Origin of the sequence: Pseudomonas sp. NPDC089406, from assembly GCF_044900265.1 — a bacterium.
Classification (GTDB): Bacteria; Pseudomonadota; Gammaproteobacteria; order Pseudomonadales; family Pseudomonadaceae; genus Aquipseudomonas; species Aquipseudomonas fakonensis.
Genome location: NZ_JBJDNC010000009.1, coordinates 1 through 180,437, shown reverse-complemented (window position 1 = coordinate 180,437; position 180,437 = coordinate 1). Strand labels below are relative to the sequence as shown.

Annotated in this window: 158 protein-coding genes, 5 tRNA genes and 4 pseudogenes; 73 read left to right on the top strand and 94 right to left on the bottom strand. The window is 64.5% G+C overall.

Annotation, left to right across the window (positions count from 1 at the left end; all coding sequences use genetic code 11):
* The first annotated feature begins 434 nt into the window (after positions 1–434).
* Positions 435–1,301, top strand: a complete 867-nt coding sequence (locus tag ACI2KK_RS09270) for a LysR family transcriptional regulator (protein WP_404668697.1) — start codon at positions 435–437, stop codon at positions 1,299–1,301.
* Here the strand turns inward: ACI2KK_RS09270 and ACI2KK_RS09265 are convergent.
* The 5 genes from ACI2KK_RS09265 to ACI2KK_RS09245 all read right to left on the bottom strand — a co-directional run bounded on the left by ACI2KK_RS09265 (position 1,275) and on the right by ACI2KK_RS09245 (position 5,386).
* Complete coding sequence (locus tag ACI2KK_RS09265; RefSeq protein WP_404668696.1) at positions 1,275–2,432, bottom strand: HPP family protein; 1,158 nt, start codon at positions 2,430–2,432, stop codon at positions 1,275–1,277. The genes ACI2KK_RS09270 and ACI2KK_RS09265 overlap by 27 nt on opposite strands.
* A gap of 346 nt (positions 2,433–2,778) precedes the next feature.
* Positions 2,779–4,098: a sensor histidine kinase gene (locus ACI2KK_RS09260; protein ID WP_404668695.1), complete on the bottom strand. Its 1,320-nt coding sequence runs from the start codon at positions 4,096–4,098 to the stop codon at positions 2,779–2,781.
* Complete coding sequence (locus ACI2KK_RS09255; protein ID WP_404668694.1) at positions 4,095–4,763, bottom strand: response regulator transcription factor; 669 nt, start codon at positions 4,761–4,763, stop codon at positions 4,095–4,097. Before ACI2KK_RS09255 ends, ACI2KK_RS09260 begins: the two co-directional genes overlap by 4 nt.
* Positions 4,764–5,078, bottom strand: coding sequence for a PepSY domain-containing protein (locus ACI2KK_RS09250; RefSeq protein ID WP_217842753.1), 315 nt, complete (start codon positions 5,076–5,078; stop codon positions 4,764–4,766).
* Positions 5,078–5,386: a PepSY domain-containing protein gene (locus ACI2KK_RS09245; protein WP_217888518.1), complete on the bottom strand. Its 309-nt coding sequence runs from the start codon at positions 5,384–5,386 to the stop codon at positions 5,078–5,080. The genes ACI2KK_RS09250 and ACI2KK_RS09245 overlap by 1 nt, the downstream gene beginning before the upstream one ends.
* Before the next feature lie 302 nt (positions 5,387–5,688).
* Here ACI2KK_RS09245 and ACI2KK_RS09240 point away from each other — a divergent pair, with 302 nt between their 5' ends.
* On the top strand, positions 5,689–6,768 hold the full coding sequence (locus ACI2KK_RS09240; protein WP_404668693.1) for a patatin-like phospholipase family protein: 1,080 nt from the start codon (positions 5,689–5,691) through the stop codon (positions 6,766–6,768).
* A 53-nt stretch (positions 6,769–6,821) separates the two neighbouring features.
* Complete coding sequence (gene queD / locus ACI2KK_RS09235) at positions 6,822–7,178, top strand: 6-carboxytetrahydropterin synthase QueD (RefSeq protein WP_011533154.1); 357 nt, start codon at positions 6,822–6,824, stop codon at positions 7,176–7,178.
* 117 nt (positions 7,179–7,295) lie between these two features.
* Here the strand turns inward: queD and ACI2KK_RS09230 are convergent, their stop codons facing one another.
* Entirely contained in the window at positions 7,296–7,769 is a 474-nt protein-coding gene (locus tag ACI2KK_RS09230) for a DUF1289 domain-containing protein (RefSeq protein ID WP_217842750.1), read from the bottom strand.
* Positions 7,770–8,175: 406 nt separating this feature from the next.
* Between ACI2KK_RS09230 and acnB the strand changes: the two genes are divergently transcribed.
* A complete protein-coding gene (acnB, locus tag ACI2KK_RS09225; RefSeq protein ID WP_404668705.1) occupies positions 8,176–10,785 on the top strand; it encodes a bifunctional aconitate hydratase 2/2-methylisocitrate dehydratase in 2,610 nt (869 codons plus the stop codon).
* A gap of 270 nt (positions 10,786–11,055) precedes the next feature.
* Here the strand turns inward: acnB and prpF are convergent, their stop codons facing one another.
* The 5 genes from prpF to ACI2KK_RS09200 form a co-directional block, all read right to left on the bottom strand.
* A complete protein-coding gene (prpF, locus tag ACI2KK_RS09220) occupies positions 11,056–12,246 on the bottom strand; it encodes a 2-methylaconitate cis-trans isomerase PrpF (RefSeq protein ID WP_404668692.1) in 1,191 nt (396 codons plus the stop codon).
* Positions 12,247–12,379: 133 nt separating this feature from the next.
* Positions 12,380–14,968: a Fe/S-dependent 2-methylisocitrate dehydratase AcnD gene (gene acnD, locus ACI2KK_RS09215; RefSeq protein WP_404668691.1), complete on the bottom strand. Its 2,589-nt coding sequence runs from the start codon at positions 14,966–14,968 to the stop codon at positions 12,380–12,382.
* Between the two features lie 165 nt (positions 14,969–15,133).
* Entirely contained in the window at positions 15,134–16,261 is a 1,128-nt protein-coding gene (gene prpC / locus ACI2KK_RS09210) for a 2-methylcitrate synthase (protein WP_404668690.1), read from the bottom strand.
* A 166-nt stretch (positions 16,262–16,427) separates the two neighbouring features.
* Positions 16,428–17,318, bottom strand: coding sequence for a methylisocitrate lyase (gene prpB / locus ACI2KK_RS09205; protein ID WP_404668689.1), 891 nt, complete (start codon positions 17,316–17,318; stop codon positions 16,428–16,430).
* A complete protein-coding gene (locus tag ACI2KK_RS09200) occupies positions 17,315–18,031 on the bottom strand; it encodes a GntR family transcriptional regulator (RefSeq protein WP_404668688.1) in 717 nt (238 codons plus the stop codon). The genes prpB and ACI2KK_RS09200 overlap by 4 nt, the downstream gene beginning before the upstream one ends.
* A 286-nt stretch (positions 18,032–18,317) precedes the next feature.
* Here ACI2KK_RS09200 and ACI2KK_RS09195 point away from each other — a divergent pair, with 286 nt between their 5' ends.
* The 5 genes from ACI2KK_RS09195 (at position 18,318) to ACI2KK_RS09175 (ending at position 23,847) form a co-directional block, all read left to right on the top strand.
* Entirely contained in the window at positions 18,318–18,854 is a 537-nt protein-coding gene (locus ACI2KK_RS09195) for an ATP-dependent zinc protease (RefSeq protein ID WP_404668687.1), read from the top strand.
* 5 nt (positions 18,855–18,859) lie between these two features.
* Positions 18,860–20,395, top strand: coding sequence for an inactive transglutaminase family protein (locus tag ACI2KK_RS09190; protein WP_217842743.1), 1,536 nt, complete (start codon positions 18,860–18,862; stop codon positions 20,393–20,395).
* A complete protein-coding gene (locus tag ACI2KK_RS09185; RefSeq protein WP_217842742.1) occupies positions 20,395–21,375 on the top strand; it encodes an alpha-L-glutamate ligase-like protein in 981 nt (326 codons plus the stop codon). Before ACI2KK_RS09190 ends, ACI2KK_RS09185 begins: the two co-directional genes overlap by 1 nt.
* Positions 21,376–21,609: 234 nt before the next feature.
* Positions 21,610–22,953: an aminodeoxychorismate synthase component I gene (gene pabB, locus ACI2KK_RS09180; protein ID WP_404668686.1), complete on the top strand. Its 1,344-nt coding sequence runs from the start codon at positions 21,610–21,612 to the stop codon at positions 22,951–22,953.
* A 159-nt stretch (positions 22,954–23,112) separates the two neighbouring features.
* Positions 23,113–23,847, top strand: a complete 735-nt coding sequence (locus tag ACI2KK_RS09175; protein ID WP_404668685.1) for a phosphoadenylyl-sulfate reductase — start codon at positions 23,113–23,115, stop codon at positions 23,845–23,847.
* 351 nt (positions 23,848–24,198) lie between these two features.
* Here the strand turns inward: ACI2KK_RS09175 and cysB are convergent, their stop codons facing one another.
* The 3 genes from cysB to ACI2KK_RS09160 all read right to left on the bottom strand — a co-directional run bounded on the left by cysB (position 24,199) and on the right by ACI2KK_RS09160 (position 26,845).
* On the bottom strand, positions 24,199–25,173 hold the full coding sequence (gene cysB / locus ACI2KK_RS09170) for an HTH-type transcriptional regulator CysB (RefSeq protein WP_217842739.1): 975 nt from the start codon (positions 25,171–25,173) through the stop codon (positions 24,199–24,201).
* A gap of 126 nt (positions 25,174–25,299) precedes the next feature.
* The gene (locus ACI2KK_RS09165; protein ID WP_404668684.1) at positions 25,300–25,797 is read right to left on the bottom strand and encodes a universal stress protein; all 498 of its coding nucleotides are present in this window, start codon (positions 25,795–25,797) and stop codon (positions 25,300–25,302) included.
* A gap of 100 nt (positions 25,798–25,897) precedes the next feature.
* Complete coding sequence (locus ACI2KK_RS09160) at positions 25,898–26,845, bottom strand: putative 2-dehydropantoate 2-reductase (protein WP_404668683.1); 948 nt, start codon at positions 26,843–26,845, stop codon at positions 25,898–25,900.
* A gap of 108 nt (positions 26,846–26,953) precedes the next feature.
* On the opposite strand from ACI2KK_RS09160, the gene ACI2KK_RS09155 reads away from it, so the two are divergent.
* Together ACI2KK_RS09155 and ACI2KK_RS09150 are read left to right on the top strand one after the other, a co-directional pair.
* The gene (locus ACI2KK_RS09155) at positions 26,954–27,376 is read left to right on the top strand and encodes a PilZ domain-containing protein (RefSeq protein ID WP_404668682.1); all 423 of its coding nucleotides are present in this window, start codon (positions 26,954–26,956) and stop codon (positions 27,374–27,376) included.
* A gap of 163 nt (positions 27,377–27,539) precedes the next feature.
* A complete protein-coding gene (locus tag ACI2KK_RS09150) occupies positions 27,540–28,613 on the top strand; it encodes a 3-deoxy-7-phosphoheptulonate synthase (protein WP_217842735.1) in 1,074 nt (357 codons plus the stop codon).
* A gap of 57 nt (positions 28,614–28,670) precedes the next feature.
* Here ACI2KK_RS09150 and ACI2KK_RS09145 read toward each other — a convergent pair whose 3' ends face one another.
* Positions 28,671–28,952 (bottom strand): GNAT family N-acetyltransferase, encoded by a 282-nt coding sequence (locus ACI2KK_RS09145; RefSeq protein ID WP_369990638.1) that lies wholly within the window; start codon positions 28,950–28,952, stop codon positions 28,671–28,673.
* A gap of 499 nt (positions 28,953–29,451) precedes the next feature.
* On the opposite strand from ACI2KK_RS09145, the gene oprI reads away from it, so the two are divergent.
* The gene (gene oprI / locus ACI2KK_RS09140; protein ID WP_003259780.1) at positions 29,452–29,703 is read left to right on the top strand and encodes an outer membrane lipoprotei OprI; all 252 of its coding nucleotides are present in this window, start codon (positions 29,452–29,454) and stop codon (positions 29,701–29,703) included.
* Between the two features lie 126 nt (positions 29,704–29,829).
* On the opposite strand, the gene ACI2KK_RS09135 is transcribed toward oprI, so the two are convergent.
* From ACI2KK_RS09135 to ACI2KK_RS09125, 3 genes are all read right to left on the bottom strand, one after another.
* Complete coding sequence (locus ACI2KK_RS09135) at positions 29,830–30,807, bottom strand: L,D-transpeptidase family protein (protein ID WP_404668681.1); 978 nt, start codon at positions 30,805–30,807, stop codon at positions 29,830–29,832.
* Between the two features lie 120 nt (positions 30,808–30,927).
* On the bottom strand, positions 30,928–31,209 hold the full coding sequence (locus ACI2KK_RS09130; RefSeq protein WP_369990637.1) for a hypothetical protein: 282 nt from the start codon (positions 31,207–31,209) through the stop codon (positions 30,928–30,930).
* 58 nt (positions 31,210–31,267) lie between these two features.
* On the bottom strand, positions 31,268–31,873 hold the full coding sequence (locus tag ACI2KK_RS09125) for an arylesterase (RefSeq protein ID WP_404668680.1): 606 nt from the start codon (positions 31,871–31,873) through the stop codon (positions 31,268–31,270).
* A gap of 10 nt (positions 31,874–31,883) precedes the next feature.
* On the opposite strand from ACI2KK_RS09125, the gene ACI2KK_RS09120 reads away from it, so the two are divergent.
* Both ACI2KK_RS09120 and ACI2KK_RS09115 read left to right on the top strand, forming a co-directional pair.
* Positions 31,884–32,567: an ABC transporter ATP-binding protein gene (locus ACI2KK_RS09120; RefSeq protein ID WP_404668679.1), complete on the top strand. Its 684-nt coding sequence runs from the start codon at positions 31,884–31,886 to the stop codon at positions 32,565–32,567.
* Complete coding sequence (locus ACI2KK_RS09115) at positions 32,567–35,074, top strand: ABC transporter permease (protein ID WP_404668678.1); 2,508 nt, start codon at positions 32,567–32,569, stop codon at positions 35,072–35,074. Before ACI2KK_RS09120 ends, ACI2KK_RS09115 begins: the two co-directional genes overlap by 1 nt.
* A 213-nt stretch (positions 35,075–35,287) precedes the next feature.
* On the opposite strand, the gene greB is transcribed toward ACI2KK_RS09115, so the two are convergent.
* The 4 genes from greB to ACI2KK_RS09095 all read right to left on the bottom strand — a co-directional run bounded on the left by greB (position 35,288) and on the right by ACI2KK_RS09095 (position 38,504).
* Complete coding sequence (gene greB, locus ACI2KK_RS09110) at positions 35,288–35,761, bottom strand: transcription elongation factor GreB (protein ID WP_404668677.1); 474 nt, start codon at positions 35,759–35,761, stop codon at positions 35,288–35,290.
* Between the two features lie 250 nt (positions 35,762–36,011).
* Positions 36,012–36,320: a hypothetical protein gene (locus tag ACI2KK_RS09105; protein WP_217842689.1), complete on the bottom strand. Its 309-nt coding sequence runs from the start codon at positions 36,318–36,320 to the stop codon at positions 36,012–36,014.
* A 231-nt stretch (positions 36,321–36,551) separates the two neighbouring features.
* A complete protein-coding gene (locus ACI2KK_RS09100) occupies positions 36,552–36,986 on the bottom strand; it encodes a DoxX family protein (protein ID WP_404668676.1) in 435 nt (144 codons plus the stop codon).
* Positions 36,987–37,100: 114 nt separating this feature from the next.
* Positions 37,101–38,504, bottom strand: coding sequence for a transglycosylase SLT domain-containing protein (locus ACI2KK_RS09095; RefSeq protein ID WP_404668675.1), 1,404 nt, complete (start codon positions 38,502–38,504; stop codon positions 37,101–37,103).
* 158 nt (positions 38,505–38,662) lie between these two features.
* On the opposite strand from ACI2KK_RS09095, the gene ACI2KK_RS09090 reads away from it, so the two are divergent.
* The 3 genes from ACI2KK_RS09090 to ACI2KK_RS09080 all read left to right on the top strand — a co-directional run bounded on the left by ACI2KK_RS09090 (position 38,663) and on the right by ACI2KK_RS09080 (position 41,504).
* Positions 38,663–39,469, top strand: a complete 807-nt coding sequence (locus ACI2KK_RS09090) for a TatD family hydrolase (protein ID WP_404668674.1) — start codon at positions 38,663–38,665, stop codon at positions 39,467–39,469.
* Between the two features lie 87 nt (positions 39,470–39,556).
* Positions 39,557–41,044 carry a methyl-accepting chemotaxis protein gene (locus tag ACI2KK_RS09085; protein ID WP_404668673.1) on the top strand — a complete coding sequence of 496 codons (1,488 nt, stop codon included), beginning with the start codon at positions 39,557–39,559 and terminating at the stop codon, positions 41,042–41,044.
* Between the two features lie 91 nt (positions 41,045–41,135).
* A complete protein-coding gene (locus ACI2KK_RS09080; protein WP_404668672.1) occupies positions 41,136–41,504 on the top strand; it encodes an Mpo1-like protein in 369 nt (122 codons plus the stop codon).
* 146 nt (positions 41,505–41,650) lie between these two features.
* Here ACI2KK_RS09080 and ACI2KK_RS09075 read toward each other — a convergent pair whose 3' ends face one another.
* The 3 genes from ACI2KK_RS09075 to ACI2KK_RS09065 all read right to left on the bottom strand — a co-directional run bounded on the left by ACI2KK_RS09075 (position 41,651) and on the right by ACI2KK_RS09065 (position 43,591).
* Complete coding sequence (locus tag ACI2KK_RS09075; protein ID WP_404668671.1) at positions 41,651–42,448, bottom strand: acyl-CoA thioesterase; 798 nt, start codon at positions 42,446–42,448, stop codon at positions 41,651–41,653.
* Between the two features lie 82 nt (positions 42,449–42,530).
* Positions 42,531–43,298, bottom strand: a complete 768-nt coding sequence (locus ACI2KK_RS09070; RefSeq protein WP_404668670.1) for a CHAD domain-containing protein — start codon at positions 43,296–43,298, stop codon at positions 42,531–42,533.
* 14 nt (positions 43,299–43,312) lie between these two features.
* The gene (locus ACI2KK_RS09065) at positions 43,313–43,591 is read right to left on the bottom strand and encodes a hypothetical protein (RefSeq protein WP_217842681.1); all 279 of its coding nucleotides are present in this window, start codon (positions 43,589–43,591) and stop codon (positions 43,313–43,315) included.
* 155 nt (positions 43,592–43,746) lie between these two features.
* On the opposite strand from ACI2KK_RS09065, the gene ACI2KK_RS09060 reads away from it, so the two are divergent.
* Positions 43,747–44,787, top strand: coding sequence for a patatin-like phospholipase family protein (locus ACI2KK_RS09060; protein ID WP_404668669.1), 1,041 nt, complete (start codon positions 43,747–43,749; stop codon positions 44,785–44,787).
* A 276-nt stretch (positions 44,788–45,063) separates the two neighbouring features.
* On the opposite strand, the gene ACI2KK_RS09055 is transcribed toward ACI2KK_RS09060, so the two are convergent.
* From ACI2KK_RS09055 to ACI2KK_RS09005, 11 genes are all read right to left on the bottom strand, one after another.
* On the bottom strand, positions 45,064–46,923 hold the full coding sequence (locus ACI2KK_RS09055) for a SurA N-terminal domain-containing protein (RefSeq protein ID WP_404668668.1): 1,860 nt from the start codon (positions 46,921–46,923) through the stop codon (positions 45,064–45,066).
* 179 nt (positions 46,924–47,102) lie between these two features.
* A complete protein-coding gene (gene hupB, locus ACI2KK_RS09050; RefSeq protein WP_054883552.1) occupies positions 47,103–47,375 on the bottom strand; it encodes a nucleoid-associated protein HU-beta in 273 nt (90 codons plus the stop codon).
* A gap of 154 nt (positions 47,376–47,529) precedes the next feature.
* Positions 47,530–49,926 carry an endopeptidase La gene (lon, locus tag ACI2KK_RS09045; protein WP_404668667.1) on the bottom strand — a complete coding sequence of 799 codons (2,397 nt, stop codon included), beginning with the start codon at positions 49,924–49,926 and terminating at the stop codon, positions 47,530–47,532.
* A 154-nt stretch (positions 49,927–50,080) separates the two neighbouring features.
* Entirely contained in the window at positions 50,081–51,364 is a 1,284-nt protein-coding gene (clpX, locus tag ACI2KK_RS09040) for an ATP-dependent Clp protease ATP-binding subunit ClpX (protein WP_217888488.1), read from the bottom strand.
* A 108-nt stretch (positions 51,365–51,472) separates the two neighbouring features.
* Positions 51,473–52,114: an ATP-dependent Clp endopeptidase proteolytic subunit ClpP gene (gene clpP / locus ACI2KK_RS09035; RefSeq protein ID WP_166888479.1), complete on the bottom strand. Its 642-nt coding sequence runs from the start codon at positions 52,112–52,114 to the stop codon at positions 51,473–51,475.
* A 91-nt stretch (positions 52,115–52,205) separates the two neighbouring features.
* Entirely contained in the window at positions 52,206–53,519 is a 1,314-nt protein-coding gene (tig, locus tag ACI2KK_RS09030; protein ID WP_404668666.1) for a trigger factor, read from the bottom strand.
* A gap of 403 nt (positions 53,520–53,922) precedes the next feature.
* A complete protein-coding gene (locus ACI2KK_RS09025) occupies positions 53,923–54,222 on the bottom strand; it encodes a DUF6388 family protein (RefSeq protein ID WP_404668665.1) in 300 nt (99 codons plus the stop codon).
* A gap of 150 nt (positions 54,223–54,372) precedes the next feature.
* Positions 54,373–54,448 (bottom strand) — tRNA-His (locus tag ACI2KK_RS09020).
* A gap of 45 nt (positions 54,449–54,493) precedes the next feature.
* Positions 54,494–54,578 (bottom strand) — tRNA-Leu (locus ACI2KK_RS09015).
* A 56-nt stretch (positions 54,579–54,634) separates the two neighbouring features.
* A tRNA-His gene (locus tag ACI2KK_RS09010) sits at positions 54,635–54,710 on the bottom strand.
* A 35-nt stretch (positions 54,711–54,745) separates the two neighbouring features.
* Positions 54,746–54,822, bottom strand: a tRNA-Arg gene (locus ACI2KK_RS09005).
* A gap of 231 nt (positions 54,823–55,053) precedes the next feature.
* Here ACI2KK_RS09005 and folD point away from each other — a divergent pair.
* Entirely contained in the window at positions 55,054–55,908 is an 855-nt protein-coding gene (gene folD, locus ACI2KK_RS09000; protein WP_217842674.1) for a bifunctional methylenetetrahydrofolate dehydrogenase/methenyltetrahydrofolate cyclohydrolase FolD, read from the top strand.
* A 185-nt stretch (positions 55,909–56,093) separates the two neighbouring features.
* Here folD and ACI2KK_RS08995 read toward each other — a convergent pair whose 3' ends face one another.
* The 6 genes from ACI2KK_RS08995 to ACI2KK_RS08970 all read right to left on the bottom strand — a co-directional run bounded on the left by ACI2KK_RS08995 (position 56,094) and on the right by ACI2KK_RS08970 (position 62,088).
* A complete protein-coding gene (locus ACI2KK_RS08995; protein ID WP_369990621.1) occupies positions 56,094–57,833 on the bottom strand; it encodes an extracellular solute-binding protein in 1,740 nt (579 codons plus the stop codon).
* A gap of 113 nt (positions 57,834–57,946) precedes the next feature.
* Positions 57,947–58,219: a DUF2160 domain-containing protein gene (locus tag ACI2KK_RS08990; protein ID WP_404668664.1), complete on the bottom strand. Its 273-nt coding sequence runs from the start codon at positions 58,217–58,219 to the stop codon at positions 57,947–57,949.
* 12 nt (positions 58,220–58,231) lie between these two features.
* Positions 58,232–59,032, bottom strand: coding sequence for a carbohydrate ABC transporter permease (locus ACI2KK_RS08985; protein ID WP_404668663.1), 801 nt, complete (start codon positions 59,030–59,032; stop codon positions 58,232–58,234).
* Positions 59,033–59,036: 4 nt separating this feature from the next.
* Positions 59,037–59,900 (bottom strand): carbohydrate ABC transporter permease, encoded by an 864-nt coding sequence (locus ACI2KK_RS08980; protein WP_404668662.1) that lies wholly within the window; start codon positions 59,898–59,900, stop codon positions 59,037–59,039.
* A complete protein-coding gene (locus ACI2KK_RS08975; RefSeq protein ID WP_404668661.1) occupies positions 59,897–60,994 on the bottom strand; it encodes an ABC transporter ATP-binding protein in 1,098 nt (365 codons plus the stop codon). Before ACI2KK_RS08975 ends, ACI2KK_RS08980 begins: the two co-directional genes overlap by 4 nt.
* Positions 60,994–62,088, bottom strand: coding sequence for an ABC transporter ATP-binding protein (locus ACI2KK_RS08970; RefSeq protein ID WP_404668660.1), 1,095 nt, complete (start codon positions 62,086–62,088; stop codon positions 60,994–60,996). Before ACI2KK_RS08970 ends, ACI2KK_RS08975 begins: the two co-directional genes overlap by 1 nt.
* A 234-nt stretch (positions 62,089–62,322) precedes the next feature.
* Between ACI2KK_RS08970 and ACI2KK_RS08965 the strand changes: the two genes are divergently transcribed.
* The 9 genes and pseudogenes from ACI2KK_RS08965 to ACI2KK_RS08925 all read left to right on the top strand — a co-directional run bounded on the left by ACI2KK_RS08965 (position 62,323) and on the right by ACI2KK_RS08925 (position 75,248).
* Positions 62,323–64,089: a sigma-54-dependent Fis family transcriptional regulator gene (locus ACI2KK_RS08965; RefSeq protein ID WP_404668659.1), complete on the top strand. Its 1,767-nt coding sequence runs from the start codon at positions 62,323–62,325 to the stop codon at positions 64,087–64,089.
* Positions 64,090–64,390: 301 nt separating this feature from the next.
* Positions 64,391–65,308, top strand: a complete 918-nt coding sequence (gene ctlX, locus ACI2KK_RS08960; protein ID WP_404668658.1) for a citrulline utilization hydrolase CtlX — start codon at positions 64,391–64,393, stop codon at positions 65,306–65,308.
* An 18-nt stretch (positions 65,309–65,326) separates the two neighbouring features.
* A pseudogene (locus ACI2KK_RS08955) lies at positions 65,327–66,334 on the top strand (ornithine cyclodeaminase); the annotation flags it as partial.
* A gap of 392 nt (positions 66,335–66,726) precedes the next feature.
* Positions 66,727–67,509, top strand: a complete 783-nt coding sequence (locus tag ACI2KK_RS08950) for an ABC transporter substrate-binding protein (RefSeq protein ID WP_404668657.1) — start codon at positions 66,727–66,729, stop codon at positions 67,507–67,509.
* A 120-nt stretch (positions 67,510–67,629) separates the two neighbouring features.
* Positions 67,630–68,337, top strand: a complete 708-nt coding sequence (locus tag ACI2KK_RS08945; protein WP_404668656.1) for an ABC transporter permease — start codon at positions 67,630–67,632, stop codon at positions 68,335–68,337.
* A complete protein-coding gene (locus ACI2KK_RS08940; protein ID WP_404668655.1) occupies positions 68,334–69,047 on the top strand; it encodes an ABC transporter permease in 714 nt (237 codons plus the stop codon). The genes ACI2KK_RS08945 and ACI2KK_RS08940 overlap by 4 nt, the downstream gene beginning before the upstream one ends.
* 4 nt (positions 69,048–69,051) lie before the next feature.
* The gene (locus ACI2KK_RS08935) at positions 69,052–69,864 is read left to right on the top strand and encodes an ABC transporter ATP-binding protein (protein WP_404668654.1); all 813 of its coding nucleotides are present in this window, start codon (positions 69,052–69,054) and stop codon (positions 69,862–69,864) included.
* A 13-nt stretch (positions 69,865–69,877) separates the two neighbouring features.
* Positions 69,878–70,363 (top strand): Lrp/AsnC family transcriptional regulator, encoded by a 486-nt coding sequence (locus ACI2KK_RS08930; protein ID WP_217888474.1) that lies wholly within the window; start codon positions 69,878–69,880, stop codon positions 70,361–70,363.
* Between the two features lie 85 nt (positions 70,364–70,448).
* Positions 70,449–75,248 carry a dermonecrotic toxin domain-containing protein gene (locus tag ACI2KK_RS08925; protein WP_404668653.1) on the top strand — a complete coding sequence of 1,600 codons (4,800 nt, stop codon included), beginning with the start codon at positions 70,449–70,451 and terminating at the stop codon, positions 75,246–75,248.
* Between the two features lie 151 nt (positions 75,249–75,399).
* Here ACI2KK_RS08925 and ACI2KK_RS08920 read toward each other — a convergent pair.
* Together ACI2KK_RS08920 and ACI2KK_RS08915 are read right to left on the bottom strand one after the other, a co-directional pair.
* Positions 75,400–75,891 (bottom strand): annotated as a pseudogene (locus ACI2KK_RS08920) (methyl-accepting chemotaxis protein); the annotation flags it as partial.
* A 792-nt stretch (positions 75,892–76,683) separates the two neighbouring features.
* Positions 76,684–76,965 (bottom strand): annotated as a pseudogene (locus tag ACI2KK_RS08915) (PAS domain-containing protein); the annotation flags it as partial.
* A gap of 439 nt (positions 76,966–77,404) precedes the next feature.
* Here ACI2KK_RS08915 and ACI2KK_RS08910 point away from each other — a divergent pair.
* From ACI2KK_RS08910 to ACI2KK_RS08895, 4 genes are all read left to right on the top strand, one after another.
* Positions 77,405–78,715, top strand: coding sequence for a C4-dicarboxylate transporter DctA (locus ACI2KK_RS08910; RefSeq protein ID WP_404668652.1), 1,311 nt, complete (start codon positions 77,405–77,407; stop codon positions 78,713–78,715).
* Between the two features lie 70 nt (positions 78,716–78,785).
* Positions 78,786–79,487, top strand: a complete 702-nt coding sequence (locus ACI2KK_RS08905; protein ID WP_404668651.1) for a FadR/GntR family transcriptional regulator — start codon at positions 78,786–78,788, stop codon at positions 79,485–79,487.
* 16 nt (positions 79,488–79,503) lie between these two features.
* Positions 79,504–80,184: a GntR family transcriptional regulator gene (locus tag ACI2KK_RS08900; RefSeq protein WP_369990600.1), complete on the top strand. Its 681-nt coding sequence runs from the start codon at positions 79,504–79,506 to the stop codon at positions 80,182–80,184.
* 272 nt (positions 80,185–80,456) lie between these two features.
* Complete coding sequence (locus ACI2KK_RS08895; protein ID WP_404668650.1) at positions 80,457–81,482, top strand: hypothetical protein; 1,026 nt, start codon at positions 80,457–80,459, stop codon at positions 81,480–81,482.
* Between the two features lie 135 nt (positions 81,483–81,617).
* Here ACI2KK_RS08895 and ACI2KK_RS08890 read toward each other — a convergent pair whose 3' ends face one another.
* On the bottom strand, positions 81,618–82,055 hold the full coding sequence (locus ACI2KK_RS08890) for a PACE efflux transporter (protein WP_404668649.1): 438 nt from the start codon (positions 82,053–82,055) through the stop codon (positions 81,618–81,620).
* Positions 82,056–82,157: 102 nt separating this feature from the next.
* Between ACI2KK_RS08890 and ACI2KK_RS08885 the strand changes: the two genes are divergently transcribed.
* From ACI2KK_RS08885 to ACI2KK_RS08870, 4 genes and pseudogenes are all read left to right on the top strand, one after another.
* Positions 82,158–83,039: a LysR family transcriptional regulator gene (locus ACI2KK_RS08885; RefSeq protein WP_404668648.1), complete on the top strand. Its 882-nt coding sequence runs from the start codon at positions 82,158–82,160 to the stop codon at positions 83,037–83,039.
* A 142-nt stretch (positions 83,040–83,181) separates the two neighbouring features.
* Positions 83,182–84,213 (top strand): annotated as a pseudogene (locus ACI2KK_RS08880) (cache domain-containing protein); the annotation flags it as partial.
* Positions 84,214–84,327: 114 nt separating this feature from the next.
* Entirely contained in the window at positions 84,328–85,068 is a 741-nt protein-coding gene (locus ACI2KK_RS08875; RefSeq protein ID WP_404668704.1) for a methyl-accepting chemotaxis protein, read from the top strand.
* Positions 85,069–85,490: 422 nt separating this feature from the next.
* Positions 85,491–86,276: a sulfite exporter TauE/SafE family protein gene (locus ACI2KK_RS08870; RefSeq protein ID WP_217842651.1), complete on the top strand. Its 786-nt coding sequence runs from the start codon at positions 85,491–85,493 to the stop codon at positions 86,274–86,276.
* Positions 86,277–86,368: 92 nt separating this feature from the next.
* Here ACI2KK_RS08870 and ACI2KK_RS08865 read toward each other — a convergent pair whose 3' ends face one another.
* Positions 86,369–86,809 carry a hypothetical protein gene (locus ACI2KK_RS08865; RefSeq protein ID WP_217842650.1) on the bottom strand — a complete coding sequence of 147 codons (441 nt, stop codon included), beginning with the start codon at positions 86,807–86,809 and terminating at the stop codon, positions 86,369–86,371.
* 190 nt (positions 86,810–86,999) lie between these two features.
* Here ACI2KK_RS08865 and ACI2KK_RS08860 point away from each other — a divergent pair, with 190 nt between their 5' ends.
* Positions 87,000–88,088 (top strand): pyridoxal phosphate-dependent aminotransferase, encoded by a 1,089-nt coding sequence (locus ACI2KK_RS08860; RefSeq protein ID WP_404668647.1) that lies wholly within the window; start codon positions 87,000–87,002, stop codon positions 88,086–88,088.
* A gap of 360 nt (positions 88,089–88,448) precedes the next feature.
* A complete protein-coding gene (locus ACI2KK_RS08855; protein WP_404668646.1) occupies positions 88,449–88,763 on the top strand; it encodes a helix-turn-helix domain-containing protein in 315 nt (104 codons plus the stop codon).
* A gap of 368 nt (positions 88,764–89,131) precedes the next feature.
* Here the strand turns inward: ACI2KK_RS08855 and ACI2KK_RS08850 are convergent, their stop codons facing one another.
* On the bottom strand, positions 89,132–89,416 hold the full coding sequence (locus tag ACI2KK_RS08850; protein WP_404668645.1) for a hypothetical protein: 285 nt from the start codon (positions 89,414–89,416) through the stop codon (positions 89,132–89,134).
* Between the two features lie 660 nt (positions 89,417–90,076).
* Between ACI2KK_RS08850 and ACI2KK_RS08845 the strand changes: the two genes are divergently transcribed.
* Positions 90,077–92,017, top strand: a complete 1,941-nt coding sequence (locus tag ACI2KK_RS08845; protein ID WP_404668644.1) for a methyl-accepting chemotaxis protein — start codon at positions 90,077–90,079, stop codon at positions 92,015–92,017.
* Between the two features lie 119 nt (positions 92,018–92,136).
* Positions 92,137–93,297: an MFS transporter gene (locus ACI2KK_RS08840; RefSeq protein WP_404668643.1), complete on the top strand. Its 1,161-nt coding sequence runs from the start codon at positions 92,137–92,139 to the stop codon at positions 93,295–93,297.
* A 541-nt stretch (positions 93,298–93,838) separates the two neighbouring features.
* Here the strand turns inward: ACI2KK_RS08840 and ACI2KK_RS08835 are convergent.
* From ACI2KK_RS08835 to ACI2KK_RS08765, 15 genes are all read right to left on the bottom strand, one after another.
* Positions 93,839–95,656, bottom strand: a complete 1,818-nt coding sequence (locus ACI2KK_RS08835; RefSeq protein ID WP_404668642.1) for an ABC transporter ATP-binding protein/permease — start codon at positions 95,654–95,656, stop codon at positions 93,839–93,841.
* Between the two features lie 176 nt (positions 95,657–95,832).
* Positions 95,833–96,036, bottom strand: coding sequence for a formate dehydrogenase subunit delta (locus ACI2KK_RS08830; protein WP_404668641.1), 204 nt, complete (start codon positions 96,034–96,036; stop codon positions 95,833–95,835).
* Positions 96,033–98,921, bottom strand: a complete 2,889-nt coding sequence (gene fdhF, locus ACI2KK_RS08825; protein WP_404668640.1) for a formate dehydrogenase subunit alpha — start codon at positions 98,919–98,921, stop codon at positions 96,033–96,035. Before fdhF ends, ACI2KK_RS08830 begins: the two co-directional genes overlap by 4 nt.
* Entirely contained in the window at positions 98,918–100,468 is a 1,551-nt protein-coding gene (locus ACI2KK_RS08820; protein WP_404668639.1) for a formate dehydrogenase beta subunit, read from the bottom strand. Before ACI2KK_RS08820 ends, fdhF begins: the two co-directional genes overlap by 4 nt.
* Positions 100,462–100,947 (bottom strand): formate dehydrogenase subunit gamma, encoded by a 486-nt coding sequence (locus ACI2KK_RS08815; RefSeq protein WP_404668638.1) that lies wholly within the window; start codon positions 100,945–100,947, stop codon positions 100,462–100,464. Before ACI2KK_RS08815 ends, ACI2KK_RS08820 begins: the two co-directional genes overlap by 7 nt.
* Positions 100,948–101,468: 521 nt before the next feature.
* Positions 101,469–102,302, bottom strand: coding sequence for a hypothetical protein (locus tag ACI2KK_RS08810; RefSeq protein ID WP_404668637.1), 834 nt, complete (start codon positions 102,300–102,302; stop codon positions 101,469–101,471).
* Between the two features lie 61 nt (positions 102,303–102,363).
* Complete coding sequence (locus ACI2KK_RS08805; RefSeq protein ID WP_404668636.1) at positions 102,364–104,193, bottom strand: hypothetical protein; 1,830 nt, start codon at positions 104,191–104,193, stop codon at positions 102,364–102,366.
* A gap of 12 nt (positions 104,194–104,205) precedes the next feature.
* Complete coding sequence (locus ACI2KK_RS08800) at positions 104,206–105,720, bottom strand: OmpA family protein (RefSeq protein ID WP_404668635.1); 1,515 nt, start codon at positions 105,718–105,720, stop codon at positions 104,206–104,208.
* Between the two features lie 350 nt (positions 105,721–106,070).
* Positions 106,071–106,730, bottom strand: coding sequence for a hypothetical protein (locus ACI2KK_RS08795; protein ID WP_404668634.1), 660 nt, complete (start codon positions 106,728–106,730; stop codon positions 106,071–106,073).
* A 222-nt stretch (positions 106,731–106,952) separates the two neighbouring features.
* Positions 106,953–108,110 carry a glutathionylspermidine synthase family protein gene (locus tag ACI2KK_RS08790; protein ID WP_404668633.1) on the bottom strand — a complete coding sequence of 386 codons (1,158 nt, stop codon included), beginning with the start codon at positions 108,108–108,110 and terminating at the stop codon, positions 106,953–106,955.
* Between the two features lie 2 nt (positions 108,111–108,112).
* Positions 108,113–108,820, bottom strand: a complete 708-nt coding sequence (locus ACI2KK_RS08785; protein ID WP_404668632.1) for a DUF1190 domain-containing protein — start codon at positions 108,818–108,820, stop codon at positions 108,113–108,115.
* Positions 108,821–108,830: 10 nt separating this feature from the next.
* On the bottom strand, positions 108,831–109,256 hold the full coding sequence (locus tag ACI2KK_RS08780; RefSeq protein ID WP_404668631.1) for a DUF350 domain-containing protein: 426 nt from the start codon (positions 109,254–109,256) through the stop codon (positions 108,831–108,833).
* Positions 109,257–109,268: 12 nt separating this feature from the next.
* A complete protein-coding gene (locus tag ACI2KK_RS08775; RefSeq protein ID WP_404668630.1) occupies positions 109,269–109,868 on the bottom strand; it encodes a DUF2491 family protein in 600 nt (199 codons plus the stop codon).
* A gap of 76 nt (positions 109,869–109,944) precedes the next feature.
* The gene (locus tag ACI2KK_RS08770) at positions 109,945–110,577 is read right to left on the bottom strand and encodes a hypothetical protein (RefSeq protein ID WP_404668629.1); all 633 of its coding nucleotides are present in this window, start codon (positions 110,575–110,577) and stop codon (positions 109,945–109,947) included.
* An 11-nt stretch (positions 110,578–110,588) separates the two neighbouring features.
* The gene (locus ACI2KK_RS08765; RefSeq protein ID WP_404668628.1) at positions 110,589–110,879 is read right to left on the bottom strand and encodes a hypothetical protein; all 291 of its coding nucleotides are present in this window, start codon (positions 110,877–110,879) and stop codon (positions 110,589–110,591) included.
* Between the two features lie 257 nt (positions 110,880–111,136).
* On the opposite strand from ACI2KK_RS08765, the gene ACI2KK_RS08760 reads away from it, so the two are divergent.
* Positions 111,137–112,054 carry a GNAT family N-acetyltransferase gene (locus ACI2KK_RS08760; RefSeq protein ID WP_404668627.1) on the top strand — a complete coding sequence of 306 codons (918 nt, stop codon included), beginning with the start codon at positions 111,137–111,139 and terminating at the stop codon, positions 112,052–112,054.
* 145 nt (positions 112,055–112,199) lie between these two features.
* On the opposite strand, the gene umuC is transcribed toward ACI2KK_RS08760, so the two are convergent.
* Positions 112,200–113,483 (bottom strand): translesion error-prone DNA polymerase V subunit UmuC, encoded by a 1,284-nt coding sequence (gene umuC, locus ACI2KK_RS08755; protein WP_404668626.1) that lies wholly within the window; start codon positions 113,481–113,483, stop codon positions 112,200–112,202.
* Positions 113,467–113,898: a LexA family protein gene (locus ACI2KK_RS08750; RefSeq protein WP_404668625.1), complete on the bottom strand. Its 432-nt coding sequence runs from the start codon at positions 113,896–113,898 to the stop codon at positions 113,467–113,469. Before ACI2KK_RS08750 ends, umuC begins: the two co-directional genes overlap by 17 nt.
* Before the next feature lie 228 nt (positions 113,899–114,126).
* Here ACI2KK_RS08750 and ACI2KK_RS08745 point away from each other — a divergent pair, with 228 nt between their 5' ends.
* Positions 114,127–114,690 (top strand): hypothetical protein, encoded by a 564-nt coding sequence (locus tag ACI2KK_RS08745; protein ID WP_404668624.1) that lies wholly within the window; start codon positions 114,127–114,129, stop codon positions 114,688–114,690.
* Between the two features lie 134 nt (positions 114,691–114,824).
* Positions 114,825–115,529 carry an SOS response-associated peptidase family protein gene (locus tag ACI2KK_RS08740; RefSeq protein ID WP_404668623.1) on the top strand — a complete coding sequence of 235 codons (705 nt, stop codon included), beginning with the start codon at positions 114,825–114,827 and terminating at the stop codon, positions 115,527–115,529.
* A 42-nt stretch (positions 115,530–115,571) separates the two neighbouring features.
* On the opposite strand, the gene ACI2KK_RS08735 is transcribed toward ACI2KK_RS08740, so the two are convergent.
* Positions 115,572–116,051, bottom strand: coding sequence for a DUF3592 domain-containing protein (locus tag ACI2KK_RS08735; protein ID WP_404668622.1), 480 nt, complete (start codon positions 116,049–116,051; stop codon positions 115,572–115,574).
* Positions 116,052–116,439: 388 nt separating this feature from the next.
* Here ACI2KK_RS08735 and ACI2KK_RS08730 point away from each other — a divergent pair, with 388 nt between their 5' ends.
* The 4 genes from ACI2KK_RS08730 to ACI2KK_RS08715 all read left to right on the top strand — a co-directional run bounded on the left by ACI2KK_RS08730 (position 116,440) and on the right by ACI2KK_RS08715 (position 119,654).
* Complete coding sequence (locus tag ACI2KK_RS08730; protein ID WP_404668703.1) at positions 116,440–116,682, top strand: CopG family ribbon-helix-helix protein; 243 nt, start codon at positions 116,440–116,442, stop codon at positions 116,680–116,682.
* Positions 116,683–116,960: 278 nt separating this feature from the next.
* On the top strand, positions 116,961–118,658 hold the full coding sequence (locus ACI2KK_RS08725) for an AIPR family protein (RefSeq protein WP_404668621.1): 1,698 nt from the start codon (positions 116,961–116,963) through the stop codon (positions 118,656–118,658).
* Positions 118,659–118,726: 68 nt separating this feature from the next.
* Positions 118,727–119,095 (top strand): hypothetical protein, encoded by a 369-nt coding sequence (locus ACI2KK_RS08720; RefSeq protein ID WP_404668620.1) that lies wholly within the window; start codon positions 118,727–118,729, stop codon positions 119,093–119,095.
* On the top strand, positions 119,076–119,654 hold the full coding sequence (locus ACI2KK_RS08715) for a hypothetical protein (RefSeq protein WP_404668619.1): 579 nt from the start codon (positions 119,076–119,078) through the stop codon (positions 119,652–119,654). Before ACI2KK_RS08720 ends, ACI2KK_RS08715 begins: the two co-directional genes overlap by 20 nt.
* A gap of 417 nt (positions 119,655–120,071) precedes the next feature.
* On the opposite strand, the gene ACI2KK_RS08710 is transcribed toward ACI2KK_RS08715, so the two are convergent.
* Complete coding sequence (locus ACI2KK_RS08710; RefSeq protein WP_404668618.1) at positions 120,072–120,425, bottom strand: hypothetical protein; 354 nt, start codon at positions 120,423–120,425, stop codon at positions 120,072–120,074.
* A 449-nt stretch (positions 120,426–120,874) separates the two neighbouring features.
* Here ACI2KK_RS08710 and ACI2KK_RS08705 point away from each other — a divergent pair, with 449 nt between their 5' ends.
* The 3 genes from ACI2KK_RS08705 (at position 120,875) to ACI2KK_RS08695 (ending at position 122,062) form a co-directional block, all read left to right on the top strand.
* Positions 120,875–121,111 (top strand): hypothetical protein, encoded by a 237-nt coding sequence (locus ACI2KK_RS08705; RefSeq protein ID WP_404668617.1) that lies wholly within the window; start codon positions 120,875–120,877, stop codon positions 121,109–121,111.
* Positions 121,112–121,225: 114 nt separating this feature from the next.
* Positions 121,226–121,498 carry a DUF3077 domain-containing protein gene (locus ACI2KK_RS08700; RefSeq protein WP_404668702.1) on the top strand — a complete coding sequence of 91 codons (273 nt, stop codon included), beginning with the start codon at positions 121,226–121,228 and terminating at the stop codon, positions 121,496–121,498.
* A gap of 78 nt (positions 121,499–121,576) precedes the next feature.
* The gene (locus ACI2KK_RS08695) at positions 121,577–122,062 is read left to right on the top strand and encodes a hypothetical protein (protein WP_404668616.1); all 486 of its coding nucleotides are present in this window, start codon (positions 121,577–121,579) and stop codon (positions 122,060–122,062) included.
* 72 nt (positions 122,063–122,134) lie between these two features.
* Here the strand turns inward: ACI2KK_RS08695 and ACI2KK_RS08690 are convergent, their stop codons facing one another.
* A complete protein-coding gene (locus tag ACI2KK_RS08690) occupies positions 122,135–122,674 on the bottom strand; it encodes a helix-turn-helix domain-containing protein (protein WP_404668615.1) in 540 nt (179 codons plus the stop codon).
* A 24-nt stretch (positions 122,675–122,698) separates the two neighbouring features.
* Here ACI2KK_RS08690 and dusA point away from each other — a divergent pair, with 24 nt between their 5' ends.
* The 3 genes from dusA to ACI2KK_RS08675 all read left to right on the top strand — a co-directional run bounded on the left by dusA (position 122,699) and on the right by ACI2KK_RS08675 (position 127,185).
* On the top strand, positions 122,699–123,709 hold the full coding sequence (gene dusA / locus ACI2KK_RS08685) for a tRNA dihydrouridine(20/20a) synthase DusA (protein ID WP_404668614.1): 1,011 nt from the start codon (positions 122,699–122,701) through the stop codon (positions 123,707–123,709).
* 193 nt (positions 123,710–123,902) lie between these two features.
* The gene (tal, locus tag ACI2KK_RS08680; RefSeq protein ID WP_404668613.1) at positions 123,903–124,829 is read left to right on the top strand and encodes a transaldolase; all 927 of its coding nucleotides are present in this window, start codon (positions 123,903–123,905) and stop codon (positions 124,827–124,829) included.
* 463 nt (positions 124,830–125,292) lie between these two features.
* Complete coding sequence (locus ACI2KK_RS08675; RefSeq protein ID WP_404668612.1) at positions 125,293–127,185, top strand: alkaline phosphatase D family protein; 1,893 nt, start codon at positions 125,293–125,295, stop codon at positions 127,183–127,185.
* A gap of 214 nt (positions 127,186–127,399) precedes the next feature.
* On the opposite strand, the gene rssC is transcribed toward ACI2KK_RS08675, so the two are convergent.
* Positions 127,400–127,882, bottom strand: coding sequence for an anti-sigma factor antagonist RssC (gene rssC / locus ACI2KK_RS08670; protein WP_217842583.1), 483 nt, complete (start codon positions 127,880–127,882; stop codon positions 127,400–127,402).
* Complete coding sequence (rssB, locus tag ACI2KK_RS08665; RefSeq protein ID WP_217888442.1) at positions 127,879–129,063, bottom strand: two-component system response regulator RssB; 1,185 nt, start codon at positions 129,061–129,063, stop codon at positions 127,879–127,881. The genes rssC and rssB overlap by 4 nt, the downstream gene beginning before the upstream one ends.
* Positions 129,064–129,333: 270 nt before the next feature.
* Here rssB and ACI2KK_RS08660 point away from each other — a divergent pair, with 270 nt between their 5' ends.
* Entirely contained in the window at positions 129,334–129,627 is a 294-nt protein-coding gene (locus ACI2KK_RS08660) for a PilZ domain-containing protein (RefSeq protein ID WP_217842581.1), read from the top strand.
* A 289-nt stretch (positions 129,628–129,916) separates the two neighbouring features.
* On the opposite strand, the gene ACI2KK_RS08655 is transcribed toward ACI2KK_RS08660, so the two are convergent.
* Positions 129,917–130,624, bottom strand: coding sequence for a VacJ family lipoprotein (locus tag ACI2KK_RS08655; RefSeq protein WP_217888440.1), 708 nt, complete (start codon positions 130,622–130,624; stop codon positions 129,917–129,919).
* Between the two features lie 189 nt (positions 130,625–130,813).
* Between ACI2KK_RS08655 and ACI2KK_RS08650 the strand changes: the two genes are divergently transcribed.
* Both ACI2KK_RS08650 and ACI2KK_RS08645 read left to right on the top strand, forming a co-directional pair.
* Positions 130,814–131,377 (top strand): phosphonoacetaldehyde phosphonohydrolase-related protein, encoded by a 564-nt coding sequence (locus ACI2KK_RS08650; protein WP_404668611.1) that lies wholly within the window; start codon positions 130,814–130,816, stop codon positions 131,375–131,377.
* A 123-nt stretch (positions 131,378–131,500) separates the two neighbouring features.
* A complete protein-coding gene (locus ACI2KK_RS08645) occupies positions 131,501–131,764 on the top strand; it encodes a DUF4404 family protein (RefSeq protein WP_027919578.1) in 264 nt (87 codons plus the stop codon).
* A gap of 152 nt (positions 131,765–131,916) precedes the next feature.
* Here ACI2KK_RS08645 and queF read toward each other — a convergent pair whose 3' ends face one another.
* The gene (gene queF / locus ACI2KK_RS08640; RefSeq protein WP_404668610.1) at positions 131,917–132,747 is read right to left on the bottom strand and encodes an NADPH-dependent 7-cyano-7-deazaguanine reductase QueF; all 831 of its coding nucleotides are present in this window, start codon (positions 132,745–132,747) and stop codon (positions 131,917–131,919) included.
* 68 nt (positions 132,748–132,815) lie between these two features.
* The gene (locus ACI2KK_RS08635; protein WP_404668609.1) at positions 132,816–133,313 is read right to left on the bottom strand and encodes a plastocyanin/azurin family copper-binding protein; all 498 of its coding nucleotides are present in this window, start codon (positions 133,311–133,313) and stop codon (positions 132,816–132,818) included.
* A gap of 171 nt (positions 133,314–133,484) precedes the next feature.
* Between ACI2KK_RS08635 and ACI2KK_RS08630 the strand changes: the two genes are divergently transcribed.
* Positions 133,485–134,165: a heavy metal response regulator transcription factor gene (locus ACI2KK_RS08630; protein ID WP_404668608.1), complete on the top strand. Its 681-nt coding sequence runs from the start codon at positions 133,485–133,487 to the stop codon at positions 134,163–134,165.
* Positions 134,162–135,505: a heavy metal sensor histidine kinase gene (locus ACI2KK_RS08625; protein ID WP_404668701.1), complete on the top strand. Its 1,344-nt coding sequence runs from the start codon at positions 134,162–134,164 to the stop codon at positions 135,503–135,505. Before ACI2KK_RS08630 ends, ACI2KK_RS08625 begins: the two co-directional genes overlap by 4 nt.
* Before the next feature lie 279 nt (positions 135,506–135,784).
* On the opposite strand, the gene ACI2KK_RS08620 is transcribed toward ACI2KK_RS08625, so the two are convergent.
* The 3 genes from ACI2KK_RS08620 to ACI2KK_RS08610 all read right to left on the bottom strand — a co-directional run bounded on the left by ACI2KK_RS08620 (position 135,785) and on the right by ACI2KK_RS08610 (position 139,032).
* Positions 135,785–137,029: a lipoprotein-releasing ABC transporter permease subunit gene (locus tag ACI2KK_RS08620; protein WP_404668607.1), complete on the bottom strand. Its 1,245-nt coding sequence runs from the start codon at positions 137,027–137,029 to the stop codon at positions 135,785–135,787.
* A gap of 61 nt (positions 137,030–137,090) precedes the next feature.
* A complete protein-coding gene (gene lolD, locus ACI2KK_RS08615) occupies positions 137,091–137,774 on the bottom strand; it encodes a lipoprotein-releasing ABC transporter ATP-binding protein LolD (RefSeq protein WP_369990558.1) in 684 nt (227 codons plus the stop codon).
* Positions 137,775–137,781: 7 nt separating this feature from the next.
* Complete coding sequence (locus ACI2KK_RS08610) at positions 137,782–139,032, bottom strand: lipoprotein-releasing ABC transporter permease subunit (RefSeq protein WP_217842573.1); 1,251 nt, start codon at positions 139,030–139,032, stop codon at positions 137,782–137,784.
* 93 nt (positions 139,033–139,125) lie between these two features.
* Between ACI2KK_RS08610 and ACI2KK_RS08605 the strand changes: the two genes are divergently transcribed.
* A complete protein-coding gene (locus tag ACI2KK_RS08605; protein ID WP_217842572.1) occupies positions 139,126–139,710 on the top strand; it encodes a PilZ domain-containing protein in 585 nt (194 codons plus the stop codon).
* A gap of 31 nt (positions 139,711–139,741) precedes the next feature.
* A complete protein-coding gene (locus tag ACI2KK_RS08600; protein WP_404668606.1) occupies positions 139,742–140,458 on the top strand; it encodes a glycerophosphodiester phosphodiesterase in 717 nt (238 codons plus the stop codon).
* A gap of 48 nt (positions 140,459–140,506) precedes the next feature.
* Here ACI2KK_RS08600 and sthA read toward each other — a convergent pair whose 3' ends face one another.
* From sthA to ACI2KK_RS08585, 3 genes are all read right to left on the bottom strand, one after another.
* A complete protein-coding gene (sthA, locus tag ACI2KK_RS08595; RefSeq protein ID WP_217842570.1) occupies positions 140,507–141,901 on the bottom strand; it encodes a Si-specific NAD(P)(+) transhydrogenase in 1,395 nt (464 codons plus the stop codon).
* Between the two features lie 205 nt (positions 141,902–142,106).
* Complete coding sequence (locus tag ACI2KK_RS08590) at positions 142,107–143,105, bottom strand: FAD:protein FMN transferase (protein ID WP_404668700.1); 999 nt, start codon at positions 143,103–143,105, stop codon at positions 142,107–142,109.
* A 291-nt stretch (positions 143,106–143,396) separates the two neighbouring features.
* Positions 143,397–144,860, bottom strand: coding sequence for a glyceraldehyde-3-phosphate dehydrogenase (locus ACI2KK_RS08585; RefSeq protein WP_217842568.1), 1,464 nt, complete (start codon positions 144,858–144,860; stop codon positions 143,397–143,399).
* A 167-nt stretch (positions 144,861–145,027) separates the two neighbouring features.
* Between ACI2KK_RS08585 and mfd the strand changes: the two genes are divergently transcribed.
* The 3 genes from mfd to ACI2KK_RS08570 are packed head-to-tail and all read left to right on the top strand — an operon-like array spanning position 145,028 to position 152,360.
* On the top strand, positions 145,028–148,477 hold the full coding sequence (gene mfd, locus ACI2KK_RS08580) for a transcription-repair coupling factor (RefSeq protein WP_404668605.1): 3,450 nt from the start codon (positions 145,028–145,030) through the stop codon (positions 148,475–148,477).
* A gap of 9 nt (positions 148,478–148,486) precedes the next feature.
* Positions 148,487–149,047, top strand: coding sequence for a CsiV family protein (locus tag ACI2KK_RS08575; protein ID WP_404668604.1), 561 nt, complete (start codon positions 148,487–148,489; stop codon positions 149,045–149,047).
* Position 149,048: 1 nt separating this feature from the next.
* Positions 149,049–152,360 (top strand): SNF2-related protein, encoded by a 3,312-nt coding sequence (locus tag ACI2KK_RS08570; RefSeq protein ID WP_404668603.1) that lies wholly within the window; start codon positions 149,049–149,051, stop codon positions 152,358–152,360.
* 168 nt (positions 152,361–152,528) lie between these two features.
* On the opposite strand, the gene nagZ is transcribed toward ACI2KK_RS08570, so the two are convergent.
* Complete coding sequence (nagZ, locus tag ACI2KK_RS08565; RefSeq protein ID WP_404668699.1) at positions 152,529–153,527, bottom strand: beta-N-acetylhexosaminidase; 999 nt, start codon at positions 153,525–153,527, stop codon at positions 152,529–152,531.
* Between the two features lie 186 nt (positions 153,528–153,713).
* Positions 153,714–154,418: a TetR/AcrR family transcriptional regulator gene (locus ACI2KK_RS08560; protein ID WP_404668602.1), complete on the bottom strand. Its 705-nt coding sequence runs from the start codon at positions 154,416–154,418 to the stop codon at positions 153,714–153,716.
* Between the two features lie 209 nt (positions 154,419–154,627).
* Here ACI2KK_RS08560 and lexA point away from each other — a divergent pair, with 209 nt between their 5' ends.
* Together lexA and sulA are read left to right on the top strand one after the other, a co-directional pair.
* Positions 154,628–155,236: a transcriptional repressor LexA gene (gene lexA, locus ACI2KK_RS08555; RefSeq protein ID WP_217842563.1), complete on the top strand. Its 609-nt coding sequence runs from the start codon at positions 154,628–154,630 to the stop codon at positions 155,234–155,236.
* A 13-nt stretch (positions 155,237–155,249) separates the two neighbouring features.
* The gene (gene sulA, locus ACI2KK_RS08550) at positions 155,250–155,726 is read left to right on the top strand and encodes an SOS-induced cell division inhibitor SulA (protein WP_404668601.1); all 477 of its coding nucleotides are present in this window, start codon (positions 155,250–155,252) and stop codon (positions 155,724–155,726) included.
* Between the two features lie 50 nt (positions 155,727–155,776).
* Here sulA and ACI2KK_RS08545 read toward each other — a convergent pair whose 3' ends face one another.
* The 7 genes from ACI2KK_RS08545 to ACI2KK_RS08515 form a co-directional block, all read right to left on the bottom strand.
* Positions 155,777–156,010, bottom strand: coding sequence for a hypothetical protein (locus tag ACI2KK_RS08545; protein WP_186517230.1), 234 nt, complete (start codon positions 156,008–156,010; stop codon positions 155,777–155,779).
* Between the two features lie 52 nt (positions 156,011–156,062).
* On the bottom strand, positions 156,063–156,578 hold the full coding sequence (locus ACI2KK_RS08540) for a DUF6586 family protein (RefSeq protein ID WP_404668600.1): 516 nt from the start codon (positions 156,576–156,578) through the stop codon (positions 156,063–156,065).
* Positions 156,579–156,766: 188 nt separating this feature from the next.
* Complete coding sequence (gene topA, locus ACI2KK_RS08535) at positions 156,767–159,376, bottom strand: type I DNA topoisomerase (protein WP_217842560.1); 2,610 nt, start codon at positions 159,374–159,376, stop codon at positions 156,767–156,769.
* Between the two features lie 100 nt (positions 159,377–159,476).
* Complete coding sequence (locus ACI2KK_RS08530) at positions 159,477–159,728, bottom strand: DUF1653 domain-containing protein (protein ID WP_404668599.1); 252 nt, start codon at positions 159,726–159,728, stop codon at positions 159,477–159,479.
* 80 nt (positions 159,729–159,808) lie between these two features.
* Complete coding sequence (gene fadA / locus ACI2KK_RS08525) at positions 159,809–160,984, bottom strand: acetyl-CoA C-acyltransferase FadA (RefSeq protein ID WP_217888421.1); 1,176 nt, start codon at positions 160,982–160,984, stop codon at positions 159,809–159,811.
* A 31-nt stretch (positions 160,985–161,015) separates the two neighbouring features.
* Entirely contained in the window at positions 161,016–163,163 is a 2,148-nt protein-coding gene (gene fadB, locus ACI2KK_RS08520; RefSeq protein WP_369990546.1) for a fatty acid oxidation complex subunit alpha FadB, read from the bottom strand.
* Between the two features lie 576 nt (positions 163,164–163,739).
* On the bottom strand, positions 163,740–164,177 hold the full coding sequence (locus tag ACI2KK_RS08515) for a hypothetical protein (RefSeq protein ID WP_404668598.1): 438 nt from the start codon (positions 164,175–164,177) through the stop codon (positions 163,740–163,742).
* 108 nt (positions 164,178–164,285) lie between these two features.
* On the opposite strand from ACI2KK_RS08515, the gene ACI2KK_RS08510 reads away from it, so the two are divergent.
* Positions 164,286–164,726 (top strand): universal stress protein, encoded by a 441-nt coding sequence (locus ACI2KK_RS08510; protein ID WP_217888419.1) that lies wholly within the window; start codon positions 164,286–164,288, stop codon positions 164,724–164,726.
* A 116-nt stretch (positions 164,727–164,842) separates the two neighbouring features.
* Here the strand turns inward: ACI2KK_RS08510 and ACI2KK_RS08505 are convergent, their stop codons facing one another.
* Positions 164,843–166,774: an ATP-binding cassette domain-containing protein gene (locus tag ACI2KK_RS08505; RefSeq protein WP_404668597.1), complete on the bottom strand. Its 1,932-nt coding sequence runs from the start codon at positions 166,772–166,774 to the stop codon at positions 164,843–164,845.
* A gap of 212 nt (positions 166,775–166,986) precedes the next feature.
* Between ACI2KK_RS08505 and ACI2KK_RS08500 the strand changes: the two genes are divergently transcribed.
* A complete protein-coding gene (locus ACI2KK_RS08500) occupies positions 166,987–168,915 on the top strand; it encodes a transglycosylase SLT domain-containing protein (RefSeq protein WP_404668596.1) in 1,929 nt (642 codons plus the stop codon).
* Between the two features lie 50 nt (positions 168,916–168,965).
* Here ACI2KK_RS08500 and ACI2KK_RS08495 read toward each other — a convergent pair whose 3' ends face one another.
* Positions 168,966–169,769: an MOSC domain-containing protein gene (locus tag ACI2KK_RS08495; protein ID WP_404668595.1), complete on the bottom strand. Its 804-nt coding sequence runs from the start codon at positions 169,767–169,769 to the stop codon at positions 168,966–168,968.
* 60 nt (positions 169,770–169,829) lie between these two features.
* Entirely contained in the window at positions 169,830–170,765 is a 936-nt protein-coding gene (locus ACI2KK_RS08490; RefSeq protein WP_404668594.1) for a chemotaxis protein CheV, read from the bottom strand.
* A 353-nt stretch (positions 170,766–171,118) separates the two neighbouring features.
* Here ACI2KK_RS08490 and ACI2KK_RS08485 point away from each other — a divergent pair, with 353 nt between their 5' ends.
* The 3 genes from ACI2KK_RS08485 to ACI2KK_RS08475 all read left to right on the top strand — a co-directional run bounded on the left by ACI2KK_RS08485 (position 171,119) and on the right by ACI2KK_RS08475 (position 173,549).
* Positions 171,119–171,628, top strand: a complete 510-nt coding sequence (locus ACI2KK_RS08485; RefSeq protein ID WP_404668698.1) for a histidine kinase — start codon at positions 171,119–171,121, stop codon at positions 171,626–171,628.
* Positions 171,629–172,003: 375 nt separating this feature from the next.
* The gene (locus ACI2KK_RS08480) at positions 172,004–172,900 is read left to right on the top strand and encodes a sensor histidine kinase (RefSeq protein WP_404668593.1); all 897 of its coding nucleotides are present in this window, start codon (positions 172,004–172,006) and stop codon (positions 172,898–172,900) included.
* On the top strand, positions 172,890–173,549 hold the full coding sequence (locus ACI2KK_RS08475) for a response regulator (RefSeq protein ID WP_404668592.1): 660 nt from the start codon (positions 172,890–172,892) through the stop codon (positions 173,547–173,549). The genes ACI2KK_RS08480 and ACI2KK_RS08475 overlap by 11 nt, the downstream gene beginning before the upstream one ends.
* Here ACI2KK_RS08475 and yegS read toward each other — a convergent pair.
* The gene (gene yegS / locus ACI2KK_RS08470; RefSeq protein WP_404668591.1) at positions 173,533–174,420 is read right to left on the bottom strand and encodes a lipid kinase YegS; all 888 of its coding nucleotides are present in this window, start codon (positions 174,418–174,420) and stop codon (positions 173,533–173,535) included. The two genes, ACI2KK_RS08475 and yegS, sit on opposite strands and share 17 nt — an antisense overlap.
* A gap of 370 nt (positions 174,421–174,790) precedes the next feature.
* On the opposite strand from yegS, the gene ACI2KK_RS08465 reads away from it, so the two are divergent.
* Positions 174,791–176,026 (top strand): glycosyltransferase family 4 protein, encoded by a 1,236-nt coding sequence (locus ACI2KK_RS08465; RefSeq protein ID WP_404668590.1) that lies wholly within the window; start codon positions 174,791–174,793, stop codon positions 176,024–176,026.
* Here ACI2KK_RS08465 and glp read toward each other — a convergent pair.
* Both glp and moaB read right to left on the bottom strand, forming a co-directional pair.
* A complete protein-coding gene (gene glp / locus ACI2KK_RS08460) occupies positions 176,015–177,241 on the bottom strand; it encodes a gephyrin-like molybdotransferase Glp (RefSeq protein ID WP_404668589.1) in 1,227 nt (408 codons plus the stop codon). The genes ACI2KK_RS08465 and glp overlap by 12 nt on opposite strands.
* A complete protein-coding gene (moaB, locus tag ACI2KK_RS08455; protein ID WP_404668588.1) occupies positions 177,225–177,764 on the bottom strand; it encodes a molybdenum cofactor biosynthesis protein B in 540 nt (179 codons plus the stop codon). Before moaB ends, glp begins: the two co-directional genes overlap by 17 nt.
* A 177-nt stretch (positions 177,765–177,941) precedes the next feature.
* Between moaB and ACI2KK_RS08450 the strand changes: the two genes are divergently transcribed.
* On the top strand, positions 177,942–178,163 hold the full coding sequence (locus tag ACI2KK_RS08450; protein WP_217843545.1) for a YgdI/YgdR family lipoprotein: 222 nt from the start codon (positions 177,942–177,944) through the stop codon (positions 178,161–178,163).
* Positions 178,164–178,244: 81 nt separating this feature from the next.
* A tRNA-Pro gene (locus ACI2KK_RS08445) sits at positions 178,245–178,321 on the top strand.
* A 125-nt stretch (positions 178,322–178,446) separates the two neighbouring features.
* On the opposite strand, the gene mqo is transcribed toward ACI2KK_RS08445, so the two are convergent.
* Positions 178,447–180,027, bottom strand: coding sequence for a malate dehydrogenase (quinone) (gene mqo / locus ACI2KK_RS08440; RefSeq protein WP_404668587.1), 1,581 nt, complete (start codon positions 180,025–180,027; stop codon positions 178,447–178,449).
* Positions 180,028–180,437 lie beyond the last annotated feature (410 nt).

The following is a 180,437-nucleotide window of genomic DNA, read 5'->3' as shown; positions in this document are numbered from 1 at the left end:
GGGGGCGACCGGCATGGATGCCGGTCGAGCGCCGATCGGGCCAGGGACGGCCCGTCGGCGCGTACCCCCGGAGCAAGCCCGGAGTGAGGGAACCCCGGAGCGCAGCGCAGGGGCCGTATGAATGGAGCGAGGATTTTTTGCTTACTTTTTGATCCCTCAAAAAGTGAGCCGCCGTAAGGGCGGAAAGGTGAATAAGCGTCACTATAAATAATGAATGCGCATACAACTTCCAAAACCAACTAAAACAGCTACAACCAGATCAACAGATCAACAGATCAACAGATCAACAGATCAACAACGTACACCGCAAGATATGAAACGCCCACACCAACGCCATCGCCGACAAGCCAGCCCCTAGCCCCCTCAGGCAACCCAAAGCCCCATTTCGGTGCAAACCGCTCTAGAATACCCAACCCCCACCACAGAGCAGCCCAATGGACATCGACCAGGCCCGAACCTTCTTGGAAATCGTCCGCTGCGGCAGCCTGGCCGCCGCCGCCGAACGCCTGTTCGTCTCCCAGACCGCCATCAGCGCCCGCGTCCAGCGCCTGGAGCAGCAACTGGGCTGCCAGCTGTTCATCCGCAACCACAACGGCGCCAGCCTGACCAGCGACGGCGAGGCCTTCGTCACCTACGCCAACCAGCTGGTGCAAACCTGGGAAGCCGCCCGCCGCGACCTGCCCCTGCCCCACGGCTGCCAGCAGGTGTTGCACATCGGCGGCGAGGTGAGCTTGGGCAACCCGATGATGCTCGACTGGGTCAGCGCCCTGCACGTCGAGCTGCCCAGCCACGCCATCCGCAGCGAAGTCAGCGACGGCGAATCACTGCTGCGCAAAGTTGAAATGGGCCTGCTGGACGCCGCACTGGTATACCAGCCCACCTACGGCCCGGGGCTGCAGGTGGAGCAGTTGATGGAAGAAAAACTGATCCGCGTGCGCCGGGCGGATGCCCCGGATCCGTACATTTATATCGACTGGGGCGAGGCCTTCCGCCGCCAGCACGACGCCGCCCTGCCCGACCTGTCGCGCCCGGCGCTGAGCTTCAACCTCGGGCCACTGGCCCTGCAGTTCATCCTCGACCGCGGCGGCAGCGGCTACTTCCGCACACGGGTGGTGCAGGCCTACCTGCAAAGCGGGGTGTTCGAGCGGGTGCCGCAGGCGCCGGAGTTCACCTACCCGACCTTCCTCGTGTACGCCCGCAAGCGTGACAGCGAGGCCCTGCAGCAGGCCTTCAGCGTGCTGCGCCGGCTGGTGGCCGGCGACATGAGCGACTGGTCACAGCGCTGGGACCCGGTTATCTGAGGCCAGTGCCGCGGCATTGAGCAGGTGGCGCTTGAGGCCGGCGATCAGGTCGGTCTGGGTGATCACCCCCACCAGGCGTCCATCATCCAGCACCGGCAGGCAATGCAGGCCCTGCTCGCTGAGCAGCGGCAGCAGGCGCTCCAGCGGGTGAGTGCTACCGACACTGACCACCCGCCGGCTCATCACCTGCTCCAGGCGCACGGTCTGACGGCGGAACAACCCGCGCCAGCTGAAGCGGCTGCGGGCCATGGCCGGGCCAACCAGGTCACTGAGGCTGACGATACCCACCAGGCGGCCGTTTTCCACCACAGGCAGGGTCTTCAGGTGATGCCCGTCGAGCATCTTCCAGGCCTGCTCCAGGGTGGTGCCGGGGTTGGCCGACTGCACGTCGCGGGACATCACGGCGCCAGCGGTAATGCCACCCAGGCTGCGCTGCAAAGCGTGCTGCTCGGTGGCCAGGATGATCCGCTCCAGCTCGTCGCGGGTCACGTCGACGAACTCGCCGATCTCTTCCAAAGCCTGGTCCAGGTCGTCTGCGCTGATGCCCACGCGCTCGCCGGGCAGCGGGTCGTGGGTGTGGTGCAGGTCCTTGCGCGGCGTGGCGCCCTTGGGGTAGCGCACGCCGGTGAGGCGGTTGTAGAGCACCGCCACCGCCACCAGGATCAACGCATTGAGCAGCACCGGCTCGAGCAGGTGATCGCCCATGGCCACCAACCCCGGGTCGGCCAGCACTGCGCTGGCCGCCACACCGCCACCCGGCGGGTGCAGGCAGCGCAGCAGGCACATCAGCACCAGGGCGATACCCAGCGCGGCGGCAGCCACCCACAGGCCGTCTCCGAAGTTGTGGCGCATGGCCAGGCCTACTGCGCCGGCCAACGCATAGCTACCCAGTACCGGCCACGGCTGGGCCAACGGGCCGGAATGCACGGCGAACACCAGCACCGCCGAGGCCGCCAGCGGGCCAAGTAGATGCAGGGCGATGGACGGGCCGTAAGCCAGGCTGCACAGGTAGCCGGCGAGAAACAGGCCAAGCAGCCCGCCAAGGCCTGCGCGCAACCATTCTTTGGGGGGGATGTTCAGGGGCGCCGGTAGCAGGCGCTGCAGACGGCTTTCGGGACGCGTGGCAGACATCGAAATAATGGGGTCGTATTTTTTATGGTGGAAAAGAAAGCCCAGCGCAACCGGCCTGGGCCCTGTATTGCAAATGCAATAACGCAAGGGGCTCCGTCCATGGAGAGATGGAAACCGCAGGGGTTTCGTGGGGAGGGATTGTGCCGGGCGCACCGTTTTGGGGCTAATTCAAAAAAGTGCGCTTGATGTGCAATATTTTTGCAGGGTAGCCCTGTGTAGGAGCGGCCTTGTGTCGCGAATGGGCTGCATAGCAGCCCCAGTGATTTCAGCATTCACGCATATATCCCGGGGCTGCTTCGCAGCCCATTCGCGACACAAGGCCGCTCCTACACGGGGAGCATGCTGATCAACGATGCTTGCGCGGCAACTCGATGCTCACCCGCAACCCGCCCAGGGTGCTGTCGAGCAAGGCCATGCGCCCGCCCCAGGCCTCGACGATATCGCGCACGATGCCCAGGCCCAGGCCATGACCGTCGACCTGCTCGTCCAGCCGCGAACCACGCTCCAGCACCTGCAGGCGCTGGCTCTCGGGAATGCCGGGGCCGTCGTCGTCCACCCACAGCTGGTAACCCTCGGTGCTCGGCGCAATGCCCAGGCGCACCTCGCTGTCAGCCCATTTGCAGGCGTTGTCCAGCAGGTTGCCGAGCAGCTCCAGCAAGTCTTCACGGTCCCACGGCAGCAGCAGCCCGGGCGGCACGTCGCGCGCCAGCAGCAAACCTTCGCCGTGGATCATCCCGAGCGTGGACAGCAACCCCGGCAACTCGGCATCGCAGTCGAACTGCGCGCCGGGCAGCGCATCGCCGGCCAGGCGCGCGCGGTTCAGTTCACGGGCCAGGCGCTGCTGGATCTGCTCCAACTGCTCGCGCAACTGCGCCTGCACCTCGGGCAAACCTTGCAGGCGCTCGCTGGCGGCCAGGCTCAGCAGCACCGCCAGCGGCGTCTTCAACGCATGCCCGAGGTTACCCAGCGCATTGCGTGAGCGGCGCAGGCTGTCTTCGGTATGGGCCAGCAGGTGGTTGATCTGGTCCACCAGCGGCTGCAACTCGCTGGGCACTTCGGCGTCCAGCTGCGAACGCTGGCCCTGCTGCAACTGGGCGATCTGCCGGCGGGCGCGCTCCAACGGGCGCAGCGAGCGGGTTACGGTGATGCGCTGCAGCACCAGCACCAGCACCAGCGCCACCAGGCCGATGCCCAGGCCGATCTGCTGCATGCGCCGAAAGCCCTCACGCACCGGCGAATAGTCCTGGGCCACACTGATCGAGATGTCCTGGCCCAAGCGCCGGTAGTCGCCACGGTAGGCCAGCAGTTGCTGGCCCTCAGGGCCCAGCTCGTGCCCATCGTCCAGGCCAGGCTTGGCGGGTTTGGGCATGTCCAGGTCCCACAACGAACGCGAACGCCAGGTGCCCTGGTCGAAATCGATGCGGAAGTAGTAACCCGAGAACGGCCGCTGGTAGGCCGAGGAAATCCGCCGCTCATCCAGCTGCAAGCCATTCGGCCCGCGCACCAGCGCCACCAGCAGGTTCTCGCTCTCTTTGCGCAGGCCGGTTTCCAGGTAGCGCTGCAAGCCCGCCTCGAACAGCCACAGCGTCAGTTGCGCCACACCCAGGCCCACCACCACCAGTACCGCCACCAGGCCCAGGCTCAGGCGCGCCTGAATCGACTTCACGCGGCGCTCCCGGCGTACACGTAGCCTTGGCCGCGGCGGGTCTCGATCACCGCGCGGCCAAGCTTGCGCCGTAGGTGGTTGACGTGCACCTCAAGCACATTGGAATCGCGCTCGGTCTCGCCGTCATACAGGTGCTCGGCCAGGTGACTTTTGGACAGCACCTGCCCCGGGTGCAACATGAAGTAACGCAGCAGGCGAAACTCGGCCGCGGTGAGCTGGATGTCGACGCCTTCGCGGCTGACGCATTGGCGCGATTCGTCCAGGTGCAGGCCGGCAGCCTCCAGCCGCGGCTGGTTGGCCAGCCCCTTGGCCCGGCGCAGCAGGGCCTGGATGCGCAGTTGCAGCTCTTCGGGGTGGAAGGGTTTGGTCAGGTAGTCGTCGGCACCGGCCTTGAGCCCTTCGATGCGCTCGGCCCACGAGCCGCGAGCGGTAAGGATGAGCACCGGGGTGGCCAGCTTCGCCGCGCGCCACTGCGCCAGCACCTCGAGCCCCGGCAGGCCGGGCAGGCCCAGGTCGAGAATGATCAGGTCATAGGGTTCGCTCTGGCCCTGGTACACCGCATCGCGGCCATCGGCCAGCCAGTCCACGGCATAACCCTGGCGTTGCAGGGCGGTGGTCAGCTCGTCGGCCAGGGGCACATTGTCTTCGACCAGCAACAGGCGCATTCAGTCGTCTTCCTCGTCTTTGAGCAACGCACCGGTGCGGGCATCGAGCTTGATCTCGCGCACCACGCCCTGGGGGGTCAGCAGCTCGACCTCATATTCGTAGCGCTTGTGCTTTTCTTCCAGCTCCGCCTCCAACAGGCGCGCCCCGGGGTAACGCCCCAGGGCGGTTTCGAGCAGTTGTTCCAGCGGCAGGATGATGCCCTGCTTGCGCAGCTCGAGGGCTTCATCCTGGTCCAGGTCGCGGGCGGCGGCCAGCGAACAGGCGGCCAGCAGGGCCAGTGCCAGGTAGCGCGCCGTTCGCGGTAACTCGCTCATCAGTTGTCTCGCTCGTCCTTCAGCACTTCACCGGTCTTGGCGTCGAGGTCGACGTCCCATTCGACGTTTTGCGCATCGCGCAACTCGACCTTGTAGATGTAGCGGCCGTATTCGTTCTCGAGCTCCGAGTCGGTCACGGTGGCGCCGGGATGTTTGGCCACGGCAGTGGCTTTGAGTTCATCCAGCGACTTGATGGTCTTGGCGTTGACCAGCTTGACCACTTCGTCGGGCTGCACGTCCTTGGCGAAGGCGGCGTTGGCACCGAATGCGAGGGCGGCGGCGGTGAACAGGGCAGTCAAAGTTTTCATGGGGTCTCTCCTTGGAGATGTATGCGTTGTCTACGGGAACAAGACTAACCGCAGGTCCTTAATTCAACCTGAAAACAGCTGGCCGCATGATAGCGCAGGTGCTGTATAGCCTGTACCGCCCCTGTCGCGGGGCAAGCCCGCCCCCACAAGGTTGCGCGAGGCCAGAGTCAAGCGCTGTACCTGTAGGAGCCGGCTTGCCGGCGATGAGGCCGGTTCAGGCAGCACAAGACAGTTGCTCCCACGCTGCGTGCGGGGAGGCATCTGCCTTTATACTGCCTCACCCGCCCCGCACGGACCGCGCCATGACCGCCATCCACATCAAGTACCCCGCCCTGACCTTCAAGGCAGGCCAACGCGCACTGCAGCAGATCCGCGAACGCGGCCTGCTGGCAGCCGATGTGGGCGTGCTGCCCGGCGCCGCCGGCGGCCCCAAGCCGCTGGGCATCCAGGGCCTGGACCTGGCGCTGTTCGGTGAATGGCTGCCCTCGGCGCCCCGCCAACGCGCGCTGATCGGCGCCTCGATCGGCTCCTGGCGCTTCGCCAGCGCCTGCCTGGACGACCCGGTCGAGGGCATCCGCCGGCTGGGTGAGCTGTACACCGAGCAGGACTTCGCCAAGGGCGTCACGCCACGGCAGATCAGCCAAAGCTGCCAGCGCATGCTCGACGACCTGCTGCAAGGCCGCGACGGGCAGATCCTCGCCAACCCCCACTACCGGCTGAACATTCTGGTGGTGAAAAGCCACGGCCAACTGGCCCACGACCACCGTGGGCGATTGGGCATGGGCCTGGGCTCGGTGCTGGCCAGCAACCTGCTGGGCCGCGCCAACCTGGCCCGGCACTTCGAGCGGGTGATCCTGCACGACCAGCGCAGCGCGCCGCCGCTGGGCCCGCTGACCGACTTCCCCTCGCGCTGCCTGGCGCTGAACCTGGCCAACCTGCGCCACGCCTTGCTGGCCTCGGGCTCGATCCCGATGGTGATGGAAGGTGTGCGCGACATCCCCGGCGCCGGCGCCGGCACCTACCGCGACGGCGGCCTGTTGGACTACCACCTCGACCTGCCGTACCAGGGCGACGACCTGGTGCTGTACCCGCACTTCACCGACAAGGTAGTACCCGGCTGGTTCGACAAGGCGCTGCCCTGGCGCCGGGGCGACGCCACACGCCTGCAGAACGTGCTGCTGATGACACCATCGCCGCAGTACCTGGCCGCCCTGCCCTTCGGCAAGCTGCCCGACCGCAACGATTTCAAGCGCTTCATGGGCGATGCGCCAAGTCGCAAGCGTTACTGGTACAAGGCGATTGCCGAAAGCCGGCGCCTGGGCGACGAGTTGCTCGAGCTGATCGCCACCGGGCAGTTGCACGATCGGCTGCAAGCCTTGTAGCGGGCATGCTGGTAGACTGCGCGCAATCTTCGTTACACACAGAGTTATGACGCGTGGAAATTTTCAAAGAGTTCACATTCGAATCGGCCCACCGCCTGCCCAACGTCCCCGCCGGGCACAAGTGCGGCCGCCTGCATGGCCATTCGTTCAAGGTGGCCCTGCACCTGACCGGCCCGCTCGACCCGCACACCGGCTGGATCCGCGACTTCTCCGAAATCAAGGCGATCTTCAAGCCGATCTACGAGCAACTGGACCACAACTACCTGAACGACATCCCGGGCCTGGAAAACCCCACCAGCGAAGTGATCGCCAAGTGGATCTGGGAGCAGGTCAAGCCGCTGCTGCCGGAGCTGTCGAAGGTGCGCATTCACGAGACCTGCACCAGCGGGTGTGAGTACACCGGCGACTGACTGCACACCTGCATCGCCTGCTTCGCGGGTAAACCCGCTCCCACAGGTGTCGCGCGCGATTGAAGACCGACGCTGTACCTGTGGGAGCGGGTTTACCCGCGAAGAGGCCAGCAGCCGTTAACCCTGCCCCATGGCATCGCGCAAGAAACTCGGGGCGATATAGCGCTGGTAATGCGCCTCTGAAAGCAAAAAGAACTCGCGGTCGATCGCATCGCGCAGTTGCGGCAGGTCCCAATCGCGAAACTCCGGCAGCAACACCATCCCGTAGGCTTCCAGCTCGCGGATCATCCGCGCGCCGCGGGCGATCAGCTGGTACGCCCAGCAGTATTCGGACTGATGCGCGACAAAGCGGATCGAACGGTTCTCCAGCTGCTGGCGCAGCAGTTCTTTGTCGAACACCTCGAGCTTGGCCATCATCACCTGCACCAGCAACTGCTCCAGGCGCAGCCACACGGCGCGTTTCTGCTCGTCGTCGTAGCCGTTCCAGTGAATCACTTCGTGGTGGAAGCGCTTGCAGCCACGGCACACCAGGTCACCGTAGACGGTGGAGCAAAGGCCGACGCAAGGGGTCTTGATGGACTGGTTGGACATGGAAAAACAACGGCTTGGCGGTGGAACACGGGTTCATGTTAGCCCTTTGTCTAACCAGGGTCACCCGTTAAAGTCATCTTCTGCGCCTTACCATCGGGCATTTTTTGCCGTAGAATCAATCCGCCTTTTCAAGGCAACAATGTCCGTTGGAAGCTGTTTTCAAAGCGTCACGAGCACAGTTCATCCGGTAGAACGGCGTTGGTTCGGGCCAGGCACCTGGCGTGTCCCGCACCAACCCCTCATCAGCCTCCCGTTCTACAGGCGTAAAACTTTGAAAACAGCTTCTGTAAGGATTCTCTGCGACCCTGGCACCGCGGCTCAAAAAGCCGTTGCTGCGCATGGGTGCAAGGAATGCTGGATGAGCGTCCCGGACCCCCTTTAGGGACCACTGATGAGGGTAATAACTGTGCTTGAAGCCTACCGCAAACACATCGAAGAGCGTGCCGCTCTGGGTATCGTGCCCCAGCCGCTGAACGCCGAACAAACTGCAGGCCTGGTCGAGCTGCTGAAAAACCCGCCGGCCGGCGAAGAAGCCTTCCTCGTAGACCTGATCACCAACCGCGTACCGCCAGGGGTGGACGAAGCTGCCTACGTCAAGGCCGCATTCCTCTCCGCCGTCGCCAAGGGCGAGGCAAAATCGCCGCTGATCGACCGCAAGCACGCCACCGAGCTGCTGGGTACCATGCAGGGCGGCTACAACATCGAAACGCTGGTAACGCTGCTGGATGACGCCGAACTGGGCGCCGTCGCGGCCGAACAGCTCAAGCACACCCTGCTGATGTTCGATGCCTTCCACGACGTGGCCGAAAAAGCCAAGGCGGGCAACGCCCACGCCAAGGCCGTACTCGACTCGTGGGCTGCCGGCGAGTGGTTCACCAGCCGCCCGGCCATCGCCGACAAGTACACCCTGACCGTGTTCAAGGTGCCTGGCGAAACCAACACCGACGACCTGTCCCCTGCCCCGGACGCCTGGTCGCGCCCTGATATCCCGCTGCACGCCCTGGCCATGCTGAAAATGGCCCGCGACGGCATCGAGCCTTCGCAGCCAGGTTCGGTCGGCCCGCTGGCACAGATCGAAGCAGTCAAGGCCAAGGGCCACCCGGTCGCCTACGTCGGTGACGTGGTCGGTACCGGTTCTTCGCGTAAATCCGCCACCAACTCGGTGCTGTGGTTCTTCGGCGACGACATCCCGAACGTGCCGAACAAGCGCGCCGGTGGTTTCTGCTTCGGCACCAAGATCGCCCCGATCTTCTACAACACCATGGAAGACGCTGGCGCCCTGCCGATCGAATTCGACTGCACCAACCTGGCCATGGGCGACGTCATCGACGTTTACCCGTTCAAGGGCGAAGTGCGCCGCAACGGCAGCGACGAGCTGGTCACCAGCTTCGAGCTGAAAACCGAAGTGCTGCTCGATGAAGTTCGCGCCGGCGGCCGTATCCCACTGATCGTTGGCCGTGGCCTGACCGAAAAAGCCCGCGCCGAGCTGGGCCTGGGTGCTTCCGACCTGTTCAAGAAGCCAGAGCAGCCTGCCGACACCGGCAAGGGCTTCACCCTGGCGCAGAAGATGGTCGGCCGCGCCTGTGGCCTGCCAGAAGGCCAGGGCGTGCGCCCAGGTGCCTACTGCGAGCCGAAGATGACCACCGTCGGTTCCCAGGACACCACCGGCCCGATGACCCGCGACGAGCTGAAAGACCTGGCTTGCCTGGGCTTCTCGGCCGACCTGGTCATGCAGTCGTTCTGCCACACCGCGGCGTATCCGAAGCCGATCGACGTCACCACCCACCACACCCTGCCAGACTTCATCCGCACCCGTGGCGGCGTGTCGCTGCGCCCGGGCGACGGCATCATCCACAGCTGGCTGAACCGCATGCTGATGCCGGACACCGTGGGTACCGGTGGCGACTCGCACACCCGCTTCCCGATCGGCATCTCGTTCCCGGCCGGCTCCGGCCTGGTAGCCTTCGCCGCCGCCACCGGCGTGATGCCGCTGGACATGCCAGAGTCGATCCTGGTGCGCTTCAAGGGCAAGCTGCAGCCAGGCATCACCCTGCGTGACCTGGTCCACGCCATCCCTTACTACGCCATCCAGAAAGGCCTGCTGACCGTCGAGAAGAAGGGCAAGAAAAACGCCTTCTCCGGCCGCATCCTGGAAATCGAAGGCCTGGACGAACTGACCGTCGAGCAAGCCTTCGAGCTGTCCGACGCCTCGGCCGAGCGCTCTGCTGCCGGTTGCACCATCAAGCTGCCAGAGAAGGCCATCGCCGAGTACCTGCAGTCGAACATCACCCTGCTGCGCTGGATGATCGGCGAAGGCTACGGCGACCCACGCACCCTGGAGCGCCGCGCCCAGGCCATGGAAGCCTGGCTGGCCAAGCCTGAGCTGCTGTCGGCCGATGCCGATGCCGAATACGCCGAAATCATCGAAATCGACCTGGCCGACGTCAAGGAGCCTGTGCTCTGCGCGCCGAACGACCCGGACGATGCCCGCCTGCTGTCTTCGGTACAGGGCGAGAAGATCGACGAAGTGTTCATCGGTTCGTGCATGACCAACATCGGCCACTTCCGCGCTGCCGGCAAGCTGCTGGACAAGGTCAAGGGCGGTATCCCTACCCGTCTGTGGCTGGCCCCGCCAACCAAGATGGACGCCCACCAGCTGACCGAAGAAGGCTACTACGGCATCTACGGCAAGGCCGGTGCACGCATGGAAATGCCAGGCTGCTCGCTGTGCATGGGTAACCAGGCACGTGTGCAGACCGGTTCCACCGTGGTCTCCACCTCGACCCGTAACTTCCCGAACCGCCTGGGCGACGCCACCAACGTGTACCTGGCCTCGGCCGAGCTGGCTGCGGTCGCTTCGATCATCGGCAAGCTGCCGACCGTCGAGGAGTACATGCAGTACGCGAAAGACATCGACAGCATGGCTGCCGACGTCTACCGCTACCTGAGCTTCGACCAGATCGCCGAGTTCCGCGAAGCGGCAGCCAACGCCAAGATCCCGGTGGTTCAGGCGTAAGCTGAGCAGCACGTTGTAAGTGACAAGCTGCAAGAAGAAGCCCCGGTGTGAGCCGGGGCTTTTTTTTATGCCTTCGCGATTGCCGGGAGGGCTGCGCCCTCCATCGCGACACAAGGCCGCTTCCCACAGGGATCGCACCAGCTCTTAGAAATTGAGCAAGACAGTTGCTCCTACAGGTAAAGCGTCTGATCCAGACTCTGCGCGATCCCGTGGGAAGCGGCCTTGTGTCGCGATGGGCTGCAGCGCAGCCCCGGCATTCTTGAGCCAGACCTAGAAGCAGTCCGCCGGCACTCGCACCCAGCCTTCCATCAGCACCCGCGCACTGCGGCTCATGATGGCCTTGGTCACGGTCCACTGCCCATCCACCTGCCGCGCCTCGGCGCCTACCCGCAAGGTCCCGGACGGGTGGCCGAAACGCACCGCGCTACGCTCACCGCCACCGGCTGCCAGGTTCACCAGCGTGCCCGGAACCGCCGCCGCCGTGCCGATGGCCACCGCAGCGGTACCCATCATGGCGTGGTGCAGCTTGCCCATGGACAGCGCTCGCACCAGCAGGTCGACGTCCTCGGCCTTGACTGCCTTGCCGCTGGAAGCGGTGTAAGCCGCCGGCGCGGCAACGAAAGCCACCTTCGGCGTGTGCTGGCGGCCGGCGGCCTGTTCGATGCGCTCGATCAGCCCCATGCGCACGGCGCCGTAGGCACGAATGGTCTCGAAACGCGCCAGCTGCGCAGGGTCACCATTGATGGCGTCCTGCAATTCAGTACCGGTGTAACCGATGTCGGCGGCATTGACGAAGATGGTCGGAATGCCGGCGTTGATCAGGGTGGCCTTGAAGGTACCAATGCCCGGCACCTCAAGGTCGTCCACCAGGTTGCCGGTGGGGAACATCGCCCCGCCGTCGCCGTCCTCGTCGGCAGCCGGGTCGAGGAATTCCAGCTGCACCTCGGCGGCCGGGAAGGTCACGCCGTCCAGTTCGAAATCACCGGTCTCCTGCACTTCACCGTTGCTGATGGGCACGTGGGCGATGATGGTCTTGCCGATATTGGCCTGCCAGATGCGCACCGTGGCGATGCCGTCGTGCGGCACCCGTGCGGGGTCGACCAGGCCATTGGCGATGGCGAACGAACCCACCGCCGCCGAGAGGTTGCCGCAGTTGCCGCTCCAGTCGACGAAGGCGCTGTCGATGGACACCTGGCCAAACAGGTAGTCGACGTCGTGGCCGGGCTTGGTGCCGGGCGAGACGATCACCGTCTTGCTGGTGCTGGAGGTGGCACCGCCCATGCCGTCGATCTGCTTGGCGTAGGGGTCGGGGCTGCCGATCACCCGCAGCAGCAGCGCGTCACGGGCAGGGCCTGGGGTTTGTGCAGGTTCGGGCAGGTCTTGCAGGCGGAAGAACACGCCCTTGCTGGTGCCGCCACGCATGTAGGTGGCGGGTATACGGATTTGTGCTGCGTGTGGCATGTTCAATTCCTGTCTTGCACAGCACCCTGTGGGAGCGGGTTTACCCGCGAATGCGTCAGCGGGAACACCCGTGTTGTCTGATCAATCGCTTTCGCGGGTAAACCCGCTCCTACAGGGGCCATGTCGTTGGTTATCAGGCGGTGCCTTCGAGGAAATCCTGGGCAAAGCGCTGCAGCACTCCGCCGGCCTCGTAGATCGACACCTCTTCGGCGGTATCCAGGCGGCAGGTCACCGGCACCTCGACCCGCTCGCCATCGCGGCGGGTAACCACCAGGGTCAGGGTTGCGCGCGGCGTGCGCTGCCCCACCACATCGTAGGTCTCACTGCCGTCCAGGCTGAGGGTGTTGCGGTCGGTGCCGGGCTTGAACTCCAGCGGCAACACGCCCATGCCCACCAGGTTGGTGCGGTGGATGCGCTCGAAGCCCTCGGCAACGATCGCTTCGACCCCGGCCAGGCGCACGCCCTTGGCCGCCCAGTCACGGGACGAGCCCTGGCCGTAGTCGGCACCGGCAACGATGATCAGCGGCTGCTTGCGTTGCATGTAGGTTTCGATGGCCTCCCACATGCGCGTCACCTTGCCCTCCGGCTCAAGGCGCGCCAGCGAGCCCTGCTTCACGCTGCCGTCATCCTTGCGCACCATTTCGTTGAACAGCTTGGGGTTGGCGAAGGTGGCGCGCTGGGCGGTCAGGTGGTCGCCGCGGTGGGTGGCGTAGGAGTTGAAGTCCTCTTCCGGCAGGCCCATTTTCGCTAGATACTCACCGGCGGCACTGTCCAGCAGGATGGCGTTGGACGGCGACAGGTGGTCGGTGGTGATGTTGTCCGGCAGCACCGCCAGCGGGCGCATGCCGCGCAGGGTGCGCTCGCCGGCCAGGGCGCCCTCCCAGTACGGCGGGCGGCGAATATAGGTGCTCATCGGGCGCCAGTCGTACAGCGGCGCCACTTTCGGGCCCTTGTCCTCCTCGATGGTGAACATCGGGATGTATACCTGGCGGAACTGCTCGGGCTTGACCGAGGCACGCACCACGGCGTCGATCTCGGCATCGCTCGGCCAGATATCCTTGAGGCGGATTTCCTTGCCGTCGACCAACCCCAGCACGTCTTTTTCGATATCGAAACGGATGGTGCCGGCAATGGCATAGGCCACCACCAACGGCGGCGAGGCCAGAAACGCCTGCTTGGCGTAGGGGTGGATGCGCCCGTCGAAGTTGCGGTTGCCCGACAACACGGCGGTGGCGTACAGGTCGCGGTCGATGATCTCCTGCTGGATCACCGGGTCCAGCGCACCAGACATGCCGTTGCAGGTGGTGCAGGCGAAGGCGACGATGCCAAAGCCCAACTGCTCAAGCTCCTGCTCAAGCCCCGCTTCTTTCAGATACAACTGCACAGCCTTGGAGCCCGGCGCCAGGGACGACTTGACCCAGGGCTTGCGGGTAAGCCCAAGCTTGTTGGCATTGCGCGCGATCAGGCCGGCGGCGATCACGTTGCGCGGGTTGCTGGTGTTGGTGCAACTGGTGATGGCGGCGATGATCACTGCGCCGTCAGGCATCTGCCCGGGCACTTCCTGCCACTGCCCGGCGATGCCCTTGGCCGCCAGCTCGCTGGTGGCCACCCGGGCATGCGGGTTGGACGGGCCGGCCATGTTACGCACCACGCTCGACAGGTCGAAGCTCAGGGTGCGCTCGTACTCGGCCTTGGCCAGGCTGTCGGCCCACAGGCCGGTGGCCTTGGCGTAGGTTTCAACCAGCTGCACCTGATGGTCGTCGCGACCTGTCAGGGTGAGGTAGTCCAGCGTCTGCTGGTCGATGGCGAACATCGCCGCAGTGGCGCCGTATTCCGGGGCCATGTTGGAGATGGTGGCGCGGTCGCCCAGGGTCAGTGCACTGGCACCTGCGCCGTGGAACTCAAGGTACGCCCCCACGACTTTCTGCTTGCGTAGGAACTCGGTCAGCGCCAGCACCAGGTCGGTGGCCGTGATGTTCGGCGCAAGGCGCCCGGTCAGCTCGACGCCGACGATTTCCGGCAGGCGCATCCACGAGGCGCGGCCGAGCATCACGTTCTCGGCTTCCAGGCCACCGACGCCGATGGCGATCACCCCCAGGGCATCCACGTGCGGGGTGTGGCTGTCGGTGCCGACGCAGGTGTCCGGGTAGGCCACGCCATGGTCGCTGTGGATCACCGGCGACATCTTCTCCAGGTTGATCTGGTGCATGATGCCGTTGCCCGGCTGGATCACGTCGACGTTCTTGAACGCCTGCTTGGTCCAGTTGATGAAGTGGAAGCGGTCTTCGTTGCGGCGGTCTTCGATGGCGCGGTTCTTGGTGAAGGCGTCGGGGTCGAAACCGCCGCACTCCACGGCCAGGGAATGGTCGACGATCAGTTGCACCGGCACCACCGGGTTGACCTGGGCCGGGTCACCGCCCTTGTCGGCGATGGCGTCGCGCAGGCCGGCCAGGTCCACCAGCGCGGTCTGGCCGAGGATGTCGTGGCACACCACCCGGGCCGGAAACCAGGGGAAGTCGAGGTCGCGTTTGCGCTCGATCAGTTGGCTCAGCGAGGCGTCGAGGGTGGCCGGGTCGCAGCGGCGTACCAGGTTTTCGGCCAGTACCCGGGAGGTGTAAGGCAGGCCGTCGTAGGCGCCGGGCTTGATCGCCTCGACCGCGGCGCGGGCGTCGAAATAGTCCAGGGCAGTGCCTGGCAGGGGCTTGCGGTATGCAGTGTTCATATCGTTATCAGGCTCGGTCACGGTATTCGGTGGGCAGGTCTGGCCGATGGGGGCGCTGCGCGCCCCTTTCGCGACACAAGGCCGCTCCTACAGGTACAGCGCCGCACCTGTAGGAGCGGCCTTGTGTCGCGAAAGGGCTGCACAGCAGCCCCAGCGACCTGTACCTTAACGCTGCTCGATCGGCACGAACTTGCGCTGTTCGACGCCTACGTACTCGGCGCTCGGGCGGATGATGCGGTTGTTGGCGCGCTGCTCGAACACGTGGGCGGCCCAGCCGGTCAGGCGCGAGCAGACGAAAATCGGCGTGAACAGCTTGGTCGGGATGCCCATGAAGTGGTACGCCGAGGCGTGGTAGAAATCGGCGTTGGGGAACAGGCGCTTCTGCTCCCACATGGTCTTGTCGATGGCCTCGGACACCGGGTACAGCACGCTGTCACCCACTTCGTCGGCGAGCTGCTTGGCCCAGCCCTTGATCACCTCGTTGCGCGGGTCGGACTCTTTGTAGATGGCATGGCCAAAGCCCATGATCTTGTCCTTGCGCTCGAGCATGCGCAGCAGCTCGGCGGTGGCGTCCTGCGGGCTCTGGAAGCGTTCGATCAGCTCCATGGCCGCCTCGTTGGCGCCGCCGTGCAGCGGGCCGCGCAGCGAACCGATGGCAGCGGTGACGCAGGAATACAGGTCGGACAGGGTCGAGGCGCACACACGCGCGGTGAAGGTCGAGGCGTTGAATTCGTGCTCCGCGTACAGGATCAGCGAAACGTTCATCACCTTCACATGCAGCTCGCTGGGCTTCTTGCCGTGCAGCAGGTGCAGGAAGTGGCCACCCAGGGTGTCTTCGTCGCTGTTGCAGTCGATGCGCACGCCGTGGTGGGTGAAGCGGTACCAGTAGCACATCACTGCCGGGAACAGCGCCAGCAGGCGGTCGGTCTTGTCGCGCTGGGCCTCGAAGGTGAGCTCCGGCTCCAGGGTGCCGAGCACCGAACAGCCAGTGCGCATGACGTCCATCGGGTGGGCGTCGCGGGGAATGCGCTCGAGCACTTCTTTCAGCGCCTGGGGCAGGTCGCGCAGGCCCTTGAGCTTGTGCTTGTAGTCGGCAAGCTCGGCCTGGCTTGGCAGCTCGCCGTACAGCAGCAGGTAGGCGACCTCTTCAAACTCGGCGCCGGCGGCCAGGTCGCGCACGTCATAGCCGCGGTAGGTCAGGCCGGCACCGGCCTGGCCGACGGTGGAAAGCGCCGTCTGCCCGGCCACCTGGCCACGCAGGCCTGCGCCACTGAGTACTTTTGCTTCGGCCATGGGGTTTCTCCTTTCTTGAATTTGTTATGGAAGCTGTCTGGCTAATTCGGATGTTTGCCTGTGCCGGCCTCTTCGCGGGTAAACCCGCTCCTACAGGGCCTCACAGGGTTGGAATACTTCACTGAACCTGTGGGAGCGGGTTCACCCGCGAAGAGGGCTACACAGATCAGGCTTTTTTCTGGGCGAACAACGCATCCAGGCTCTGCTCGAAGGCGTGGTAGCCGATGGCGTCGTACAGCTCCATGCGGGTCTGCATGGTGTCGATCACGTTCTTTTGCGTGCCGTCGCGGCGCAGGGCGGTGTAGACGTTCTCGGCGGCCTTGTTCATGGCGCGGAAGGCCGACAGCGGGTACAGCACCAGCGACACGTCCACCGAGGCGAGCTCTTCGGTGGTGTACAGCGGTGTGGCGCCGAATTCGGTGATGTTGGCCAGGATCGGCGCCTTTACCCGGTCGGCGAAGGTCTTGTACATCGAAAGCTCGGTGATGGCTTCGGGGAAGATCATGTCGGCGCCGGCCTCGATGCAGGCCGCGGCGCGGTCCAGGGCGGCGTTCAGGCCTTCAACTGCCAGCGCGTCGGTGCGCGCCATGATCACGAAGCTGTCGTCGCTGCGCGCATCCACCGCCGCCTTGATGCGGTCGACCATTTCCTGCTGGGTGACGATCTCTTTATTCGGGCGATGGCCACAGCGCTTGGCACCCACCTGGTCCTCGATGTGGATGGCCGCAGCGCCGAACTTGCTCATCGACTTGACGGTACGGGCAACGTTGAACGCCGAGGCGCCAAAGCCGGTGTCGACATCCACCAGCAGCGGCAGGTCGCACACGTCGGTGATACGGCGCACGTCGGTGAGTACATCGTCCAGGCCGCTGATGCCCAGATCCGGCAGGCCGAGGGAGCCGGCGGCCACACCGCCGCCGGACAGGTAGATGGCCTTGAACCCGGCGCGCTTGGCCAGCAGGGCATGGTTGGCGTTGATCGCCCCGACTACCTGCAACGGGTGTTCGGCGGCGACCGCGTCGCGGAAACGTTGGCCGGGCGTGCTCTTGACTGTCATGACTCACCTCGTGGGCTATTGTTGTCTGCGCCTTGGTAGTGGCGCTCGATATTGCGTTTGGATGCGCCGATATGCCGGCGCATCAGCAGTTCTGCCAGTTCGCCGTCGCGGCCTTCGATGGCATCGAGAATGCGGTGGTGCTCGGCGAAGGCCTGGCGCGGGCGGTTGGGGGTGGTGGAGAACTGGATGCGGTACATGCGCACCAGCTGGTACAGCTCGCCGCAGAGCATCTTGTACAGGGTCTGGTTGCCGCTGCCCTGGATGATCCGGTAATGGAAGTCGTAGTCGCCTTCCTGCTGGTAGTAGCCCTGCCCTGCCTGGAACGCGGCGTCGCGTTCATGGGTGTCGAGCACATGGCGCAGCTCGTCGATGGCAGCCTGGCTCATGCGCTCGGCGGCCAGGCGGCAGGCCATGCCTTCGAGCGACTCGCGGATTTCGTACAGCTCGATCAGCTCGGCATGGCTCAGCGATACCACCCGCGCGCCGACGTGGGGCACGCGCACCAGCAGGCGCTGGCCTTCGAGGCGGTGGATGGCTTCGCGCAGCGGGCCGCGGCTGATGCCGTAGGTGCGCGCAAGCTCAGGCTCGGAGATTTTGCTGCCGGGGGCGATCTCGCCCTTGACGATGGCCGCCTGGATACGGCGAAAGACGTTCTCCGAGAGGGTCTCGGTTTCGTCCTGAGTGTTGGCGGGTGCTTGCACGGCATCCAGCATTATTGTCGACACCTTTAAAAACCATGCCAGCAAAACTAGCCAAATAGAGGCGACGAGTCAAAGGCAAAAAGCACATTGTCGACAATCGTCTAAGAACGAACTTACTCGGCCTCGCAACGGTCTGATCGCGGGCGCGCTGGCGTCAACACATCGGCGTGATAGAATGCCGCGCTCCTTTCGGAGCACGGATAGCGTGCCTGTCATCATTTCATGCTGCTGACAGGCTTATTAAGGATGCTTGGCCCGTCGCCTTGCCCAGAACCCCGCACAGCACCGCGCCAGGACTATGAAACCGATATTCGCTGCATTGCTGCTCTGCCTGACTGTGCTGCCGGCCCTAGCGCCCGCGGCGCAGAAGACCGTCTACGGCCTGAACGAATACGCCCGGCTGGGCGACCTTGACCTGGAAGTGGCAGCCAAACTGGACACCGGGGCCAAGACCGCCTCGCTCAGCGCCCGTGACATCAAGCGCTTCAAGCGCAACGGCGAAAGCTGGGTGCGCTTCTACCTGGCCATCGACGCCGCCCACGAACACCCCATCGAACGCCCCCTGGCCCGAGTCAGCAAGATCAAGCGCCGCGCCGGGGACTATGACGCCGAATCGGGCAAGGCCTACACCGCCCGCCCGGTCATCGAGCTCGATATCTGCATGGGCCAGACCCTGCGCACCATCGAGGTCAACCTCACCGACCGCAGCGCGTTCCAGTTCCCGCTGCTGATCGGCTCCGAGGCCCTCAAGCACATGGATGCACTGGTCGACCCAAGCCTTAAATACGCGGCCGGCAAACCTGCCTGCGCCACCGAAGCTCCCAAAGCAGAGTAATCCCGATGCGCTCTCTTACCCTCCACCTGAAAGTCCTGATCACCGTACTGGTGCTGCTGGGCGTTGCCGTCACGGCCTACCAGATCTTCGCCCTGGGCATCCCGGTGACCGAAGACGAAACCGACGACCTGTGGAACATCGACGCCAAGGTCGAGTTCGTCGCCAGCGCCAAGGACCCGGTCAAGGTGCAGATGTTCGTGCCGCCGCTCAACCGTGACTACGTGAGCCTCAACGAGAGCTTCATCTCCAACAACTACGGGGTCAGCGTCAACCGCGCCGACGGCAACCGCAAAGTGACCTGGTCGGCGCGCCGCGCCAGCGGCAACCAGACCCTCTACTACCGCCTGGTGCTGACCAAGCGCTACAGCAACGAAAAGACCAAGATCAAGGGCCCGACCTTCCGTGACAGCCTGGCCGTCGAGGGCCCCGAGAAGATCGCCGCCGAGGCGCTGATGGCGCCGATCCGCCAGCACTCGGCCGACGTCGAGACCTTCGTCAGCGAGACCATCAAGCGGGTCAACAACCTCAACGACGACAACGTCAAGCTGCTGCTGGCCGGCGACACCTCGTCGATGAAGAAGGCCCAGGTCATCGACCTGCTGCTGTCCATCGCCCACGTGCCGCTGGAGAAGGTGCACACCATCCGCCTGGTGGCCGACACCCCGCAAACCCCTGAACTGTGGCTGCGCAGCTTCAACGGCAACGACTGGCTGTACTTCAACCCGGACACCGGCGAACAGGGCCTGCCGGCCGACCGCCTGCTGTGGTGGACCGGTGACGACAACCTGATCAGCGTCGATGGCGGCAAGAAGGCCAGCGTCACCTTCAGCATGAACAACAGCGAGATGAACGCCATCCGCCTGGCCAAGCTGACCGACGAGAACACCGACGCGGACTTCCTCGAATACTCGCTGTACGGCCTGCCGCTGCAGACCCAGCAAACCTTCATGATCATGGTGATGATCCCGATCGGCGTGCTGGTGATCCTGATCCTGCGCAACCTGATCGGCATCCAGACCCTGGGTACCTTCACCCCGGTGCTGATCGCCCTGGCCTTCCGCGAAACGCAGCTGGGCTTCGGCATCGTGCTGTTCACGGTGATCACCGCGCTGGGGCTGTCGCTGCGCTCGTACCTGGAGCACCTCAAGCTGCAGATGCTGCCGCGCCTTTCGGTGGTGCTGACCTTCGTGGTGGTGCTGATCGCCGCCATCAGCCTGTTCAGCCACAAGCTGGGCCTGGAGCGCGGGCTGTCGGTGGCGCTGTTCCCGATGGTGATCCTGACCATGACCATCGAGCGCCTGTCGATCACCTGGGAAGAGCGCGGCGGTGGCCATGCCATGAAAGTGGCCATCGGCACCCTGTTCGCCGCGTCCATCGCACACCTGCTGATGACTGTGCCGGAAGCCGTGTACTTCGTGTTCACCTTCCCGGCGGTGCTGCTGATTCTGGTGGGCTTCATGCTGGCGATGGGTCGCTACCGCGGCTACCGCCTGACCGAGCTCGTGCGTTTCAAGGCATTCCTGAAGAAGGCTGACGCCTGATGTTCGGACTGATCAAGACCTGGAAGGCCCTGGAAGCCCGGGGCATCATGGGTATCAACCGGCGCAACGCGGACTACGTACTCAAGTACAACAAGCGCCACCTGTACCCGATCGTCGACGACAAGATCATCACCAAGGAGCGCGCGCTGGCGGCCGGCATCCATGTGCCGGAGATGTACGGCATCATCGAGACCGAAAAGCAGATCGAAAAGCTCGACGAGATCATCGGCGGGCGCAGCGACTTCGTCATCAAGCCGGCGCAAGGCGCCGGCGGTGACGGTATCCTGGTGGTCGCCGACCGCTTCGAGGACCGCTACCGCACGGTGTCGGGCAAGATCATCAGCCACGAGGAAATCGAGCACCAGATCTCGAGCATCCTCACCGGCCTGTATTCGCTGGGCGGGCACCGCGACCGCGCGCTCATCGAGTACCGGGTCACCCCCGACCAGATCTTCAAGAGCATCAGCTACGAAGGCGTGCCGGACATCCGCATCATCGTGCTGATGGGCTACCCGGTAATGGCCATGCTGCGCCTGCCGACCCGCCAGTCGGGCGGCAAGGCCAACCTGCACCAGGGCGCCATCGGCGTGGGCGTGGACCTGGCCACCGGCGTGACCCTGCGCGGCACCTGGCTGAACAAGATCATCAGCAAGCACCCGGACACCACCAACGCGGTGGACGGCGTGCAGCTGCCGAACTGGGACGGCTTCATGAAGCTGGCCGCCAGCTGCTACGAGCTGTGCGGCCTGGGCTATATCGGCGTGGACATGGTGCTGGACCAGGACAAGGGCCCGTTGATCCTCGAGCTCAACGCCCGCCCCGGCCTGAACATCCAGATCGCCAACGACTGCGGCCTGACCCAGCGCACCCACGCCATCGAGGCGCACATCGAGATGCTGGCCAAAGAAGGCCGCAGCGAAGATGCCGAGCAGCGGGTGAAGGTGGCGCAGGGGTTGTTCGGGCACGTTCAGCCAAATTGATCCTGTAGGAGAGGCCTTGTGCCGCGAAAGGGCCGCGTAGCGGCCCCGGCAATTCTATGTAGTGCTGATATCTTGGGGCCGCTATGCGGCCCTTTCGCGGCACAAGGCCGCTCCTACACGGTCCGCGCCCGACCACGTCCTTACACAACATGTGAATGTCGTCCCCAGCGCTAGGCGCATTTCCTACACAGGTCTACAATCGGCATCTTCGCTTTTTCATCGCCGTCCATTCTGATGCCGACCTGTACGCTCCACCCCCTGCCCTACCAAGCCGACCCAGCCCATTACTTCGCGCGCCTGCGCAACGCCCCCGGCGCCATCCTGCTCGACAGTGCCCGCCCCGGCGCCGAACGCGGCCGCTTCGACCTGCTCAGCGCCTGGCCGCTGCAACAGCTGCAGGCGCAAGCGGATGAGGACGGCCGCGACTACCTGCAGCGCTTGCGCCAGGCCCTGGCCGACCTTGGCGAAGCGCAACTGCCAGCGGGCATCGAACTGCCGTTTGCCGGCGGCCTGATCGGCTACCTCAGCTACGACTTCGGCCGCCGCCTCGAACAATTGCCGGCGCAGGCGCTGGACGACCTCGGCCTGCCCGACGCGCAGCTGGGCCTCTACGCCTGGGCACTGTTGACCGACCACCAGCTCGCCACCAGCCAGCTGGTGTTTCACCCCAGGCTCGTCGACAGCGAGCGCCAGCGCCTGACCGAACTGTTCGAAGCGCCAGATACCGCCCCGCCAACGCACTTCCACCTGCTCGCAGCGATGACCGGCGACCTGCAACCGGCCCAGTACCGCGCCGCCTTCGACCAGGTACAGCGCTACATCCAGGCCGGCGACTGCTACCAGATCAACCTCACCCAGCGTTTTCGCGCACCTTGCCAGGGCGACCCCTGGCATGCCTACCAAGCCCTGCGTGCCGCTTGCCCGACACCCTTTTCGGGTTATCAGCAACTGGGCAATGGCGCTGCCCTGCTGAGCTTCTCGCCGGAGCGCTTCATCCGCGTCAGCCGGGGTGAGGTGGAAACCCGCCCGATCAAGGGCACCCGCCCACGCGCCAGCGACCCGGCGCAGGATGCGCACAACGCCGCCGAGCTGCTGGCCAGCCCCAAGGACCGCTCGGAAAACCTGATGATCGTCGACCTGTTGCGCAACGACATCGGCCGCACCTGCGAGATCGGCTCGGTAAAAGTGCCAGAGCTGTTCAGCCTGGAGAGCTACCCCAACGTGCACCACCTGGTCAGCAGCGTCACCGGCCGCCTGGCGCAGGGCAAGGATACGCTGACGCTGATCGGCGACAGTTTCCCCGGCGGCTCGATCACCGGCGCGCCGAAGATCCGTGCCATGCAGATCATCGACGAGCTGGAGCCGGCGCGCCGGGCGCTGTACTGCGGATCTTTGCTGTATGTGGATGTACGCGGCGAGATGGACAGCTCGATCGCCATCCGCAGCCTGCTGGTCAAGGATGGCCAGGTGAGCTGCTGGGGTGGCGGCGCGGTAGTGGCGGACTCGCATTGGGAAGCCGAGTACGAAGAATCGATCGCCAAGGTGCGGGTATTGATGGAGACCTTGCAGGGCCTTTGAGCCATCGCGGGGCAAGCCCGCTCCCACAAGACTCATGCAAGGCATGCGTGGGAGCGGGCTTGCCCCGCGATGACGGCGCGACAGGTCTACCCCGCCATTTTTTGTTACCATTTGCCCATTACGAGCGCACAGCGCCACTCACCCGATGGAAACCGCCTGATGAGCCAACCCTTCGACGTCGCCGCCCTGGCCGCGACCTATGCCAGCAAGTCCCCCCAGGACATCCTCAAACTCGCCTTCGAGCATTTTGGTGACGACCTGTGGATCTCCTTCAGCGGCGCCGAAGACGTGGTGCTGGTGGACATGGCCTGGAAGCTGAACAAGCAGGTCAAGGTATTCAGCCTCGACACCGGGCGCCTGCACCCGGAGACCTACCGCTTCATCGACCAGGTGCGCGAGCAGTACAACCTGCCTATCGAGCTGCTCAGCCCCGACCGCGACAAGCTCGACCCGTTCGTCAAGGAAAAGGGCCTGTTCAGCTTCTACAAGGACGGCCACGGCGAATGCTGCGGCATCCGCAAGATCGAGCCGCTGCGCCGCAAGCTGGCCACCGTCAGCGCCTGGGCCACCGGCCAGCGCCGCGACCAGAGCCCGGGCACCCGCAGCCAGGTGGCCGCACTGGAAGTCGACAGCGCCTTCTCCACCGCGGAGCGCCCGCTGTACAAGTTCAACCCGCTGGCGCAAATGAGCAGCGAGGAAGTGTGGGGTTACATCCGCATGCTCGAGCTGCCTTTCAACAGCCTGCACGAACGCGGCTTCATCAGCATCGGCTGCGAGCCGTGCACCCGCCCGGTGCTGCCGCGCCAGCACGAGCGCGAAGGCCGCTGGTGGTGGGAAGAGGCCACGCAGAAAGAATGCGGGCTGCACGCCGGCAACCTGATCAGCAAGGCCTGAAAAAATAGCAGGGGCCGCGCCTGATTCAGGCTCTGCGCAACCCTGTGGGAGCGGCTTTAGCCGCGAAGCAGTCGACGCGGTGGCTGGCACCGGCTGCGCCGGTGTTCGCGGCTAAAGCCGCTCCCACAGGTACGGCGCTTGGTTCGGGCTTCGCGCGATCCTGTAGGAGCCGGCTTGCCGGCGATCACCGGCGCAGCCGGTGCCAGCACTCGCCTGTGCCGGCGATGAGGCCGGCTCAGGCAACACAAGGCAATCTCCCACAGCCATCGCACTGCATTGATATGCAGCGCAATATCTGTGGGAGCGGCCTTGTGTCGCGATTGGGGCGCAAGGCGCCCCCAGAATGCTGAATCAGTGCACCGGCAGCTCGACACCCTCGAACAGCTCTTCGAGCTCCTGCTTGTTGTGGCACTGAATGGCCTTGGCCATGACTTCGCGAGTCAGGTGCGGGGCGAACTTCTCGATGAAGTCGCACATGAAACCGCGCAGGAAGGTGCCACGACGGAAACCGATCTTGGTGATGCTGGCTTCGAACAGCTCGCTGGCATCCAGGCAAACCAGGTCGCTGTCGAGCTTCGGGTCAACCGCCATCTTGGCGACGATGCCCACGCCCAGCCCCAGGCGCACATAAGTCTTGATCACGTCGGCGTCGGCTGCGGTGAACACCACCTTGGGGGTCAGGCCGCGGTGGTTGAACGCCTCATCGAGCTTCGAGCGGCCAGTGAAGCCGAACACGTAGGTGACGATCGGGTACTCGGCCACCGCTTCCAACGTGAGCTTCGGCAGCTTGGTCAGCGGGTGGCCCTGGGGCACTACCACGCAGCGGTTCCACTTGTAGCACGGCATCATGATCAGGTCGCCGAACAGCTCCAGCGCCTCGGTGGCAATGGCGAAGTCGACCGTGCCATCGGCGGCCATTTCGGCGATCTGCATCGGCGAGCCCTGGTGCATGTGCAGGGCCACTTCCGGGTACTGCTTGATGAAGTTGCTGATCACCGGCGGCAGGGCGTAGCGCGCCTGGGTGTGGGTGGTGGCGATGGACAGCGTGCCCTTTTTCTCGTTGGAGAATTCCTGGGCGATCTGCTTGATGCTTTCGACCTTGCGCAGGATCTCGCCGGCGGTGGTGATGATGCGCTCGCCAGCCGGGGTGACGCGAGTCAGGTGCTTGCCGCTACGGGCGAACACTTCAACGCCCAGCTCGTCCTCGAGCAGGCGGATCTGCTTGCTGATACCGGGTTGGGAGGTGTACAGGCTCTGCGCCGTCGCGGAAACGTTGAGGTCATGGTGCGCCACTTCCCAGATGTAGCGCAGTTGTTGAAGCTTCATAGATATCCCTCAAAGGCGGTGAGTCACCGGCTGCTGGCCGCGACGAGTTATAACTATATTAGTGGCTCCAGCAATAAATCTAGAACTATTTTGTTACGCCTCTACGGGTTTGCCTTACCTGCGCAGTTAAATTTTCCTACGTCCCAAGTGCTGTGCCAGCGGCACCATGTACACCGGTACCGGCGACAGTTGCAGCAGCCTGACCGCCGTGCGACCAAGCGGTACGTCCACCCCCGCCCCGGCGCTGTGGCTGCCGAAGATCAGCAGGTCGACGGCCAGGCGCTGGGCCTGCTCGAGAATCACCTGGGCCGGGTCGCCCTGGCGTACCCGCACCGCCCGTATCAGCGCCAGGTCGGCCTGCTCGCCCAATTCGTCACGAAAGTTTTCCAGGACCTTCTGCTCGATATTGGCCATCACCGTGTTCACCCCCTCGCTGTGCAGGGTGTCGAGGGTCTGCTCGTCAAGGTAGCTCTGCAACAGGGATTCGGCGAACTGGCCCATGGGTTCGACCGCATGGATCACATACAGCTCTGCCTTGAACGTGCGTGCCAAGGCCAGGGCGTGTTGCATGACGAAAGGCGCGTATACCCCCAGGTCGGTGGCATACAGCATGGAACGGATCATTCGGCCTCCTCGACTGCCGTAGCGGCAGAGCAAGCTTGAGCTTAGCAGCGCCATCGACCGGCGCTCTGCCGTCCGGCGCTGCTGGCTCGGGCCGGGCCGGTCACACCGTAAGGTTGCGCCGATCGATGAAAGTAAGCGCCTGATACAGCGCCTGCATGCGCGGCAAATGGCAACCCGCAGCAGCAGCCCTACGCAGCGGTTCGGCGTAGATCGCCTGCAATTCCAGCGGCCGCTGCTGGGCGTGGTCGTGGTACATGCTCGGCCAGTAATCAGGCATCTGGTCGGTCACCCGCAGCAGGTGCTCAGCGTACCCATCGGGCAGTTCCAGGCCACAGGCCCGGGCACCCGCCACCACTTCTGCCATCAATGCCTGCACCAGCGCGCGGCTGTCGGGGTCGGCCATCAGCGGCGTGGTGCTGGCTTGCAGCAGCACCGACAGGCCGTTATAGGGCACGTTCCACACCAGCTTCTGCCAGCGTGCCTGCTCGAGGTTGGCCATGGCCTGGGAGTCGATGCCCGCTGCACGGAACAGCCCGGCCCCCTCCTCCACCACCGCTGCGCCGCCATCGCCGGCCGGGCCGCTGTGGTAACCCAGGTTGACCGCGCCCAGCGCCTGGTGGCGGATATCACCCGGGCCCTGGCGATGGACACAGATGAAGCACAACCCGCCCAGCAGGTGCATGTCGCCACGCAAGGCCGGGCGTAGCTGGTCCTCGACACCCAGGCCGTTCTGCAGCAGCACCACCTTCGCGCCGGGCGCTGCGGCCTGCACGATCAACGGCGCAAGCTCGGCGTTGCTGGTGGCCTTGGCGCCCACCAGCAGCCAGTCGCAGGGCGGCATGTCGGCTGCGCAGTCGTAGGCTTGTACCGGCATCTGCAACTGGCCGTGCACGGCACTGTCGAGCTTGAGACCCTGCTCACGCACCGCGGTGTATTCGCTGCGCAGCAGAAAGTGCACGTCAAAGCCTGCGCGGGCCAGCATCAAGCCGTAGAAACCGCCAATGGCGCCGCTGCCGATGATACCGATACGGGTAGTACGAGGGTCCATGCTGTTCTCCTGTGTCGTTCGTCCGTTTTTCTACACGCAAATCAGCCGGTTTTCGACCCCTCTCTATACTGTGGCGAAGAAGGTCAAATAATCGACACGGAGTCGACCATGTGCGGATACCTGCCTCACCCCGACGAGATCCCGGTCGAACTCGCCTTTCGCCCCGCTTCCCACCTGTTCCGCCGCCACCTGCTCACCCAGGGCCTGGGTGGTATCGCCTGCCTGCAACCGCGCGCCTACCGCCGCGGCACTGCGGTTGAAGTATTGATTCCCTCACTCGGCCTGGAGGCCCGCTACCCGGGCTACGTGGCCTGGTGCCAACGGCTCGACCAGGGTTACCGGGTGGGTGTGGCGTTTACCGACCAGCAGGCGCTGTTCGGTGCGCGCATGGGCGAGCAGGTGTGCCAGATCCACCATTATTGCCAACTGCACGACCCCGCCGGGCTGGATGCGCAGCAACTGGCCGAACGCTGGGTCAGCCTGCACGCCGAGGCGTTCTCCGAAGCCAGCCTGCGCCCGGGCCACGCCTGAAAAACCGCCCCAAGCCGGCAAAAACCCCGTAATGACGGGCCCCAGCCCATTGTCGCGCCCCCGCTAACGCGCTAAGGTTCGGCCTCCCCGCTGCGAACAATCTGCTGCTGGGCCGCACGGGGGATCGCTGGCGGCCGGCACCCGTGACCTGACGAGTAACACGATGGCTGATTTACCGATCGATGACCTTAACGTTGCCTCCAACGAGACCTTGATCACCCCCGATCAGCTCAAGAAGGAAATCCCTCTCAGCGCCAAGGCCCTGCAGACCGTGACTGCCGGCCGCGAAGTGGTGCGCAATATTCTCGACGGCAAGGACCATCGCCTGTTCGTGGTGGTCGGCCCGTGCTCGATCCATGACATCAAGGCCGCCCACGAGTACGCCGAGCGCCTGAAAGTACTGGCCGAAGAAGTCTCCGACACCCTGTACCTGGTGATGCGCGTGTACTTCGAAAAGCCGCGCACCACCGTCGGCTGGAAAGGCCTGATCAACGACCCGTATCTGGACGACTCGTTCAAGATCCAGGACGGCCTGCACATCGGCCGCCAGTTGCTGCTGGACCTGGCCGAAAAAGGCCTGGCCACCGCCACCGAAGCCCTCGACCCGATCTCCCCGCAGTACCTGCAGGACCTGATCAGCTGGTCGGCCATCGGTGCGCGCACCACCGAATCGCAAACCCACCGCGAAATGGCCTCGGGCCTGTCCTCGGCGGTCGGTTTCAAGAACGGCACCGACGGCGGCCTGACGGTGGCCATCAACGCCCTGCAGTCGGTGTCCAAGCCGCACCGCTTCCTGGGTATCAACCAGGAAGGCGGCGTGTCCATCGTCACCACCAAGGGTAACGCCTACGGCCACGTGGTACTGCGCGGCGGCAACGGCAAGCCGAACTACGATTCGGTCAGCGTCGCCCTGTGCGAGCAGGACCTGGCCAAGGCCAAGATCAAGGCCAACATCATGGTCGACTGCAGCCACGCCAACTCCAACAAGGACCCGGCCCTGCAGCCGCTGGTGATGGAGAACGTCGCCAACCAGATCCTCGAAGGCAACCAGTCGATCATCGGCCTGATGGTCGAGAGCCACCTGAACTGGGGCTGCCAGGCCATTCCGAAAAACCTCGACGAGCTGCAGTACGGCGTCTCGGTTACCGACGCCTGCATCGACTGGGCAGCTACCGAAAAAGCCCTGCGCAGCATGCGCGCCAAGCTCAAGGATGTGCTGCCACAGCGCCAGCGCTGAAGTTCAGGCAAACGAAAACGCCGGGCAATGCCCGGCGTTTTCATGTGTGCGGTAATTTCAGGCCTTGCTCGAATGGCGCTGCTGGCGCTCCATGTAGCGCTCCACGTAAGAGCACGACGGGATCACCGTGTAGCCCATCTGCTCGGCGTACTCCAGGGCTTTTTCGGTGAGCGCGGCGGCGATGCCACGCCCGCGCAGGGCGTTGGGCACGAAGGTGCGGTAGATGTCCAGCGTCTGCTTGCCCAGGTCCATGTACGTCAGGTAGGCCCGGTGACCGTCCACGTTGGTCTCGAACTGATGACCGGCCTGGTCATGGTGGATGGTCAGCGTGTCGCTCATCACTACTCCTCTCAGGTCTCACGGCAGACCCTTGCCTTACCGATGTGGTTTATCCGGCGGAGGAACCTCTACGCCACCTCTGCCCCTTGGACAATCGCACGATCAGGATCGTTCTGGCCGCAGGAGCACCTACAAATAGTAGGCGGAGCAAGCGGGATTGCTCAAGCGGCGCTGATGAAAATGCCACACAGGGGGTTTGTGCAACCCTGCACAAGGCATGCAACAGTAGCCGGATGTTGTATGGGCTATGACGCTGACGGACAGTTAAAGTCACCTTTAGTTCACAAAAAAGTTCCGCTACTACAACCGCTTGCGTGCATGCACGCATTTTTCACAGTTGCCCTGCAAACCCCGGGCTGGCGCCCTTGCAGTGACATTTTTTTTGCGCGTCTTGCGCTCAGTCAGTTTACTTACTACAAGTAATGGGTACTATGTACGCCGGCCAGTTTCTCTTTGTGAGAGATGGCTATTTAATAGAAAGTCCTTGAAGGGGAACACGATGAACAACGTTCTGAAATTCTCTGCTCTGGCCCTGGCCGCAGTTCTGGCTACCGGTTGCAGCAGCGTCTCCAAAGAAACCGAAGCTCGCCTGACCGCTACCGAAGACGCAGCAGCTCGCGCCCAAGCTCGTGCAGACGAAGCTTACCGCAAAGCTGACGACGCTCTGGCAGCTGCTCAGAAGGCTCAGCAAACCGCTGACGAAGCCAACGAGCGCGCTCTGCGTATGCTGGACAAAGCCAGCCGCAAGTAATAATCCTCACGGATTGTTATGGAGCCGACCCACTTGTGGGTCGGCTTTTTTATTGTCGAGCGAAAAGCCCGCAGGCAAAAACGAAAAGGCCTGCACTAAGGCAGGCCTTTGGTAACTAGCGAACGCTTACTGCAGTTCTGCCGGAATGCTCGAAACCACAGGCGCCGAACCATTGCCGTTGACCGGCACGGCAATCTCTACCGGCATGCCATCTTCGGCGGCAACCACATCGCGCACCATGTCCCAGTTCATGCGCAAGTTGTTGGCCAGGTCTTCGCGCTTGAGCAAGGCGTTGATGACTGCGGTGTGCTTGTCGACCACCGACGGGTTGCCGTGATCGTCCAGCGGCGTGTGCGCTTCCAGGTACACCTTGCCAGCACTGATACCGAACTTGTACGGCTCGTTCATGATGCGCACCGGAGTGCCGACCGGGACCATCTTGGAAAGCGTCAGCACGTTGTTGTTGAGCATGCGGAAGCAACCGTGGCTGGTGCGCATGCCGATACCGAACTTCTTGTTCGAGCCGTGGATCAGGTAGCCCGGTACACCCAAGGTGAACTTGAACGGCCCCAGCGGGTTGTCCGGACCTGCCGGCACCACGGTCGGCAGGATGTCGCCGTCAGCGGCGTGCTCGGCGCGGATCGAGGCCGGTGGTGTCCAGGTCGGGTTGGGGGTCTTGGCGGTGATCTTGGTGTTGGCGATCGGCGAGCCCCAGCCCTCACGGCCAATGCCCAGCGGGAAGGTGTGCACCACGTTCTGCCCTTTCGGGTAGTAGTACAGGCGGTATTCGGCGAGGTTGATGACGATACCTTCGCGCGGGCCGGGCGGCAGGATGTAGCGGGTCGGTAGCACAATTTCAGTGCCGGCGCCCGGCAGCCAGGGGTCGACGCCGGGGTTGGCGGCGATCATTTCCAGGTAGCCCAGGTCGTTGGCGGTACCGATGTCGGCGAAGGTGTCTTCGTACTTGGCCTTGATCACCTGCACCTGGCCGACGACGTCTTCACCGGGCGGTGGCAGTGGCAGCTCCAGCGCAACAGCAGGGCCGGCAGCCAGCAGGGCGGCCAGGGAGAGGCTACGGGTGACGGCAGGAAAGCGCGGCAACATCCGGTAAATCCTTCGAAAGCTCAGTCAAGGGGAACGATTGTACACCTGCCCCGAAACAAGCGGGAGGCGTCGGCGGGCTGCAAGCGTTTCAGATGATGAAAGGTGTTTCACGCAACCGGCTCAGAGCTCCGGCCATACCGGCCGCATGCCACGGCGCTGCGCTTCGAGGATGGCCTTGCACAACGGGCACAGGCGCTCGTCGCGGTAGATGGCGCGCTCCACTCCCGACCAGCGTGGCTGCGCCGGCAGCAGGCCGCCGCACAAGGTGCGGTCTACCGGCACCCCCAGCTCCAGCTGACGGGCCGCCAGGTGCACGCGCACTTCCTGGCAGGCAAACAGGTCCAGTTGCTCGTCAGGCTCGATCAGTTGGTAGGCGTACAGGGACCAGGCGGGGCGGGGCATCGGGGGCACTCGAATCGGGGGGCGCAACATTAGCCGAAAGCGGCCCCCGATAAAAGCGTCACAGCAAGGGTTTTATCGTCGGCCAGGCGTTTTCCAGCAGGCGCTGCTGTGCCGCCTGCGCCGGGTGCAGGCCGTCGGCTTGCATCAGTTCGGGAACCCCGCCCACCCCGTCGAGGAAGAACGGCACCAGCGCGACCTTTTTATCAGCCGCCAGTTGCTCGTACACCTGGGCAAAGGCGGTGGTGTAGCGCACCCCGTAGTTGGGCGGCAGGCGCATGCCCAGCAGTACCACCTTGGCACCGGCCTGGCGCGAGCGGTCGATCATCGAGGCAAGATTTTGTTGCAATTGCGCTGGCGGCTGCCCGCGCAGGCCATCGTTGCCGCCCAGCTCCAGCACCACCAGCTGCGGCTTGTGCGCTGCAAGCAGCGCCGGCAGCCGCGCCTGGCCGCCGGCACTGGTGTCGCCGCTGATCGAGGCATTGACCACCGTATCCTTGAAACCCTCGTCCTTCAGCCGTTGTTGCAGCAGGGTGACCCAGCCCTGGCGGGTATCCAGGCCAAAACCTGCGCTGATACTATCGCCGACAACCAGCACGGTTCCCGCCGCCGCCCCCTGGGCCAGGCAACACAAGGCCAGGCCGGCACTCAACCACCACATTCGCATCGGATTCTCCATGGGCCCCAGCATTCTCGTTGCGCAGAACCTTAGCAAAGTGGTCCCCAGCGCGGAAGGTGACCTGACCATCCTCCACGCCCTCTCCCTCGACCTCGCCCAGGGCGACAGCCTGGCCATCGTCGGCGCCTCGGGCTCGGGCAAGTCCACCCTCCTCGGCCTGCTCGCCGGCCTCGACCAACCCAGCGCTGGCAAGGTAGTGCTGGCAGGCCACGACCTCGGCCCGCTGGATGAAGACCAACGCGCCCGGGTGCGTGCCGAGCATGTGGGCTTCGTGTTCCAGTCGTTCCAGTTGCTCGACAGTCTCAACGCCCTGGAAAACGTCATGCTGCCGCTGGAGCTGGACGGCCGCCGCGACGCCCGCGAGCATGCTCGCAGCCTGCTCGAGCGGGTCGGCCTGGGCCAACGCCTGAGCCACACCCCGCGTCAGCTTTCCGGTGGCGAGCAGCAGCGCGTGGCCATCGCCCGTGCCTTCGCCGCGCAGCCGGCGGTATTGTTCGCTGACGAGCCCACCGGCAACCTCGACAGCCACACCGGCGAGCGCATCAGCGACCTGTTGTTCGAGCTGAACCAGGAGCGTGGCACCACGCTGGTGCTGGTGACCCACGACGAACGCCTGGCGCGGCGCTGCCGCCGCCAGATCCGCCTGGATGCCGGCCGCCTGGTGGCGCCCCTGGAGCCATGATGACCCGCCTGTCGTTCCCACGCCTGTGCGCCCTGGCCCTGCGCCAGCTGCTGCGCGATGCCCGCGCCAGCGAAGTGCGGGTACTGTTTTTCGCCCTGCTGGTGGCGGTAGCCGCCAGCACCGCCATCGGCTACTTCGGTGCCCGGCTCAACGGCGCCATGCAACTGCGCGCCAGCGAATTCCTCGGCGCCGACCTGGTGCTGCAGGGCAGCGCCCCGGCCAGCGAGCAGCAGGTCGCCAGTGGCGCGGCGCTGAACCTGCGCCACGCCCGGGTGGTGGAGTTCACCAGCGTGGTGGGTGGCGACAAGGGTATTCAACTGTCGAGCATCAAGGCGGCCGACCCGGCCTACCCCCTGCGCGGCCAGTTGCGCAGCGCACCCGCCCCCTATGGCGTGGAAACGCCCGGCGGCGGCCCGGCAGCGGGCGAAGCCTGGGTCGAACCACGCCTGCTGGTGGCCCTTGACCTGTCGATCGGCGACAGCATCGACGTGGGCATGAAGACCCTGCGCATGACCCGCGTGCTCACCTACGAGCCAGACCGCGCCAACAACTTCTACAGCCTCACCCCAAGGGTGTTGATGAACCTCGCCGACCTGGACGCCACCGGGGTGATCCAGCCTGGCAGCCGGGTCAGCTACCGCGACCTGTGGCGCGGCGAACCCGAGGCCCTGGCGCAGTATCGGCAAGGCGTCGAGACTTCACTGGCCGCCAACCAGCGCCTGCTCGACACCCGCGACGGCAACCGGCAAATCGGCGGTGCCCTGGGCAAGGCCGAGCGTTACCTGAACATGGCCAGCCTGGTGGCGGTGCTGCTGGCCGGCGTTGCCGTGGCGCTGTCGGCCAGCCGCTACGCCGCCCGGCGCCTGGACGCCAGTGCGTTGCTGCGCTGCCTGGGCTTGTCGCGCCACCAGGCCCTGGGCCTGTACTGCCTGCAACTGGCGATGCTGGGCGTCGTGGCGGCGCTGGCCGGCGCGCTACTGGGCTGGCTGGCGCAATTGGGCCTGTTCCGCCTGCTTGAAGGCTTGCTACCCAGCCAGGTACCGCCCGGCGGCCTGACCCCTGCCCTGGCCGGTATAGGCACCGGGCTGGTGGCCCTGGCCGGTTTTGCCCTGCCGCCGCTGGCGGCCCTGGGCCGGGTCCCACCCCTGCGGGTGCTGCGCCGCGACCTGCTGCCGATTCCGCCCAGCAGTTGGCTGGTATACGGTGCAGCGCTGCTGGCCCTGGGCCTGATCATGTGGCGCCTGAGCCTGGACCTGCTGCTGACCTTCGCCCTGCTCGGCGGCGGGCTGATCGCCGCGCTGGTACTCGGCGGGCTGTTGCTGCTGGGGCTGCGCAGCCTGCGCCAACTGCTGGCCGGCGCGCCGCTGGCCTGGCGCCTGGGCCTGGGCCAGCTGCTGCGCCACCCGCTGGCCGCCGCCGGCCAAGCCCTGGCCTTCGGCCTGATTTTGCTGGCCATGGGGCTGGTGGCGTTGCTGCGCGCCGAGTTGCTGGACAACTGGCAGGCGCAGTTACCCCAGGACGCCCCCAATCACTTCGCCCTGAACATCCTGCCCGACGACCGCCAGCCGTTCGCCGAGCGCCTGGCACAGATCAACGCCACCTCGGCGCCGCTGTACCCGGTGATCCCGGGGCGCCTCACCCATATCAACGACGAGCCGGTGCGCCAGCTGGTCAGCAAGGAGTCCACCGGCGAGCGTGCCGTGCAGCGCGACCTGAGCCTGACCTGGTCTGCCGAGTTGCCCCAGGGCAACGCGCTCAGCGCCGGCAGCTGGTGGCAGCAGGTACCGGCCGACGATGCGATACCTGGGGTTTCGGTGGAAGCAGAACTGGCACAAAGCCTGAAGCTGCAACTGGGCGACCTGTTGACCTTCGACATCGGCGGCCAGCAGCGCCAGGCGCGGGTCAGTAGCCTGCGCACGGTGCACTGGGACAGCTTCCAGCCGAACTTCTACATGATCTTCCAGCCCGGCACGCTGCAGGGGCTGCCCACCACCTACCTGACCAGCTTCTACCTGGAGCCTGGGCATGACCAGGAGGTGGTCGCGCTGTCGCGGGCCTTCCCGGCGGTGACCATCCTGCAGGTCGATGCCCTGCTGGCGCAGCTGCGCAGCATCCTCGCCCAAGTGACCCTGGCGGTGGAGTACGTGCTGCTGTTCGTGCTGGCGGCTGGTTTGGCGGTGTTGTTCGCCGGCTTGCAGGCGACGTTGGATGAGCGCATCCGCCAGGGCGCGCTGCTGCGGGCACTGGGTGCGGCGCGGCCGCTGCTGGTGAAAGCGCGGCGCATCGAGTTTGGTTTGCTGGGCGCAGTGAGCGGCTTGCTGGCGGCGCTGGGCTGCGAGCTGATTACCTGGGCGCTATACCGTTACGCGTTCGACCTGCACTGGGCGCCGCACCCGTGGCTGCTGGTGCTGCCATTGGCCGGGGCGGTGCTGGTGGGCGGGGCCGGGGTGCTGGGCACGCGCCGGGCGCTGAATGCCAGCCCGTTGGCGGTGTTGCGCGAGAGTTGAGGCTGGCTGCTCGGGCCCTATCGCCGGCAAGCCGGCTCTCATAGAACAAACTACAACTCATTGATTTAGCAGGGGCCTGTGGGAGCGCGGCGGGCTCGTGCCCAGTTCTCTGCGCGACAGCGCAGCCCGAAGGGCTGGGTGATCTCCTACAGGGGTATGCGATTGCCTGCAGGAGCCGGCTTGCCGGCGATAGGGCCCAAGCAGGAGTAAGGCTTACGGCTGGTAGCGAATGCTGTTGACGTACCAGGTCGCCTCACCGGTCGGCGTCTGTACCCGCACTTCATCATCCTGGCCCTTTTTGAGCAGCGCGCGGGCCATGGGCGAGTCGATGGAGATGTAGTCATTGCGGCCATGGATTTCGTCATACCCGACAATGCGAAAGGTCAGTTGCTCGCCGTCATCGTTCTCGATTTCCACCCAGGCGCCAAAAAACACCCGGCCTTCCTGCTCCGGCGCATAAGCCACCACCTTGACGTCTTCCAGGCGCTTGCGCAGGTAGCGCACGCGGCGGTCGATCTCGCGCAGCAGCTTCTTGTTGTACTGGTAGTCGGCGTTTTCGCTGCGGTCGCCCAGCGACGCTGCCCAGGTGACCTTCTGCGTGATCTCGGGACGATACACGCGCCACAGGTGGTCGAGCTCCTTTTTCAGGGCTTCATGACCTTCGGTGGTGATGATGTTGGTGCTCAACGGCTGTCTCCTCAGTGCATCTGCGGCAGGCGCCTGGCACCCACCGAGTGACCGAGCTTAGGGTTTGTACGAAAAGTCGCCGAGCGGCGATCAGGCAAGGCGAAAACAGGCGAGGAACGGTCGGAGTCGCGCTCGACTTTACAGGTTGTAAATGAGCATTCCGACCGGGCTGGCGCACCAGCCTATTTTCAACGCAGCATGATCGTCGCGCAGGCACTTTTCGTATAAAGCTTAGCGAAAAAACGCGCGCTCAACGACGGGTGATCAGCCCCTGTCGGGCGATGCGGGTGAGCTGGCCGATCACTTCAGCGGCGTCTTCAGCGGCCGGCGCCTGGATGACTGCCAGGTCGAAGCGGTCGTTGCCGTACTGGCCAAGCTGGGCGCAGCTTTCGAAGAACTGAATGAGAAACGCGCGAGCCTGGCCCTTGCGACGGGAAAAACCGTCGAGGTTGCGCAGGAGCGTGGGCTGATGCTGGCCACCGAGCAGGATGCGCGGGGTACGGGAAGCCTGGTCTTCAGGCAGGGGGCTTAAACAAACACTGGTACGTGGACAACTCATGGAGTCTCTCTGCGCCTCGCTGATCCCGCTGGGCAGCGGTGCGAGGCGTCACCGAACCAGCGCTTTAGCGGTATTTCGGATGGCCCGCCCGGGGCCTCTCCTGCGCCCCGCAAGTAGCTGTTTAAATCGGCGCAATCGGTATGCTAGAGCCAGACGCTTTAAGTTACAAGCTGTAAATCGCGACATGAGCCCGCCCCCACAGCGGGGGGCGGGCTTGCCTGGCAGAGGGTTTCAACGGGCGATCAGGCGGTCCAGGGACAGGCGGCCGGCACCTTCGATCAACACCGCCACGCTACCGGCCAGCAGGGCCAGGGCGAATTCGTAGCCGTTGTTGGACATGAACAGGCCGTTGCCAATGTGCACCGAGAAGATCGCCACCACCAGCGTTACCGCCAGGGCCAGGGCTGCCGGGCGGGCCAGCAGGCCGATCACCAGGGCCAGGCCGCCAAAGAATTCGGCGCTGCCGGACAGCAGGGCCATCAGGTAACCCGGGGCCAGGCCGATGCTTTCCATCCACTGCCCGGTGCCTTCCAGGCCGTAGCCACCGAACAGGCCGAACAGCTTCTGTGCGCCGTGGGCCATGAAGATGAGGCCGACCAGGATACGGACGACGCTCAGGCCGTAACCAGCGCGGGTGTTCAGCAGGGATTTGATGGCGGTGTTCATTGCGTTGCTTCCTTGTGTGAGCAGATGTTTGGTTTCGATGGAGGCCATCTTAATCGAACCTGCAAATAAGAAAATCGCAAAAAACCCGTAGTTACTATCGACGGTTTCGATTTATCAACGTTTGGCTACCCGCTCCAAGGACGCCCGCTCACGGTTGAACGCCAGGTAGTACTTGTTGACGCTGTTGACGAAGCTCACCGGCCCCATGCCCACCTGCTCCATGGCGATGCGCTCGGTCTGGAAGAACCACTGGTTGCCGTTGAGCCCGCGGCGCCGTGCTTCGGCGCGCATGGCCTGAACCCGCTCGGGGCCGAGGTTGTAGGCAGCCAGCACAAAGGCCATGCGCTCGCGCTCGTTGATTTGCGGGCTGGCGAAGAACTTGCGGCGGATCATCGCCAGGTAGCGGGCGCTGGCCTGCACGTTGCCGTCGACGCTGCTGGTGTTGCTCACCCCCACCCGCTGCGCCGCCGACGGGGTGATCTGCATCAGCCCGTGGGCCCCGCCACTGCCCCGGGCCTTGCTGTCGAGGGTGGACTCCTTGAACGCCAGCGCCGCCAGGTTCAGCCAATCGATCTGCTGGTCGGTGCCGTGTTTTTGCAGCACCGGGCGCAACGCCGCCAGGCGCTGGCGGTCCTGGCGAGCCAACGGGTTGTGCACCCGGTACTGGCGACGGTAAATACGCTCGAAGGCAGCGTCCTGGTTGTCCGGTGCCCGGTAAGTGGCTAGAAAGCGGTCCACCGCCGCACGCAACATTGGCGCATCGTCGCGCAGGTACCAGCGGATGGCCCCGGGCTGGGCCAGGCTCAGCTTGCTGTCCAGGCGCAGGCGCGGCATTACCCGCGACCAGCGCCGGGCGATCGGCTGCTCGACCACGGTCAGCGGGTAGATGCCGGCCTGGACCATCTCCAGCACATCTTCTACCGCCAGTGTCGGGTCCACCCACTCGACCTTGATCGGCGCACGCTTGCGCAGTGCCAACTGCTGGTTGATGGCCTGGATCGCCACCCCGGCAGCACTGGCGCTGGTCAGCGCCACCGTGCGCCCGGACAACTGCTCCACACGGCTGTAGCTGCGCTCGCCCTTGCGCCCGACCAGCACCAGCGGCACTTGGTCTACCACTGGCGCACTGGGCTGAACACCTCGCACCAATGCAGGGTCGAGCAATTCACCTGGCGCTGCCAGGTCGCCTTCACCGCGCTGCAGCGCTGCCAGCAACTGCTCTTTCGCCCGCGGAACGATCTTCAGGGTGATTTCCTGCCCGTCGGCAGCGCGGGCGTTGAGGGCATGCTCCAGCGCCCGCAGGCGGTAGTACTCCACCCCCACCGGCTCACCCTTGACCTCGCCGGAGCTGTTGCGGCTCTGGTTGACCAGCACCCGCAACACCTTGCTCGAGCGGACCTGCCCCAGGTCGCGGGCCTGGCTGGCCGGCACGTGCTGTTGCGGCCCGGGCTCGCGGGCGTGTGCTGGCACAGCGCAGAGCAGGCCGAACATCAACAATGCAGTGAGGGTTCGCAGCATGGAGGAACAGCTCCGAGGGCGGTTGAGGTGCACCATGCGCGATGATCGTTCCGTGATAAATGACGGCAAAAGACCACAGCAAACGTTTGAAGTTCTTGGCTTTTTCGCGTTCTAGCGGTTTTTGCTATGCTGGCCGCCCCGCGGCACGAGGTAGCACCATGCAACTGATCGATATCGGCGTCAACCTGACCAACAGCAGTTTCCATGACCAGCAGGCAGCCGTGGTCGAGCGCGCCGTGCAAGCCGGCGTGGTGCAGATGGTCCTGACCGGCACCAGCCTTGAGGTCAGCGAGCAGGCCCTCGAGCTGTGCCAGCAACTCGATGGTGACGGCCAGCGACTGTTCAGCACCGCCGGCGTACACCCCCACGATGCCAGCCACTGGAGCGGCGACAGCGAGCGGCAATTGCGCCAGCTGCTGGCGCAGGAACGGGTGAAAGCCGTGGGAGAATGCGGCCTGGACTTCAACCGCGACTTCTCCCCTCGCCCACTGCAGGAAAAGGCTCTGGAAGCCCAGCTGGCCCTGGCCGCCGAGCTGCGCCTGCCGGTGTTCCTGCACGAGCGTGAGGCCAGCGAACGGCTGCTGGCGATCCTCAGGCACTACCGCGACCAACTGCCCGCCGCGGTGGTGCATTGCTTTACCGGCGAGCGCGAGGCGCTGTTCGCCTACCTCGACCTCGACCTGCACATCGGCATCACCGGCTGGATCTGCGACGAGCGCCGCGGCACCCACCTGCACCCGCTGGTGGGCAACATCCCCCAGGGCCGGCTGATGCTGGAAAGCGACGCGCCGTACCTGCTGCCGCGCAGCCTGCGCCCCAAGCCGAAGAACGGGCGCAACGAACCGGCCTACCTGCCCGAAGTGCTGCGCGAGGTAGCCCGGCACCGCAGTGAAAGCACCGAGCACACCGCCGCCCATACCAGCGCCTGTGCACGGGCGTTCTTCGGCCTGCCCGAGGTTTCTTGACGCATATCAACAAGCCAGCTGGCCTTGGCGGGCACAATGATGGCACCTTGCCAACAATGTTTTTCGCCAACTCAGAGAAGACCTACCATGGGTGCCTGGCTTAGCAATATTTCGCTGAAGTACAAATTCTGGGCCGTCAACGCGGTGGCCTTCGTCACGACCTTGCTGCTGGTGCTCTACGCCGTGCACCTGGAGCAACAGGCCCGCGCCGAGGGCACCCAGGCCCTGGTGCAGGCGCAAGCCCAACTGCTGGCTACAAGGCCGACCGGGCAACCCCTGCCTGCCCTGCCTGCCCTGCCCAACCTGATCAGCTGGCAGGCCGGGCAGACGCCGCAGTTTGCCGGCGAGCCGCTGCCAGCCCTCGACGATGCCCAGGGTTGGGTGGAGCTGCCTGCGGCCACCCTGCTCGGGGACAACCCGCTGTTCGGCGCCCAGGTTATCCGCCAGGGGGAGCAGCGCCTGGCCCTGCTCGCCCAGTCGCCAAGCCTGAGCCAGGTGTTTTTCGACCGCTTCAGCAACTACGCCGTGTGCGTGCTGATCCTGATGCTGGCCATGCTCGGCGCTTCGCAGTTGTTGATCCGCTTCCTGCTGAGCCAGCTCAACACCCTCAAGGATGTAATGCTGCACGTGGAGCGCACCGGCGACCTTTCGGCGCGGGTACCGCTGGCCTGTGGCGACGAAGTCGGGCAGATGGCCGGCGCCTTCAATGCCATGCAGGCCACCTACCATCGGGTGGTCAGCACCGTGGCGCGCACCGCCGCGCAGCTTGACTCGGGCGCTGCGCGCCTGGCCGGCAGCATGGACGAGGTGCGCCACGGCATGATCGGCCAGCAGAGCGAAACCGACCAGGCGGCCACCGCGATCAACGAGATGACCGCCACCGTGCACCATATCGCCCAGCACGCCGGTGCCACCCGCGACCTGTCACAGACCGCCGACACCCTGGCCGGCAGCGGCCAGGCGGTGGTCAGCCGGGTGCAGGACTCCATCGCCGGGCTGTCCAGCGGCGTGCAGCAGACGGCCGAGATGATTCGCCAGCTGGCCGACGACAGCCAGAAGATCAACGGCGTGGTCGGGGTGATCCACAGCATTGCCGAGCAGACCAACCTGCTGGCCCTCAACGCTGCCATCGAGGCTGCCCGTGCCGGCGACCTGGGCCGGGGTTTTGCCGTGGTGGCCGACGAGGTGCGCAACCTGGCCAAGCGCGTGCAGACCTCCACCGACGAAATCACCACCATGGTCGCCGACCTGCAGGCCGGTACCCGCGACGCCGTGGACTTCATGCAGGAGAGCTCGTACAAGGCCGACGACTGCGTGCGCCAGGCCAAGGAAGCCGGTGAAGCCCTGGCCGAGATCACCAGCGCGGTGGCGCAGATGCGCGAGAGCAACACGCAGATTGCCGTGGCCGCCGAACAGCAGAGCCAGGTAGCCGAAGAGATGAACCGCGCAGTGGTGAGCATCCGCGACGTCACCGAAGAAACCGTGCAGCAGACCGTGGGTTCGGCCACCACCAGCAACGAGCTGGCGACCCTGGCCGGCGAGCTGAACAAGGTGATCGGCCAGCTCAAGCTGTAGGGTTGCGCGGCTATGGTCACCATAGCCAGCCTCGATTGGCCCCCGCCCGGGGGCCGCACTAAGCTTTGGGCATGTCTGTGAGGAACTGCCCATGAGCAAACGACTGCCCAACCTGCCCGCCTGGCAATGGCGCGGCTACCACCACAACCACCGTCACCCGGCCAACCTGGTACTGCACCTGATTGCCGTGCCGCTGTTCATTATTGGCGCACTGCTGGTGCTGTCGGGGCTGTTCGGACTGGACCTGTCGCAGATCGCCGTTGGCGTCATTGCCCTGGTTGCGGGGCTTGGGCTGCAACGCCAGGGGCATCGCCTGGAAGCCGAACAACCCGAGCCCTTCGCCAACCGCAAAGACGCCGTGCAGCGCCTGTTGACCGAGCAGTTTGTCACCTTTCCCCGGTTTGTATTGAGCGGGGCGTGGTGGAAGGCCTGGCGGGAACGGCATAAGCATCGGCATTGAAGTCAGACGCTGACTCTGTAGGAGCGGCCTTGTGTCGCGATGGGCTGCGTAGCAGCCCCGGCAATTTCGCATGGAGCTCAGACCTTGAGGCCGCTTCGCGCCCTATCGCGACACAAGGCCGCTCCCACAGGGGCGTGGTGCGCCGATCACGCAAACACGGTAACGGTCTGCCGGCTCAGCGCCACCAACTGCCCTTGTGCGGTCCACAGCGCCGCTGCCGCATGCCCGTAGCCATCGCGCGCATGCTCGGTTTCCACCACATAGCGGCACCAGTCCAGAGTCGACAGCGCCGGTGCAGGCTGGATGAACTCGATGGTCCAGGTAAGCGTACTGCCAGCCGCAGGCTGCTTGAGGTGCGGCAACAGGCTGGGGGGCCAGGCGTCCACCAGGGCCAGCACGTGAGCCGCCTCGGCCGGCGCTTCGGCGACATCGCGCAGGCGCACCCAGCCGCCCATCTGGCGTGACTCGTTGCCACTGAACGGCAACCCGCCCACGGCCCAGCGCAAGGCCACATGGCGCATGAACTCCGGTGTAACGCCCTTGATGAAGGGCAACTCGGGCGCGGCTTGCTCCAACGGCTTCAAGGGTGCCGCCGGCAACGCATCGACTGCGACCACCGACGGCCTGCCAGCACCAAAACTACCCTGCACCACAGTCACCACCTGGCCGTTTTGCACTGCCCGGCCCAGCAAGGTGCTGACCGCCTTGCCCTCGCGCAGTACCTCGACTTCCAGGCTGATGGGCACCTCCGGTGCCGCCGGGCCAACGAAGGTGATGGCCAGCGAACGCACCGGGCGGTCATCAGCCAGCTTCAGGCGCATGGCCTCGTGCAGCATGGCCGCCATCAGGCCGCCGAATACCGCCCGCCCCTGGGCCCAGTCGGCCGGCACGCTGACCGCTTGCGGGTGGGCGCGCGCTGCTGCGAGCAACTCGGTGAAGTTCATAAGGCCTTGGCTCCTGCGCAAAAGCTCGATCTTAACCAGCCGCCAGCACAGCGGCAGCCCGCATATCGGTCATTTGCAGGGGCTATCGGCGCTCCAGCGCCTTGTGCAGCGCGTCGAGGGTCACATCCGACTTGCCTTCGGCGGCGTGCAGTTCGTGCTCCCAGGCCACCTTGCAGCCTGCCAGGTCGGGGTGATCGCGCACCTGCAGCAGCCATTGCAGGCGGTCGTGCCAGTCACCCAGGTCACCCTGGGCTTTCTTCAGCAGGCGTTGCAGCTTCTTGCCGGCATGCTTGAGCTGCGGGTAGGACTCATCGCCGTAGCGTACCCGCTTGATCAGTAGGCGCAGGCGATGGCGATCGTGGGCCGGGTCCTGCAGCGCCTCGGCAAGCTTGTTCCATTGTTTTTCCAGGCGCTTGTCGATGCGCTGGCGCAGCCGCTCGGCCAGGCCCTCGCGATCCGACGCACGCAAAAACAACGGAAACGCATCCAGGATCAGCAGCACCCGCTTGAGCTGGGGGCTGGCCGCTACGCTGGCGAAAGTCCCCGCCCTGCCCTCCAGGCGCCGCTGCCCGGCCAGCAAATGGCCACGGGCGATCAACTGGGCTGCCAGCACTTCGCGGTCGCGCAGCGGCGTGGTCAGGGTGCCGAGGGACTTTGCCGCCTCCTCCAGCTGGTCCACGCCGGGCAGCCCCTGCAACGGGCGCAGCAGGCTGCGTAGGCGCCGCAGGGCGATGCGCAGGTCATGCAGCGCTTCGCTGTCGGTGTTGGCCGCCAGGCGTTCGCGGCAGGCCAGCAAACGCACCTGCACGGCCAGTACCTGGGCTACCACATGGTCGAGCATGGCGGGCATAGAGACCTCCCTGGTCAGCGGCCGGCGCGGGACTCACGAATGTAGAAGCGGGCTTTTTCGGCCTTGGCCGTGCAGCTTTCATAGCCTTCGAACTGCTGCTGGGTCTTGGCACCGGTCAGCAGCGACAGGGCCTTGGAGTAGCTCACTGCACCGGCGAAACCTTCGGCCTTGGCCAGGTCCAGTTCCTTCCAGGCGGCATCGAGCTGCGTCGCACAGCTTTCGCGATAAGCCGTCTTGCCAGCGCAGCCAGCCAGGGCCAGGGCAATCAGGGGAAGGGCAATCCAGGCTTTCATGGGGGTAACCTCGAAGAAGGGAAACGGTATGGCCGTTCGACGGTGCAACAGGTGAAAAGTGCCCTGCTCAGCGTAGCTCAGCGCGGGCTACATTGAAGCACAGGGGGCGATGGGTGCATTGTTGGACCATGGTTGCACAGCCACCGGGGGAAAACATGAGCAAACGCGTAGCGCTGGTACTGGGATCGGGCGGCGCCCGGGGGTATGCACACATCGGTGTGATCGAGGAAATCGAGCGGCGCGGCTACGAGATCGCCTGCATCGCCGGCTGCTCCATGGGGGCGGTGATCGGCGGCATTTACGCTGCCGGCAAGCTCGACGAATACCGCAGCTGGATCGAGAGCCTGGACTACCTCGACGTGCTGCGCCTGGTGGATGTGAGCTTTCGCCTGGGCGCCATCCGCGGCGACAAGGTGTTCGGGCAGATTCGCAAGATCGTCGGCGAGATCAACATCGAACAACTGCGCATACCCTACACGGCGGTGGCCACCGACCTCACCAACCAGCAGGAAATCTGGTTCCAGGAAGGCTGCCTGCACCAGGCCATGCGCGCCTCGGCGGCGATCCCCAGCCTGTTCACCCCGGTGGTGCAAGGCAACCGCATGCTGGTCGACGGTGGCATCCTCAACCCGCTGCCGATCGTGCCGGTGGTGTCCAGCCATTGCGACCTGATCATCGCGGTCAACCTCAACGCCACCAACCAGAAGCAGTACCAGTTGCCGGTGATCGAGCGGCCGGCGGCGTTTCGCATGCGTTTCGATGCTCTGATCAGTTCGCTGGGCTCGCGCATGCCGTTCCGCCGCAAGCCAGCCGAGCAGTTGCTGCGCCTGGACCAGGAGATCAACGCCGAAGGCCTGGCGTCGCCAAACCCGTGGCTGGCCGACGGTGCCAAGCCTGAGGCTCAGCAACCGGCGGCGGCACCGGAAAGCGAAGGCGCGCCGAAGTCGGCCACCGGCTCGTTCATCATTGACAACGTGGGGCCCGCGTCACTGCTGGATTTGATCAACCAGAGCTTCGAGGTGATGCAGACGTCGCTTGCGCAGTACAAGATCGCCGGCTACCCGCCGGATGTGCTGATAAACGTACCCAAGCGGGTCTGCCGGTTCTTCGAGTTCTACAAGGCGCCGGAGCTGATTGCCCTGGGGCGGGAGATTGCGCGGGATACGCTGGATAGCCATGAGGGGGTGAGGCGGTAGGGTGAAGGCCAGACCCGTGGGGGGCAACTGTCTTGTGCTGCCTGAACCGGCCTCATCGCTGGCCTGAAGCTTGTGCGATCCTTGTAGGAGCGGCCTTGTGTCGCGAAAGGGCTGCGCAGCAGCCCCGGCGGTTTTGCATGATGCGCAAATCCCGGGGCTGCTGCGCAGCCCTTTCGCGACACAAGGCCGCTCCTACAAGGTCATGTGTGTGGCGGTACTGAACTGCAGAAACGAAACAGGCCGCTTGCGCGGCCTGTTTCGTCGTGGCGGGGGCACTCAGTAGCGAGTGACGTCAGCCTTGGCTTCCAGTTGCTTGCGGAACGCCGCGAAGTCTTGCGAGCCGGCACGCGAAGCGAGGTAGCGGCGGATCTGCGCTTTCTCTTCGTCGGTGGCGGCAGCGCCTTCGTTGACGCCCTTGAGCTGCAGCACAACCAGGCTGCCGTCACCCAGGACCACACTGCCGTACACCGGCTTGTCCTTGGACTCAGGCTTGCCCAGGCGGAACACTGCCTGCAGCTCGGCCGGGTCGATACCGTCCTGGCCGCGGGTAGCCGCTTCCTGGACCTTCCAGCTCTGGCTGGCAGGCTTGACCGAACCGTCACGCAGGCCGGCGATCAGCTTGTCGGCCTTGGCCTTGAGCTCTGCTGTCGCCTTGTCCTTGGCCAGTTGCTGGCTGATGTTCTTGGCCACGGCCTCGAGTGGCAGCTGCTCAGGCTTGCGGTGCTCCTTGACGCGCAGCACCACCACGGTTTCCGGGTCCAGCTCGATGCCGTTGCTGTTGGCGCCCTCGTCCATGACTTCTTCGCTGAACGCGGCCTGTACCACGGCGCGGTTCGCAGTCACGCCTTCGCCACCCTCGCGGCCGAACGGCGCCGAAGTGTGCACCTTCAGGCCCAGGTCCTGGGCCGGCTGGGCCAGGTCCGAGGCTTCGAAGGCGGCGTCTTCGAGCTGCTTGGTGGCCTCGACGAAGCGCTGCTCCACCTGCTGGGTTTTCAGCTCGTGGGTCAGTTTGTCTTTCAGGCTGGCGAAGGTCGGTACGTCCGGCGCTTCGACACCCAGCAGCTTGATCAGGTGGTAGCCATATTCGGTGTGTACCGGGGCCGATACCTGGTCCTTGTTCAGCTTGTACAGGGCTTCTTCGAAGGCTGGGTCGTAAACGCCAGGGCCGGCGAAGCCCAGGTCGCCGCCAGCGTTGGCCGAACCTGGGTCCTGGGAGAATTCCTTGGCCAGCTTGGCGAAGTCTTCACCCTTGCCCAGACGCTGCTGGATCTCTTCGATGCGGGCCTTGGCCTGGGCATCGCTGGTCTTGTCGTTGACCTCGATCAGGATGTGCGCGGCACGACGCTGTTCGGCGAGGTTGGCGATTTCCTTCTCGTACAGGGCCTTGAGCTCGTCATCGTTGACCTTGACCTGGTCGAAGAAGGCCGCCTTCTTCAGCTCGATGTAGTCGATGACCACCTGGTCGGGGGTCATGAACTCCTTGGCGTGCTGGTCGTAGTGCGCCTTGACCTCGTCGTCGCCCACCTTGATCGCGGCCGGGTCGGCCTTGAAGGTCAGCGAGGCGAAATCACGGGTCTGCTTCTCCAGGCGGGCGAAGGCCTCCACCTGCTTGTCGGTGACGAAGCTGCTGCCGGCAAGGCCGGTGCGCAGCTGGCCGATGAGCATTTCCTGGGCGAGCATCTCGCGGAACTGCATGCGGCCGTAGCCCATCTGGCGAATCACCGAGTCGAAACGCTCGGCACTGAACTTGCCATCAACCTGGAATTCGGGCGTCTGCAGGATCAGTTGATCCAGCGCGGCTTCGGAGAAAGCGAACTTGGCGTCTTCGGCGCCCTGCAACAGCAGCTTGCGGTCGATCAGCCCCTTGAGCGCGGCTTCGCGCAGCATCTTCTCGTCCAGCAGGGCCGGGTCGAAGTCCTTGCCCAGCTGTTGCATCAGCTGGCGGCGCTGCATGTCGACGGCCTGGCTCAGCTCGTTCTGGCTGATGGTCTGGCCGTTCACCTTGGCGGCGTCCTGGCTGTGGCTGGCGGCCTGGAAAATGGCCTCGAAGCCAGTCAGCGCCATCAGTACGACGATGAGGCCAATGATGGTCTTGGCAATCCAACCTTGTGAATTGTCCCGGATATTCTGCAGCATGCGTCCCCCAGAAACGGTTGTACCACTGCGTCGACAACCGCGGAGCGTGGGTAGAGTCCTGATAGAAGAAAGGCGCATCCAGTGGATGCGCCTTCTCGAAGCGAGCGTGCCAGCGGGAACGTTTGCGACCCGCCGTCACGCGGTCGGCCGGGGCAAGCCCTGGCCGGCTGAAAGACGACTTAGTTGACGGCGTCTTTCAGGCCTTTGCCAGCCTTGAAACCTGGAACCTTGGCAGCAGCGATCTTGATCGCTTTGCCGGTTTGCGGGTTACGGCCGGTGCGCTCTGCGCGCTCCTTGACCGAGAAGGTACCGAAGCCAACCAGAACGACGTCGTCGCCTGCTTTCAGGGCACCGGTCACGGAGTCGATGACAGCGTCCAGAGCTTTGCCAGCGGCAGCTTTGGAAATGTCAGCAGATACGGCGATAGCGTCAATCAGTTCCGACTTGTTCACTCTAAGTCCCCTTATATCTCTATTGAGTTTGTTTCTAAGTATGTAATGAAAAGCTTATGAAACGAGCGTTAGGTGGCCTGGTGACATTTGGCGTGCCGCTTTATAGCAAGGCCCCGAAAAAGCTGTCAACCAACGCCCCCCAACGAAATACGTACTAGTGCGTGCTGATTCTTTCCTTAGCATCGCCGTCGCGCTTTTCATCTTTCGCGACAATCTCAGGAGCCACATCTGGCAAGGGCTCCGGGGCGTATTGCAGCGCAATTTGGAGGACTTCGTCAATCCATTTGACCGGTTTGATTTGAAGATCCTGTTTGATATTTTCCGGAATTTCCTTGAGGTCGCGAACATTCTCCTCAGGGATGATCACCGTCTTGATGCCGCCACGGTGCGCCGCCAGCAGTTTTTCCTTCAACCCGCCAATGGCCAGTACCTGGCCGCGCAGGGTGATTTCGCCGGTCATCGCAACGTCTGCGCGCACCGGGATCTGGGTCAGGGCCGACACCAGTGCGGTGCACATGCCGATACCCGCGCTCGGGCCATCCTTGGGGGTGGCGCCTTCGGGCATGTGGATGTGAACGTCGTGCTTTTCGTGGAAGTCTGCAGCGATCCCCAGGCTTTTCGCGCGGCTGCGCACCACGGTTTGCGCGGCGGTGATCGACTCGACCATGACGTCGCCCAGCGAGCCGGTCTTGATCAATTGCCCCTTGCCAGGGATGACCACCGACTCGATGGTCAGCAGTTCGCCACCTACTTGCGTCCAGGCAAGGCCAGTCACCTGGCCGATCTGGTCTTGCTGCTCAGCCAGCCCGTAACGGAACTTACGCACGCCCAGCAGGTGCTCGAGCTGCTCGCCGGTGACCTTGACCTTCACCTGCTTCTGCCCAGTGTGCTCCTTGACCACCTTGCGGCAGACCTTGGCGATCTGGCGCTCCAGGCCACGCACACCGGCTTCGCGGGTGTAGTAGCGGATGATGTCGCGGATTGCCGTGACATCCACCTCCAGCTCGTCCTTTTTCAGGCCGTTGGCCTTGACCTGCTTGGGCACCAGGTACTTGACCGCGATGTTGATCTTCTCGTCTTCGGTGTAGCCGGGCAGGCGGATGACTTCCATGCGGTCGAGCAGCGCCGGCGGGATGTTCATCGAGTTCGAGGTGCACAGGAACATCACGTCCGAGAGGTCGTAGTCGACCTCCAGGTAGTGGTCGTTGAAGTTGTGGTTCTGCTCGGGGTCGAGCACCTCCAGCAGCGCCGAGGCCGGGTCGCCACGCATGTCGCTGCCCATCTTGTCGATCTCGTCGAGCAGGAACAGCGGGTTGCGTACACCCACCTTGGTCATCTTCTGGATCAACCGGCCCGGCATCGAGCCGATGTAGGTGCGGCGGTGGCCGCGAATTTCGGCCTCGTCACGCACGCCACCCAGGGCCATGCGCACGAACTTGCGGTTGGTGGCAGCGGCGATCGACTCGGCCAGCGAGGTCTTGCCCACGCCAGGCGGGCCGACCAGGCACAGCACCGGGCCGCGGATCTTCTTCACGCGCTTTTGCACGGCGAGGTATTCGAGGATGCGCTCTTTCACCTCTTCCAGGCCGTAGTGGTCCGAATCGAGGATCTCCTCGGCCTTGGCCAGGTCCAGGCGCACCTTGCTCTGTGCTTTCCACGGTACCTGCACCAGCCAGTCGAGGTACGAACGCACCACGGTGGCCTCGGCCGACATCGGCGACATCTGCTTGAGCTTGTTCAGCTCGGCCTGAGCCTTGGTCAGGGCGTCTTTCGGCAGGCCCGCGGCATCGATGCGCTTTTTCAGCTCTTCGATTTCGTTGTGGCCTTCGTCGCCGTCGCCGAGCTCCTTCTGAATGGCCTTCATCTGCTCATTCAGGTAGTACTCGCGCTGGCTGCGCTCCATCTGCTTCTTGACCCGGCCGCGGATGCGCTTTTCCACCTGCAGCAGGTCGATTTCGGCGTCCAGCAGGGCCAGCACGTGCTCGACGCGGGCCTGCAGGTCGACGATCTCGAGGATTTCCTGCTTCTGCTCGATCTTCAGGGCCATGTGCGCGGCCATGGTGTCGACCAGGCGGCCCGGCTCCTCGATGCTGTTCAGCGAAGACAGCACCTCGGCCGGGACCTTCTTGCCCAGTTGCACGTACTGCTCGAACTGCGACAGCAGGGTGCGCACGAACACCTCGGACTCGCGCTCGGCGGCCTCGGTTTCGTCGATCAGGCTGACTTCGGCACGCACGTGCCCCTCAACCTCGTTGAAGCGCTCGACTGCACCGCGCTGCTCGCCTTCGACCAGCACCTTGACGGTGCCATCAGGCAGCTTGAGCAGTTGCAGCACGGTAGCGATGGTGCCAACGCGGTACAGAGCGTCTTCGCCCGGATCGTCGTCGGCAGGGTTCTTCTGGGCCAGCAGGAGGATCTGCTTCTCGCCCGTCATCGCCGCCTCGAGGGCTTCGATGGACTTCTCACGCCCCACGAACAGTGGGATGACCATGTGCGGATAGACGACAACGTCGCGCAATGGCAAAAGAGGCAAGTCGAGGGTGGTCTTCATGATTTCGCCTCTACAGCGGCCTTGTGGCCGGAAACCGGTGGAAATGGTGCTTGGGGCTAATGTGGGGGCAGCAATTTGAAATTACAAGCGCCGAGTCCACGAAATGCAAAAAGGGGCCCGAAGGCCCCTTTCTGAGTGGCTACCCCTTGCCCGATCAGGCGTCGGGGGCGGCCTTGGCTTGCGGCTCGCTGTTCTCGTAAATCAGCAGCGGCTGCGAAGTGCCTTCGATAACGCTCTCGTCGATCACCACCTTGCTGACTTCCTTCTGCGAAGGAATCTCGTACATGGTGTCGAGCAGCACGCCTTCGAGGATGGAACGCAGGCCACGGGCGCCGGTTTTGCGCTCCAGGGCCTTGCGCGCAACAGCCTTGAGCGCATCACTGCGGAACTCAAGGTCGACGCTCTCCATTTCGAACAGCTTGGCGTACTGCTTGGTCAGGGCGTTCTTCGGCTCGGTGAGGATCTGCATCAGCGCAGCTTCATCCAGCTCGTCGAGGGTGGCCAGCACTGGCAGACGACCGACGAACTCGGGAATCAGGCCAAACTTGACCAGATCGTCCGGCTCGACTTCGCGCAGCGACTCGCCGACCTTCTTGCCCTCTTCCTTGCTGCGTACTTCGGCGCCGAAACCGATGCCACCTTTGGTGGAGCGGTTCTGGATGACCTTTTCCAGGCCCGAGAACGCGCCACCGCAGATGAACAGGATGTTGCGGGTATCAACCTGCAGGAATTCCTGTTGCGGGTGCTTGCGCCCGCCCTGGGGCGGTACCGAGGCCACGGTGCCTTCGATCAGCTTCAACAGCGCCTGCTGCACGCCCTCGCCCGACACGTCACGGGTGATGGACGGGTTGTCCGACTTGCGCGAGATCTTGTCGATCTCGTCGATGTAGACGATGCCCATCTGGGCCTTTTCCACGTCGTAGTCGCACTTTTGCAGCAGCTTCTGAATGATGTTCTCGACGTCCTCACCCACGTAACCGGCTTCGGTCAGGGTGGTGGCGTCGGCGATGGTGAACGGTACGTTCAACAGGCGTGCAAGGGTTTCGGCGAGCAGGGTCTTGCCCGAGCCGGTAGGCCCGATCAGCAGAATGTTGCTCTTGCCGAGTTCGACTTCGTCGCCCTTCTTGTCACGCTGGTTCAGGCGCTTGTAGTGGTTGTACACCGCTACGGCAAGCACCTTTTTCGCGCGTTCCTGACCAATGACGTACTGGTCCAGGATTGTGCTGATTTCTTTCGGCGAGGGTAGTTTGTGCGCGCTGCTCTCGGCCTGGGCTTCCTGCACCTCCTCACGGATGATGTCGTTGCACAGGTCGACGCACTCGTCGCAGATAAATACCGAGGGGCCGGCAATCAACTTGCGCACTTCGTGCTGGCTTTTGCCGCAGAAGGAGCAATAGAGCAATTTGCCGCTGTCCTCGCCGTTACGGGTGTCAGTCATTCGATCGATCCAATCCGGTAGGCTTGAAACACAAGATGAAGGCAATCGCTGGCTTTTTCAAGTCCGCGGGTGGGCGCAATCTGCGCCCGCCCGCTCTGGCGCATTGCTTCAGGATGCCAGTTGCCGCTTGTCGTAAACCGAGTCGATCAGGCCGTACTCGGCCGCGCGCTGGGCGCTCATGAAGTTGTCACGCTCGGTGTCGCGCTTGATGGTCTCCAGATCCTGGCCGGTGTGGTGGGCCAGCAGCTCGTTCAGGCGCGCCTTGATGTTGAGGATTTCCTGGGCGTGGATCTCGATGTCGGTCGCCTGGCCCTGGAAGCCGCCCAGCGGCTGGTGAATCATCACCCGCGAGTTCGGCAGGCAGTGACGCTTGCCGGCCGCACCAGCGGCGAGCAGGAAGGCGCCCATGCTGCAGGCCTGGCCGATGCAGATGGTAGAGACGTCCGGCTTGATGAACTGCATGGTGTCGTAGATCGACATGCCCGCAGTCACCGAACCGCCCGGCGAGTTGATGTACAGATGGATATCCTTGTCCGGGTTTTCCGCTTCAAGGAACAGCAGCTGCGCCACAACCAGGTTGGCCATGTAGTCCTCTACAGGGCCGACCAGGAAGATCACCCGCTCCTTCAAGAGGCGCGAATAGATGTCGTAGGCGCGTTCGCCACGGGCGGACTGCTCGATAACCATCGGGACCAGGCCGCCTGCGGCCTGGATGTCAGAGCTCTGCTGAATATAAGAATTGCGGGACATGTCCTGCGCTCACTCCCAAATAGTCATGGCTTGAATACGCACAAGCCAGCGCGAAGGCTGGCTTGTGGAGGTTTCTTACGAGAGAGGCCTGTTACTCAGCTTCGGCAGGTGCCTGTGCTGGCTTGACAGCCTCTTCGTACGAAACCGACTTGTCTGTCACAGTCGCTTTCTGCAGAACAGTATCTACAACTTGTTCTTCCAGTACAACCGAACGAACTTCGTTCAGTTGCTGGTCGTTCTTGTAGTACCAGGCAACGACCTGCTCAGGCTCTTGGTAGGCCGAAGCCATTTCCTCGATGACCTTGCGCACTTCGGCTTCGTCCGGCTTCAGGTCGAACTGCTTGACCACTTCGGCGACGATCAGGCCCAGCACCACGCGGCGCTTGGCTTGCTCGGAGAACAGCTCGGCCGGCAGTTGCTCAGGCTTGATGTTGCCACCGAACTGCTGTACAGCCTGCACGCGCAGACGGTTGACTTCGTTTTCCAGCAGGGCTTTCGGCACTTCGATCGGGTTGGCGGCCAGCAGACCGTCCATGACCTGGTTCTTGACCTTGGCCTTGATGGCCTGGCGCAGTTCACGCTCCATGTTCTTGCGAACTTCGGTGCGGAAGCCTTCCAGGGTCGACTCTTTGATACCGAACTGAGCGAAGAACTCTTCGTTCAGTTCTGGCAGCGCAGGGGCCGAAACGCTGTTGACGGTGATGGTGAACTCGGCGGCTTTGCCAGCCAGGTCGAGGTTCTGGTAGTCCTCGGGGAAGGTCACGTTGACAACGCGCTCTTCACCGGCTTTGGCGCCAACCAGACCGTCTTCGAAGCCCGGGATCATGCGGCCGGAGCCCAGTACCAGCTGGGTGCCCTTGGCCGAACCACCGGCGAACACTTCACCGTCTACCTTGCCGACGAAGTCGATGTTGACCTGGTCGTCGTTCTGCGCGGCGCGCTCGACAGCTTCGAAACGGGTGTTCTGCTTGCGCAGCACTTCCAGCATGTTGTCCAGGTCGGCGTCAGCCACTTCGGCGCTCAGGCGCTCGACGGCGATCGAGTCGAAACCGGCAACGGTGAACTCCGGGAAGACTTCGAAGATGGCAACGAACTCGAGGTCCTTGCCTTTTTCGAACGACTTTGGCTCAACGGCAGGGGCGCCGGCCGGGTTCAGTTTTTGCTCGACGATCGCTTCGTAGAAGGAGGCCTGGACCAGGTCACCGAAGGCTTCCTGACGGGCGTCAGCTTCGAAACGCTGGCGGATCACGCTCATTGGCACCTTGCCTGGGCGGAAGCCGGCAACCTTGGCGCGCTTGGCAGTCTGCTGCAGACGCTTGTTGACTTCGTTCTCGACGCGCTCGGCCGGAACGGCGATGGTCATGCGGCGCTCGAGAGCGGAAGTGTTTTCAACAGAAACTTGCATGGATATTCCTCGTTGCACAGACGTTAGCCGGCGATAGCCCGACTCCAGAATCAAGGGCAAGCATTCTAGTGACTCATGCAGCAGAAGTCACCCCACCCGGATTGTCGGTTATCTACGCCGGTCGATTTCCCTGGAAGGCCCGCGCCCCGTGGCGTCGAGCCTGTTCAAACGGTGACTGCGCGGCGGCGTTGATGGCGCGCAGTTGCAAAACCTTGTCAAACAAACAACAGCTGGCTGGGATATGGGATTTTTTTCAGGGTTTTCAAGGGGAATGGCGTGAAAAACTTTGGACGCCTGGCGAAAGCCTTGTAGCGCCTGTGAAATCGAGCGCCGCCCGCGCGGCGCTCGATCTCTCAGGCACTGAAAGGCTTTCGGCGAACACCCGCCAGCCCTCACACAACCCCTACTCCGGCTCAATCTCATTGAACTGGCAATACTCTTCCCACTCCAGCCCCAGCGCCTCGGCCACCTCGCGATGGGTTTCCATCCGCATGGCCTGCAATTGCTCAGGCGATTCGGCGATCAGTTGCAACGCATACTCCCAGGGCTGCACGCCCTGCTCGTCGGCGGCATCCTCGAACGCCCACTCGATTTGCTGGGCCTGCTCACGGGCATCCAGCTCGCGGATCTCTTCGAGCAATTGCGGGCTCTGCTCGGCGAACCGTTGCAGCGCCAGAGCCTGGCGCGCTTCTTTTGCGATCATTTGCGCTATTCCTCTGCCGGCAACTGCTGCCGGACGATAAACCGGCTGAAATCTATCAGCTTTCATTACACGGCCACCAGAGACCGAAAAGTGCGAACGCCAGAAACGACAAAGGCGCCCGATCTCACGATCAAGGCGCCTTCGAAAATATGGGGTGGACGATGGGAATCGAACCCACGACAACTGGAATCACAATCCAGCGCTCTACCAACTGAGCTACGCCCACCATAACGCGGTACTGCACTTACAACGCTTACAACTTACAGAAACATGGTGCGGACGAAGAGACTCGAACTCTTACAGCTTGCGCCGCTGGAACCTAAATCCAGTGTGTCTACCAATTTCACCACGTCCGCATGCAACTCAAAAACAAAGGCGCCGGATCGTTCAATCGAGGCGCCTCTGCAGAATCTGGGGTGGACGATGGGAATCGAACCCACGACAACTGGAATCACAATCCAGCGCTCTACCAACTGAGCTACGCCCACCATATTGCGGTACTGCTTACTTGCCCAGGCCTTAATGGCGCACCCGGCAGGACTCGAACCTGCGACCATCCGCTTAGAAGGCGGATGCTCTATCCAGCTGAGCTACGGGCGCTTAAGCGTACAGTTGGAACAAGCCAACTTTGCCAACCCGTGCCAGGCAGTGCCCGACAAGTGCGGCGAATCTTATAGACGGCCCTCTGACCCGTCAACACCTTTCTCTAAAAAATTTAAATTATTGAAGGGGTTAGGGAATTTGCCCGACCACGCGCCTTTGCCCTTGCGCCGTGTCGTGCGAGAATGCGCGCTTCTTCATGTTCCTCTCTCGATGGTTAATCACGCGTCTATGACTGCACACCTTATCGATGGCAAGGCGATCGCCGCCAGCCTGCGCAAGCAGATCGCCCAACGTGTCGCCGAGCGCCGCCAGCAGGGCCTGCGTACCCCAGGCCTGGCTGTGATCCTGGTCGGTACCGACCCGGCCTCTCAAGTCTATGTATCGCACAAGCGCAAGGACTGCGAAGAAGTCGGCTTCATCTCGCAAGCGTTCGACCTGCCCAGCGATACCACGCAGCAAGCCCTGACCGACCTGATCGACCGCCTCAACGACGACCCGGCCGTCGACGGCATCCTGCTGCAGCTGCCACTGCCGGCGCACCTGGACGCCTCGCTGCTGCTCGAGCGCATCCGTCCGGACAAGGACGTCGACGGTTTCCACCCGTACAACATCGGCCGCCTGGCCCAGCGCATCCCGCTGCTGCGCCCGTGCACCCCGAAGGGCATCATGACCCTGCTGGAGAGCACCGGCCAGGACCTGTACGGCATGAACGCCGTAATCGTCGGCGCCTCCAACATCGTTGGCCGCCCGATGGCCATGGAGCTGCTGCTGGCCGGCTGCACCATCACCGTCTGCCACCGCTTCACCAAGGACCTCGCCGGCCACGTCGGCCGCGCCGACCTGCTGGTGGTTGCCGCCGGCAAGCCGGGCCTGGTCAAGGGTGAGTGGGTCAAGGAAGGCGCCATCGTCATCGACGTGGGCATCAACCGCCAGGAAGACGGCAAGCTGGTGGGCGATGTGGTCTACGAGACCGCCCTGCCCCGCGCCGGCTGGATCACCCCGGTGCCGGGCGGCGTCGGCCCGATGACCCGGGCGTGCCTGCTGGAGAACACGCTGTATGCGGCTGAAGAGCTGCACAAGTAAATAGACGGCGTGAAATGAAAACGGCACCTCTGGCAGGTGCCGTTTTTTTTGCCTGTGGTTTTTGTTGTGGCTTTACCGGCCTCTTCGCGGGCAAGCCCGCTCCCACAGGGATCGCACAACCTTCAGGCCTGCGCTGTACCTGTAGGAGCCGGCTTGCCGGCGATGAGGCCCTCAACCCTGGCCGATCACTTGCGCATCGCCTCCCACGACTTGAGCAGCTCGTTGTAGCTCACCGTCTCGCCTTGAGGCTTCTCGTTGGCAAGCTTAGGTTTAGGCGCCCCCGGCTGGTCGAACCAGTACTGGGCATCACGCTCGGGGTTGAGCTTGGGCGCACAGGTAGCCTGCGCGTTGGACCGCTGCAGGCGCTCCATCATGCGGTCCTGATCACGCGCCAACCCATCCAGCGCCTCTTGCGGGGTTTTCTCGCCACTGGCCACCTCGGCGATATGGCTCCACCACAACTGCGCCAGCCGCGGGTAGTCCGGCACGTTGGTGCCGGTGGGCGTCCACTGCACCCGTGCCGGGCTTCTGTAGAACTCCACCAACCCACCGAGCTTGGGCGCAAGGTCGGTCATGGCCTGGGAGTTGATGTCCGACTCACGAATCGGCGTCAGGCCGACGATGGTCTTTTTCAGCGACACGGTCTTGGAGGTGACGAACTGCGCATACAGCCAAGCCGCCAGGCGCTGCTTCTCGGGGGTCGACTTGAAGAAGGTCCAGGAGCCGGTGTCCTGGTAGCCAAGCTTCATCCCCTCCTCCCAGTACGGCCCCTTGGGCGACGGCGCCATGCGCCACTTCGGCGTGCCATCGGCGTTGACCACCGGCAGCCCCGGCTTGGTCATGTCGGCGGTAAACGCGGTGTACCAGAAGATCTGCTGGGCGATGTTGCCCTGGGCCGGCACCGGGCCGGACTCGGAGAAGGTCATGCCCTGGGCTTCCTTCGGCGCATAGGCGCGCATCCAGTCCACGTACTTCTGGGTGGCGAACACCGCCGCCGGGCCGTTGGTGTCGCCGCCACGGGTCACGCTGGAGCCCACCGGGTGGCAGTCCTCCACGCGAATGCCCCACTCGTCCACCGGCAGGCCGTTGGGCAGGCCCTTGTCGCCGCCACCGGCCATGGAGAACCAGGCATCGGTGAAGCGCCAGCCGAGCGACGGGTCCTTCTTGCCGTAGTCCATATGGCCGTACACGCGTTTGCCGTCGATTTCCTTCACGTCCTCGCTGAAAAACTTGGCGATGTCTTCATAAGCCGACCAGTTCACCGGCACACCCAGCTCGTAGCCGTACTTCTCCTTGAACTTGGCCTTCAGGTCGGGCCGCTCGAACCAGTCGGCGCGGAACCAGTACAGGTTGGCGAACTGCTGGTCGGGCAGTTGGTACACCTTGCCGTCCGGCGCAGTGGTGAAGGAGATGCCGATGAAGTCCTTCAGGTCCAGGGTGGGCGAGGTGAAGTTCTTGCCCTCGTTGGCCATCATGTCGGTGATCGACTCCACCTTGCCGTAGCGAAAGTGCGTGCCGATCAGGTCCGAGTCGTTGACCCAGCCGTCATAGATGTTCTTGTCCGACTGCATCTGCGTTTGCAGCTTTTCCACCACATCGCCTTCCTGCAGCAGGTCGTGGGTCAGCTGGATGCCGGTGATCTCGCTGAAGGCCTTGGCCAGCACCTTGGACTCGTACTCGTGGGTGGTGAGGGTTTCCGACACCACGTTGATCTTCATACCACGGAACGGCTCGGCGGCCTTGATGAACCACTTGAGCTCGTCGAGCTGCTGCTCGGCGCTCAGGGTGGAAGGCTTGAACTCGCTGCCGATCCATTTTTTTGCCGCATCCTCGTACTGGTCGGCCCAGGCCGTGCCATGCACGCCGGCCAGCACCAGCAGCGCGGCCAGGGTCAAATGTCGCCGTTTGTCGTTGTTATCGAACATTGTGATCTCCCGATTGAAGAAGCCTTTGTGTCGTCCGTTACGGCCCTATCGCCGGCAAGCCGGCTCCTACAGGGGAACGCGTGCCCTTGCAGGCGATAGGGCCCTGCTAAGGTTCAGCCCCAGCGCAGCACCACCACCAGCCACGCCAGCGACAGCAGCGAGGCCACCCACAACGGCCCGTCGCTCAGCCCCACCAGCAACAGGTGCAGGTAGGCGCTGACCAGCAGGCCGATGAACAAACGGTCGCCACGGGTCGTGGCGATCGGCAAAAAACCACGCCGCTCAAGGCACGGGCGGCGCAGCTCGAACACCGTCATGCACGCCAGCAACAGCCCGACCCCGGCAAAGAACAACGCGGTCGGCAAGGTCCAGGCCATCCACTCCATCACCCGCCCTCCTTACACCCGGCCCAGGGCAAAGCCCTTGGCCACATGGTTGCGCACGAACCAGATCACCAGCATGCCCGGCAGGATGGTCAGCACCCCGGCGGCGGCCAGCACGCCCCAGTCGATGCCTGAAGCCGACACCGTGCGGGTCATCACCGCAGCGATCGGCTTGGCGTTCACCGAAGTCAGGGTGCGCGCCAGCAGCAGCTCCACCCACGAAAACATGAAGCAGAAGAACGCCGTGACGCCGATGCCCGAACCAATCAACGGAATGAAAATTTTCACGAAGAAACGCGGGAAGCTGTAGCCATCGATGTAGGCGGTTTCGTCGATCTCCTTCGGCACCCCGGACATGAAGCCTTCGAGAATCCACACCGCCAGCGGCACGTTGAACAGGCAGTGGGCCAGGGCCACGGCGATATGCGTGTCGAACAGCCCGATCGACGAATACAGCTGGAAGAACGGCAGCAGGAACACCGCCGGCGGCGCCATGCGGTTGGTCAGCAACCAGAAGAACAGGTGGCGGTCGCCGAGAAAGCGATAGCGCGAGAACGCATAGGCCGCCGGCAACGCCACCGCCAGCGAAATCACCGTGTTCAGGCACACGTAGTACAACGAGTTGAGGTAGCCGTTGTACCAACTGGGGTCGGTGAAGATCACCCGGTAGTTGTCCAGCGTGAACGCCTGCGGCCACAGCGTCAGCCCGCCGAGAATCTCGGTGTTGCTCTTGAACGACATGTTCAGCAGCCAGTAGATCGGCACCAGCAGAAAGAAGAAGTACAGTGCCAGGGCAATGCTCTTGCGTGTGCGCATGGCGCTACTCCTTGTCGGCGTGGGTCATGGCTGTGTAGAACAGCCACGACACCAGCAGGATGATCAGGAAGTACACCAGCGAGAACGCCGCCGCCGGGCCCAGGTCGAACTGCCCCACGGCCATGCGCGTGAGGGTCTGGCTGAGGAAGGTGGTGGCGTTGCCCGGCCCGCCGCCGGTGAGCACGAACGGCTCGGTGTAGATCATGAAGCTGTCCATGAAGCGCAGCATCACCGCAATCAGCAGCACGCTCTTGAGCTTGGGCAGCTGGATATGCCGGAACACCGCCCAGCCCGAGGCCCGGTCGATGCGCGCGGCCTGGTAGTACACGTCGGGGATGGCGCGCAGCCCCGAGTAGCACAGCAGCGCCACCAGCGAGGTCCAGTGCCACACATCCATCACCAGCACCGTCACCCAGGCGTCGAACGGGTCGCCGGCGTAGTTGTAGTTGATGCCCAGTTTGGCCAGGGTCGCGCCCATCAGGCCAATGTCGGCGCGGCCGAAAATCTGCCAGATGGTGCCCACCACGTTCCACGGGATCAGCAGCGGGATGGCCATGACGATCAGGCACACCGACGCCATGCGCCCGCGGGTGGGCATGGTCAGGGCGATGGCGATGCCCAGCGGGATCTCGATGGCCAGCACGCAGGCCGAGTAGATGAACTGGCGCAGCAGCGCGTCGTGCAGGGCCGGGTCGCGCAGCACCTGGCGGTACCAGTCGGCGCCGACGAAGTAGCGGTTGGAGGCGTCGAAAATGTCCTGCACCGAGTAGTTGACCACGGTCATCATCGGCACCACGGCGCTGAACGCCACCAGCAAAAACACCGGCAGCACCAGCCACCAGGCCTTGTTGTTGTGCACCTTGTTCATGGCCCGGCCTCCAGCAGCACGTCATCGAGGTACAGCATCAGCCACTGCGGCGGCAGGCCGACCCAGGCCGTACCGACGGGCAGCGGGCGGTCCTCGCCCAGGCGTGCTTTCAGCGTCACCCCGGCCAGTTCCAGGGTGACGATGCGGTAGGTCCCCAGGTCTTCGACATCCAGCACCCGCGCCTCATGGGCCTCCACCAGCGGCTGCTCCCACACCTGTACGAACTCCGGGCGAATACCCACCTGCAGGCGCCCGCCGGGGGTGGCCGCCAGGCGCTCGCGCAGCCCCTCCGGCAATGGCAGGTGCAGGCCGCCGAAACTCACCCCGTCGGCCTCGGCGCGCACATCGATCAGGTTCATCCCGGGGCTGCCGATGAAGTAGCCCACGAAGGTATGGCGCGGGCGCTCGAACAGCTCGCGCGGGGTGCCGAACTGGACGATGCGCCCGCCGTGCATCACCGCGATCTTGTCGGCGAAGGTCGAGGCCTCCAGCTGGTCGTGGGTGACGTAGATCATGGTGATGTTGAACTGTTCGTGGATCTGCTTGAGCTTGCGCCGCAGCTTCCACTTGAGGTGCGGGTCGATCACCGTCAGCGGCTCGTCGAACAAAATCGCCGATACATCGTCGCGCACCAGCCCCCGGCCCATGGAGACCTTCTGCTTTTCGTCGGCGCTGAGGTTGCGCGCCTTGCGCCTGAGCACCGCGGTCAGGTCCAGCACCTCGGCGATCTCTTCCACCCGCGCCCGCACCCGCGCCTCGTCCAGCCCCTGGTTGCGCAAGGGGAAGGCCAGGTTGTCGAACACGCTCATGGTGTCGTACACCACCGGGAACTGGAACACCTGGGCAATGTTGCGCTGCTGCGGCGTCAGGGCGTTGACCGCCTTGCCGTCGAACAGCACCTCACCATGGGACGGGCTGAGCAGCCCGGAAATGATGTTGAGCAAGGTCGACTTGCCGCAGCCCGAAGGCCCCAGCAAGGCGTAGGCGCCGCCCTGCTCCCACACATGTTCCAGCTCGTGCAGGGCATAGTCGGCGGCGCTGGCCGGGGCGCGGCTGTAGCTGTGGGCCAGCTGGCGCAGGCGGATCTCGGCCATCAGGCACTCCTCGCCTGGCGCGGCCCCGGGGCCTGCGCCAGCGCATCACGGCTGTCGAAGATAAACAGCTTGTGGGTGGGGATAAACACACGGATCGGCGTGTCCACCTGGTACTCGTGCACGCCGGGCAGGTGCAGGATCATCCGCCAGTGGTCGTTGCGCACATGCAGGAAGGTTTCCGAGCCGCTGATCTCGGCCAGCTCCACCAGCACCGCGAGCTCCAGGTCATCATCGGCGGACGGCACCAGCGTGAGGTGGCTGGGGCGGATGCCGAAGCGGTAGTCGCCATCGGGCAGCTCGCGCAGGGCAGCGCTGCGGGCAAAGTGCACCGCGCCCGCCAGGCTCACCTCGTTGCCCCTGAGGCTGCCGGGCACCAGGTTGATCGGCGGTTCGCTGAACAGCTCGGCCGCCAGCACGCTGCCCGGGCGCTGGTACACCTCGGCAGTGGGCCCGCTCTGGATCACCCGGCCTTCGTGCAGCAAGGTGGTGGTGCCGCCCAGGGCCAGGGCTTCGTTGGGCTCAGTGGTGGCGTACACGGCAATGCAGTTGCGCGCGGCAAACAGCGCCCGCAGTTCCTGGCGCAAGCCCTCGCGCAGCTTGTAGTCGAGGTTGACCAGCGGCTCGTCGAACAGAATCAGCGAAGCATCCTTGACCAGCGCCCGGGCCATGGCCGTGCGTTGTTGCTGCCCGCCCGAGAGCTCCAGCGGCAGGCGCGCAAGGTACGGTTCGATGCGCAGCATCTCGGCAGTTTCGCGCACCCGGCGCTGCACCTCGGCCTCGGCCATGCGTGCCTGGCGCAGCGGCGAGGCGATGTTCTCGAACACCGTCAGCGTGGGGTAGTTGATGAACTGCTGATACACCATCGACACGTTGCGCAGGCGCACCGGGCGGCCGGTGACGTCTTCGCCGTCCATCAGCACGCGGCCACGGTCCGGGCGGTCGAGCCCGGCCATCAACCGCATCAGGCTGGTCTTGCCGGCCAGGGTGCGGCCCAGCAGCACATTGAACGAGCCGGGTTCGAAGCGCAGGCTGGCATCATTGATCCAGACCTGCTCATCGACACTGCGGCTGACCTGCTCCAGCACCAGGGACATGGCGGCGCCTTTTCTGATTGTTGTCCGCCGAACGGAGCCAGAACCGTGCCAGTTCGGCGCACAGGCTCTGGCCCGGCCCTGCACAGTCAGGCCGCCATCCGCCGCTGTTCAGATGTGAACAGCTTCGCTGAACAAATGAACACCCCGGGGTTTGACATTGAACAACCCTGAACGACACTCAAACGCGGCCGGTAGAACAACAACAAGAACAACAACAAGACACAGGACAGGCCCATGGCCCCTTCCACTGCCACCCATGCCCAACTGATCCAGGCCTCGTGGGCGCGCTGCCGCGACCATGGCCTGCAACCCCAGCACGCCCCCGACTTCGACTGCCTGACCGGTGCCGAGCTGAGCACCCTGCTCGAACGCCACCAGGCCCTGCTGCGCCTGACCCGCGACGATGTGCTGCCGCACCATGCCCACCTGCTGGCCAACGCCAGCCACCTGGTGATGCTCGGCGATGCCAGTGGCTGCCTGCTGGAAGCCTGGGGCACCCGGCGCTTCGTCGACCCGCGCCAGCAGCATGGTTTTACCCCCGGCGCGCGCTGGCGCGAGCAAGGCGTGGGCACCAATGCCCTGGGCACCGCGCTGGTGTGCGGCGAGGCCATCCACGTCGGCCAGGACGAGCACTTCCTGCGCCAGAACCGCTACATGGCCAGCGCCGCCGCCCCGCTGTTCGACCATGAGCGGCGCCTGGTCGGGGTCTTGGACGTCGCCAGCGACGGCTACCTGCCCGCCACGCAAACCCTGGGCCTGGTGCGCATGCTCAGCCAGAGCCTGGAAAACCGCCTGATCCTCAGCGGCCCCGGCGCGCAGCACTGGCAGTTGCTGTTCAACAACGCCGCCGACAACCTCGACAGCCCCTGGGCCGGCCTGCTGCTGTTCGACGAAGGTGGCCAGGTGCAAGCCGCCAACCACCGCGCCGACAGCCTGCTGGGCGGCGACCCGCGCCAGCAAAACCTGGAGCGCCTGTTCCAGCAGCCGCTGCGCCAGCTCCTCGAACACCCCGAAGGCCGCCCGTTCGCCCTGCACACCCAGGCCGGCCAGCGCCTGCACTGCCAATGGCACGCCCCGCGCCAGCAACCGCCACGGGCAGCACCCGAGGCCAGCGACCCACGGCTGGCCAAGGCCCTGACCCAGGCCGGCCTGCTGCTGGAAAAGGACATCCCGCTGCTGGTGCAGGGCGAAACCGGCGTGGGCAAGGAGGTGTTCGTCAACGCCCTGCACCAGGCCAGCAGCCGCGCGCGCCAGCCGTTGATCGCGGTGAACTGCGCCGCCATTCCGGCGGAACTGGTGGAATCGGAGCTGTTCGGCTACGAAAAGGGCGCCTTCACCGGCGCCCACCATAAAGGCAACAGCGGGCTGATCCGCAAGGCCGACGGCGGCGTGCTGTTTCTCGACGAGATCGGCGACATGCCCCTGGCCACCCAGGCCCGCCTGCTGCGCGTGCTGCAAAGCCGCAGCATCCAGCCGCTGGGCAGCGGCGAGCCGGTGGCGGTGGATATTCGCGTGGTCTCGGCCAGCAACCGCGACCTGGCCGCCGATGTGCGCGCCGGGCGCTTTCGCCAGGACCTTTACTACCGCATAGCCGGCCTTGCGCTGGTGCTGCCGCCGTTGCGCGAGCGCAGCGACCGGCGTGGGCTGATCCAGCAGGTGCATAGGCGCTACCGTGAGCCGGGGCAGCCCGAGCGCTTGCCGGCAACGATTCTGGCCCTGCTCGAAAGCCATCCGTGGCCTGGCAACATCCGCGAGCTGGTCAGCGTGATGCAGGTGGCGCTGGCCTTGGCGGGCAACGGCCCGATCGAGTTCGAACACCTGCCCGCGCACTTCCTCACTGAAACCCAGGCGCCAGCTGACGCTGCGCAAAACCCGACCGACCTCGACGCACTGCTACGCCAGGCCAATGGCAACCTGTCGTCGGTAGCGCGGGTGCTGGGCATCAGCCGCACCACCTTGTACAAGCGCCTGCGCGAACAGGGGATAGTCTCCGCAGATTGATGCCACACCACGAATCCTGTAGGAGCGGCCTTGTGTCGCGAATGGGCTGCAAAGCAGCCCCGGTAATTTTGCATGATTCGAAGGTCTTGGGGCTGCTGCGCAGCCCGTTCGCGACACAAGGCCGCTCCTACAGGGGTCACATCCGGCAGGAGTTTCCTGACACCAGAACCGCCACAGCCGATTCCGCTGCCAAACCCACCTTTTCAGCCGCCTCCGCTGCCCACCCCACCTGCTTCAGCCGGGATTCCCCCGCCATCCGCCGGACAATGGCCACACAGCCCACCCGTGGATGCGTGCCCCAATGCAAACAACAAATACCGTCCTCATGATTCGCCCGGCGCGGTTCGCCTTCAACCCCGACACCGCCGCCAACAACCGCTTCCAGCAGGCCCCGCTGGACCCGCAAGCCGCCAGCGCAAAAGCCCTGGAAGAATTCGACGGCTACGTCGAAAGCCTGCGCCAGCACGGCGTCGAGGTGCTGGTGGTGCAGGACACCCCCGAACCCCACACCCCCGACTCGATCTTCCCCAACAACTGGTGGAGCAGCCACGCCGACGGCAGCCTGGTGCTCTACCCCATGGAAGGCGAGAACCGCCGCCTGGAGCGCAACAAGGGCGTGCTGCAGGTACTCGAGGAGCGCTTCGCCATCCAGCGCACCGTCGACCTCAGCCCGCTGGAGCAGCACAACCTGTTCCTCGAGGGCACCGGCAGCATGGTGCTGGACCGCGAACACCGCATCAGCTACGCCTGCCACTCCGGGCGCACCCACCAACAGGCCCTGCGCCAGTTCGCCGAACAACTCGACTACCAGCTGTGCCTGTTCCATGCCGTCGACCGCCAGCAGGCGCCCATCTACCACAGCAACGTGATGATGAACGTCGGCCGCCAACTGGCCGTGGCCTGCCTCGACGCCCTGCCCCATGCCGATGAACGCCAGGCCCTCGAACGCTCCCTGCGCGACACCGGCAAAGAGTTGCTGGCCCTGGGCTTCGACCAGCTGGAGCGCTTTGCCGGCAACATGCTCGAGGTGCACGACCGCGACGGCCAGCCGCTGCTGGTGATGTCGCGCAGCGCCTGGGGCTCGCTGGACGCCGGCCAACGCCGCCAGGTGGAGCGCCACAGCCGCCCGCTGGTGGTGAACATCGACCATATCGAACGCATCGGCGGCGGCAGCGCCCGCTGCATGCTCGCCGAAGTGCACCTGCCTTCGCGCCACTGACAGCCAAGGAGAACCACCATGACCCGCTATATCGACGTGCCCGCTCTCGCCCGCCTGGTCAACCGCAAAGGCCTGCCCACCTGCCTTGGCGAAATGGCCGAGTACATCCGCCAGGACTACCTGCGCTGGCATGCCTTCGAAAAATGCCCGCGCCTGGCCAACCACTCGCCGGACGGGGTGATCGAGCTGATGCCGGTGTCCGACGCCAGCCTGTACGCCTTCAAGTACGTCAACGGCCACCCGAAGAACACCCACGACGGCCTGCTCACGGTAATGGCCTTCGGCGCCCTGGGCGATGTCGACACCGGCGCGCCGGTGCTGCTCAGCGAAATGACCCTGACCACCGCCATCCGCACCGCCGCCACCTCGGCCCTGGCCGCCCGCTACCTGGCCCGTGCAGGCAGCCGCAGCATGGCGCTGATCGGCAACGGCTCGCAAAGCGAATTCCAGGCCATCGCCTTCCATACCCTGCTGGGCATCGACGAGGTCCGCCTGTTCGACATCGACCGCGCCGCGTCGGAAAAGCTCGCCGCCAACCTGGCCGGCTACCCACAGCTGAAACTGACCATCGCCGCCAGCGTGGCCGAGGCGGTGCGTGGCGCCGATATCGTCACCACGGTGACCGCCGACAAGGCCTACGCCACCATCCTCAGCCCCGAGATGATCGAGCCGGGCATGCACCTGAACGCCGTGGGCGGCGACTGCCCGGGCAAGACCGAGCTGCACCGCGACATCGTCGAACGCGCCCGGGTGATCGTCGAGTACGAGCCGCAAAGCCGCATCGAAGGCGAAATCCAGCAACTGCCGGCCGGCTCGCCCACCACCGAGTTCTGGCAGGTGGTCGAGGGCAGCGCTGCCGGGCGCGAAAACGCCGAGCAGGTGACCCTGTTCGATTCGGTGGGCTTTGCCATCGAGGACTACTCGGCGCTGCGCTATGTGCTGGATGTGGCCAAGGCGCTGGATATCGGCGAGGACATCGCCCTGGTGCCGGAGTTGGCCAATCCGAAGGACCTGTTCGCGCTGCTGCGCCCGGTGGCGGTGCCCGCAGGTTCAGCGCCAGGTGCGGGCGCCCCGCGATCCTGTGGGAGCGGGTTTACCCGCGAAGCAGACGACGCGGTGTATGGCACCGGCCTTGCCGGTGTTCGCGGCTAAAGCCGCTCCCACAGGTTCAACGCCGAGCTCACGCATCCACCGAATCGGCTGTCGCACTTCCATAAATCCATGTCGCGACAGCCGATTCGGCTGCAAGCGTTCACGCAACAGCCGAATCCGGCCTTCGCCGCGCTGGCAAACGACACAAAAAACCGCTCTGCCTCGCGCATCCTGAGCCCTGACCAAGCAGTCATCACAACAACAGCGACACCCCTGCACCCTTGCACTGCCCCAAATCCAATAACAACACCAAGGGACCTACTCCTATGCTTTCCATGCGCAAACGCTTCGGCGTGCTGTTGCTTTCCCTCTGCGCCACCACCCTGGCCCAGGCCAAGGAGTGGAGCGAAATCCGCTTCGGCGTGTACCCCGAATACCCCCCCTTCGAATCCGTCGCCGCCGATGGCAGCCTGCAAGGCTTCGACATCGAACTGGGCAACGCCATCTGCGAAAAACTGCAGGTCAAATGCACCTGGGTGCACAACGAGTTCGACGGCATGATCCCGGCCCTGCGCGCCCGCAAGTTCGACGCCATCATGTCGTCCATGGCCGTCACCCCGGCGCGGCAAAAACAGATCGACTTCACCAGTCGCCTGTTCCTCAGCCCCACGTCGGTGATCGTGCGCAAGTCGGCCACCTTCGGCGACAGCGTCGAATCGCTCAAGGGCAAGCAGGTGGGTGTGCTGCAAGGTTCGCTGCAGGAGGCGTACGCCCGCGCCGTGCTTGCCCCGCTGGGCGCGCAGGTCAAGGCCTACCAGGCACAGGACCAGAACTACGCCGACCTGATGAACGGCCGCCTGGACGCCACCGTCACCGACAAGCTCGAAGCCCAGCTCAACTTCCTGTCCAAGCCCGAGGGCGCCGATTTTCGCAGCGGCCCGGCCATCAAGGACCCGACCTTGCCGCTGGACATCGCCATGGGCCTGCGCAAGACCGACCCCGAGCTCAAGGCCCTGCTCGACAAGGGCATCGCCATGATCCACGCCGACGGCACCTATGCCGCAATCCAGAAGAAGTACGTCGGCGACGTGGATATCTACAACGAATGAGTCCCCACCGGCCTCTTCGCGGGCAAGCCCGCTCCCACAGGACCCTGAGCGGCTTCACTGCCAGCAGTGACCTGTAGGAGCGGGCTTGCCCGCGATGAATCCACCGCGAGATCCCCTGCTATGCCTGACTTCCTCACAAGCGGCCTGCAAGGCTTCGGCCCCCTGCTGGCCCAAGGCACCTGGATGACCCTCAAGCTGGCCCTGCTGTCCCTGGCCCTGAGCCTGCTGCTGGGCCTGCTGGGCGCCAGTGCCAAGCTGTCCCGCGCAAAACTCCTGCGCATCCCTGCCACCCTGTACACCACGCTGATCCGCAGCGTGCCCGACCTGGTGCTGATTCTGCTGATCTTCTACAGCATGCAGATCTGGCTCAACGACCTCACCGAGGCGCTGGGCTGGGACTACGTGGAAATCGACCCGTTCGGCGCCGGGGTGATCACCCTGGGCTTCATCTATGGCGCGTATTTCACCGAAACCTTTCGCGGCGCCATCCTCAGTGTGCCGGCCGGCCAGCTGGAAGCCGCCACCGCCTATGGCCTGAGCCGCGCCCAGCGCTTCTGCCTGGTGCTGTTCCCGCAACTGATGCGCTTTGCCCTGCCGGGGCTGGGCAACAACTGGCTGGTGCTGCTCAAGTCCACCGCGCTGGTGTCGATCATCGGCCTGGCCGACCTGGTCAAGGCCGCGCAGAACGCCGGCAAGACCACCAATAGCGTGTTGTTCTTCCTGTGCCTGGCGGGGCTGGTGTACCTGCTGATCACGGTGCTCTCCAACTACCTGCTGAAGGTGCTGGAGCGGCGCTACAACACCGGTATCAAGGAGCTGGCGCGATGATCGAACTTCTCCAGCAATACGGCCTGGCCTACCTGTACACCGATGGCAGCGGGCTTTCGGGCCTGGCCATGACCCTGTGGCTGTTCGTCGCCAGCATGGTGCTGGGTTTTGCCCTGTCGCTGCCCCTGGCGCTGGCGCGGGTATCGCGACGCGCCTGGCTGCACCTGCCGGTGCAGCTGTACACCTTTGTGTTCCGCGGCACGCCGCTCTACATCCAGCTGCTGATTTGCTACACCGGGCTGTACAGCCTGCAGGTGGTGCGCGAGCACGCGCTGCTCGACCAGTTTTTCCGTAATGCGCTGAACTGCACCCTGCTGGCCTTCGTGCTCAACACCTGCGCCTACACCGTGGAGATTTTCGCCGGGGCCATCCGCAACCTGCCCGCCGGCGAATTGGAAGCAGCCCAGGCCTACGGCCTGCGCGGCTGGAAACTCAACCTGTTCCTGGTGCTGCCGGCGGCCCTGCGCCGCTCGCTGCCGGCCTACAGCAACGAGCTGATCCTGATGCTGCACGCCACCTCGCTGGCCTTCACCGCCACCGTCGCCGACATCCTCAAGGTGGCCCGCGACGCCAACGCCGCGACCTTCCTCACCTTCCAGGCCTTCGGCGTGGCCGCCCTGCTGTACATGCTGCTGTCCTTCGCCCTGGTCGGCCTGCTGCGCCTGGCCGAACGTCGCTGGATGCGCTTCCTTGACCCTGCCCGAGGCTGAACCCATGACTGCCACCGCACTGCCACTTTCCACTTTCGAACAGGCCCCGGGCGCCCAGGCACACACCGGCGCCCTCAAGCTCAGCGTCGACGGCCTGCACAAGCACTACGGCGAGCACCAGGTGCTCAAGGGCGTGTCGCTGCAGGCCCGCAAGGGCGACGTGATCAGCCTGATCGGCGCCAGCGGCTCGGGCAAGAGCACCTTTTTGCGCTGCATCAACTTCCTTGAAAAACCCGACGCCGGCAGCATCACCCTCGACGGCCAGACCCTGCAGATCAGCAAGGGCACCCCACCGCCGGCGCAGTTGCAGAACCTGCGCACGCGCCTGGCCATGGTGTTCCAGCACTTCAACCTGTGGAGCCACCTGACGGTGCTGGAGAACATCTGCCTGGCACCACGCAAGGTGCTGGGCATCAGTGCCGGCGAGGCCGAGGCGCGGGCGCGCAAGTATCTGGACAAAGTCGGCCTGCCGGCCCGCGCCGCCAGCCAGTACCCGGCGTTTTTGTCCGGCGGCCAGCAGCAGCGGGTGGCCATTGCCCGGGCGCTGGCCATGGAGCCGGAAATCATCCTGTTCGACGAACCCACCTCGGCGCTGGACCCGGAGCTGGTGGGCGAGGTGCTCAAGGTGATACAGACGCTCGCCGAGGAAGGACGTACCATGCTCATGGTCACCCATGAAATGGGCTTTGCCCGCCAGGTGTCGAGCCAGGTGCTGTTTTTGCACCAGGGCCTGGTCGAGGAGCACGGCAGCGCCGACATTCTCGACCGCCCGCAAAGCGAGCGCCTGCGCCAGTTCCTGTCCAACCGTCTGAAGTGAAGCCACGCCGAATATGGATACCAAGGCCACCGCCAGCGCCCCGCTGGACCGCATCGACGAAGCCATCATCGATGTGCTGCGTCACCAGGGGCGAATCACCTTCGAGAAACTCTCCACCCTTGTGCACCTCACCCCCAGGCCGTGCCTGGAGCGGGTGCGCAAGCTGGAACGGCGCGGGGTGATCCGCGGCTACGGGGCGATCATCGATGTGCAGCAGGTCAGCCCCGGGCTGTCGCTGCTGGTGCTGGTGGCCTTGTCCAACCAGAGCGGGCGCTCGGCGCAAAAAGCCTTCGAAGCCACCGTGCGGGCCTGCCCGCAGGTGTACGAATGCCAGCTGATCAGCGGCCACTTCGACTACAGCCTGCGCATGCGCTGCCGCGACATGGAGCACTACCGGGTGCTGACCGAAACCTGGATGAACAACGACGAGCTGCACATCGACAAGCTGGTGGCGCACCCGGAGCTGGCGGCGGTGAAAAGCACCGCGCCGCAAATCTGAAGCAAAACCGGGCGCGGTAGTTATGTACCCCGCCCCCCACCTTCACCCTCCCTAGCCTCGCTGCTTCCCCCACCGGAGAGCAGCCATGCCCCTTTCACCGCACCTTAGCCATATTCACCGCCACCACCCCCACTGGCACAAGCACGCCAGCCCCCACCAGCGCCAGCAGCTCAAGCAACGCATACTCGCCAGCTACCGCGCCAGCCGCGCCGTGGCCCAGGCCCTCGCCCCGGTGCAACCGATCGACCGCTACTGTCGGCCGCTGCTGCAAGCTGCCCTGCCGCGCTGGTTCCCAGGCACCACTGCGCCCAAACTCGACACCGCGGTACTGTGGAACTACAGCGAAAGCCGCGACATGCCCTGGCTGGAGGCGGCGCTGCAGAATTTCGACGAAGGTACCCGGGTGAAGCTGTACGCCTCGGCCGACGACGCCCAACCGCTGGCCCTGGAGAGCGCTGTTTTCGTCAGCGGCGTGCGCAACCTCGACCTGGGCCAGCGCTACCGCTACCACCTGGCCGACCACATCGACACCGATGCCTTCCGCGCCCTGCTGCGCGAGCAGGACCGTGCGGCCTTCGCCGCCGAGCTGAGCCTGGCACACCTGCAAGGCCAGCTCGATGCGCAGGGTGCGGCCCTGGGCGAAGCTGCGTTGGCCGGTGTGCGCCAGCCGATCATCGGTGGGCAGCCACGCACGCTGGAATGCAGCTACCTCAGCCTGTTCGGCATACCCCTGGACGGCCCGCTGCTGCTGCGCCTGCAACCCGGCAACAGCAGCGAACCCTGCATCCTCTACCTGCCCGGCCACCCCACCCGCCCCCTGCGCCAGTACAGCTCGGTCCAGGCACTGGGCCAGGCCCTGACCGAAGCCCTGTGGCAAGAGAGCGAGCGGCGCACCTTCAGCCGCTACGTCAACCAGGCACAACAGCCCGAATTCGCCACAAAACTGCACGGCCTGCTCTTCCCCAGTTACCCCTATGCCACGCTGCTGGCCGACACGCCGGTACGGGAGAAAGGCGCGCCCAGCGACTGGCTCAACCAGCTGTTCCCCGCACCGACCGACCTGTGGCAGCAAACCCTGGACAAGAACGCCCGCCTGCCGCTGAGCTTGCGCGCCTGGCCAGGCGACTGCTTCGCGGACCGCGCGCGCGTGCAGGTGGAGCGCAAGCTGATCGACGCTGCCTGCGTGGCGGTGCCGGTGGCGCAGCGCGACGCCGCCGCCTTGCTGGCCAACGTGCAGGCCTGGCTTGGGGTAGGCCTGAGCGTGTTGAACCTTGCCGGGTTGTTCGTGCCAGGCCTGGGCGAGCTGATGATGGTGATTGGCGGCGCGCAGCTGGTGGACGAGTTTCTCGAAGGGGTGCACGCAGCCAACCAAGGCGATGCCGAAGCGGCCATCGAGCAATTGCTGGATGTGCTGGAAAACCTGGCGCAAGTCGCCGCATTGGGCGCTGCCGCCTCGATTGGCGAAGCCCAGGGGGCGCTGCACGAATGGCACCGGGTGGCGCGTGACGGTCGCCAGCGCTTGTGGCAGGGCGACCTGAGCCCCTTCGCCCGCCCCGAGCCCTGGCCTGAAGGCACGCCGGCTGCCGCCGATGGCCTGCATGACTGGCAGCACGAGCGCTGGCTGCATCACGAAGGCCAGGCACTGCCCCTGCAAGCGCTGGAAAAGGGCCGCTGGCGGCTGGCCAAGGCGCGCGGCCAGGAGTATCAGCCGCCGTTGCTGCAGAACGGCCAGGGCGCCTGGCTGCTACCCCATGAAAGCCCTTTGAGCTGGGATGACGCACAACTGTTGCGCCGCGTCGGCCCGGTCGCCCAGGGGTTGGCTGACGAAGCACTGACGCAAGCCCTGCGTTGCAGCGGCTACGACGCCGCCAGCGTGCGCAAGGCGCTGGTCGACCACGAGCCGCTGCCGGCGCTGCTGGTCGACAGCTTCCAGGCCCTGGGGGCGAGAACTCCCGAGGTGGCTGCCCTGCCCGGCAGCGAGCTGCTGACCCGGGACTTCCCCGCGTTGAGCCCGCGCGCGCGCAACGAGATCATTGCCCGCGCCCGCCCGGCAGACCTCGCCAGAATGCGCAGCGCCGGCAAGGTGCCGCTGCACATGGCCGAGACCGCCCGCCTGTACCTGCGTGAAGCCCGTATCAACCGGGCCTTGGGCAGCTTCCAGCAAACCGGCGCCGACCGCGACGCCCTGGCCATCGGCGCCCTTGCCGAACTGCCCGGCTGGCGCGGCGAGGTACGCCTGGAGCTGCGTGAAAACGGCCAGTTGCGCCACGCGGCAGGTAGCGAGGGCAAGCCACTGAAGACCGTGGTGCGCGACAACGGTCGCTATCAACCGCGTGATGAGCGCGACCAGGTGCTGGCCAGCGCCGGCGACCTGTTCCAGGCCATCCTGCATGCCCTGCCTGACCGCGAACGGGTGGCGCTGGGGTTGCAGATCCATGACTCGAACGGCCTGCGCGAAGCCCTGTTCGCGGTGCTTGCAGGCGACCGCCAGCGTGCCGCCGGCTACCTGGGCATGGCCCCGGTGCGGCCAATGTACCGCCTGCCGACCCGGCTGCCCGGCAGCTATCGCATCGGCTACCGCCTCAGTGGCCGTGGCAGTGGCTGGCTGACCGACGATCAACTGTTCGACCAGTTGTTCCCCGCCAGCGAACAGGGCGACCGCGAGCTGCTGCGCGGCATCCTGCGCAACGAAGCCGGGCCCAACCCCGGCGCCTTCACCCGCCTGCTCGAACGGCTGCGCCGGGAATACCGGCAACTGGACGAGACCCTGCAACGCTGGGTGCACGACCCGGACAACGTCCACGAAGGCACCTTCGAGCAACGGCGGGTGCGCCGTGCCCTCATGGCCGAGCGCATCCGCCAGGCCTGGCGGCGGCAAAACGCCCCGGACACCATCGCCGACATCGACAATGTGATCCTGCGCATCCACGGCCAGTACCTCGACGAACTGCCCACCCTGCCGGTGCAGTTGCCCTACGTGCGGCACCTGGCGGTGCATGGCCTGGAGGAAGTGCCCGCAGGCGACCTGAACCTGTTCCTGCGCGCCTTCCCTCAGGTTCGCCACCTGGACCTGCGCGACAACGCGCTGCCAGACCTGCCTCCAATACTGGGCGAATTGCAGCACGTCGAAACCCTCGACTTGGCCGGCAACTCGCTGGACCTGGAAGACCACAACCAGCTGGATATCCTCGGCCGCCTGGGGCGCCTGCGCTACCTGTGCCTGGACCAGTCTCTGGAAGCCTTGTCACCCGGCACGCTCCTGCAACTCGCGCGGCTGCCGCAACTGGAGGTGTTCCAGGCCGCACTGAACGACCTGGAGCTGGGTGCCGAACACTTCCAGGCCCTGCAACGCTGGCCGGCGCTGCGCGAGCTGTATCTGGGCCAGAACCAGGTCGAGCTGGACCAGGCCGCCCGCACCGCCCTGGCCGGGCTCAATCGCCTGCGCCGCCTGTCGCTGTACGAAAACCCGCTCGACCTGCCCCCGGACCTGACCGGCTGGACGCAACTGGAGTGGCTGGACCTTGAGTACACCGGCATCGGTGAATGGCCCCCGGGGCTGCAGGGCCTGATGGAGCAGCGCCCGTTGGTGCTGCGCCGGGTGGAGATGAACCGCAATGCCCTCGTCGATGCCCCGGACCTGCGCGATAGCGCGTTCGCCGAAGCCGTGCGCGAAGGCAACGAGGACATGATCTACGCCTTCGACGACAACCCGTTCACCCCCGAGGCGCGGCAACGCCTGAACGATGCCGGGCTGAACACACCAGCCCAGGCCGACGCCCCACCGCAATGGTCGGCCGGCTGGCCAGAGGCCCTGCTGGACCATATCGCCACCACCTACCCCGACCCGCAATGGCGGCCGCTGTACGAATTGATGGAGCGTTTGCCCGACACCCGCGATTACGAACGCCACCCGCAGGCGTTTCGCCTGCGCATGCAACGGGTGCTGGAAGCACTGGCCGCTGACGGCCAGCCAGAGGGCGAAGGCGGTTGGGGCCGGGCCCAGGTGCTGGAGCAGATCATCGACCTGCTCAATGACGCCGCCACCGCCTGTGTCGACCAGGCCAGCCTGCTGTTCCAGCAGGTCGAGACCGAAGTGACGCTGTGGCAGACCGTCAGCCATGCCGGCCCCGGCCTTGCCGACGAACAGGTTGCCGTACGCAGCGCCACCAGCCTGCTGCGCCAGCAAGAGCTGGATGCCCAGGTGGGCAGTATCTTCAACGCCCGGGTAGCCCGGCGGCGGGTGCTCGTCGGCGCGCTTGACCAGGCCGAGCGCGATGCTGCACCGCCCTTGCATGCCGGCGACGATATCAGCGACGCCGACCTGACCGAACCCACCTACCTGCTCGACGAAGTCGAGATGGCCCTGCATGCCCGTATGCACCTGCGCGAAACCCTGCGCTTGCCGCCACAGCCGCAGGAGATCGCTTTCGATTACCTGGCGAACCTGAGCGAAGCCACCCTCGCCCGCTTGGCTATCGACGTGACGGTCGCGATCAACGACCAGCGCTTGGTCGACTGGGTGCTGGACCAGCGGTTCTGGAGTGCCTGGGTCCGGCGCTTGCGGCCGCAAGCGTTTGAGGCGCTGGGCGAACAATGGGGCGGGGCATCCGGGTACTTCGACAGCCTGAGCGAAGCCGCGACACCTGGCGCCTATGCCGGGGCCGCTGTGCCGCTGGGGTATGTCGAAGCGCTGGAGCGTGAGTTCGGCGAGGTGCCTTGGCGTATTGGTGGGGTGTTGCAGCGTATCGAGCTGGTTTCCGGGTTGTACCCGAACCAGGGGGTGATTTACCAGCGTGCAGCAGAGCTGTTGCTTGAGAGCCGCAAGGCCGCTGAAGCGGCGCTGCTGCGCGCGATTACCGAGGAGATGGTGCGGGCGCCGCAGTAGCGTTTTAAAGGAGTTTGCGTCAGGGCTGCCAGGTGTTCGCCGAAAGGCATCTGGCGCCTATGAGATCGAGCGCCGCGCGGGCGGCGCTCGATCTCATAGGCGCTGCAAGGGCTGTGGCAAGCACCTTCCAGCCCTGACACAGTACCAACCACTAACGGTTAAACCGCTCCACCAACGCCCGCAACCCGGCGCAAATCTGCTCCAGCTCCGCCCCACGCGACGCCGCTGCATTGGCCCGGCTGGCGCTCTGCTGCACGGTACCGGCCACCCCGTTGATCTGCCGCGACACATCTTCGGCCACGCTGGACTGCTGCTGCGAAGCTGCCGCCATCTGCTGGCTCATGTCGCTGATGCGCAGCACCGCCTCGCGGATACCCTGCAGTGCCTGCTGGGTTTCCCCCACCTGCACTACCCCCTGCTCGGCCCCGGCAATACCCAGGCTGGCGATGCTCACCGCCTGTTCGGCACCACTGCGCAGGCTGTCGGTAATGGCCTGGATATGCAGGGTGGACTGGCGGGTCTTGTCAGCCAGCGCCCTTACCTCATCAGCCACTACCGCAAAGCCGCGGCCATGCTCGCCGGCCCGGGCTGCCTCGATGGCGGCGTTCAGCGCCAGCAAATTGGTCTGCTCGGCGATGGCGCGGATCATCCCGGCGGCCTCGGCGATGGCACCGGTCTGACCGGCCAGGTCGTTGACCGCCTGGTTGATCTGCCCGACGGTGCCTGCCAGGCCACGGATCGCCGCGCCGCTGGCGTCGGCCACCTGGCTGCCGCGCTCGGTCAGCTGGTGGGCGGTGTGGGCTTCTTGCGCGGTGAGTTGCACGTGGCCAGCCACCTCGCCGATGGAGGCGGCCATTTCGGTCATGGCCGTGGCGGTCAGGTCGGTTTCGGCGCGTTGCTCCAGCAACGCCGCCTCGGTGCCCCGCGACAGGCGCCCGGCATCCAGCGCGGCGTCGGCCATTTGTGCCGCCAGGTCGCTCAGGCGGGTCAGCGCGGTTTTAAGGCGTGCCTCTTCGCTGATCAGAATCAGCTCCAGCTGCCCGGCGGCGCCGGCCTGGTCGCTGTAGGTCAGCGCTGCCACCGGGTCGCTGAAGGTGTTGCCGGCGGCGGCGGCAATCCGCCGCTGGTGGCGGGCCATGCGGCTCTGCGCCCACCAGCCGGTGGCGGCGAACAGCGCCAGGGTCAGGCCCTGGGCCGGCAGGCCCGGCCACAGCCGATCGGCGCCCACGGCCAAGGCGCCGGCACACAGCGGCACCACCAGGGCACGGGCTGCCAGCGCCAGGCGCCGGGCCGGCGAAAGTGCGGCCTGGCCTGCACGCAGGCGCGCGTACACCGCCTCGGCCCGGGCCACCTGCTCACGGGTCGGGCGCACCCGTACCGACTCGTAGCCCACCAGCCGGCCGTTCTCCAGGATCGGCGTCACATAGGCGCTGACCCAGTAGAAATTGCCGTTCTTGCAGCGGTTCTTGACGATGCCCATCCAGCTCTGGCCGGCCTTGAGGTACTGCCACATCAGCTCGAACACCGCCTCGGGCATGTCCGGGTGGCGCACCAGGTTGTGCGGGCTGCCGACCAGCTCGGCCTGGCTGTAGCCGCTGATGGCGGCGAACTCGGCGTTGCAGTAGGTGATCAGGCTTGAGGTGTCGGTGGCAGAAATGAGCCGCTGGTGCTCGGGGAAGCTTTGCTCGACCGGGTTGACCGGCAGGTTGGTACGCACGATGGGACTCCATTCTCACGCGGGCGTGGAGCCAGCCGAGAGGCGGTTGGCTTCGGGTATTTGATTGAATGACCAATCAGTCATGGGCGGCGGATTTTACGGGGTCCATGGGGCTTTGCAAGCAGACCATTGTCCCTGGCTCTGCCCGCTGTTGCGGCTGAACCGGCGGCGACCGGTCTGGCACAGGCTATAGGGGCTACCGGCCTGATCGCCGGCAAGCCGGCTCCTACAAGCGATCACCCGCGCAGGGGCGGCCAGCCTCTCAAAATCCACACGACAACTGGTCAGACCGGTAAGGCCGAAAAATCTTGCAATACCTCCAGAATGGGAGTTTTATGGCCCTCGCAGTGAACAAACCGGTAAGACCACAATAATTAAGTCCTGCACTCTTTCGCTCCGTGTGGCTGGGGGGCAAGGACACCGACCAGAGATCCCTCCCATGCTCAAATGGTGTTCGCGTTCGATCTTTCTCCAGGTAGTGCTCGGCCTCGCCCTAGGCGTCATCTGCGGCCTGAGCTTCCCCGACCTGTCCCTGCAACTCAAACCCCTTGGCGACGGCTTCATCAAGCTGATCAAGATGCTCATCGGCCTGATCGTGTTCTGCGTGGTGGTCAGCGGCATTTCCGGCGCAGGCGACCTGAAAAAGGTCGGGCGCATCGGCCTCAAGTCGGTGATCTACTTCGAGGTGCTGACCACCCTGGCCCTGGTGATCGGCCTGGTGTTCGCCTTCAGCAGCGGCATCGGCACCGGCGCCAACATCCACCTCGACCAGTTGTCCAGTGCCGATGCCGGCGCCCTGGCCGACCGTGGCGCACACATCCACAGCACCACCACCTTCCTCATGGACTTGATCCCCACCTCGGTGGTGGGCGCCTTCGCCGACAACAACATCCTGCAAGTGCTGCTGTTCTCGGTGCTGTTCGGCAGCGCGCTGAACCTGGTGGGCGAGTCGGCCTCGGGCATCTCGCGGCTGATCAACGAGCTGAGCCACGTGATCTTCCGCATCATGGGCATGATCGTGCGCCTGGCACCGATCGGCGTGTTCGGCGCCATCGCCTTCACCACCAGCAAGTACGGCCTGAGCTCGCTGCAGCACCTGGGCGGCCTGGTGGCGCTGTTCTACCTGACCTGCGCAGGCTTCGTGCTGATCGTGCTGGGCACCGTGATGCGCATCTCCGGCCTGCGCCTGCTGCCGCTGATCAAGTACCTGCGTGAAGAGCTGAGCATCGTGCTGGGTACCGCCTCCTCCGACGCCGTACTGCCGCAGGTGATGCGCAAGCTCGAGCACCTCGGTATCGGCAGCTCCACCGTAGGCCTGGTGATCCCCACCGGCTACTCGTTCAACCTCGACGGCTTCTCGATCTACCTGACCCTAGCCATCGTGTTCATCGCCAACGCCACCGGCACGCCGCTGGCCATGACCGACCTGCTGACCATTCTTCTGGTGTCGCTGGTGACTTCCAAGGGTGCCCACGGCATCCCAGGCTCGGCCCTGGTGATCCTCGCTGCCACCCTGACCGCGGTACCGGCGATCCCGGTGGTGGGCCTGGTGCTGGTGCTGGCGGTGGACTGGTTCATGGGCATCGGCCGCGCGCTGACCAACCTGATCGGCAACTGCGTCGCCACCGTGGCCATCGCCCGTTGGGAGAAGGATATCGACCTGGAGCGCGCCAACAACGTGCTGGCCAACAAACCAGGCTACGCCCCGGCACCGCGCAAGCAGGGCAGCGCCCATCAACAGGAATTCTAAGCCCCCGGCGGGCGGCGCCAGCCGCCGCCCCGCCAGACGCGAGCCTAACGCGTCAACCAAGGAGCGAACCGTGATCAGCTCATCGACCGTAGTCAACTCAGTGGTGGAGAAACTCCGCCAGGCCCTGGCCCGCGGCCAGTGGCGCAGCGGCGACATGCTGCCCGGCCAGCGCGAGCTGGCCGAGCAAATGGGCATCAGCCGCCCCAGCCTGCGCGAAGCGGTGATCGTGCTGGAAACCCTGGGCCTGGTGCGTTCGCTGCCAGGCAAGGGCGTACTGGTGCTGGACGCCGACGCCGCCCCGGCGCAAAGCCCCGAAGCCGTGGCCCAGGCCAGCCTTGCCGACGTGCTGGAGCTGCGCTACACCCTCGAACCCTTCATCGCAGGGTTGGTGGCGCAATCGGCCGGCAATCAGGATATCGGCCAGTTGCGCCTGACCCTGATGGACATGCGCGAAGCGCTGGAGTCAAACGACAGCGAGGCCGGTTTCAATGCCTACATCGCCTTCCACGAAGCGCTGTTCGCCCTGACCACCAACCCGATCTTCCAGAGCGTGGTGCAGCAAACCGGCAACGCTCTCAAAGAAAGCGCCGACATGCTGCGTAACTCCCCCGAACACCTGGCCGCGCGCCTGAGCGAAAACGAAGCGGTGGTGCGCGCCATCCGCGAACGCAACAGTGCCCACGCCAGCCTGCAGATGCGCCGCCACATCCTCGCCGAAGGCGAGCGCATGGGCATCGCCCTGAACATCCCCGACGACCACCCCGGCCCCTGATACAAGGAGAGCGACCATGACCGCCTGCGCCCAAGCCGCCCCCCACCTGCCTGCCCTGCTGGGCGCCGGCGAAACCCGCCTGTCGGCTGAGCAGATCTACCCCCGCTTGTTCGACGCCATTCTCGAGCAACGCCTGCCACCGGGCAGCGCCCTGCCCGAGCAGGCCCTGGGCAATGCCTTCGGCGTCAGCCGCACGGTGATCCGCCGGGTGCTCGGGCGGCTGTCCGACCAGCAGGTGGTGGTGCAACGCCCCAGCCACACCGCGCACCTGGCCGCCCCCGACCCGCAGCAGGCGCGCCAGGTGCTCAGTGCCCGGCGCCTGGCGGAAACCACGCTGATCGGCCTGGCCACCCAGCGCGCGCGCCCGGCGCAGATTCGCCAGCTGCGCCAGCTGGTGGAGCGCGAGCGCCAGCACCACGAGCAGGGCGAGCGCTGCACGGCGATCCGCCTGGGCGGCGAGTTTCACATGAAGCTGGCGCAGATGGCCGCCAACGCGCCGCTGGCGCGGTTTCTCAACGGCCTGGTGCCGATGACCTCGCTGATCATCGCCCGCTACGAATCGCCCTGCTGCGAGCACTGCGCCTGGCAGGAGCACGCGGCAATCATCGATGCCGTGGAAAGCGGCGACGGCGAGGCGGCGCTGGCGTTGATGCATGAGCACCTGGACCGCCTCGAAGCCAAGCTGGACCTGAAATAACCCCTACATAACCATCAGGCCTGCGCTGTCCCTGTAGGAGCCGGCTTGCCGGCGATGAGGCCGGCACAGGCAATACAAGACAGCTCCCCCATGTGCAGCGCCAAGCCTGACTTCACTTAATCCTGTGGGAGCGGACTTACCGAGGTGCCGGACCACCGCGAAGCAGGCAGCGCGGTGTATGGCACCGGCTGCGCCGGTGATCGCCGGCAAGCCGGCTCCTACAGGGGCGCCGGCCTATACTCGGTTGACCATAAGGCTTTGAGGCGCCCGGCGTGAAATCAACCACTCTGATTTTGCCCCTGTGCCTGCTGCTGGCCGTGGCCGGCTGCGCCGCCAGGCGCCCTGCCCCACCGCCACCGCAACCCCTGCCTCCGGCGGTGTGGCAGCGCATCGACCAGGACCTGCTGAACGCCTCGGTCGCGGCCACAGCTTCGGCCAACGACTACGCCCGCCGCTCGATGCGGGTGTGGCGCGAGCAGGTGCAACAGCGCACCGAAAACGACTTCATCCCCTGGTTCACCGGCTACTGGACCCAGCAGTGGCTCACGCTGAAGGTGGCCTGGTACAAGATGAACGGCGGCAATGGCGCCGAGCCGCCAGAAAAACGCCTGGCCCTGTACCTGCAGGAGCAATACCACCAGCGGGTGATCGACCCGGTGGCCGAGCAGATCGACCCCGAAGGCATCCGCGAGCGCGCCAGCGAGCTGTACCTGCAACTGCTCGGCCAGCAGTTGCCGGCCATCATCCAGCGCTACAACGCCCCGCCCGAGCAGTTCAGCCAGCGCCTCAACCGCATCCCAGTCATCGCCCTGGGGCCGCCAGATGCGCGCAACGCCTCGCTGTACCAACTGCTGCGGGCCAAGTCGCTGGCCCAGCAGCCGGCCTGGCAATCGTTGCGCGAGCATCTGCACCAGCAAGCCTCCAGGGCACCGGGCAAAACCGACGTCGGCCTGTCCTCGGTGGCTACCCAGGCCAGTGAAAAACTCGGCGCCACCCTGGCCCCGCGCGGCGCCGCCAGCGCCATCGCAGCGGCAGTGGGCAAGGCAGCCGGGACCATGATTTCGGTGGCGGTGGCCGGCTACGGCATGATTACCCACGACCGCGAGCAGCCGCAGATGGTCGAGCAGTTGCGGGTGATTCTGGGGGTGGCGCTGAACGAGGAATGGCAGGAGCTGATGGAAAACCGCCAGAGCGGGGCCATGGCCGGGGTGTATTACCTGTCGGGGCAGGTGGAGGACAGTTTGCTGGGGAGTCGCGGGCAGGTGCAGGAGCCGATGTTGATCCGGCTGCCGCCGTAAGGTGATCCCTGTGTAGGAGCGGCCTTGCGTCGCGAAAGGGCTGCATGGCAGCCCCAGGGTTTCAGCATCATGCAAGATCGCCGGGGCTGCTGCGCAGCCCTTTCGCGACACAAGGCCGCTCCTACAAGGGACGACTCAGGCTGTTGGGGCCACTGCCATGGCCGATGCCGGCAAACCGAAGATGCGGTCGAACGCCCAGTTGTAGGCAAAGGTGTAGCACGGCACCAGCACGATGAACGCCATATCCACCACCAGCGCTTCCAGCAGGGTCATGTCCAGCCACCAGGCAATCAGCGGAATCAGGTACACCACCAAGGTCAGCTGAAAGCCCACCGCATGCACCACCCGCCGCGAAAGGCTGCGCCCGCGCGTGGCCTGGCGGCTCTCCCAGTACTCGAACAGGCTGTTGTAGACCAGGTTCCAGGCCATGGCGATGGTGGTGATCATCACCGCCAGGGGCCCTGTGTGCGAGGCCTGGGTGTCGGACAGATAAGCCAGCCCCAGGGTCGACATGCACAAGCCGATCAGTTCATAAAAAGTCACGTAGACCAGTTTGCGTTTGAGTCCTTGCACGGGGGCACCTTTACTGCGGGTTCATCGAAGGGCGGCGAGCATGCATCAATAGACTTGACAGAAAAAGTCAGCAGCTTTCAGATTCACTGAAAGGAGCCTGCCATGAATTTTTCCAGCGACACCATCCTGCTGTTTCTCGCCGTGCTCGACCGTGGCTCGTTTTCTGCCGCCGCCCGCGCCTTGGGCCGGGTGCCCTCGGCGGTGAGCATGGCCATCGGCAACCTCGAGGCCGAGTTGGGTTACACGTTGTTCGAACGCGGCCCCCGGGAAGTACGCCCGACCGCCCAGGCACTGGCCCTGGAACCTCATGCCCGGCTGATCGGCGAGCAACTGGGGCTGCTGGCGGTACACGCCCTGGAGCTGTCCCGCGGGCTTGAGAGCAGCCTGGCCATCGCTGTGGTGCCGGACATCGACCAGCGCCCGCTGCTGCACGCCATCGCCCGCCTGGGCGAGCGCCACCCGTTGCTGGACATCGAACTGCTGGCCGCCCCCCAGGAAGAAGCCCTGCACCTGCTCGACAGTGGCAGGGTTTGCCTGGCGCTGGCCTTCGCCGGCTTGCAGGTGGATGCCCGGCGCAGTTTCCAGCAAATCGCCATGGAGTCGCTGGTGGCCACCCTGTCGCCGCAGCACCCGGCCTACCTCGCAGGGCGCATTCGCAACCTCGAGGACCTGGTGAACCTGCGCCAGGTATTGGTGTGCAGCCGCGACCTGCCGCTGAGCGACCCGCGCGCGTTGATCGGCACCTCGCACTGGCGCACCGACAGCTACGACCTGGCCGTGCAAATGGTCGAGGCCGGCCTTGGCTGGGGCGACCTGCCGCTGTCGCGGGTGGGCCCGCTGATCGGCGCCGGGCGCCTGGTGCGCCTGGCCTTCGGCAACACGCGCAACGAACTGCAACTGCCGGTGCATGCCTTCTGGCTCAAGCAGCAGCCCCTCGGCCAGGCCGCACGGGCGCTGGTGAAGTTGCTGTCATCGGCTGATTAAGATGCAGGGCATAACCGACAGTGCTTGCGGCATTTAGTCTTTCAACAAATTTCATGAACAGCCGATACCGTGATGACAGGCTTCGCCCATCGCGCCACAAGCGCGCGGCGCCCTCCCCCTTATTGGCTCAAGGTCTCGAAACATGAACCTGAAATTCCGCCACAAGATCCTGCTCAGTGCCTGCGGCGTCGTCGTCCTGGCCTTCGCGTTGTTCACCCTTTACAACGACTACCTGCAACGCAACACCATCCGCCAGAACATCGAGTCGTCGGTGCGCCAGGCCGGCGCGCAAACCGCCAGCAGCGTGCAAAACTGGATGAGCGGGCGCATCCTGGTGCTGGAAAACCTCGCCCAGGACATCGCCCAGCAAGGCGCCGGCCCCAACGTGCCGGGGCTGGTCGACCAGCCTTCGTACACCAGCAACTTCCAGTTCACCTACTTCGGCCAGAACACCGGCCTGTTCACCCAGCGCCCCGACGCGAAAATGCCCGACGGCTACGACCCGCGCCAGCGCCCCTGGTACAGCCAGGCGGTGAGCGCCAACCAGACCCTGCTGACCCCGCCCTACCAAGCCTCGGTGGGCGGCCTGGTGGTGACCATCGCCATCCCGGTCAAGGCGCGCAACAACGGCGAGCTGCTGGGCGTGGTCGGCGGCGACCTGAGCCTGGACACCCTCAGCGAGATCCTCGCTGCGGTGGACTTCGGCGGCATCGGCCATGCTTTCTTGGTTGACGGCAACGGCCAGGTCATCGTCAGCCCCGACAAGGGCCACCTGATGAAGAACCTCAAGGACATCTACCCCGGCGCCAACCTGCGCATCGAGCCGGGCATGCAGGACGTGACCCTGAACGGCGAAGAACGCATCGTCTCGTTCGCCAAGGTCGACGGCTTGCCTTCGGCGCAGTGGTACATCGGCCTGTCGATCGATAAAGACAAGGCCTACGCCGCCCTCGGCCAGTTCCGCACCTCGGCGATCATCGCCATGCTCGTTGCGGTGGCCGCCATCGCCGGCCTCTTGGGCCTGCTGATTCCGGTACTGATGCGCCCGCTGACCACCATGGGCCGCGCCATGCGCGACATCGCCGAAGGTGAAGGCGACCTGACCCGGCGCCTGAGCGTCGAGCAGAAGGACGAGTTCGGCGAACTGGCCACCTCGTTCAACCGCTTCGTCGAGCGCATCCATGCCTCGATCACCGAGGTGTCCTCGGCCACCCGCCTGGTGCACGATCTGTCGGAGAAGGTAGTAGGCGCCTCCAATGCCTCGCTCAGCGGCTCCGAGGAGCAGAGCATGCGCACCAACAGCGTGGCTGCGGCGATCAACGAGCTGGGCGCCGCCACCCAGGAAATCGCCCGCAACGCCGCCGATGCCTCGCAGCACGCCAGCGGCGCCAGCGAGCAGGCCCACGATGGCCGCGAGGTGGTGGAGCAGGCGATCAACGCCATGACCGCGCTGTCGCAGCGCATCAGCGATTCGTGCGAGCAGATCGAGACACTCAACGCCAGTACCGACGAGATCGGCAAGATCCTTGATGTGATCAAGGGCATCTCCCAGCAGACCAACCTGCTGGCGCTGAACGCCGCCATCGAAGCCGCCCGCGCCGGTGAAGCCGGGCGTGGTTTTGCCGTGGTGGCCGACGAGGTGCGCAACCTGGCCCACCGGACCCAGGAGTCGGCTGAGGAGATCCACCGCATGATCACCAGCCTGCAGGTGGGCTCGCGCGAGGCGGTGCACACCATGAACACCAGCCAGGTGTCCAGCGAACAGACCGTGCAGGTGGCCAACCAGGCCGGCGAGCGCCTGGCCAGCGTCACCCAGCGCATTGGCGAGATCGACGGCATGAACCAGTCGGTGGCCACCGCCACCGAAGAGCAGACCGCCGTGGTCGAGAGCCTGAACCTGGACATCACCCAGATCAACGCGCTGAACCAGCAAGGGGTGGAGAACCTCAACGAAACCCTGCGCCACTGCGATGCGCTGAGCCAGCAGGCCGGGCGTTTGAAGCAGCTGGTGGGCAGCTTCCGCATCTGATCGACGCGGAGCGCTTTTGGGGAGGTCGCTCCTACAGGTACACCGCCTGACTCAGGCTCTGTGCACTCCTGTGGGAGCGGGTTTACCCGCGAAGCAGACAACACGGTGGCTGGCACCGGCTATGCCGGTGTTCGCGGCTAAAGCCGCTCCCACAGGGATTGCATGAGCTTCAGGTCAGTGCCGTACCTGTAGGAGCCGGCTTGCCGGCGATGGGGCCGATTCAGGCAGCACAAGACAGTTGCTCCCACAGGGATCGCGCCAGCTTTTGGAAATTGAGCAAAACAGTTTGCTCCTGCACAAAGCGCGAAAAGCACTACATGCACCAGGGTTATAACCTAATAACGAACAAGTCTATTTGGCTATAAAAAAATCTATATGCTGGCTGCATCCGATCACGGGCAAGCTGGGCAGTCGAGTAGCGTATGGATGTAGGTTCTTTCGGTTTCACCATTGCAGGGCTGGTTGTGGGTTTCATCGTCGGCATGACCGGCGTTGGCGGCGGTTCGCTGATGACCCCGATCCTGCTGTGGTTCGGCATCAACCCCGCCACTGCCGTGGGCACCGACCTGCTCTATGCCGCCATCACCAAGGCCAGTGGCGTCTGGGTGCACGGGCGCAACAAGAACATCGACTGGAAGATCACCGGCTGGCTGAGCCTGGGCAGCGTGCCTGCCGCGGCGCTCACCCTGTGGTTCCTCAGCACCCTGCACACCGACACCTCGGCGCTGAACGCCATCATCAAGCAAGGCCTGGCCGTGGTGCTGATCCTCACCGCCCTGGCCATCCTGTTCAAATCGCGCCTGCAGGCCTTCGCCAGCAGGCACGCGGGTGATCACTACCACCTCAGCGACCGCACCCTGAACACCCTGACCGTGCTGACCGGCGTGGTACTGGGGGTGATGGTCACCCTGACGTCGATCGGCGCCGGCGCCCTGGGCACCGTGGCGCTGTTCTTGCTGTACCCGTTTCTGGTCACCCGCCGCCTGGTCGGCACCGAGATCGCCCACGCCGTGCCGCTGACCCTGGTAGCCGGGCTTGGCCACGCCGGCATGGGCAACATGGACTGGTCGCTGCTGGGCTACCTGCTGCTGGGCTCGCTGCCGGGCATCTACCTGGGCAGCCACCTCACCGGGCGTATCTCCGACCGCGTGCTGCGCCCTTGCCTGGCAGCGATGCTGCTGCTGATCGGCTACAAGCTGGCATTCTGACCTGCAACGGCCCCATCGCCGGCAAGCCGGCTCCTACAGGGTTTTGCACGCCCTTGTAGGAGCCGGCTTGCCGGCGATGGGGCCGTCAGCCTTCACTTAGCCGCTTGTTCCAGGTATTCAGTCAGAAAATGCTGGGCATTGCCCTGCTCGGACAGGCCGGCGTCATAGCGCAACGAGATTTCCTGCTTTTCACCCGGCAGGTACAGGTTGCCCCAGTCGCCCCGCACGATCAGCGCCACATACTTCTTGCCGTCGACTTCGGTGGCATAGCGGGTGTCGCGGTCGGTCTTTTCCACATCCATTTTCTGGATGCGCATGTTCCAGTCGTGGTCGAGGCCGTCGACCTGCACCAGCGCCTGGCTGGCGCTGCGCTCACCGACCCGCAGGGTCCACACCTTCACGCCTTGTTCGCCGCTGAAGGCCACCACCTTGTCCGCTACCGGCGGGCGCGGGGCCTCGGCGGCCAGCAGTGGGGTGCTGATGAGAAGGCCCAGGGCCAGGGCCTGCCAGTTCCGTCTTGTTGCGAGCATCATGCTGCCTTCCTGTATTGCCTGTGAAAGAAGCCCCGCTCCGGGGGCTGCGCCATGATTGCAGATACGCCGTGCAGTTCAAGCCTCACGTGCCAGCAACCGGGCCTGGGCCACAGAAAGCGTTTTGCCACCCTTAATCAGGCGCGGCCGGTCTCGTCCCCTTGTTAACCAACAACAACAGGGAAGTTGAAGCATGACCGATATCTCACGTCGTTCGCTGGTTGGTCTGGGCCTGACCCTGCCACTGCTCAGCCAGTTGAGCTGGGCCGGGCAGACCCCGCCGGCCGCCACCCACGGCGGCCCGGTGCAGATCAATTTCAATGAAAGCCCCTGGGGCCCCTGCCCTGCAGCGCGCAAGGCCATGCAGGACGGTATCGCGCAAAGCGGCCGCTACCCCTACAAGGCGCAGTACCGGCTGATCGACCTGTTCGCCGAGCAGCACGGTTTACAGGCCGACCAGGTGCAGGTGTTCTGCGGCTCCAAGCTGGCCCTGCAGCACGCGGTAATGGCCTTTACCGGCCCGCGCAGCCTGGTGCTGGCCGAGCCGTCCTACGAGGCGCCGGGCGAGGCGGCCGAGGGCCGTGGCACCCCGGTGCACGCCATCGCCCTGAATGCGCAGCACGCCCATGATGTGGACGCCATGCTGGCCGCCGACGCCAACCCGGGGATGATCTACCTGTGCAACCCCAACAACCCCACCGGCACCCTTACTCCGCGCCGTGACATCGAGCGCCTGCTGGCGCGCAAGCCGGCCGGCAGCGTGGTGGTGGTGGACGAGGCCTACATCCATTTCAGCGATGCCCCCAGTTGCGTCGAGCTGGTCAAAGAGCACCCCGAACTGCTGGTGCTGCAGACCTTCTCCAAGCTGTACGGCATGGCCGGTGCGCGCCTGGGCCTGGCCATTGGCCAGGCGCCGCTGCTGCAAAAGCTCGAGGTGTACGACGGTGACAACGTGGCCCCCGCCTCGACCCTGCTGGCGGGCCTGGCCAGCCTGCAGGATTCGCAGGTGGCGCCGCAGCGCAAGCGCGACAACGCCCGCCTGCGCGACCACACCATCGCCTGGCTGGGCGAGCGCGGCTGGCGCTGCAGCGCCTCGCAAACCAACTGTTTCATGATCGACCTGCGCGGCCCGGCGCAGCCGCTGGTGGAGCGCCTGGCCCAGGAGCAGGTGCTGGTAGGCCGGGTATGGCCAAGCTGGCCCAACTGGATGCGCGTGAGCGTGGGGGATGAGGCGGATATGCGCAGGTTCCGCGAGGCGTTTGCCAAGGTGACGGCGGGGTGAGGCAAACAGCAATCCATAATACGGCGCGCGCCCTGTGGGAGCGGGTTCACCCGCGAACACCGGCGCAGCCGATGCCATGCACCGCATTGCTTGCTTCGCGGGTAAACCCGCTCCCACAGGTACTGCGGTTGGGGCTTTGAGGTGAGGCTAAGCCTGTACGCCGCGGCGTAATCAATCGAAACAGGCTACGGCTGTCACTCTGTCCTGATACGCTGCAAAATCCGTACGTCAAAGACGTAGGGATGATATACACCCCTCAGCTTGCCAACGGCGCGCTCGTCACGCTGCTCATTTACGGCAAGAGCACCACCGAAAACATACCCGCGCCCATTTTGCGCAAGATTGTGAAGGAGCTAGGCCATGCCCCTGACTGAGAAAGAACTGATGCAGCGGGATGCCCAACGCGATATCGGCGAGGAACTGCTGCAGTCTATCCGCGATGTCAAAGCCGGGCGCTACGGCGCAGTGCATCAGGGTGAAACGACCGAAGCGGCCGAAGCGCGCAGCAGAACCGGGCTTTCACAAATCAAGTTCGCCCAGTTGCTGGGCGTGTCGGTGCGCACGCTGCAGGAATGGGAACAAGGCAGGCGCATGCCATCAGGTGCAGCACGTTCGCTGCTGCATATCGCCGCCGCTCGGCCTGACGTATTTCGTGAAGTTCTGCAGGGCAATTGAAGCTGGCTGGGGGTGGCGTAGAGGCTGACAGGTGCTCGCCACAAATCTTGCAGCGCCTATCAGATCGAGCGCCGCCCGCGCGGCGCTTCGCGGTGGTTCGGCACCCCGATAAACCCGCTCCCACAGTTTATTTCGGGCCAGTCTCTCCTGTGCCGGTACCGGTGGCCGCCTTGTTTGAACGACGCGATCTCAGCGTGGGCTTTGCAGCCGCCCCACATGACTCAAGGCATGCACCAAGGCAGGCGCCGGTACTTGCCAGAAATAAACTGTGGGAGCGGGTTTACCCGCGAAGCGCCGCGCGGGCGGCGCTCGATCTCATAGGCGCTGCAAGGCTCTCGCCAAACACCTGCCTGCCTCCACGCGGTCGCTCAACCCCGCTCTATCCCCTCCAGCACCGCCTCTGACAACGCCAACCCTTTCTCCAGCGAGTTCTCCGTCGCCGTCAGCAGGCTGCGCAGGGGTTCGTCGGCCTTTTCCAGGGCCATGGCGTTGGTTTCGTAAGCGGCCTTGAGAGCAGCCACGGCGCACACCAGCGCATCCTCGCCATCGATGCCGGCATGCACCGAGAACATCGGCGGGTGGGCTTGGTGGCAGGTGCCAAAGTGGGCGTGGGCGGTTTTCGGGCGGTCGGGCCTTTGGGTTTCGAGGGTCATGGGCGGGCCTCCGGGGACGAGGCGCGGGGTGGGTCGGGGACGATTTTCAACATGATTCAGCACTCCTACATAGCCATGAAAAGCCGCCGTTAATCCGCTTGCACCCGGAATGATGGAGGCAGCTGCGCGCAGGTGTGCAAGACCGAGATGTAGGAACCCGGCAGGCTCGAAAGCCTCCCACGCGCAGCCACCATTGAGCGGCCTTGCACTACATCTGCGGGCTTGCACACCCGGTCGTCGAAATGGCGACGACCGGGCGAGACTACGGAGCGCGCCGGTAAAGGACAACCGCTGAAAGGCCGAAAAAGACTGATTGGGAAATGGACTACAGGGAATAAGGAAAGTCTGAAGAAAGGTCCTGCAAATTGTCATGGCAGGTGCACAGAATGTTGTTTGTTTTGCAGGCCTCATCGCCGGCAAGCCGGCTCCTACAGGGGAGCGCATATGGCTTGATAACGCACGGTCTCTGTAGGAGCCGGCTTGCCGGCGATTGGGCCCGTGAAGCCTGACCCAAAAATCAAGACAATCGTTCGGATTCTTGTACACGAAACAAATACTAAAGGTTTATATTCAATCCGCCGAAACAAACAGAGATAGCAAGTGGCCACCCCTCCCTAGAAACGGCCCTGCGTTCCTTCACTCTCACGGATGGGTGTCTTGATGAAAATAAAAAACAAACTGGTACTGGCCTTCGTGCTGGTGGCTTTTATCCCGGTAGCACTGGTCGGCGGCATTTCTGTAATGAATATCCGCAGTGATGCGGTAGACCAGTTCGTCGATGGCAGTACTCGGGAAATTCGCCAGATCGACGGTAATATGCGGCAGTTCTTCGACGGCACTTTGCAGAACGTCGAGCAAATGTCCAAAGATCCTGTATACAATTCAGTCGATACATTAAAAGACTACACTTCCGCCGATGCGGCCAGTAAACCGATGCCGGCCGCCGCGCAACAAGTGATCGATGCCTTCGCCCGTTACGGCACCACTCACCCGGCGGCGGCGATCCTGTCCATTGGCCTGGAAGACGGCACCTACGCCAAGTGGCCCGATGACCCGCAACTGGCCAAATACGATCCACGCGCCCGCCCCTGGTACAAGGACGCCATGGCCAGCCCCGGCAAGACCGTGCGCACCGCCGCCTACTACTACGACAAGGACGACGTGGCCCTGGTGGGTACCGCACGCGCCCTGCTCGACCCGGCCGGCAAGGCCCGTGGCGTGTTCGTGGTCAGCGTGTCGCTGAAAAACCTCACTGAGCTTGTGAAAAGCATCAAGCTGGGCAACAGCGGCTATGTGATGCTGATCGAAAACGGCACCGTGCTGGTCGACCCGCGCGACGCCGGGCACAGCTTCAAGCAGTTGAAGGACCTGGGCGCGCCTTACGCGCAACTGGCGGCCACCGAGCAAGGCTCCACCGAGGTGGTGATCGATGGCGTGCGCTACATGGCTAACGTGTGGACCTCGCCGGGCCTGGGCTGGCGCTTCGTCGGCCTGATCGAGTACGACGAAGTGATGGCCGCCGCCACCCGCATGACCTACACCACCGCAGTGATCGTGGTGCTGCTGGCCCTGGTGTTCGCCCTGGTGGCAGCTGCGTTCTCGAAGGTGATCGTCAAGCCGATCAACCAGGTCAGCGTCGGCCTGCAGTCCATCGCCGAAGGTGAAGGCGACCTGCGCCGCGACCTGCAGATTCAGGGCCGCGACGAAACCGCCGAGCTTGCCGGCTGGTTCAACAAGTTCCTGGCCGCCATTCGCCAGTTGATCCAGCGTATCGGCTCGGCCTCAACCAACCTGCACGAAGCGTCGAAAGCCAACAGCGCCATGGCTGGCGACATGAACGAAGCGGCCGGGCGCCAGCGCGAGGCAGTCGAACTGGTGTCCACCGCGTTCAACGAAATGGTCGCCACCGCCAACGAAGTGGCCCGCTCGTGCAGCAGCGCCGCAGATGCCGCCGAAAACGGTCACCGCCGCGTCGCCGAGGGCAAGCAGCAGATCGAGGCCACCACCGAGAACGTCAACCGCTTAGGGATGCGCCTGAGCGAGTCGTCCCAGGCCATGGTGGAACTTGAGGAAGGCAGCCGCAGCATCAACCAGATTCTCGGCACCATCCGCGCCATCGCCGAGCAGACCAACCTGCTGGCGCTGAACGCTGCCATCGAGGCCGCCCGCGCCGGTGACCAGGGCCGCGGCTTTGCTGTGGTGGCGGACGAAGTGCGCGCGCTGGCCAAGCGCACCTCCGACTCCACCGGCGAGATCGACCAGTTGCTCAACACCCTGGGCACCAAAACCCAGGAAGTGTCGGACAAGATGGACAGCTGCCTGGACCTGTCCCGGGCCAGCGTGTCGTCGATCGAAAGCGCCCGCGACAGCTTCGAGGGCATCCAGCTGTCGGTGAACGAGATCCGCGACCAGAACCTGCAGATTTCCGCCGCCGCCGAAGAGCAGCACAGCGTGGCCGAGGAGATCAACCGGCATATCCAGCAGATCTACGACGAGGCGCGCTTGGTGGAAGGCCTGGCCAGTTCGGCGCAGTCCGATTCCGGGCGCCTGGCGCAGCTGTCGGATGAGCTGAACGGGTTGGTGGGGCGGTTCAAGTCCTGACCACCGCAATCGCCGGCAAGCCGGCTCCTACAGGGTTTCGCACACCCCTGTAGGAGCCGGCTTGCCGGCGATGAGGCCAGTCTTGTCTACAGTGATCTCAACACCCCACCGAGATCACCATGCCCCACCACTCCCTCCCCCGCAGCGTCTGGGCCCTGGGCTTCGTCTCGATGTTCATGGACATCTCCTCGGAGATGATCCACGCCCTGCTGCCCCTGTACATGGTCGGCGTGCTCGGCACCTCGGTGCTGGCCGTGGGCCTGATCGAAGGCATCGCCGAAGCCACCGCCGCCATCACCAAGGTGTTCTCCGGCGCCCTCAGCGACCGCCTGGGCAAACGCAAGCTGCTCACCGTGCTCGGCTATGGCCTGGCCGCCGTGACCAAGCCGGTGTTCCCGCTGGCCTCGGGCCTGGAATGGCTGACCGCCGCGCGCTTTGTCGACCGCATTGGCAAGGGCATACGCGGCGCGCCGCGTGACGCGCTGATTGCCGACGTCACCCCAGCCGCGCTGCGCGGCGCCGCGTTCGGCCTGCGCCAGGCGCTGGACACCGTGGGCGCGTTCATCGGCCCGCTGCTGGCGATCGTGCTGATGTGGCTGACCGCCAGCCACTTCCAGACGGTGTTCTGGGCCGCCGTGCTGCCGGCGGTGCTGGCCATCGCGGTGCTGGTGCTGTGCGTGCGCGAGCCGGAGCATGCAGGCACGCGCCCGGTGCGCGCACCGCTGGCCCGGCGTGAGCTGGCGCGCCTGGGCGCCGGCTACTGGCGGCTGATTGCCCTGGCCACGCTGTTCACCCTGGCGCGCTTCAGCGAGGCCTTCTTGCTGCTGCGCGGCCAGGCACTGGGGCTGCCGGCATTGTGGGCCCCAGTGGTGCTGGTGCTAATGTCGCTGGCCTTCTCGCTGTCGGCCTACCCCGCCGGGGCGTTGTCGGACCGCATCGGCAGGCGCGGCGTGCTGATGATCGGGCTGGGGTTGCTGGTGCTGGCTGACCTGGCCCTGGCGCTGCTGCCGGGATGGTTCGGGCTGGCCTTGGGTGTGGGTTTGTGGGGGCTGCACATGGGCTTTACCCAAGGCGTGTTCAGCGCGCTGATCGCCGACAGCGCCCCGCCTGAACTGCGCGGTACCGCATTCGGGCTGTTCAACCTGGTGACCGGGGTGGCGTTGCTGGTGGCCAGCGTGCTGGCCGGCGGGCTGTGGGACTGGGTGGGGTATCAGGCGACGTTTCTGGTGGGTGGGGGGTTTGCGTTGCTTGCTCTGGCCGGGGTAAGGCTAGCCAGATGATTTGACGGGACCTTGTAGGAGCGGCCTTGTGTCGCGATGGGCTACGCAGCAGCCCCGAGATCTCGGCATCCTGCAAAATCCCCGGGGCTGCTGCGCAGCCCATCGCGACACAAGGCCGCTCCTACTGGCATCCCTTTCAAAGTGTTCGCGTCAGGGCTGCCAGGTGTTCGCCACAATTCCTGCAGCGCCTGTGAGATCGAGCGCCGCCCGCGCGGCGCTTCGCGGGCAAGCCCGCTCCCACAGTTTATTTCGGGCCAGTCTGTCCTGTGCCATCACCTGGGCCGCCTTGTTGGTTCGACGCGGTTTCAGCGTGGGCATTGCAGCCGCCCCACATGACTCAAGGCATACACCAAGGCAGGCGCCGGTACTTGGACAGGCATAACTGGCCCGAAATAAACTGTGGGAGCGGGCTTGCCCGCGAAGCGCCGCGCGGGCGGCGCTCGATCTCACAGGCGCTGCAAGGTTTGTGGCGAGCACCTGGAGGCCCTGACGCGCGCCCCTTGAAAGGGATGGCTCCTACAGGGGAATGCAACCGCCCTGCCTACGCCAAAACCCCCTCAGCCGGCGCCTGCTCCAGCAACCTCCACCCACCCTGCCCGTCCACTTCCAGCCGGTGCGTATGGAACCCCGCCAAGGTGCTGCGGTGCCCCACGCTCACCAGCAAGGTGTGCGGCATCTCGCTGCGCAGCAACGCATACAGCGCATGCTCCAGCCCCTCGTCCATCGCCGAGGTGGACTCGTCGAGGAACACGATCTGCGGCTGGTTGAACAGCACCCGGGCAAAGGCCAGGCGTTGCTGCTCGCCCACCGACAAAATGCGCGACCAGTCGCGTTGCTCGCCCAGGCGTTCGGCAAGGTGGGCCAGGTTCACCTGGCGCAGGGCCTGCTGCATGCGCGCATCGTCTGCCGGCAGGCCGTCGGCCGGGTAGGCGATGGCGGTGCGCAGGTCACCCAGCGGCAGGTACGGCCGCTGCGAGAGGAACAGCGCCTGGTGCCCCAAGGGCCGGCTTACACTGCCGTCGGCGTGGGGCCAGAGCCCGGCCAGGGCGCGCAGCAAGGTGGTCTTGCCACTGCCCGAGGGTCCCTTGATCAGCAGTGCCTGGCCGCTGTGCAAATGCAGGTCGAGGCCGTCGATCAGCGCATGGCCGTCGGGGCGGCGTACTTGCAAGCCGTTGATGGCCAGCGCGCCGGGCAGTTCGTGGCTGTCCACCTGGGGCAGCGCGGCGGCCTGCTCGTTAGCGTCGAGGAAGCCGGTCAGACGGTCGAGGGTGGCGCGGTAACTGGCAAAGGTGTCGTAGGACTCACGGAAGAACGACAGCGAATCCTGCACCTGGCCAAAGGCCTGGGAGGTCTGCATCACATCCCCAAGCTTGATGGCGCCACTGAAGAAACGCGGCGCCTGCAGGATGAACGGGAACACCACCGCCACCTGGCTGATACCCAGGTTGAAACCGCTGAACTTGAGGTTTCGGTACACCAGGTCCCAGGCGTTGCCGATCAGCGCGAAGAAGCGCCCGAGCAAGGTCCCGCGCTCCACCTGTGCACCTTGGTAAAAGGCGATGTTCTCGGCGTTTTCGCGCAGGCGCATCAGTGCATAGCGGAAGTTCGCCGTGAGTTTTTCGTTGAGGAAATTCAGGCGGATCAGCGGCTGGCCAAGGCGGAACGCAATCCAGGTGGCGATCAGCACGTACACATACACGGCGAACACCATGGCCCGCGGCACCTCGATACCGGCCACCGCCAACGGCGCCGACAGGCCCCAGAGGATACCGGTGAAGGCCACCAGCGACACCAGCGCGCTGACTGCGCCCAAGGCCAGCGACACGGAGCCGGTGACGAAGGCGTTGATGTCCAGCTCGATGCGTTGGTCGGGGTTGTCCACCGGCTCTTCGAGGAACTGGCCACGGTAGTAGGCATCGCCGCGCATCCAGTCGGCGCTCAGGCGTTCGGTAAGCCATACGCGCCAGCGAATGTTGAAGGCCTGGGTTACGTAGAAGGTGAACAACGCCCGCAGTACATGGATGGTCGCCAGCACCGCGAACACCCCGAGCAGGTACCAGAACGCCGTTTGGTCCAGGCCCTGCAGGGCGCTGTAGAAGCCGTTGTACCAGAACGAGAACAACACGTTCAGGCGCACCGCGAACAGCGTCAGCACCAGCAGCAGGGCAAAGGCCAGCAGCGGGCGCCAGGTGCGGCGCAGGTTGAAATAGGGGCCGGCCAGTTGCCAGAACTGCCGGCCCCAGCGGGTGTGGCGCACGGCCAGCCAGGCCGCGAGGGTGAAGCAGACGAAAGTGATGCCTGTGGCGATTGCCAGCCAGCTCAGGCTCTCTTGCAGGGCCTGGTGCCAGTTCATGTCCATGGTGCGGTGTCCGAAGCGGGGTTTTCGCGAGGTTAGCACCGGTGGGTGAAAAGCCCTGCGTAAATGACGGACATTTCATTTACCTGAGGCAGCCCTATCGCCGGCAAGCCGGCTCCTACAGGGCATGCAATCTCCTGTAGGAGCCGGCTGCCGGCGATAGGGCCGGGCAGGCAAAGCTAGGCCAACGCCTCCTTCACCTTGTCATCCACACCCTCCCCCGCATGCCCCTCGATCCACGCCCCCAGCTGTTGGCGCATGGCCGGGGTCCAGAAGCTCTGCAGGTGCTGGCGTACCCCCTGCACCGCCTTGGCCCGGTCGGGCTCGCTGTCAAAATAATGGGCGATCTGGTTGGCCATCTTCACCAGGTTGTCGCTGCTCATCGGCGCACCTCTGCCTTTTCCTGGCCTTCGGCCTGGCGCCGCTGCTCAAGCAGGCGGCGCTGTTGGTCACTGAAGCGCTGGTAGCGCTTTTGCCATTCCGACGGCTGGAACACCTTCACCACCTCCACCGCGGTGACCTTGTATTCCGGGCAGTTGGTGGCCCAGTCGGAGTTGTCGGTGGTGATCACGTTGGCGCCCGACTCGGGGAAGTGGAAGGTGGTGTACACCACCCCCGGCGCCACCCGGCTGCTGACCCGTGCGCGCAGCACGCTCTGCCCCGAGCGGCTGCCCACGCCCACCCAGTCGCCGTCCTGGATACCGCGGCTTTCGGCGTCGCTTGGGTGGATTTCCAGGCGGTCCTCGTCGTGCCAGGCCACGTTGTGGGTGCGCCGGGTCTGGGCGCCGACGTTGTACTGGCTGAGGATGCGCCCGGTGGTCAGCAGCAGCGGGTAGCGGCCGTTGACCTTCTCGTCGGTGGGCACGTAGCCGGTGAGCATGAAGCGCCCCTTGCCGCGCACGAACTGGTCGATGTGCATGGTCGGCGTACCGTCGGGGGCGGCGTCGTTGCACGGCCATTGCAGGCTGCCACGGCGGTCGATCTCGGCGTAGCTGACGCGGTGGAAGCTCGGCGTCAGGCGGGCGATCTCGTCCATGACCTGCGACGGGTGGCGGTAGTTCATCGGGTAACCCAGGGCGTTGGCCAGGGCCACGGTGGCTTCCCAGTCGGCCTTGCCGGCCAGCGGTTCCATCACCTTGCGCACCCGCGAGATACGCCGCTCGGCGTTGGTGAAGGTGCCGTCCTTTTCAAGGAACGAGCTGCCCGGCAGGAACACATGGGCGAACTTGGCGGTTTCGTTGAGGAAGATGTCCTGCACCACCACGCATTCCATGGCCAGCAGGGCGGCGGTGACGTGCTGGGTGTTGGGGTCGCTCTGGGCGATATCCTCACCCTGGCAGTACAGCGCCTTGAAACTGCCGTCCAGCGCCGCCTCGAACATGTTGGGGATGCGCAGCCCCGGTTCGGGTTGCAGGGTCACGCCCCAGGCCTGCTCGAACTCGCTGCGCACGCCTTCGTTGGAGATGTGCCGGTAGCCGGGCAACTCGTGGGGGAACGAGCCCATGTCGCAGGAGCCCTGCACGTTGTTCTGCCCGCGCAGCGGGTTCACCCCTACCCCTTCGCGGCCGATGTTGCCGGTGGCCATGGCCAGGTTGGCGATGCCCATCACCGCCGTGCTGCCCTGGCTGTGCTCGGTCACGCCCAGGCCGTAGTAGATCGCCGCGTTGCCGCCGGTGGCGTACAGCCTGGCGGCGGCGCGGATGTGCTCGGCGGGCACGCCGCACAGCGGGCCCAGCACTTCGGGGGCGTTGTCGGGCTGGACGACGAAGTTGCGCCAGCGGGCGAAGTCTTCGGTTTCGCAGCGCGCGTCGATGAAGCCCTGGGCCAGCAGGCCCTCGCTGACGATCACGTGGGCCAGGGCGTTGAGCATGGCCACGTTGGTACCCGGGCGCAGTTGCAGGTGCAGCTCGGCGCGGGCGTGGGGCGAGTCGACCAGGTCGATGCGCCGCGGGTCGATGACGATCAGCCGCGCGCCCTGGCGCAGGCGGCGCTTGAGCTGCGAGCCGAACACCGGGTGCGCGTCGGTGGGGTTGGCGCCGATCACCAGCACCACGTCGGCCTGCATCACCGAATCGAAGCTCTGGGTGCCGGCCGACTCGCCAAGGGTCTGCTTGAGGCCGTAGCCGGTGGGCGAATGGCAGACCCGCGCGCAGGTGTCGACGTTGTTGTTGCCGAACGCGGTGCGCACCAGCTTCTGCACCAGGTAGGCCTCTTCGTTGGTGCAGCGGCTGGAGGTGATGCCGCCGATGGAATCGCGCCCGTACTTGAACTGGATGCGCCGCAACTCGCTGGCCGCATAATTGACCGCCTCGTCCCAGCTGACTTCCTGCCACGGGTCTTCGAGGCGCTTGCGGATCATCGGCTTGGTGATGCGGTCGGGGTGGGTGGCGTAGCCCCAGGCAAAACGCCCCTTGACGCAGGCATGGCCGTGGTTGGCGCCGCCCTGCTTGTCGGGGACCATGCGCACCAGCTGGTCGCCTTTCATTTCGGCACGGAACGAGCAACCCACGCCGCAATAGGCGCAGGTGGTGATGACGGCGCGCTCGGGCTGGCCCAACTGCACCAGGCTTTTTTCGCTGAGGGTGGCGGTCGGGCAGGCCTGCACGCAGGCACCGCACGACACGCACTCGGAGGCCAGGAAGTTGTCACCGCCGGCCGCCGCCACCCGCGACTCGAAGCCACGCCCGCTGATGGTCAGGGCGAAGGTGCCCTGGATGTCCTCGCAGGCGCGCACGCAGCGGCTGCAGACGATGCACTTGCTGGGCTCGTAGTCGAAGTACGGGTTGGAGGTATCCTTTTGCTCGGCCAGGTGGTTGGCGCCGTCATAGCCGTAGCGCACCTCGCGCAGGCCCACCTGGCCGGCGACGGTCTGCAGCTCGCAGTTGCCGTTGGCCGAGCAGGTCAGGCAGTCCAGCGGGTGGTCGGAGATGTACAGCTCCATCACGTTGCGCCGCAGGTCGGCCAGGCGCGGGGTTTGCGTGCGCACCACCATGCCCTCGCCCACCGGCGTGGTACACGAGGCCGGGTAGCCGCGCATGCCGTCGATCTCGACCATGCACATGCGGCACGAGCCGAAGGCTTCGAGGCTGTCGGTGGCGCACAGCTTGGGGATGCTGGTGCCGAGCAGGGCTGCCGCGCGCATCACCGAGGTGCCGGCCGGCACGCTGATGGCGCGGCCGTCGATGACCAGGCTGACCTGCACGTCGCTGAGCCGTTCGGGGGTGCCCAGGTCGATATCGCTGCTGCCGGGGTCGAAGTAGTTGATCATTGCGCAGCCTCCGCAGGGGCCAGGCCGAAGTCGGCGGGGAAGTGCTTGAGGGCGCTGGCCACCGGGTAGGCGGTCATCCCGCCCATGGCACACAGCGAGCCGTACTGCAGGGTGTCGCACAGGTCGCGCAGCAGGCCGGCCTGGCTTTCGCGATAAGCGGGGTCGGTGCTGGCGATCAGCTTGTCGACCACCTCCACGCCGCGGGTCGAGCCGATGCGGCACGGGGTGCATTTGCCGCAACTTTCCTCGGCGCAGAACTGCAGGGCGAAACGCGCCATGCCGGCCATGTTCAGCGTATCGTCGGCCAGCACCACACCCCCGTGGCCGAGCATCGCGCCCAGGGCGGCGAAGGCCTCGTAATCCAGCGGGGTGTCGAACTGCGCCGGCGGCACCCAGGCGCCCAGCGGGCCGCCGACCTGCGCCGCCTTGATCGGCCGGCCGCTGGCAGTGCCGCCGCCGTAGCCTTCGACCAGCTCACGCAGGGTCAGGCCGAAGGCACGCTCCACCAGCCCACCATGGCGCACGTTGCCGGCCAGCTGGAACGGCAACGTGCCCAGAGAGCGGCCCATGCCATAGTTGCAATAGAACGCCGCGCCCTTGGCCAGGATGATCGGCACCGAAGCCAGGGTGAGCACGTTGTGCACCAGCGTCGGTTGCCCGAACAGCCCTTGCAGCGCCGGCAGCGGCGGCTTGGCCCGCACGATCCCGCGCTTGCCTTCGAGCGATTCGAGCAGCGCGGTTTCTTCACCGCAAATGTAGGCGCCGGCGCCCACCCGCACCTCCAGGTGGAAGGCCAGGCCGTTACCGGCCACATCCAGGTAGCCGGCCTCGCGGGCCAGCAGGATCGCTTCGTTGAGCGTGCGGATGGCGCCCGGGTACTCCGAGCGCACGTAGATGTAGCCGTGGCTGGCGCCCACGGCCAGGCCGGCGATGATCATGCCCTCGATCAGCAGGAACGGGTCGCCCTCCATCAGCATGCGGTCGGCAAAGGTGCCGGAGTCGCCTTCGTCGGCGTTGCACACCACGTACTTTCGCCCAGCCTTGGCTTCACGCACCGTGCGCCACTTGATGCCCGCCGGAAACGCCGCCCCGCCACGCCCGCGCAGGCCGGAGTCGAGCACGGCGGCGACCACCTCGTCGCCGTCCAGCAGCGCGGCCTGGCGCAGGCCCTCGAAGCCGCCGTGGGCATGGTAGTCGTCCAGCGACAACGGCCGGGTGATGCCAGCGCGGGCGAACAGCAGGCGCTGCTGGGTTTTCAGGTAGGGGATGGCTTCGACCGGGCCCAGCGCCAGCGGGTGCTGGCGGGTGCCTTGCAGGGCATCGAGCAGGCCCGGCACATCATCGACCATCAGCGGGCCAAAGCCCAGGCGACCGTCGGCAGTTTCGAGCTCGACCAGCGGCTCCAGCCAGTACAGGCCTCGGGAGCTGGTGCGCTGGATGCGCAGCGGCAGTTGCCGGCGCTCGGCCTCGCGGGCCAACGCCTCGGCCACCTGGTCAGCGCCGACCGCGCGAGCCAGTGAATCGCAGGGGATGCACAGGTTCAGCATGCCTTCACCTCCTCACGGCAGCTTTCCACCAGCGCGCGCAGGCGCTCGGGGGTCAGCCGTGCGTGCAGTTGGCCGTCCAGCTCCAGGGCCGGCGAGCAGGCGCAGGCGCCCAGGCAGTACACCGGGCGCAGGCTCAGCGCGCCGTCGGCGCTGGTACCGTGGTCGCCCAGCCCCAGCTGCTCGCGCAGTTGCGCGGCCAGGGCTTCGGCACCGCGGCTCTGGCAGGACTCGGCGCGGCACAGGCGCAGGGTGTGGCGCGCCGGCGGCGTGGTACGGAAGTCGTGGTAGAAGCTGATCACCCCGCGCACTTCGGCAAGGCTCAGGTTGAGCGCATGGGCGATTTCGCCGACGGCGATATCGGGGATGTAGCCGGCACCGGCCTGGATGGCGTGGAGAATCGGCAACAGCGCGCCGGGGGTGGCCTTTTCGCGGGCCAGGACGCGCTGGATCAGGGGCAGGTGGTGCGAATCATCAGGCATACAGCAGACCTCGGCAGCCCGGGCCAGCCCGGGTGGCGGGCCGGTGTCCGGCGGTGTTCAGCTGCGGTGCGCCGCCCCGGTCACGGTGGCGTGGTGACGGGCACCCTCCTTGCCGGCGGCCGGGCGTCTGGGTGCGCGCGGTCTGCAGGCATCCAAACAGCATGGCAGGTCTTTGCCGGGTTGGTAGTGCGTGGCGACAAGGTGCTACATGAAGCGGCCATGATGCCGGGGTGGATAGGAGTCTCAGGCCTGCACTGCACCTGTAGGAGCCGGCTTGCCGGCGATAGGGCCGGTGCAGGCAGCGCACGCCAGCAGCCCCCACCGCCAAGGTTCAGACCTCGCACATTCCTGTGGGAGCAACTGTCTTGTGCTGCCTGTTCCGGCCCTATCGCCGGCAAGCCGGCTCCTACAGGTACGTCACTGATCTGAAGCTCATGCAATCCCTGCGGGAGCGGGCTTGCCCGCGAAGCAGTCGTCGCGGGCCAAGCCGGCGTTCGCAGGGCCAGCGACGCCCCCGCCCGTCACTCCACCGCGGTGGTCAGCTCCGGGTTGCCAAAGCCCTGCAAGGTGGCGTTGGACTTCTCGAAGTACGCCCGCCAGAAGGCTTCGAGGTTCTGGATCATCTTGCCGCTGCGGTAGCCGTTCTTGGCCGTGGTCGGCACGAACGCCGCCCCGAGCACATACACCCGCGCCCCGGCCAGGTCGGCCAGCAGGTTTTGCTTCTGTACCTTGGCCAGTTCCACACCCGGCTCGATCGGGCGTATGCCGTTGGCCTGGTAGAAACTGCCGAAGTCGCTGTACTCGAGCATGTCCGACATCACCAGGATGACGTGCTGGTCGACCTTCTCGGCCTTTTGCAGGTCTTCGCCGACCGCCTTCAGGCTGTAGAGGATTTCACTGCGCGGAATGTCCGAACTGGAGGTGCCCATTACGCTGGCGAACGCTTTGCCGAAACGCTGGTACAGCAACGTCGACTGGCCTTTGAGGCAGTTGTCGAATTTGCGCGCCGACATCATCGGCACGTCGCCCAGCACCGCTTCGTCGAGAGGCTTCTCCAGCTCGGCGGCGTACTGCAGGCGGGTGTAGTGCCCGTCCAGGTAGGCGCTGAAGGAATACAGGCGCAGTTTGTCACCCGGCTGCAGGAAGCGCTTGATGTGCCCCCAGGCGGTGCGTTGCAGGTCGCGGGTCAAGGGGGTGGTCTGGTCGACCATTACCGTCAGCATGCGCCCGGAAGGCGCGCTGCGAAACGCCTCGACCCGGGCCTGGGCGTAGCAGCTCGGCAAATCGTTGCGTTCGGCCGCCAGCAGGGCACCGGGCGCAAGCATCAGGGCAAGCAGCAGGCGCTTGAGTTTCATCGTACCTCCATCATCGATATGGCCACCCGGGGCCTACCGCCCCGGGTGGCGCCGGGCCGCGTCAGGCAGGCTGGCCAGGTTTGTCCAGCATTTGCAGGCGGCGGGCACGCTTGAGGTTGTCCAGCTCGGCCCCCAGGCGCTGGGCGACATACGCCAGGTCGTCCTCGTGGAACTCGGTCAGGTCACCATACTGATGGGGGTCGAAGCCCGCTGTGGCAGGCGCCGGCGCCGCAGGCGCAACGGGCACGACAGGTGCCGGTGCCACTGCTGGCTCGGGGGCCGCGGCGGGCGCCACGGTCACCACCACCGGCGCGGCCACGCTGACCGCCACGGCGGGCTGGCCGGTGCTGGCGCTGAAAGTGGTCACCAGGGCATTGAAGTGATCCCGGTAACGTTGCAACTGCGGGTCGTTCATCTGGGCGATGCGTGGCTGCGCGACGCGGATGATTTCCTCGATGCGTGCGTTGTCGTTGGTCTCGATGGCCGCTGTAAGGTCCTTGATAACCTTGCTGATGTAGGCTTCCACCACCTTGTGGCTGTCGCGCGCCAGGTTGCCGGCGGCTGCCTTCTGCTGGCGGAACGCCCGGCGGGTTTGCTGCTCGTCGACGAACACGCTGAAGGTGCGCTTGATGGTGTCCTTGCGCAGTTGTTCGCGGTCGGTGCCGTTGACCCGGAACGCATTCAGTTGCAGCGCCTGCAGCTTGCCCAGCGAACCTTGCGCGTCGGTGGCCACATCACGGGCCTTGGCTTCGTGGTAACGCACGAACTCACTGGCACTGGAGAACTTGCGCACCATTTCCCAGGCGACACGCGAATGGGTGCCGGCAAAGCCGAAGCGGTACGCCAGGAAGGTACTGGTGAGCTGAATGAAAATGAACAGGCCGCTGAGCACGGCGAAGGTCACCAGCGAAGCGCGGTGCAGCGCATCGATCTGGTCCTGGGCCGACTTGCCGCTGGCCTCGTTGGCAATGGCCTGCATGTCGCTGGGCACCGGGAAGCTGTCATCGTCGCCGGCCGGGAAGTCATCCGCCGCCTGCGCTACCGCTGGCGGGTGGGCGATCAGCTCCGCTTCCTGGGCGTTGAGGGTTTCGGTACGCACCCAGAAGGCCGCGATCGCAAGGCCTGCGATGAACACGCCGTAGGCAACCACCAGGCCAAAGCGCTTGGCCGGTTTTTCACCGTTCTTGGGCAGCTTCACGCGGTTGAGCATCTGCTGGTAGTGCGGCCGCTTGTCATCGACGTGGGTGTTGTCGATGGTCACAAGGTCAGTGCGCATCATGTCGCCGTCGGCCCCGGAGGCACGCAGGGTCTCGTAGCCGAGAATCTTCGCCACCACCGTGTTGAGGTACAACTGGCGGCCGGCGAACTCGGAGAGGAACACGCCGATGATCGAAATCACCAGGCCGATGGCGAAGGCACCGGCAATGGCGGTGTTCGGCGTGGCCAGGGTCAGGGCGAACGGCGCCAGGGCAAAGCCGAAGGCACTGGCCTCGATCATCATCAGCACGATGATCAACAGCCACAGGCCAAAGCCTTTTTCGTGGCGGTTGTCTTCGTCGATCTTGCCCAGGTAGTCCTGGCAGCGGCGGAAGTTCTCCTCCGACGGCTGGTGATTGAGGTAGTAGGTTTCGTAGAGGCTGCACAGCTGCGCCTCGGAGTCATGGAAACCGACGGCATTCGGGCACTCGGCGCTGGGTTCTTCGCGCGAGCCTGGGTGCTTGACCCAATGGGCGACGCGGCCTAGCCAAGGCAGGCTGATACGCAGCTTCATCAGCCAATAACGCACCTCGTACCAGTGCGTGATGATCGGGATCGCCAGGAAAGCGGTCACCGCGATGGGCAGCACGATGTGCCAGTAAAGTAGGGAGAACGTGCGGATGGCGTCTAGCATAAGTGGGTCCTGTTAGCGCACAAGCTTGGGCTTGAACTGGGCGACGTAGGCGTTGTTCTGTTTGGGGTAGTAGATTTCCCCGGCGACGGCGGAGCCGGCACGTTTGTCGAAGACGATGTCCATGCAACTGACTGGCGTACGTTTCTGGTCCAGGGCGAACACCCGGTAGAGGATCTGGGTTTCACCCTCGTAGCTGTTGGCCACCGAGGTGTACACGGGGCTTTGCTTGCGTGAGCCGCTGGCGGCGTTGGCGATGAACTGCATCTTCGGCGCCACGGCCACCTGGGCGTTATCACGCAGGATGCCCACCGGCCCCACGGTCGCCACATGGCCGTTGACCTTGCTGCCCCACACCTGGCCGTTGAGGCCGGGGAAGAAGTCATTGGTGCTGTAGTCTTTCAGCGTTGCCCCGGTGGCAAGGTTCTTCACCTCGCCCTCGACCCGTGGCAGGTCGCCCACGCACGAGGTGACCGGCGCGCTGGCGTAAGCCGGGCTGATGATCGAGAAGGTCGAACTCTTCGGCGTGATGGCAGAAGCCAAGGTCGACTGGGTGCTGGTGACAGGCGTGCCGCCAAAGTCGATACCGCCCTTGCCATCGAGCTGCACGATGACCGCTGCGGCAGGCTGCTCTGGCAGCGTCGGGGCCTTGTCGTCATTGACCGGCGCAGGCTTGTCGGTTTTTTGCGCGACCTGTGCCTTGTTGCCTGGCGCCTGGGCTTTTACCTTCGGCTGCGCCGCCGTACCGTGGGCCAGGTACTTGGCATTGCTGCGCTCATCGTTGACCCGCTTGGCCAGCACCTGCTCGTTGTCGACCTCGACAAACTCGACGCGGCGGTTCTGCGCACGGCCGGCCTCGCTGGTGTTGTCGGCCAGCGGGCGGGAAGCACCGGCGCCCTGGTAGTAGATGTCCTGCCTGGCGATACCGGCGCTGGCAAGAATGTCGCCGACCGCCCGCGCACGCTGCTCGGACAGGCGCTGGTTCAGCTCGGCGCCGCCGGTGGAGTCGGTATGGCCGACCACCAGGACTTTCTTGGTGGCCTGGCCGGGTTGCGCCTTGCCACGGTTGCTGGCGAACTCCTGAGCCAGCGCGCTCAGCTTGCGCCGGCCATCGTCGGTCAGGCTGGCGGAGCCGGACGGGAACATTTCCTGCAACTGCACCTGCGCTTCCAGGCCAACGGTGGCCTTCTTGCCGCTGCTGGCGTCGACCGCCTCGATTTCCCGCACCTGCGCCTGCAGCCCTTGCGCGCTGGCAACCGCCTTGAGCCGGTCAACCCGCTGCTTGTAGGCATAACCTGCAACACAGCCCACAGCGCCGCCCGCCACGGAACCTGCGGCGATCTGTTTCGAACTGCCGCCCGCTGCCGCCACTATGACCCCGCCAAGCACGGCACCGGCGAGCGCGCCTGCACCACAGGCGAAACCATCGGAATTGTCACCTAACGTCTTGTCGATGGTGGCGCAACCACTCAATCCGAGCGCGACTGCTGCGGCCAGCGCAGTAGGCCGCATGAAGCTGGAGCCGAACATTTCCCTTCCTCTTCACTGCCCGCTGGCGCGGGCTACTTTCAGCGTCTGTTGCGGATACTGGCCGCCCGGGGCCCGGCAGCATCCTGTTAGCCACCCGGCGGCAAGGCCCGGTGGCGTGGGGTGATTGGAAAACGCATGCGCAGACCAGGAGCGAGCCTGCGAGCAGGCTCGTCCGGGGGGTATGGAGGGAGTGGTGACAGGGACTCCGTTCCCGCAATTTCGCGGCTTTTCCTGGTAACTCGTGGCACTGGGCCACTAGTTACTATGAAAGTGCCACTATTACAAGATTTGTCCGTGAAATGATTGGCTTAAAGCGCTGCCAGCACATCGCTGGCAAGCCTGCGGCCGGGTCAGAAGGCTTCCTTGCTGGCCTTGACCTGTGCGGCGTTGGCCTTGCTGTCGAGCTTGGGATAGCCGAAACGCACCATCACGGTGGAGTCGTCTTCATCGGCCAGCACGTTCATCTCGGCCACCCGCAGGTCGTCGGGCGCGATCATCATCAGCTGGACGACGTCTTCGGGCTTGTTCTTTGGCAGCTCGAACTTTTCGAGGAAGGTGGCCGAATAGGTGCCACTCTCCACCGCCTTGCCCTGGAAGGCCGCGAGCTTGCGGGCCATTTCCTCGCGATTTTTGGCTGTACGGGCCAGCTTGACCAGGTCCAGTTGCTTCTTGCCGCTGGTGAAAATGGTCATGAGGAAGTTTTCGTTCAACGCCAGGACCACTTTCTCTACCATGCCATCGGTCTCTGGCGCATACAGGGTCACCATGCGCAGTTTGCCTTTGTTGAAGATCAAGGCCTCGCTGAACGCCTCACCCAGAAAGCTCACGCCGTCCCGGCACAAGGCTGGCTTGCCGATAAAGTCACTGCAGTCTTCATAGCCTTTGGCTTTGGTGTAGGTGCTTTTGGGCGAATCGTAGGCGTAGTCCTTGAACAGCATGGGTTGCGCCTGAACCGTGGCGCTTGCCGCCATGGCCAGCATCAAACCTGCACTTGCGAACTTCCTGAACATCCTTGCACTCCTTGGTTGGCCATCATGGGCGATGATAGCCACATGCTACCAGCGGATGAAGTAAAGGTCAGGGGCGATTGCCTGCAGGATTGCGCAGAGCCTGAACCAGGTGCTGTACCTGTAGGAGCCGGCTTGCCGGCGATGGGGGCTGGCCTGCACGGCACGGTGTCGGGGGTTATGGCCCTATCGCCGGCAAGCCGGCTCCTACAGGGGGAGGTGCGCTCAGTCCAAGACTACGTGGGGCACGAAGCGCGAGCTGTCCTTGGTGATCAAGGTGTCGTCTTCGCGGATGCCGATGCCCGAGGCCTTGCCGCCGATCACCCAGGAGCCGACCAGGGTGTAGCTGTCGCCGAACCTGGGTAGCGGCGCCAGCGCCTGCAAGATGTAAGGCGCATCGGTGTACGGGCCGTCTTCGAACTCCCGCTGGCCGTCGAGGGTGCGCAGGTCGACATTGGCGCCCTCGCGGGAGAAGTACGGCTTGCGCACCCAGCCCTTGGGTACCGGGCGTTGCGGGTCGCTGTCCAGATGCGCCGGCAGCAGGTTCGGGTGGCCCTCGTGCCATTCCCACAGCAACGGCAGCAGGCCCTTGTTGGACACCAGCGCCTTCCACGCCGGCTCCACGAACTGCGTACCGCTGCCGGCGATGGCCGCACCGAATGCTTCATGGAAGATGTGCTCCCAGGCATGCAGCTTGAACAGCCGCCGGATCGGCTGGCCGTCGAGGTCGACGAAACGGCCCTCGGCGCTCAGGCCGATGTCTTCCAGGTCGATGTGCCGGGTGCCGATGCCGGCATGCTCGGCCATGCGCCGCAAAAAGTCGGTGGTGCCGCGGTCTTCCACCGAGCCACTGATGGTCGAGAAGTGGAACAGCCCTTCCCCACCCATGGCCTGGAACGCCTGCACCAGGTCCTCGGCGATGCTGTTGAACTGGCTGGCATGGGGTGCCAGCACGCCGCGCCGCACCTGCTCGTCGAGCCAGATCAGCTGGAACGCGGCCGCCTCGTACAACGAGGTGGGGGTGTCGTAGTTGGCCTCGATCAGCTTGGCCGGGCCGAGGCCTGCGTAGCTGAAATCGAAACGGCCGTACAGATGCGCCTCGTCGGCCTGCCACGACTGGCGCACCAGGTCGAAGTAGGCCGGCGGGATGGCCAGGCGGGCCATCAGCGCCTCGCTGTCGACGATGCGTGCCACTGCGTCCAGGCACAGGGCGTGCAGCTCTTGCGTGGGCGCCTCCAGGTCAGCGGTGACCTGGGCCTCGCTGAACTGGTAGTAGCCGCGCTCGTCCCAGTAGCGCTCGCCGTCGATGGTATGGAAGGCAAAGCCTTCGCGCTCGGCGGTGGCACGCCATCCGGGGCGTTCGTCGCAGTCGACCTTGCGCATGCTCAGCCCCCGAAGAAGCTGCCGGAGCGCCCGCCCCAGCCGCTGCGGGCAGTGGCCTGGCTGCCAAAACCACCGCGCGAGATGCTGGACGATACCGCGCTACGCGACGGTTCACGGCCACTGCCGCCCCAACTGCCACCGCCGCCACCACTGGACGAACTGCTGCTCTGCTGCTCCTGCTGCGGGTCGCGTTGAATGGCGAAGCGCTGGCTAAGCGGGCCCCGGCGAAAGCCCTGGTTACCGGCGCGGTAGTTGTAGAGCGGCTGCGAACGGTAGTGGCGATCACTCGGCAGCACCTGGCTCAGCAACATGCCGGCCAGCACGCCGGTGGCCATACTGCCGCTGAGGTTGCCCTGGCCGTTGTTGGCCTTGGCCAGCTGCGACTCGGTCACCTCGCCTGAGGTTTCCAGCTCGAAGCCGCTCATGTGCGGCCGGTAATAGCCGGCTTTGAGCGTGCAACCGCCGGTACTGAACTCGGCCTCGCATTCGCTCAGCGAGGCAAAGAGCGGCTCGCTGTGCAGGTAATCGGCGTACGCCTGCTTGTAGGCTTGCTCGCAATCCTTCTGCGGCACCTGGTCGGCCACACAAGCAGCCAGATCACTGTAGTTGACCCGCTGGGTGACGGTGTAGGTGGGCTCGCTGGGGCCGCAGGCACTCAGTGCCAGCGGCAGGGAGCTGGCCAGCACCAGCTTGACCGGGCTTTTTCTCATGGCGGGCTCCTTACACCGACGGCGTCATGCAGGCCGAATTGAGAAAGCCCACGCTGATCGCCACGCTGGCGGCGTAGATGGCTGCCGCCAGCTCACCACGGGCGATACGCGTCGACAGGCCCTTGAGCACCAGGCTGGTGAGGCCGAAGGCGACCAGTTGCACCACGGCGGCAATCACCACCCAGGCCACCACGTCCACCAGGCTGACGCTGTAGGCGATGATGTTGCTGGCCGGCAGCGAAAAACCGATCAGCGAGCCGCCCAGGGCGATGGCGGCGGCCGGGTTGTTTTCGCGAATCAGGGCGAACTCGCGGTGTGGCGTAATACGGGTGTAGATGAACTGGAACAGCCAGAACAGCAGCAATGCCACGCTGATGTAGGCGATGAAGCCGGTAACGGCGGGGGCATTGAGCGACAGGCGCAGTGCGTCGAGCATGAAAGATCCTTGTCAGGTTACGTCGAAGTCCGTGGGGTGCAGGGTGACGCCCAGCGAGGTGCTGAGGCTGGTGTGGCCTTGGGCGTCTTCCTCCAGCGACAGCAGAAGGAATTCGCGCCGCCCTGGCAGGCCGGTATCGCGGGCGTAGAGCATCGCCAGATGGCGGATGCGGTAGCTCGCCTCGGGGCTGCCGACCTGTTCGCTGAACGGGACCAGTTCGGCCTGGCCCTGCCCGCTGCCCCACTGGCGCGAATACAGGTAGCCGTCGTGCTCGTACATCGGCAGGCCGACCTTCGAGCCCGGGCCCAGCAACTGCTGCACCTGCGTCTGGCCTTGCAGCGGCAGGACGCTGTGGTAGCCGAACAGGATGGTGTCGCCGGTACTTGAACCGTTCATCACCACCTGCAGCCAGTAGTCTTCGTCATCCAGGTAGAAGCGCAGCAGGCGCACGCCATCGCCCAGGTCGACTTCACCCACCGCCCACACTTGTTCGGCGCCGGGGACCACCAGTTGCGAGTAGCCATCGAGGGTGCTGGCCAGGTAGCTGGCCGGCGTGAAGGTGCGCCCGCTTTGCAGGCCGAACGGCGCGCGGGGGCTGTGTGGATGCGACATTGAAACTCCCTGGGGTCGCGCGGGGCCTTGCGAGGGGCGACAAGATAGCCGGTTTTGCCAGTTGCGCCAATGCGCTCTAGCCCGCCACTCGCGCCAGCCTTTGCAGCGCACCGATCACCTGCGGGTCGCGGGCTTCGAGCACATCAGCCTGAATGCGCGCGATCACCGCCTTGAGCAGCTCGGTCTGGCTCATGTGGGTTTGCTGCAGCAGGGCCAGAAAGTCCTCGGCCATGTGCGGGTTGACCTTCATCGACAAGCGCCGGGTGGCGCTGGACGCCGGCAGGCCACGCTCGCGCTGTTGTGCCTCCAGGGCCTGGACGAAGGCTTCGTGGGCCGGCTGCAGCGCTTGGCCCTGTTGGGCCTGCACCAGCCACTGGAAGTAGTGCGCCAGGAACAGCTTGCGCAAGTGTGCGCCGGCTTCGCTGGTGACCGCCTGCATGGCCGCGTCCAGCACGTCGAGGTACACAGCCGGCAGCCGCGCCTCGATGGACTTGAGCTGTTGCTTGCGCGCCTCGCGAATGGCCGGGGTGGACTGCGGCGGGATGGCCACCACCTGGTCGCAGCCGTCGCACACCCCCACCAGGATGCCCCGGGCCAGGCCCTGGCCGTCGCTGAACGGCACGTCGCGGCGGGTGAAGTGCATGGCCACCAGTGCCTGGCAGTGTTCGCACAGGGCCTGGCCGGTATCGCCTTCGAAAAAGATCTTCATGATCGGGTTACTCACAGGTGAACGCTGATGAACCACGTTTGCGGTTCGATGAAAAAGAACTTGATGTACCAGTTGCAGCGGCGCAGCACGTGCACCTCGATGCCAGGTACGGCGTGGTGGGGGCTGTTGCTGTAGTGGCGGCCCTGGCAGGCGTGGATCACGTCGATCACCTCGTCTGCGCTGACAGCGCCCATGGCGAGCAGGTTCTTCACTGCGATATCGCCCCGCGACACATGCAGGTACGCCCCTGATTCGAGTGCGGCAAGTACCGCGCTTCTGGCTGCCTTGAAACCCTTTGGCATGGTTCATCCTTGATTTACGAAGATCATCGTACGGAATTCTTGTTGAGTCCACCCATCCCGGCGACCCAGCCGATGAGCGGCGTTTTGCTGAAGCACTGCCCGCAAATGACTATGGCCTGCCAGGCTGAATGGCGGCGGGTAGCTGTGTAACAAGCGCTTGCGCGGTTTTGCCCGATGTTTCCGGTACCGCCTGCGAATTGACATACTTGCCAAAAGCAAGCATATAATTGCCAAAAGCAAATATTTGGATACCTGCGATGACCTCCCCCCTCGATGACCGTGCCGAAGCCGTGCGCCGCTTCAACCGCTTCTATACGCAACAGGTCGGCGCCCTCAACGAGCACCTGCTGCACAGCGCGTTCTCCCTTACCGAAAGCCGGGTGCTCTACGAGTTGAGCGCCGCCACCGGCGTCACCCTCGCCGGTTTGTGCCAGGCGCTTGGGCTGGACGCGGGCTACCTGAGCCGAATGGTGTCGGCCTTTGAAAAGAACGGCCTGATCACCAAGGCACGCTCGGACAGCGATGGCCGTGTCACCCACCTGCAGCTCAGCGCTGCGGGCCGTAGCGTGGTGGCGTCACTGGAACTGGCGGCCCGCGAAGAAGTGGCGCAGATGCTGGAAAAACTGCCCGAAGGCCAACAGGCGCAACTGGTGCAGGCCATGCAACAGGTGCAGGCGTTGCTGGGCCAGCGCACCACCGACTACTTGCTGCGCGCCCCGCGCCCGGGCGACATGGGCCTGGTGGTGCAGCAACAGGCCGAGCTGTATGCCCGCGAATATGGCTGGAATAGCGAGTTCGAAGCCCTGGTGGCGCAGATCGTGTCGCAGTACCTGCGCGACTACGACCCGGCGTCCGACCACTGCTGGATCGCGGAAAAAAACGGCAAGGCCATCGGCTCGGTGTTCGTCGTGCGTCACGACGCAACCACGGCCAAGTTGCGCATGCTGTACGTGGACGCCAGCGCCAGGGGCCTGGGCATCGGCAACCGGTTGATCGACGAGGCGCTGCGCTTTGCCCGCCAGGCCGGGTATGCGCAGATGATCCTGTGGACCACCAGCGTGCTGACCGATGCCCGGCGGCTTTACCAAAAGGCCGGGTTCGAGTTGGTGGAAGAGGAGCCGGTGCACAGCTTTGGCAAGGACCTGGTCAGCCAGACCTGGGCGCTGCGGTTGTGACGCTTGGGGCTGCGCACGGTCTGCCTACCCCTGACACTCACGCTGTTAACCCCTTTTTTCACTGTTAATCAGGCCGGTTTACAGTGAAAAAACGGATTAACAAAGCCGGGACGTGCTGAACCTGCAAGGAGCTGCAAAAGGCCGCTTAACCCGCGCACACCCGCCACAGTTGCTCGACCCGCGTGGTATAGGCCTGGCTCATCATCTCCCGGCGCATCCCCCACTCGGGCGCCAGCGGCACACTGCCGGCCCGTAACGCCCCCCGGCCATAGCGGCCATTGACCTCATCCAGCACCGCCATCAACCGCCCTGCCCCCGCCGCTTGCGCGGCGTTGAACAGGTCGCCGGTGAACTCACCCGGCCGGCACAACTCGAGCAACAGCACCTCGGCCTTGCTGTAGCGAAACCCGGGCCGGTAAAGCCGCCCCAGCGCTTCGGTAGCCGCCCCGGTAAGCAGCCGGGTGTCGTTGCTCGGGTATGGCAGCTGCACCAGCGCACCCTGGGCATGCTGCGCCTCGTCAGGGTTGAACAGCCCGGTGCGGATGCTCACCCGCAGGCGCCGGCATAGCGAGCCCTGGGCGCGCAGTTTTTCCGCCGCACGGGCGGTGTAGGTGGCCACCGCCTGGCGGATCGGCGCCAGCTCGGTGAGGCGCTCGCCGAACATGCGGCTGCAGCAGATTTCCTGGCGCGGCGGCTCGGCTTCGTCCAGCTCCAGGCAGGCAATGCCGTTGAGCTCGCGGGCGGTCTTTTCCACCACCACGCTGAACTTGTCGCGCAGCAGCCGCGCATCGGCCCTGGCCAGGTCCATCGCCGTGCGAATGCCCAGTTCGGCCAGGTGTGCGGTCAGGCGCTTGCCGATGCCCCACACTTCACTGACCCCGGTGTTACGCAGCACCCAGTCGCGCTTGAACGGCTCGCAAATGTCCACCACCCCGCCGGTGTGCGCCTGCAGGCGCTTGGCAGTGTGGTTGGCCAGCTTGGCCAGGGTTTTGGTGCGGGCGATGCCCACCCCCACCGGGATGCCGGTGCAGCGCAGCACACGGGCGCGCACCTCGCGGCCGAAGGCAGTGAGGTCGCCGGGGATGCCGCGCAGGTCGGCGAAGCACTCGTCGATGGAATACACCTCGCAGGCCGGCACCATCGACTCGATCAGGGCCATCACCCGCTGGCTCATGTCGCCGTACAGCGCGTAGTTGGACGAGAACGCCAGCACCCCGTGGCGGCGCAGCTTGTCGCGGATCTGGAAGTACGGCTCGCCCATGCGCGCATAGGCCTTGGCCTCGGCGCTGCGGGCGATGACGCAGCCGTCGTTGTTGCTCAGCACCACGATGGGCGTGCGCGCAAGGTCGGGCCGGAACACCCGCTCGCAGCTGGCGTAGAAGCTGTTGCAGTCGATCAGCGCGAACACCGGCTCAGGCACTGGCGGCATGGCTGCGCACGCTGAAGGTGACCACGCCCCAGATCGACAGCTCGTCGCCCTCGAGGATGTAGCGCGGCGGAAAACGCGGGTTCTCGGAGCACAGCACCACCTGGCTGCCCGCCCGCTGCAGGCGCTTGCACAGCGGCTCGCCGTTGACTGCGGCAATGACGATATGCCCGTGGCGCGCCTCGAGGGCGCGGTCGACGATCACCAGGTCGCCATCGAAAATACCCGCGCCCTGCATGCTGTCACCGTCGATGCGCACCAGGTACATGTGCGGCGCGCGCAGGTTCAACAGCTCGTCCAGTGAGAGGGCTTGCTCCAGGTGGTCCGCCGCCGGCGACGGAAAGCCCGCCGGCACGCGGAACGCATAACGCGCAAGCGTGGCCTGCCCGCAGGCGAGCGGGCCGAGGATGGAGGTCATGGGGTGGCCTTGAAGGTTAACTGTATGCGTATACAGTTAATGGCGAATCGGCCGCCCGGTCAATTTCGGCGTAGGAAATTTCGACAGATGGAGCCCGGCGCGCTCCCTGTAGGAGCGGGCTTGCCCGCGATCACCGGCAAAGCCGGTGCCATCCCCCCAGGGCCTGTATTTACCTCAAAACCTGAGTTACCGTGCCCGCCCCTTTTCCGGCCCACCAAAGGACTGCCCGTGCCCGAAAATACCTATGCCCCGCCCCTGCCCGACCTGGCCACCACCCCCGAAGCAGCAGCCCAACCCCCGTTCTACGTGGTATCCCGAGGCAAGTTCTTCACCCTCTACATCCTCTCCCTCGGCCTGTACCAGCTGTACTGGGCCTACAAGAACTGGAAGCAGGTAGAACGCAGCACCGGCGAAAAACTGTGGCCGGTAGCCCGGGCGTTTTTCGCCCTGTTCTTCACCCACGCCCTGTACCGCGTGGCCGACAACCGGCTCAAGCGCGATGGCAGCGACTTCCAATGGCGCCCCGGCACCCTGGCCACGCTGTTCGTGGTCGGCATGCTGATCAGCAACCTGACCGACGTTCTGTCGCGCCACAATATCGGCTTCCCCATCGCCGATATCGCCAGCCTGGGCATGCTGCCAGTCACCGCCTGGATCACCTGGCTGGGCCAGCGCGGCCTGAACGCCGCCGCCGGCGACCCCCAGGGCCGCAGCAACGCGCGGTTCAGCGTGCTCAACTATGTGTTCATGGCGGTCGCGGCGCTGCTGCTGGTGCTTATCTGCTCGGCATGACCCTGTTGCAGGCGTGACCTCCTGCGCCCGTTCGCAGCCAGCGGCACCGGCCTGCCGCCGCCGTCTATCCTGAGCAGACCCAGGTACGGCGCGCAGCAAGGTGCCGGCCGGTTTCGCCACCCAGGAGGCACCCCATGTGCGGACGCTTCGCCCAGTACCAGGGCCTGGCCGACTACCTGCGCGAACTGCAGGCCGAACAGGACGTGGTCAGCGGCTACGACAACGCCCCCATCGCCCGCTACAACGTCGCCCCCGGCAGCCGGGTATTGATACTGCACAACGCCGCCGACGGCCTGCGCATCGACCCCTGCCACTGGGGCTGGGCGCCCTTCTGGGCCACCGGCAAGCGCCCGCCGCCGATCAACGCCCGGGTCGAGACCGTGACCACCGGCAAGTTCTTCAAGGCGCTGTGGCCCCAGGGCCGGGCGCTGGTGATGGCTGATGGTTGGTATGAATGGGTGGCCGACCCGCAGGAGCCCAAGCGTAAGCAGGCGTACTTCATTCGCCTGAAAAGCCGCGCGCCGATGTTCATGGCGGCGCTGGCCGAGGTACGGCCGGGGCTTGCGCCCAACGAGGGGGACGGGTTTGTGATCATCACCGCAGCGAGTGATGGGGGGATGGTGGATATTCATGACCGGCGGCCGCTGGTGCTCGCGGCGGAGCAGGCTCGGCGGTGGATTGACCCGGATTTGACTGGGGCTGAGGCGCAGCAAGTCGCTGAAGAGCAGGGTTTGCCGGTGGAGGCGTTTGAGTGGTTTGCGGTGGGGCGGGAGGTGGGGAATGTGAGGAATGAGGGGGCGGAGTTGATATTGCCGCTGCCGGTTACGACAGCGGAGTGAGCGAGTGCCCTCGAACGGCGGGCAATCATCGATGCCGATTGATCAATAGAACGCCCGCTCCTGCTTCATTGTCTGCAGGCGGGTAAGCGTTCTGAACGAAATGGCCAAGCACAACAACGTCAGCACGATGCCGCCAACCAACATGATGAAATCGGCGCGATAGCCCGGTACTTTCTGGCTCAGGCCGTGTTTTTGCGGGAACCAGCCTGAATACGAAACAGCAAGTTCCTGCCCGACCTCGTAGACCTGCCCGCCATAACCGTCGTTGAAGAATGTATTGGTGTAGGCCTGACCGCTGCGGTCGGTGTACTGGTAATGGATGATCTTGGCCTGGTCGCTGAGGGTAGGCTCTACTTCAATCACCTTGGCGTTGGTTTGCTGGTGGTCCAGTTGAAGTGCAGCGTAGGTCGAGCCTTGGCCCCAGGCAATCATTGCCAGAAGCATCAAGGCACAGCAGGCGATGGTGAGCCAGACTACCCGGGTGTACAGGTGGTCCCGCTCGGCTTCGCGTGGCTGGAACATTGGGTGATCCTCCTTGGATCGCGGGTCATCAGGGGGAAGTGGGTACTGGAGATGGCGTCTATCCGTGCCGGGCGAGTGATCGATAGAGCACGCCACGGGCACCTTAACCTGATGCGGACAACGCCCACGGCTGCTTGCGAAGGTCGCGAGGCTATAACCCTCGACCAGTGATGTCAATGTGGCACTACACCAGCAACCATTACGTGATTTGTCAGCCGTTTAATTTGGGGGCTCCACAGCTTACGCGTGACAAGACGCATGCTCCCATGCCACCCGAGGCTATATGCCCCACGCCAGCAAGCTCCGGATGTATCGCGCGACGACCTGCCGCTTTCCAATGCGGCCTGGCGGTGTAACGTACCCTTCACCACCCATCGCCGAGGTTGCCATGGCCGGTATATCGCTAAAGCTTCCGGAAGACCTGTCCAATTCGCTTGCCGATCTCGCCAAGAGCAACGGTCAGAGCGCGAGCTACCTGGCTGTGGACGTTCTTCGTGATTACATCGAGCACGAAAAAAGCCTGACCGTACAGATAGAACAAGCGCTCAAGGAAGCTGACGAAGGCAAACTCGCAAGCGATGAACAAGTTGCGGCAATGCGAGCGCGGCGCTGGGGCAGCGGTGCGGGTTGAGCACAAATCGCCGCAACCTCCTGCCCTACGCCCTTAGCCGTCCCGGCTTCAGCGGTGCGCCGCTGATGGATTGGGCATACCTTCAATAAACCCCCTATAAAACGTGGCTTATAAGCCAACAGATTTCTCCTTGTACCTTTTTTGTACCAACTAGCCTCTACAAATTTCCCCTTCCGCTTCACCCGTCTATTCACTCCAGTCGTCATCCATGGTATCAATGTGCCACCGCAAAGCCCGTAGTCGACACACAATGGCTCGCCTCGCACAAGGGAATGAGAATGCATCTTGTCACGAAATCCTATTTCGATACTTTCTGCAAAGATTTTGGAGCACCATTCGATGAGTCCAAAAACTTTGAAGCTTTTGTAAACTACTGTGCTTTTGCCAGATACACCGGCGACAGCATTGAAGTCAGCGATCTCGTCTATGAAGGTGCCGACCCGGGTATTGACGGAGCTCTACTATTCCTAGATGACCGCGCCGTTTTCACACCTGAGGAATTAGAAGAAATCTTTCAAAGCTCTAGGCGTGAGTACACCGTCACAATTGTTTTCACTCAAGCAAAGCGCTCCACCACTTGGTCAAAACAAGAGATTGACTCATTCGTTGCAGCAATCGTAGATTTTCTATCGGAAACCCCAGCTCAACCGCACAGCCCTTATCTCGCCGAATTTAAGACCATGTTCCAAAAAATATTTGAGAATATCGGTCGAATTCGCGGTGGCCTACCAGATATTCACGCGTATTTCTTTAGTGCAGCTCCTGATACTGAGGCTGTCGAAATCAATGCCGCATTTCAAGTCGGCGAAGCTGCCCTCAAAAAAATGGGCTATTCAAATGAAACCCGACTAATCATGGCGCATCGTGAAATTATTCACGAGTATTGGTTAGCAGCTGACGGCCCCATGGAAGCCAAGCTTGCCACTATAGGCTATGCCCCATTCCCCGCCGCTCCAAATATTAACAACGCTTATGTTGCAACCGTTACCGCTCGCAGTTTTATAGATGCTATTTTGAAGGACCATACTGGTTCTCCACGAAAGAAACTCTTTGAGGAAAACGTACGAGACTTTTTAGGCGTCGACGTGGATGTTAACTCGGAAATTGCAGAAACCCTGAGTGACACCGACAAGAAACCTCGCTTCGGCTTGATGAACAATGGAGTAACAATTGTTGCATCCAGCGTGCGTCCCGCCGGACAGGAGATCTATATTCGAGATTTCCAAATTGTGAATGGCTGCCAAACCTCAAACATCCTGATATCACTTGATGACAAAGTCGATAACTCAGTAAGCCTCATGATCAAATTAATTGAGGCGGACGAACCAGCGATCATAGACGACATAGTCCGGGCAACTAACCGCCAATCAAAAGTCGAAGACGCCCAGTTCATTTCAACTCTTACCGCCCTCAGAAAGCTCGAGCAGTATTTCAACGCCCGCGGCGCCACAGAACCCAACCGAATTTACTTCGAGCGTCGCAAAGGTCAATATAAATCTGAAAACGTAGTCCCTGTCCGTATTTTTGATGTCCGCGAAACTGCCCGTTGCTATTCTGCTATGGTAATGATGCGACCGGACTATTCTAGCCGCTACCCAAACCGGCTTACCGGCGACTTACTCAATGAAGTTTTTGCACCTGGGGCGCACGAGGACGATTATTACACAGCTTGTTACTGCCAGTACCGATTAAAAATCCTCACCTCCAACAAAAAATTTGATGGAAAATACTCAAAGCTAAGGTGGCACATCCTGACCGCCGCATCTAAATACTGCGGACTTAAATACAAAGATTTCGGGTGCAAATCAAAGAATGAGGCGCTATACAATTTATTCTCAACAAACGACACTATCTGGTTCGAGCGCCTCGACACCCTTATCAAAGCAGTACTTCCAAACCCAGACATTTCGAGAGACTTGCTAAAATCGCCGCCTCTTACAAACACTGTCCTGTCTAACGTAGATACGTTGAAGTAACAATCTACGCGCTTTAGAGGGCGTTCAGTAGTTCCATTTTGAGCGCCCTCAGAACAAGCCGGACCGGTATGGGCAACCGCTCGGAGTACCCCATCGAGGATGCAATCCAGTTTTTCCCGCAAACCAATGAAAGCCTGGCACAACTACTGGCCGATCACCTACAGATCAAGGTACGCGCTTTCATACGTCGCTCGGACTACAAAAACACTTGGGGCTCGTCCAAGGAGCGTCAGGTGAGCAAGTTGTGTGGAATCATCGATAACGTCGAGTCTGGTGAGGAGTGGTGCAGAAAATGGAAGGTATCGGCAAAGGAGCGGGCGAATAACGACGACCTATACAAGTTCACCTATCAGTCCACAGGGGCCATTAACCCCGTGATCTCTGGCGATACGCCTATAGGTGCACCAGGAGGTCACTTTGAGTTTTTACCAAAATAAATTCGCCTGGCTGGCTTTCGCCATTTTCTCTCCCTTACTGCTAATCACGGCCAACTACGGGTTCAAGGTAATGAAAAGCGTATACAACAAGGACTTGGGTAACGGTGTCGTTATCTATGCGGACGACTATGTGAACAGCGGTACCTGGGTGTTTGATTGTGAACACCGCCGCTTGATCAGTCGCGCGCCGCCACCTGCCCCACTCTCGGCGTTGGAGCGAGCCAATAAGCTCACTATTGGCAACATGTATGCATTGAATGACGCCGAGGAAAAGCTTGCAAAAGTAGCCATTCGAGCCATCACAGCGATGCCCGACTGGTACAAGAATCTGCGCTACCTCTACTCTGTTCTTGACGAAAACAGTGAGATCAGTAGCCACGTCTTCGACTTGCTGGCCATGCACGATGGCCGGGAGTGGGCATTGAGGGTCTGGCAAGAGATCGGCTACGACGGCGAGTCGAGCTTTGACATAACCGCCGCCCCCTACCACCCCGAAACCTATATGGACCATGCCAAGGCGCTCCAGCGCGCCACCAAGAGCTGTCCTGTGCCGCAGTGAGGGTATCCAAACAAACTGGCCGACCTGACGCCGCGAATACCGCTTGGCTACTTCAGCGCAGGCCAGGCGGTCGGTGCTGGCTTGATTGATGTCTTCGGGGAAGATCTGCGGTGATGGGCTGGATGACAATGCTCAGTTGGTTTGGGCGGCGCATTATTTGAGCGTGCTGGGCATGAAGTACTGAGGTAGAGGCGCGGCGGGGTCATGTACCGCGTCGCCTAATTCGCGGGCAAGCCCGCTCCCACAGGATTGCGTGTGGCCTGCAGACTTGCGGGGGCCTGTGGGAGCGAGCTTGCTCGCGAACACCGGCGCAGCCGGTGCCAAGCGCCGCGCAGGCGGGCGTCCCGATAGGCCCCTCAATCAAAAAAGCATTAACGATCTGCACTAACCCGGTAGCAACTGGGCTTACAAAAGCGACTAACCCCTTCCGTAAAACTTAACCATCTCCAACCAAATATATCTGTACCTGTACTCAAGCCACTTCACATGCAGCGTATTCAGCAGACGCCGAACAGCGCTGCTCTTCCGCCGACGGAGCATTTCCTCAATTTCATCTTCAAGTGCTTCCTTGCCAAAACAGCTCCAAACGGAAGGAAGCGTGCATTCAAGATTATGATGACAAACCGGAGCCACTTCGGAATAGAGTATCCGCCGCACCTCTGACGCTTCGAACATTTCGACCTGCCTTACAATAGCGGCATAATCGACCTCGTTATCGACAAACGCGTCTGACAATGCCCAACGTATGCTCGCTACTTCTTGCTCGGTCAAAAGACCTCCCTATCGGGAAACCATTCAAATGTATCCTCGAAGGCGCACATTAACTCAATTTTGATGCTTCCGATCAGCGAAAGCTCAAACCGGCCAGCACCGATCGCCAGCCAGATGCCAAGCAGGCGGCTGACGCTGTGGCCCGTCGAAACAATCAGATTTACCCCCTTCCTTGTAGTCCATTTCCCAAATATCCTCCTACCGCCTTTTTTCCGTTGCAGCAGCCCTGCTCGGCACCTAGTCTCGGCGAGTCGCTGCATATCAGCGACACAGCTTTGACAGGCTGCGACGAAAAATTCGTATACGGTTCACCTCTATGGCGGCCGTACGTGCGGGCACGCTTGCGTGCGCCGGAATTTTACGATTTTCGCCGGTCTGTCAACCCACGTACGGCTGCCACCCTTCTGTTTGACAGCAGCAAGGTGGTAGCGCCAAAGAGGAAAATCGTGATGTTGAAGATCGTCCCCGACCCACCCCACCACTCCCTGGAAGACACCCTCATCCAGGCCACGGAATACGCCATGTGCGCGCAAGCCGTGACCCATCAGGCCATCCAGATCCAGCCCAAGTCCCCCGCCACTGCACTGCTACTGGCTTCGATGCATGAGCTGGAGACACTGCGTTCAGCGCTCGAGTCGGCGCTGATTCAGGTGCAGTTCTTGATGGCGCCGCAAACACGGCATTAAGGCATTAGACGTGTATTGCCTGGTCGGGCCTCATCGCGGGCAAGCCCGCTCCTACAAGGGGCCAGCGGTTTGCCTGTGCCGGCCGGGCGTTGACGATTTCAGGGAGATTGAATGATGACTACAACTGACGACACCACACCGAAAACCACTGTCGGCAAGACCCGGTTTTATCAAAGCGCAGGGCATACCGAGCCGCTGTTCTGCATCGAGCCGGGCATTCCTTGCCAGCATGCGCAGGAGCAGGCCTCGGAATTGATGGGGTGTGTTCGGGACATGACTTTGGTCGGGGTGCTGGATGGCAATGCGCAGCTGGTTTGGGCGGCGCATTATCTGAGCGCGCTGGCCAAGGCGCTGATGGATGATGCCGAGTTGGGCATGAAGCACTGAGGCAAAGGCGCGGTGGGGTCATGCACCGCGTCGCCTGATTCGCGGGTGAACCCGCTCCCACAGGGTAACGCGTGATCCATGGATGTGCGCTGGCCTGTAGGAGCGAGTTTACTCGCGAACACCGGCGCAGCCGGTGCCAGGCGCCGCGCTTTTGCAGGGCTGGCCTCATCGCGGGGCAAGCCCGCTCCCACGGTATTACCCATGCCAAATGAGGCGGGCCGTGGCGGCTTGGTGATGACATCATGCATGGGCTCTCGAAAACAAGCCTCGGACCACATGAAAGCCATCCTCGCCCTCTTCTTCCTCTCACTCACCGCCGCCCTCTTCGTCGGCTACTACGAGAAAATGGAAGACGCCTACCCGGAGAAAGTGTTCTTCATCAAGAAGAAGCCAACATTCCAAATCGAGTTCGAGAATATTTTCGCCTACGAGTCAGATGACAAGCCTCTGAACGCGCTGAACGATGCCGAGCGCGAGTCGGTGATGCGCTACTGCGAATACCGCTTGGGCATAACGACCGGGCTTAAAACCCAAGCCGAGCTTGAGGCCTGCAAGCAAAGATAAGGCTGTAGAAAGTCAGCCCCTCAATTGCAGTTTTTCACATAACCAGCTTGCACACTGGCCCAGCGGTGGAAATCAGCCGTTCGCCAGCTCTTGCGACAACTCCGGATGCCTGGCAATCAGGCGCATCAAGCAAAGTACGCCGCCAGGTGGAACGAAACGCCCCTGCTCCCAATCACGAAGCGTGGCAACAGGCGTGGCGATACGCTCGGCAAACAGCGCCTGAGTCAACCCAGACCGCTCCCGCGCCAGGCGCACTAACATTTGCTCAGGCGTCGTTACGCGGCCTACACCCGCTTTGGCTTCCATCAAAGCCTGGCGCAGATCGGGGATCTCTTGGCCCGCATCTTCCTCAATCGCTTTGGCAACCTTCTCAGTATCAATGTCCCGCATCCACACCACCTTGCCGCTCGCGGCGCAAATCAACTGGCGCACTTGGTGAGTGCCAAGCCGAGCGCCGGGCTTTCCTGATAAACTACCGGTCTTTTTCCATAGCCTGCTTGAACCGACGTTTGCGTGGGTTCCAGGCCATCGTATTCGTGGATTTGCTACACAGCCATCCTTGTTGCTGATTTTTAGCAACAGCTCCCGTGCTTCAGCAAAATTCAGCAGCAAGCAGCACCAACCGAGAGACTCGAAATGCAACCGATTCAGGCAGAAAACCCCGCAAAACCAGGCGATTCAGTGGTCAGGAGGTTTTCTGTTGCGCCGATGATGGACTGGACCGATAGGCACTGCCGCTTCTTCCTACGCCTGCTATCAAAAAACGCCCTGCTCTACACCGAAATGGTCACCACCGGCGCCCTGCTGCACAACGACGCCAACCGCTTCCTGCGCCACGACGTGTCCGAGCACCCGCTGGCCCTGCAGTTGGGTGGCAGCGTGCCGGCGGACCTGGCGGCCTGTGCGCGGCTGGCCGAGCAGGCGGGGTATGACGAGGTCAACCTCAACGTCGGCTGCCCCAGCGACCGGGTGCAGAACAACATGATCGGCGCCTGCCTGATGGGCCACCCGGCGCTGGTGGCCGATTGCGTCAAGGCCATGCAGGACGCGGTGAGCATCCCGGTGACGGTCAAGCACCGCATCGGCATCAATGGCCGCGACAGCTATGCCGAGCTGTGCGACTTCGTCGGCCAGGTGCGCGACGCAGGCTGCCGCAGCTTTACCGTGCATGCACGCATCGCCATCCTCGAAGGGCTGTCGCCCAAGGAGAACCGCGAAATCCCGCCGCTGCGCTATGACGTGGCGGCGCAGCTGAAAGCTGACTTCCCGGAGCTTGAGCTGGTGCTCAATGGCGGCATCAAAACGCTGGAAGAATGCCGCACCCACCTTGCCACCTTCGACGGGGTGATGCTGGGGCGCGAGGCGTACCACAACCCGTACCTGCTGGCCGAGGTGGACCAGCAACTGTTCGGCAGCACCGCGCCGGTAGTCAGCCGCGCCGAGGCGATGGAGCAGCTGCGGCCTTATATCGTCGCGCATATCGAGAGCGGCGGCGCGATGCACCATGTCACCCGGCATATTCTCGGGCTGGGGCAAGGCTTCCCGGGGGCGCGGCGCTTCCGCCAGTTGCTGTCGGCGGATATTCACAAGACCGACACCCCGCTGGCGGTGCTGGACCAGGCGGCGGAGCTGCTGCAGGGGCGCTGAGGGAACCTGGGGTGGGGTTTTGGATCGAAGGCTTATCTTGCGGTGGCCCTAGTGTAGGTGGGGCTGCTGCGCAGCCCATCGCAGACAAGCCTGCTCCTACAGGGGGCGGGTTGTATGCGGGGGCCCTGGCGGGCCTTGAGTGGCCGCCGGGGCTCGGGTAATGTCGAGTCATTGCACAGGACAGAGCACGCCCATGACTTCCAAGCTGGAACAACTCAAGCAGTTCACCACCGTGGTTGCCGACACCGGCGACCTGGACGCCATCACCCGGCTCAAGCCGGTGGACGCCACCACCAACCCGTCGCTGCTGCTCAAGGCTGCCGCCATCCCCGGTTACGCCAACCTGCTCAAGCAGGTGAAAAGCGACGCCAAGGGCAATGTCGACCTTGCCTGCGACAAGTTCGCGGTGGCCGTGGGCGCTGGTATTCTCAAGGTGATCCCGGGGCGTATCTCTACCGAGGTGGACGCGCGGCTGTCGTTCGATGAGCCGGCGCTGCTGAAAAAGGCCCGCCAACTGATCGAGCTGTACGAAGCGGCCGGCATCGGGCGTGATCGTGTACTGATCAAGCTGGCCTCCACCTGGGAAGGCATCCGCGCCGCCGAGAAGCTGGAAAAGGAAGGCATCCAGACCAACCTCACCCTGCTGTTCTCCTTCGCCCAGGCCCAGGCCTGCGCCGATGCCGGGGTGTTCTTGATTTCGCCGTTCGTGGGGCGCATCTACGACTGGTACAAGAAGAGCACCGGCAAGGAGTACACAGGCGCCGAAGACCCGGGCGTGCAGTCGGTCACGCGCATTTACGACTACTACAAGGCCAACGGCTACAACACCGTGGTGATGGGCGCGAGCTTCCGCAACATCGGCCAGATCGAACAGCTGGCCGGCTGTGACCGCCTGACCATCAGCCCGGAGCTGCTGCAGCAGCTTTCCGACGACCAGGGCGAGCTGCCGCGCATCCTCAAGCCGGGCAATGCCGGCGAGGCCAAGCAGGTGCTCAACGAGAGCCAGTTCCGCTGGGGCATGAACGAAGACGCCATGGGCACCGAGAAGCTGGCCGAGGGCATTCGCCAGTTCGCCCGCGACCAGGAGAAGCTCGAAAAGCTGATGGCAGACAAAGCCTGATACATATTCGGCTTGATCGACGGGTGGGGAATGCCGAGCATTCTCCGCCCGTTTTTCGTTGGGGTGGAGAATCACCGCTGAACTGGGCCCTGTAGGAGCGGCTTTAGCCGCGAAGCAGGCAACGCGGTGGATGGCACCGGCTTCGCCGGTGTTCGCGGCTAAAGCCGCCCACAGGTACAGCGCTGGGCTCAGGTTGCGCACAACCCTGTGGGAGCGGGTTCACCCGCGAAGCAGGCGACGCGGTGGCTGGCACCGGCTGCGCCGGTGTTCGCGGGCAAGCCCGCTCCCACAGGAATCGCGGCAACTTCTAAAAATTGGGCAAGACAGTTGCTCCCACAGGGGCGGCATAACGCTCAGGCCCGTGCCGCACCTGTAGGAGCCGGCTTGCCGGCGATGAGGCCGGCACAGGCAAGACATTTACTCCTTCTCGACTACTAACCCCATCATGTTTTCACCTAAATAAATGACCCCTGCCGCCCCACTCCCCCTCGTCCTCGCCGGCCCCGTACTGCGCCGCCTGGAGCCACACCGCCTGGCCATCTGGCTGGTGGGCTCGCAACCCTTGCAGCCCGAGTTCCACCTCGACTGCCCGGGCATCACCCCCAGCCTGCATTGCCACACCCTGCCCGTGGGCGAGCACGCCTTCATTCACCTGCTGGACATCCACTTCGACCACCCGCTGCCGTTCGATACCGCGCTGCCCTACGACCTGCGCCTGGCCAACGGCCAGGGCATCGCCGACTGGGCCCCGCACCTGCTTTACCCAGGCGCCAGCCTGCCGAGTTTCGTGCTGCGCGAACGCATGGACCACCTGCTGCATGGCTCCTGCCGCAAGCCCCACCACCCGGTAACAGACGGCCTGCTGTGCGCCGACCGCTTGCTGGCCGCAGGCCCGGCGCCCGCCGAGCGCCCGGCAGTGTTGCTGATGACCGGCGACCAGGTGTACGCCGACGATGTCGCCGGCCCGATGCTGCGGGCCATCCATGGGCTGATCGAGCGCCTGGGGTTGTTCGACGAGGCGCTGGACGGTGCCCTGGTGGCCAACGGCGCCGAGCTGTACCAGCACCCGGCCTGCTACTACCACCGCGCCGACCTGCTGCCGGCGCAGCAGAGCAACGAAACCCTGCGCGAGCGCTTTTTCGGCGGCAAGCGCAAGCCGATCTTCTCGTCCAGCAATGCCGACAACCATCTGGTGACCTTCGCCGAGGTGATGGCCATGTACCTGCTGGTATGGGCGCCGCAGCCGTGGGCGCTGGTGGACATGGCGATGCCGGAAGGCTTGGCCGAGCAGCACCAGGCGCGTTACCTGCACGAGCTGCCGCTGATCGAGGGGTTTCGCGACGGGCTTGGCCAGGTGGCGCGGGCCATGGCCCACCTGCCCTGCCTGATGATCTTTGACGACCACGACATCACCGATGACTGGAACCTGTCGGCGCAGTGGGAACAGACGGCCTATGGGCACCCGTTCTCGCGGCGGATCATTGGCAATGCGCTGCTGGGGTATTTGCTGTGCCAGGGGTGGGGGAATGATCCGCAAGGGTGTGCGGCGTTGGTCGCTGAATGCCAGGAACATTTTGCCCCCCTATCGCGGCGCAAGGCCGCTCCCACGCAGGCGACGGGCCAGGATGCGCTGATTGGCGAGCTGCTGCGCTTTCAGGGTTGGCAGTACGAACTGCCCAGCAACCCGCCCCTGCAGGTACTGGACACCCGCACCCGACGCTGGCGCAGCGAAAACAACCTGGGCAAGCCTTCAGGGTTGCTGGACTGGGAGGCGCTGTGCGAATTGCAGCAGGCATTGCTCGACCACCCTTCAGCGATCATCGTGTCGCCGGCGCCGATCTTCGGGGTCAAGCTGATCGAGACCGTGCAGCGGGTGTTCAGCGCCCTGGGCTACCCGCTACTGGTGGACGCCGAAAACTGGATGGCCCACCGCGGCGCGGCGCAGGTGGTGCTGAACATCTTCCGCCATTCGCGCACGCCGGGGCATTACGTGGTGCTGTCGGGGGATGTGCACTACTCGTTCGTCTACGAGGTGCTGATCCGCCACCGCCAGCACAGCCCGCACCTGTGGCAGGTGACCAGCAGCGGCATCAAGAACGAATTCCCGCGGCGCCTGCTGGATGTGCTCGACCGCCTCAACCGCTGGCTGTATTCGCCGCGCTCGCCACTGAACTGGTTTACCCAGCGCCGGCAGATGGAGGTGGTGCCACGGGTGCCCAGCCATCGCAAGGCCGGGGAGCGGCTGTGGAACAGTGCGGGGTTGGGGCAGGTGTTCTTCGATGAGCAGGGGCGGCCGGCGCGGGTGTTTCAGCTCAATGCCAATGGGGCGCCGGCGACGGAGTTCGTGCAGCACTGAGGCCATCGCTGGGCAAACTCGATCGCATAAGCTTCAGGCCTGCGCGATCCCTGTGGGAGCGGCTTTAGCCGCGAAGCAGGCACCGCGCTAGATGGCACCGGCTTCGCCGGTGTTCGCGGCTGAAGCCGCTCCCACAGGATCTTTGTTAAATCAACGAGTTGTGATTTATTCCATAGGAGCCGGCAAGCCGGCTCCTAGCCGCGCAGGCAGACGCTCAGGAACGCTCGAGCGCGCTCACCAGGTCATGGAACGCCTCGCGGTTGGAGTCGTTCAGGCCCATCAAGATCTTGTGCGCTTCCAGCACCTTGGAGCGCACCACATCCTCGTTCTGGTCCTGCGATGGCAGGTCGGTCAGGCACTCGGGGCACGGCACCGGGCGGTCGACGATGTTGAACACCTGATCGAAGCCCATGGACTGCAACAGGCGCGAAATATCGGGGTTGGTGGTGACCACGGTCGGCAGCAGGCCGACCTTCTGCCGGGACAGAATCGACAGCTTGGCCAACAGGCCCAGCGTGGTGCTGTCGATGCTCTCGGTTTCGGTCAGGTCGATGACGATGGCCGAGAAGTTCAGCGCGGTGAAAATCTTCTCGATCGTCGCATCCAGCGCCGAACACAGGGTCAGGCGCACTTCACCGACAAATTTCAGAACGAAGGTGCCGCTCTGTTCGGCGAACTGGATTCTACCAGTAGTCATTCAAGGTTCCTGCTCAACACCAATAGGGCGATATCATCCGGCATCTCCCCAAGCGTAGCCAATCCGAAACGTTGGCGCAGCCCCTCCAGGCTGCCCCCCGCGGCCTTGACGATTTCCGGCAAGGACGCTTCCTTATCTTTGAGTGTGGGCCCCGGCAAAAGGTCCAGAATACCGTCAGACATCAGGGTCAGGCTGAACTGCGGCGGCAGCTCCAGCACCTGGTCCTGGTAACTGGCTTCATCGAACAGCCCCACCGGCAGGCCACGGCCCTCGAGGTAGCGCACGTTGCCCGGGGTATACAGCACCGGCAGCGGCAAGTGGCCGCCCACGCTGTAGGTGAGCAGGCCGGTGTCCTCGTCGATGACGCCACCGACCATGGTCACATGCTTGCCCAGCTTGCAGTTGATCAGCCCGCGGTTGATGTGGCTGAGCACTTCCGAGGGTTTGAAATCGCGCATCTTGCCGCTGCGCTTGAATTCGAACAGCAGCCGCGTAGTCATGAACTTCAGCAGCACGGTAACGAACGCCGACGACGCGCCGTGGCCGGACACATCCGCCAGGTAGAAGGCGATGCGCCGCTCGTCGACGCGAAAATAATCGGCAAAGTCGCCAGACAAATACAGCGACGGGATGATCTGGTGCTCGAAGCGGTACTCACCCACCGTACGCGGGCTTTCCGGGAGCATGTTCATCTGCACCTGGCGCCCGGCGTTCTGGTCTTCCTGCAGCAGGTGCAGGCTGGCCTCGAGTTCGCGGTTGGCGGCTTCGAGCTTGTCGCGATAGCGCTGGTTCTCGAGCACCAGGCGCGAACGGTCCAGCGCACGGCGTACCGAGTGCTCAAGCACCGCGAGGTCTTCCAGCGGCTTGATCAGGTAGTCGGCAGCGCCCAGGCGCAAGGCCTCGACCGCATCGCTCATGACCCCGGCACCGGACACCACGATCACCGGCAACTGCGGTGCGCGCTCGCTGATGCGGCGGATGAGTTCGAGGCCGCCCATCTGCGGCATGCGCAGATCGCAGATCACGAGGTCGGGCTGGTGTTCTTCGAAGACCTGGAGCCCCTGCTGGCCGTTACCGGCCTGGAGGACGCTGAAGCCGCTGTCTTCCAGATAGGCGGCGAGGCTGGCACGGACCACGTCGTCGTCATCGATGATCAGCAGCGTTGCACTGGTTTTCTGCATGTGGGCGAACGGCGCCAGATTTGGTTGGCGTAGCAGCTGTGGGCGTACCGACAGACGGCTACTGGAATGCTCTCTAGCCACTCTCTATTTGAGTTGTAGGACAAGAAGACTGGTCCGGCAAATAGGGAGGTGCCCTGTAAGGCGCTGACGGTACTCCCATCCGCCTGGCGTTTCAAGCGCAGGAAGGTAGACTTTCCAGCACTTTGACAGGGCAAATCGCACAGCGTTATAAGAAAGCTGTCCAGTGCAACCAGAATGAAGGATGCCGGCATGTCCCAGCGTGATTACAGCGAGAAACGCGATTTCATCCGCATGCGCGTCGACACCGAGGTGACCCTGCTGCACGAGGGCCAGGTGATCGCCGCCACCTGTATCGACCTGTCCAGCAGCGGCATGCAGGTGGAGGCGCCGCAGCGCTTTCAAGTGGGTGACCCGCTAGAGGTGCGCATCGATTCGGACCTGGCCGCGCTCAAGGGCCTGCATGCCAGTACCGAAGTGGTGTGGATCGCCGACCAGCCGGGGGGCGCGCAGAAGTTCGGGCTGCGCATACTGGCCATGCATTGAGGGGCCTGTCGCCAAGCCAAGTGCCATGGCTGGAGACTGTAGAAGCAACTGTCTCGCGCTGCCTGCTCCGGCCTCATCGCCGGCAAGCCGGCTCCTACAGGTACAACGCAGGCCTGAAGATCACGCGATCCCTGTGGGAGCGGTCTTGTGCCGCGATGGGCTGCGTAGCAGCCCCGGCAATTTTGCATGAAGCCAAGACCTTGGGGCCGCTTCGCGCCCCGTCGCGACACGAGGCCGCTCCTACAGGGGTCGTGTTACCTGCAGGAGCCGGCTTGCCGGCGATGACGGCTTAGAAGTCGTCCTCGACCTCGCCATCCTTGACCTTGAACTCACGGTTCTGCAGGTAGGCGTTGCGGATGAAGATGTACTTGTCGCCCTGCATCAGCTTCTCGGCCGACAGCAGGCTGGCGCGGGTGTCGACCGCGTCCACGGCGAAGATCGTGTTACGGGTCGGCACGTGGTCGATGTAGCGGTAGGGTTCGGTGTAGGTGTCCGGGTACTTGGCCAGGCCGTCACGCACGGTACTTGGGCCAAGCAGCGGAATCACCACGTACGGGCCGCTGGGCACACCCCAGTAGCCGAGGGTCTGGCCGAAGTCTTCGTCGTTGCGCTGCAGGCCCATCTTGGTGCCCACGTCGAAGAAACCGCCCAGGCCGAAGGTGGTGTTGACGATCAGCCGCGCGGTGTCGATGCCTGCCGCACGAGGCTTGAGTTGCAGCACGTTGTTGGCCAGGTTGGTGACGTCACCCAGGTTGCGGAAGATGTTGTGGATGCCATCTTCGAGAAACTGCGGGGTGACCGCCTGGTAACCCTGGGCCAGTGGCTTGAAGGCGTAGGTGTCCAGGGTGTCGTTGAACCTGAAGATCGGGCGGTTGACCGTCTCCCAGGGGTCGTCCTCGGTGGCGGCCTGGGTAGCTGCCACGGGCGCCAGCAACAGGCTGGCGCAGACACAGGCCTGGGTGATTCGCTCGATCACGCCGGCACCGATCCTACGCATAGATGTTTCTCCATCGGAATTCAGGTCAGCAGCCGCCCGTGGGCGCTGCGGGTCAAAGCGCCAGTATAATGGCTTGTTCGCTGTTTAATAGCTTCACACACTTTTGCTCAACATTTTGTGAACAACTGTTGCGGTCATCTGCCGGTAACAAAGCCTGGCTAGCCTGTGGTGTATTTCAGGGAAGTGACCATGCACGATGCACCCGCCCCCACCGCTGTGCTGTTCGGCTTGCGCGGTTGCCTGGTCCAGGCCGCGAACGGCACGCCCCTGCCCGCCCCCGGCGCCCTCGAATCCCTCGCCAGCCTGCGCGCCCGCCAGGTGCCCTGCATCTGGCTCGACAACCTGAGCCCGGCCCAGGGCCGGCAACTCACCCAGGTACTGCCCGACTGGCTGCCCGGCCAGCCGGCCAACGGTTGCAAATGGCCCGCGCCGAACGCCTGCTGGCAGGCCCTGATGGCGCTGCAAAGCGCACGGGTGGACGGCTGCGTGCTGGTCAGCGGCGAACCGCTGCTGCTGCAATCGGGCCTGAACGCCGGGCTGTGGACGGTGGGCCTGGCGGCCTGCAGCCCGTCCTGCGACCTCAGCTCCAGCCAGTGGCAGGCGATGAGCGCCCAGGAGCAGGAACTGGCCCGGGGCAAGGCCACGGTCGAGCTGTTCAACCTGGGCGTGCATTCGGTGATCGACCACCTGGAGTCGCTCGACACCTGCCTTGCCGACATCGCCCTGCGCCGGCACAAGGGCGAAAAACCCTGACACATCGGCGTTGACGAGGGTCATGCAAAGCAGCGGCAGGTGGATTACGCTACAAGGCAGGTACGAACCTTTGCCGCTTCGCTGAGGTCCATGCCTTGCCAAGCCATTGATGGAGTACGAACAATGCCTGCCCGCGAACTGCAAGAACGCCTGAACAGCCTGCGCGAGCAACTGGACCGCAACGTGCCGCTCTCGGACGAGGAGCTGGCCGCGCTCCACGAAGAAGCCCGGCAGATCGAGGCACAGCTCAAGCTCGAGGAAGCCACGCCGGACAACAATGTGGTGGATGGCGTGAACCTGGCCATCGAACGCTTCGAAGCCGACCACCCCGACCTCACCGCCACCCTGCGCAGTATCGCCAACTCGCTGCATAGCATGGGTATCTGATCCAGGCCGCTCCTGCAGGCTGCTCGCATGCCCCTGTAGGAGCGGCTTTAGCCGCGAACACCGGCAAAGCCGGTGCCCTCCACCGCGTCGCCTGTTTCGCGGCTAAAGCCGCTCCCACAGGGTCGGGTTCTGCTGCATACCGCCCGTTAGTCTTACTGGCGCACCAACCGCACATTCTGCGGGCTGACCGGCCCGGTGCTGCGGTACGGGTTGATGTCCAGCCCACCGCGGCGCACATAGCGCGCATACACGGTCAGGTGCTCCGGCTGCAGCAGCGTCTTCAAGTCCAGGTAAATACGCTCCACGCACTGCTCGTGGAAGTCGGCATGCTGGCGGAAGCTGATCAGGTAGGTCAGCAGGCTGGCATGGTCCAGCGCCTTGCCCTTGTACTCCACCACCACACTGCCCCAGTCCGGCTGGCCGGTCACCGGGCAATTGGACTTGAGCAGGTGGCTGTGCACGGTTTCTTCAACCACGCGGTCCGCCGCGCAGCGCAGCAGCTCGGGCTGCGGTTGCTCGTAGTTGCTGATGCTCACATCCAGCGCATCGATGCACAGGCCCGGCAAGGCGGTTACGCCTTGGGCTTCAACTTCGGCAAGGGTACTGACCTTGACTGCGACCGGCTTGCCGGCAGCGGCAGACAAGTCCTTGACCAGACACGCCTGCAGCGCCTCGATCGACTCGAACACGGTCTGGTTCAGCGAATTGAGGTACAGCTTGAACGACTTCGACTCGATGATGTTCGGCGAATCGCAAGGGATGGCAAACTCACCGATGGCCACCACCGGCTTGCCCGAGGGCAACAGCCACGACAGCTCGAAGCAGTTCCAGAAGTCCACGCCCTGCCAGGGCAGCGCATCGCCGCTGACGCCCAGCTCGGCCCACTTGGCCAGGCGCGGGATGGGGAACAGTTGCTCGGGGGAGTAGGTGGCGATGTACTCGCTGGACTTGCCCAGCGGGGAATGTTCGGCGGCGGGATGCATGGAAACTGACCTAGAGGTTCGAAATTGCCCCTAGTCTACCGGTTTTGCACCCCGCCTTGGAGCGCAACTCACTCGATGGTCAGCGGCCCGACCATACCGGCCTGGTAGTGCCCGGGCACGTTGCAGGCGAACTCGATGGGGGCAGACTTGCTGAAGGTCCAGGTCAGTTCGGCGCGCTGGCCGGGCTGCACCAGCACGGTGTTGCCAGCGCTGTGACCATGACCATCACGATGGTTCATCTGGCCATGGTCCATGCCTTCGTGGTTCATGCCCGCAGTGAACAGCTTGCCTTGCATGGCGACCATTTCTTTCTGGTGCTCGGCATGCATGGCCTTGTCGCCCAGGTTGAATTCGTGGGGCAACTGGCCCTGGTTGATCAGCACAAAGCGCACAGTCTCGCCGGCCTTGACCTGCAGGCTTTTCGGTTCGAAGGCGATGTCCTTGAGCAGCACCTCGACGGTGCGGGTGGCCTTGCTGGCCGGCGCCGGCTCGCCGAAGGCAAAGCTGTCTGCCAGGGTCGGCAGGCTGACCAGCGCGAGGGCGGCGGTGAGGAACAGGTGTTTCATGGGGCGACTCCGGAGCATACGGGGAATGCAGCCATTTTCAGAAAGCCCGGCTGGCAGCTGGCTGACAAGCAGATTACAACTTTGTCAGCTTGGGCAGGCGCAGGGATCGTCACGTATCATTTCGCCAACGCCCCCTGCTGCCGCTCAAGGCTTTGGAACAGTGAACCGCCCATGAAACTCTTGATCGTCGAAGACCAGGCCAAGACTGGCCAGTACCTGGCCCAGGGCCTGAGTGAAGCGGGCTTTGCCACGGAGCTGGCCGCCGACGGCGAAACCGGCCAGTTCCTGGCCCTGACCGGCGACCACGACCTGCTGATCCTCGATGTGATGCTGCCGGGGCGCAACGGCTGGCAGATCCTGCAGGCGGTGCGCCAGGCCGGGCTGGGCACGCCGGTGCTGTTCCTCACCGCCCGCGATGCGGTCGAGGACCGCGTGCACGGCCTGGAACTCGGTGCCGACGATTACTTGGTCAAACCCTTCGCCTTCTCCGAACTGCTGGCCCGGGTGCGCACCCTGTTGCGCCGTGGCGCCAGCGCCAGCCAGGACAACACCCTGGCCCTGGCCGACCTGCGCCTGGACCTGATCCGCCGCCGCGCCGAACGGGCCGGCGTACGCATCGACCTCACCGCCAAGGAGTTCGCCCTGCTCGAACTGCTGCTGCGCCGCCAGGGCGAGGTGCTGCCCAAGTCGCTGATCGCCTCGCAAGTGTGGGACATGAACTTCGACAGCGATACCAACGTGATCGAGGTGGCCATACGCCGCCTGCGCCTGAAGATCGACGATGCGCACCCGCTCAAACTCATCCATACCGTGCGCGGCATGGGCTACGTGCTCGAAGAGCGCGCCGACTGATGCGCCGTCTGTCACTGGGTGCGCGCCTGGCACTGCTGTTCGCCGCCTGCACCGCCGGCGTGTCGCTGGGGGCCGGCCTGCTGTTCAGCCGCGCCAGCGAGCAGCACTTCGTCGAACTCGACCAGCAACTGCTCAGCGGGCGCCTGTCGCTGATGCGCAGCCTGCTGGACGGCGCCACCAGCGCGCAACAACTGCAAACGCGCCTGCCGGCGGTGCTCAACGAACTGAGCCATCAGTCCGACCTGGCCCTGCGCGTGCGCGGCGGCGATGGCACGCTCTGGTTCGACAGCCGCACCAACCTGCCCGACGACCCGCGCCGCCCGGGCCTGGCCACGGTACACGCCAGCGATACCGACTACCGCAGCCTGACCACCGCGCTGGCCGACACCCCGCCCGGCGCGCCGCAACTGACCCTGTTTCTCGACATCACCCACCACCAGCACTTCCTGCAAGGCATGCAACGGCTGATCTGGCTCACCGTCGGGCTGTCGGCCCTGGCCACCGCGCTGTTGGGCGCCTGGGCTGCGCGCCGCGGGCTCAAACCGCTGCGCCAGATGGGCAAGGTGGCCGCCAGCGTCAACGCCCGCTCGCTGACCACCCGCCTGCCGGTGGAGCAGATGCCCGAGGAGCTGGCCGAGCTGGCCGGCACGGTCAACGCCATGTTGCAGCGCCTCGACGATGCCTTCCAGCGCCTGTCGGCGTTCAGCGCCGACATCGCCCACGAGCTGCGCACGCCGCTGTCCAACCTGCTGACCCACACCCAGGTCACCCTCACCCGCCCGCGCAGCCTCGAGGAGTACCGCGAAACGCTGCACGGCAACCTGGAGGAGCTGCAATGGATGGCCCAGCTGGTCAACGACATGCTCTACCTGGCCAAGGCCGACCACGGCCTGCTGATGCCCAGCCGCCAGCCACTGGTGCTGGAGGCCGAGGTCGATGCCTTGCTGGAGTACTACGCGCCACTGGCAGAAGAAGCCGGGGTACAGCTGCTGCGCGAGGGTGCGGCGGGCTTCGAGGGTGACCGGCACATGCTGCGCCGGGCATTGTCCAACCTGCTGGACAACGCCCTGCGCTTTACCCCGGCAGGGGGCGAGATTCGCGTGACGTTAAGTGAAGGGCCAAGCATCAGCGTGGCCAACTCCGGCCCAGCCATTGCGCCGGCACAGCTGGAGCGGTTGTTCGACCGTTTCTACCGCGCCGACCCGGCGCGTCAGGAAGGCAGCAGCGAACATGCCGGGCTGGGGCTGGCGATCACCCGCTCGATCGTACAGGCCCATGGCGGGCGCATTCGGGCAGAGTGTTCGCAAGGATGGACGCGGTTCACGATCGAGCTGGCCTGAAACTCTTTGGCTGCGAAGACCACGCTTGCAAGCACACCGCGCCCTCTGTGGGAGCGGGCTTGCCCGCGAAGCAGACGACGCGGTTGGCACCGGCTGCGCCGGTGATCGCAGGCAAGCCTGCTCCTACAGGGATCGCGTACGGCAGGCGTTGCAGGGCCCTTGTAGGAGCCGGCTTGCCGGCGATGAGGCCAAGCCTGCGAACGAATGCCGGCCTGGCGTCATGGCTGATGGCCCTATCGCCGGCAAGCCGGCTCCTACAAGGGGTAGCGGTATAGCGCCTTACTCGTAACGCAAGGCCATTGCCGGCTCCACCCGGGACGCGCGGTACGCAGGGTAGATGGTCGCCAGGAAGCTCATCACCAGCCCCGCCGTGCAGATCAGCGCCACATCACCCCATTGCAGCTCCGACGGCAGGCTGCTGATGAAGTAGATGTCGGAGGTGAAGATATGCTGGCCACTGACCCGCTCCAGCCAGCCGACCACCGCGCTCACGTTGATCGCCAGAATCACCCCCAGCACGCCGCCGATCAACGTGCCGACGATGCCGATCAGGCTGCCCTGGACCATGAAGGTGCCCATGATCTGCGAAGGCGTGGCGCCGATGGTGCGCAGGATGGCGATGTCCGGGCCCTTGTCGTTCACCACCATCACCAGGGTGGCGATGATGTTGAACGCCGCCACCGCGATGATCATCATCAGCAACAGGCCGATCATGGTCTTTTCCATCTTCATGGCACTGAACAGGCTGCCCTGGGTGTGCGACCAGTCATCGGCGCGGTAACCCTGGCCAAGCCCGGCGGCAATCGCCTTGGAGACCTGCGGCGCTGCGTACAGGTCGTGCAGTTTCAGGCGCACGCCCTGCACCTGGCCCGGGGCCCAGCGCTGCATTTCGGCGGCGTCGGCGATGTGGATGTAAGCCTGGGAGCCGTCCAGCTCGGCGCCCACCTTGAAAATGCCAGCCACAGTCAGGCGCTGCATGCGCGGGGTGATGCCACCTGGCTCGCTGCTGACCTCAGGCACGATCAAGGTCAGCTTGTCGCCGGTATTCAGGCGAAAACGCCGCGCGGTCAGCTCGCCGATCACCACGCCGTATTCACCCGGCACCAGGTCCTGCAGGCTGCCCTGGACGATGTGCTGGGTCACGATGGAGACCTTGCCCTCTTCGGCCGGGTCGATGCCGGCCACCTGGATCGGCTGCATCGCCCCGCGGTACGAGAGCATGCCTTCCATCTCGGTGATCGGCGCTGCGGCCATCACCGCCGGGTTGCCTTCGGCGGCGGCGGCCACTTTGCGCCAGTCGTCCAGCGGCTGCTCGCCAAGGATCGCGGCATGGGGCACCAGGCCCAGCACCCGCGAGCTCATCTCGCGCTGGAAGCCGTTCATCACCGACAACACCGTGATCATCGCCAGCACGCCAAGGGACAGGCCGATCATCGAGGTCATCGAAATGAACGAGATGAAGTGGTTGCGGCGCTTGGCACGGGTGTAGCGAGCACCGATGAACAAGGGCAAGGGTCTGAACATGAACTGGAACACCCAATCAAATAGTGGATCGGGGCGCTTCAGAGCACCCCGTTCAAGCGGCTCAGATCGCCACCAGTCGCCCGTCTTCGAGGCTCAGCACGCGGTCCATCTGGCGCGCCAGGCTGAGGTCGTGGGTCACCACCAGGAAGGCGGTCTGCGAGTGGCTCGACAGCTCCTGCATCAGCTCCTGGATACCCTGGGCGGTGTGGTGGTCGAGGTTGCCGGTGGGCTCGTCGAGCATCACCAGGCCCGGGCGGTTGACCAGGGCACGGGCGATGGCCACGCGCTGGCGCTCACCACCAGACAGTTCGGCCGGTTTGTGGTTCAGGCGGTGGCCCAGCCCTACCCGCTTGAGCAGCGCCTCGGCGCGCTCGCGAGCCTCGGGAATTGGCGTGCGGCCGATCAGCAGCGGCATGCAGGCGTTTTCCAGGGCGGTGAATTCCGGCAGCAGGTGGTGGAACTGGTAAACGAAGCCCAGCGCGCGGTTACGCAGCAGGCCGCGGGCACGTTCGCCCAGCGCCGACAGCTCTTCACCGGCCAGCCAGACGCTGCCGCGGGTGGGGGTGTCGAGGCCGCCGAGCAGGTTGAGCAAGGTACTTTTGCCCGAACCCGAACTGCCGACGATGGCCACCCGCTCACCGGGGTGCAGTTCGAGGTTGAGCCCCGACAGCACCTGCACCGATTCCGGGCCCTCGTCGTAGCTCTTGCCCAGGTTGCGGCAACTCAACACGGCTTTATCACTCATGCGCGACTCACTCATAACGTAGCGCCTCTGCAGGCTGGGTGCGCGAGGCGCGCCAGGCCGGGTAGAGGGTTGCGAAGAAACTCAGGACCAATGCTGCGCCACAGACCATGTACACGTCCTGGGCCTGGATCTGCGACGGCAGGTAATCGATGAAATACACGTCGGCGTTGAGGAACTTGTGCCCGATCAGCTTCTCGATGCCGGCAATCGCCGCGCTGACGTTGAGCGCGCCGAGAATGCCCAGCACCGCGCCGATCAGCGTGCCGACCACGCCGATCACCGTGCCCTGGACCATGAAGATGGCCATGATCTGCCCCGGCGTGGCGCCGAGGGTGCGCAAAATGGCGATGTCGCCGCGCTTGTCGTTGACCACCATCACCAGGGTGGAAATGATGTTGAACGCCGCCACCGCGACGATCAGCAGCAACAGCAGGCCGATCATGGATTTTTCCATGCGGATGGCCTGGTACAGGTTGCCGTGGGTGCGGGTCCAGTCACGCGGGTAGAACTCCTGCTCACCCAACTGCTGAGCGATGGCCCAGGCGGCGCGCGGGGCCTGGAACAGGTCGTCGAACTTCAGGCGCAGGCCCTGTACCTGGTCGGGTTTCCAGCGGTGCAGGCGGGACAGGTCGGTGATGTTGGTCAAACCGAGGTAGCCGTCAATTTCGCCGGCCCCGACATGGAAGATACCCACTACGGTGAAGCGCTTCATGCGCGGGAACATGCCGGCCGGGGTCACGCTGACCTCGGGGGCAACGAAGGTGAGCTTGTCACCCACGCCCACGCCGAGCTTCTGCGCGGCCTTGTCGCCGATCATGATGCCCCACTCGCCGGGCGCGAGCGCATCCAGGCTGCCCTCGCGCACGAAGTTGTCGATGATCGACACATCGCGCTCGCGGTTGGGGTCAACCCCGTTGAGCAGCACCTTCTGCACCTTGCCCTGGTGCGTCAGCAGCCCCTGCATCTGGGTGAACGGCGCAACCGCCACCACCTGCGGATTCTGCTTTACTTTAGAGGCAAGGGCCTGCCAGTCGTTGATCGGCTGGCCGGTTTCGAGCGTGGCGTGCGGGATCATGCCCAGCACGCGGGTGCGCATCTCGTGGTCGAAGCCGTTCATCACCGAGAGCACCACGATCATCACCACCACGCCCAGGGCGAGGCCGATCATCGAGGTGAGCGAAATGAACGAAACGAAATGGTTGCGACGCTTGGCACGGGTGTAACGCGTACCAATGAATACGAAAAGAGGTCTGAACATGTCGGGGCTTGTTCGGATGAAAGGGAACGTCCTTGTGGCGAGGCGCCTACGGCGGCTTTACACTCGGACCACCGCCGTAACCTTGGGTTCGCCATGACGACATTAGACGAAGAAGATCGCCGCGAATACTACCGCATCGAAGATCGGATCGCACTTCAAATCAGCCCCCTCAGCGCGGCCGAAGCCCTTGAAACAGAACTGTTGCAGGATGATTCACCGCTGTTCAATCTGCTCAGCGAACTGCACCTGTCCGACTTCGAGTCGCAGCACCTGCTGCGCCAGTTGAGCGAGAAGGACCGCACCCTCGCCGCCTTTTTGCGCGCGCAGAACAAACGCCTCGACCTGCTCAGCGCAGTGGTGGCGCACACCCTGATCGGCGAAATCGAAGCGCCGATACCGGTGATCATCTCCGAAGGCGGCATCGAGTTCGCCCAGCAGCAGCCCATCGCCGCCGGCACCCGGGTGAAGGTGAAAATGGTGCTGATGCCCCGCGCCCACGGCTTGCTGCTGCGCGGCAAGGTCACCCACTGCGACCGCCGCCCGGACGGCAGCTTCGAGGTGGGCACCGAGTTCACCGACATGACCGACGCCCAGCGCCAACTGCTGGCCCGCTACATCCTCCAGCGCCAGCAGCAACAACGGCGCCAGGCACTGGAACAGAACGACCCTGCCTCCTGAGCCCACTTCCCCCAGATTTGAAGGAACGAACGTGACCCTGATCTACGGCCACCGCGGCGCCAAGGGCGAAGCACCCGAAAACACCCTGAAGAGCTTCCAGCAGTGCCTGGCCCACGGCGTGACCCGCTGTGAACTGGACCTGCACCTGTCTTCGGACAACGAACTGATGGTGATCCACGACCCGACGCTCAAGCGCACCACCGGCCGGCGCGGCAAGGTGGTGGAGCACAGCGCCGCCGACCTGGTCACCTACGACGCGCGCAAGGGCGGGCCGGGCCATGTGCAGCCCTGCCCTATCCCAAAACTGGAAGAGCTGTTCGAAAAATGCCCGTTCGAGCACTGGCAGCTGGAGGTCAAGAGCGCTTCGCGCACCCGCGCCGCCAGCACCGTGCTGGCGATCCGCGAACTGGCCGTGGCCCATGGCCTGCTGGACAAAGTCACCATCACCTCCAGCTCACGCGAGGTGCTGGGCGCAGCGCTTGAGCTGGTACCGGACGTGAAACGCGGGCTGGTGGCCGAGTACGCCTGGCTCGACCCGCTTAAGGTCGCGCAGAACTACGGCTGCGAGCTGCTGGCATTGAACTGGACGCTGTGCACCCCCGAGCGCCTGATCAGGGCCCAGAAGCAGGGTCTGCACGTGTCGGTGTGGACGGTCAACGAACCGGCACTGATGCGCCGGCTCGCTGACTTTGGCGTGGACAGCCTGATTACAGACTTTCCCGGTTTGGCCAAGACCACCCTCGGGTAGGGCTGAAATCGGTCTCCCCGACCGGCTCAGGCCACCGGCCGGAGCCGCTCAAAAAAGCCGGTTCAGGCCGTCGTAGGCAGCTACCCGATAGGCTTCGGCCATGGTCGGGTAGTTGAAGGTGGTGTTGACGAAGTACTTCAGGTTATTCAGCTCGCCCGGCTGGTTCATGATCGCCTGGCCGATGTGGACGATTTCCGAAGCCTGGTAGCCGAAGCAGTGCACGCCGAGGATCTGCAGGGTTTCGCGGTGGAACAGGATCTTCAGCATGCCTTGCGGCTCGCCGGCGATCTGCGCCCGGGCCATGCTCTTGAAGAAGGCCTTGCCCACTTCGTAAGGCACCTTGGCCTGGGTCAGTTCCTGCTCGTTCTTGCCGATCGAGCTGATCTCCGGAATGGTGTAAATACCGGTGGGCACGTCATCGACAAAGCGCCAGCTGCCGTTGTCGACGATGCTGCCGGCAGCCGAACGACCCTGGTCGTGGGCGGCGCTGGCCAGGCTTGGCCAGCCGATCACGTCACCGGCGCCGTAGATGTTCGGCACGCTGGTGCGGTAGTTCTCGTCCACTTCGATCTGGCCGCGGCTGTTGACCTTGATGCCGATGTTTTCCAGGCCCAGCTTGTCGGTGTTGCCGGTACGGCCGTTGCACCACAGCAAGGCGTCGGCCTTGATCTTCTTGCCTGACTTCAGGTGCAGGATCACCCCGTTGTCCAGCCCTTCAACCCGCTCGTAGTCTTCGTTGTGGCGAACGGTGATGTTGTTGTTGCTGAAGTGGTAGCTCAGGGCCTGGGAGATTTCCGAGTCCAGGAAGCTCAGCAGCTGGCCGCGGTTGTCCACCAGCTCGACCAGCACGCCCAGGCCGCTGAAGATCGAGGCGTATTCGCAACCGATCACCCCGGCGCCGTAGACGATCAGCTTGCGCGGGGTGTGGCTGAGGCTGAGGATGGTGTCGCTGTCGTAGACGCGCGGGTGGTGGAAGTCGATATCGGCCGGGCGGTACGGGCGCGAGCCGGTAGCGATGATGATGTGCTTGGCGTTGAGTTTTTCGACCACACCGTTGGGGCAGACCACTTCGATGGTTTGCTCGTCGGCAAAGCTGCCGGTGCCGACGAACACGTCGACGCGGTTGCGCGCGTAGTAGCCGGTGCGCGAAGCCACCTGCTTGCTGATTACCTTCTCGGCGCTTTTCAGCACGTCGGGGAAGGAGAACCAGCGCGGCTCGCCGATGGCGCGGAACATCGGGTTGGTGTTGAACTGCATGATCTGCCGCACGGAGTGACGCAGCGCCTTGGACGGGATGGTACCCAAGTGAGTGCAGTTGCCACCGACCTGGCGACGGCTGTCGACCATGGCCACCTTGCGCCCTGCTTTGGCGGCGTTCATTGCCGCGCCCTCACCGGCGGGGCCGGAACCCAGCACCACTACGTCGTAGTTGTAGACAGCCATGCGTACTCCTTCAGAACTGGCCCGCGAGTCACGGTGGCTCGCGGGGCGCGATCATGGCGCCAGCGGCGCCATGCGAAAATTCGGGTGCAGTCTAATCAAGCGTGAACGCCGCGCACATTAACCCTTGGTCGCGTCGTAGGCCACTGTTGCCTGCACTACATGTGTTGCGCCGATTCCCTGGCGGCGATCATCCGTGCCTTGCCTTTCATTCGCCTTTCACCGCCCGTTCGAATGCGGGCGTGCTACGGGAGACGAAGCCACCCTCGGTCCGGGTCACCAACACTGCGGCAATGCCGTGGGCGATGGCGTAATCCCAACCGCGCTGCGGCCCCAGAATGAGCAGCAGCGTGGAATAACCGTCGGCCAACAGGGCCGAACCCTCGAGCACCGTTACGGCAGCCAGGTCATGCTCGACCGGGCGCCCGAGGCGGGCATCGAAGGTGTGCGAATAGCGCCGGCCATTGTCCTCGAAATAATGCCGATAGTCACCCGAGGTCGACACTGAAAGGCCTTGCACGGCAATCACCTGGCGGGCGACCTGGCGGTCTTCGCGGGGCAGCTCCAGCGCCACTCGCCAGGCGCTGCCGTCGGGCTTGCGGCCCACCGCCTTGAGCTCGCCGGTGGCTTCGGCGAGAAAGCTGTCGATGCCCATGGCAGTGAGGCGCGTGGCGATCAGGTCGACCGCGTGGCCGGCGGCGATGCTGTTGAAGTCCAGTTCGATGGCGGCGTCCTTGCACAGCTTGTGGCCTTCGATGCGCAGGTGAGCGTAGCCCACCCGCTGTTGCGCGCGCGCCAGCGCCTGGGGGTCGGGTACGTGCATCTCGCGGGCCTGGGGGCCGAAGCCCCACACATCGAGCAGCGGCTCGACGGTGAGGTCGAAGGCGCCCTGACTCTGCTGCGCCAGGTACTGGCCGAAGGTGACCAGTTCGAGCATGTCGTCATCGATGGCCAGGCACTGGTGGGCGGGCAACTGATTGAAGCGGCTGACGGTGGAGTCGGCGCGGTAGGTGGAATAGTGCGCGTCGATGGCCTGCAGGATGGCCTCGACCTCGGCCTGCACCTGCGCCGGGGCCGGGCCGTCGGGTTTGCGCACGTACTGGATGCTGTAGCTGCTGCCCATGGTCGGGCCGCCGAAGCGCTCGAGGGTGGGGCCCTGGTTGCAGGCTGCAAGCAGAACGAGAACAAAAAACAGGGCTGCACGCACGTTCGAACTCTCAGTCATCGCCCCCGGCCTCTTCGCGGGCAAGCCCGCTCCCACAGGATAGCGCCGCACCCTGGACCAGCGCAGCCCCTGTGGGAGCAACTGTCTTGTGCTGTCTGAACCGGCCTCATCGCCGGCAAGCCGGCTCCTACAGGTACGGCACTGGCCTGAAGCTCATACAACCCCTGTGGGAGCGGGCTTGCCCGCGAAGAGGCCGGCACAGGCCAGTGCAAAGGCCAGGCAAAAAAAACGGGAACCCGAAGGTTCCCGTTTGTTCAACGCATTACAAGCGGATCAGCGTGGAAACGCTGGCGGGTTCACACCGGCCATGTCTTCCATCACGCGAACCACCTGGCAGCTGTAGCCGAACTCGTTGTCGTACCAGACGTACAGCACAACACGGTTGTCGTTGACAATGGTCGCCTCAGCGTCCACCACACCGGCGTGGCGCGAGCCGACGAAGTCGGTGGAAACCACTTCCTGAGAGCTGACGTAATCGATCTGCTTGTGCAGCTCGGAGTGCATGGCGGTCTGGCGCAGGTACTCGTTCAGCTCTTCGCGGTTGGTGGCTTTCTCAAGATTCAGGTTGAGAATGGCCATCGACACGTTTGGCGTCGGAACGCGGATGGCGTTGCCGGTCAGCTTGCCCTTGAGCACTGGCAGTGCCTTGGCGGCGGCAGTGGCAGCACCGGTTTCGGTGATGACCATGTTCAGCGGCGCGGCGCGGCCACGACGGCTGCCCTTGTGGAAGTTGTCGATCAGGTTCTGGTCGTTGGTGAACGAGTGAACGGTTTCGACGTGGCCGTTGACGATGCCGTACTGGTCGTTGATGGCCTTGAGCACCGGCACGATGGCGTTGGTGGTGCACGAAGCTGCCGAGATGATCTTGTCATCGGCAGTGATTTCACCGTGGTTGATGCCGTGCACGATGTTCTTCAGCGCGCCCTTGCCAGGTGCGGTGAGGATTACGCGGGCAGCGCCAGGGCAGGCCAGGTGCTGGCCCAGGCCATCGGCGTCACGCCATACACCGGTGTTGTCGACGATCAGCGCATCGTTGATGCCGTACTGGGTGTAGTCGACTTCGCTCGGGCTCTTGGCGTAGATAACCTGGATCAGGTTGCCGTTGGCGGTGATGGTGTTGTTTTCTTCATCGATGACGATGGTGCCGTCGAACGGGCCGTGTACCGAGTCGCGACGCAGCAGGCTGGCGCGCTTGGTCAGGTCGTTTTCGGCGCCCTTGCGCACGACGATGGCGCGCAGGCGCAGGCCGTCGCCACCACCGGTTTTTTCGATGAGGATGCGCGCCAGCAGGCGGCCGATGCGGCCGAAACCGTACAGCACGACGTCGGTGCCCTTACGTGCGTTGGCGCTCTGTTGGCCAACCACCTCAGCCAGCTCGTCACGCACGAACTGTTCGGCGCTGCGGCCGTTGCCCTCTTGCTTGAACTTGTTGGCCAGCTTGCCCAGGTCGACCGATGCGGCGCCCAGTTTCAGCTCGCTCATAGCCTTGAGCAGGGGGAATGTCTCGTGGACGGACAGTTCGGTTTCGTCAGTTTGACGGTGACGGGCAAAGCGGTGCGCTTTGAGGATCGAGATAACCGAACGGTTGATCAGGCTGCGGCCATAGATCGAGCTCACCACGTTGTTGTTGCGGTAGAGCTGACCGATAAGCGGGATCATCGCTTCAGCCAAAGCTTCACGATCGATCCACTCACCAAGACACTGGTCGGGCTTCTGAGTCACGGTAACCTTCCACATGTAGGGGAACAAAAAAGGGGCTACATTATGACGCCCCGCGGCGTATCGGGCAATGAGCGCCTGTCGCCGGCCACAACCCCCGTCATCAGGCCCTTTCAAGCCTGACAGCGCGCGCCGTCACCGGTACAATCGACCTCTTTGCCGCAACGCTTGGAGTCCAATCTCCCGTGTCAGTTCTGCGCCTACCGCAAATGTCGGCCACAGCCGGCAAACAAACCTGGGGCAACCTGCCAGGTGCCGCCCTGAGCCTGGCCATCGCCGAAGCCGCCAGCAGCGCCGGCCGCTTCACCCTGCTGTTGACCGCCGACAGCCAGGCGGCCGACCGCCTGGAGCAGGAGCTGCGCTTCTTTGCGCCCGAGCTTCCGGTGCTGCCCTTCCCCGACTGGGAAACCCTGCCCTACGACCTGTTCTCGCCGCACCAGGACATCATCTCGCAGCGCATCGCCAGCCTGTACCGGCTGCCGGAGCTCGACCACGGCATCCTCGTAGTGCCGGTGACCACCGCCCTGCACCGCCTAGCCCCCACGCGCTTCTTGCTGGGCAGCAGCCTGGTGCTGGACGTGGGCCAGAAGGTCGATGTGGAGCAGATGCGCACCCGCCTGGAAGCCAGCGGCTACCGCTGCGTCGACACGGTGTACGAACATGGCGAATTCGCCGTGCGCGGCGCACTGATCGACCTGTTCCCGATGGGCAGCAAGGCGCCTTATCGCATCGATTTGTTCGATGACGAGATCGAAACCCTGCGCACCTTCGACCCGGAGACCCAGCGTTCGATCGACAAGGTCGACTCGATCCGCCTGCTGCCGGCCCGCGAGTTCCCCATGCAGAAGGACGAGGTGACGCGTTTCAAGGCGCGTTTCCGCGAGCGCTTCGATGTGGATTTTCGCCGCAGTGCGATCTTCCAGGACCTCACCAGCGGCATCATCCCCGCCGGCATCGAGTACTACCTGCCGCTGTTCTTCGAAGAAACCGCCACCCTGTTCGACTACCTGCCGGCCAACACCCAGGTGTTCTCGCTGCCGGGTGTGGAGCAAGCCGCCGAGCACTTCTGGAACGACGTGCGCGGCCGCTATGAAGACCGCCGCGGCGACCTCAGCCGGCCGCTGCTGCCACCAGCCGAACTGTTCATGCCGGTGGAAGACTGCTTTGCCCGCCTCAAACAATGGCCGCGGGTGGTGGTCAGCGCCGAGGATATCGACGCCGGCGCCGGGCGCGAGCGCTTCCCGGCCCGCGCCCTGCCGAACCTGGCCATCGAGGCCAAGGCCAACCAGCCGCTGGCGGAGCTGTCGAACTTCCTCGACCAGTTCAGCGGCCGGGTGCTGTTCACCGCCGAGTCCGCAGGCCGCCGCGAAGTGCTGCTGGAGCTGCTCGAGCGCCTGAAACTGCGCCCCAAGACCGTGGAAAACTGGGCCGACTTCGTCACCGGCAACGAGCGCCTGGCCATCACCATCGCCCCGCTGGACGACGGCCTGCTGCTGGACGACCCGGCCCTGGCACTGGTGGCCGAGAGCCCGCTGTTCGGCCAGCGGGTGATGCAGCGCCGGCGCCGCGAAAAACGCGGTGAGGCCGCCAACGACGCGGTCATCAAGAACCTCACCGAGCTGCGCGAAGGCGCACCGGTGGTGCACATCGACCACGGTGTCGGCCGCTACCTGGGCCTGGCCACCCTGGAAATCGACGGCCAGGCCGCCGAGTTCCTCACCCTCGAATACGCCGAAAACGCCAAGCTGTACGTGCCGGTGGCCAACCTGCACCTGATCGCCCGCTACACCGGCAGCGACGACGCCCTGGCGCCGCTGCACCGGCTGGGTTCCGAAGCCTGGCAGAAAGCCAAGCGCAAGGCCGCCGAACAGGTGCGCGACGTGGCCGCCGAGCTGCTCGACATCTATGCCCGCCGCGCCGCGCGCAAAGGCTATGCCTTCGCCGACCCGGCCGCCGACTACGCCACCTTCAGCGCCGGCTTCCCGTTCGAGGAAACCCCCGACCAGCAGGCCGCCATCGAGGCAGTACGCGCCGACATGCTCGCCGGCCAGCCGATGGACCGCCTGGTGTGCGGCGACGTAGGCTTCGGCAAAACCGAAGTAGCCATGCGCGCGGCGTTCATCGCCGTACACAGCGGTCGCCAGGTGGCGGTGCTGGTGCCCACCACCCTGCTCGCCCAGCAGCACTACAACAGCTTCCGCGACCGCTTTGCCGAATGGCCGGTGAAGGTCGAGGTGATGAGCCGCTTCAAGTCCGCCAAGGAAGTTGCAGCCGCCGCGGCGGAGCTGGCCGAAGGCAAGATCGACATCCTAATCGGCACCCACAAGCTGCTGCAGGACGATGTGCGTTTCAAGGACCTGGGCCTGGCGATCATCGACGAAGAACACCGTTTCGGGGTACGTCAGAAAGAACAGCTCAAGGCCCTGCGCAGCGAGGTGGACATCCTCACCCTCACCGCAACGCCGATCCCGCGCACCCTGAACATGGCGGTGTCGGGCATGCGCGACCTGTCGATCATCGCCACGCCGCCGGCGCGGCGCCTGTCGGTACGCACCTTCGTCATGGAGCAGAACAAGAGCACGGTCAAGGAAGCCCTGCTGCGTGAACTGCTGCGCGGCGGCCAGGTGTACTACCTGCACAACGATGTGAAAACCATCGAAAAATGCGCCGCCGACCTGGCCGAACTGGTGCCCGAGGCGCGCATCGGCATCGGCCACGGGCAGATGCGCGAGCGCGAGCTCGAACAGGTGATGAGCGACTTCTACCACAAGCGCTTCAACGTGCTGATCGCCTCGACCATCATCGAGACCGGCATCGACGTGCCCAGCGCCAACACCATCGTGATCGAGCGCGCCGACAAGTTCGGCCTGGCCCAGTTGCACCAGCTGCGCGGCCGGGTCGGGCGCAGCCACCACCAGGCCTACGCCTACCTGCTCACGCCACCGCGCCAGCAAATCAGCAGCGACGCCGAAAAACGCCTTGAAGCCATCGCCAACACGCAAGACCTGGGCGCAGGCTTCGTGCTGGCCACCAACGACCTCGAGATCCGCGGTGCCGGCGAACTGCTGGGCGAAGGCCAGAGCGGGCAGATCCAGGCCGTGGGCTTCACGCTTTACATGGAAATGCTCGAGCGCGCGGTCAAGGCCATCCGCAAGGGCACCCAGCCCAACCTCGAGCAACCGCTGGGCGGCGGCCCGGAGATCAACCTGCGCCTGCCGGCGCTGATCCCCGAGGACTACCTGCCCGACGTGCATGCGCGGCTGATCCTGTACAAGCGCATCGCCTCGGCCGCCGACGAAGAAGGCCTGAAAGACCTGCAGGTGGAGATGATCGACCGCTTCGGCCTGCTGCCCGAGCCGACCAAGAACCTGATGCGCCTGACCCTGCTCAAGCTGCAGGCCGAGAAGCTCGGCATCAAGAAGGTCGACGCCGGCCCCAACGGCGGCAAGCTGGAGTTCGAAGCCGAAACGCCAGTCGACCCGTTGACCCTGATCAAGCTGATCCAGGGCCAACCGAAACGCTACAAGTTCGAAGGCGCGACGCAGTTCCGCTTCCTGGTGCCGATGGAACGCCCCGAAGAACGCTTCAATACCTTGGAGGCGCTGTTCGAGCGCCTCGCCCCACAGACCACTTAAGGAAGCTCCATGCGCGCCATCCGTTGCCTGACCCTGCTGCTGTCGCTGATTGCGCCGGCTGCCTTCGCCGCAGGCCCGTATCAGGTGGAAATGCTCCTGGTGCGGCAGAACGCCGTGCCGGCCTTCACCAGCCCGTTCGCCCCGGAAAACTGGAGCGCCGGCGCCCCGCGCCTGGACCAGGCCGCCGAGCGCCCGCCCATGCTGGCCGACGAAGCCACCCGCCTGCAGGCCACCGCCGACTACACCGTGCTGCTGCACAAGGCCTGGCAGCAACAGGGCGAGAGCGTCGCCATCCATGCCGGCGACGAGCAGTTCGGCCACTTCCCCATCGAAGGCAATCTGAGCATCAAGGAGAGCCGCTTCATTGCCGTTGACGCCAACCTCTGGGTCAACCAGCTCGACAGCAACGGCAGCGTGGTGCGCAGCGAGCAGTTCAAGCAGAGCAACAGCAACATGAAGGCCGGCCAGCTGACCTTCCTCGACGGCGGCCACCTGGCCGTGCTGATCAAGGTCAGCCCTGCCGGCATGCGCAAGATGCCGGTGATGGACCCGGAGATGATGGAGCAGTGATGTGAGCCAGGGCGAGCTGCGCAAGCTGCTGGGTGAGTACCCGGGCTGGACCCGCTCGTTCGCAGGCCCCGCACTGCAACGCGGCGAGCGCTATGCCAGCGAGGACCGCATCGAGCTCAACCGCTGCGACCTGAAGGGCATCGAAGCCCATTGCCGCGGCAGCCAGGGCCAGGTGTACCGCCAGCGCATCGAACTCACCGTGCAAGGCCGCCAGTGCCACGTCAATGGCCGCTGCAGCTGCCCGGTGGGCTACAACTGCAAGCACTGCGCAGCGGTGCTCTATCACCTGGCGGCCAGCGAAGCCGGCGGTGACGGCCTGGACGATGCCCTGCCAGCCAACCTGCAACGCTGGCTCAAGGGCCTGGAGCCGCCGCAGGCCACCGAGCAAAGCGACCAGGAAGAAAAACGCGGGCGCATGGTCTGCTACCAGTTGCGCCTGAGCGACGACGGCTGCGCCCTGCGCGTGCGCAAGGGCACCCGCGACGAAAACGGCATCCGCTACAGCCGGGTGCAGTCGCTGTACGAGTTTCTCTACGAGCCGCCGCGGTTCGTGCAGGAAGAGGACATCCGCATCCTGCGCCTGCTGGCAGCGCAAAACCTGCCCAGCGGCGCCGAGCGCGGCTACCCGCTCAAAGGCCAGGAAGGCGGCGAATTGCTGCAGCGCGCGCTGGATACCGGCCGCATGCTCTACGACGAAAGCCTGCCGCTGCTGCTGCAAGGCCCCACGCGCCAGGCCGAATTCCGCTGGGTGCGCCAGGACAATGGCAACTATGTTGGTATCTGGTACCACGGCGATGAACCGCTGCGCTGCGTGCTGCCGCTGCTGCCGCTGTATTACTTCGACTACCTCACCCGCGAAATCGGCAAGGTCGGGCATAGCCTCGACCCGCATATCGCCCAGCAACTGACCCTGGCGCCCGATGTTCCTGAACACCCGGTCGTGCCCCTCAGCCACAAGCTCAATGCCTTGAACCATCAGCTCCCCACCCCGACCACCCTGGATGAACAGTTGCTCGACGACATCCAGCCGGTTGCCCACCTGACCCTGGGCAGCCTCGAATTCAGTGCCTACATGCCCAAGACCGGGCGCATGCAGCGGCAGATGCAGCACCGCGCCGCGCTGGCCTTCGACTACGACGGCCTGCGCGCCAGCGGCAGCGACGACAAGCCGCTGACCCGCCTGGCCGGCAACACCAGCCAGCGCATCCGCCGCCAGCCCCAGGCCGAACAGGCCCTGCGCAAGGCCCTGCGCGATTTCGGCTTCAAGCCCGCCACCCGGCAGAGCAAGGCCCTGCCCGACAGCGCCGGCGAAATGCTCCAGTTGCCCGACGACGAAGCCTGGCTGCGCTTTGCCCGCGAAGGCTTGGGGAGGCTGCGCGAAGCCGGCTGGGTGATCGACGTGCACCGCGACTTTGCCTTCAACCTGCACGAGGTGGACGACTGGTACGCCAGCATCGACGAGGCGCCGGGCCACGAATGGTTCGACCTGGAGCTGGGCATCGTGGTCGACGGCCAACGCCACAGCCTGCTGCCGATCGTGCTGCAGCTGCTGCGCGCCAGCCCCGAGCTGCTGCGCCCCAGCGAACTGGCCCGGCGCAGCGACGACGAACACCTGCTGCTGGACCTCAACCGCGCCCGCCACGACGCCCCAGCGCTGCGCGTCGCCCTGCCCTACGGCCGCATCAAGGCGGTGATGGGCACCCTGGGCGAGCTGTACCTGCACGAGGACGCAGTCGGCCCCAGCCTGCGCATGGAGCGCGCCGACGCCGCGCGCCTGAACGACATCGAAGGCCTGCCGCTGCTGTGGGAAGGCGGCGCCCAGGTACGCGACCTGGGCCGGCGCCTGCGCGATGCCCGCGACCTGCAGGTGGAGCCGCCCAAGGGCCTGAATGCCACCCTGCGCCCCTACCAGCAGCAAGGCCTCAACTGGCTGCAGGCGCTGCGCGCGATGGGCACCGGCGGCATCCTCGGTGACGACATGGGCCTGGGCAAGACCCTGCAGACCCTCGCCCACCTGCTGCTGGAAAAAGAAGCCGGGCGCCTGAACAGCCCGGCCCTGGCGGTGATGCCCACCAGCCTTGTGCCCAACTGGCTCGACGAGGCCCAGCGCTTCGCCCCCGGTCTGCGCGTACTGGCCCTGCATGGCCCGGGCCGCAACAAGCACTTCGCCACGCTGGCCGACTACGACCTGGTACTGACCACCTACGCCCTGGTGCCGCGCGACCTCGAACACCTCAAGGCCCAGCCCTGGCACCTGCTGGTGCTGGACGAGGCGCAGAACATCAAGAGCGCCACCAGCAAGGCCGCCCACGCCGTGCGTGAGCTGCAGGCCAGCCAGCGCCTGTGCCTGACCGGCACGCCGATGGAAAACAACCTGGGCGAGCTGTGGTCGATCTTCCACTTCCTGATGCCCGGCTGGCTGGGCGACAGCAAGCGCTTCAGCCACGACTACCGCACCCCCATCGAGCGCCATGGCGACGCCGAGCGCATGGCCCACCTGGCCGGGCGCATCCGCCCGTTCCTGCTGCGCCGCACCAAGGAACAGGTGGCCACCGAGCTGCCGGCCAAGACCGAGATGGTCCACTGGGTCGAGCTGAGCGATGCCCAGCGCGACACCTACGAGGCCGTGCGGGTGGCGATGGACAAGAAGGTCCGCGACGAGATCGCCCGCAACGGCGCCTCGCGCAGCCAGATCGTCATCCTCGACGCGCTGCTCAAGCTGCGCCAGGTGTGCTGCGACCTGCGCCTGGTCAAGGGTGAAGAGGCCAAGGGCAGCTTCGCCGACAAGGGCAAGCTGGGCAGCCTGCTGGAGATGCTCGGCGAGTTGCTCAGCGAGGGGCGCAAGGTGCTGCTGTTCTCGCAGTTCACCTCGATGCTGGCGTTGATCGAGCAGGAGCTGGTCAAGCGCGGCATCCGCTACAGCCTGCTGACCGGCGACACCCGCGACCGCCGCGCGCCGGTGCAGCAGTTCCAGAACGGCGACAGCGAGGTGTTCCTGATCAGCCTCAAGGCCGGCGGCACCGGCCTGAACCTGACCGCCGCCGACACCGTGATCCACTACGACCCATGGTGGAACCCGGCCAGCGAGAACCAGGCCACCGACCGTGCCTACCGCATCGGGCAAGACAAGCCGGTGTTCGTGTTCAAGCTGATCACCCGGGGCACGGTGGAGGAGAAGATCCAGCTATTACAGCAGGAGAAGGCTGCATTGGCGGCCGGGCTGCTCGATGGCAAGCAGGCCGGGCAGTGGCGGCAGGGGGATGATGAGATCGAGGCGCTGTTTGCGCCGTTGCCGGGCAAGCGCGGGCGCTGATCGAGGCGTCCTGCTCCGGCCTCTTCGCGGGCAAGCCCGCTCCCACAGGGATCACTCAACCCTGTAGGAGCCGGCTTGCCGGCGATGAGGCCGGCACAGGCCTGCACCTACCGCCAAAACAGCACACCCCCTGTGGGAGCGGGCTTGCCCGCGAAGAGGCCAGCGGGGTCAATCGACCAACTGCGCGTCCTTCAACGCCCCCAGGGCCTCCAGCCAACGCGGCTGCTGGCGGTAATCGGTCCGCGCAAAGCCCTGCCCGCGCATCCGCGCGATGCGCGGCGACGGCGTGACCTTCATGCGCTGCGCCGCGCTCAGGGCCAGCTCCGCCGCCGCCCGGTCGTTGCACACCAGGCCCATGTCGCAGCCAGCGCTCAGCGCCGCCTCGATGCGACTGGCGGCATCGCCCACCACATGGGCGCCGGCCATGGACAGGTCGTCGCTGAAGATCACCCCGTCAAAGCCCAGCTCACCGCGCAGAATTTCCTGCAGCCAACGGCGCGAGAAGCCGGCCGGCTGGTTGTCCACCTGCGGGTAGATCACATGGGCCGGCATCACCGCCGCCAGTTGGCCGCTCAGACGAGTGAACGGCACAAGGTCCGCTGCACGCAGCTGCTCCAGGTTGCGCTCATCCACCGGGATGGCCACGTGCGAGTCGGCCTCGGCCCAGCCATGCCCGGGGAAGTGCTTGCCGCAGGCGGCCATGCCGGCAGCGTTCATGCCGCGAATGAACGCACCGGCCAGTTGCGTCGCGCGCTCGGGACTACCCTCGAAAGCACGGCTGCCCACCACCGCGCTGCGCTGGTGGTCCAGGTCCAGCACCGGGGCGAAGCTCAGGTCCAGGCCCACGGCCAGTACCTCGGTGGCCATCAGCCAACCGCACTGCTCGGCCAGGTATTCGGCGTTGGCGTTGTCGGCGATGGCGCGCATCGCCGGCAGGCGCACGAAGCCCTGGCGCAGGCGCTGCACGCGGCCACCTTCCTGGTCGACGGCGAGAATCAAGTCGGGGCGGATGGCGCGGATCGAGGCGCACAGCTCACGCACCTGGCGCGGGCTGTCGATGTTGCGGGCGAAGATGATCAGGCCGGCCACTTCAGGCTGGCGCAGCAGGTGGCGGTCTTCGGCGGTGAGCCAGTGGCCGGCGATATCCACCATCAGGGAGCCTTGCAGGCTGGCAGTCATAGAGAGTCCTTCATTGGATGTGCGGGCAGGCCCGGTGCGGCCGGATCGCTACGGCGCAGGCACAGCTCGCTGCGGGTGGAGCCCGGCGGGTGCTGGCCAGCGAAAGAAAGGTGCAGGGAATCGAGGTCGGGCATGGGGCGCTAGCTTAGCCGAAGCGCCCTGCCCCGCCCAGTGTCAGGCCTTGGCCGGCGCACCGGTTTTGCTGCGCGGGCGCAGTTGCGCTGCAGCCATGGCTTCATCGGTGACGCCGCTGTCGGCGCGCATGCCGGCAGCCAGGAACGGCACCATCAGGCGCATCACCTGCTCGATCGAGGTGTTGATGCCGAAGTCGGTCTCGGCAATGGCGCGCAGGGCCTTGATGCCGGACATGCTGAACGCCGCGGCGCCGAGCATGAAGTGCACGCGCCAGAACAGCTCCAGCGGCGGGATGCGCGGGGCGGCCTCGTTGACCAGCAGCATGTAGCGGCGGAACACCTTGCCGTACATGTCTTCGAGGTAGCGGCGCAGGTGGCCCTGGCTCTGGCTGAAGGCCAGGCCCAGCAGGCGCATGAAGATCGACAGGTCGTTGTTGCTGCGCGGCTGCACGGCCAGCGCCTGCTCCACCAGCATTTCCAGCAGCTCTTCAAGCGTTGCCTTTTGCTCGGGGCGGCCCTGGCGGCGCTCAAGCTCACGCTCCAGGCTTGCGCAGAACGGGCCGAGGAAGCGCGAGAACACTGCCTGGATCAGGGCCTTTTTCGAACCGAAGTGGTAGTTCACCGCCGCCAGGTTGACCCCGGCCTTGCTGGTGATCAGCCGCAACGAGGTTTCCGCGAACCCGCGCTCCGCGAACAGCTGCTCTGCCGCATCGAGGATGCGTTCTACGGTTTCCGATTGGGCCATGACTACTCCGCCTGACAAACAGTTGTTTGAAACATACGTTTCAGCCCTGCTTCTGTCAAGGCTCCATGACCGGGCGGTCGCCCATTTAACCACAGCCACAAGGCATTGAATGCGCAGGCTTTGCCGGGTTTGTGCGCGCGCGGTGCTTGCAGGCGGCCAGCTACTGTATATAATCCCAGTCACTGTATAAAAAGACAGAGCCCTCGCCCATGCTGAAACTGACGCCACGCCAAGCCGAGATTCTGGCTTTCATCAAACGCTGCCTCGAAGACAACGGCTTCCCGCCGACCCGCGCCGAAATCGCGCAGGAGCTCGGCTTCAAGTCGCCGAACGCCGCCGAGGAACACCTGAAGGCCCTCGCCCGCAAGGGCGCCATCGAGATGACCCCGGGCGCCTCCCGCGGTATCCGTATCCCGGGCCTTGAGGCCAAGGCCGAAGAGAACGGCCTGCCGATCATCGGCCGCGTGGCCGCCGGTGCACCGATCCTCGCCGAGCAGCACATCGAAGAGTCGTGCAACATCAACCCGGCGTTCTTCCACCCGCGTGCCGACTACCTGCTGCGGGTACACGGCATGAGCATGAAGGACATCGGCATTTTCGACGGCGACCTGCTCGCCGTGCACACCACCCGCGAGGCCCGCAACGGCCAGGTGGTGGTGGCCCGTATCGGCGACGAAGTGACCGTCAAGCGCTTCCAGCGCGAAGGCAACAAGGTCTGGCTGATCGCCGAAAACCCAGAATTCGCCCCCATCGAAGTCGACCTGAAGGAACAGGAGCTGGTGATCGAGGGCTTGAGCGTCGGCGTTCTGCGCCGCTGAACCAGGAGGCGTCATGCAGCCGTTCATCCAAGCTTCCCAGCCCACCCAGTTGCCGCTGTTCGAGGCCTTCCTCGCCCAGCCGGTACTGCCGGGGCTCAAAGCCAAAGAGGCACCCGGCAAGGCCACCCAGCCCGAGCTGTTCAGCGAACTGGCCCTGCGCGGCGCCCCAGGGCACTGCCATAGCTTGCTGGCGCCGATCCTGCGCGAACTCAGCGAAGAAGACGACAACCGCTGGCTGACGCTGATCGCCCCGCCCGGCAGCCTCACCCAAGCCTGGCTGCGTGACGCCGGCCTGAACCGTGAACGCATCCTGCTGCTGCAACCCGGCGGCAACCAGACTGCCCTGCAACTGGCTTGCGAAGCCCTGCGCCTGGGCCGCAGCCACACCGTGGTCAGCTGGCTGGGCAACGTCAACCACAGCACCCGCCAGCAACTGCTGCGGGCTGCCGCCACCGGAAACGCACAAAGCCTGAACATCCGCCTCGGCTGATGTTCAGGCTTTGCCTGTCAAAACTGCAATGTCTTGAGGGCTTGCCGCCCTCAGTGAAGGACTCGCGGCCCCTCGTCACGCTCGAAATCGCCTTCTACCAGGCGACCCGCCATCTGCACGCCCACGCTGAGCATCGCCTTGGCCACTTCGACATGCTGTCCTTGCAGAAACACCTTGGCGTCCTCGGAGAAATCCAGGGTCACCAGGGAACCTTCATCCTCGGCGCGGCGCAGCTCGATCCGGCCATCAGGCAACTCGACAATTTCTAGAAAGGACGTGGACATAAAGGGGCCTGCGTTTCACGAAAGGTCCGTAGTGTAACAGCCATCAGGGCTATCAGCACTCACTCAACGCGTCGCGGAATCGTCTCACCAAGCCTTTCAGGTTGTTGCGCCAGCTTTCCAGCTCCTCGCGCGACAGCGCCGGGTGCTCGGGCTCGTCAAGGTTGACCGCCTGGATCAATGGCTGGGTCACATCGGTTTTCGCGGTTTTTTTCGCGACCGGTGGTCGGAACAAATCGGCATAAGCGCCCAGCATCTGAGCCAGCCAGGTTTCCCGCTGGCGGACCAGCTCGAGCATCTCGGCCACTTCCGGGATGGCGATGCTGTTCAGCGCATCATCGGCGAGGGCCTGCTCGACCGTGGCCACCACCGGCAGGCGGTAGAAGCCACCGATCTCGTGACACAGGCCCAGCAGCGCACCGTACAGGTGAAACAGCGCCGACTCGCGCTCGGCCTGGACCAGGCCCTGGGCGTTCATCGCCTGGCTGTGCTCGGCCTTGGCCATGGACTCCAGCGCAAGGCCGGCGAAGAACAGTTTCTGGTTGGTGCGGGTGTAGAGTTCCTGGGCCATCTCGAGTGCCCTCCCTAAGGCTGCAAGGCGAATAGCTGCATCATAAATGATTGGGGCCGCTTTGCGCCCCTTCGCGGGTAAACCCGCTCCCACAGGAACAGCGCCAGCCTTGAGAGCTGCACCGTACCTGTGGGAGCGGGTTTACCCGCGAAGGGCCGCGCAGCGGCCCCAACCATGACGCTGAACGATCAGCGCTTGTCTTCAACCTTCCACTTGCCACCGTCGTAGAACGCCTTCCAGCCGGTCGGCTTGCCATCGACCTCGGACTGCACGTACTGCTCCTTGGTCTTGCGGCTATAGCGAATCACCGTCGGGCGGCCATCCGGGTCCTTCTGCGGGGCGTCGCAGAGGAAGTGGTACTTCGGGTCGATCTCATGCTTGTGCGGCACGATCTCGAGCACCAGAGGCGCGCGGGTTTCGCGGTTTTTCGGGAACTGGCTGGCAGCCAGGAACAGCCCCGAAGCGCCGTCACGCAGCACGTAGGTATCGTCGACCTTCTCGCACTTGAGCTCGGGCATGTCCACCTTGTCCATCTTCGGTGGCGCTGCCTCGCCGCTTTTGAGCAGCTTGCGGGTGTTCTTGCACGCAGGGTTGGTGCAACCGAAGAACTTGCCGAAGCGGCCGGTCTTGAGCTGCATCTCGCTGCCGCACTTGTCGCACTCAAGGCTCGGCCCTTCGTAGCCCTTGATGCGGTAGTTGCCCTCTTCGATCTCGTAACCGACGCAGTCCGGGTTGTTACCGCAGATGTGCAGCTTGCGCTTCTCGTCCAGCAGGTAGGCGTCCATGGCGGTGGCGCAGATCGGGCAGCGGTGCTTGCCGCGCAGTACCAGCGACTCGGACTCGCCCTCGTCATCGGCGGCGATTTCGTCGCCCGGCACCAGGTTCACAGTCGCCTTGCAACGCTCCTTCGGTGGCAGGCTGTAGCCCGAGCAACCGAGGAACACGCCGGTGGAGGCGGTGCGGATCATCATCGGCCGGCCACATTCCTTGCAGGCAATGTTGGTCGGGGTCGGCTGGTTGGCACGCATGCCGTTTTCGGCGGACTCGGCGGTCTGCAGCTTCTTGCTGAAGTCACCGTAGAACTCGTCGAGCACGTTCTTCCAGTCGCGTTCGCCCTGGGCCACGTCGTCGAGGTTTTCTTCCATGCCGGCGGTGAAGCCGTAGTCCATCAGGTTGGCGAAGCTCTCCGACAGGCGCTCGGTGACGATGTCGCCCATTTTTTCGGAGTAGAAGCGGCGGTTGTGCAAGGTCACATAACCGCGGTCCTGAATGGTGGAAATGATCGCCGCGTAGGTGGACGGGCGGCCGATGCCGCGCTTTTCCATCTCCTTGACCAGGCTCGCTTCGGTGAAGCGCGCCGGTGGCTTGGTGAAGTGCTGACTCGGGTCGAGCTGGATCAGCTTGAGCACCTCGCCCTGGGCCATTTCTGGCAGCACGTCGTCTTCGCCGGGCTTGCTCTGCTGTGGCAGCACACGGGTGTAACCGTCGAACTTGAGGATGCGGCCCTTGGCGCGCAGCTCGTAGTCGCCCGCCACTACGGTGACGCTGGTGGACAGGTATTGCGCCGGCGGCATCTGGCAGGCCAGGAACTGGCGCCAGATCAGCTCGTACAGGCGCTCGGCATCACGTTCCATGCCGCTGAGCTTGGTCGGGTGGGTGTTGACGTCGGACGGGCGAATCGCTTCGTGCGCCTCCTGGGCGCCTTCCTTGCTGCCGTACACGATCGGTGCGGCCGGCAGGTACTGCTTGCCGAACTCCTTCTCGATGTAGCTGCGCGCCATTTCCACGGCGTCCTGCGACAGGTTGGTCGAGTCGGTACGCATGTAGGTGATGTAGCCGGCTTCGTACAGACGCTGGGCCATCATCATGGTCTTCTTCACCCCGAAGCCCAGGCGGTTGCTTGCGGCCTGCTGCAGGGTGGAGGTGATGAAGGGTGCCGACGGCTTGCTGCTGGTCGGGCGGTCTTCACGCTTGCTGATGGTGTAGCTGGAGGACTTGAGCTTCTCCAGCGCAGCCATGGCCTGGGCCTGGTTCAGCGGCTTGAAGGCCTCGCCGTTTTCGCGCGCCACTTCAAAACGCACCTTGGCGTTCTTGGCGGTGCCCAGGTCGGCGTGGACTTCCCAGTATTCCTCGGGGTTGAAGGCGCGGATTTCACGCTCGCGCTCCACCACCAGCTTGACCGCCACCGACTGCACGCGGCCGGCAGACAGGCCACGGGCGATCTTGGCCCACAGCAGCGGCGAAACCATGTAACCCACCACGCGGTCAAGGAAGCGACGCGCCTGCTGGGCATTGACCCGGTCGATATCTAGCTCGCCAGGCTGCGAGAACGCTTCCTGGATGGCTTTTTTGGTGATTTCGTTGAACACCACGCGCTTGTAGCGGCTGTCGTCACCCCCGATGGCTTCGCGCAGGTGCCAGGCAATGGCTTCCCCCTCGCGATCCAAGTCGGTTGCGAGATAGATGGTGTCGGCATCCTTGGCCAGGCGGCGCAGCTCGTCGATCACCTTCTCCTTGCCGGGAAGGATCTCGTACTTGGCTTTCCAGCCGGCTTCGGGGTCGACGCCCATGCGTGCCACCAGCGTGCGGCGAGCCTTCTCCTTCGGCGACAGCGCCGGAGCCTCGGCCGCAGCCTTGCTGCGCTTGGCCGCCGGTTCCTTGCTCGCGCTGGCAGAACCGCTGGTGGGGAGGTCACGGATGTGGCCGATACTCGACTTCACCACGTACTGGCTGCCCAGGTACTTGTTGATGGTCTTGGCCTTGGCCGGGGATTCCACAATGACCAGCGATTTGCCCATGGATCGGAGTATTCCTGAATCTGAAGATGAAAAACGCGTCAGGTGCCAGACGCGGCACCGCTATATATAGTGGCAAAAGAGTGAGGTCAAGCGCGGTCGATCACTCGTGCGCCTTGCCAAGCAGTTCAGGCAAGCCCTCTTCGGCCTTGACCAAAGCAAAGCGTGGCACCTGCTCGCCGTCAACCTCGACGGACTCCTGGAACATCGAAAGCGGCCTCACCCAGAAGCTGTAATCACCATACAGGCACTGGTAGAAGACCATCCACTGTTCGTTCTCGGAATGCCGCGCAGCGCTGAAGACACGGTACTCAGGCCCTTTGTAATGCCGGTATACGCCTGGCTGTATCTGCATGTCGCCCACCCTCTTGAAACAAAACCTGTAAAAAAACAAAAACCGGGGCACAGGGCCCCGGCTGTTGCCTTGCCACGCGATCAGACGCGCTCGAAGACCGTGGTGATACCCTGACCGAGGCCAACGCACATGGTCGCCACCCCGAGGGTGCCGCCATTTTGCTTCATCACGTTGAGCAGGGTGCCGGAAATCCGCGCACCGGAGCAACCGAACGGGTGGCCCAAGGCAATGGCGCCGCCGTGCAGGTTAACCTTCTCATCCATCTTGTCGAGCACTTTCAAATCTTTCAGCACTGGCAGGGCCTGTGCTGCGAAGGCTTCGTTGAGCTCGAAGTAGTCGATGTCGGCGATGCTCAAACCCGCGCGCTTGAGGGCTTTTTGCGTGGATGGCACCGGGCCGTAGCCCATGATCGCCGGGTCCACACCGGCCACCGCCATGGAGCGGATCACCGCCAGCGGCTGAATGCCCAGGTCCATGGCGCGCTGCCCGGACATGACGATCATGCACGAAGCACCGTCGGTGATCTGCGACGACGTACCGGCAGTCACGGTGCCGCCCTTGGGGTTGAACGCAGGCTTGAGCGAGGCCAGGCCTTCGAGGGTGGTTTCAGGGCGAATGGTTTCGTCGTAGTCGAAAACCTTGAGGAAGCCGTTCTCGTCATAACCCTGCATCGGGATGATCTCGTCCTTGAACTTGCCTTCGACCGTCGCCTTGTGGGCGAGCTGGTGCGAACGCAAGCCGAACAGGTCCTGCTGCTCACGGGTGATGCCGTGCATCTTGCCGAGCATCTCGGCAGTCAGGCCCATCATGCCCGAGGCCTTGGCCGCGTGCAGCGACAGGTGCGGGTTGGGGTCGACGCCGTGCATCATGCTGACGTGGCCCATATGCTCCACGCCACCGACCACGAACACGTCGCCGTTGCCGGTCATGATTGCCTGGGCGGCGGTATGCAGCGCGCTCATCGACGAGCCGCACAGGCGGCTGACGGTCTGCGCCGCCGAGGTGTGCGGGATCTGGGTCATCAGCGAGGCCATGCGGGCGATGTTCCAGCCCTGCTCGAGGGTCTGGTTGACGCAGCCCCAGATCACGTCCTCGACTTCTTTCGGGTCGACCTTGCCGTTGCGTTCCAGCAGCTTGCTGATCAGGTGCGCCGACATGTCTTCGGCGCGGGTGTTGCGGTGCATGCCACCCTTGGAGCGGCCCATCGGCGTGCGACCGAAGTCGACAATCACCACGTCTCTTGGATTCAGGCTCATATCAATAATCTCGCTCTAGCTCGTTGGGCGCTCAGTTGAAGAAGCGCTGGCCGTTCTTGGCCATTTCGCGCAGCTTCGCAGTGGGGTGGTACAACGGCCCCAGGTCGGCGTATTGGTCGGCCAGTGCGACGAACTCGGCGACCCCGATCGAATCGATGTAGCGCAGCGCGCCGCCGCGGAACGGAGGGAAACCGATACCGTAGACCAGGCCCATGTCGGCTTCGGCTGCGGTTTCGACGATGCCGTCTTCCAGGCAGCGCACGGTCTCCAGGCACAGCGGCACCATCATCCAGTTGATGATGTCTTCGTCAGTGACTTCACGCTGCTCGAAGACCACCGGCTTGAGCACGTCCAGCACGGTGGCGTCGAAGACTTTCTTCGGCTTGCCGCGCTTGTCGGTCTCGTAGGCATAGAAGCCCTTGCCGTTCTTCTGGCCCAGGCGGTTGGCCTCGTACAGGGCGTCGACGGCCGAGCGGCGGTCGTCCTTCATGCGGTCCGGGAAGCCTTCGGCCATCACGTCGCGGCCGTGGTGGCCGGTGTCGATGCCGACCACGTCCATCAGGTAGGCCGGGCCCATGGGCCAGCCGAACTTCTCCATCACCTTGTCGATGCGCACGAAGTCGACACCGGCGCTGACCAGCTTGGCGAAGCCGCCGAAGTACGGGAACAGCACGCGGTTGACCAAGAAGCCCGGGCAGTCGTTGACCACGATCGGGTTCTTGCCCATTTTCTTGGCGTAGGCCACGGTGGTGGCAACCGCCACTTCACTGGATTTTTCGCCACGGATCACTTCCACCAGCGGCATCATGTGCACCGGGTTGAAGAAGTGCATGCCGACGAAGTTTTCCGGGCGCTTGAGCGCCTTGGCCAGCAGGTTGATCGAGATCGTCGAGGTGTTGGAGGCGAGGATCGCGTTCTCGTTCACCTGGCCTTCCACCTCAGCCAGCACGGCTTGCTTGACCTTCGGGTTCTCGACCACGGCCTCGACGACGATGTCGACGTTGGCGAAGTCGCCGTAGGACAGGGTCGGGCGAATGGCGTTGAGCGCCTCGGCCATCTTGGCCGGGGTCAGGCGGCCCTTCTCCACACGGTTGCCGAGCAGCTTGGAGGCCTCGTTCAGGCCCAGCTGGATGGCTTCCTCGCGGATATCCTTCATCAGGATCGGGGTGCCCTTGACCGCCGACTGGTAGGCGATGCCGCCACCCATGATGCCAGCGCCGAGCACGGCGGCCTGCTTCACGTCGTGGGCGATCTCGTCATGGGCCTTGGCCTTGCGCTTGAGCTCTTGATCGTTCAGGAACAGGCCGATCAGGCTTTGCGCAACCGAGGTCTTGGCCAGCTTGGCAAAGCCTGCGGCTTCGACTTCCAGGGCCTTGTCACGGCCAAAGTTGGCGGCCTTCTGGATGCTCTTGATGGCTTCGACCGGGGCCGGGTAGTTCGGGCCGGCCTGGCCGGCAACGAAGCCCTTGGCGGTCTCGAAGGCCATCATCTGCTCGATGGCGTTGAGCTTGAGCTTCTCAAGCTTGGGCTGACGCTTGGCCTTGTAGTCCAGCTCGCCGCTGATGGCGCGCTTGATCAGGTCCAGGGCACCGGCCTGCAGCAGCTCGGGGGCCACCACGGCGTCCACGGCGCCGACTTTAAGCGCGTCTTCGGCGCGGTTTTCCTTGCCCGAGGCGATCCACTCGATGGCGTTGTCCGAGCCGACCAGGCGCGGCAGACGCACGGTACCGCCGAAGCCTGGGTAGATGCCCAGCTTGACTTCCGGCAGGCCGATCTTGGCGCTGCTGGACATGACGCGGTAGTCCGCCGCCAGGCACATTTCCAGGCCGCCACCCAGGGCGATGCCGTTGATGGCCGCGACGGTCGGCACTTCGAGGTCCTCGAAGGCATTGAAGATGCGATTGGCTTCCAGGTTGCCGGCAACCAGTTCGGCCTCGGGCAGCTTGAAGTTGTCGACGAATTCGGTGATGTCGGCGCCGACGATGAACACGTCCTTGCCGCTGCTGACGATCACGCCCTTGACCGAAGCGTCGGCCTGGATGGCGGCGACGGCTTCACGCAGTTCGTTGAGCGTGAGGCGGTTGAACTTGTTGACGGACTCACCCTTGAGGTCGAACTTCAGTTCGACGATGCCGCTTTCAAGAGCCTTAACCGTGATGGCTTTACCTTCGTAAATCATCAACTGATCTCCACGATATGGAAGCTGAACTGTACACGCCGATCGCTGGCGCAAGTGCCGGATTGCCGGTCGCTTGCCGCAGGCACACCCGTCGGCGGGCTGGTCGGGATGCTGTAAGAGCGGTCTGACATACAAACGCTCAATTCATACGCCCGTTTGATTTGGGTGTGCACACATTCTCCGAAATGATCGGCGTTGTCAAATGCTCGCGAACACCCTGAAAACGCGACTTTCCAGTCATGTTGTACTCCTCGGGTATGAAACATGATGACAGTGATCGCCGATCATTCATGTCAGCCATAAGCCATGGGCCGGCGCTTGCGGGCAGATTTTTTTAAACGCGCCCGCCAGCACTGGCTACACTGGCACCCACTGCACCCATTTCCGGCCTGCCTGGCCTTTTCTGCGCAAGCAGAAACGCATAGCGGCGCGCAGGAGCCCTTAAGCTCCTGCGCGCCGCTATGTCGTTGTGGGGTGGGGATTTGGGTCAGTTGACCCGCCCCCACAGGGTTGGGCGGCACCTGTGGGAGCGGGTTTACCCGCGAAGGGCTGCAAGGCAGCCCCGGCACTCAGATTTCAGGCAAGGGTTTCCAGGGCATAGGCAATATCCTGCAACACAGCCTTTTCACCGCGCTCACTCCAGTACAGGGCGATCATGCGGGTATCGGCCTCGACCTTGTAGACGCTCTCGGGCAGGCGCGCGAAAACCTCTGCCAGACGCGGGTCGGCGCAGGGTTCGCGCCACTGGTTGCACCACACGCCGGGGCTGACCTGCCAGTAACACCAGCTGTCGTCACGGCCCTTGCTCCGGGCGCGATGGTACTGCGGGCACGGGCTTGGCGGTTCCTTTTCCAGCCAGTGCGGCCACTGCTGCGGGGCCAGTTGCATCGCCAGCCCCATGCGCCGCCCCTCAAGGCGCAGGCTCATCTGCTGGCTCTGCTTGCGCGACGGGCGCAGCCAGGCCAGCGGGCTCAAAACCACCGCAAGGATTGACACAACCAGCCATACCGTCATATCTGTAGACCTATAAAGCGTTGCAAATGAGCGGGTTACTCGGTTTCACGGAAGGCCCGAGCGAAAGCGACCATACTTCTACTATCGCGATTGTCAGGAGTACTGCACATGTCTTATGAACATCTTCTGGTCGCCGTCGACCTGACCGAAGAATGCGACCCGGTGATCAAGCGTGCCAAGGCCATTGCCTTGGCCAGCGGCGCCAAGGTTTCCCTGGTGCATATCGTCGAGCCCATGGCCATGGCCTTTGGTGGCGATGTGCCGATGGACCTGTCGCAGTTGCAGCAGCAACAGTTCGATCAGGCCAAGGAACGCATGGACCGGCTGTTTGCCAAGTACCCGGACATCAACCGCGGCGACTCGCACCTGGTCTATGGCCAGCCGCGCCAGGAAATCCACCAGCTGGCCAAGGATCAAAAGTGCGACCTGATCGTGGTCGGCAGCCATGGCCGCCACGGCCTGGCGCTGTTGCTGGGCTCCACCGCCAATGATGTGCTGCACGGCGCGCCATGCGATGTGCTGGCGGTGCGACTGCAGAAAAAAGAATGATTTGACCTGCAAGGCCCCTTCGCGGGCAAGCCCGCTCCCACAGGACCCCACCAATCTTCAGACCAGTGGGTTACCTGTGGGAGCGGGCTTGCCCGCGAAGGGGCCGGCAGTGCTGATCAGCCTTCCAGCTCGGCCCAGCGCTCTACCAGTACATCCAGCTCACCCTGCAGCTTCTCGATCTTGGCCAGCACTGCCGAAGTTTCGGCAATCGGCCGCTGATAGAAGCCCGCAGCGCTCACTTCTTCCTGTGCCTCGGCCATGCGCTGCTCCAGCGCATCGATCTGCCCTGGCAGCATTTCCAGCTCTCGCTGCAGCTTGTAGCTGAGCTTCTTCTTGTTGGCATCGGCCTGCGGCGCAGCAGTGGCAAGCGGCTGCGCCTCTTCCACCGGCTTTGCCACCACGGCGCTGTTGAGCTCGGACTTGCCGCCCTTGCTCTCGGTCACGCCCAGCAGCTTCGGCGAGCCGCCCTGGCGAATCCAGTCCTCGTAACCGCCGACGTACTCGCGCACGCGGCCCTCGCCTTCGAACACCAGGGTGCTGGTGACCACGTTGTCGAGGAAGGCCCGGTCGTGGCTGACCATCAGCACCGTGCCCTTGTAGTTGGACAACACCTCTTCGAGCAGCTCGAGGGTCTCGACGTCGAGGTCGTTGGTCGGTTCGTCCAGCACCAGCAGGTTGGCCGGCTTGCTGAACAGCTTGGCCAGCAGCAGGCGTGCACGCTCACCGCCAGACAGCGCCTTGACCGGCGTGCGGGCACGATGCGGGCTGAACAGGAAATCGCCCAGGTAGCTGAGCACGTGGCGGTTCTGTCCTTCGATCTCGATGAAGTCGCGGCCTTCGGCGAGGTTGTCGATCACCGTCTTCTCGAGGTCGAGCTGGTGACGCATCTGGTCGAAGTAGGCGACCTCCAGCTTGGTGCCGCGCTCGACCTTGCCGGAGGTCGGTTCCAGGTCGCCCAGCATCAGCTTGAGCAGCGTGGTCTTGCCGGTACCGTTGGCACCCAGCAGGCCGATACGGTCCTGGCGCTGCAGCACCATGGAGAAATCCTTGACCAGCTTCGGCCCGCCCTGGTGCGCGAAGCTGACGTCTTCGAGCACCATGACCTGCTTGCCGGATTTGTCGGCCACTTCGATCTGGATGTTGGCCTTGCCCTGGCGCTCGCGACGCTCGCCACGCTCCACGCGCAACGCCTTGAGCGCACGCACGCGGCCTTCGTTGCGGGTACGGCGGGCCTTGATGCCCTGGCGAATCCACACTTCCTCTTGCGCCAGGCGCTTGTCGAACAGCGCGTTGGCGGTGGCTTCGGCGGCCAGTTCGGCCTCCTTGTGCACCAGGAAGCTGGCGTAGTCGCCGTTCCAGTCGATCAACCCGCCGCGGTCCAGTTCAAGAATGCGGGTGGCGAGGTTTTGCAGGAACGAGCGGTCGTGGGTGATGAACAGCACCGCACCACCAAAGCCCTTGAGCGCCTCTTCCAGCCAGGCGATGGCACCGATGTCCAGGTGGTTGGTCGGCTCGTCGAGCAGCAGCAGGTCAGGCTCGGACACCAGCGCCTGGGCCAGCAGCACGCGGCGGCGCCAGCCACCGGACAGCTCGGCCAGGGTCTTGTCGGCCGGCAGTTGCAGGCGGCTCAGGGTGCTTTCGACCACCTGCTGCAGGCGCCAGCCGTCGCGGGCTTCCAGCTCGTGCTGCACATGCATGAGTTTTTCCAGGTCGTCATCGCCCTGGATGTTCTGGCTCAGGTGGTGGAACTGCGCCAAAAGCTCGCCGACGCCGTCCAGGCCCGCGGCCACCACGTCGAACACCGAGCGCGAGTCGGCCACCGGCAGCTCCTGCGGCAGCTCGCCGATCTTAAGGCCCGGAGCGCGCCAGATATCGCCGTCGTCGGCCTTCTGCTCGCCCTTGACCAGGCGCAGCATGCTCGACTTGCCAGTGCCGTTGCGGCCGATGATGCACACCCGCTCGCCACGGGCGATCTGCCAGGAAACCTTGTCCAGCAGCGGCATCGCGCCGAATGCAAGGGACACATCGCTGAATTTGAGCAGGGTCATGATCGTCTCCAAAAACCGGGCGCGCATTCTACCTGACTTGCGCCGCCTCGGCATCAGCCGAACACCGACCGCCTGCCGGGCGCGGCATTACAACTCGATACAAGCACAGTGCTTTCACCGCTCCCCGGCAAACGGCTAAGCTAGGCAGTAATAAATACCCCACAGTGCTGGCTTCGCCGTCACTCTCTATGGTTCAACTGCCCGGACGTATCATGCGCAGCCGCCTGTTACAACTTGCTTCCTGCCTGCTGCTCACCGCCACCGCCGCGAGTGCCGCACACGCCGTCGACCTCACCCAGCAACGCCAGTACTACGATGAAGCCAAGCGCGCCCTGGCCAAGGGCGACAAGGGCCCGTACCTGCGCTACGCCCAGGCGCTGCGCGACTACCCGCTGACGCCCTACCTCACCTACGACGAACTGACCGCCCGGCTAAAAAGCGCCAGCAACGAGGAAATCGAAGGTTTCCTCGCCCAGCATGGCGACCTGCCCCAGGCCAACTGGATGAAACTGCGCTGGTTGCGCTGGCTGGCCGAACGCGGCGAATGGAACACCTTCGTCAAGTACTACGACCCCAAGCTCAATTTCACCGAACTGGACTGCCTCAACGGCCAGTACCAGCTCACCCACGGCCTGCGCGCCGAAGGCTTCGCCACCGCGCAAAAACTGTGGAACGTCGGCAAGTCGCAACCGGCGGCCTGCGACACCCTGTTCGCCCTGTGGGCCGCTGAAGGCCAACTGACCGAAGCCAAGCGCTGGGAGCGCGCCAAGCTTGCCGCCCAGACGCGCAACTACAGCCTGGCCGGCAACCTGGTGAAAACCCTGACCACCCTCGCCCCCCAGGGCAAGCTGCTGCTGGATGTGGCGCAAAAGCCCGAGCTGCTCAACCAGCCGTCGCGTTTCATGCCGGTCAGCGAAGCGATGTCCGATGTGGTCAGCCTGGGCCTGCGCCGCCTCGCCCGACAAGACCCGGAGCAGGCCATGGCGCTGCTCGACGACTACGCCTCGCGCATGCACTTCAGCCGCGACGAGAAAGTCGCCATCGCCCGCGAGATCGGCCTCACCCTGGCCCGGCGCTACGACCCCCGCGCCCTCGACCTGATGACCCGTTACGACCCCGAGCTGCGCGACAACACGGTCAGCGAATGGCGCATGCGCCTGCTGCTGCGCCTGGGTCGCTGGCAGGACGCCTACGAGCTGAGCAAGCGCCTGCCCCAGGACCTGGCCGGCAGCAGCCGCTGGAAGTACTGGCAGGCGCGCAGCCTGGAGCTGGCGCAGCCGAGCAACCCGCAAGTGCCGCTGCTGTACAAGAACGTCGCCCGCGAGCGTGACTTCTATGGTTTCCTCGCCGCCGACCGGGCGCAAACGCCGTACCAACTGAACAACAAGCCGCTGCTGCTGAGCCAGCAGGTGATCAACAAGGTGCGCAACACCCCGGGCATCCGCCGCGCCCTGGAATTCCACGCCCGTGGCCAGGTGGTCGAGGGCCGGCGCGAGTGGTACCACGTCAGCCGCCACTTCAACCGCGACGAAATGGTCGCCCAGGCCCGCCTGGCCTACGACATGCGCTGGTACTTCCCGGCCATCCGCACCATCAGCCAGGCACAGTACTGGGATGACCTGGACATCCGCTTCCCCATGGCCTACCGCGACACCCTGGTGCGCGAAGCCAAGGTCCGTGGCCTGCACTCAAGCTGGGTGTTCGCCATCACCCGCCAGGAGAGCGCCTTCATGGAAGACGCCCGCTCCGGCGTCGGCGCCAGTGGCCTGATGCAGCTGATGCCGGCCACCGCCAAGGAAACCGCGCGCAAGTTCAGCATCCCGCTGGCCTCGCCGGCCCAGGTGCTCAACCCGGACAAGAACATCCAGCTCGGCGCCGCCTACCTGAGCCAGGTGCACAGCCAGTTCAACGGCAACCGCGTGCTGGCCTCGGCCGCCTACAACGCCGGCCCCGGCCGCGTGCGCCAATGGCTCAAGGGCGCCAAGCACCTGAGTTTCGATGTGTGGGTCGAATCGATCCCGTTCGACGAGACGCGCCAGTACGTGCAGAACGTGCTGTCGTATTCGGTCATCTACGGGCAGAAGCTCAATTCACCGCAGCCGCTGGTGGATTGGCATGAGCGCTATTTCGACGATATGTAACAGCACCGCCCCCAGCAGGAGCCGGCTTGCCGGCTCCTGCTGGGACCACCTCACTCCAGCACCTCGACCGCCATCCCCACCTGCAACTCCCCTTCCCCGTCCACCGCCAGGTTTTGCCCGAACAGCACATCGCCCTCCTTCTCGCGGAAGGTCTTGAGCGTGGTCAACGGCTCGCGGTCCGGGCTGCGTTCGCCGGTGGCCGGGTCAAGGGTGGTGAGGATGCAGCGCACGCTGGGCTTGAGCACACGCAAGGTCATGGCACCGATGCGGATGCGCTTCCACTGGTCCTCGGCAAAAGCCTCAGCCCCTTCCACCACCAGGTTGGGGCGAAACCGCAGCATCTGCATGGGGCGCCCGACCCGTCGGCTCAATTCATCCAGCGAAGCCTGGCCAATCAGCAGCAGCGGGAAGCCGTCGGGGAACGCTGCACGGTCGCTGGCCAGCCCATAGCCGCTGGGCAGGTAACGCGCCCGGGGCTCGGGGCAGTGCACCAGGCGCACCGATTTACCCAGCAACTCGCTGAGCCAGGCGGCCGCCGCATCGCCGGCATCCGGCACGCGCAAGGTGTCGCGCCAGATCGTCACCCCACGCAGCGCCTCGTCGGCAGGCGGCACCGCCACCTGCAATGACACCCGGCCGACCGCGGCCAACAGCAACGAGCCGTCGGCCAGGTAGTCGGCGTGGATCAAGCCAAGCATGGGCCAGGCACGCTGGGTAAGAAAGCGGCCGTTGTCAGCCTCCACCACCATCCAGCGCCGATCGCCTGCAAGCCCCATGCTGCCGACCGCAGAAGCCTGCAGGCTTTGCGCCTGCACTGACTTCACCGGGTAACGGTACAACGCGCTCAGAATCATTCCCTACCCACCCAGTGCCGGTAAAAAACCAAGCTTATACCGCGCACCGGCGTTCAGGTATCAGGCAGTGGTCTGCAGCATGTTCAAGCGCTGGCGCACCACTTCGACCAAACGGTCCGGCTGGAACTTGGAAAGGAAGTTGTCGCAACCGACCTTCTTCACCATCGAGTCGTTGAAACTGCCCGAAAGTGAAGTGTGCAATACCACGTAGAGGCTGCGCAGGCGCGGGTCGTTGCGAATCTCGGTGGTCAGCCGGTAGCCGTCCATCTCGGGCATTTCGGCATCGGTGAAGACCATCAGCAGCTTCTCGCACACATCTTCGCCGGCGTCGGCCCAGCTCTTGAGCAAACGCAGGGCCTTGAGGCCATCGCTGGCCACGTGCAGCTTCAGGCCCAGTTGCGAGAGGGTGTCGCGCAACTGCGCCAGGGCTACGGTGGAGTCGTCCACCAGCAGGACCTCGCGCCCGCGGGCACGCGCCAGCACCGGGTCTTCGAGCTTGTCGCGGGAGACCTTGGCGCTGTAGGGCACGATTTCGGCCAGCACCTTTTCCACGTCGATGATCTCGACCAGCTTCTCGTCCACCTTGGTGATGGCAGTGAGGTAGTGCTGCCGGCCGGCGCTGGTGGGCGGCGGCATGATCGCCTCCCAGTTCATGTTGACGATGCGGTCCACGCCGCCCACCAGGAAGGCCTGCACCGAGCGGTTGTACTCGGTGACGATGATGGTGCTGTCCGGGCCCGGTTGCAGCGGGCGCATGCCGATTGCCTGGGACAGGTCGATCACCGGCAAGGTCTGGCCGCGCAGGTTGACTACGCCGCACACAAAGGTGTGGCGCTGGGGCATCAGGGTCAGCTTGGGCAACTGCAGCACTTCCTGCACCTTGAACACGTTGATCGCGAACAATTGCCGGCCAGCCAGGCGGAACATGAGAATTTCCAGGCGGTTCTCACCCACCAGTTGCGTACGTTGGTCTACCGTATCGAGAATGCCGGCCACTAGGAAAACCCCCAGGCTTTAGTCGGAAAAAATGAGTTGCATCAACCCTGTATCGGCGGATACTGGCGCAGCTTGACCCCTTGTGGAAAAAGCTGTCGGGGGTGATTGATATCACTTTACCATCATGCTTTACTGCTGCCACTTCCCTCCCGTTCGCCGCCCTGGCTGAACCCCAAACCCCGAAGGCCCATCAGGGAAACCCCTAGAGGCAATCGGGTGCAACCTGATGTTCGCAATATCCATTAGCCATTAATGTGACGCCATTCTCAATGCATGAACGGAGTCAGGCTTTTGTCAGCGATCGCTTCGGTGTGGCCCACCCCTGCTCCAGCCCTGTGCGCTGGAGTGACATGATGGACAACACAGCCCTGCCGACCGGGACGTTGCAGGACTTTCTTCTGGATGCGCAGGTCTTGCTCAGCGGCGCCCAGGAGTGCCTGCAGCACCTGGAACTGATCGGCAACGACCCCGATGCCTGCCTGTGCCTGGACGAAACCCTCGACACCCTGGCCCAGCGCTGCGACAAGCTTGCGCTGGATGAAGTGGCGCAATTCACCCGCACCCTACAGCAACTGCTGGCCCCAGCCTGCACCCGCCAACACCTGGAAGGTGCAGCGCTGCCGGTGCTCGGCGCCTGCCTCACCCTGCTGGCCTGGCAACTGGAACTGCTCGACCCGCAGACCGGCCGCCTGGGCATGGACATCGACGAGCAGCAGGCGTTGCTCAACGAACTGGCCAGCCTGCTTGGTCAACCAAAGCCGCAAACGTGTGCGCCTTGCCAGACGCTTGGCAGCACCTGCGCCCATGCCCATGTTCAACCGGCGTCGCAGCACAGCCAGCCAACGGCGGGCAACAGCAACTAACGCTTCAAGCGCCGCACACACAAACTAAACCCAGCTAGAACTTGCAAAGTGGGACAAGTTTTTGTCCACATACTTTGCAGGGTTCTTAGTTAGTTGCCACGGCATGAATTGAATACCAATACAGTAATGGCACAGTGCCACTTCTACGCGTATGGCGGGGCTTGATGAAACCCCCGAAAATCCGAGGTTTCAAGCAGTTAACCTTCGCGACCAAAGCGGTACGAAGTGTTAAGATGCGTTCATTCGAACATGCGCACCGTTAATAATTGGTCGATTGGACACGAGCCCGGTGCGTGATAAAACCCCGGGGCGCCCGATCAACTGTTAGTCATGTGCCATGCCTTCAACAGCAATCATTCAGTGGCTTCCCTATCTATGCTTGAACGCTTGAAGACTCTCCGGCGTTGCCACTCCAGGGCTGCCCTGTTCCGTTGGGCAACCACGGCGCTGTGCCTGGCGTCATTGGCAGCCAACCTGATCCTCTACCTGCGCACCCAGCCGCTGTCGGCCAGCCTGTTGCTGCTGCAACTGGCGGCCATGATCAGCGTCGGCTGGCACCTGCGCCACTGGGCACGCTCCATCAGCCTGCGCCCGGCAGAGCTGGCCACGCGCATGCTCAAGGTGCAGGAAAGCGAACGCCAGCGCCTGAGCCGCGAACTGCATGACGACATCGGCCAACTGCTCACCGCCGCCAAGCTGCAGGTCGACTGGCTGCAACGGCGCGTGCCGACGGACCTGCAAGCGCATTGCACAACCTTGCGCGGCACCCTTGAGCAAACCCTGGGTAACGTGCGCGATGTATCCGCCCTGTTGAACCCACGCCAACTGGCCAGCCTGGGCCTGGAGGCCAGCCTGCGCGAGCACCTGCTGCGCACCCTGGCCAACAGCGGCATCCACTGGAGCCTGGACTGCAATCAACGCCTGGGCGGCATCAGCGACGACGTGACCATGGCCGCATTCCGTATAACCCAGGAAGCCGTCACCAACGTGCTGCGCCACGCCCAAGCCGGCAACCTGGTGGTGCGCCTGCAGCGCACGCCTGCCGGCCTTGCCCTGTCGATCCACGATGACGGCTGCGGCTTCTGCCCCGCCGGCGACCCTGCCGAGGCCGGCCAACGCGGCATGGCCGGCATGCATGAACGTGCCACCGCCTTGCAAGGCAGCCTGACCGTGGTCAGCCAGCCTGGGCAAGGCACCCAGATCGACGCCCTGTTCCCATGGCCGCCCCGTAGCCAGGAACGCGCCAGGACCCCTGCACCCGATGACTTGTAGACTACTGCTGGTGGACGACCACTCCCTGATTCGCGCAGGCGTCAGGGCACTGGTATCGGACATTCCCGGATACACCGTGGTTGGCGAGGCCGAAGACGGCGCGCAACTGCTCGAACAGGTGGCAAGCCTGGCCCCCGACATCATCCTGCTGGATATCTCCATGCGCTCCACCAGCGGCCTGGACGCCCTCACCCAACTGCGTGCCAGCGGTTGCACCAGCAAGGTGCTGATGCTGTCGATGCACACCGACCCGGAACTGATCATGCGCGCGCTGGAAAGCGGCGCCCATGGCTACCTGCTCAAGGACACCACCGCCACCGAGCTGGAACAGGCCTTGAGCGCCCTGCGCAGCAATGAGCGCTACCTCAGCCCGGCCATCGCCCACACCGTGATCAACCAGGCCCTGCAGCGCGCGCAGACCTCCAAGGTGCCCGGTGACGAGCGCCACAACCTCACCGCCCGCCAACTGGAGATCCTGCGCCTGATCGTGCGCGGCAAGTCCACCCGGGAGATCGCCAGCGGCCTGGGCCTGTCGATCAAAACCGTCGAGACCCACCGCTCGCAGATCATGAAACGCCTGCAGATCTACGATGTGGCCGGCCTGGTGCTGTTCGCGGTGCGCGAGAAGATCATCAGCCTGGACGACTGAGCAGCGGCGAATCGGCGGGCAGGTGTACCCGCAGCGCCTTGGGCAGCGCCTCGAAGCGCAGGCTGTCGGCCTGCAGGGGTTCGCCGTCGAGGTTGATGTCCAGCCCTTGCGAGCTCTTGATCTCGACCCAGGGCAGGCGCGCCCGCACGAACAGTTCCTCACCGGCCAGCAGGCCGCGCAGCGCGCCGACCATCTCTTGTGGTGCCGGCAAAATTCCGATATCCAGCAGGCCGTCGTCGGCCTTGGCCTCGGGGCACAGAATATGCCCGCCACCGGCCTGCCGGCCATTGCCGATACCCAGCGCCAGCAGGTCGCCCTGCCACTGAAAGCCCGGCCCCTGCAGCTCCACCGAGGCGCTTTGCAGCTCGCTGAAGCGTGACAGCCCGGTGAACAGGTAGGCCGCAGCGCCCAGCACCTTTTTCAGGTCTTCGGAAGTATTGGCCGTGACCTGGCTGCCAAAGCCGCCAGTGGCCATGTTCAGGAACAACTGGTCCCCCACCCGCCCCAGGTCAATGGGCCGCGCCGGCTGTTCCAGCAAAGCCAGCGCCGCCGCCGGTTCCAGCGGCACGGTTGCAGCCTTGGCGAAATCGTTGGCAGTGCCCAGCGGCAACAGCACCAGGCTTGCCTGCCCTTGCGCCTGGGCCAGGGCCTCGGCCACATCGCGCAGGGTGCCATCGCCCCCGCCGGCCACCACATGGGGGTAGCCCGCCGCCAGCGCCTCGCCCACCAGGCGCTGGGCATCACCCGCTTCCCAGGTCAGCCGTACATCGAGTTGCCAACCGCGCTCGCGCAACTCGCCCACGGCAGCCCGCACCTCATCGTTGGTGGCTTGCTTGCCGTGCAGGATCAGCAGTGCCTTGCGTTCGGCCATCGTCGTTCTCCGTGAAAATACCCTGTGGCTATCTCGACCATTTCGCAGGGCGAATTGCTCCCTGGCCCTGCACAAATTCACACAGCCCTGTAGGAGCGGCCTTGTGTCGCGAAAGGGCTGCGTAGCAGCCCCGGATTTGTGCCGCACATCGACATTACCGGGGCCGCTGCGCGGCCCTTTCGCGACACAAGGCCGCTCCTACAGGGGCATACCACAGCTGCCTGCCCGTTGCCTGCCAAACGGCCTGGGCGAGCCAACCATCGTGGGCTTTACTCATACCCAAGGACGCGCCCCGGCACCCACCCTCGCAGGTGAGCTGCCAGCGGGCGCGTCGTGCTTTGCGGCCGGCCGACAGCGAGGATCAAGGGCCATGCGCATACTCTGGACACTGCCCTACCTGCCCTGGCCCACCACCAGCGGCTGCAAGACCCGGCAATACCACCTGCTGCGCGAACTGGCCGGGCGCGGGCACCGCATCACCCTGCTGGTGCAGTCCAAGGTGCCACTCGGCGATGCCGCCCGCGAAGCTCTGGAGCCTCTGCTGGAACGCCTGATCGTACTGCCCCGGCGCGCCGTGCACAGCCCGCTGAACCTGCTGGCCTCGCCGATCATCGACTACCCCATGCGCGCCATCATCAACGGCCTGGCGCCCTGCCTGCGGCACCGTTTCGAGCAGTTGCTGGACGAGACCTGGGACGTGATCCAGATCGAGCACAGCTACAGTTTCCAGCCGTTCGAGAAGGCCCTGCAGGCGCGCGGCCTGCCCTACATGCTCAGCGAGCACACCCTGGAATCGGTGATGGGCGCCGCCAGCCACGACCGCCTGCCCCTGTGGCTGCGCCCGCTCAACGCCTTCGACCGCTGGCGCTACCGGCGCTGGGAGCAACGCGTGCTGCGCCAGCCGAGTGAATTGGTAGCGGTAAGCCCGCATGACGCCGAACTGATCGGGCAGATCAGCGGCCGCCCGGTCAACGTGGTAGTCAATGGCGTCGACTGCGAGCACTACCTGGCAGTGCACCCGGCGCTGCACAGCCAGCGCCTGCTGTTCGTCGGCAACTTCGAATACGGCGCCAACCTCGAAGCCATCGAGTGGGCGCTGGAGGACATCCTGCCGCAGGTGTGGCAAAGCAACCCGGCGGTGCGCCTGGCCATCGCCGGGCATGCGCTGCCGGCCAGCTGGAAACTGCACTGGAACGACCCGCGCATCGAATGGGTAGGCTACCGTCCCGACCTGCGCGAGCTGCAACGGCGCTCGGCGCTGTTCTTCGCCCCGCTGCGCTATGCCGGCGGCTCGAAGGTGAAAATACTTGAAGCCATGGCCGCCGGCCTGCCGGTGATCACCACCAGCAAGGGTGTGTCGGGGCTTGCGGCAAACCGCGGCGAGCATTACCTGGCCAGCGACGACAGCGGGCAGTTGGCGCTGCTGCTGACCCAACTGCTCAATCAACCGGCGCGCATGGCCCAGCTGGGCGAGGCCGGGCGCGCGTTCGCCCGCCAGCGCCATGACTGGAGCGTGGCGGCCCAGCAACTGGAGAACGTGCACATGCGCCTCGGCCAGCTGGCACCGGCCAGTACCCCGCCGTTGGGCGGGGTATTAGCCAAGTAGCTCGCTGAAAGGAATAAACGGCACCAGATCGCCCTGGCCTGGGGTGCTGCCTTCACGCACCTCCACCACACCTTCCGCCCAGGCCGCGCTGCGCAACACGCCAGAGCTCTGGTTCTTGTAGATGCGTACCCGGCCTTCTTCGATACGCGCCCGCAGGTACTCCCGGCGGTTGCCTGGCTTGGGCCAGTCGAAGCCTGCCGGCACGTTGAAGCGCAGCGGCGTGACATCGGCCACGCCCTGGCGGCGCAGCAAGTACGGGCGGGTAAGCAGGCCGAAAGTAACCAGTGTCGAGGCCGGGTTGCCCGGCAGGCCGATCACCGGCACGCCCTGGTAATGGCCAAAGGTCAGCGGCTTGCCTGGCTTGATCGCCAACTTCCACAGGGCCAGCTCACCGGCTTCGCGCAGGGCGAGGCCCAGGTAGTCGGCCTCGCCCACCGAGACGCCGCCGGTGGACAGGATAAGGTCGACATCGCCCAGCGCCGCCAGGCACTCGCGAGTACGCTGCAGGTCGTCGGCCAGGATGCCGGCATCCACCACCTCGCAGCCCAGGCGCTGCAACCAGCTGACCAGCAGGCGGCGGTTGCTGTTGTAGATCTGCCCTGGCCCCAGCGGCAGCCCGGGTTCGACCAGTTCATCACCGGTCGACAGCACCGCAACCTTAGGTTTGCGCACCACGTCCAGGCGGGCAAAACCCAGGGTCGCCGCCAGGCCCAGCTCGATCGGGCCCAGCCGGGTACCGGCGCTCAGCACCACTTCGCCGGCGCGAGTCTCCTGGCCCTTGGGGCGTATGTTGCTGTCAATCGTCAACGGCTCGAGAAAGCGTACCCGGCCGTCTTCCAGCACTTCGGTGTTTTCCTGCATCTCGACGCAGTCGGCGCCCTCGGGCAGCGGCGCGCCGGTGAAGATCCGTGCGCAGGTGCCCGGCTGCAGGGGCGCCGGAGCGTGGCCGGCAAAAATGCGCTGGCTGACCGGCAACGGCTCGCCCTGCCAGTCGCCCTGGCGCAGGGCGTAACCGTCCATGGCGCTGTTGGGCCAGGGCGGCAGGTCGAGCCCGGCCACCAGCTCACGGGCCAGCACCCGGCCTTCGGCATCGGCCAGGCCGACCTCTTCGGTTTGCCTGATGGGCGCCGCCTCGGCCAGTGCCAACAGGCGCTCGAGGGCTTCTTCCACCGGCATCAACGGCCGGGCCGGCGCTGCCTCAGCCACGGCTTTCACAGGCCGCTGCCTGCTTCAGGTGCGGGACGAAATTGCACGGGCGGTGGCGGTTGTCCAACTGCTCGGCGAGGATGCCGTCCCAGCCGGTGCGTACCGCGTTGGTCGAGCCCGGCAGGCAGCACACCAGGGTGCCGTTGGCCAGCCCGGCCAGGGCGCGGGACTGCACGGTGGAGGTGCCGATGTCGGCCACCGAGATCTGCCGGAACAGCTCGCCAAAACCGTCGACCTGCTTGTCCAGCAGGCAGGCCACGGCTTCGGGGGTGCTGTCGCGGCCGGTGAAACCGGTGCCGCCGGTGACCAGCACCACCTGCACCTGCTCGTCGGCAATCCAGGTGGCGACCTGGGCGCGAATCTTGTACAGGTCGTCCTTGAGCAGCGCCCGGGCGGCAAGCTGGTGGCCGGCCGCGGTCAGGCGGTCGACGAACAGCTGGCCGGAGGTGTCGGTGTCGAAGGTGCGGGTGTCGCTGACCGTGAGCACGGCGATGTTCAGCGCCACGAAGGGGGTATCTGCCTTGGCTTTCATGGGGTCCGTCGCAGGGAGTGTGTACTGGCGGCTGTTATATCACAGGCCACCTGCCGCAGCCCGGGCGTTGTTCCTGGTCAATGCCGCGGCGAGGTCGCTATGCTGCACTGTGCAAGGAACTTGCGTGGACGCCCCGCGTCTCAATGTCATCCAGCACCCTCGAATTGGAGAATCATGATGATCCCACGGACCCTTCCAGCCTTCCTGCTTGCCCTGGGCCTCGGCGCCCTCGCCGGCTGCGCCTCGCCAGCCGTCATCACCCTGAACGACGGCCGCGAGATCCAGGCAGTCGACACCCCGTCCTATGACGAAGACTCTGGCTTCTACGAATTCGAACAGCTCGATGGCAAGCGTACGCGCATCAACAAGGACCAGATCCGCACCGTCAAAGAGCTCTGATTCAGCCCCTCATTTCAACGCAACTCCTTTTTGCAACAAGGGGTTGCGTTGAAAAAAACCATGCAGTAGCATTTCGGCCATCGGAGTGTAGCGCAGCCAGGTAGCGCGTCTCGTTCGGGACGAGAAGGCCGCAGGTTCGAATCCTGTCTCTCCGACCAAATCCCCAAAAAGCCCGCCTTGCGCGGGCTTTTTTGTGCCTGCCGGAAAGCATCGCCGGCAAGCCGGCTCCTACAGGGAAACGTATGCGCCTTCCATTGCAGGAGCCTGCTCGCCGCGATCAGCCTTATTGCAGGCTCACGGCCGCCTCTGGCAACACCGGCACATACAGCAGCTGCAACCGCGCACTGCTCCACTCGCGGGTCTTGTTGGTCAGGGCCAGGTCGTTGTTCAGTTGCTGCCCGTAGGTGGGCACGATCTCTTTGAGCTTGGCCTGCCATTCAGGGGTCTTGATGCGGTCCTTGAAGGTCTTTTCCAGCACCGTCAGCATGATTGGCGCAGCGGTCGAAGCACCGGGCGAGGCGCCCAGCAACGCGGCGATGCTGCCGTCCTGGGCGGCCACCACTTCGGTGCCGAACTGCAGGATGCCGCCGTGTTCTGCGTCCTTCTTGATCACCTGCACACGCTGGCCGGCCTGCAGCAGTTGCCAGTCTTCGTTCTTCGCGTTGGGGAAGTACTCGCGCAATGCCGCCATGCGGTCGTCGAAGCTGAGCATCAGCTGGCCCATCAAGTAGGTGCTGAGGTCAAGGTTGTCGATGCCGGCATGCATCATCGGGCCCACATTGTGGCGGGTCAGCGAGGCGAACATGTCCAGCAGCGAGCCGTGTTTCAGGTACTTGGTGGAGAAGGTCGCGAACGGGCCAAACAGCAGCACCTGCTTGCCGTCGATCATCCGGGTGTCGAGGTGCGGCACCGACATCGGCGGCGCGCCGACCGAGGCTTTGCCATACAACTTGGCCTTGTGCCGGGCGACGGTATCGGCGTTGTCGGTCATCAGGAACTGGCCGCCTACCGGGAAGCCGGCGTAGCCGTCGGCTTCGGGGATGGCGGACTTTTGCAGCAGCTTCAACGCACCACCACCGGCGCCGATGAACACGAACTTGGCCTTGACCTCGTTTTGCTCGCCACTGGCAAGGTCGGCCACCACCACGTTCCAGCTGCCATCATCGTTACGCACGATGTCGCGTACTTCGTGGCCCAGGTGCAGTTTGACGTTGGGGTTGCGGGTCATTGAGGCGAACAACTGGCGGGTGATCTCGCCGAAGTTCACGTCGGTGCCGATGGCCATGCGGGTGGCGGCCACGCGCTGGTCGGGGTCACGCCCTTCCATCACCAGCGGCACCCACTTGCGGATCTGGTCGTGGTCTTCGGAGATTTCCATGCCGCGGAACAGCGGGCTGTGCTGCAGGGCGGCGACGCGCTTGTGCAGGAACGCGATGTTCTCTTCACCCCAGACGAAGCTCATGTGCGGCACGTTGTTGATGAACGAACGCGGGTTGCTCAGCACGCCCTGCTCGACTTGGTAGGCCCAGAACTGCTTGGACACCTCGAACTGCTCGTTGACGTTGACCGCCTTGCTGATGTCGATACTGCCGTCCTTGCCTTCGCTGGTGTAGTTCAGCTCGCAGAAGGCGGAATGGCCGGTGCCGGCGTTGTTCCAGGCGTTGGAGCTTTCCTCGGCGACCTGGTCCATGCGCTCGTAGATGTCCACCTTCCAGCCGGGCTCAAGCTCGGTGAGGTAGGTGCCCAGGCTGGCGCTCATGATGCCGCCGCCGATCAGCAGCACGTCGACGGTTTTCTGGGGCTCTTCGGGTTTGGAGCAACCGATGACGCTCAGGCAGAGGAACGTCAGCAGGATTTTCTTCATTGGAGCTTTCCGGTTGTTGGTGTTATCGCGGGCTGCGATAGCGAAGAGCGTGCCAACCGGGTTGGGGGCTTTGTTTGCGGGGCGGGGCGGTGGGGGTGATGGCGACAAACCGCCACAGGGGTGGGGATGGGGTTGGGTGGGTGGCGGGATTCCCCCCGCTGGGGTTCCGGTTCCGGGCTCATGGTGATTGCTTTTGGAGATGTATGCGCATTCATTGACGATAAGCGCTTTTCGTCACCTTTCCGCCCTTACGGCGGGTTACTTTGGTCGCGGCCAAAGTAACCAAAGCCGCCCTGCTCCCATCATCCGGCCCTCCGCTTCGCTCCGGGTTCCCTCGCTCCGGGCTTGCTCCGGAGGTACGCGCCGACGGGCCGTCCCTGGCCCGATCGGCGCTCGACCGGCATCCATGC

What these genes read in the sequence shown, in the direction of transcription:
- ACI2KK_RS09270 (WP_404668697.1), top strand. Translation starts at nt 435, where the DNA reads ATGGACATCGACCAGGCCCGAACCTTCTTGGAAATCGTCCGCTGCGGC.
- ACI2KK_RS09265 (WP_404668696.1), bottom strand. Translation starts at nt 2,432, where the DNA reads ATGTCTGCCACGCGTCCCGAAAGCCGTCTGCAGCGCCTGCTACCGGCG.
- ACI2KK_RS09255 (WP_404668694.1), bottom strand. Translation starts at nt 4,763, where the DNA reads ATGCGCCTGTTGCTGGTCGAAGACAATGTGCCCCTGGCCGACGAGCTG.
- ACI2KK_RS09250 (WP_217842753.1), bottom strand. Translation starts at nt 5,078, where the DNA reads ATGAGCGAGTTACCGCGAACGGCGCGCTACCTGGCACTGGCCCTGCTG.
- ACI2KK_RS09245 (WP_217888518.1), bottom strand. Translation starts at nt 5,386, where the DNA reads ATGAAAACTTTGACTGCCCTGTTCACCGCCGCCGCCCTCGCATTCGGT.
- ACI2KK_RS09240 (WP_404668693.1), top strand. Translation starts at nt 5,689, where the DNA reads ATGACCGCCATCCACATCAAGTACCCCGCCCTGACCTTCAAGGCAGGC.
- ACI2KK_RS09230 (WP_217842750.1), bottom strand. Translation starts at nt 7,769, where the DNA reads ATGTCCAACCAGTCCATCAAGACCCCTTGCGTCGGCCTTTGCTCCACC.
- prpF (WP_404668692.1), bottom strand. Translation starts at nt 12,246, where the DNA reads ATGCCACACGCAGCACAAATCCGTATACCCGCCACCTACATGCGTGGC.
- acnD (WP_404668691.1), bottom strand. Translation starts at nt 14,968, where the DNA reads ATGAACACTGCATACCGCAAGCCCCTGCCAGGCACTGCCCTGGACTAT.
- prpC (WP_404668690.1), bottom strand. Translation starts at nt 16,261, where the DNA reads ATGGCCGAAGCAAAAGTACTCAGTGGCGCAGGCCTGCGTGGCCAGGTG.
- prpB (WP_404668689.1), bottom strand. Translation starts at nt 17,318, where the DNA reads ATGACAGTCAAGAGCACGCCCGGCCAACGTTTCCGCGACGCGGTCGCC.
- ACI2KK_RS09200 (WP_404668688.1), bottom strand. Translation starts at nt 18,031, where the DNA reads ATGCTGGATGCCGTGCAAGCACCCGCCAACACTCAGGACGAAACCGAG.
- ACI2KK_RS09195 (WP_404668687.1), top strand. Translation starts at nt 18,318, where the DNA reads ATGAAACCGATATTCGCTGCATTGCTGCTCTGCCTGACTGTGCTGCCG.
- ACI2KK_RS09190 (WP_217842743.1), top strand. Translation starts at nt 18,860, where the DNA reads ATGCGCTCTCTTACCCTCCACCTGAAAGTCCTGATCACCGTACTGGTG.
- ACI2KK_RS09185 (WP_217842742.1), top strand. Translation starts at nt 20,395, where the DNA reads ATGTTCGGACTGATCAAGACCTGGAAGGCCCTGGAAGCCCGGGGCATC.
- pabB (WP_404668686.1), top strand. Translation starts at nt 21,610, where the DNA reads ATGCCGACCTGTACGCTCCACCCCCTGCCCTACCAAGCCGACCCAGCC.
- ACI2KK_RS09175 (WP_404668685.1), top strand. Translation starts at nt 23,113, where the DNA reads ATGAGCCAACCCTTCGACGTCGCCGCCCTGGCCGCGACCTATGCCAGC.
- cysB (WP_217842739.1), bottom strand. Translation starts at nt 25,173, where the DNA reads ATGAAGCTTCAACAACTGCGCTACATCTGGGAAGTGGCGCACCATGAC.
- ACI2KK_RS09165 (WP_404668684.1), bottom strand. Translation starts at nt 25,797, where the DNA reads ATGATCCGTTCCATGCTGTATGCCACCGACCTGGGGGTATACGCGCCT.
- ACI2KK_RS09160 (WP_404668683.1), bottom strand. Translation starts at nt 26,845, where the DNA reads ATGGACCCTCGTACTACCCGTATCGGTATCATCGGCAGCGGCGCCATT.
- ACI2KK_RS09155 (WP_404668682.1), top strand. Translation starts at nt 26,954, where the DNA reads ATGTGCGGATACCTGCCTCACCCCGACGAGATCCCGGTCGAACTCGCC.
- ACI2KK_RS09150 (WP_217842735.1), top strand. Translation starts at nt 27,540, where the DNA reads ATGGCTGATTTACCGATCGATGACCTTAACGTTGCCTCCAACGAGACC.
- ACI2KK_RS09145 (WP_369990638.1), bottom strand. Translation starts at nt 28,952, where the DNA reads ATGAGCGACACGCTGACCATCCACCATGACCAGGCCGGTCATCAGTTC.
- oprI (WP_003259780.1), top strand. Translation starts at nt 29,452, where the DNA reads ATGAACAACGTTCTGAAATTCTCTGCTCTGGCCCTGGCCGCAGTTCTG.
- ACI2KK_RS09135 (WP_404668681.1), bottom strand. Translation starts at nt 30,807, where the DNA reads ATGTTGCCGCGCTTTCCTGCCGTCACCCGTAGCCTCTCCCTGGCCGCC.
- ACI2KK_RS09130 (WP_369990637.1), bottom strand. Translation starts at nt 31,209, where the DNA reads ATGCCCCGCCCCGCCTGGTCCCTGTACGCCTACCAACTGATCGAGCCT.
- ACI2KK_RS09125 (WP_404668680.1), bottom strand. Translation starts at nt 31,873, where the DNA reads ATGCGAATGTGGTGGTTGAGTGCCGGCCTGGCCTTGTGTTGCCTGGCC.
- ACI2KK_RS09120 (WP_404668679.1), top strand. Translation starts at nt 31,884, where the DNA reads ATGGGCCCCAGCATTCTCGTTGCGCAGAACCTTAGCAAAGTGGTCCCC.
- ACI2KK_RS09115 (WP_404668678.1), top strand. Translation starts at nt 32,567, where the DNA reads ATGACCCGCCTGTCGTTCCCACGCCTGTGCGCCCTGGCCCTGCGCCAG.
- ACI2KK_RS09105 (WP_217842689.1), bottom strand. Translation starts at nt 36,320, where the DNA reads ATGAGTTGTCCACGTACCAGTGTTTGTTTAAGCCCCCTGCCTGAAGAC.
- ACI2KK_RS09100 (WP_404668676.1), bottom strand. Translation starts at nt 36,986, where the DNA reads ATGAACACCGCCATCAAATCCCTGCTGAACACCCGCGCTGGTTACGGC.
- ACI2KK_RS09095 (WP_404668675.1), bottom strand. Translation starts at nt 38,504, where the DNA reads ATGCTGCGAACCCTCACTGCATTGTTGATGTTCGGCCTGCTCTGCGCT.
- ACI2KK_RS09090 (WP_404668674.1), top strand. Translation starts at nt 38,663, where the DNA reads ATGCAACTGATCGATATCGGCGTCAACCTGACCAACAGCAGTTTCCAT.
- ACI2KK_RS09085 (WP_404668673.1), top strand. Translation starts at nt 39,557, where the DNA reads ATGGGTGCCTGGCTTAGCAATATTTCGCTGAAGTACAAATTCTGGGCC.
- ACI2KK_RS09080 (WP_404668672.1), top strand. Translation starts at nt 41,136, where the DNA reads ATGAGCAAACGACTGCCCAACCTGCCCGCCTGGCAATGGCGCGGCTAC.
- ACI2KK_RS09075 (WP_404668671.1), bottom strand. Translation starts at nt 42,448, where the DNA reads ATGAACTTCACCGAGTTGCTCGCAGCAGCGCGCGCCCACCCGCAAGCG.
- ACI2KK_RS09070 (WP_404668670.1), bottom strand. Translation starts at nt 43,298, where the DNA reads ATGCCCGCCATGCTCGACCATGTGGTAGCCCAGGTACTGGCCGTGCAG.
- ACI2KK_RS09065 (WP_217842681.1), bottom strand. Translation starts at nt 43,591, where the DNA reads ATGAAAGCCTGGATTGCCCTTCCCCTGATTGCCCTGGCCCTGGCTGGC.
- ACI2KK_RS09060 (WP_404668669.1), top strand. Translation starts at nt 43,747, where the DNA reads ATGAGCAAACGCGTAGCGCTGGTACTGGGATCGGGCGGCGCCCGGGGG.
- ACI2KK_RS09055 (WP_404668668.1), bottom strand. Translation starts at nt 46,923, where the DNA reads ATGCTGCAGAATATCCGGGACAATTCACAAGGTTGGATTGCCAAGACC.
- lon (WP_404668667.1), bottom strand. Translation starts at nt 49,926, where the DNA reads ATGAAGACCACCCTCGACTTGCCTCTTTTGCCATTGCGCGACGTTGTC.
- clpX (WP_217888488.1), bottom strand. Translation starts at nt 51,364, where the DNA reads ATGACTGACACCCGTAACGGCGAGGACAGCGGCAAATTGCTCTATTGC.
- clpP (WP_166888479.1), bottom strand. Translation starts at nt 52,114, where the DNA reads ATGTCCCGCAATTCTTATATTCAGCAGAGCTCTGACATCCAGGCCGCA.
- tig (WP_404668666.1), bottom strand. Translation starts at nt 53,519, where the DNA reads ATGCAAGTTTCTGTTGAAAACACTTCCGCTCTCGAGCGCCGCATGACC.
- ACI2KK_RS09025 (WP_404668665.1), bottom strand. Translation starts at nt 54,222, where the DNA reads ATGATCGCAAAAGAAGCGCGCCAGGCTCTGGCGCTGCAACGGTTCGCC.
- folD (WP_217842674.1), top strand. Translation starts at nt 55,054, where the DNA reads ATGACTGCACACCTTATCGATGGCAAGGCGATCGCCGCCAGCCTGCGC.
- ACI2KK_RS08995 (WP_369990621.1), bottom strand. Translation starts at nt 57,833, where the DNA reads ATGTTCGATAACAACGACAAACGGCGACATTTGACCCTGGCCGCGCTG.
- ACI2KK_RS08990 (WP_404668664.1), bottom strand. Translation starts at nt 58,219, where the DNA reads ATGGAGTGGATGGCCTGGACCTTGCCGACCGCGTTGTTCTTTGCCGGG.
- ACI2KK_RS08985 (WP_404668663.1), bottom strand. Translation starts at nt 59,032, where the DNA reads ATGCGCACACGCAAGAGCATTGCCCTGGCACTGTACTTCTTCTTTCTG.
- ACI2KK_RS08980 (WP_404668662.1), bottom strand. Translation starts at nt 59,900, where the DNA reads ATGAACAAGGTGCACAACAACAAGGCCTGGTGGCTGGTGCTGCCGGTG.
- ACI2KK_RS08975 (WP_404668661.1), bottom strand. Translation starts at nt 60,994, where the DNA reads ATGGCCGAGATCCGCCTGCGCCAGCTGGCCCACAGCTACAGCCGCGCC.
- ACI2KK_RS08970 (WP_404668660.1), bottom strand. Translation starts at nt 62,088, where the DNA reads ATGTCCCTGGTGCTGGAGCAGGTCAGCCGCAGTGTCGATGAGCAGGTC.
- ACI2KK_RS08965 (WP_404668659.1), top strand. Translation starts at nt 62,323, where the DNA reads ATGGCCCCTTCCACTGCCACCCATGCCCAACTGATCCAGGCCTCGTGG.
- ctlX (WP_404668658.1), top strand. Translation starts at nt 64,391, where the DNA reads ATGCAAACAACAAATACCGTCCTCATGATTCGCCCGGCGCGGTTCGCC.
- ACI2KK_RS08950 (WP_404668657.1), top strand. Translation starts at nt 66,727, where the DNA reads ATGCTTTCCATGCGCAAACGCTTCGGCGTGCTGTTGCTTTCCCTCTGC.
- ACI2KK_RS08945 (WP_404668656.1), top strand. Translation starts at nt 67,630, where the DNA reads ATGCCTGACTTCCTCACAAGCGGCCTGCAAGGCTTCGGCCCCCTGCTG.
- ACI2KK_RS08940 (WP_404668655.1), top strand. Translation starts at nt 68,334, where the DNA reads ATGATCGAACTTCTCCAGCAATACGGCCTGGCCTACCTGTACACCGAT.
- ACI2KK_RS08935 (WP_404668654.1), top strand. Translation starts at nt 69,052, where the DNA reads ATGACTGCCACCGCACTGCCACTTTCCACTTTCGAACAGGCCCCGGGC.
- ACI2KK_RS08930 (WP_217888474.1), top strand. Translation starts at nt 69,878, where the DNA reads ATGGATACCAAGGCCACCGCCAGCGCCCCGCTGGACCGCATCGACGAA.
- ACI2KK_RS08925 (WP_404668653.1), top strand. Translation starts at nt 70,449, where the DNA reads ATGCCCCTTTCACCGCACCTTAGCCATATTCACCGCCACCACCCCCAC.
- ACI2KK_RS08910 (WP_404668652.1), top strand. Translation starts at nt 77,405, where the DNA reads ATGCTCAAATGGTGTTCGCGTTCGATCTTTCTCCAGGTAGTGCTCGGC.
- ACI2KK_RS08900 (WP_369990600.1), top strand. Translation starts at nt 79,504, where the DNA reads ATGACCGCCTGCGCCCAAGCCGCCCCCCACCTGCCTGCCCTGCTGGGC.
- ACI2KK_RS08885 (WP_404668648.1), top strand. Translation starts at nt 82,158, where the DNA reads ATGAATTTTTCCAGCGACACCATCCTGCTGTTTCTCGCCGTGCTCGAC.
- ACI2KK_RS08875 (WP_404668704.1), top strand. Translation starts at nt 84,328, where the DNA reads ATGCGCACCAACAGCGTGGCTGCGGCGATCAACGAGCTGGGCGCCGCC.
- ACI2KK_RS08870 (WP_217842651.1), top strand. Translation starts at nt 85,491, where the DNA reads ATGGATGTAGGTTCTTTCGGTTTCACCATTGCAGGGCTGGTTGTGGGT.
- ACI2KK_RS08865 (WP_217842650.1), bottom strand. Translation starts at nt 86,809, where the DNA reads ATGATGCTCGCAACAAGACGGAACTGGCAGGCCCTGGCCCTGGGCCTT.
- ACI2KK_RS08860 (WP_404668647.1), top strand. Translation starts at nt 87,000, where the DNA reads ATGACCGATATCTCACGTCGTTCGCTGGTTGGTCTGGGCCTGACCCTG.
- ACI2KK_RS08855 (WP_404668646.1), top strand. Translation starts at nt 88,449, where the DNA reads ATGCCCCTGACTGAGAAAGAACTGATGCAGCGGGATGCCCAACGCGAT.
- ACI2KK_RS08850 (WP_404668645.1), bottom strand. Translation starts at nt 89,416, where the DNA reads ATGACCCTCGAAACCCAAAGGCCCGACCGCCCGAAAACCGCCCACGCC.
- ACI2KK_RS08845 (WP_404668644.1), top strand. Translation starts at nt 90,077, where the DNA reads ATGAAAATAAAAAACAAACTGGTACTGGCCTTCGTGCTGGTGGCTTTT.
- ACI2KK_RS08840 (WP_404668643.1), top strand. Translation starts at nt 92,137, where the DNA reads ATGCCCCACCACTCCCTCCCCCGCAGCGTCTGGGCCCTGGGCTTCGTC.
- ACI2KK_RS08835 (WP_404668642.1), bottom strand. Translation starts at nt 95,656, where the DNA reads ATGGACATGAACTGGCACCAGGCCCTGCAAGAGAGCCTGAGCTGGCTG.
- ACI2KK_RS08830 (WP_404668641.1), bottom strand. Translation starts at nt 96,036, where the DNA reads ATGAGCAGCGACAACCTGGTGAAGATGGCCAACCAGATCGCCCATTAT.
- fdhF (WP_404668640.1), bottom strand. Translation starts at nt 98,921, where the DNA reads ATGATCAACTACTTCGACCCCGGCAGCAGCGATATCGACCTGGGCACC.
- ACI2KK_RS08820 (WP_404668639.1), bottom strand. Translation starts at nt 100,468, where the DNA reads ATGCTGAACCTGTGCATCCCCTGCGATTCACTGGCTCGCGCGGTCGGC.
- ACI2KK_RS08815 (WP_404668638.1), bottom strand. Translation starts at nt 100,947, where the DNA reads ATGCCTGATGATTCGCACCACCTGCCCCTGATCCAGCGCGTCCTGGCC.
- ACI2KK_RS08810 (WP_404668637.1), bottom strand. Translation starts at nt 102,302, where the DNA reads ATGAAACTCAAGCGCCTGCTGCTTGCCCTGATGCTTGCGCCCGGTGCC.
- ACI2KK_RS08805 (WP_404668636.1), bottom strand. Translation starts at nt 104,193, where the DNA reads ATGCTAGACGCCATCCGCACGTTCTCCCTACTTTACTGGCACATCGTG.
- ACI2KK_RS08800 (WP_404668635.1), bottom strand. Translation starts at nt 105,720, where the DNA reads ATGTTCGGCTCCAGCTTCATGCGGCCTACTGCGCTGGCCGCAGCAGTC.
- ACI2KK_RS08795 (WP_404668634.1), bottom strand. Translation starts at nt 106,730, where the DNA reads ATGTTCAGGAAGTTCGCAAGTGCAGGTTTGATGCTGGCCATGGCGGCA.
- ACI2KK_RS08790 (WP_404668633.1), bottom strand. Translation starts at nt 108,110, where the DNA reads ATGCGCAAGGTCGACTGCGACGAACGCCCCGGATGGCGTGCCACCGCC.
- ACI2KK_RS08785 (WP_404668632.1), bottom strand. Translation starts at nt 108,820, where the DNA reads ATGAGAAAAAGCCCGGTCAAGCTGGTGCTGGCCAGCTCCCTGCCGCTG.
- ACI2KK_RS08780 (WP_404668631.1), bottom strand. Translation starts at nt 109,256, where the DNA reads ATGCTCGACGCACTGCGCCTGTCGCTCAATGCCCCCGCCGTTACCGGC.
- ACI2KK_RS08775 (WP_404668630.1), bottom strand. Translation starts at nt 109,868, where the DNA reads ATGTCGCATCCACACAGCCCCCGCGCGCCGTTCGGCCTGCAAAGCGGG.
- ACI2KK_RS08770 (WP_404668629.1), bottom strand. Translation starts at nt 110,577, where the DNA reads ATGAAGATCTTTTTCGAAGGCGATACCGGCCAGGCCCTGTGCGAACAC.
- ACI2KK_RS08765 (WP_404668628.1), bottom strand. Translation starts at nt 110,879, where the DNA reads ATGCCAAAGGGTTTCAAGGCAGCCAGAAGCGCGGTACTTGCCGCACTC.
- ACI2KK_RS08760 (WP_404668627.1), top strand. Translation starts at nt 111,137, where the DNA reads ATGACCTCCCCCCTCGATGACCGTGCCGAAGCCGTGCGCCGCTTCAAC.
- umuC (WP_404668626.1), bottom strand. Translation starts at nt 113,483, where the DNA reads ATGCCGCCAGTGCCTGAGCCGGTGTTCGCGCTGATCGACTGCAACAGC.
- ACI2KK_RS08750 (WP_404668625.1), bottom strand. Translation starts at nt 113,898, where the DNA reads ATGACCTCCATCCTCGGCCCGCTCGCCTGCGGGCAGGCCACGCTTGCG.
- ACI2KK_RS08740 (WP_404668623.1), top strand. Translation starts at nt 114,825, where the DNA reads ATGTGCGGACGCTTCGCCCAGTACCAGGGCCTGGCCGACTACCTGCGC.
- ACI2KK_RS08735 (WP_404668622.1), bottom strand. Translation starts at nt 116,051, where the DNA reads ATGTTCCAGCCACGCGAAGCCGAGCGGGACCACCTGTACACCCGGGTA.
- ACI2KK_RS08730 (WP_404668703.1), top strand. Translation starts at nt 116,440, where the DNA reads ATGGCCGGTATATCGCTAAAGCTTCCGGAAGACCTGTCCAATTCGCTT.
- ACI2KK_RS08725 (WP_404668621.1), top strand. Translation starts at nt 116,961, where the DNA reads ATGCATCTTGTCACGAAATCCTATTTCGATACTTTCTGCAAAGATTTT.
- ACI2KK_RS08720 (WP_404668620.1), top strand. Translation starts at nt 118,727, where the DNA reads ATGGGCAACCGCTCGGAGTACCCCATCGAGGATGCAATCCAGTTTTTC.
- ACI2KK_RS08705 (WP_404668617.1), top strand. Translation starts at nt 120,875, where the DNA reads ATGTTGAAGATCGTCCCCGACCCACCCCACCACTCCCTGGAAGACACC.
- ACI2KK_RS08700 (WP_404668702.1), top strand. Translation starts at nt 121,226, where the DNA reads ATGACTACAACTGACGACACCACACCGAAAACCACTGTCGGCAAGACC.
- ACI2KK_RS08695 (WP_404668616.1), top strand. Translation starts at nt 121,577, where the DNA reads ATGGATGTGCGCTGGCCTGTAGGAGCGAGTTTACTCGCGAACACCGGC.
- dusA (WP_404668614.1), top strand. Translation starts at nt 122,699, where the DNA reads ATGCAACCGATTCAGGCAGAAAACCCCGCAAAACCAGGCGATTCAGTG.
- tal (WP_404668613.1), top strand. Translation starts at nt 123,903, where the DNA reads ATGACTTCCAAGCTGGAACAACTCAAGCAGTTCACCACCGTGGTTGCC.
- ACI2KK_RS08675 (WP_404668612.1), top strand. Translation starts at nt 125,293, where the DNA reads ATGACCCCTGCCGCCCCACTCCCCCTCGTCCTCGCCGGCCCCGTACTG.
- rssC (WP_217842583.1), bottom strand. Translation starts at nt 127,882, where the DNA reads ATGACTACTGGTAGAATCCAGTTCGCCGAACAGAGCGGCACCTTCGTT.
- rssB (WP_217888442.1), bottom strand. Translation starts at nt 129,063, where the DNA reads ATGCAGAAAACCAGTGCAACGCTGCTGATCATCGATGACGACGACGTG.
- ACI2KK_RS08660 (WP_217842581.1), top strand. Translation starts at nt 129,334, where the DNA reads ATGTCCCAGCGTGATTACAGCGAGAAACGCGATTTCATCCGCATGCGC.
- ACI2KK_RS08655 (WP_217888440.1), bottom strand. Translation starts at nt 130,624, where the DNA reads ATGCGTAGGATCGGTGCCGGCGTGATCGAGCGAATCACCCAGGCCTGT.
- ACI2KK_RS08650 (WP_404668611.1), top strand. Translation starts at nt 130,814, where the DNA reads ATGCACGATGCACCCGCCCCCACCGCTGTGCTGTTCGGCTTGCGCGGT.
- ACI2KK_RS08645 (WP_027919578.1), top strand. Translation starts at nt 131,501, where the DNA reads ATGCCTGCCCGCGAACTGCAAGAACGCCTGAACAGCCTGCGCGAGCAA.
- queF (WP_404668610.1), bottom strand. Translation starts at nt 132,747, where the DNA reads ATGCATCCCGCCGCCGAACATTCCCCGCTGGGCAAGTCCAGCGAGTAC.
- ACI2KK_RS08635 (WP_404668609.1), bottom strand. Translation starts at nt 133,313, where the DNA reads ATGAAACACCTGTTCCTCACCGCCGCCCTCGCGCTGGTCAGCCTGCCG.
- ACI2KK_RS08630 (WP_404668608.1), top strand. Translation starts at nt 133,485, where the DNA reads ATGAAACTCTTGATCGTCGAAGACCAGGCCAAGACTGGCCAGTACCTG.
- ACI2KK_RS08620 (WP_404668607.1), bottom strand. Translation starts at nt 137,029, where the DNA reads ATGTTCAGACCCTTGCCCTTGTTCATCGGTGCTCGCTACACCCGTGCC.
- lolD (WP_369990558.1), bottom strand. Translation starts at nt 137,774, where the DNA reads ATGAGTGATAAAGCCGTGTTGAGTTGCCGCAACCTGGGCAAGAGCTAC.
- ACI2KK_RS08610 (WP_217842573.1), bottom strand. Translation starts at nt 139,032, where the DNA reads ATGTTCAGACCTCTTTTCGTATTCATTGGTACGCGTTACACCCGTGCC.
- ACI2KK_RS08605 (WP_217842572.1), top strand. Translation starts at nt 139,126, where the DNA reads ATGACGACATTAGACGAAGAAGATCGCCGCGAATACTACCGCATCGAA.
- sthA (WP_217842570.1), bottom strand. Translation starts at nt 141,901, where the DNA reads ATGGCTGTCTACAACTACGACGTAGTGGTGCTGGGTTCCGGCCCCGCC.
- ACI2KK_RS08585 (WP_217842568.1), bottom strand. Translation starts at nt 144,860, where the DNA reads ATGTGGAAGGTTACCGTGACTCAGAAGCCCGACCAGTGTCTTGGTGAG.
- ACI2KK_RS08575 (WP_404668604.1), top strand. Translation starts at nt 148,487, where the DNA reads ATGCGCGCCATCCGTTGCCTGACCCTGCTGCTGTCGCTGATTGCGCCG.
- ACI2KK_RS08560 (WP_404668602.1), bottom strand. Translation starts at nt 154,418, where the DNA reads ATGGCCCAATCGGAAACCGTAGAACGCATCCTCGATGCGGCAGAGCAG.
- lexA (WP_217842563.1), top strand. Translation starts at nt 154,628, where the DNA reads ATGCTGAAACTGACGCCACGCCAAGCCGAGATTCTGGCTTTCATCAAA.
- sulA (WP_404668601.1), top strand. Translation starts at nt 155,250, where the DNA reads ATGCAGCCGTTCATCCAAGCTTCCCAGCCCACCCAGTTGCCGCTGTTC.
- ACI2KK_RS08545 (WP_186517230.1), bottom strand. Translation starts at nt 156,010, where the DNA reads ATGTCCACGTCCTTTCTAGAAATTGTCGAGTTGCCTGATGGCCGGATC.
- ACI2KK_RS08540 (WP_404668600.1), bottom strand. Translation starts at nt 156,578, where the DNA reads ATGGCCCAGGAACTCTACACCCGCACCAACCAGAAACTGTTCTTCGCC.
- topA (WP_217842560.1), bottom strand. Translation starts at nt 159,376, where the DNA reads ATGGGCAAATCGCTGGTCATTGTGGAATCCCCGGCCAAGGCCAAGACC.
- ACI2KK_RS08530 (WP_404668599.1), bottom strand. Translation starts at nt 159,728, where the DNA reads ATGCAGATACAGCCAGGCGTATACCGGCATTACAAAGGGCCTGAGTAC.
- fadA (WP_217888421.1), bottom strand. Translation starts at nt 160,984, where the DNA reads ATGAGCCTGAATCCAAGAGACGTGGTGATTGTCGACTTCGGTCGCACG.
- fadB (WP_369990546.1), bottom strand. Translation starts at nt 163,163, where the DNA reads ATGATTTACGAAGGTAAAGCCATCACGGTTAAGGCTCTTGAAAGCGGC.
- ACI2KK_RS08515 (WP_404668598.1), bottom strand. Translation starts at nt 164,177, where the DNA reads ATGACGGTATGGCTGGTTGTGTCAATCCTTGCGGTGGTTTTGAGCCCG.
- ACI2KK_RS08510 (WP_217888419.1), top strand. Translation starts at nt 164,286, where the DNA reads ATGTCTTATGAACATCTTCTGGTCGCCGTCGACCTGACCGAAGAATGC.
- ACI2KK_RS08505 (WP_404668597.1), bottom strand. Translation starts at nt 166,774, where the DNA reads ATGACCCTGCTCAAATTCAGCGATGTGTCCCTTGCATTCGGCGCGATG.
- ACI2KK_RS08500 (WP_404668596.1), top strand. Translation starts at nt 166,987, where the DNA reads ATGCGCAGCCGCCTGTTACAACTTGCTTCCTGCCTGCTGCTCACCGCC.
- ACI2KK_RS08495 (WP_404668595.1), bottom strand. Translation starts at nt 169,769, where the DNA reads ATGATTCTGAGCGCGTTGTACCGTTACCCGGTGAAGTCAGTGCAGGCG.
- ACI2KK_RS08485 (WP_404668698.1), top strand. Translation starts at nt 171,119, where the DNA reads ATGGACAACACAGCCCTGCCGACCGGGACGTTGCAGGACTTTCTTCTG.
- ACI2KK_RS08480 (WP_404668593.1), top strand. Translation starts at nt 172,004, where the DNA reads ATGCTTGAACGCTTGAAGACTCTCCGGCGTTGCCACTCCAGGGCTGCC.
- ACI2KK_RS08475 (WP_404668592.1), top strand. Translation starts at nt 172,890, where the DNA reads ATGACTTGTAGACTACTGCTGGTGGACGACCACTCCCTGATTCGCGCA.
- yegS (WP_404668591.1), bottom strand. Translation starts at nt 174,420, where the DNA reads ATGGCCGAACGCAAGGCACTGCTGATCCTGCACGGCAAGCAAGCCACC.
- ACI2KK_RS08465 (WP_404668590.1), top strand. Translation starts at nt 174,791, where the DNA reads ATGCGCATACTCTGGACACTGCCCTACCTGCCCTGGCCCACCACCAGC.
- moaB (WP_404668588.1), bottom strand. Translation starts at nt 177,764, where the DNA reads ATGAAAGCCAAGGCAGATACCCCCTTCGTGGCGCTGAACATCGCCGTG.
- ACI2KK_RS08450 (WP_217843545.1), top strand. Translation starts at nt 177,942, where the DNA reads ATGATCCCACGGACCCTTCCAGCCTTCCTGCTTGCCCTGGGCCTCGGC.
- mqo (WP_404668587.1), bottom strand. Translation starts at nt 180,027, where the DNA reads ATGAAGAAAATCCTGCTGACGTTCCTCTGCCTGAGCGTCATCGGTTGC.